The 230,686-nt window shown below is 37.8% G+C and carries 176 protein-coding genes and 2 tRNA genes (2 of these 178 only partly in view); 101 read left to right on the top strand and 77 right to left on the bottom strand.

Annotation, left to right across the window (positions count from 1 at the left end; genetic code table 11):
* The 4 genes from DHW03_RS14605 to DHW03_RS14590 form a co-directional block, all read left to right on the top strand.
* Nucleotides 1–1,037: the 3' portion of an amidohydrolase family protein gene (locus DHW03_RS14605; RefSeq protein ID WP_109926651.1), read on the top strand. 274 nt of this gene lie to the left of the window's left edge; the window shows 1,037 of its 1,311 coding nt (coding positions 275–1,311); its start codon lies off the left edge, out of view; the stop codon is at nt 1,035–1,037.
* A 170-nt stretch (nt 1,038–1,207) separates the two neighbouring features.
* A complete protein-coding gene (locus DHW03_RS14600; protein ID WP_109926554.1) occupies nt 1,208–4,363 on the top strand; it encodes a TonB-dependent receptor in 3,156 nt (1,051 codons plus the stop codon).
* 98 nt (nt 4,364–4,461) lie between these two features.
* Nucleotides 4,462–6,216 carry an ABC transporter ATP-binding protein gene (locus tag DHW03_RS14595; protein WP_109926553.1) on the top strand — a complete coding sequence of 585 codons (1,755 nt, stop codon included), beginning with the start codon at nt 4,462–4,464 and terminating at the stop codon, nt 6,214–6,216.
* A gap of 14 nt (nt 6,217–6,230) precedes the next feature.
* Nucleotides 6,231–6,446: a PLDc N-terminal domain-containing protein gene (locus tag DHW03_RS14590; RefSeq protein WP_109926552.1), complete on the top strand. Its 216-nt coding sequence runs from the start codon at nt 6,231–6,233 to the stop codon at nt 6,444–6,446.
* Between the two features lie 242 nt (nt 6,447–6,688).
* Here the strand turns inward: DHW03_RS14590 and DHW03_RS14585 are convergent, their stop codons facing one another.
* A complete protein-coding gene (locus DHW03_RS14585; RefSeq protein ID WP_109926551.1) occupies nt 6,689–7,888 on the bottom strand; it encodes a DUF1501 domain-containing protein in 1,200 nt (399 codons plus the stop codon).
* Between the two features lie 24 nt (nt 7,889–7,912).
* Entirely contained in the window at nt 7,913–9,355 is a 1,443-nt protein-coding gene (locus DHW03_RS14580; protein WP_109926550.1) for a DUF1800 domain-containing protein, read from the bottom strand.
* Between the two features lie 74 nt (nt 9,356–9,429).
* Here DHW03_RS14580 and aat point away from each other — a divergent pair, with 74 nt between their 5' ends.
* Nucleotides 9,430–10,065, top strand: a complete 636-nt coding sequence (gene aat, locus DHW03_RS14575; protein ID WP_109926549.1) for a leucyl/phenylalanyl-tRNA--protein transferase — start codon at nt 9,430–9,432, stop codon at nt 10,063–10,065.
* 2 nt (nt 10,066–10,067) lie between these two features.
* Here aat and DHW03_RS14570 read toward each other — a convergent pair whose 3' ends face one another.
* From DHW03_RS14570 to DHW03_RS14535, 8 genes are all read right to left on the bottom strand, one after another.
* Nucleotides 10,068–10,664 carry a TMEM175 family protein gene (locus DHW03_RS14570; protein WP_109926548.1) on the bottom strand — a complete coding sequence of 199 codons (597 nt, stop codon included), beginning with the start codon at nt 10,662–10,664 and terminating at the stop codon, nt 10,068–10,070.
* 198 nt (nt 10,665–10,862) lie between these two features.
* Nucleotides 10,863–12,311, bottom strand: a complete 1,449-nt coding sequence (locus tag DHW03_RS14565; RefSeq protein WP_109926547.1) for an ATP-binding protein — start codon at nt 12,309–12,311, stop codon at nt 10,863–10,865.
* Nucleotides 12,312–12,566: 255 nt separating this feature from the next.
* Entirely contained in the window at nt 12,567–13,349 is a 783-nt protein-coding gene (locus DHW03_RS14560) for a 3-keto-disaccharide hydrolase (RefSeq protein WP_109926546.1), read from the bottom strand.
* Nucleotides 13,350–13,414: 65 nt separating this feature from the next.
* Nucleotides 13,415–13,732, bottom strand: a complete 318-nt coding sequence (locus DHW03_RS14555) for a YgaP family membrane protein (RefSeq protein WP_109926545.1) — start codon at nt 13,730–13,732, stop codon at nt 13,415–13,417.
* Between the two features lie 741 nt (nt 13,733–14,473).
* The gene (locus tag DHW03_RS14550) at nt 14,474–17,365 is read right to left on the bottom strand and encodes a DEAD/DEAH box helicase (protein WP_109926544.1); all 2,892 of its coding nucleotides are present in this window, start codon (nt 17,363–17,365) and stop codon (nt 14,474–14,476) included.
* 245 nt (nt 17,366–17,610) lie between these two features.
* Nucleotides 17,611–19,011, bottom strand: coding sequence for an efflux transporter outer membrane subunit (locus DHW03_RS14545; RefSeq protein ID WP_109926543.1), 1,401 nt, complete (start codon nt 19,009–19,011; stop codon nt 17,611–17,613).
* A 13-nt stretch (nt 19,012–19,024) separates the two neighbouring features.
* On the bottom strand, nt 19,025–22,204 hold the full coding sequence (locus DHW03_RS14540; protein ID WP_109926542.1) for an efflux RND transporter permease subunit: 3,180 nt from the start codon (nt 22,202–22,204) through the stop codon (nt 19,025–19,027).
* Between the two features lie 48 nt (nt 22,205–22,252).
* Nucleotides 22,253–23,422 (bottom strand): efflux RND transporter periplasmic adaptor subunit, encoded by a 1,170-nt coding sequence (locus DHW03_RS14535; protein ID WP_109926541.1) that lies wholly within the window; start codon nt 23,420–23,422, stop codon nt 22,253–22,255.
* A gap of 446 nt (nt 23,423–23,868) precedes the next feature.
* Here DHW03_RS14535 and DHW03_RS14530 point away from each other — a divergent pair, with 446 nt between their 5' ends.
* The gene (locus DHW03_RS14530) at nt 23,869–24,483 is read left to right on the top strand and encodes a thioredoxin family protein (RefSeq protein ID WP_109926540.1); all 615 of its coding nucleotides are present in this window, start codon (nt 23,869–23,871) and stop codon (nt 24,481–24,483) included.
* A gap of 2 nt (nt 24,484–24,485) precedes the next feature.
* On the opposite strand, the gene DHW03_RS14525 is transcribed toward DHW03_RS14530, so the two are convergent.
* Nucleotides 24,486–24,767, bottom strand: a complete 282-nt coding sequence (locus tag DHW03_RS14525) for an ATP-dependent Clp protease adaptor ClpS (protein ID WP_109926539.1) — start codon at nt 24,765–24,767, stop codon at nt 24,486–24,488.
* A 124-nt stretch (nt 24,768–24,891) separates the two neighbouring features.
* Here DHW03_RS14525 and DHW03_RS14520 point away from each other — a divergent pair, with 124 nt between their 5' ends.
* The 3 genes from DHW03_RS14520 (at nt 24,892) to DHW03_RS14510 (ending at nt 29,173) form a co-directional block, all read left to right on the top strand.
* The gene (locus DHW03_RS14520; RefSeq protein ID WP_109926538.1) at nt 24,892–25,938 is read left to right on the top strand and encodes a 3-oxoacyl-ACP synthase III family protein; all 1,047 of its coding nucleotides are present in this window, start codon (nt 24,892–24,894) and stop codon (nt 25,936–25,938) included.
* 83 nt (nt 25,939–26,021) lie between these two features.
* Nucleotides 26,022–27,590: a DUF1800 domain-containing protein gene (locus tag DHW03_RS14515; protein ID WP_109926537.1), complete on the top strand. Its 1,569-nt coding sequence runs from the start codon at nt 26,022–26,024 to the stop codon at nt 27,588–27,590.
* Nucleotides 27,587–29,173 carry a DUF1501 domain-containing protein gene (locus DHW03_RS14510; protein WP_109926536.1) on the top strand — a complete coding sequence of 529 codons (1,587 nt, stop codon included), beginning with the start codon at nt 27,587–27,589 and terminating at the stop codon, nt 29,171–29,173. The genes DHW03_RS14515 and DHW03_RS14510 overlap by 4 nt, the downstream gene beginning before the upstream one ends.
* A 2-nt stretch (nt 29,174–29,175) precedes the next feature.
* Here the strand turns inward: DHW03_RS14510 and DHW03_RS14505 are convergent, their stop codons facing one another.
* Nucleotides 29,176–31,608, bottom strand: coding sequence for a hypothetical protein (locus DHW03_RS14505; protein WP_109926535.1), 2,433 nt, complete (start codon nt 31,606–31,608; stop codon nt 29,176–29,178).
* Nucleotides 31,574–32,599 (bottom strand): hypothetical protein, encoded by a 1,026-nt coding sequence (locus DHW03_RS14500; protein ID WP_133248529.1) that lies wholly within the window; start codon nt 32,597–32,599, stop codon nt 31,574–31,576. The genes DHW03_RS14505 and DHW03_RS14500 overlap by 35 nt, the downstream gene beginning before the upstream one ends.
* A 30-nt stretch (nt 32,600–32,629) precedes the next feature.
* On the opposite strand from DHW03_RS14500, the gene dtd reads away from it, so the two are divergent.
* Together dtd and DHW03_RS14490 are read left to right on the top strand one after the other, a co-directional pair.
* Nucleotides 32,630–33,082 carry a D-aminoacyl-tRNA deacylase gene (gene dtd / locus DHW03_RS14495; RefSeq protein ID WP_109926533.1) on the top strand — a complete coding sequence of 151 codons (453 nt, stop codon included), beginning with the start codon at nt 32,630–32,632 and terminating at the stop codon, nt 33,080–33,082.
* A 5-nt stretch (nt 33,083–33,087) separates the two neighbouring features.
* Nucleotides 33,088–33,414, top strand: coding sequence for a nucleotide pyrophosphohydrolase (locus DHW03_RS14490; protein ID WP_109926532.1), 327 nt, complete (start codon nt 33,088–33,090; stop codon nt 33,412–33,414).
* A gap of 7 nt (nt 33,415–33,421) precedes the next feature.
* Here DHW03_RS14490 and DHW03_RS14485 read toward each other — a convergent pair whose 3' ends face one another.
* Nucleotides 33,422–33,724 (bottom strand): DUF4286 family protein, encoded by a 303-nt coding sequence (locus DHW03_RS14485; RefSeq protein WP_109926531.1) that lies wholly within the window; start codon nt 33,722–33,724, stop codon nt 33,422–33,424.
* Between the two features lie 93 nt (nt 33,725–33,817).
* The gene (locus DHW03_RS14480; RefSeq protein WP_109926530.1) at nt 33,818–35,641 is read right to left on the bottom strand and encodes a tetratricopeptide repeat protein; all 1,824 of its coding nucleotides are present in this window, start codon (nt 35,639–35,641) and stop codon (nt 33,818–33,820) included.
* Between the two features lie 223 nt (nt 35,642–35,864).
* Between DHW03_RS14480 and DHW03_RS14475 the strand changes: the two genes are divergently transcribed.
* The 3 genes from DHW03_RS14475 to DHW03_RS14465 all read left to right on the top strand — a co-directional run bounded on the left by DHW03_RS14475 (nt 35,865) and on the right by DHW03_RS14465 (nt 40,193).
* Nucleotides 35,865–37,751 carry a S9 family peptidase gene (locus tag DHW03_RS14475; RefSeq protein ID WP_109926529.1) on the top strand — a complete coding sequence of 629 codons (1,887 nt, stop codon included), beginning with the start codon at nt 35,865–35,867 and terminating at the stop codon, nt 37,749–37,751.
* Nucleotides 37,752–37,754: 3 nt separating this feature from the next.
* Nucleotides 37,755–39,428 (top strand): sensor histidine kinase, encoded by a 1,674-nt coding sequence (locus tag DHW03_RS14470; RefSeq protein WP_109926528.1) that lies wholly within the window; start codon nt 37,755–37,757, stop codon nt 39,426–39,428.
* Nucleotides 39,429–39,503: 75 nt separating this feature from the next.
* Nucleotides 39,504–40,193 carry a response regulator transcription factor gene (locus DHW03_RS14465; RefSeq protein WP_109926527.1) on the top strand — a complete coding sequence of 230 codons (690 nt, stop codon included), beginning with the start codon at nt 39,504–39,506 and terminating at the stop codon, nt 40,191–40,193.
* A 137-nt stretch (nt 40,194–40,330) separates the two neighbouring features.
* On the opposite strand, the gene DHW03_RS14460 is transcribed toward DHW03_RS14465, so the two are convergent.
* From DHW03_RS14460 to DHW03_RS14445, 4 genes are all read right to left on the bottom strand, one after another.
* Nucleotides 40,331–41,575, bottom strand: coding sequence for a metallophosphoesterase (locus tag DHW03_RS14460; RefSeq protein WP_109926526.1), 1,245 nt, complete (start codon nt 41,573–41,575; stop codon nt 40,331–40,333).
* A gap of 1,672 nt (nt 41,576–43,247) precedes the next feature.
* A complete protein-coding gene (locus tag DHW03_RS14455) occupies nt 43,248–44,735 on the bottom strand; it encodes a sigma 54-interacting transcriptional regulator (RefSeq protein WP_109926525.1) in 1,488 nt (495 codons plus the stop codon).
* 127 nt (nt 44,736–44,862) lie between these two features.
* Nucleotides 44,863–45,960 (bottom strand): vWA domain-containing protein, encoded by a 1,098-nt coding sequence (locus tag DHW03_RS14450; RefSeq protein ID WP_109926524.1) that lies wholly within the window; start codon nt 45,958–45,960, stop codon nt 44,863–44,865.
* Between the two features lie 302 nt (nt 45,961–46,262).
* Nucleotides 46,263–47,144, bottom strand: coding sequence for a carbohydrate kinase family protein (locus tag DHW03_RS14445; RefSeq protein WP_109926523.1), 882 nt, complete (start codon nt 47,142–47,144; stop codon nt 46,263–46,265).
* Between the two features lie 85 nt (nt 47,145–47,229).
* On the opposite strand from DHW03_RS14445, the gene DHW03_RS14440 reads away from it, so the two are divergent.
* Nucleotides 47,230–47,658 (top strand): YybH family protein, encoded by a 429-nt coding sequence (locus DHW03_RS14440; protein WP_240618547.1) that lies wholly within the window; start codon nt 47,230–47,232, stop codon nt 47,656–47,658.
* A 38-nt stretch (nt 47,659–47,696) separates the two neighbouring features.
* Here the strand turns inward: DHW03_RS14440 and DHW03_RS14435 are convergent, their stop codons facing one another.
* The 6 genes from DHW03_RS14435 to hemW form a co-directional block, all read right to left on the bottom strand.
* Nucleotides 47,697–48,311, bottom strand: coding sequence for a sugar O-acetyltransferase (locus DHW03_RS14435; protein ID WP_240618546.1), 615 nt, complete (start codon nt 48,309–48,311; stop codon nt 47,697–47,699).
* Nucleotides 48,312–48,544: 233 nt separating this feature from the next.
* Entirely contained in the window at nt 48,545–49,423 is an 879-nt protein-coding gene (locus DHW03_RS14430; protein ID WP_109926521.1) for a cupin-like domain-containing protein, read from the bottom strand.
* Between the two features lie 111 nt (nt 49,424–49,534).
* Entirely contained in the window at nt 49,535–50,320 is a 786-nt protein-coding gene (locus DHW03_RS14425) for a DUF3050 domain-containing protein (protein WP_109926520.1), read from the bottom strand.
* A gap of 187 nt (nt 50,321–50,507) precedes the next feature.
* Nucleotides 50,508–51,059, bottom strand: coding sequence for a fasciclin domain-containing protein (locus DHW03_RS14420; protein ID WP_109926519.1), 552 nt, complete (start codon nt 51,057–51,059; stop codon nt 50,508–50,510).
* A 1,212-nt stretch (nt 51,060–52,271) separates the two neighbouring features.
* The gene (locus DHW03_RS14415; protein WP_109926518.1) at nt 52,272–53,054 is read right to left on the bottom strand and encodes an SDR family oxidoreductase; all 783 of its coding nucleotides are present in this window, start codon (nt 53,052–53,054) and stop codon (nt 52,272–52,274) included.
* 42 nt (nt 53,055–53,096) lie between these two features.
* Complete coding sequence (gene hemW / locus DHW03_RS14410; RefSeq protein ID WP_109926517.1) at nt 53,097–54,227, bottom strand: radical SAM family heme chaperone HemW; 1,131 nt, start codon at nt 54,225–54,227, stop codon at nt 53,097–53,099.
* Nucleotides 54,228–54,322: 95 nt separating this feature from the next.
* Here hemW and DHW03_RS14405 point away from each other — a divergent pair, with 95 nt between their 5' ends.
* The 6 genes from DHW03_RS14405 to porN all read left to right on the top strand — a co-directional run bounded on the left by DHW03_RS14405 (nt 54,323) and on the right by porN (nt 60,984).
* Complete coding sequence (locus tag DHW03_RS14405; RefSeq protein ID WP_109926649.1) at nt 54,323–55,300, top strand: DUF4271 domain-containing protein; 978 nt, start codon at nt 54,323–54,325, stop codon at nt 55,298–55,300.
* 13 nt (nt 55,301–55,313) lie between these two features.
* Nucleotides 55,314–56,084, top strand: a complete 771-nt coding sequence (locus DHW03_RS14400; RefSeq protein WP_109926516.1) for a uroporphyrinogen-III synthase — start codon at nt 55,314–55,316, stop codon at nt 56,082–56,084.
* A 221-nt stretch (nt 56,085–56,305) separates the two neighbouring features.
* Complete coding sequence (gene porK, locus DHW03_RS14395; RefSeq protein WP_109926515.1) at nt 56,306–57,634, top strand: T9SS ring complex lipoprotein PorK/GldK; 1,329 nt, start codon at nt 56,306–56,308, stop codon at nt 57,632–57,634.
* 45 nt (nt 57,635–57,679) lie between these two features.
* Nucleotides 57,680–58,489 carry a type IX secretion system motor protein PorL/GldL gene (porL, locus tag DHW03_RS14390; protein ID WP_109926514.1) on the top strand — a complete coding sequence of 270 codons (810 nt, stop codon included), beginning with the start codon at nt 57,680–57,682 and terminating at the stop codon, nt 58,487–58,489.
* A 43-nt stretch (nt 58,490–58,532) separates the two neighbouring features.
* Nucleotides 58,533–60,065: a type IX secretion system motor protein PorM/GldM gene (gene porM, locus DHW03_RS14385; protein ID WP_109926513.1), complete on the top strand. Its 1,533-nt coding sequence runs from the start codon at nt 58,533–58,535 to the stop codon at nt 60,063–60,065.
* 7 nt (nt 60,066–60,072) lie between these two features.
* Nucleotides 60,073–60,984: a type IX secretion system ring subunit PorN/GldN gene (porN, locus tag DHW03_RS14380; protein WP_109926512.1), complete on the top strand. Its 912-nt coding sequence runs from the start codon at nt 60,073–60,075 to the stop codon at nt 60,982–60,984.
* A 106-nt stretch (nt 60,985–61,090) separates the two neighbouring features.
* Here porN and uvrC read toward each other — a convergent pair whose 3' ends face one another.
* From uvrC to porW, 3 genes are all read right to left on the bottom strand, one after another.
* Nucleotides 61,091–62,917, bottom strand: coding sequence for an excinuclease ABC subunit UvrC (gene uvrC, locus DHW03_RS14375; protein WP_109926511.1), 1,827 nt, complete (start codon nt 62,915–62,917; stop codon nt 61,091–61,093).
* A 175-nt stretch (nt 62,918–63,092) separates the two neighbouring features.
* A complete protein-coding gene (locus tag DHW03_RS14370) occupies nt 63,093–65,312 on the bottom strand; it encodes a transglycosylase domain-containing protein (protein ID WP_109926510.1) in 2,220 nt (739 codons plus the stop codon).
* A gap of 108 nt (nt 65,313–65,420) precedes the next feature.
* Nucleotides 65,421–68,213, bottom strand: coding sequence for a type IX secretion system periplasmic lipoprotein PorW/SprE (gene porW, locus DHW03_RS14365; protein WP_109926509.1), 2,793 nt, complete (start codon nt 68,211–68,213; stop codon nt 65,421–65,423).
* 111 nt (nt 68,214–68,324) lie between these two features.
* Here porW and DHW03_RS14360 point away from each other — a divergent pair, with 111 nt between their 5' ends.
* From DHW03_RS14360 to DHW03_RS14305, 11 genes are all read left to right on the top strand, one after another.
* Nucleotides 68,325–68,546: an AtpZ/AtpI family protein gene (locus DHW03_RS14360; RefSeq protein WP_109926508.1), complete on the top strand. Its 222-nt coding sequence runs from the start codon at nt 68,325–68,327 to the stop codon at nt 68,544–68,546.
* A 541-nt stretch (nt 68,547–69,087) separates the two neighbouring features.
* Nucleotides 69,088–70,218, top strand: a complete 1,131-nt coding sequence (gene atpB / locus DHW03_RS14350) for a F0F1 ATP synthase subunit A (RefSeq protein ID WP_109926507.1) — start codon at nt 69,088–69,090, stop codon at nt 70,216–70,218.
* A 41-nt stretch (nt 70,219–70,259) separates the two neighbouring features.
* Complete coding sequence (atpE, locus tag DHW03_RS14345) at nt 70,260–70,475, top strand: ATP synthase F0 subunit C (RefSeq protein WP_056087863.1); 216 nt, start codon at nt 70,260–70,262, stop codon at nt 70,473–70,475.
* Between the two features lie 87 nt (nt 70,476–70,562).
* Nucleotides 70,563–71,057 (top strand): F0F1 ATP synthase subunit B, encoded by a 495-nt coding sequence (locus DHW03_RS14340; protein WP_109926506.1) that lies wholly within the window; start codon nt 70,563–70,565, stop codon nt 71,055–71,057.
* A 79-nt stretch (nt 71,058–71,136) separates the two neighbouring features.
* Nucleotides 71,137–71,676, top strand: a complete 540-nt coding sequence (gene atpH / locus DHW03_RS14335; protein WP_109926505.1) for an ATP synthase F1 subunit delta — start codon at nt 71,137–71,139, stop codon at nt 71,674–71,676.
* Nucleotides 71,677–71,885: 209 nt separating this feature from the next.
* On the top strand, nt 71,886–73,460 hold the full coding sequence (atpA, locus tag DHW03_RS14330) for a F0F1 ATP synthase subunit alpha (protein ID WP_109926504.1): 1,575 nt from the start codon (nt 71,886–71,888) through the stop codon (nt 73,458–73,460).
* A gap of 170 nt (nt 73,461–73,630) precedes the next feature.
* Entirely contained in the window at nt 73,631–74,515 is an 885-nt protein-coding gene (gene atpG / locus DHW03_RS14325) for an ATP synthase F1 subunit gamma (RefSeq protein ID WP_109926503.1), read from the top strand.
* Nucleotides 74,516–74,702: 187 nt separating this feature from the next.
* The gene (locus DHW03_RS14320; protein ID WP_109926502.1) at nt 74,703–75,830 is read left to right on the top strand and encodes an ATP-binding protein; all 1,128 of its coding nucleotides are present in this window, start codon (nt 74,703–74,705) and stop codon (nt 75,828–75,830) included.
* Nucleotides 75,831–75,872: 42 nt separating this feature from the next.
* Complete coding sequence (locus DHW03_RS14315) at nt 75,873–76,637, top strand: 5'-nucleotidase, lipoprotein e(P4) family (RefSeq protein ID WP_109926501.1); 765 nt, start codon at nt 75,873–75,875, stop codon at nt 76,635–76,637.
* Nucleotides 76,638–76,697: 60 nt separating this feature from the next.
* Entirely contained in the window at nt 76,698–76,913 is a 216-nt protein-coding gene (locus DHW03_RS14310; protein WP_109926500.1) for a hypothetical protein, read from the top strand.
* Between the two features lie 254 nt (nt 76,914–77,167).
* Nucleotides 77,168–78,013 carry a DUF4349 domain-containing protein gene (locus DHW03_RS14305; protein WP_109926499.1) on the top strand — a complete coding sequence of 282 codons (846 nt, stop codon included), beginning with the start codon at nt 77,168–77,170 and terminating at the stop codon, nt 78,011–78,013.
* A gap of 356 nt (nt 78,014–78,369) precedes the next feature.
* On the opposite strand, the gene ruvC is transcribed toward DHW03_RS14305, so the two are convergent.
* Nucleotides 78,370–78,957, bottom strand: a complete 588-nt coding sequence (gene ruvC / locus DHW03_RS14300) for a crossover junction endodeoxyribonuclease RuvC (protein WP_109926648.1) — start codon at nt 78,955–78,957, stop codon at nt 78,370–78,372.
* Between the two features lie 41 nt (nt 78,958–78,998).
* Here ruvC and DHW03_RS14295 point away from each other — a divergent pair, with 41 nt between their 5' ends.
* From DHW03_RS14295 to DHW03_RS14265, 7 genes are all read left to right on the top strand, one after another.
* The gene (locus DHW03_RS14295; protein ID WP_109926498.1) at nt 78,999–79,976 is read left to right on the top strand and encodes a lysylphosphatidylglycerol synthase transmembrane domain-containing protein; all 978 of its coding nucleotides are present in this window, start codon (nt 78,999–79,001) and stop codon (nt 79,974–79,976) included.
* Complete coding sequence (locus DHW03_RS14290; RefSeq protein WP_109926497.1) at nt 79,954–81,090, top strand: glycosyltransferase family 2 protein; 1,137 nt, start codon at nt 79,954–79,956, stop codon at nt 81,088–81,090. Before DHW03_RS14295 ends, DHW03_RS14290 begins: the two co-directional genes overlap by 23 nt.
* The gene (locus DHW03_RS14285) at nt 81,090–82,232 is read left to right on the top strand and encodes an ABC transporter permease (RefSeq protein ID WP_109926496.1); all 1,143 of its coding nucleotides are present in this window, start codon (nt 81,090–81,092) and stop codon (nt 82,230–82,232) included. The genes DHW03_RS14290 and DHW03_RS14285 overlap by 1 nt, the downstream gene beginning before the upstream one ends.
* A gap of 82 nt (nt 82,233–82,314) precedes the next feature.
* Nucleotides 82,315–82,911, top strand: a complete 597-nt coding sequence (locus DHW03_RS14280) for a ribonuclease HII (protein ID WP_109926495.1) — start codon at nt 82,315–82,317, stop codon at nt 82,909–82,911.
* A 34-nt stretch (nt 82,912–82,945) separates the two neighbouring features.
* Nucleotides 82,946–84,148 carry a glycosyltransferase family 4 protein gene (locus tag DHW03_RS14275; protein WP_109926647.1) on the top strand — a complete coding sequence of 401 codons (1,203 nt, stop codon included), beginning with the start codon at nt 82,946–82,948 and terminating at the stop codon, nt 84,146–84,148.
* A 277-nt stretch (nt 84,149–84,425) separates the two neighbouring features.
* A complete protein-coding gene (gene gcvT, locus DHW03_RS14270; RefSeq protein ID WP_109926494.1) occupies nt 84,426–85,505 on the top strand; it encodes a glycine cleavage system aminomethyltransferase GcvT in 1,080 nt (359 codons plus the stop codon).
* Between the two features lie 275 nt (nt 85,506–85,780).
* On the top strand, nt 85,781–86,497 hold the full coding sequence (locus DHW03_RS14265) for a 2-phosphosulfolactate phosphatase (RefSeq protein ID WP_109926493.1): 717 nt from the start codon (nt 85,781–85,783) through the stop codon (nt 86,495–86,497).
* Nucleotides 86,498–86,526: 29 nt separating this feature from the next.
* Here DHW03_RS14265 and DHW03_RS14260 read toward each other — a convergent pair whose 3' ends face one another.
* Nucleotides 86,527–87,297: a patatin-like phospholipase family protein gene (locus DHW03_RS14260; protein WP_109926492.1), complete on the bottom strand. Its 771-nt coding sequence runs from the start codon at nt 87,295–87,297 to the stop codon at nt 86,527–86,529.
* Nucleotides 87,298–87,394: 97 nt separating this feature from the next.
* Nucleotides 87,395–88,429, bottom strand: a complete 1,035-nt coding sequence (gldB, locus tag DHW03_RS14255) for a gliding motility lipoprotein GldB (RefSeq protein ID WP_109926491.1) — start codon at nt 88,427–88,429, stop codon at nt 87,395–87,397.
* 26 nt (nt 88,430–88,455) lie between these two features.
* Here gldB and DHW03_RS14250 point away from each other — a divergent pair, with 26 nt between their 5' ends.
* From DHW03_RS14250 to DHW03_RS14240, 3 genes are all read left to right on the top strand, one after another.
* Nucleotides 88,456–89,136, top strand: a complete 681-nt coding sequence (locus DHW03_RS14250; RefSeq protein WP_109926490.1) for a porin family protein — start codon at nt 88,456–88,458, stop codon at nt 89,134–89,136.
* Between the two features lie 36 nt (nt 89,137–89,172).
* Nucleotides 89,173–90,813 carry an NAD+ synthase gene (locus DHW03_RS14245; protein WP_109926489.1) on the top strand — a complete coding sequence of 547 codons (1,641 nt, stop codon included), beginning with the start codon at nt 89,173–89,175 and terminating at the stop codon, nt 90,811–90,813.
* A gap of 134 nt (nt 90,814–90,947) precedes the next feature.
* On the top strand, nt 90,948–91,583 hold the full coding sequence (locus tag DHW03_RS14240) for a response regulator transcription factor (RefSeq protein ID WP_165825425.1): 636 nt from the start codon (nt 90,948–90,950) through the stop codon (nt 91,581–91,583).
* A gap of 48 nt (nt 91,584–91,631) precedes the next feature.
* On the opposite strand, the gene DHW03_RS14235 is transcribed toward DHW03_RS14240, so the two are convergent.
* The 7 genes from DHW03_RS14235 to rsmI all read right to left on the bottom strand — a co-directional run bounded on the left by DHW03_RS14235 (nt 91,632) and on the right by rsmI (nt 96,506).
* Nucleotides 91,632–92,048 carry an OsmC family protein gene (locus DHW03_RS14235; protein ID WP_109926487.1) on the bottom strand — a complete coding sequence of 139 codons (417 nt, stop codon included), beginning with the start codon at nt 92,046–92,048 and terminating at the stop codon, nt 91,632–91,634.
* Between the two features lie 99 nt (nt 92,049–92,147).
* The gene (gene lspA, locus DHW03_RS14230; protein WP_109926486.1) at nt 92,148–92,678 is read right to left on the bottom strand and encodes a signal peptidase II; all 531 of its coding nucleotides are present in this window, start codon (nt 92,676–92,678) and stop codon (nt 92,148–92,150) included.
* 10 nt (nt 92,679–92,688) lie between these two features.
* Nucleotides 92,689–94,320, bottom strand: coding sequence for an apolipoprotein N-acyltransferase (lnt, locus tag DHW03_RS14225; RefSeq protein ID WP_109926485.1), 1,632 nt, complete (start codon nt 94,318–94,320; stop codon nt 92,689–92,691).
* A gap of 152 nt (nt 94,321–94,472) precedes the next feature.
* Entirely contained in the window at nt 94,473–95,123 is a 651-nt protein-coding gene (locus DHW03_RS14220; RefSeq protein ID WP_109926484.1) for a PH domain-containing protein, read from the bottom strand.
* A 14-nt stretch (nt 95,124–95,137) separates the two neighbouring features.
* Entirely contained in the window at nt 95,138–95,473 is a 336-nt protein-coding gene (locus DHW03_RS14215) for a HepT-like ribonuclease domain-containing protein (protein ID WP_109926483.1), read from the bottom strand.
* The gene (locus DHW03_RS14210; protein WP_165825424.1) at nt 95,470–95,772 is read right to left on the bottom strand and encodes a nucleotidyltransferase family protein; all 303 of its coding nucleotides are present in this window, start codon (nt 95,770–95,772) and stop codon (nt 95,470–95,472) included. Before DHW03_RS14210 ends, DHW03_RS14215 begins: the two co-directional genes overlap by 4 nt.
* A 23-nt stretch (nt 95,773–95,795) precedes the next feature.
* Nucleotides 95,796–96,506 (bottom strand): 16S rRNA (cytidine(1402)-2'-O)-methyltransferase, encoded by a 711-nt coding sequence (rsmI, locus tag DHW03_RS14205; protein WP_109926646.1) that lies wholly within the window; start codon nt 96,504–96,506, stop codon nt 95,796–95,798.
* Between the two features lie 114 nt (nt 96,507–96,620).
* On the opposite strand from rsmI, the gene serS reads away from it, so the two are divergent.
* Nucleotides 96,621–97,892 carry a serine--tRNA ligase gene (serS, locus tag DHW03_RS14200; RefSeq protein WP_109926481.1) on the top strand — a complete coding sequence of 424 codons (1,272 nt, stop codon included), beginning with the start codon at nt 96,621–96,623 and terminating at the stop codon, nt 97,890–97,892.
* 102 nt (nt 97,893–97,994) lie between these two features.
* On the opposite strand, the gene DHW03_RS14195 is transcribed toward serS, so the two are convergent.
* The 5 genes from DHW03_RS14195 to fabV form a co-directional block, all read right to left on the bottom strand.
* Nucleotides 97,995–98,306, bottom strand: coding sequence for a hypothetical protein (locus DHW03_RS14195; protein ID WP_109926480.1), 312 nt, complete (start codon nt 98,304–98,306; stop codon nt 97,995–97,997).
* 97 nt (nt 98,307–98,403) lie between these two features.
* Nucleotides 98,404–99,090 carry an SIMPL domain-containing protein gene (locus DHW03_RS14190; RefSeq protein WP_109926479.1) on the bottom strand — a complete coding sequence of 229 codons (687 nt, stop codon included), beginning with the start codon at nt 99,088–99,090 and terminating at the stop codon, nt 98,404–98,406.
* A gap of 1,079 nt (nt 99,091–100,169) precedes the next feature.
* Nucleotides 100,170–100,622 carry a cold-shock protein gene (locus DHW03_RS14175; protein WP_109926476.1) on the bottom strand — a complete coding sequence of 151 codons (453 nt, stop codon included), beginning with the start codon at nt 100,620–100,622 and terminating at the stop codon, nt 100,170–100,172.
* A 139-nt stretch (nt 100,623–100,761) separates the two neighbouring features.
* A complete protein-coding gene (locus DHW03_RS14170; protein ID WP_109926475.1) occupies nt 100,762–101,328 on the bottom strand; it encodes a GNAT family N-acetyltransferase in 567 nt (188 codons plus the stop codon).
* Between the two features lie 108 nt (nt 101,329–101,436).
* The gene (gene fabV / locus DHW03_RS14165; RefSeq protein ID WP_109926474.1) at nt 101,437–102,630 is read right to left on the bottom strand and encodes an enoyl-ACP reductase FabV; all 1,194 of its coding nucleotides are present in this window, start codon (nt 102,628–102,630) and stop codon (nt 101,437–101,439) included.
* A 223-nt stretch (nt 102,631–102,853) separates the two neighbouring features.
* Here fabV and DHW03_RS14160 point away from each other — a divergent pair, with 223 nt between their 5' ends.
* Both DHW03_RS14160 and DHW03_RS14155 read left to right on the top strand, forming a co-directional pair.
* Nucleotides 102,854–103,600 (top strand): DUF2490 domain-containing protein, encoded by a 747-nt coding sequence (locus tag DHW03_RS14160; protein WP_109926473.1) that lies wholly within the window; start codon nt 102,854–102,856, stop codon nt 103,598–103,600.
* Nucleotides 103,601–103,685: 85 nt separating this feature from the next.
* Entirely contained in the window at nt 103,686–104,576 is an 891-nt protein-coding gene (locus tag DHW03_RS14155) for a hypothetical protein (RefSeq protein ID WP_240618545.1), read from the top strand.
* 534 nt (nt 104,577–105,110) lie between these two features.
* Here the strand turns inward: DHW03_RS14155 and DHW03_RS14150 are convergent.
* The 3 genes from DHW03_RS14150 to DHW03_RS14140 all read right to left on the bottom strand — a co-directional run bounded on the left by DHW03_RS14150 (nt 105,111) and on the right by DHW03_RS14140 (nt 108,085).
* Nucleotides 105,111–106,280: a sensor histidine kinase gene (locus tag DHW03_RS14150; protein ID WP_109926472.1), complete on the bottom strand. Its 1,170-nt coding sequence runs from the start codon at nt 106,278–106,280 to the stop codon at nt 105,111–105,113.
* Nucleotides 106,281–106,283: 3 nt separating this feature from the next.
* Complete coding sequence (locus tag DHW03_RS14145; RefSeq protein ID WP_109926471.1) at nt 106,284–107,027, bottom strand: LytR/AlgR family response regulator transcription factor; 744 nt, start codon at nt 107,025–107,027, stop codon at nt 106,284–106,286.
* Nucleotides 107,028–107,209: 182 nt separating this feature from the next.
* Nucleotides 107,210–108,085 carry an alpha/beta fold hydrolase gene (locus DHW03_RS14140; protein ID WP_240618544.1) on the bottom strand — a complete coding sequence of 292 codons (876 nt, stop codon included), beginning with the start codon at nt 108,083–108,085 and terminating at the stop codon, nt 107,210–107,212.
* A 308-nt stretch (nt 108,086–108,393) separates the two neighbouring features.
* On the opposite strand from DHW03_RS14140, the gene DHW03_RS14135 reads away from it, so the two are divergent.
* Nucleotides 108,394–108,696, top strand: a complete 303-nt coding sequence (locus DHW03_RS14135; RefSeq protein WP_109926470.1) for a hypothetical protein — start codon at nt 108,394–108,396, stop codon at nt 108,694–108,696.
* Between the two features lie 82 nt (nt 108,697–108,778).
* Here DHW03_RS14135 and DHW03_RS14130 read toward each other — a convergent pair whose 3' ends face one another.
* Entirely contained in the window at nt 108,779–108,994 is a 216-nt protein-coding gene (locus DHW03_RS14130; protein ID WP_109926469.1) for a hypothetical protein, read from the bottom strand.
* A gap of 249 nt (nt 108,995–109,243) precedes the next feature.
* Here DHW03_RS14130 and DHW03_RS14125 point away from each other — a divergent pair, with 249 nt between their 5' ends.
* Complete coding sequence (locus DHW03_RS14125; protein ID WP_109926468.1) at nt 109,244–109,564, top strand: hypothetical protein; 321 nt, start codon at nt 109,244–109,246, stop codon at nt 109,562–109,564.
* A 64-nt stretch (nt 109,565–109,628) separates the two neighbouring features.
* Here the strand turns inward: DHW03_RS14125 and DHW03_RS14120 are convergent, their stop codons facing one another.
* From DHW03_RS14120 to DHW03_RS14110, 3 genes are all read right to left on the bottom strand, one after another.
* Entirely contained in the window at nt 109,629–110,360 is a 732-nt protein-coding gene (locus tag DHW03_RS14120; protein WP_109926467.1) for a head GIN domain-containing protein, read from the bottom strand.
* Between the two features lie 129 nt (nt 110,361–110,489).
* On the bottom strand, nt 110,490–112,145 hold the full coding sequence (locus DHW03_RS14115; RefSeq protein ID WP_109926466.1) for a M1 family metallopeptidase: 1,656 nt from the start codon (nt 112,143–112,145) through the stop codon (nt 110,490–110,492).
* Between the two features lie 258 nt (nt 112,146–112,403).
* Entirely contained in the window at nt 112,404–114,275 is a 1,872-nt protein-coding gene (locus DHW03_RS14110; protein WP_109926643.1) for a CocE/NonD family hydrolase, read from the bottom strand.
* Between the two features lie 195 nt (nt 114,276–114,470).
* On the opposite strand from DHW03_RS14110, the gene DHW03_RS14105 reads away from it, so the two are divergent.
* The 5 genes from DHW03_RS14105 to DHW03_RS14085 all read left to right on the top strand — a co-directional run bounded on the left by DHW03_RS14105 (nt 114,471) and on the right by DHW03_RS14085 (nt 121,838).
* Nucleotides 114,471–115,349: a DUF6515 family protein gene (locus tag DHW03_RS14105; protein ID WP_109926465.1), complete on the top strand. Its 879-nt coding sequence runs from the start codon at nt 114,471–114,473 to the stop codon at nt 115,347–115,349.
* A 99-nt stretch (nt 115,350–115,448) separates the two neighbouring features.
* The gene (locus tag DHW03_RS14100; RefSeq protein WP_133248528.1) at nt 115,449–116,609 is read left to right on the top strand and encodes an esterase-like activity of phytase family protein; all 1,161 of its coding nucleotides are present in this window, start codon (nt 115,449–115,451) and stop codon (nt 116,607–116,609) included.
* Nucleotides 116,610–116,732: 123 nt separating this feature from the next.
* Nucleotides 116,733–118,139, top strand: coding sequence for a dihydrolipoyl dehydrogenase (lpdA, locus tag DHW03_RS14095; protein ID WP_109926463.1), 1,407 nt, complete (start codon nt 116,733–116,735; stop codon nt 118,137–118,139).
* Between the two features lie 822 nt (nt 118,140–118,961).
* Nucleotides 118,962–120,482 (top strand): choice-of-anchor I family protein, encoded by a 1,521-nt coding sequence (locus DHW03_RS14090; RefSeq protein ID WP_109926462.1) that lies wholly within the window; start codon nt 118,962–118,964, stop codon nt 120,480–120,482.
* 156 nt (nt 120,483–120,638) lie between these two features.
* The gene (locus DHW03_RS14085; RefSeq protein WP_109926461.1) at nt 120,639–121,838 is read left to right on the top strand and encodes an MFS transporter; all 1,200 of its coding nucleotides are present in this window, start codon (nt 120,639–120,641) and stop codon (nt 121,836–121,838) included.
* A gap of 12 nt (nt 121,839–121,850) precedes the next feature.
* Here the strand turns inward: DHW03_RS14085 and DHW03_RS14080 are convergent, their stop codons facing one another.
* The 5 genes from DHW03_RS14080 to DHW03_RS14060 all read right to left on the bottom strand — a co-directional run bounded on the left by DHW03_RS14080 (nt 121,851) and on the right by DHW03_RS14060 (nt 129,254).
* Nucleotides 121,851–122,654 (bottom strand): hypothetical protein, encoded by an 804-nt coding sequence (locus DHW03_RS14080; protein ID WP_109926460.1) that lies wholly within the window; start codon nt 122,652–122,654, stop codon nt 121,851–121,853.
* Between the two features lie 145 nt (nt 122,655–122,799).
* Complete coding sequence (locus DHW03_RS14075) at nt 122,800–125,994, bottom strand: efflux RND transporter permease subunit (protein WP_109926459.1); 3,195 nt, start codon at nt 125,992–125,994, stop codon at nt 122,800–122,802.
* Between the two features lie 66 nt (nt 125,995–126,060).
* Nucleotides 126,061–127,128 carry an efflux RND transporter periplasmic adaptor subunit gene (locus tag DHW03_RS14070; RefSeq protein WP_109926458.1) on the bottom strand — a complete coding sequence of 356 codons (1,068 nt, stop codon included), beginning with the start codon at nt 127,126–127,128 and terminating at the stop codon, nt 126,061–126,063.
* A 2-nt stretch (nt 127,129–127,130) separates the two neighbouring features.
* Complete coding sequence (locus tag DHW03_RS14065) at nt 127,131–128,471, bottom strand: TolC family protein (RefSeq protein ID WP_109926457.1); 1,341 nt, start codon at nt 128,469–128,471, stop codon at nt 127,131–127,133.
* Between the two features lie 177 nt (nt 128,472–128,648).
* Nucleotides 128,649–129,254, bottom strand: coding sequence for a TetR/AcrR family transcriptional regulator (locus tag DHW03_RS14060; protein WP_109926456.1), 606 nt, complete (start codon nt 129,252–129,254; stop codon nt 128,649–128,651).
* Nucleotides 129,255–129,420: 166 nt separating this feature from the next.
* Here DHW03_RS14060 and DHW03_RS14055 point away from each other — a divergent pair, with 166 nt between their 5' ends.
* The 4 genes from DHW03_RS14055 to DHW03_RS14040 all read left to right on the top strand — a co-directional run bounded on the left by DHW03_RS14055 (nt 129,421) and on the right by DHW03_RS14040 (nt 132,341).
* Nucleotides 129,421–129,858: a sterol desaturase family protein gene (locus tag DHW03_RS14055; RefSeq protein WP_262503182.1), complete on the top strand. Its 438-nt coding sequence runs from the start codon at nt 129,421–129,423 to the stop codon at nt 129,856–129,858.
* 92 nt (nt 129,859–129,950) lie between these two features.
* Nucleotides 129,951–130,403 (top strand): hypothetical protein, encoded by a 453-nt coding sequence (locus DHW03_RS14050; RefSeq protein ID WP_133248527.1) that lies wholly within the window; start codon nt 129,951–129,953, stop codon nt 130,401–130,403.
* A gap of 261 nt (nt 130,404–130,664) precedes the next feature.
* Entirely contained in the window at nt 130,665–131,681 is a 1,017-nt protein-coding gene (murB, locus tag DHW03_RS14045; protein ID WP_109926453.1) for a UDP-N-acetylmuramate dehydrogenase, read from the top strand.
* Between the two features lie 129 nt (nt 131,682–131,810).
* The gene (locus DHW03_RS14040) at nt 131,811–132,341 is read left to right on the top strand and encodes an RNA polymerase sigma factor (protein ID WP_109926452.1); all 531 of its coding nucleotides are present in this window, start codon (nt 131,811–131,813) and stop codon (nt 132,339–132,341) included.
* Nucleotides 132,342–132,646: 305 nt separating this feature from the next.
* On the opposite strand, the gene DHW03_RS14035 is transcribed toward DHW03_RS14040, so the two are convergent.
* The gene (locus tag DHW03_RS14035) at nt 132,647–134,128 is read right to left on the bottom strand and encodes a phytoene desaturase family protein (protein WP_109926451.1); all 1,482 of its coding nucleotides are present in this window, start codon (nt 134,126–134,128) and stop codon (nt 132,647–132,649) included.
* A 562-nt stretch (nt 134,129–134,690) separates the two neighbouring features.
* On the opposite strand from DHW03_RS14035, the gene DHW03_RS14030 reads away from it, so the two are divergent.
* The 3 genes from DHW03_RS14030 (at nt 134,691) to DHW03_RS14010 (ending at nt 137,305) form a co-directional block, all read left to right on the top strand.
* Nucleotides 134,691–135,224, top strand: a complete 534-nt coding sequence (locus tag DHW03_RS14030; protein WP_109926450.1) for a hypothetical protein — start codon at nt 134,691–134,693, stop codon at nt 135,222–135,224.
* Nucleotides 135,225–135,917 (top strand): lycopene cyclase domain-containing protein, encoded by a 693-nt coding sequence (locus tag DHW03_RS14025; RefSeq protein ID WP_109926449.1) that lies wholly within the window; start codon nt 135,225–135,227, stop codon nt 135,915–135,917. It abuts the gene before it with no gap.
* A gap of 1,154 nt (nt 135,918–137,071) precedes the next feature.
* Nucleotides 137,072–137,305 carry a cytochrome b5 domain-containing protein gene (locus DHW03_RS14010; protein ID WP_109926446.1) on the top strand — a complete coding sequence of 78 codons (234 nt, stop codon included), beginning with the start codon at nt 137,072–137,074 and terminating at the stop codon, nt 137,303–137,305.
* 89 nt (nt 137,306–137,394) lie between these two features.
* Here DHW03_RS14010 and DHW03_RS14005 read toward each other — a convergent pair whose 3' ends face one another.
* Nucleotides 137,395–138,315 carry a PfkB family carbohydrate kinase gene (locus DHW03_RS14005; RefSeq protein ID WP_109926445.1) on the bottom strand — a complete coding sequence of 307 codons (921 nt, stop codon included), beginning with the start codon at nt 138,313–138,315 and terminating at the stop codon, nt 137,395–137,397.
* A 145-nt stretch (nt 138,316–138,460) separates the two neighbouring features.
* Between DHW03_RS14005 and DHW03_RS14000 the strand changes: the two genes are divergently transcribed.
* A tRNA-Asn gene (locus tag DHW03_RS14000) sits at nt 138,461–138,534 on the top strand.
* Between the two features lie 80 nt (nt 138,535–138,614).
* A tRNA-Asn gene (locus DHW03_RS13995) sits at nt 138,615–138,691 on the top strand.
* A 235-nt stretch (nt 138,692–138,926) separates the two neighbouring features.
* On the opposite strand, the gene DHW03_RS13990 is transcribed toward DHW03_RS13995, so the two are convergent.
* The 8 genes from DHW03_RS13990 to DHW03_RS13955 all read right to left on the bottom strand — a co-directional run bounded on the left by DHW03_RS13990 (nt 138,927) and on the right by DHW03_RS13955 (nt 150,118).
* Nucleotides 138,927–139,730: a hypothetical protein gene (locus tag DHW03_RS13990; protein ID WP_109926444.1), complete on the bottom strand. Its 804-nt coding sequence runs from the start codon at nt 139,728–139,730 to the stop codon at nt 138,927–138,929.
* A complete protein-coding gene (locus DHW03_RS13985) occupies nt 139,730–140,884 on the bottom strand; it encodes a DUF3696 domain-containing protein (RefSeq protein ID WP_109926443.1) in 1,155 nt (384 codons plus the stop codon). Before DHW03_RS13985 ends, DHW03_RS13990 begins: the two co-directional genes overlap by 1 nt.
* Nucleotides 140,868–142,970 carry a GmrSD restriction endonuclease domain-containing protein gene (locus tag DHW03_RS13980; RefSeq protein WP_109926442.1) on the bottom strand — a complete coding sequence of 701 codons (2,103 nt, stop codon included), beginning with the start codon at nt 142,968–142,970 and terminating at the stop codon, nt 140,868–140,870. Before DHW03_RS13980 ends, DHW03_RS13985 begins: the two co-directional genes overlap by 17 nt.
* Nucleotides 142,963–144,039, bottom strand: a complete 1,077-nt coding sequence (locus DHW03_RS13975) for a DNA cytosine methyltransferase (protein ID WP_109926441.1) — start codon at nt 144,037–144,039, stop codon at nt 142,963–142,965. Before DHW03_RS13975 ends, DHW03_RS13980 begins: the two co-directional genes overlap by 8 nt.
* Nucleotides 144,036–145,142: a DNA cytosine methyltransferase gene (locus tag DHW03_RS13970; RefSeq protein ID WP_109926440.1), complete on the bottom strand. Its 1,107-nt coding sequence runs from the start codon at nt 145,140–145,142 to the stop codon at nt 144,036–144,038. The genes DHW03_RS13975 and DHW03_RS13970 overlap by 4 nt, the downstream gene beginning before the upstream one ends.
* 211 nt (nt 145,143–145,353) lie before the next feature.
* Nucleotides 145,354–146,343 carry a PD-(D/E)XK motif protein gene (locus tag DHW03_RS13965; RefSeq protein WP_109926439.1) on the bottom strand — a complete coding sequence of 330 codons (990 nt, stop codon included), beginning with the start codon at nt 146,341–146,343 and terminating at the stop codon, nt 145,354–145,356.
* Nucleotides 146,340–148,595 carry a Z1 domain-containing protein gene (locus tag DHW03_RS13960; protein ID WP_109926438.1) on the bottom strand — a complete coding sequence of 752 codons (2,256 nt, stop codon included), beginning with the start codon at nt 148,593–148,595 and terminating at the stop codon, nt 146,340–146,342. The genes DHW03_RS13965 and DHW03_RS13960 overlap by 4 nt, the downstream gene beginning before the upstream one ends.
* Before the next feature lie 5 nt (nt 148,596–148,600).
* Nucleotides 148,601–150,118: an ATP-binding protein gene (locus DHW03_RS13955; protein WP_109926437.1), complete on the bottom strand. Its 1,518-nt coding sequence runs from the start codon at nt 150,116–150,118 to the stop codon at nt 148,601–148,603.
* A 290-nt stretch (nt 150,119–150,408) separates the two neighbouring features.
* Here DHW03_RS13955 and DHW03_RS13950 point away from each other — a divergent pair, with 290 nt between their 5' ends.
* From DHW03_RS13950 to DHW03_RS13940, 3 genes are all read left to right on the top strand, one after another.
* Nucleotides 150,409–152,265: a hypothetical protein gene (locus tag DHW03_RS13950; RefSeq protein ID WP_109926436.1), complete on the top strand. Its 1,857-nt coding sequence runs from the start codon at nt 150,409–150,411 to the stop codon at nt 152,263–152,265.
* 78 nt (nt 152,266–152,343) lie between these two features.
* Complete coding sequence (locus DHW03_RS13945) at nt 152,344–154,368, top strand: AAA family ATPase (RefSeq protein WP_109926435.1); 2,025 nt, start codon at nt 152,344–152,346, stop codon at nt 154,366–154,368.
* Between the two features lies 1 nt (nt 154,369).
* Complete coding sequence (locus tag DHW03_RS13940; RefSeq protein ID WP_109926434.1) at nt 154,370–155,359, top strand: hypothetical protein; 990 nt, start codon at nt 154,370–154,372, stop codon at nt 155,357–155,359.
* A 480-nt stretch (nt 155,360–155,839) separates the two neighbouring features.
* On the opposite strand, the gene DHW03_RS13935 is transcribed toward DHW03_RS13940, so the two are convergent.
* Complete coding sequence (locus DHW03_RS13935; RefSeq protein WP_109926433.1) at nt 155,840–156,340, bottom strand: GNAT family N-acetyltransferase; 501 nt, start codon at nt 156,338–156,340, stop codon at nt 155,840–155,842.
* Nucleotides 156,341–156,478: 138 nt separating this feature from the next.
* Here DHW03_RS13935 and DHW03_RS13930 point away from each other — a divergent pair, with 138 nt between their 5' ends.
* Genes DHW03_RS13930 through DHW03_RS13920 form a run of 3 tightly spaced genes read left to right on the top strand, consistent with a single transcriptional unit; the run spans nt 156,479 to nt 157,909 of the window.
* Nucleotides 156,479–156,952 carry a VOC family protein gene (locus DHW03_RS13930; protein WP_205941011.1) on the top strand — a complete coding sequence of 158 codons (474 nt, stop codon included), beginning with the start codon at nt 156,479–156,481 and terminating at the stop codon, nt 156,950–156,952.
* A 28-nt stretch (nt 156,953–156,980) separates the two neighbouring features.
* Nucleotides 156,981–157,457, top strand: coding sequence for a GNAT family N-acetyltransferase (locus tag DHW03_RS13925; RefSeq protein ID WP_109926432.1), 477 nt, complete (start codon nt 156,981–156,983; stop codon nt 157,455–157,457).
* 5 nt (nt 157,458–157,462) lie between these two features.
* Complete coding sequence (locus tag DHW03_RS13920; RefSeq protein ID WP_109926431.1) at nt 157,463–157,909, top strand: DUF1572 family protein; 447 nt, start codon at nt 157,463–157,465, stop codon at nt 157,907–157,909.
* A gap of 23 nt (nt 157,910–157,932) precedes the next feature.
* Here DHW03_RS13920 and DHW03_RS13915 read toward each other — a convergent pair whose 3' ends face one another.
* The 4 genes from DHW03_RS13915 to DHW03_RS13900 form a co-directional block, all read right to left on the bottom strand.
* Nucleotides 157,933–160,206: a GH92 family glycosyl hydrolase gene (locus DHW03_RS13915; protein WP_109926430.1), complete on the bottom strand. Its 2,274-nt coding sequence runs from the start codon at nt 160,204–160,206 to the stop codon at nt 157,933–157,935.
* Nucleotides 160,207–160,881: 675 nt separating this feature from the next.
* Entirely contained in the window at nt 160,882–161,463 is a 582-nt protein-coding gene (locus DHW03_RS13910; protein ID WP_109926429.1) for a DUF1543 domain-containing protein, read from the bottom strand.
* Between the two features lie 53 nt (nt 161,464–161,516).
* Nucleotides 161,517–163,271 carry an FAD/NAD(P)-binding protein gene (locus tag DHW03_RS13905; RefSeq protein WP_109926428.1) on the bottom strand — a complete coding sequence of 585 codons (1,755 nt, stop codon included), beginning with the start codon at nt 163,269–163,271 and terminating at the stop codon, nt 161,517–161,519.
* A gap of 18 nt (nt 163,272–163,289) precedes the next feature.
* On the bottom strand, nt 163,290–163,523 hold the full coding sequence (locus DHW03_RS13900; RefSeq protein ID WP_109926427.1) for a hypothetical protein: 234 nt from the start codon (nt 163,521–163,523) through the stop codon (nt 163,290–163,292).
* Between the two features lie 143 nt (nt 163,524–163,666).
* Here DHW03_RS13900 and DHW03_RS13895 point away from each other — a divergent pair, with 143 nt between their 5' ends.
* The gene (locus tag DHW03_RS13895; RefSeq protein WP_205941010.1) at nt 163,667–164,443 is read left to right on the top strand and encodes a DUF72 domain-containing protein; all 777 of its coding nucleotides are present in this window, start codon (nt 163,667–163,669) and stop codon (nt 164,441–164,443) included.
* An 8-nt stretch (nt 164,444–164,451) separates the two neighbouring features.
* Here the strand turns inward: DHW03_RS13895 and DHW03_RS13890 are convergent, their stop codons facing one another.
* Together DHW03_RS13890 and DHW03_RS13885 are read right to left on the bottom strand one after the other, a co-directional pair.
* Nucleotides 164,452–164,736, bottom strand: coding sequence for a hypothetical protein (locus DHW03_RS13890; RefSeq protein WP_133248526.1), 285 nt, complete (start codon nt 164,734–164,736; stop codon nt 164,452–164,454).
* Between the two features lie 67 nt (nt 164,737–164,803).
* Nucleotides 164,804–165,502, bottom strand: a complete 699-nt coding sequence (locus tag DHW03_RS13885) for an NUDIX hydrolase (RefSeq protein ID WP_109926425.1) — start codon at nt 165,500–165,502, stop codon at nt 164,804–164,806.
* Between the two features lie 297 nt (nt 165,503–165,799).
* On the opposite strand from DHW03_RS13885, the gene DHW03_RS13880 reads away from it, so the two are divergent.
* Both DHW03_RS13880 and DHW03_RS13870 read left to right on the top strand, forming a co-directional pair.
* Nucleotides 165,800–166,951, top strand: a complete 1,152-nt coding sequence (locus tag DHW03_RS13880) for a galactokinase (RefSeq protein WP_109926424.1) — start codon at nt 165,800–165,802, stop codon at nt 166,949–166,951.
* Between the two features lie 898 nt (nt 166,952–167,849).
* Nucleotides 167,850–169,385 carry a SulP family inorganic anion transporter gene (locus DHW03_RS13870; RefSeq protein ID WP_109926422.1) on the top strand — a complete coding sequence of 512 codons (1,536 nt, stop codon included), beginning with the start codon at nt 167,850–167,852 and terminating at the stop codon, nt 169,383–169,385.
* Here DHW03_RS13870 and DHW03_RS13865 read toward each other — a convergent pair whose 3' ends face one another.
* Nucleotides 169,386–170,300, bottom strand: a complete 915-nt coding sequence (locus tag DHW03_RS13865) for a bifunctional metallophosphatase/5'-nucleotidase (protein WP_109926421.1) — start codon at nt 170,298–170,300, stop codon at nt 169,386–169,388.
* The gene (locus tag DHW03_RS13860) at nt 170,293–171,054 is read right to left on the bottom strand and encodes a 5'-nucleotidase C-terminal domain-containing protein (protein ID WP_109926420.1); all 762 of its coding nucleotides are present in this window, start codon (nt 171,052–171,054) and stop codon (nt 170,293–170,295) included. The genes DHW03_RS13865 and DHW03_RS13860 overlap by 8 nt, the downstream gene beginning before the upstream one ends.
* Nucleotides 171,055–171,634: 580 nt before the next feature.
* On the opposite strand from DHW03_RS13860, the gene DHW03_RS13855 reads away from it, so the two are divergent.
* From DHW03_RS13855 to DHW03_RS13800, 12 genes are all read left to right on the top strand, one after another.
* Nucleotides 171,635–174,631 (top strand): SusC/RagA family TonB-linked outer membrane protein, encoded by a 2,997-nt coding sequence (locus DHW03_RS13855; protein ID WP_109926419.1) that lies wholly within the window; start codon nt 171,635–171,637, stop codon nt 174,629–174,631.
* Between the two features lie 34 nt (nt 174,632–174,665).
* Entirely contained in the window at nt 174,666–176,183 is a 1,518-nt protein-coding gene (locus tag DHW03_RS13850; protein ID WP_240618542.1) for a RagB/SusD family nutrient uptake outer membrane protein, read from the top strand.
* Nucleotides 176,184–176,195: 12 nt separating this feature from the next.
* Nucleotides 176,196–177,302: a discoidin domain-containing protein gene (locus tag DHW03_RS13845; protein ID WP_240618541.1), complete on the top strand. Its 1,107-nt coding sequence runs from the start codon at nt 176,196–176,198 to the stop codon at nt 177,300–177,302.
* Nucleotides 177,303–177,339: 37 nt separating this feature from the next.
* Complete coding sequence (locus tag DHW03_RS13840; protein ID WP_109926639.1) at nt 177,340–178,431, top strand: DUF5007 domain-containing protein; 1,092 nt, start codon at nt 177,340–177,342, stop codon at nt 178,429–178,431.
* Nucleotides 178,432–178,452: 21 nt separating this feature from the next.
* Entirely contained in the window at nt 178,453–181,599 is a 3,147-nt protein-coding gene (locus DHW03_RS13835; RefSeq protein ID WP_109926417.1) for a SusC/RagA family TonB-linked outer membrane protein, read from the top strand.
* 11 nt (nt 181,600–181,610) lie between these two features.
* Nucleotides 181,611–183,134 (top strand): RagB/SusD family nutrient uptake outer membrane protein, encoded by a 1,524-nt coding sequence (locus DHW03_RS13830; protein WP_109926416.1) that lies wholly within the window; start codon nt 181,611–181,613, stop codon nt 183,132–183,134.
* 19 nt (nt 183,135–183,153) lie between these two features.
* Nucleotides 183,154–183,882: a hypothetical protein gene (locus DHW03_RS13825; RefSeq protein ID WP_109926415.1), complete on the top strand. Its 729-nt coding sequence runs from the start codon at nt 183,154–183,156 to the stop codon at nt 183,880–183,882.
* A 33-nt stretch (nt 183,883–183,915) separates the two neighbouring features.
* Nucleotides 183,916–185,535, top strand: a complete 1,620-nt coding sequence (locus DHW03_RS13820; RefSeq protein WP_109926414.1) for a DUF5008 domain-containing protein — start codon at nt 183,916–183,918, stop codon at nt 185,533–185,535.
* Between the two features lie 36 nt (nt 185,536–185,571).
* Nucleotides 185,572–187,269, top strand: a complete 1,698-nt coding sequence (locus tag DHW03_RS13815; protein WP_165825423.1) for a DUF4983 domain-containing protein — start codon at nt 185,572–185,574, stop codon at nt 187,267–187,269.
* Nucleotides 187,270–187,300: 31 nt separating this feature from the next.
* On the top strand, nt 187,301–188,737 hold the full coding sequence (locus DHW03_RS13810; RefSeq protein WP_109926412.1) for a PA14 domain-containing protein: 1,437 nt from the start codon (nt 187,301–187,303) through the stop codon (nt 188,735–188,737).
* A 13-nt stretch (nt 188,738–188,750) separates the two neighbouring features.
* The gene (locus tag DHW03_RS13805) at nt 188,751–189,587 is read left to right on the top strand and encodes a PKD domain-containing protein (RefSeq protein WP_109926411.1); all 837 of its coding nucleotides are present in this window, start codon (nt 188,751–188,753) and stop codon (nt 189,585–189,587) included.
* A gap of 434 nt (nt 189,588–190,021) precedes the next feature.
* Nucleotides 190,022–192,493 carry a glutaminase family protein gene (locus tag DHW03_RS13800; RefSeq protein WP_109926410.1) on the top strand — a complete coding sequence of 824 codons (2,472 nt, stop codon included), beginning with the start codon at nt 190,022–190,024 and terminating at the stop codon, nt 192,491–192,493.
* A 514-nt stretch (nt 192,494–193,007) separates the two neighbouring features.
* On the opposite strand, the gene dinB is transcribed toward DHW03_RS13800, so the two are convergent.
* Both dinB and DHW03_RS13790 read right to left on the bottom strand, forming a co-directional pair.
* A complete protein-coding gene (gene dinB, locus DHW03_RS13795; RefSeq protein WP_109926409.1) occupies nt 193,008–194,108 on the bottom strand; it encodes a DNA polymerase IV in 1,101 nt (366 codons plus the stop codon).
* A gap of 427 nt (nt 194,109–194,535) precedes the next feature.
* Nucleotides 194,536–194,895, bottom strand: coding sequence for a response regulator (locus tag DHW03_RS13790; RefSeq protein ID WP_109926638.1), 360 nt, complete (start codon nt 194,893–194,895; stop codon nt 194,536–194,538).
* A 390-nt stretch (nt 194,896–195,285) separates the two neighbouring features.
* Between DHW03_RS13790 and DHW03_RS13785 the strand changes: the two genes are divergently transcribed.
* From DHW03_RS13785 to DHW03_RS13705, 16 genes are all read left to right on the top strand, one after another.
* On the top strand, nt 195,286–196,311 hold the full coding sequence (locus DHW03_RS13785) for a LacI family DNA-binding transcriptional regulator (protein WP_109926408.1): 1,026 nt from the start codon (nt 195,286–195,288) through the stop codon (nt 196,309–196,311).
* 422 nt (nt 196,312–196,733) lie between these two features.
* Nucleotides 196,734–199,700, top strand: a complete 2,967-nt coding sequence (locus tag DHW03_RS13780; protein ID WP_109926407.1) for a SusC/RagA family TonB-linked outer membrane protein — start codon at nt 196,734–196,736, stop codon at nt 199,698–199,700.
* Between the two features lie 12 nt (nt 199,701–199,712).
* The gene (locus DHW03_RS13775) at nt 199,713–201,383 is read left to right on the top strand and encodes a RagB/SusD family nutrient uptake outer membrane protein (RefSeq protein ID WP_240618540.1); all 1,671 of its coding nucleotides are present in this window, start codon (nt 199,713–199,715) and stop codon (nt 201,381–201,383) included.
* A 19-nt stretch (nt 201,384–201,402) separates the two neighbouring features.
* Nucleotides 201,403–202,437, top strand: a complete 1,035-nt coding sequence (locus DHW03_RS13770; RefSeq protein WP_109926406.1) for a SusE domain-containing protein — start codon at nt 201,403–201,405, stop codon at nt 202,435–202,437.
* Between the two features lie 63 nt (nt 202,438–202,500).
* On the top strand, nt 202,501–204,417 hold the full coding sequence (locus DHW03_RS13765) for a glycoside hydrolase family 13 protein (RefSeq protein WP_109926405.1): 1,917 nt from the start codon (nt 202,501–202,503) through the stop codon (nt 204,415–204,417).
* A gap of 48 nt (nt 204,418–204,465) precedes the next feature.
* The gene (gene pgmB / locus DHW03_RS13760) at nt 204,466–205,149 is read left to right on the top strand and encodes a beta-phosphoglucomutase (RefSeq protein ID WP_109926404.1); all 684 of its coding nucleotides are present in this window, start codon (nt 204,466–204,468) and stop codon (nt 205,147–205,149) included.
* A gap of 75 nt (nt 205,150–205,224) precedes the next feature.
* Nucleotides 205,225–207,543 (top strand): glycoside hydrolase family 65 protein, encoded by a 2,319-nt coding sequence (locus DHW03_RS13755; RefSeq protein WP_109926403.1) that lies wholly within the window; start codon nt 205,225–205,227, stop codon nt 207,541–207,543.
* Entirely contained in the window at nt 207,540–209,408 is a 1,869-nt protein-coding gene (locus DHW03_RS13750) for an alpha-amylase family protein (RefSeq protein ID WP_240618539.1), read from the top strand. The genes DHW03_RS13755 and DHW03_RS13750 overlap by 4 nt, the downstream gene beginning before the upstream one ends.
* A 104-nt stretch (nt 209,409–209,512) precedes the next feature.
* Nucleotides 209,513–210,889, top strand: a complete 1,377-nt coding sequence (locus tag DHW03_RS13745; RefSeq protein WP_109926402.1) for an MFS transporter — start codon at nt 209,513–209,515, stop codon at nt 210,887–210,889.
* A gap of 209 nt (nt 210,890–211,098) precedes the next feature.
* A complete protein-coding gene (locus DHW03_RS13740) occupies nt 211,099–212,985 on the top strand; it encodes an alpha-amylase family glycosyl hydrolase (protein WP_109926401.1) in 1,887 nt (628 codons plus the stop codon).
* Between the two features lie 304 nt (nt 212,986–213,289).
* A complete protein-coding gene (locus tag DHW03_RS13735) occupies nt 213,290–213,844 on the top strand; it encodes an RNA polymerase sigma factor (RefSeq protein WP_109926400.1) in 555 nt (184 codons plus the stop codon).
* Between the two features lie 393 nt (nt 213,845–214,237).
* On the top strand, nt 214,238–215,299 hold the full coding sequence (locus tag DHW03_RS13730) for a FecR family protein (RefSeq protein ID WP_109926399.1): 1,062 nt from the start codon (nt 214,238–214,240) through the stop codon (nt 215,297–215,299).
* A gap of 184 nt (nt 215,300–215,483) precedes the next feature.
* Entirely contained in the window at nt 215,484–218,762 is a 3,279-nt protein-coding gene (locus tag DHW03_RS13725; RefSeq protein WP_240618538.1) for a SusC/RagA family TonB-linked outer membrane protein, read from the top strand.
* 19 nt (nt 218,763–218,781) lie between these two features.
* Nucleotides 218,782–220,377, top strand: a complete 1,596-nt coding sequence (locus DHW03_RS13720; RefSeq protein ID WP_109926398.1) for a SusD/RagB family nutrient-binding outer membrane lipoprotein — start codon at nt 218,782–218,784, stop codon at nt 220,375–220,377.
* Nucleotides 220,378–220,594: 217 nt separating this feature from the next.
* Nucleotides 220,595–222,154, top strand: a complete 1,560-nt coding sequence (locus tag DHW03_RS13710) for a S10 family peptidase (protein ID WP_109926396.1) — start codon at nt 220,595–220,597, stop codon at nt 222,152–222,154.
* 127 nt (nt 222,155–222,281) lie between these two features.
* On the top strand, nt 222,282–223,244 hold the full coding sequence (locus tag DHW03_RS13705; RefSeq protein ID WP_109926395.1) for an acetyl-CoA carboxylase carboxyltransferase subunit alpha: 963 nt from the start codon (nt 222,282–222,284) through the stop codon (nt 223,242–223,244).
* Between the two features lie 736 nt (nt 223,245–223,980).
* On the opposite strand, the gene DHW03_RS13695 is transcribed toward DHW03_RS13705, so the two are convergent.
* Complete coding sequence (locus tag DHW03_RS13695; RefSeq protein WP_109926393.1) at nt 223,981–227,022, bottom strand: glycosyltransferase family 117 protein; 3,042 nt, start codon at nt 227,020–227,022, stop codon at nt 223,981–223,983.
* A 1,437-nt stretch (nt 227,023–228,459) separates the two neighbouring features.
* Between DHW03_RS13695 and DHW03_RS13685 the strand changes: the two genes are divergently transcribed.
* The 3 genes from DHW03_RS13685 to pth all read left to right on the top strand — a co-directional run.
* Nucleotides 228,460–229,401: a ribose-phosphate pyrophosphokinase gene (locus tag DHW03_RS13685; RefSeq protein ID WP_109926634.1), complete on the top strand. Its 942-nt coding sequence runs from the start codon at nt 228,460–228,462 to the stop codon at nt 229,399–229,401.
* An 89-nt stretch (nt 229,402–229,490) separates the two neighbouring features.
* Nucleotides 229,491–230,075, top strand: coding sequence for a 50S ribosomal protein L25/general stress protein Ctc (locus DHW03_RS13680; protein WP_109926392.1), 585 nt, complete (start codon nt 229,491–229,493; stop codon nt 230,073–230,075).
* Between the two features lie 350 nt (nt 230,076–230,425).
* Nucleotides 230,426–230,686, top strand: partial view of an aminoacyl-tRNA hydrolase gene (gene pth, locus DHW03_RS13675; protein ID WP_109926391.1) — the start only. Its footprint extends 300 nt past the window's final position; the window shows 261 of its 561 coding nt (coding positions 1–261); the start codon lies at nt 230,426–230,428; the stop codon falls past the right edge of the window.

Raw genomic sequence — 230,686 nt, 5'->3', positions numbered from 1 at the left:
CAACCAATTTGGGTTTAGTAGAGATTGATGCGGTGAAAGCGACGTTGGATTTTCAAGAAATTGGAGATTTTAATTCGCACATCCGTTCTATTGTGGCTTATAACACCGATTCGAAAGTTCCCGCAACGTTAAGAAGCAATGGCGTTTTGATGGCGCAGCCTACCCCACAAGGTGGAACGGTTTCTGGAAGCTCATCTGTGGTGCAGTTAGATGCATGGAACTGGGAGGATGCTGCTTTAAGAAAAGATGATGCCATGCACATGACTTGGCCGGTTACACCACGTTTTAGAGGTGGCTTCGGGGGTTTCGGAAGAGCCCAAACTTCGCCGGAAGCATTGGCAGAGCGTACTCAGGCGGCGATTGCCCAACTCACGACTTTTTTTGCTGAGGCAAAGGCCTACTCGGAAATGGGAAAACCTGAAGTGATTAATACTCGCTTTGAAGCTATGAAAAGAGTTTTCTCTGGTGATGAAAAGTTGTTTATCGCAGCAGAAAGTCAGAAGGATATTGTTGCTGCGGTAAATTTTGGTAAGAAATTCGGCATCAGTCCTGTAATTACGGGCGCTGATGAGGCTTATCTAATTGTTGATTTCTTGAAAGAAAACAACATCACTTTAGTGGTGAAACAACCTCATGCACTGCCAAATAACATTGATGATGATGTAAACATGCCTTATAAAAATGCCGCAGTTTTAGCGAATGCTGGCCTAAATGTTGTTTTAAGTATAGATGGCTATTGGCAACAACGCAACCTTCCGTTTATGGCGGGTACGGTTACCGCTTGGGGCTTAGATAAGGAGAAAGCCCTATCTACCATTACCTTAAATGCTGCAAAAGCAATGGGCATTGATAAAACTACTGGTAGTATCGAAACGGGAAAAGATGCAACCTTCTTTATTTCTGCTGGTGATGCTTTAGATATGAGAACAAATAAGGTTGAGCAGGCTTTCATTCAAGGTAGAGATATTAACTTGGATAATTTACACAAGCAACTCGACAAGAAATTCAGCGATAAATACTCCGCCGAAAAAAAATAGCTTAACAAAGGCTTAATATCAAACGGTCAATATTAATTTATTGGCCGTTTTTTATTTTAACATGGGTTCAAAAACGACGTATTTTACACCTTTTTCATAATATAAAAGCAAATTTCAGTTAATACTATAGCAACATCTTTGCGGTCAGAAATCAAAACAAATAACTGATCATGATGAAAAATTTACTTACAGCATTATTGCTCATGTTGTGTTTTACCAGTAACTCGGTACTTGCACAAACCACTCAGGCATCCATATCTGGAACAATTACAGATGAAGGTAAGAAAGCCGTACCGGGGGTGTCGGTTCAAATTCGAAACGAATCAACTGGTTTTACAACAAAAACATCAACCAATTCTAACGGAGAATACATCTTTAAAGAGCTTCCATTAGGCGGGCCTTACACCGTAAAAGCAGCCTACATCGGCTTCGGAGAACAAAACCGAACAGGCTTTATGCTGAACCAAGGTGATGTTGTAAAAGTAAACATCAAAATGCAAGAAGCTGCCCAGAGCCTAGATGCCGTTGAGGTAACAAGCTCTTCTTTAAAAAATAAAGTCCAAAACTTTGGCGCCTCTACAGAAATATCAGCCAAAACCATGAACCAACTGCCGGTAAATGGCCGTAACTTTTCCAACTTGATGGATTTATCCCCGCTGAGTAGAGGTGGAGGGATTTCGGGTCAGCTTGGTTCATCAACAAACTACACCATTGATGGGATGAACGCTAAAAACCCAACTTCTGCGGGTTCTACAACCAGCAGAAGCGGTGCACCCTATTCAATTTCTATTGAGGCCGTTCGCGAATTTAAAGTGGTAACCAACCAATACGATGTTACTTACGGAAGAGCAGGCGGTGGTACCGTAAGTGCAGTTACAAAATCGGGAACAAACACCTTGAGCGGGAGCGCCTTCGGTTATGGTCGTGCAGATTGGTTGGCCAGTAGATATGATATTAGAGGGGTTAAACGAGATAATGATTTCTCTACCTATCAATACGGATTTACTTTGGGCGGACCAATCATTAAAGATAAATTACACTATTTTGTTGGTTGGGATCATCAAAAAGATTCTCGCCCGCTAATCATAGCCGATATCAATGGTCCTGCAGATGAAGCTAGATTCAGAATTACAAACACAACACTGGCCAACTTTCTATCCATTGCGCAAACCAAATACGGAGTGGCAAATTCACCTCAGTATGGATCTTTTCAAAAGAAGCGAGGATCGGATGCTGCCTTTGCCCGTTTAGATTGGCAAATCAACAATAGCAATTTATTAACCATTCGCGATAATTATACCAATGATAGAAATCCGTTGGGCTTAACCGACAACACTGCCATAAACTTTTATGAAAGCTATGGCAATGACAAAAACGTTGATAACAGTTTACTGGCAACCTTACGTTCGACCATAAACAGCAAAGTAACTAACGAGTTAAAGTTTCAACATCTATATACCTTTCAGGCCAGTACACAGAACGACCAGTTAACAGGTGCAATTCCGAGAGCAATTGTTGGCAATATTCCTTCAACTCTATCTGATGGAACAACTGCTGCAACTGCCATCCAAATTGGAGGACACCGCTTTGGGCAAGAAGGGTTTACCAACAATGTTTTTCAGTTGGTAGATAACTTTTACTACAATACAGATAAGGTGAAATATACCTTCGGACTTGATGTAATGTACACCAATGCCAAATCGCTTTACGGTAGTGAAGTAAACGGTAGATTTGAGTACACCAATACGGGAACAGCCATTTCATCCGTGCAAAATTTTAACAACCTAATTGCCAATAGATTCTACCGTGAAGTACCTTTGGTTGCAGATCCAACCGTTAAAGCGGGCATTTGGAACACAGCCATTTACGGACAAATGCAAACCAAATTGGCAAAGGGTTTAGAAATTATTGCCGGCTTACGTTTAGATTATAGTTCTTATCCAAAATCGCCTTTAAATCAAACCTTATTTGATGAGCTAGGTGTGAGAACCGATAATGAATTAAAGCAATTTTTGGTTCAACCAAGAGTTCAATTAAACTGGGATATTAATGAAAATCGCACCGATTTTGTGCGCTTTGGTGCCGGTATTTTTGGCTCGGACGTGAACAATTATGTAACCATAAATAACTTAACTTTTGATGGTAAGCACCTAGCAACAGTCGATGTTTTCGGTGCAGATGTACCCACCCCAAATTTTATTGGATATAGAAATGGTACAGTTGCAACTCCAAGTTTAACCGAATTGCAATTGCCAACTATAAACACTTATGCGGCAGATGCTAAAATACCAGTGGTTTATAAAGCCAACCTATCTTACAGTAAGTTAATTACAGATAAATTAAAAGTAGGTATTACGGGCTATGCAACATTGGGCCGACACAACTATATGTACGTAGATCGAAATATGGTTGCCAATCCTTTTTTCACGCTTCCAAATGAAGACAATAGGGGTGTTTTTGTGCCAACGGTTAATGCGGCTAACGGTGTAGCCGATTGGAAAACAGGTAGAATAAGCAACAAATTCGGGCGTGTACTGGAGTTGAACAGTCAAGGTAAGGTAAATCAGTTTGCTGTGGTTTTAGATGCAACCTGGAACTATTTTAGAGATGGAGAAATTTCTGCCAGCTACACCTGGAACGATACAAAAGATAACACCTCATACAATGGTAACGTAGCCAACTCGGCAACCCTATCTCTTCCTGTTAAAGATGACCCTAGAAATTTAAGCAACATCACCTATTCTGATAATCATTTCAGAACCAAAGTGGTTATTTACGGAACATTACCAACCTTTTATGGCGTAACTGTGGGGGTTAGATATTCTGGAATTGGTGGTACCCGATACAGCTTATTAGCCGGTGGTAATATCAATGGCGATTTCGTTACCACAAACGATTTGGCTTTCATTTTCGACCGATACAACACCAGCATTCCAGCAAATATCCGTACAGGTTTACAAACTTTGTTAGATAATCCTGATGCCAGCCAGAGCTTAAAAGATTACATCACAAAATATTCTGGACAAATTGCACAACGTAATGGTGGGATCAACGATTTCTTCGGAATAGTAGATTTAAGAGTGAGCAAAAAATTTAAGTTCGCCAAAAAACATAGCATTGAACTTTCTGGAGATATTTTCAATCTAGGTAACCTATTAAATAAAAAGTGGGGCGTAAATGAAACGCTAGGTAACCAAGCGCTATATGCCGTTTCTGGTTTTGATAATACCGCAAAAGCCTTTACCTATCGCGTAAATAACTCAGGGGTTGTAACCCCATCGGGTAATCCGTGGCAAATGCAAATTGGCTTACGTTACGGCTTTTAGAATTCAGCTAAGTATCTTAGCTTAAAGTCATAAAAAAAGGGAATGGAATTTTATCCGTTCCCTTTTTTTATGTTTGTAAATCAAACAACAAAACTTTAATGAACGTATTACTCAATTACCTGAAGGGGCACAAGTGGATTGTGGCTTTAGCGCTACTTCTTGCAGGCATAAACATCGGTTTTTCTTTAATGGATCCTTATTTTACAGGACGCATCTTAGATTTATACATCAATAAGCGCAGTGCCTTTACCAGCAAAAGTGCCTACATTTGGGGCGCTTTGGGCTTTATAGGCTTGGCCATCGGTGCAGCCATGGTTTCTAGAATTGCAAAAAACTTTCAAGATTATTTTACCAGTGTTATTGTACAAAAGGTTGGCGCAAAAATGTATGCCGATGGCTTACAGCACTCCCTAAAACTCCCATATCAAGTATTTGAGGATCAGAGAAGTGGCGAAACTCTAGGTATTTTGCAGAAAGTTCGTACCGATTCTGAAAAATTCATAACCTCCTTCATCAGCGTACTATTTGTGAGTCTTATTGGGATGGTTTTTGTAATTGTTTATTCGGTTTCCATTAGCTATAAAGTAACCCTAGTGTATTTTGCAGCCATTCCAATTATTAGTTTTGTCAGTTGGTTTTTAAGTCGGAAAATTAAAACCATTCAACGTTCTATTGTTGGCGAAACAACTGCTTTAGCAGGTTCTACAACCGAATCTTTACGCAACATAGAATTGGTAAAAAGCTTGGGCTTGGCTGATCAGGAAATAGAAAGACTAAATAAAACCACATACAAAATTTTAGGCCTAGAACTTAAAAAAGTAAAATATGTTCGCAGCATGAGTTTCGTTCAGGGTACAACCGTAAACTTAGTGAGAAGCTCGATGATTGTGGTGCTGTTGCTGCTTATTTTCGATAACACAATTTCCCCAGGACAATACTTCTCGTTTCTGTTTTACTCCTTCTTCCTTTTTGGTCCGCTTCAAGAATTGGGTAATGTAATTTTGGTTTGGAGAGAGGCAGAAGTTTCTTTAGGCAATTTTAAAAAGATTTTAAGCACACCTATTGATAAAAAGCCTGCAAATCCAATCTCGATAGCGAAAATTAAAGAACTGACTTTTAAATCGGTAAGCTTTAAACACCTTACGGCGAATAGAAATGCGTTAGAAAATATCTCGTTTGAAACCCGCAACGGACAAACCATTGCTTTTGTAGGCCCATCAGGATCTGGAAAATCTACACTGGTTAAACTTTTGGTTGGCCTTTACCCTGCTAAAGATGGTGAGATTTTATATAATGGAAATCCCAGTAACGACATTGACTTAGATGCCCTACGAGAAAGGATTGGTTTTGTAACTCAAGATACTCAGCTCTTTTCTGGAACAATAAGAGAAAACTTGCTGTTTGTGAACCCAAATGCAACCGATGAAGAATGCTATAAAGTTTTAAACCAAGCTGCTTGCCAAACCTTATTGGCGCGGGCCGATAAAGGTTTAGACTCTTTAATAGGAGAAGGTGGCGTAAAAGTTTCCGGTGGTGAGAAACAACGTTTATCGATAGCTAGAGCCCTTTTACGTCAACCCGATATTTTGGTTTTTGATGAAGCAACCTCTTCATTAGATTCTATTACAGAAGAAGAAATTACCAAAACCATTCGTTCAGTATCTGATTTGACTGACCACATCACCATTTTAATAGCGCACCGGTTATCTACCATCAAGCATGCCGATACCATTTACGTTTTAGAAAAAGGTCACATCATCGAAAATGGTAGTCACGAAGAACTTATAGCACAAAATGGTTTGTATCAAGCCATGTGGCGCCAACAAATCGGCGAAAGAATTGTTGAAGCTTAAAAAAAGCTTTTAATATGTTAGTAGCACAAGTAGAAAGTAGTCAAATAGCCATTGTTATCATCATTGCGGCTGTCCTTTGGTTGGCCTTAATTTTGGCCGCATTATTTCATATTTCCAGAAACACAACAATGGGTTTCACGGTAAAAGTTCTTTGGTTTATTATTATTCTTTTTGCCCCATTTTTGGGATCGATTATTTATTTAGTTTGGGGAAAAAACAAGAGATTCTAACCTGTAAAATCCTTGTTGATACACCAACCAATTAATGCTCTTCAGAATAAAAATTTGGAAAGCAATTGCAGCAATGCTTTGGTGCGGTTCATTAATGCGTTGGGTGGTCAGAAACCCTTCACTATTCTTTGGTTTCTAACCAACCCGTTAATGCATTATTTTAGATATCAGTCAGTGCCTCACCAACCGACAGATTCACACAACCTTGTATGCTTGGCGAGCCAGCCAACAAGGGGTAAAAATTAAATAAAATCCAGTGTATTAAATTTCTTATTTAAAATATCAGCATTGTTTACATCCAGCCATTTATCCAAAATAGTTCCGTAAACCTGCCTAAAATCTAGTTGATATTTTAAATCTCCCGTATCCAAATCGCTTAGGTTCGGAGCAGCATTGAAAATTCCTTTTTTCTTGAGTCTGCCCCCAAACACAAACATATTATTTGCAGTACCATGGTCGGTGCCGTTGCTTGCATTTTGCTCTACTCTACGGCCAAATTCAGAAAAGGTAATTACCAATGTATCTTCCAGTTTATTGTTAGATTTTAAATCTTTCAAGAAAGCAGCCATCCCTTCGCTGTACTGTTTCAGCAAATTACCTTGCTGGTTGGTTTGGTTAACATGTGTATCAAAACCACTAAGCGAAACATAATACACTCTGGTTTTAAGTCCAGAAGAAATGAACTTAGAAACTGTTTTAAGCTGATTTGAAAAACCTGTTGCTGGATATGTGGCTTTTGATTGATAAATTTTTGAGGTGTTTTGGATGTATTGTGCCGACGATGAAGTTTCGATCATCGTTTTATACAAGTAACCTAAATTATCCTCGTCTAAATGATCTTTATCATTCTGAATCATCGATTTGAAAAATGGATCGTTCGTGTTGCGGAACAGTGCATTTGGGTCTTTCAAGGCAATCCCTTTTTTGCTTTGTCCTTTCAGCGCAAGCGACAAAGAATCATCAACCTCAATGGCCGTGTATGGAAATTTGCAGGTTTGGCAATTGCTATCTAAGTATCTGCCAATCCATCCAGTTGATAGAAACTGATTACTGTCGCTTCCAGTTTGCCAAATATCCATCGATCGGAAATGCGAACGATCTGGATTTGGGTAGCCCACATCATTAATAATGGTCATCCAACCTTGGTCATAAATTTCTTGCAAGGCAGCCATATTTGGGTTTAAGCCCTGCATATCATTTAGTTTAATTACTTGGTTTGGCTGTATGGCAATGCTTTTTCGCTTTTGATAATAAATATCATTACCGAATGGAACTACGGTGTTTAGGCCATCATTACCACCAGAAAGTTGTACCACAACCAAATTTTTATATAGGCTTAACTCGTCTAAAGCCATCGCTTCTAGCGGTTTCATAAATGCAGGCACAAATAAAGAACCCGCCGCAACAAAACCTGTATTTCTTAAAAAATTTCTTCTGTTCATTTTGTGATGTTTTATTGAATAGCACTAACAAAGTTGATATTCTGGCATGCTGGTAATTTCTACCGAGGTGCTTCTTAATCCTTTATTATCGCTCACCATTTTAATAATCTTATCGTTTAACTTAGGCTGTAGTAAAAATTCCGTCAATTCTAAAGGGGTTAAACCTTTAGGTAATGTATCTAAAAATTTAGGCCAATTTGCATTGGCATTTACGTAAGATTTTGGTTTATTGCTGGCATTAGCATTGTTGGTGCCAGCTCGGCTTAAGGCAATTACAGCTTCATCTTCAGGATCGGCTTTGCCACTAAAATCAATTTCGCCATCGTTTAAAACTAAAGATGGAATACGCATGCGCAGCATTAAAGAGGAGCTATCAATCCAACTTTGTCCACCTGGCCAGCCCGCAACGTTTGGCGGATTAAATAAATACTGACCTAAGCTACTCTGTAATTGAATTAAAACTTGTGGTTTATTATAGGTAACATAAAACTCGCGACTTAAACCCACCAAAAATTCGGCAGGCGATTTAATTTTAGTGCCCACATTTTCTGGAGCGTAAAACCAATCGGATGTAAACATCTTCTGCATCAAAGCAGAAATATCGTATTTTGAGTTATAAAAATGTGTTGCCAGTTCTTTTACGTGGGTTTCGTTTGGGTTATCGTTTACAAAAAACTTATAAACTTTACGGGCAATAAATTGTGCGGTTTCTGATTTTTCTAAAATGATATCGATGATATTTTCACCTTGAAAATTTCCAATTTTTCCGAAGAAGGTTTTTGTACCATCGTCGTGCAAATTGGGGCGAAATATAAATGATCCATCTCTATCATATTGCCAGCCCGTAAAAGAGCGGGCCGATTCTTTAATGTCTTGTTCGCTGTAGTTGCCTCTACCCAAAGTAAACAGTTCCATCAGCTCACGGGCAAAATTTTCGTTCGGCTTACCTTTTCTATTTTGTTGATTGTTCAGGTATTGTAGCATGGCTGGAGATTTGGAAACCTCAACCAATAAGGTTTTAAAGCTGCCTAATCCATGTGCTCTTTGGATGTTATTTAACTGTTGCGCAAAGTATGGGTTGTTGCTTCTACAAGCGAAATGACCATGCCAAAAAAGGGTCATTTTCTCTCTTAATGGCGCATCGGTGTTAATCATTTTGCTCACCCAACCAATGTTCAAATCTCTACTCACTTCATTCTGCATACGGACAATTTCCTGGCGCATTTTCTTTTCCTCGTCAGTTAAATCTTTTTTTGAATAAAGGCCAGCTTGCGCTAATAACTGACGTTTAGATTCTACACCATTAACTAGCGTGATGTCGTCGTCGTTTTTAGAAGATTTTAATAATCCATCTACAACTTTATTGATGTTTTTTTTGCTGAGTTTTTGTAAATCGGGATAGGAGATGCCGAAGCCTGCACGGTTATAAAGATGCTTTACTTTTAAGAAGTTATCTTTTGCGCTCATAATGGACAATTTTAACAGTATGACTTAATTAAAACGAAAGGGTTTAATGTTTGTTTTCTTTCTTATTTTCGCCTATGTTTTTCCAATTGGCTGATGATGATGTAAGTTTTCCAAATCCGGCACTTGCCGATGAAGATGGCTTACTTGCCATTGGTGGCGATTTAAGCTTAGAAAGATTGCTTCTTGCCTATTCAAACGGAATTTTTCCTTGGTTCAGCGCGGATGATCCCATTTTGTGGTATTCGCCACATCAGCGTTGCGTTATTTATCCCGATAGGATTAAGATTAGCAAAAGCATGAAAAAGCTCATTAAAGAAAATCTTTTTCGGGTGACCATTAACACCGCTTTTGAAGCCGTAATTAAGCACTGCGCAGATACACCCAGAATAGGGCAGGATGGAACGTGGATTACTGATGAAATGCAAGATGCCTATATCAACCTGCACCAAAAAGGTGTTGCCCACAGTGTGGAAGTTTGGTTAGATCAAATACTTGTCGGCGGTTTATATGGCGTAAAAGTTAATCGTGTTTTCTGTGGCGAAAGTATGTTTAGCCATGCCAGTAATGCTTCGAAAATTGCCCTAATTTATTTAAGTAAATTGGATATAGATTTAATAGATTGCCAATTGCCTAACGACCATTTGATGAGTATGGGCGCCGAAATGATTGATCGGGAAACATACATTGAGATACTCCAAAAGCAATTTTAATTTTATTTGGCATCAAGCAATTCCTGCTGACGCATGGCATGTTCTATTCTTTTATCTGGAATAAACCAAATGCAAGCCACTAGTGTGTACATTAAAACCCCAAACCAAGGGTTTATAAAGCTTAAACCAACCCCAGTAAGGTAAAACAATAACGAAATTTTGCCTTTAGCATCATTACCAATGGCATGTACAATTAAGGAATCCTTTCCTTCTGTTCTTTTAATTACGATTACCAGCAAGGTATAAGAAACTGCAGCCAGAAAAAGTACAATGCCATACATAATTACAGGGTATAGCGCAAAGTGGTTTTCGCCCATCCATCCAGCGGCCACCGGAAATAGAGAAAGCCAGAAAAGAAAATTAAGATTTGCCCAAAGCATGCCGCCGCTTACCTTTTTTACCGCATGCATTAAATGGTGGTGGTTGTTCCAGTAAATGCCAACGTAGGTAAAGCTCAATACATAACTTATAAACTTAGGAATTAAAGGCTTCAATGTAGTTAAGCTTTCCCCCTCTGGCACTTTAATTTCAAGCACCATAATGGTAATGATAATGGCAATCACACCATCGCTAAATGCCTCTAATCTACCCTTGTTCATAATTTCTTTGCGTTTAGTTTGATCGTTATTTTAATGAAATTACTCTAAAAACTTCAATTCTTTACTTTGTTTTTGGTAAAGTCTATATAAAGTTACTGAAAACGATTTATAGACTGAAGATCTGAGCGTTTACGAGGAGAGTTCGATTCTTAGCTTCGTAAACCACCATTACTTCAAACGGCTGTTTTATTTCTCATTCTAATTTTGATTCTTCATTTTCAAGGTTATGTCACCAATATTGTAACTATATATCGAAGCTGGTAAAAATGAAAATAATAAACCATCTATCTGCTTTATTCCGAGCTGGTCTATTGATGTTACTAAAGCCTTCTGAAAATTGTTACTCTTGCAAAAATGTATTAAACTTTTCAACTCTTTTGGTTTTTCAAAATATCTATTACTCCATTTGATCTCAACACCCCATTGCGGTTTATATTTTTTATCATCAACCAATACTAGATCTACTTCACCCTCATTTCTTCCTTCTTTCCATCGTGCGTAGGTTAGGTCTAGTTTTTCTCTGTGCATCCATTGTGATAGTACCGCTGTTTCCACCATATTGCCCATTTCATTATCCATTTCACTAATAGGTGAAAATAATGCCGTACGCAACGATGGATTAGTTAAATATACTTTGAAGCTAGTTATTCGTTTTAATCTTTTTGCTGTTATATCAACTTTGTTTAATACTTTTATTAGGAAGGCAGCTTCTAAATATTCCAGGTACTTTTTTAAAGTGTCTTTTTGTATACCACTTTCTTTACTCATTGTTTCATAAGAAAATTCATTACCCGTGTTGTAGGCTATATAAGTAAAAAATCGGTTCAACTCTTGTACATCTCTTATGCCATATAAACTTGGTAAATCTCTTAATAATACTTTATCTACGATATCGTTTTTAACATACCGTCCCATATCACTTTGTATCGTTTCACTTAAAACAACTTCAGGGTAACCACCAAAGTTTAAGTAATGTATAAACTCTTTATTTAAAGCCTTTATGTCGTGGGTGAGACAATATGGTAATTCATTTTCGCCGTAAGTTATTTTCCCATCGTACATTAAATGGTTTATCCCTTTTAAATGAATGTACTCTTGAAATGTAAGCGGAGGCAACATGAAATCTGTAAATCTACCTGCGCCACTTTCCGTACTGTGCCATTTTAATGCTGCTGCTGCCGAACCAGATACAATAAATTTCGTTTCAGGAAAGGAATCAACCAATACTTTTAGGTGGCGTTCCCAATCTTTCAGGTATTGTATTTCATCAAAAAATACATAACAATCTTTTAGATTGTCTTGATTGAGCGATTGTTTACAAAGGTTTAAGAGGTCTTCTAAACTTAAATGCACATAAATAGGGTTATCTATGCCTATAAAAAATATCTTTTGTGGATTTACTTTATCAGTCAGTAATTGTTGTATGCTATGAAATAGCATTACGGTTTTCCCAACACGTCTTGGCCCCATAAGAACTACAGCCCTTTTTACGTTTTTTTCAATTACAAAAGGATAAAATAAGCTAAAATATAATCGCTTAGCCATAGTCTCATATACTTCCGGTATTTCTTTTTTAACCCACCAAGGATTTTCATAGCGTAGGCGTTCTAGTATTTTTTCTGTTGGAATAAGACTATAATTAAGCATAAAATCTTTTATTTATACAAATATAGCAATAATAAGAAGATTTAAATCTATCTATTTATACTTTATTGTGCTTTTAAGCTTGATTTGATTTTTTGATCTGTTTATTTAGTAAAGCATATTTCTGGTAAATATGTTTACGTTAAAAGAGGGATGTAGTAATAAATTAAACACACAATTATCAACCAAATTATTTTAAAAAACAAAAACCTGCAAGGTTTAATTCTCGCAGGTTTATATTCTTGAGTTTTTATGGTTTTACAACTCTCTAACCCAAATGTTTCTAAAGCTAATCGCCGGACTTGGATCTCCATGATCTTGAAGCTTAATTGAAGCGGGACCGTGTTTTTTATAAACCGGAGCACCAATATATCTGGTTTCTCCTTTAAGTACAAAGTTGTTTTGTAAAAGTACCCCATTTAAAAATAGCGTAACGCTGGCTGGTTTACTTAACGTTCCGTCTTCATTAAAGCGAGGCGCATTCCAAATGATGTCGTAATACTGCCATTCGCCCGGCTGCTTATTTGCATTAGCCAATGGAATTGCTTGCTTATAAACACTACCTGTTTGGCCATTTACGTAAGTTTTGTTTTTATAGGCGTCCATAATCTGGATTTCATAACCATCATCACCACCACCCGTTGAAGCTAAAAACACACCACTATTTCCCCTTGCCTGTCCTTCGCCAGAAATATTGGTTGGAATTTTCCATTCCATGTGCAGTTGGTAATCCGTAAACTTTTTATTCGTTTCAATATTTCCAGTACCTTTTTTTACGGTAAAAAAGCCGTCGTCAATTGTCCATGCAGCAGGTTTCGTTGGATCTTTAACCGAGTGCCAAGCATCTAAATTTCTACCATCAAACAATATAATGGCGTCAGATGGAGCTTCTTGTGGCAACTTCCCAGGTGAAACAGTTTTCGGAACCGGTTCCCAAACTTCTGTAGTTTTAGGGTCGTTGGCAGGATCTACTTTTTTATCTTGCGCCATTGCATCAATTGCGAAAAATGCTGGAATAAATAATAATGCGTATTTGTTCATATTAAAGGATTAACTTTCTAAAGTTAACCAGTTTATTCAGAAAAGGAAATTTCGTATTTAAATTTTTACCCCAACTCGTCAACAATATAAGTTTCGCTAACCAAAACCTCATCAGGTGCAAGATCAAGCTTTTGCTGTTCGGCCAAATCTCGCATAGGACAATAACCCGTAATGCCTCTATACAATAACCCAGCACCAATTGTAGCACCAGTTAAAGCAATTACTGGATGAGAAAATATACTTGTTAAACCCTTATAAAGCAAATAAGTGCCGGCAGCGCCAGATAACCAACGCTCTGAGCGAGAAACATTTTGAAAAAGCTCAGGATACTTCCATGCTTCCTTTACATTATTAATTGTGGTATTTAAATCTTCATTTGTCATGATCGTAGAATTTATGTTCTCTTTTATAACAAGCGAATCGGGATTGGGTTTTAAAATAATATTTCAGCGAAGTATAGGGAGCCAACAGGCAATTTATAATCATTTTTTTTTTGTGGCAAGAACGTGTTCATACACAATAAAATAAACATTTGAAAAGCAATAGCAGCAACTCTTCTACTTGGTTCTGTCCCGCTCCCAAGCGCTATGAAAAGTAGCGGCTTTCCGTCCCATCTCTTAGGATTAAGATTGACGGTTTTTGCGTACCAGCTACCGAATCATTAAGCAAGCACCCATGGATGGCCCGTTTGAAACAGGACCCTTGTGCCTAAACACGACAGCAGCGGCAGCCCCGAATTTTTTCAATGAGGGCTACAGCGAATGGCGGGACTACCGAAATGGAAGTATTACTGAACGTTGTTTTCCAAAAAAAAATAGTGGAGCTTAAAATTAAGATATACAGTTAATAATATAAAAAAAGGATTGGAAATGAACGTTCGAAATACAACTTTAAAAAACACACAGGGAGACGAAGCCTTCTAACAATCGCTTTTCATTTGAAGAACCTGCCCACTGTAGCTCCAAGCGCTATGAAAGATAGCGGCTTTCGGGGCCATCTGTTTTGGATTGCAATTGTAGTGAATCAATTAAAATGTTCGATAGTTGAAAACCTTGGTAGATGCATCACCAAACAAATGATTAATTCGTTTGCCTATTGATAAGTTCATTCAGGAACAGAACGTCTTATCTCAATATGTCTCTTATATCCTCTTTACTTAAAGATTTAAAGAAACTCTCTTCCGTAGTGATTAAAGAGTTGGCTAAAGATTTCTTGCGGTTTTGTAGTGCTAGAATTTTTTCTTCAACAGTATCTTTCGAAATAAATTTGTAGATGAATACTTTTTTGTCCTGTCCAATTCTATGCGTACGATCAATAGCCTGTTGTTCTACCGCAGGGTTCCACCACGGATCGAGGATAAAAACGTAATCTGCCTGGGTAAGGTTTAATCCAACGCCACCCGCTTTTATAGAAATTAAAAAGACTTTCAACGCTGTGTTTTGTTGAAATTCGGCAACAATTTCACCGCGATTTTTTGTGGCTCCATCTAAATAAGCAAAAGGAATTTGCTCCTTTTCGAAATGCTTTTTAAAAATATCCAGATGCTTTACAAACTGAGAGAAAACCAAAACCTTATGTCCACCTTTAAGAACGTTGTCTAATGTATGAATTACGTTCTCGAACTTGCCCGAATCAGAATGATAATCGCCGTCAATCATTACAGGGTGATTGGCCAATTGCCTTAAGGCAGTTAAGCCTTGCAGAAGCTGTACTTGTTTTTGAGCAAAAGTTCCATCGTCCATGCTCTGCAATAAATCGTTGCGGTAAGCAGATTTTGTTTTTTCATAATACTGTGCTTGATCTTCACTCATATCACAATAAATAATCTGCTCGGTTTTTGGAGGAAGTTCTGCAGCTACCTGCTCTTTTGTTCTGCGTAAAACAAAAGGTTTTATAATAGATTGTAGTTTTCGTGCCTTTTCTTCATCCTTCTTTTTCTCAATGGCTTGCACGTATTCCTCATTGAAGAAAGCCTGAGTGCCTAATAATCCAGGGTTCAGAAAGGTCAATTGCGACCATAAATCGCCCACGGAATTTTCTACCGGAGTTCCGCTTAAAATCAGCTTATGTTTAGATTTTAAGCTTCTAACGGCCCTAAAAGATTTTGATGAAGCGTTTTTAATGTTCTGACTTTCGTCCAAAATGATGTAATTGAAATAGAAGTTTTTAAGCTCATCTGCATCAACTCTGGTTACGCCATAGGTAGTAATGATGATATCATAATTGGCAAAATTTGCCACATCCTTATTCCGGTTTGTGCCCGTGTGGGCCAGTATTTTAAGTTTTGGTGTAAATTTCTTCGCCTCGGTTAACCAGTTATAAATAAGCGAGGTTGGCATAATAATGAGCGATGTGGTTTGCGTACCCAAAAGCTGATGATCTTCTTTAACCTTCTGCAACATGGCTAGCGTTTGAATGGTTTTACCCAAACCCATATCATCGGCTAAGCAGCCTCCAAAATTATATTCGCGGAGAAAGCTGAACCAGTTATAACCTGCTTTTTGATAATCGCGTAGGCTGCCTTTAAAATGAACGGGCATTTGGGTATCAGCTATATTCTCAAAGTCGTTCAGCCGTTGTAGCTTCCGTTCGAGAGTGACATTTGCCAAGCTATCCTCAGCCAAATCGTTAATTAAACCGATGTGGTGTTTCTTTAACTTTAAGGTTTTGCCCGCTTCGGCCAAACTAAATAAACTGCCATATTGCGTAAACCATTTATCAGGGATAATAGCCACTTCGCCATCTGGCAATAAGAATTCTCTTTTCTTGTGTAAAATGTGTTGCTTCAGGGCAAGAAATGGAATTTGATATTTTCCAAACCAAACCACAGCATTGATATCAAACCAATCGTTCCCTTCCTTTACTTCCAGATCAATCTTATTTGCTCCAAAAACAAATTTTTTCTGTCCGGTGGCTTGCTCTATTTCAAAGCCACAGCTTTCTAAAATCTCGATATGTTCGTTAACCCAGTTTATGGCGGCATAACTCGGATTTTCATCTGCGACAATAACTTCCAAATTGCTAAATAAGGCGCTGGTTCTTTTGAGTCCAAGCGATAACAGCAGATTGAATTGTTTTTTCTCCCAATCAGCAGAACGTTTAATTCTATGGAAAATATAATTATCAGCCGTTTTTTCTAAACGTACGGTAACCTTATGTGCATTTTCTATAGGGAAGGTGTATTCACCATATCTAAAATAGAGCTGTATTTGAGATACGCCACCCTCTACAAATAAAACCTTGATAATGGGTGTGGCCTCAAATTGCTCGGTTCTAATTTCGAAACCTTCGGCATAAACGTGATGCTTTTCTATTAAAGGGGCTACAAATTTCTCGAAATAAGTGGCCTCAGTAGCTTTTGGTATTGCAATATAACGTTTGTTTAAAAAGGGCTGTAGTTTTTTGCCTTCAATATCCTGATCGAAAAAATATAAAACATCGTTTAGCAGTAACCAAGCGGGTTTATTGCTTACAATTTGCGCATCTTTAAACATAAATTCGATGCGCAGATTTTGGTACTTTATCGTTGGAAAATAGCGGGTTTCAGTATCGTTTCTACGGAAGTGAAATAAGATTGAGGCCGGTTCTGTAGCCAGTTCAATTTTACGCTCCACGGGCCAGCCGTCTTTATCCATAACGTAAAGCTCATTCTTAACTTTTAAAAGCTCCAGGGCTTCTGCCAGTTTCTTCTCGATTTTTGGCCTAACGGTTTCATAAAATTTATCGTCGAAAATTTTTGCGAAAAATTCGGTTGGGCGAATTAATTTTTTGTGATATTTTTTGATGATTGAATCTTGTTCAATATCATCTAGAATTTTAATGAGTTTAAAATCAATTTCAGATAAGCAGGCATTAAACTCTTCAGCCGTGTGGGTGAAAATTCGTTGGTAGGTAAAAGAAAAATCGCCCTGCGGATTTAACTGAACAATGTGTGGCTCAATAATATAGCCCAAGTACTCATGCTTGCACAAAGAGTACACAACTTTACAGGCTTTAGAGCTATCTACGCGTAACATTGAATGGTTTAAAATTTTTTAGAAGCTAGACGCTTAAAAAACTTTAAACTTACAATAATTTAAGTTCACATCAAAAATTCTAGTCGAAATGGGAATAAAATTTTGACAACCGTAGTTTATCAAATGAAGAACTTGAACGATGAAAAACCCCATCTTTTACGCATACTTAAAACAAGAGATAAAAATTCATCCTCCAAAAAAAAGCATTCTGAAAACCAGAATGCCTTTATGTGTTTAATTAAATTTTATTTCCAACCACCACCTAGGGCACGGTATAAATTCACTACAGATTGTAACTTCTGTAATCTGTCATTGATTCCATTTAACTGTGCAGTTAGTAAGCTCTGTTCTGAGGTTAAAACATCCGTGTAGTTTGTTGCCGAACTGTATCTTAATAATTCTTTTGTAAAATCAACCGCTTTCGTTAGGGAGGCAATCTGTTTGGCCCTGGTTTCTTCCTTTTCTGCCGCGGTTTGGTATGCGTATAAAGCATTCGATACTTCTTGTCCGCCAGTAAGCAATGCCTGCTGAAAGTTGTAAAATGCAATTTGCTGATTGGCTTGAGCTGTTGTTAAACGGGCCTTATTTGCACCTCTTGCAAAAATGGGTTGTGTTAAACCACCAACTAAATTGTAAAAAATAGAATTATCGAAAAAATTATTGAGTTGTAAACTGGTTAATCCACCAGAAGCCGTTAGGGTTAGCGCAGGGTAGAAGTATGTTTTGGCTACGTTGGTGTTTTCAAAGGCCGATCTAAATCCAAACTCAGCTGCAATAACATCAGGTCGATTTTGTAGAAGTTGTGCAGAAATACCGGTTTGCAAATTGGTATAGGGGCTCTGCTGATCTAGAGTTGTACGACTGATACTTCCTGGTGCTCTGGCTAAAACCACACTCAAAGCGTTTTCAGCTTCTTTTATGCTCCTTCTTAAATCGGGTAAGGTTACTTGTGCGGCGTATAGATTTGCCTCACTTTGCACCACTGCTGCCCCATTAACCACCGCACCTTCTTTTAAGGCTTTCATGGTTTCTACATCTTGCATTCTAATTTTAACGGTCTGCTCAGTTATGGCCAATTGTTTATCTAAAGCCAGTAATGTGTAATAACTATTAGCAATAGTGGCAATTAGCTGTGTTTGTACGGCACGTTTTGCAGCATCACTTTGTAGTAAAGTAGCGTAAGCTGCACGTTTGGCGCTGCTAAGTTTACCCCAAATGTCTGCTTCCCAAGCGGTGCTTAATTGTGCTCGGTAGGTTTGGGTTTCTAAATTGATGTTTATTCCAGCTGGAAAATTCTGGGCTGCAGCAGAAGCCTTATTGTCGGTAACCGATAAATCGCCCTGCAAGCTTGGCAGAAATGCCAGCCTACTTTGCTGTAAGGTTGCTTCAGAAATTTTGATGCGCTCAATGGCTTGTTTTAAATCTAGATTTTCATTGATGCCCTGCTGAATTAAAGATTGCAAAGTGGTATCAGAAAATAGGTTTTTCCAAGGCAAATCGGCCATGGTAACGGTATCAGTCGTATTTTGATCTCGGTACAAACCATCTTGCTTAGTTTGCGGGCGCTCGTATTTTTTGGTTACACAGGCGCTTAAAGTAAGTATGCTAAGTGCGATAAAAATGGAATGCTTAAAGCTAAATTTCATGTTTTGTGTTTAATTAATGTTTACTATTAGCTGTGGACAATTCATATTCTTCAGGGGTTTGTTCGTGGTCTATGCCATCGTTAAAAGGCGATTTATTACTCACCCTTTCTTGTAAACTTTGGAAGATGATAAACAAGGCCGGTATTACAAATACACCAAACAAAGTACCGATTAACATACCGCCTACAGCACCTGTACCAATTGATTTATTTCCAGATGCACCAACACCCGATGAAAGCATAAGTGGCAATAGCCCTAAAATAAAGGCAAATGAAGTCATCAGAATTGGGCGTAAACGTGCAGTTGCGCCATCAATTGCGGCATTAACAATGCTCATGCCTTTTTTTCTTCTATCCACCGCATATTCTACAATCAGAATGGCATTTTTGGCGAGTAAGCCCACAAGCATAATCAGGGTAATTTGAGTGTAAATGTTGTTGTCCACACCGAAGATTTTATCAAACACAAATACCCCAGCTAAACCTATTGGCAAAGAAATTAGAACGGCCAATGGTAGAATATAACTTTCGTATTGTGCGGCCAATAGGAAGTAAACGAAGATAATACACAGCAAGAAGATGAATACGGTTTGGCTACCGCCGCTAATTTCCTCTCTAGATAAACCTGAGAATTCATAACCGTAACCTGCGGGTAAACTTTGTGCTGCAACCTCCTGCACAGCTTTCAAGGCATCGCCAGAACTGTAACCTGCATTCGGATTACCTGTTATCGAAATCGAAGTAAATAAATTAAATCTTGATATGGCTTGCGGACCATAAACCTTGGTTAGCGTAATAAACTCAGAAACGGGCGCCATTTGGCCTGAACTGTTTCTAACAAAGATGCGGGTAAGCGTTTGCTCATTAGCACGATACTGTGCATCAGCTTGATACATTACCCTAAATTGCTTACCAAATTTATTAAAGTTTGATGCATAAACTCCACCATAGTAGCCTTGCATTACACTCAAAACATCAGCAACATTTAACCCTGCTTGTTTTACTTTAGCAACATTAACGTCGATTTGATATTGAGGGAAGTTAGGATTGAATGAGGTAGAAGCATATTGAATTTCAGGGCGTTTACTTAATGCCGCTAAAAATCCATTGCCAACCTCATTAAATTTCTTGATGTCGCCCCCAGTTTTGTCCTGTAATTGAAATTCGAAACCACCACTCGTACCAAAACCTTGAATGGTTGGTGGTGCAAAGAAAATAATTTTAGCGCCTTTAATGTTGGCCGTTTTAGCAAAAAGTTCGCCAATAATGGCTTTAACATCGCGTTTACGTTCATCCCATGGCGACAAACGAGAAATTACCATACCATAAGAACTGCCTGAACCACTAATCATACTTCGGCCAACAACTCTTAACGTGTTCTTAATCTCTGGTATTCCATGTGCAATACTGTCGATTTTTGCGATGATAATATTGGTTTCTTCTTGCGATGTACCGGCTGGTAATGAAATATCAGACATGATTGTACCCAAATCCTCATTCGGAACAAATCCTTTTGGTGTGGTATTCATCGTCCAAACTAGGAGCAGGGTAAAGAATGCAATGCCCAAGCCAACAATCCATTTTTTTCTGGATAGAAAGCCAACTGATTTTTTATATTTTCCAGTTACTGCATCGAAAGAGGTATTGAATGCTGCGTAGAAACGCTCCAAGAAATTTTTCTTTTTCTCGTGATCTTCCGTATGTGGCTTTAAAAATAAAGCACACAATGCCGGACTCAATGTTAATGCATTAATTGCCGATAAGATGATTGAGATTGCAAGTGTTAAACCGAATTGCTTATAAAAAACTCCAGATGATCCTTGTATGAAACTTACGGGAATAAACACCGCCGCCATAACTAATGTAATGGAAATAATGGCTCCACTGATGTCGTCCATCGCATCAACTGTCGCTTTCTTAGCATCGGTGTAGCCCTCGTCTAATTTTGCGTGTACAGCCTCTACCACCACAATCGCATCATCTACCACAATACCAATGGCCAGCACCAGTGCAAACAGGGTAAGTAAGTTGATGGTGAAGCCAAAAAGACTCAGAAAGAAAAATGTACCTATAATGGCAACCGGAACACTTATCGCTGGAATTAATGTAGAGCGGAAATCTTGTAAAAAGATAAACACCACCAAGAACACTAAAATAAATGCCTCAATCAAAGTATGAATTACTTTTTCAATAGAGGCATCAAGGAAATCGTTAACGTTTACCAAAGTAGAGTAATGCACCCCTTTTGGAAAAGATTTCTGCGCCTCATCTAAAGTTTTAATAGAGTTTTCAATTACTTCTTTTGCGTTTGAACCAGCCGTTTGGTTAATCGCGATACCCAAAGCTTGCTTGCCATTAAATTTAACGGAACTGGCATAACTTTGTGCTCCTAATTCTATACGGGCAATGTCTTTTAAACGGAGAATCTGTCCGTTGGAAGCCGTTTTGATGATGATATTACCAAATTGAGTTTCATCCTTTAGCCTACCTGTATATTTTAAGGTGTATTGAAAAGCTTGATTGCCCTGCTCTCCAAATTGACCGGGTGCTGCTTCAACGTTTTGATCGGCCAAAGCGGTGTTAACATCACTTGGAATGAGGCCATAAGTTGCCATCACATCGGGTTTTAACCAAATTCGCATGGTATAATCCAATGTTCCAAAGGCACTTGCATCACCCACACCGCTAATACGCTTAATTTGTGGAATGATGTTGATGTTTGCATAATTCTGTAAAAACTTCTGGTCGTAAGATGGATCATCGCTATACAAACCAAATATTAAAACGTTACTCGCTTGTCTTTTTGCGGTAATTACACCCGATTTTGTAACCTCAGCAGGCAATAAGCTCGTAGCCCTTGCAACCCTGTTCTGAACGTTTACCGCGGCTAAATCGGCATTTGTGCCCAATTTAAAGTTAACGGTAATGGTTGCTGTACCATCGTTACTTGCACTAGAAGTCATGTAAGTCATGTCTTCCACACCGTTTATTTGCTCCTCTAGCGGAACAACAACGCTGTTCATAACCACATCGGCATTGGCACCTTGGTAAGAAGTAGAAACCTGTACCGTTGGCGGCGCAATTTCTGGATATTGTGAAACCGGCAAGGTAGCCAAGCCTAAAATACCGAGAATTACGATAATGATGGATATAACCGTAGATAAAACCGGCCTTTCTATAAATTTCTTAAACATAATTAAATCTTGATTACACGAATTTGTGTGTTTGCTTTGATGAAATTCTTATTTCTTAATATCAGCATACACTGAATCGGCACTTTTTTCTTCCGGTTTAATTTTAACACCATCTTTTAGCGATTGGAAACCTTCCAACACAATCTTATCACCGGCTTTTAAACCTTTGGTTACTACATAAAATTTATCCTTTGCCAAATCCATAATCTGAATTTCGGTACTGATGATTTTAGCGGAATCGCCTAAAACGTAAACGAATTTCTTACCCTGTAAATCGATGGTTGATTTTTGAGGAACAAGGATTGCGTTTTCGATGTGTTGAGGAATTCTTACCGAAGCGCTAGCCCCCGATTTTAATAAAGAATTTGGGTTTGGAAAGGTCGCTCTCAAACTCGCCGAACCCGTTGCGGTATTAATTTGGCCATTTATAGATTCTATTTTTCCATCTTGTGCATATACAGTTCCATCTGCCAATACCAAACTAACAGGGGGAATGTTTTTCATCTGCTGAGCCAAGGTGTTTCCTTTATAAGTTTTAGAGAAATCCAGAAGTTGCTTTTCGTTGAGTGAAAAATACGCGTAAACCTTCGATGTATTTGAAACCGTTGTAAGCGGTTCTGTACTGGAACTGCTTACCAAACTACCATTTCTAAAAGGGATGCTTCCAACTACGCCATCAACAGGACTGGTTATTGAAGTATAACTCAAATTAACCTGAGCATTCGCCAAAGAAGCTCTTGCTTGCGCCAAGGCTGCTTTTCTACTTTGTAAGGTTAGTTGAGCGGCATCCAAATCGTACTTGCTGATGATGTCTTTTTCAACTAGGGGACGTGTTTTGTTTACTTGTAGCTGAGCCGCATTTACATCTGCCTCAGCACTGCTGATTGCCGCCCTTGCAGTTCTAACTTCTTGCTCATATTGTGGAGCCATGATGGTAAATAATAATTGCCCTTTTTTAACCACAGCACCTTCATCAACCAATATTTTTTGAATAAAGCCATCCACTTTTGGACGGATGTCGATGTTTTGTATGCCTTCTATCGTTGCAGGATAATCTGAATTTAATTCAGTTGATTGTGCATTAACAGTGAAAACCGGATAGGCTTGTGGACCAGCGGCGGCTGCAGCTGCTGCTTTTTTTGCATCGTCATTGCCTCCGCAAGAGGCTAAAAGCATACCGATGCTGATACTAAAAAAGAGAGTTGTTACTTTTCTCATGGACTAATTCTGTGTGTTTAAATTTAATTATGGGTAAAAAGCGTAATCATTTCTGATTTTTGATTTTCGCTTCAACTGTCCAAAAATAGAGCCTAAAAAAAAATAAGAGTGTCCAATTTCTGTCATTTAATCAATCGATTGATTTATTTTTGGGTTAAATACTGTCAAACATGCTGTGTAATAAGCTTTTAACAGTGTTTTTGTTAGAAAAAATACTATGTAAATTAATTGAGACAGTTGTTAAATGATGTTAAGAAGGCACAATTGGCTTGTTCCAATTTAGATAAATGTTGCAAAAAGCTTCAATTTAGTGTGGTGCTTAGTGTTCAAAATACACAATTAAATTGCGTATTAATACGCTTATACTTCAACGTTTTTTCTTGCATAAAAATGATTGATTTGAGCGATTTTCTACTTTTCTTTGCGCTGTAAATATTCCTATTACTATGATTAATTATCTCGCAATATTCGAACAAGAAGGAATGGACTATTCTACCTATCGCCAGTTGGTTGATAAGCTTTTGGCAGAAGGGCAAACCACGGGGCCAGACCATTCTGAAGCTATGCTGCATTATAGTAAAATGAATGTTAAACGCATGAGTCGGGTAGATAAAACAGCACGTTTAAACGCCGACTTCTCCGCAACATTAGCTGGTTTGAAAGGTAGATATAAGTTACTCGTAATAACGGAAGGGTGGTGTGGAGATGCTGCACAAATTATTCCCATTTTTAATAAAATTGCGGTGTCAGAACCCAAAAAGTTTGAGTTAAAGTTTGTACTTCGCGATCAGAATATTCCGTTAATTGATGCCCATTTAACCAATGGGGGTAGAGCAATTCCTGTATTGATTGTGCTTGATGTGAAGGGCGAAAAGGTATTGGCCAGTTGGGCGCCCCGACCTCAAATTTTACAAGCTTTGTTGCAAGAATGGAAAAAAGAAACTACCGATATGTTTGCGGTTGCAGAAAAACTACATGGCTGGTATGCCAAAGATAAAACGCAAGCTACACAAGCCGAATTAAATGTGCTGTTTAGTGGATTAGAAGGAAACGAAGATTAACGTTAATCAACCGTAACGGTTAATCCTTCTTGCTGCAATATTTTACGGTAAACCTCCATTTCGGTAAAAGATCCTTCAAGTACAGGACATTTCCCGTCATTATGCACTTTCCAGGCAATTTTTTCTGCTTGAGATTCGTTATAATCTAAATACTTCATCATGCAGTAAATTACATGATCGAAAGTATTGATATCATCATTCCACAAAATAAGGCGATGTACGGTTTTTAGGGAAGTTAAAATTTCTTCGAGCGTAAAGGTCTCTTCTTTGGTTTCTGTTGACATGCCGCAAAAATAAACATTAGTATCAAGTATTTTGTATTGCCCCTCAAGATTTTGTTTGTAAGGGAATAATAATAGCTTAGCCAATAAATGATTAACTTCGTGTAACCAATTATAAATCGTAAGAATGCATCAATCTAAAATTGCCGGAATTGGATATTACGTTCCGAAAAATGTATATACTAACCAAGATTTAAGTCGTTTTATGGAAACCAGCGATGAGTGGATCCAAGAACGCACTGGAATTCAAGAACGTCGGTTTGCCGATCGTTATGAAGAAACCACAACTACTATGGGCATCGAGGCCGCAAAAATTGCCATAGAAAGAGCTGGAATTACGGTAAAAGATGTGGATTTTATTGTTTTTGCCACTTTAAGTCCAGATTATTACTTTCCAGGATGTGGGGTGTTATTGCAACGCGAAATGGGCATGGGCGAGATTGGCGCCCTGGATATTCGTAACCAATGCTCTGGTTTTGTATATGCACTTTCGGTTGCCGATCAATTTGTAAAAACAGGGATGTACAAAAATGTTTTGGTAGTGGGTAGCGAAAAACATTCTTTCGCAATGGATTTTGCAACCCGAAGCAGAAACGTATCGGTAATTTTTGGCGATGGCGCAGGTGCAGTAGTCCTTCAACCAACCAACGAGCCTGGAAAGGGAATTTTAAGTACCCACCTACACAGTGATGGTGCAGATGCAGAAATTTTGGCCATGTATTACCCGGGTTCTCATGCCAATAAATGGATGAAAGATAAACCCGCTTTTCCCGACCAAGAATTGGGTGGATTATTTATGTCCAAAGAAATTGCAGAAAGTACCGCCATTTTACCCTACATGGATGGGCCCTCTGTTTTTAAGAAGGCAGTGGTTAAGTTCCCCGAAGTAATTAAGGAAGCGCTTGCCGCCAATCATTTAACAGAAAAGGATATTGATTTGCTCGTGCCCCACCAAGCCAATTTGCGCATAAGCCAATACGTACAGCAGCTTTTGGGCTTAAATGACGATCAGGTTTTCAATAATATTCAAAAGTATGGCAACACTACGGCTGCATCAGTGCCTATCGCACTTTGCGAAGCATGGGAAGCCGGAAAGATTAAAGATGGCGATTTAGTGTGTTTAGCCGCATTTGGATCTGGATTTACGTGGGGAAGCGCGCTAATTAGATGGTAAATAAAATTTATTAAAAATATATTGCAACATAACTGAAAATCAGTAATTTAATCCTTAGTTTTATTTCTGTTACAAAGGATTATATGGCAATAGAGATTTACTCAGGCAATTTTGGAACAAAAGAAATAAATCACCTCCTTAAACGTACTCTATTTGGCGCAAAAAGAAGTGATATCAGTAGTCTTATCGGGCAGTCTGTAACTCAGGCTGTCGATTTACTGCTTAAAGATCTTCCGCTCCCAAACCCACCAATTAATAACTACAACGATACTGGCTATACCGATGCGAATGTGCCTGCGGGCCAAACTTGGGTGAATGCGGTTTATACAGATGGCACAGCAAACAGTCGTCGGGTAACTTCGTTTAAAGCTTGGTGGGTGGGGCAAATGTTGGCTCAACCCATTTCCATTACCGAGAAAATGACGCTTTTTTGGCACAATCATTTTTCTATTGAAGCTGATACGGTTGATGATGCCCGATACATTTATAAGCACAATAATTTACTCAGGAGTTTCGCCTTAGGCAACTTTAAAACATTAGTTAAGCAGGTAACGATAGATCCTGCTATGCTAAAATATCTAAATGGATATGCAAGTACCAAATCTGCCCCCGACGAAAATTATGGGAGAGAGTTGCAAGAACTTTTTACTATGGGCAAGGGCTCCGATTCTAAATATACAGAAGCTGATGTAAAAGCTGCGGCAAGATTGTTGACCGGGTATAAAATTGATTCTATTGCAATTACGTCGGTGTTCGATCCCACGAGACATGATGTTGCCGATAAACAATTTTCAGCTTTCTACAGCAATAAATTAATTAAAGGCAGAACAGGCGTAGATGGAGCTAAAGAGCTTGATGATTTGCTGGATATGCTCTTTGCACAAGCAGAGTTGAGTAAATACATCTGTAGAAGACTTTACCGATTTTTTGTTTATTATGATATTACAGCCGATATTGAAGCAAACATCATCAGTCCATTAGCCGATATTTTTAGAAGCAATAACTATGAAATAAAGCCTGTACTTAAAGCTTTACTCACCAGCAGTCATTTCTTTTTAGCACAGAATAGGTCGTGTAACATTAAAGCCCCAATAGATTTTGTAGTGGGCTTGGCGAAAGAGTTTGAGATTGTTTTCCCCGATGCTGCGGATTATGTAAATGCCTATTACATGTGGGATTATTTGCGAAGCACCGCTTCCAATCTGCAACAAAACCTAGCCGATCCGCCAAATGTTTCCGGTTGGCCAGCCTATTATCAAATCCCTCAATTTTACGAACTCTGGATCAACTCAGATACTTTACCTAAAAGAAACATTTTTACCGATCGATTTATCAGCACAGGTTATACGCGTAATGGTAAAAAGATTGTGATTGATGCCATTGCATACACATCTAAATTTAGTAAACCCGAAGATCCAAATATTTTGGTGGATGAAGCATTAACCCATTTATATACGATAGACGTAAGTCCAGAGGTAAGAGCCTTTTTAAAAAGCATTCTTTTGAGTAACCAAGTAACGGATAGTTATTGGACTACCGCTTGGCTCGATTACAAAGCCGCACCAACGACGATGAAAACAACAATTGTTTTAACGCGTTTACAGGAATTTTATAAGTACATCATGAACCTTGAAGAATATCAACTCTCATGAAAAGAAGGGATTTTATCACGAAAGCGATGCCGGCAGGCGTTTTAATTCCATCTTTGATAGGTGGCTTTTCGCTTAAAGCATTTGGGGCTTCAAGTTTACTTTCTGCCATTACCGCAGCCAACCAAGAAACCGACCATGTTTTGGTTATCATCCAATTAAATGGCGGCAATGATGGATTAAACATGATTCTGCCTTTAGATCAATACGATAATTTAACCATTGCTCGGCCAAATATCATCCTTCCGAAAAATAAAATCATAAAACTTACCGGTTTCAACACCGGGATTCACCCCGCCATGTCTGGCTTAGCGGGCTTGTATGATGATGGAAAGGTTCAAGTTATTCAATCCGTGGGCTATCCTCAACCAAATTTCAGCCATTTCAGGGCGACAGACATTTGGCTTTCGGCATCAGAATCAGATCAAGTGGTTAATAGTGGTTGGGCAGGTAGGTACTTAGCACAAGAATATACAAACTTTCCAATCGGGTATCCAAATGCGGTAATGCCCGATCCATTGGCCATTCAAATCGGTTCTTTTATTTCGCCAGCCTTTCAAGGCCCATCGGTAAATATGGGTATGGCCATATCCGATCCTGTTAATTTTTATAATCTAATCAACGGAATTCAATCTCCGGCACCCAATACGAACGCGGGGAAAGAATTAACCTACGTAAGGCAGGTAGCACAACAAACGCAACAATATTCTTCGGTAATTAAAACAGCTGCTGGAAAAATAACCAAACAGGGCACCTATCCCAGCAACAACTCCTTAGCAGATCAGCTAAAGGTTGTCGCTAGATTGGTTGCAGGTGGCTTAAAAACCAGATTGTATATGGTTAATATTGGTTCTTTTGATACCCATGCTTCGCAAGTGAATACTGGGTCGACAGAAACAGGAACACATGCCGTATTATTGCAAAAGGTAAGCGATGCAATTAAAGCCTTTATGGATGATTTAAAAACTTTGGGCGCTTCAAAACGGGTGGCCGGAATGACCTTCTCAGAATTTGGGAGAAGAATAAAATCCAATGCCAGCAACGGAACCGATCATGGCGCTGCTGCCCCACTTATTGTTTTTGGTGATGCCATTCAAGGAGGGGTATTAGGGAAAAACCCCACCATTAGCGCAACAACTTCGGTTAACGATAACATCCCAATGCAGTACGATTTTAGATCGGTGTATGCTACGCTACTTGAAAAATGGTTCTGTGTAGATAAGGCAACCCTATCGAGTGTGATGCTTAAAGATTTTCAATCTTTACCCATTATTCAAGCAAGCACAAACTGCATGTCAACAAGTTTGGCCCAAGCCAACCATTTAAGCGGCGAATCTTTAATTACGAATTATCCAAATCCTTTTACAACCACCACCACAATTAAATATGCATCAAAAGGTGGTCATGTTTTAATTCAGGTTTTTAACACCATGGGCAGATTAATGGCAACCGTTGTTGATGCCGTAAAAGCCGAAGGAAATTACAGCATCAATTTCGAAAACCAAAATTATGGGCCTGGGGTATATTATGCCCGCCTTCAAAATGAAGAACTACAGCAAGTTAGAAACATGCTTATTGTATCTTAACTTTATTTACCTGCTATAAAATCTCCCAAATAACTGCAAGCGCTTGATGCAGTTTGATAGAAAGGCGTTTTACTATATTTCAATTTCAGTTCTATAAAATAAGGGTTGTTGTAATTGGCGCGAATAAAATTTTTATACTTCACATCATCCCGATCATAATATCCAAAGGATACAAATCTAGTGTTCATAATGATTTGCTTTTGCAAACATTTTGCAAGCATGAAGGTGCATTTTGCTTTAAAATCTGCATTGGTGCTTAATGCTCTCGCCTTTAAATACCAAGCTTTTGCAGTTTCCGCTTTTTTATAATCAACATCGTAGCCGTATTTTGGCGGATTGCTATTATCATATGAAGACCAATCGTAACTAATTAAAAACCAGCTGCTACCAAAATAGCCTGTTTGATAAACCGCATTTGCCATCTGGTAATAATATAACGCAGCATTCTTGCCATCGCTCGTAATTAAGCGCTGCAACCGAAGCATTTCAATAGCAAAAGATTTTTTCGTGATCGCTGCTTTTGCGCTAACATATTGCTTAGGGTAATCATTTATGGTTTGCAGAAATGGATTGGCATAAATTTTAGAATTGCCTTCTGAAGCATACCAATTTTCTGGGTTGAAAAATTGATACTGGGCAGATACTTTAGCAAACATTTGAACGGCTTTATCGTATTGATGCGTTCGTAAATAAGTGGTGCCGTAAAGCTCGTAAAAATCATCATTTTTAAGCTGGTTTAAGGCTTTTGCCAATAAACTTGTAACATCATCTCCCGCGGTTTTGGTTTTATATACCGCTAAGCCTTGCATGCTTTTAGGTGTTAAATATTTTTGCCAAAATGCGCTGGTTTGGTAGCTCATATTCTGAAATAAAGAATTTTCTTTTAGCGTTTTGGATTTTAGATCGCCTTTAACCATCGCAAGGGCTGCTTTAGCCGTATCTCCAAGTTTGAGGTAAGCAGGCGCAAGTATTTGTTGATAGAAATTTCTGGTTGTCCGGCTAAATCTGTTGTCTGCGCTTGCCCATCCGTATGACGGATTGTTGTTTTCTGCAAATCGTTTTTCATCGAGCCATTTTAGCGTGGCTAACAAATCATTTTCGTTAAAAGGGTTTCCTTTTTTGATGTTCTTGGCTTTGATTAAAAGATCGGTTATTCGGTATTGATCGCGAAGTCTTTCAGGCAGTTTATCTGGATTTAAGCTTCCTAGATAATTTGAGGCTTGTAAGTCGTTATTCTCCAACCATGATAAATAAGCCGCTGTAAGAATGCCAAGTTCTGGCTGTGGGTATTTTTTTTCTGCGGCAAGTTTCAAGGCAAAATTTTTGATACCATTCAAATACAGCTGGTTTACATTTTTAACGCTATCTTGATATTTTGGGTTTTCGCGATCGGTAGGATAGTAGCTATAGGTAATTCGCGCTATATCCTGGTCCTTGATAAAAGCCTGTTCCAGTTTGTTAATTTCCCTAACCAATAGGGCGCCATTTAGTAAACTTTTGGGCTCATATTGATAAACTTTATTCAAACTTTCTATATTCGGTTCTGGATTTCCGAAACCACCTATGGCCCAGATGTTTGCTCTTTCCTCATTCGATTTAGCATATTTCAATATTTCAACAACGGATGCACTGTTGTAATTAAAATTCTTATAAGCTTGGATTCTCCTTTCTGGGCTTTGTGCAAAAACTTTAGAAAAAAGAAAGGCAGATTGTTTTGGGTTGCCTAACCTGCGTATTGACCCTGCATATAAGGCCAATGCCCACCCTTTAACGGCACTTTTTTCTTTGCTTTTATCTATAAATTGTTCGTAGGTGGTTTTGCTTTCGCTGTGCAAACCTGCGTAATGAAACATGCGCTGAGCCTGATAGCCATAACGGAGTTTAAGGAAAGTATCTTCTTCTGATTCTGCCAAAGCCACAGCCTCTTTTGCTTTAAGCGCCATGGCGGCCGTATCACGAGGTTTAGGATCCCAAAAGTCGAAATTTACATTTGCATAAGGTTCGCAGCTTTTTGCAAAAAGATAATACTTTAAGGCATTTTTTTGTTTACTCAAACGTTCAACAAATGTGTTTTTTTGCAAACTATCAGGCAGTTCAGCCATTTTACCTGTATAATTGGCCAACCTAGCGCCGGTTGCGCTATCGGTTTCATACATTACTTTATGAACGTCTTCTGCTTTAACGTCTAAATATTTTGCCCATTCTTTACTGTTGATCTGTGTTTCGTCTGCTATCTCTTCCTCGCTGTTCAAATATTGCATTTGATTATAAGCAAAAGATAGATATTCATCACCTTGAACGTTATTATGAAAATAAGAAATGTAGTAATCATAAGGATCTACCTCTCCACCACAGGCTAAATTAACGGCGATTTCGCCAAAAAATGTAAGTAAAAAAACGCTAAAAATTAGCGATAATTTTTTCAAAGTCTTCATTGGTAAAATGTTTTAAAAGGTCGGTGTCGAGATGATAGAATACGAGATTTCGTTCTTCTGGCTTTAAATATCGGGATAAAAAATTGGATGTTGCAAGTAAACTTTCTGATGAAATTTCTTCCCATCGAACAACATCGCCTTTCCTCAATCCAGCTTCAGGATAATCCATTAGCAAATCATATAAAATGGAATTTCCTTTTTGTCTGAAAAGTTTTTTGTCCAGTAAAATTTTCTTACTCAAACGCTTAGAAATCCCTACGTACTGTTGATTTCTAAAAACTACTGCCCACTCAAAAATGGGCAAGGCAACATCTAATTTCAGCGGGTACTGCGCCAAATAATCTTTCAAGTAAATTTCCATTTCATGTTGATCTAAAATAGAATTTTGTTGTCCGTATTTTCTTAAATTACCCATGTTGTAACACATGAGCAGGGCTTTTTTAACTGGAGGAATTCCGCTTGAGATGATGTTTTTTACCTGATGTAATCGTAAAGTAACCGAAATGGTTTTGTTTGTTAACACCGGATTGGCTTGTAATAATTTTAAGAAATTGAAATATTGATTTTTAGTTGATTTCGTCCAATCGCAATCTATCTGTAGTTCGGTAAAGTTTTGCTTTCCAGCTTGTTTAACCTTTGCATCAACAAAATTTGCAACCCGTTTTGCCAGCAAATCAACTTGTTGGGAATCGAGCTGATTGAATACGCTGTTTACCAAAAACACAACGGGAACTAGGTTAATGTTTTCAGGTAGGGGATCAGAAAACTTAATGGGCGAAACCGGAACAGCCTGTTGTACATCGGGGTTAAAATCTACATCCATAATGCGTACATATAAAGATTTCGATTTGAACTGAGTAAGATATTTCGTTTCTTCTTTTTTATTTTGATAATCGGTTCTCCAAAAATAGAAAGTTGGGTTAACGGGCATTTTCTGCCTACAGGAGAGAAAGAAAAATGCAGAAATTATTAAAATACCTATCTTGTGCATACCAATTTAATTCATCAAAAGTAGCATAAAATGCGAGCAGTTTTACAAAGAGTTACACAAGCAAGTTGCGTGGTAGATGGTACAGCAACAGGCGCAATAAACACGGGATTTTTAGTGCTTTTAGGTATAGAAGATGCTGATACACAAGAAGATTTAGATTGGCTTGCGCAGAAAATTGTTGGGATGCGCATATTTAACGACGATAACGGCATGATGAACAAAGCCCTAGCCGACGTAAACGGCGACATTCTTTTAATTAGTCAGTTTACTTTATTTGCAGCCACTAAAAAAGGAAATAGACCTAGTTTTACCAAAGCTGCCAAACCTAATGTGGCCATCCCACTTTATGAAAAAATGATTGAAAAACTATCTGCATTGCTTGGGAAAAACATTTCAACAGGCATTTTCGGGGCAGATATGAAAATTAGTTTGTTAAACGATGGGCCAGTTACCATTGTAATCGATACCAAGAATAAAGAATAGATATAATGACGATAAACGAAGCTCAAGAAACGGTAGATCGATGGATAAAAACCACCGGAATACGTTATTTTAACGAATTGACCAATACTGCCATTTTAATGGAAGAAGTTGGCGAAGTAGCCCGCATTATGGCTAGGAAGTATGGCGAGCAATCTTTCAAAAAAAGCGATGAAGATGTGAACTTAGCCGATGAAATGGCTGATGTAATGTTTGTACTCATTTGCCTTGCCAACCAAACGGGCATTAATTTAACAGATGCTTTAGAAAAGAATCTGATTAAGAAAAGCATCCGCGATGCGGATAGGCATAAGAACAATGAAAAATTAAAATAATTTGATTTTAACCCACAAATTCCATTAAAGTACGGTAGGCTACAAAGCGGTTTTTAAATCTGGCGTTTAAATCTTCTTGTAAGGCTGGTGCGTAAGTGGTTTGATAATGATTATAATTTTCTAGGCTTTCAGCTACATATTGTGCACAATACGTAACCCCTTCATTTGGCGAATCTATAACTTTTAATAATCGGTTAGATACGAACATGCCTGTTGCCATCACTTCAGGGATGTGAACTTCTTGCATCCATTGCAACCACTCTTCAGCTGCGGAATCTTCTAATATTAAGGTTACGTTGTATAAAAGCATGAGGCAAAGATAAGGAAAAAGGATAAACTTGGTTGGCTGATTAACCTGCTTATCCCTTTTAAAAAAGCGATTAGTGTTAGCTTTTACAATCCTTTAAACCCCATCGCCTCTCAAATTTCTAAATCTTTTCCTTGCTTCGGCAGTAAACATACTTCCCGGATAATCTGTAATAAGCTTTTGGAAATAGATTTTCGCTTGGGCAACATCGTTTAGTTTTTTCTCGTATAAATCTGCCAAGGTAAAAAGTGCATCATCGGTAAAAATACCATCTTTAAAATCTTCAGCTATTTTTTTTAACATTTCTGAAGCCTTTTGATAATCGCCCGAATTGATGAAAATTTTTGCCTTGCTCATCATAATCGCATCGCTAAGGCTATTTTGAGGATAGGCAATTGCAATGCTATCCATTTTTTTTACGGCCTGTAAAGGAAGATTTCTAAACAAGAGCATCTCTGCATCTGCATACATTTTTAGGGCATTGCTATCGGCTGGCGTTTGGATATTATCCGTAATTAATAAGCTTAAATTTAGTGCATCGTTGGCAATGAGCTGAGAAGTAGCCGCTTTCAAAACCAAACATTGCCCGTTGCTATATTCAAAATTACCTTGATAGAAAGAAAGTTTTGCGCTTCTAAATTGGGCTTCGTGTCCAATTGGCTGGCCCTCAAACTGCTTGCTCACTTGCTCATAAAGTAAAAATGCCTCCCAAGGTTGGTTGGTCAAAATATAAATGTCGCCCAAATCCAACTTGAGCTGACCAATATCTTGCGCGTTTACACCAGGAATTTGCAAGCCTTCTTCTAGTCCCTTTTCTGCTTTAGCGGGTTGATTTAAATAGTATGCATGTAAATTTGCTAGTTTTTTAATGGCAAATAAGGTATTCTTATTTTTACCATTTTCATCAATCAACAACTGATAATCTTTAGCCAGCAAATCCAGATCAGCAAGGTTGTATTTGCCTTTGGTTTGTATGGCGTATTTGGTATTAAGCGACTCAATCTTGGAAGGTAAATAATATGGATTATCCTTGCCCTTGGTTTGAAGGTAATCGTAAGCTTTAATTGCTGTTTCGTAAGCGCCATTGTCCACAAAAATATAAATGGCATTAAAAAGGGTAGATCCATCGGCTTTTGTACGTTTATCAAAAGCAATTAACTGGCGCAAAGCCATATCATATTCTTGTTGTTGAATGTAGTTCCAAGTTAAAAGCTGAACGTAAATTTCTGCATCAGGCTGTTTTTGCATCTTCTTTAAAATGCCGGCTTGAAAGGTTTGGTAATCCGTTTTATCTTCGAAAATATTGGAAAGTACCGCCTCTGCTTGTGGCAACATTTGCGGCATAGAATCGAGCACATCCAAGTACTCTTGCATAAGCATGGGTTTATCCTTTTTAAAGCGATAGATGTTCAACAGTTCGAAAGCAAAAAGCTGTTCGTTATTTAATAATTTTCTGCCCTGCTTGAAGGTTTGTACAGCTAAATCGTAATTTTCAAAACGGTAAAAACCATTCGCCAACATTCTGATTTTAAATTCATCTTTTGGGAGCTTGGCAATTACCTCATTAAAAATTTTGTTTGCATTTTGAATATCGCCTTTTTCTTGATAGAGTTTGCCTAAGGCAATTGGATAAACCTCACTTTGTGGCGCTTGCCTCATTTGCTTTTTAACCATCTTTTCGGCAACATCGTATTTTTTTAATTTCAGCAAAGTGTTGAAATATAAATCAAAATAACCCTCATTTGCAGGGTTCGACAACAGCTTTTCTAAAAGAATCGAAGCTTTCTCAAAATCGCCGTCTTGATAGTACTGAACAGCAAGAGCGCCTTCATCATTTCCTATTTGCTGGTTGGGGCGAAAAACTTGGCCTTTCGCACCTAGGCAAACAAATAACAACACGAAAATAAACACACGCTTCATAACCCTAAATTAAGAGATTTTAATGTAAAATTTTAATAACGTTTATCCTAAGCAGCAAAGAGTAAACAAAAAGTATTTTAAATGTTACCTGTATTTTATTTTGTGTGTATGTTTTAAATACTAAATTGAACCACAACTTGTATGAATAAGTAACATTGTTGGTGTATATCGTTGTAAAAGTAATTGGGATACTTATTTTTGTTTTCCCGTGAGGAAACTGTTTATGTTGAGAAGAATTATCGTATTGTTTTTAATTGCCTTAATTGTTGCTTGTAAAGGTAATAATGATGGAAAAACTATACCTGTTGATGATTTTTTCAAGATACAGGACAAGGCATACTATCGCATTTCTCCTGACGGAAAAAGTTTGTCGTACCTTAAACTTCAAGATAAAAAACTCGATTTATTTGTCGAAGATTTGGCTTCTGGACAGATTGTTCAGCTTACCCATTTGAGTGAAAAAAGCATTAGTTTTTACTTTTGGACAAGCAATAACGAACTTGTTTATTATACCGAAGATGAATCAAAAGAGCGAAAATCAGATTTGTTCGTGATCAATAAAGATGGCTCAAAACAAATTCAATTAAGTTCGAATGAAAAAACCAGAGTTCGCGTTATTGAAGATCAATTAATTGACGATCAGTATATTATTGTTGCATCTAATAAGCGAGATTCTACCGTATTTGATGTTTATAGATTAAACGTGCGAAACGGCAAGATGGATATTGCGGCCAAAAACCCGGGTAATGTTACTGAATGGATGACCGACAATAAGGGCGTGTTAAAAATCGCGGTTAGCAGTGATGGCGTAAACGAAACGCTGATGTATCGCGAAAATGAAAGTCAGCCGTTTAAGCCCGTAATCACCAATAATTTTGAAACCACGCTGCAGCCCATTGCCTTTTCAGAAGGGGAGGAAAATGTGCTTTATGCAATTTCCAATGTTAATCGAGATAAAAATGCTTTAGTGGCACTCGATTTAAAAACCGGAAAAGAAAAGCAGGTTTTATTTGGCAATGATACTTTAAACGTGGTTGATGCTAAGTATTCTCGCACGAAAAAGAAAATGATTTTTGTAACCTGCGAAACTTGGAAGAAAGAAAAATTCTATCTTGATGATAGCACACGGGTGGCTTATTCCAAAATTGACCAACTTCTGCCACGCACCGAGTGGCGCATAATGGATAAGGATAAAGATGATAATGTGTTCATTGTTAGAACCTTTACGGATAAAAATCCGGGTTCTTATTATTTATATACCGCTAAAGAAAATAAGCTAAAAAAACTCATAGATATTAACTCTTCTATCAAAGAAGAAGACATGAGCGAAATGAAACCCATTAGTTATAAAACTGCTGATGGGATAACCATTAATGGCTATTTAACATTGCCTAAAAGCAAGAAGGCCACCAACTTACCAGTAGTGGTTATGCCACACAATGGGCCGGGTTTGAGAAACACTTGGGGCTATAATGCCGAGGTACAATTTTTGGCGAATAGGGGATATGCTGTGCTTCAAGTAAACTACAGAGGATCTACAGGTTATGGAAAAACCTTTTATGCTGCGGGTTTTAAACAATGGAGTGATAAAATTCAAGAAGATGTAAATGATGGTGTTAAATGGTTAATCGCCAAAAAAATTGCCAATCCGAAAAAAGTTGCCATTTATGGTACAGGCTTTGGCGGTTATATTGCCTTAAATTGTTTGTATAAAAATCCCGATATTTATAGTTGTGGAGGATCAAATTCAGGAGTAATTAATTTATTTAGTTACTTAAAAACCATTCCTCCTTTCCTTAAGTCGAATTTGCAGATGTATTATGAAATTGTAGGCAATCCCATTACCGATACGGATTACATGCGTTTTGCCTCTCCTGTTTTTCATGCCGATCGATTTAAAACACCTCTTTTTATTGCTCAAAACCCGAAAGATCCACGTGTAAACGTTGCCGAAGGGGTTCAATTTATAAAAGAGTTAAAGAAACGCAATGTGCCTGTAACGTATATCGAAAAAGAAGAAGGCCCGAATCCTGTAATGCGCCAACAAGGCAGAACGGCACTCTACAAAGCTCTTGAAGAATTTTTGCAACAAAACCTAAGCAAGAAATAGGTTATGGCCTTAGATAAAAAAAGTGGTTATCGTAAAAATTTCTCGCTCGGCGTAATTTTCATCTCTTTAATATCAATTCTGTTTATCCTTTCTTTATTCCTCGCTTTCAACTTCAGCAAGAAATCTATCGAAAATGAATTTGTATCAGAGAAGGTGAATGTTTTGGAAGAAAGCATTAAGCCCTACAATGATTTTTTTCAAAATAAAATGCCCGAAATATCGTACTATAACGGCTTTCTTGATTCTGCTACAGCTTCCAAGTTTGTAGATACCATTACCTTAAAATATCCCTTCGTTTCTAGGGTGAAATTTTACGATACGGAGGTTAAAAATAAACCTGTTAGAGACGGTATCAATGTTGGGCACTTATCTATTGGACCAAAATCAATCTTCCAATTTGGTAGATTAGTGAAACCTGATTCTGTAAAACTCTTTTCTGAATTGGGCCCGAGTTCTTTTAGGGTTGATGATGACTTTAATAGTATGGCGCTTAAGTTGGTTCGCTTTCTCGATCAGCTCGACACCACTACGGTACCCACTCAAGAAGAGTTATTTACCAATTTTTCGGTGGTACTGTCCAACAAGATCACTTATTTGAATATTCCTCGCCGCGAAGATTTAAAGGTGTATAAAGAAATGTTGCAGCGGAATCTGGAACCGGGTTTGATTTATCAACAAGATATGCTTGTTTTTCAGCTCGATCCAAACAAGATCAAAATCATCAACACAAGACCTTTGTTGTATCAAAATATTAGAGTAGAGCCATTAACCTACGATCCGATTGATACATCAGATGAAAATATAGTCACTGAAATTGCCCTCCCAGGTGCTTTTTCTGATTTTAAACTGTATTTCATCTCCTCCAAGTCTTACATCAAAAAAGAAATTTTTATATACTTTATGCCCATTGCCTTATTGTTATTATTAGTGTATGGTGTGCTGCTGCTGGTTGCTTTCTTAATTTACCGTAATTTAAATATCAATAGTAAAATGTTTAAGCTCCAATACGATTTCGTAAATAATTTAACACATGAGTTTAAAACACCTGTTAGCGTAATAAAAATTGCAGGAAATAATATCAAAAGTGCCACATCCCTAAGCCAAAAAGAGCAGCAGCTTTACGGAAAGATTTTAGACGAAGAGGCCGATAAACTAAATGGCCTAATGAACAAGTTGCTTGCCTTTACCCAAATCGAAAATAAGGCCATTAAGCTTAATCAAGAAGAGGTAAATATTGTTGATTTTATTGAAAGCACGGTAGAATCTCATACGTTAAAGCATCCAGATTTTAACATGACTTATGAAGTTGTGGGTTTTAAAACCTTTATCACCGATCCTGTGTTATTGGGAAGCTTGTTTGATAACCTAGCCGAAAATGCCTATAAGTATTCGAAGCCAGCCAATAAGAAGCTCCACATTAGCGCAAAGCTTATTAAGGGTGTACTTGTATTCCGTTTTACCGATAAGGGAATTGGCATCGCAAGTAGCGAATTAAATAATATATTTAAAAAGTTTTTCAGAATCCAGAACGAATACAACCAAATGGGAAGCGTAGGCTTAGGTTTGGCATTCTGCAAAGAACTGGTTAACTTTATGGATGGCGAAATCACAGTAAAAAGCAAAGTTGGTACGGGTACAGAATTTAAAATTGTACTACCTCTTATTAATAATAATTAAAAATTTAGACTATCGAAATGATGAGCCGTTAAGCCTAAACATTATGATAGCGTTACAACCCTAATAACACACAAAATGTCTAAAGAAGTAAAAATATTAATTGTAGAAGATGATGAGAACCTACGTTTTTTAGTGGCACACCGCCTCAAAACGGAAGGTTATAACGTACTTGAGGCAAATGATGGAGACGCGGGTGAGAGAATGATTATCGCCGATCAGCCAGATATTGTGCTCTTAGATTGGATGTTACCGGGTAAGCAAGGTTCTGATGTTTGTGAAAGTGTTCGCAAACAAGGATTCGAAAACTTGGTGATTATGATGACTGCAAAAGCTCAGGATGTAGATAAAATTGATGCGTATAACTTTGGTGCTTCTGATTACATTACCAAGCCATTTAATATGGATGTTTTGGTAGCGATGCTGGAGAGCAAGGTTAAATTTATTGTAAATAAAGATACCGCTGAAATACATCGTTTTGGAAATATGGAGCATCATCCAAACATACATACCCTATTTAGAGAAGGCAAAAAGATTGAGTTAACCATATTGGAAAACCGAATTTTACTTTACTTCTTGCGCAATCCGGGTAAGGTGATTAACCGTGATGAACTGATGTTGGTGGTTTGGGGCTATAATTCAGATGTGAACACCCGCACACTTGATATGCACATTGTTCGCTTAAGAAAGAAAATTGAATTAAATCCAGATAATCCACAACTTTTGCAAACCGTTCGTGGTGTAGGCTATCGCTTTAATGCTGGCTAGTGTAGGCTAGTTCAATACTGAATGATTGGATCAGAAAGTTTGGGGCGAAATTCTTAACCATTCAAAATCCAGTCATTCAATCATTCGGTCATTCAATCATTCAAAATTCAATCATTCGGTCATTCAATCACTCAATTTTAAGCGCGTTTAAGAGTGAAGATCGTAATTTCGGGCAATACGCCAACCCTTCCTGGATAACCTAAGAACCCGTATCCTACGTTAACATAAAGTTGTTGTTTTTGCTCTTGATATAAGCCGGCCCATTCTTTATAGATGTATTGAACTGGGCTCCATTGATATTCTTTTAATCGAACACCAAACTGCATGCCGTGGGTGTGGCCGCTAAACATCGCATCAATTTGAGGATATTTTTCCAACACCTCGCCACGCCAATGCGAAGGGTCGTGACTGAGCAATAACTTTACAGGCAAATCATCCGTATTTTCAACTGCCAATTCCATTTTTCCATATTTCGGAAAGCGACCCATTCCCCAGTTTTCGATACCTAGAATACCAATTTCCTCACCATCAACTTTAAGTCTTCGGTTTTGATTCATCAATAAATCGTAACCCATCACCTTGTGTACATCGATAATATCTTGTAGGTTTTTAACCTTCGCTGGCGACGATTCTTTGCCATAATAATAATCTCCATAATCGTGATTACCGAGCGTAGAATATACCCCAAGCGGTGCTTTAACTTTCGCAAAAATATCTTGATAATCCCTCACCTCATTGGTTAGGTTATTCACCAAATCGCCCGTAAAAAATATAAAATCGGGTTTTTCAGCCAGAAGCATATCCACACCACCCTTCACAGCTGTTTTGTTATAGAAACTTCCAGAGTGAATATCAGAAATCTGACCTAGTGTAATTCCATCAAAGGCTTTTGGCAAATTGGGAAGTATAAGGTTTACTCTCCTAACTTGATAATCATAGGCGCCGGAAACAATTCCCCAACTTAACGATGTAAGTGGGACGGCCGCTGCAACCAAACCCGCTTTAACCAAAAATTCTGAACGCGAAATCGATTCAGATTCACCAACTGGTTGATCTTTAATAACTTCTTTTTTTCTAAAAAGCTTAATGAATAATCGCCTTAAATCATCCAACACTAAAAATGGTAACATAGCCATTTTGCACGCAACCGTTAAAAAGAATGCTACCAAAATGATTGCTCTTAAGGTAAGAAAAAGGTTTAGGTAAATGCCCGCAAATACACCAACGATAAGTAAAAAGCTAAAGGTCCAATAAACAATTCCGAAGATTTTTTTTGTTTTAGGCTTCCATTTATTGAACACCGAAACAATTGCTTTAAAGCAGTAGATATCAAAAGCAATAATAAATAGACAAGCAACAATTATGAAGGGTAATCTTCCCATATGATCGGGTTATTCTTAATTTACAAATAGGACATGTTTATCGAACCAAAATTAGGTATTTGAGGTCGATAAATAGTATGTGAGAGCATTTTTAATTTGAGGAGCATGGATTGACAGTTCGGAGTATTAGGGCTTCCCTGATGGTTAATAGGGTAGATGTTGTGCATAACAATTTTGCGCTTTCTGTGTTTCCATGGCAAGTCACTAATTATCGCTTAAATTTCCCGCAGACTCAAAGGATTGAACGCAGATTTTAAACAGATTTGTATAGTGCAGACAAAAATTCCGTGCTTTCTGTGTTTCCGTGGCAAGTCACTATTTATCGCAAATTTTCCCGCAGATTCAAGGGATTGAACGCAGATTTAAACAGATTTGTATAGTGCAAATCAAAATGCCGTGCTTTCTGTGTTTCCGTGGCAATTCACTATTTATAGCTTAATTTTCCCGCAGATTCAGGGGATTGTGCGCAGATTTTAAACAGATTTGTATAGTGCAGAGAAAAATTCCGTGCTTTCTGTGTTTTCGTGGAAAGTGACTATTCATTGCTTAATTTTCCCGCAGATTCAAGGGATTGAACGCAGATTTTAAACAGATTTGTATAGTGCAGACAAAAATTTCGTGCTTTCTGTGTTTCCATGGCAAGTCACTATTTATCGCTTAATTTTCCCGCAAATTCAAAGGATTGAACGCAGATTTTAAACAGATTTGTATAGTGCAGACAAAAATTCCGTGCTTTCTGTGTTTTCGTGGAAAGTGACTATTTATAACTTAATTTTCCAGCAGATTCAAGGGATTGAACGCAGATTTTAAACAGATTTGTATAGTGCAGACAAAAATTCCGTGCTTTCTGTGTTTCCGTGGCAAGTCACCATTTATCGCAAATTTTTCCGCAGATTCAAAGGATTGAAGGCAGATTTTAAACAAATTTGTATAGTGCAGAAAAAAATTCTGTGGCTTATATTTTGCCATCGCAAGTCTCTATTTATCGCAAATTTTCCCGCAGATTCAAAGGATTGAACGCAGATTTTGAACAGATTCGTATTGCGCATATCAAAGTTCCGTGCTTTCTGTGTTTCCGTGGCGAATGACTATTTATCGCTTAATTTTCCCGCAGATTCAAGGGATTATACGCAGATTTTAAACAGATTTGTATAGTGCAGACAAAAATTCAGTGCTTTCTGTATTTTCGTGGAAAGTGACTATTTATCGCTTAATTTTCCCGCAGATTCAAAGGATTGAACGCAGATTTTAAGCAGATTTGTATAGTGCAGAGAAAAATTCAGTGCTTTCTGTGTTTCCGTGGCGAATGACTATTTATCGCTTAATTTTCCCGCAGATTCAAGGGATTATACGCAGATTTTAAACAGATTTGTATAGTGCAGACAAAAATTCAGTGCTTTCTGTGTTTTCGTGGAAAGTGACTATTTATCGCTTAATTTTCCCGCAGATTCAAGATTATACGCAGATTTTAAACAGATTAGTGCAGACAAAAATTCAGTGCTTTCTGTGTTTCCGTGGCAAGTGACTATTTATCGCTTAGTTTTCCCGCAGATTCAAAGGATTGAACGCAGATTTTAAACAGATTTGTATAGTGCAGACAAAAATTTCGTGCTTTCTGTGTTTCTGCGGGAAACTTTAAATCGCCTCCTAATGAAAGAATTTTTAGATATTTCTACCTAAAATCATCCTCATCCTCTTCCTCATCAAATTCAGCATTAAATAAACTGCCAAACATGTCGCTGAAACCGAAACCGCCATTCAAGAAATTTTTACTCAATTGAGAATATTCAGCCAATCCATGGAGCACAAATTCCATCAACAGTAAAGTTTGGTTCTCGCTTAATTTTGGATGAAACTTTTTAACTAAATCGTAAAGGCTTGGAACCAACATTAGGGCCTTTTTGTATTGTGCGTTGGTTAAGGTATCCGTTACATCTAAATTATTTCCTTCTGTAAACCACTCTGTAATTTCAGTATATGGATTCGCTGTTTTGCTTTTCTTTGCCTTTTCAGGGTCAGGGAAATAACGACCGAATAACGTTTTAACCGCTTTGCCAATTAAGGTTGTTGCAACGTGAGCCGGCCCCTCCAATTCACCTTCGTAAACCAATTCTATTTTTCCAGTAATGGCCGGGATAATTCCTGCCAAATCGGCTAAACGAACAGCTGTATTTTTTTCGCCAGAAATTAACATTCTCCGTTCAGCTGTGCTGATTAAATTTTCAAATGCTGAAATTGTTAATCTGGCAGAAACCCCTGATTTTTGATCTATGTATTCACTTTTCCGCGCTTCAAAAGCAATTTGTTCAATCAAATCCTTTACCAATCCATCCGCTTCGATATTTGCTTTTTGCTCTTCGGTTAACTTTGCCTCTTGGAAAGTAATTTTTCTCGAAATTTCGATACTCTTAGGGTAGTGGGTTAAAATCTGACTTTCAATACGGTCCTTCAGTGGCGTAACAATACTACCACGATTAGTATAATCTTCAGGGTTAGCCGTAAATACAAATTGAATATCTAAAGGTAACCGCAATTTGAAACCACGAATCTGAATATCCTTTTCCTGTAGCATGTTAAACAAAGCAACTTGGATTCTAGCCTGTAAGTCGGGCAATTCATTAATCACAAAAATGCTTCTATGTGCCCTGGGGATTAAGCCAAAATGAATCACACGCTCATCGTTGTATGTCAACTTTAATGTAGCCGCTTTAATTGGGTCAACATCACCAATCAAATCTGCTACAGTAACATCCGGTGTCGCTAATTTTTCAGTATAACGCTCGCTGCGGTGTAGCCATGCAATTTCAGTAGCATCACCTTTGGTTGCAATTTCATTTCTGGCGAACCAAGAAATTGGGTTTAGTGGGTCGTCGAAAATTTCACTTCCTGCAACATAAGGTACGTATTCATCCAATAGGTTTACCATCAGGCGGGCAATTCTAGTTTTTGCCTGTCCGCGTAAACCCAATAATAAAATATTGTGTCTCGATAAAATCGCAGTCTGTAGTTCAGGTATAACGGTTTCATCGTAACCAATAATCCCTTCAAATTCAGATTTATTACCTTTTAGCTGCTTAATCAGGTTTTCTCTAAGTTCTTCTTTAACCGATCTCGATTTATATCCTGTTGTTTTTAATTCACCTAATGTTTTTGCTTGCATCTTTTCTAAAATGGGTTTAAGGCTTAAGCTTTGAAGTTTAAGATTGAGCACATGGCCAATACCTTAATACCTAAATCTCACCTTGTTAGTGTTTTTATGTAAAGTAGGTTAGTCGTTTTGGCTAGCCTTATTTAACTGTTTTTCTTCTGTTTTTAATGTAATCCTCAAAAATGTATTCACCCAATCCATTTAACGAACTGTAAAAAGCCCTTCCACCATTAATCTCCGTAAACTGCCTAACAAATTGTTGTAGGTAAGGATCTTTCGCAATCATGAATGTAGTAATCGGTATTTTTAAGCGCTTGCATTGAGCCGCCATATTTAAGGTTTTGTTAATTACCTTCCTATCCAAGCCCATACTATTTTTATAATACTTACCATTTTCTTTCAAACAAGTTGGTTTCCCATCAGTAATCATAAAAATTTGTTTGTTATGCGTTTTGCGTCGTCGAAGTAAATCGGCCGCCAACTCTAATCCCGCGTAAGTATTGGTATGGTACGGACCTACTTGCAGGTAAGGCAAATCTTTAACTGTAATTGGCCAAGCATCGTTCCCAAAGACAACAATATCCAAAGTATCTTTAGGGTATTTCGTTTTAATGAGTTCGGCTAGGGCCATGGCTACCTTTTTTGCCGGTGTAATTCTATCCTCGCCATACAAAATCATGGAGTGCGAAATGTCAATCATCAACACGGTAGAAGTTAAGGTCTTAAAATCTTTCTCTTCAACCTCCAAATCTCTATCTGTTAAAGTGAAATCGCCAATGCCATGATTAATTTGCGCATTTTGGATAGAGGCAGTCATATCAATTTGATCTAAACTATCCCCAAAACTATATTCTCGCCTGTCTGCATTTTTTTCCTCACCAATGCCAGATTGGTTGCTGTTATGATTTCCTCGACCAGACTTCTTAAGTTTTCCAAAAATTTCATCCAGTGCCGATTTACGGATGGTCTGTTCAGTTTTTGCAGTAATCTTAAACTCGCCAGATTGGTTGTCCTCGGTCAGGTAGCCCTTATCTTTCAGGTCATCAATAAAATTGCCGATGCCATAATCATTATTTGTAAGCTTGTATTGCTTGTCGAGTTCGTTCAGCCAACTTAGCGCTTCGGCCGCATCTCCAGCCGTATAATTCAGCAGTTCGCTAAACAATTTAAGCAACTCATCGAACCCACCCTTTGGCGAATCGCCAGGTTTATAATCAGAAAAACGAAAACCTCTCATGTGCTTATATTAACCAATTATCGAAGATAAAAGTTTCGATTTGGATTAATTTAAGCGGGGTGTCATATTTGGCTGCACAATTCGGATATTTAAAATTTGGAGCCATTTTGCTTGAATAACAAAAACTAATTTGGGCGTTCCCCAAGCTGCGCAAGGGTCGGGCTTTTCAGGGCTTCGCTTCGCTGCGGTACCGATGAAGAATCGGTACTAAACCCTTACAATCCCTAACGCAAAACCCACCGAAATAAATTAGGGTGCTTAATAAAAGCGCTTATAGTGCCCTCTGGGGCAAAACGAGTTAACTAGGCCAACGCCATATGATAAATCTTTTTGTTATAATCTGGATTAGCGCCCGATTGAGAAGCCACAAAAGCACCAACCTTACAGGCATTATCTAAAGTAGTTTCCATTGGGTAGCCCTGCAAATAACAAGCAATAAAGGTTGCAAGAAAAGCATCTCCCGATCCAACCGTATCGGCAACCTGTACCTTATAGCCTGGGTGCTTAAACAACTTCCCATCTTGTAAAATGCAAGCGCCTTTATCACCAAGGGTTAAACAAATAATTTCAATATTAAACTCAGCAGCAAGCTGTTTCAAAATTTGTTCGTCGTTGTTACCAGTTAAACCAAAAGTATCTTTAACCCAAATAATTTCATCCTCATTAATTTTTAAAACATCAGCCTCATTTAACAGTTCTTCAATTAAACCCTTTTCAAAAAACGGGGCTCGTAAATTAATGTCGAATATTTTCCTTTTAGCGTGTTTTAAGAGATCCAATATAGTTTTTTTAGATCTATTGTCTCTACAAGTCAAGCTGCAATACACCAAAGCGTCAGCGTTTTGTACGGCCGCAATATTTTCATTTGTAATTTTAATATCGTCCCACGCAACAGGTTGCTTTATGGTATAAGTAGCCTGGTGGTTTTCATCAAGCTGAACAACAACCGTGCTGGTAGGTAGTTCTTGATGCACTTCAATTAAATCTCTCGTAAAATGTGCAAAATCAAGGAAGTTCAGCAATTCCTTTCCATTTTCATCATCACCAACAGCGCTAATAAAGCCGCTGTTTATACTTTGCTTGTGTAAATTGAGCGCAACGTTCATACTCGAACCGCCCGCCTTTTTGCCTTCAGGGAAAACATCCCAAAGTATTTCGCCTATGGTGATCACTCTATTTTGCATCGATTAATTTTTGGAAATGTAAAGAAACAATTTTTACCGATGTAAAGAAATAAATGTTTTAATATCTTTAATCTTCTATAAGCTGATGATGAAAAAAATCTTAATTACCCTATTGTGTTTAGTGGCCCTTAATACCTATGCTCAAACACCAAAAGATAAACAAGCCATACTTGATGTACTCGAAAGCCAAAGGCAAGAATGGAATAAGGGAAATGTTGAAGCCTACATGCAGGGATACGCAAAAAGCGACAGTCTGCTTTTTGTAGGTAAAAATGGCCCTACATATGGATGGCAAAAAACTTTAGACAATTACAAAAAAGGTTATCCAGATAAAGCAGCAATGGGTCTTCTAACCTTCGGTATTAAAAAAATAGATTTCTTAAATCAAGATGTAGCCTTCGTTTTGGGTAGCTGGAATGTTAAGCGCGCCCAAGACGAGCTTAAAGGATATTTTACCTTGCTGCTTAAAAAAATTAACGGTCAATGGAAAATCATTGTCGACCATTCAAGCTAGTCGCAAAGTTGATGCAATCCATGCCTAAAACCGCAAAGTTACTGCTCTAATTTAAAGTTTTTGTAATAATAATCTTTATCCTCATCTGTTATTTTGCGGATAACCCTGCAAGGGTTGCCAGCGGCGAAAACATCATCGGGAATATCTCTGGTTACTATACTCCCTGATCCAATAACTACGTTCGATCCGATTTTTACGCCCGGATTTATAACCACATTCCCACCAATCCAAACACTGTTTCCGATGGTAATTTCTTGTGCCCATTCAAATTCCTGATCGCGTAGGTGCGCATGTATCGGGTGTCCTGCAGTGTATATGGCCACATTTGGTGCAATGAAGACATTATTGCCAATACTTACTTTAGCACAATCTAAAATCACTAAATTAAAATTCGCATAGAAATTATTACCAATTTCGATGTTGTAACCATAATCACAACGAAATGGCGGTTCTACATAAAACATTTTTTCTGTTTTGCCGAACAACTTCTTTAACAACTCTTTTCGCTGTTTGATAAACTTTGGAGCCAAGTTGTTAAACTCAAAAACAATTTCCCTTGCCTTTAGTCTTTCTTTCGATAGCTCGGCATCGCCAGCCTGATAGGCTTTACCAGCAAGCATTTTTTGTTTTTCGGTGGGCATATTGTTTTCCATGGCTATTCAATTTATCTGCTAATTTAGTTAACATTACTCATTTAAGCCATTTGTTTTAAAGTAGAAAAAACATCACGCTTATGGGTTGCGCATAAACTTTCTTTAGTAACACAACCCCTTATGGTTTGCAACAATGCAAAGCTTTTCAATAAAAAACGGGGCTATCAATAATTGATAGTCCCGTTGAAATTGCTTTCCCCAAACGCTTTAAACGAATTTGGAAGTTAAATATTTTAAGGTCTGCCGTTTGCTAATGCTTTCTCAGCAATCTTCACTGCTTTTTTCTCTCTCCAGTGTGCATACTTTTCTTTAAAAGTCATTTTAATTAAGCTATCCACAGCACCATGCGTAAATAAACTCCAAACACTTGCAACTTTACGTGTAATTGATTGATCCCAAGCGCGCAAACTTAAGGAGAACGAACCATCAAGGTATTTCATCCAATGCCACATCCCTGTAGGCATAAACAAAGTATCACCATGTTCTAAGAAAACTTCATAGCCTTCAACACCTTTCAGTGCAGGGAATTTTTCAAAATCAGGGTTGGCAACATCGTAATCTTCAAGGGCATAAGTGGCATTTGGTAAGCAATACAACCTATCTTTCCATTTATTATCAAAAAGAATAATGTGCTTTCTACCACCAAAATGAGTGTGGAAAATATGAGGCAAATCGATATCGTAGTGCAAAAAAGTTACGGAGTTGGAACCTCCAAAAAACATGGCTGGCATACTTTCAATAAAGCCTCCCATTAAATCTTTTGGAATTTTTACATCGTTAATTAAACTTGGTACTTTCTTAAATAAATTGAAAAAGAAAATTCTCAATTCCGTTGGTTCCCGTTTAATTAAGTCAAGGTAATCGCCAAATTTCATATGTGCCGTAGCGGCATTAATTGGTTTCGAAGGGTCTGCTTTAGAATTATCGTAAAGAGGAACCTCTAAATTGCCGCCAATTTCTTTTAAATATTCTGTTGTCCACTTCTCCCTGGCCGGCCAATCTTTGGTTAAGCCTTTGATTACTAATGGACGTTTTGTTTTAAGATATTTTTTTTTAAAATCTTCTGGAGTAATACTCTCAACGATATCTACTGGTTTTAAAATGAAACTCATGCTCTGAAAATCGATTTTTTTTGGACGAATAGCAAATGTGTAAATTTTATTTTACAAATTGAATATTCGTGAATAAATGTGACGAAAATTACTTAATTCAAAACTGATTTTTTAAACCAAAACCTTTCGGCTCTCAATCGCTTTGTAAGCTGCATCCCATAAATCGATCCTTTTTTGTAAGGCAATTTTGGTAGTTTCTTCCGCTTCCATCCAATAATCTTCGTTTTCTGAGCAAAGTTTTTCTGTCATCGCCAATGCCAAATGACTGTGATGATCTCCATCAACTTCTATGTGGCGTTCTAAATAGTATTTAAAAATAGATACTTTCTCTGGCTGTGTGCTATTTAAGTCGTTAACCATACTAAAAAACATATTCGGAATTAAATCCTCTCTGCCAAATGTAAAACTTGCAGCCTGTAGGTGGGTTTTGCCACTGTTAATGGTTTCGAAAGTAGCGTTTACAAAAGCCTTTGCCTCGTCAGGAACTTGAGCAAGCTCGAAAGCCATTTCAAAATCGCGCCCTTTTTGTAAAGAAAGTAAAAAGTTGCTTATCGGTTCTACATTTGCACCGCACTGTCTCATGGCATCAATATAAAGTTCAAAATGGCTCTTTATATTTCCATCTGCATCAACATCACTTTCTTCACCCGCTACAATTTCATTTATCAATTGTCTGGTAACTGCATCGCCAACCGGAAACCAAGGTAAAGTAGTGCAAGTTAAATTTATCTGCAAGGCTTTTAAAAGCGACATAAAATCCCAAACGGCAAAAATATGGTGCTCCATAAAAATCTGAAGATCCTCCAGATCACTTATCGCCGAGTAAACTTTATGGTTGATAATCTGTTGCCTCAACGGCGCTATATTCTGTTGAATTTTACTAATGTTGGGATGCATCTTATACGAATTGTTTTGTGTTAAACTTTGAAAGAGAGGGCAATTCAAATATTTATTTCCATGCAAATCTAACTACTCCATTACATGTATTAACACTTTAATAAAATCTTGAATAAAAACTGACAAATAAAAAAAACGCTTCTGCTGGGCAGAAACGCTTTCATTATAATTATAGGGATGTTAAAAATTAGTTTGGCATTAAAACCGTGTCAACCACATGGATTACACCATTTTTTTGATTAACATCAGCAATTGTTACTGTGCTCACGCCACCTTTTTCATCTTTAAGTTTTAATTTTTTACCTTCCATGTAAGCCCAAAGTTTTCCACCTTGTACAGTTGTTAATTCAACTTTACCATTTCCTTTTTTAATGGCAGCAGCAATTGCTTTGCTATCCATTTTACCAGCAACAACATGGTAAGTTAAAATTTTTGTAAGGGTAGCTTTGTTTTCTGGTTTAACTAAAGTTTCAACAGTACCTTTTGGTAATTTATCGAAAGCTTCATTTGTCGGAGCAAAAACCGTAAATGGTCCAGCACTTTTCAAAGTTTCTACCAAGCCAGCAGCTTTAACAGCAGCAACAAGAGTTGTATGGTCTTTAGAGTTTACCGCGTTATCAACGATATCTTTTGTTGCATACATTGCAGCGCCACCAACCATTGGGTTTTTTTGAGCGTAAGCTTGAGTTGTAAAAGCCATTGTAACAACGGCAATTGCAGATAGGATTAAATTTTTCATTATTTTTTGATTTTAAGTTTTGTTATTTGATTCCATTTACGAGACCTTACAGATGCTTGGATTTTTATAAATTCAAAAAATATTTAAATCATTGAAAATGAGGGTATTAAAATTTTAAATCCATTATTGGAAAACTATTGGGAATATCTTTTCTTTTGGCTTATGCATCCAAATGAGACTGTTGAAACCTGTATTTGGTGGAGATACTCCAGTGTTGGTTCATTGACTATAACCCATTTCTTGTTAAGTTTCGTTAGCAAAGTCACCCATTAACAGTATAGGGCACCCATCTGGAAAATTATGTTTTGATATTTGGAAAGGTACGGTAGTAGTTCTTGGCGGCCGGTTGCCCGTCTTTCCGCTAAATCCCCGATAGAAAAAATCGGGGGATACCGCTTCAATACGGTTTATTTAACAAGGGTTGGTGCAGATAACTATTCATGACTGCCATAATTGTTTTACTCACCAACCTTCGCTAATTCCTATTTGAGCGATAGCATTACCTAAGCCCCACCGACCTCAGTTAAATAGACCCGATAGCACGGAAAGCCACAATTTTTCATTGTGCTTGGAGTAATAGGGACTGCAGTAACCGACAGGCAATGCACTTGCTCTCTAAACATTTTAAACCGATTCCATTTTTAGTAACTCGGCAATTAAAACCAATCTTCGCATTAACATTTGATGGCTACGCTAAAAAGTGGATAGGTTTAGGTAACCTTAGCTAGTTCCTATTTGTGCGATAGAATTACCTAAGCACCAGCGACCTCAGTTAAATAGACCCGATAGCACGGAAAGCCACAATTTTTCATTGTGCTTGGAGTAATAGCGGGACAGCAGTAGCCGACAGGCAATGCACTTGCTCTCCAAACATTTTAAACCGATTCCATTTTTAGTAATTCGGCAATTAAAACCAATCTCCGCGTTAACATCTGACGGCTACGCTAAAAAGTGGATAAGTTTAGGTAGCCTTGGCTAACTCCTATTTGTGCGATAGAATTACCTAAGCACCAGCGACCTCAGTTAAATAGACCCGATAGCACGGAAAGCCACAATTTTTCATTGTGCTTGGAGTAATAGCGGGACAGCAGTAAACGACAGGCAATGCACTTGCTCTCCAAACATTTTAAACCGATTCCATTTTTAGTAACTCGGCAATTAAGCCCAATCTCCGCGTTAACATTTGATGGCTACGCTAAAAAGTGGATAGGTTTAGGTAACCTTCGCTGTTCTAAGCTTTTTAGAAAGAAAGCTTGGGAAAAAACGTTTCAATAAAACTGCCTTTGTTTCTTTGCCGCCAATATAAACTTCTTCTTTCTTTGCAGTTACAGCTTTTACAATTTCTTTGGCGCAGGCCTCGGCCGTCATGCCCTTCGCTTGCGCATCATCCATACTGCCTTGGTTATTTCCTGTTGAAGTTAGCGCATTAATGGAAACGTTTGTTTTTATAAACCCCGGACAAATAATCGTAATATCGATGTTTTTATCATAAACTTCTGATCTTAAAGAATCAAAGTAGCCATGCAGAGCATGTTTCGATGCCGAATAAGCCGACCTTAATTTCGTTCCGAATTTACCTACTAAACTACTGATTACAACAATTTGCCCACCATTATTGGCGATCATATTGGGCAATATGGCCTTGCTTAGGTTTACCGTACCCCAAAAATTGGTGTTCATAATCTGCTGCTCGGTTGCCAAACCGGTTTCAAGTGCCAACCCTCGCTGACTTACCCCTCCGCAATTTATAAGCAAATCAATCTTTCCGAAAATCCGCATGGCCTCTTCGGCTTTAGTTTTTAAACCTTCGGTCTGGCTTAAATCAAAAGCTAAAACATGAACATGGAAAGAATTCTGACAGTTGCTTTTTACCCTGAACAATTCATCACGGTTTCGGCCTGAAATAATTAATTTATGGCCAGCCTTGAAATATTGATAAACAAGTGCTTCTCCAATTCCAGATGATGCGCCAGTAATCCAAACAATTTTAGACATAATTTCTAGTTGTTATTTTGATAATCGTAGGTGTGTGCTCTTTTATTCGTTAATGATAAAAAGCTCAGAGGCAATATGATCTGCAAAAAGTTTTCCATTCTGATTGAGCGTTACTTTTTCATTTGAAATGCACAACCAATCTTTTTCTTCAAAGTTTTTAAGGTTTTGAAGGGTTTGTTCTAAGAAATCTTTACCAAAATCATTTTCTATTTTACTCAGGTCGATACCCCACATGGTTCTTAACGCTGTCATAACATATTCGTTAAAGCGATCGTTTAGGCTTAACGCTTCTACAATCTCTGGAAGCTTGTTTGACTGTAATTTTTCCATATACAAGGCATTGTTTGCGGGATTATGGAGTCTGTTCTGACCATCAAACCCATGTGCCGATGGGCCAATCCCAATATAAGTAACACCTTTCCAATAATTGGTATTGTGCATGGCATAACACCCAGGTTTTGCAAAATTCGAGATCTCGTAATGCTCAAAACCAGCGCCTTGTAGCTTTTCCATTAAGATTACAAATTGGGCTGCACTCTGATGGTCGTTTATTGGACTTTGTTTCTTTTCTCGAATGGCATGGGCCAATGCAGTTTTTGGCTCAACCGTTAAGGCATAAGCAGAGATGTGTGGTACTTGTAAATCAATGGCTTTATCAATGTTCGCAATCCATTTAGCATCTGTAAGTAAAGGGTAACCATAAATCAAATCGAGCGTTAAATTTTCAAAACCAGCATCTTGACTTCTTTTAATACAGTTCTCGGCTTCATCGGCATGGTGAGCGCGATTCATCCAAACTAAATCTTCCTCGTAAAAAGACTGAACACCAATACTGAAGCGATTAACTGGCAGCTGCTTTAACTCCTTTAATTTTTGAGGCGTTAAATCATCAGGATTGGCTTCCAGGGTGATTTCCGCATTTGAATCGACAGAAAAAGTATGGTTTATGGTGTCGAAAATCTTTTGTAGCGCCGCTTGGGGTAATATGGATGGTGTGCCACCACCAAAATAAATGCTTCTAACTTGGCCGCCTATCCGATCTTTCTTAAGTTTAATTTCTCTGCAAATGCTATCAACCATTTCATCAGCATATTTTAAAGAAGTGCTAAAGTGGAAATCGCAGTAGTGGCAAGCCTTTTTACAAAAAGGAATATGGATATATATACCAGACATTGTTGCAAAGATAGGCGATTAAACCAATTCGATTTATTTTCTTTAGGTAAACAATGATTATTGAGTACTTTTGTGCCGTTAAATTTTTGATCGGAATGCCCAAGTTTATCTTCATCGTATTTGCTTTTTTGTGCTTTGCAAATTTTGCTGATGGGCAAGAAGTTCCTTTGCAAACCGATAGTGCCATTGTTAACCCATATAAATATCGAAGGTTGAGGGTCGATTCTGCAACGTTGGCTAGGCAAAAGCAAGTTACAGATTCCATCCTTACACATACATGGGTTTTGCCAGACAGTGCCTTGAATAAACATGCTTTACTAGATAGTGTGCAAAAGGAATACTTATTTCCGAGCCTCAATTTATGGGCTTGGCAGAAGAAATATCAATATTTAAAAAAGAAAGAAAACCCCTATCAGCTTGGAAAACCGATTAGGAAGGGTAACGTGGGACTGCTCGGTTTTATATTTGTGATGTTGGTGATTTTCGCCATTTTAAAAAATGCATTTTCGAAACAGCTCTCTGCCATCGTTCAATCTTTTTTCAGCAATCGAATTTTAAACAACATTAATAAGGAAGACAATCTTTTTAGTTCCTGGCCTTTTCTTTTATTGTTCATTCAGTTTGGCTTTATTCTGGGCATGTTCTTCTTCCTCGTGGCTCAGTATTACGATATGTATCAAGCCTTACATGGCTTTAGGTTTTTCTTTACCATATCCATTATAATAATTGTGTTTTATGCACTTAAATTAATCATTTTAAGATTTTTGGGGCATCTGTTTAATGTGCAGAAAGCAGTAGGGGAGTATATCTCCATATTGTATTTAAGTTACTTTAATGCATCCTTACTATTTATACCCTTGGTGGTTGCATTTGCTTTGTCTCCGTTAAAGTACGGCGGAATTTATATCGTGCTGGCATACTTGTTATTAGGTGTTATTTTCACCTTTCAGTTGCTTAGAGCTGGCATTACTATTCTTTCTAACAATAAGTTTTCTAGAATGCATTTAATTTTGTACTTTTGCGCCCTCGAAATATGTCCTATCTTAATACTAATTAAAACGATAGGATTGTAGCAGGAAAACAAAAATGCAAGAAAAAAATGACGCTAAACTTCGCAAAGTAAAAAGTATCTTGGTTACTTTACCGAAGCCTGAAACAGAAAAATCTCCCTATTACGATTTGGCTAAAAAGCATAATTTAAAAGTTGATTTTAGGTCTTTCATTCACGTAGAAGGAGTCCCTGCAAGGGATTTCAGGAAGGATAAAATTAATCTTGCCGATTTTACGGCGGTAATTTTTACCAGTCGTAATGCTGCGGATCATTTCTTTAGAATTTGTGAAGAAATGAGATATGATGTGCCGGCTGAGCTGAAATATTTCTGTCTATCTGAAACGATAGCCTTATACCTACAGAAATACATTCAGTATCGTAAGCGGAAAATCTTCTTTGGTAAACAGACTGCTGCCGACTTGGCTGAAGTATTGAAAAAGCATGCAAATGAAAAGTTTTTGTATCCATGTTCTGATGTGGCTACAGAAGATACCATGAAGTTTTTAGAAAAAAGCGGCTACGATTTCACACCTGCGGTACTTTTTAGAACTGTAGTAAGTGATTTATCAGATCTTGCGGAAGTGTTTTATGATGTGATTGCCTTTTTTAGTCCATCCAGTATTCAATCACTATTCAAAAACTTCCCCAATTTTAAACAAAACAATACCCGTATCGCTGCATTTGGTACAAATACAAGTAAAGCAGCTACAGATATGGATTTAATAGTAGATATTGCAGCTCCCACTCCCGGAGTTCCTTCGATGACAATGGCTATAGAGAACTACATCAAAGTATCTAATAAATAAGCCTTTGCGCAAAAATTTGAAAGTCTCACAATAAAAGCGTAACTTTTCAGTTATAGGTGAGTTATGCTTAATTTTGTAACAAAAAAATTAGATGAAAATAGCCTAGCTGCTGTTTAAAGGCAATTTAACAATCATTTCGTGTAAAATATTTTTAATTGTTGATTATATCAATGATTTTTGATAAAATTGCTCCTAACAGTGCTTAGCACAACATAATTAATATGAAGAAAATTTACCTTCTAGCTCTAATGGGTGTAACCGTATTGCTGGCAAGTTGTGGCCATGGAGGTCAAGGCGAACTAGTAGGTGCTTATAACCGCAAATTTAAAAACAACCGTATTCCTTTGGGGATGGTGTATATTCCACCAGGGCATACGCCACTAGGTGGTTCTGATGAGGATATTACCTTTTCTCAGAGTGCACCCAGCAGAATGACAACCATCAGTGCATTCTTTATGGATCAAACTGAAATTTCCAATGCTGAATACCGTCAGTTTACCAATTGGGTGCGCGATTCTATCGCCATTGCCATGATGGGAAACCCACAACAATTTATGATTACGCCTAAAGGTGCGGCAGCAAATGCTTTAGGGGGTCAGAAATATATCGATTGGAAAAAGGTTGGTACTAATGGTGCAAACCTTTGGCGCAATAAAGGCAAAGGTGCTGCTACTGGAGCTCAAGCTAGCCAATTGGATGGCATGTATTATTCTGGTTTAGATGCGCTTCCTGGAAGAAAGGAAATTGATGTCCGTAAACTTGAATATTCTTACGGCATTTTAAATTTAGATAAAGCAGCCTTAGGCCACAAAAATCCAAACAGTAAACGTCAAGATTATATCGATCGTTATGAAATTGCAGTTTATCCGGATACAATGGTTTGGAAAACAGATTATTCTTATTCACAAAATGATCCAATGGTGCGTGGTTACTACAATCACCCATCTTATGATGATTATCCTGTAGTGGGTGTAAGTTGGGAACAAGCCAAAGCTTTTTCTCATTGGAGAACGCAGTTATATCAAGGTGTTGCATCGGCTAGAAAAATGCCGATGAATGCGCGAATGGATTACGATTTGCCTGCTGAAACTGAATTTGAATACGCTGCCCGAGGCGGAAATACAAAAACAAAATATCCTTGGGGAGGCCCGTACATTAGAAATACTAAAGGTTGTTTACAAGCAAACTTTAAACCAGGTCGTGGAGATTATTCAAGCGATGGTGGTATCTATACCGTTGGCGTAAGATCTTATTTTCCTAACGATTATGGATTGTATAATATGTCTGGTAACGTTGCCGAATGGACAAAAACAGCTTATAATAAATCATCAGCACCATTATTGCACGATTTGAACCCTAACTTTACGTATGTTGCTGGCAAAAACGACAGTAAATATCTAAAACGCAAAGTGGTAAAAGGTGGTTCTTGGAAAGATACTGGCTACTTCTTGCAAAACGCTGTTGCTACTTACGAATATCAAGACCAACAAAGATCATACATCGGTTTCAGGTGCGTATCTGCCTACCCTGGAACAGACCTAAGAAATTAAAAAACCAAACAAACACTAAAACTAAAAGAAAAACATCAAAATTTTATGGCATCAAAAAAACAACCAGGTTGGTTACACGTAGCGATTTCATGGGGAGCAAGTATTGTAATTATCGGAGCACTATTTAAAATTTTGCACATAGGAGGCATTTTTGGAAATATTGCAATTGGTGTTGGACTTGGAGTGGAAGCATTTTTATTCTTCCTAACAGGATTTTTCCCACCAGAACCAGAACCAGCGTGGGATAAAGTTTATCCAGAATTAAGAGAGGACTTTAAAGGTGATTTACCAACAGCAACCATCAGACCTGCTGCAGCACCAGTTTCAACTGGCAACACCGCTGCTTTAGATAAAATGTTATCTGATGCTAAAATCGGACCAGATTTAATCGAAAGCTTAGGCACTGGCTTGCGTACATTTGGCGATAAAGTAGCTGCAATTTCTAACGTAGCAGATGCTTCAACAGCAACAAACGAATTTACTGGAAAAGTAAAAACGGCTTCTGCTGGTTTTGATAACCTAAGTGTAGCTTTTGATAACGCAACCAAAAACTTGAAAGCTATGGGCGAAAGCAACGTAGAATCTAAAGCTTATCACGAGCAAGTAAACAACTTGGCTAAAAACTTATCTGCATTAAACGCAGTGTACGAATTGGAATTACAAGATTCTAGCGCACACTTGAAATCGATGAATAAATTCTATTCTAACTTGTCACTTACCATGCAAAACTTTAACGAATCGATGGAAGATTCTAAGCAGTTTAAAGAAGAGGTGAACAAGTTGGCTAAAAACCTTTCATCACTAAATGCAATTTACGGTAACATGCTATCGGCTATGAATAGCCCACGTGTATAATTTATCTAGTTTTTAATTTATATAAAAGAAAGCTACATAAAACATGGCAGGCGGAAAAGAAACAACAAGGCAGCGAATGATCAATATCATGTATTTGGTATTGTTGGCTATGCTTGCCTTAAACGTATCAGATACAGTATTAAATGCTTTTAAAAATATTAACGACAGTTTAGCTACCTCAAGAGATAACGTTAATGTAAGTATTGAGCAGCTTTTCTCTTCGTTTGAAAACTCGAAATTAAAAGAAGAACCGGCTCGTGCACAACCTATTTATGATAGAGCAAAACAAGCAAAAGCAGCAGCTGATGATTTAAATAACTTTATAGAAGGGATTAAAAAGAAGTTTACAGAAGCAGGTGATGGCGTTGACACGTTAACAGGAGATTTAAAGCGTAGAGAAAACATGGATATCGCTCAAGGTATCATGATTAATCAAGGCGAAGGTGAAAAATTAAAGGCCAAAATCAATGCAACTAGAGAAAAACTAATTTCCCTACTTGCTCCCGAAGACCGCGCAAACGTTTCATTTTCTTTGGAAGCTAAAGATCCAAAAAAAGGAAGAGGCGATTGGAAAGAAGTTAATTTTGGTGAAGGAACGCCTTTAACAGCGGCAATGACCAACCTAACAAAAATCCAAGCCGATACAAAAAATGCAGAAGCGGAAGTGGTTAAAAAATTATTTGGTAACATGGATAAGGCGGTTGTCAACATTGATAAATTTGCCGCAGTTGCTGTGGCACCAACTTCTTATGTTATTCAAGGTCAGCCTTATACCGCTGAAGTATTTTTAACAGCGAGTGATTCTAGATCGAATCCAGATATTACTGTGGGTGGAGGAAAATTAGCAGTTAAAGATGGTAAAGGTACTTATACAGGAAGCACGGGTAGTGTAGGCGTTTTTAAATGGGTAGGTACAGTACGCGTTCGTCAAACTGATGGACAAATTAAAGAATATAGAACACCAGAACAAAGCTATCAGGTAGCAAAACCGTCTGCTAGCGTTTCATCAGATAAGATGAATGTAATTTATGCAGGTATTCCAAACCCATTCTCGGTATCTGCTGCGGGTTTCCCTTTAGAAACTGTAAATGCCAGCGCTTCAGGTGCATCAATGAGTAAAATTGGTGCTGGAAAATACAACGTTATAGCAAGTGGTGGCCAAGTTGGACAGGAAGTTACAATTAATGTAACGGCTAGCAACGCTGGTAAAAATGTAAGTTTAGGTGCTCAAAAGTTTAGAGTGAAAGCCATTCCTGCTCCAGTTGCCAAAGTTGGTGGCCGTGCGGGGGGTGATATTGCCTCTGTGCAGTTGAAAAGTGAAACGGAAATTGAAGCGGATTTAGATGATTTTCCATTTGATGTGAAGTTCCGAATCCAACGCTTTAAATTAACAATTATAAAACCGCGTTCAGATGCGGTAACCATATCTGGAAGCGGAGGTAGTTTTGCAGGTGCTGTTAAAGCTGCGCTTAACTCAATTACTCCAAATACAAGAGTGTTTTTTGAAGATATTGTTTCTGTTGGTCCTGATGGGCGCCAGAGAATTTTACCTTCATTAGCATTTAGTGTAAAATAAAAAGATTATGAAAAGGATTTTAAGTATAGCTGTTTTAGTCTTAATCACAACGTTTGCTTTTGCTCAAAAAAAGCCAACTAAATTAGTACCTAAAAAACCAGATGCTGTTGCTGCTACACCAGTTGTAGACACTGTAAAAGCTCCGGTAAAAACGGCTAAAAAGAAGCTAAAGGTACCACCTAAAGATGGTTTCTATGCGCGTAAAGACATAGATAGTACAGAAATGGTGCCATTGGCAGATGTGCGTGAAGAAGATGTGTTTTATGCAAAAAGAATTTGGAGAGAAATAGATTTACGTGATACGGTAAATTCAGCATTAAAGTCGCCAAAATCAAGATTGATCGATGTGTTAATTTCTGCCATTAAATCTGAAGAATTAACAGCATATGCACCAATTGATAGCGCTCTAAACGAAGATGATTCTTTCCTAAACCCATTGACGGCAGATTCTGCAGCTAAATCTGCATTAGGAACCGCTGAAGTTTCGAACAACAAGACGGGAACTGTAACAACGGTTGTTAATGACTTTAATCCAGATTTATTTTTAAAATTCAGAATTAAAGAAGATTGGATTTTCGATGTTAAACGTTCTATTTTCGAGCCACGTATTGTGGGTATTGCGCCTTTGAAGCTAAATGATGTTTCGAAACAATGGCAGCCTGTTTTTTGGGTTTACTATCCAGAAGCCAGAGAAATTTTAACTAAGAAACGTTTGATTAACACCAACAACGATGCATCTACATTAAGCTTCGATGATTTCTTCATTCGTCGTTTATTTAGCAGCTACATCGTTAAAGAATCGAACCCAGGCGATAACAAGCTTAGAGATATTATTACGGATCCAAGAGAAAGACTTATGGAGTCAGAAAGAATCAAGAAATCTGTTCTTGATTACGAACAAGGTCTTTGGGAATATTAAATCATAATCCATCAACCGGATCAAATGAAAAAGGGAATCAACGTATGTTGGTTCCCTTTTTTTATGTGCGCTATTGTTTTTGGCTGATGCCTTAGGTTTTTTTTTCTTAGCTTTCGGGTTCAGCTGCCGTTTCTTGTGGACTAAAATACTGCTGAAGCGTAATCATCTGTTTTTTATTTAACACCGCTGCCAATTCTTTTTCAGTGGCTTCCCGTATTTTTTTAACTGATTTAAAATGAGTTAACAGCTTATCTGCGGTGGTTTTACCAATCCCTTCAATTTGCTCCAGTTCTGTTTTAAGGGTTCCCTGATCGCGTTTTTTGCGGTGAAAGGTAATTCCAAACCGGTGGGCTTCATCCCTCAACTGCTGAATTACTTTTAAGGTTTCTGATTTTTTATCAAGATACAAGGGGAAAGAGTCTCCTGGGTAGAACAGCTCCTCCAATCGCTTTGCAATTCCGATAACGGTAACCTTGTGTTCAATCCCGAGTAACTTCAAGCTTTTCATGGCAGATGATAACTGCCCTTTACCACCATCAATAATAATAAGTTGAGGCAAAGGTTGTTCTTCATCCAACATGCGCTTATACCTACGGAAAACGGCTTCCTCCATCGTCGCAAAATCATTAGGTCCTTCTACCGTTTTAACATTAAAATGCCGGTAGTCTTTTTTTGATGGTTTAGCATCTTTAAAAACTACGATGGCAGAAACTGGGTATTTACCCTGAAAGTTCGAGTTATCAAAACATTCGATGTGCTTGGGCAGTTGCGTTAACCTTAAATCCTTTTGCATGGTGGTTAAAATGCGATCGGTACGCAAGTCTGGATTCAGCTTTTCGTATTGATTTAGTTTCTCCTTTTTAAAGAAGAGCACATTTTTTTGCGAAAGTTCCAAAAGTTTCTTTTTCTCACCAAGTTTTGGAACCGTGAATCGTAAACTTTCATCCTCTAAAGAAAGATCAAAAGGAACGATAATTTCTCTTGATGTGCTGTTAAACTTAGTGCGGAATTCCAACATGGCAGTAGTTAAAAGCTCATCATCACTTTCGTCCAACTGCTTTTTAATTTCGATGGTTTGTGTTTGGATAATTGTTCCGTTCATCACCTTTAGGTAATTTACAAAAGCATAACGCTCATCCGATGCAATGCTTACCACATCCACGTTAGTTATGGCACTATTAACTACGGTAGATTTACTTTGATATTTCTCTAAAACCTGTAATTTTCTAGAATATTGGTGCGCCAATTCAAAGTTTAATTCCTCTGAAGCACTTTTAATGATACCCTTAACATCTCGGATTACATTGCCAATCTTCCCGTTCAAAATTTCCTTAATCTCAGCAATGTTTTTATCGTAATCGCTTTCCGATTGATAATTTTGGCAAGGGCCTTTACAGTTGCCAATCTGATATTCTAAACAAACTTTAAATTTCCCTTCCTCAATGTTTTTTTCATTTAAAGGCAAGTTGCAAGTGCGTAGAGTATAGGTTTCCTTAATCAAATCCAGAATGGTATGCATCATGCCAATTGAGCCATAGGGGCCAAAATAGGTCGATCCATCTTTAATTACTTTCCTAGTCCAGTAAATACGTGGATAATTTTCGTTCTTTACAATAATCCAAGGGTAAGTTTTATCGTCTTTTAGGTTAATGTTAAACTTCGGTTGATGCTTTTTTATTAAACTATTTTCCAATAGCCAGGCGTCAATTTCGGTATCAACAATCGTGAAGGTAATCTTCCTGATTCGAGAAACTAAAACCCTCGTTTTGCCGTTAAATTGATTTTTATCGCTATTGAAGTAAGAGCCAACCCGATTTCTGAGATCCTTGGCTTTTCCGATATACATAAGCTTGCCGTCCGCATCCCAATATTGGTAAACGCCTGGTTTGTGCGGAATAGCCGTTAATGCTGCTTTATGGTCGAAACTGCTCATTTGAGTACAAAAATAGGGTTAGGAAGTGAATATTCCGAATTGAAAGCGCTTTATTCTTTGCTTTGGCGTGCCCCAAGCTGCGCAAGGGTCAGGCTATCCGTTACAAGTCCTCATGCCGATGAAAAATCGGCATTCCGGGCTTTTCACTACTATCCTTCACGCGAAAGCTAACAGCTTAAAAGCCCAGTTTTTCATCAAGTTCGGTGGTTCCCTCTTCTTGTTTTTGATATTGATTGCAATCAAATACAATAGAAACACCGGATTTGGGCGCTTCGAAATCTGCGTGACTGATTTTAAGTGCGGGATTACCATATACACGCTTAATAAACCCTGCAAAAATCGGGAGCGCAGTATTCGCACCTTCACCTTGCCCTGTGCTTATGAAGTGAAAGGCCCTATCCTCGCAACCTGTCCAGACGCCAGTAACCAGCTGAGGGGTTATGGCCATAAACCATCCATCAGAATTGTTTTGGGTAGTTCCGGTTTTGCCGCCAATGGGCGCATTCACTTTATATTTATAATTTAGTCTTGATCCTGTTCCATTGGTAATTACACCTTTCAGCATCCTCGTCATTACGTAAGCCACTTCCTCACTCATCACGGGTTTCGGTATTGCTTTTTGTGAATAGAGTACGACACCATTCTTGTCTTCAACTCTTAACAAATAGATAGGCTGGGTATAAAAGCCCTTATTTGCAAAAGCGCCATAAGCACCCACCATATTATAAATCGATGAATCAAAAGTTCCTAATGCAATGGATGGATAGGCTGGAACGTTCGGGATTCCCATTTTGGTGGCTAAATTTGCTACCGCCACTGGGCCAACCTGTTTCATTAAATATGCTGTGATGTAGTTTTGAGAATAAGCCAGGGCTTTCTGCAACGTTAAAATTCCAGGTAGTGTTCCGGTAGATTTTGGTGTCCATGGTTCCCCATAGCCATCAATCGTAACAGGAACATTCGGAACGGTATAACAAGGCGAATATCCATTCTCGATGGCAACCGCATAGGTAAAGGGCTTAGCTGTAGAACCCACTTGTCTGGTTCCCATTTTTACTTGGTCGTATTTAAAATGTTCGAAATTAATTCCGCCAACCCATGCCTTTACATGACCGTTTGTAGGGTCCATAGTCATCATGGCATTACGCAAAAGCATTTTATAATAACGCACGGAATCAATGGGTTTCATGGTTGTATCCACATTTCCTTTCCAAGTAAAAATGGTCAGTTCAGTAGGGGTATTAAAATCCTGTTTAATTTCTTCGTCCGATTTTCCTTCTAACTTTAAAGATTTATATCGGTCTGATCGTTTTACGCCCTGCTCAATTTGCAAAGCCTTATCTCTAAATGGGTTTCTGCCTTTCCAACTGTTTATAAATTGTTGTTGCAAAATCTTCATGTATTCTTTTTGAGCTTCTTCTGCATACACTTGCATATCATAATTTAGTGTGGTGTATATTTTCAACCCGTCACGATCTAAATCATATGGTGTGCCATCAGATTTTGTAATGCCCTGCTCTTGAAAGATTGTTTTGATATCGCTTTTTAAAACCGAACGGAAATATGGTGCAATACCATCGTTAACCGTTGCCGCATTAAAATGCAAGCCCAAAGGTTTTTCTTTTTGCTCATCAAATTCTTGTTGGGTTAGGTATTCAGATTTTACCATCATGGCCATTACGGTGTTTCTTCGAGCTTTTGAGCGCTCTGGGTTTCGCGTAGGCGAGTACATGGTTATTCCTTTCTGCATACCCACCAAAGTGGCCGCTTCTGTAACAGATAGCTTATCTGGTGTGGTATTGAAATATACTCTAGCGGCAGATTTAATACCATAGGCTTGGTTACCAAAATCTACCGTATTCAGGTACATCGTAATAATCTCTTCTTTTGTATAGTTCCGCTCTAATTTAACAGCAACAATCCACTCTTTAAATTTTTGCATTACTCGTTTAAAGAAATTTCTTTGTCTTCCTTCTTCCGAAAAAAGGTTTAACGCCAGCTGTTGGGTAATGGTACTTCCACCTTGCTTTTTTCCAATCAGGTTATAAAATATGATGGTGAAGGTACGTTGAAAATCTATTCCTGAGTGTTCTTTAAAACGGATGTCTTCGGTAGCAATTAATCCGTTAATTACGTTGGGCGAAATTTCTTTATAGGTAACATTCGAACGGTTTTGAACAAAATATGTTCCGAGCGTTCGTCCATTTTCTGCAATAATTTCAGATGCCTGATTGCTTTTTGGGTGTTCAATATCCCGAAATGAGGGAAGCGCACCGAAAAGGCCAAATCCAATCATAGAAATGAATATTGCAAAAATTGCGATTCCACCAATTAATACTTTCCAAATGCGCAGACTGTATCTTTTTGTTTCTTCTTTTGAAAGGTCTTTGTTCATTGTATGTTATTTTTTACTAGGGATGATACAATTAATACACATTTTTAAATTTTGGGATGTGTAAATGCTAGCATCCTTAGTTTATTTGTGTTGCAAATATCGGCAACCTTATTGATAATTATTTTTGTAAAACTCCAGATATTCGTTAATTCGTTGTCTATCTTTCAATTTATCAAAATTTTCCTTGCTGATAATGAATCCTTTATATAGGTTTTCTGGAACTTTCATGATATTTTTCAATTGCCCTTTAATACTCTCTTGGTAAATTTTGGCATCTTCCAAATCAATAAAACTGGTTACATAAATCAACTGATCGTTATCCAGCTCTATCAATTTATGAACCAAATCATTATCGGGGTAATTTCCACGGTTAAATTGTCCAAGCCCGAAGCGCGATGAGCTTAAAGTAATTGTTGCATCTGCCACATCGATCACGTAATAGTAAGTATCTGATGTTGCTGTACTAAAGATGCTCGCAGGTTTAGTTGGATTAACAACAGGTTTTTCTGTTGGTTGCTCCACAGGTTTTTCAACGGCATTTTCAACAGGTTTTGTTACTGCAATTTTGGGTTCATCGGCAGCATTTACACTTTTTTCGATGGGTTTAGGTGCAGCTATTTCCGTTTTCACCTGATTTACAAAGCGAGGTTCATTTGCATCAAAGTCAATTAAAGCCACAGGGCGTTGTTTAAACTCTGCCAAATTTGCATCAATATATTTTAAGTGATCTTTAACTAAAGGCGTAATAATTTTATCGTCAGGGTAAAGCGAAGTAATGGCGTTAAATTCAGCTAATAAGGCATCTAACTTGGAAGTTCTACCCACAGCAATCGCTTTTAAATAAGCATATTGTGGTGCCAATTCATTATTTGGAAAAGCTTTAATGTTTTCATTTGCCTGATTCACTAAATCCCTATAATCTTTCTTTAAATAAGTATTAAAGGCCATGTTGTAGTTGTTGATTGCTACATTTTCCAATTGTTTCTGCTTCTCAGAAAAAGAAGGATCTAAAATGGTTTTGGCGAAGTTCGAATTTGGAAATTTGGTTAAAACCAGCTGTCTGTATTCGTTAGATTTTCCTTCATCAATACCTTTATAATTTAAGTGCAAACTATAATAAACCGCAACCAAATGATTGTTGTCTGGAAAGCGTTTGAGCAATTCTAGATAAACCTTTGTCGCTTCGCTTTTGTCGTTTAACTCCTGCTGGTAGAAGCTCGCAATGTCGAAATAAGCATCAATAATTTTTTGGTTCGATTTTGAAATCAAATCAGCAGTAGTTGGCAAACTGGTTAAATATTGTTTTTCTAAAGCGGTTTGAATGTTTGACAATGGCCCATTTGGATCATTTGCAGGGCTAATTCCATTGGCAACATTTCCGCCAGCCAAAATTTGATTGTTCTCTTGAGCAGAAGAGCGTACACTTAAACGCCAGTTATCCTCCAATTGCCTGTTTCCCCAACGTTTTTTAAAATCGGCAAAACCGTTACTGATTGCTGCATTGTTGTTGAAATAAAAAGTGTTGCCCGAGCCCGCCGCCGAATTTAACGATTGGTTTGGTGCATTAGGGTCGTTCAGGAACTGATTAGTAGTGGCTGTTGTGCTTAATGGGCTTACTTTTGGTGTTAAGAAGGCCCTAACCCTGTTTTCACGTTGGCTTTCTGGTAACCTAGCGATAGCCTGAAGCGTATCTTCTTTTGAAATGATGGTATAGCGATCGGTTAGGAACTGAAGATTATTCGCCTTTTTAACAATGTTATCATAGTCTGGAAAATTCTTAGGCAAACTCAGCACCGTGCTATCATAATACAGCTTGGCCTTGATGTAATTTTTAAAAGATTTGAAATTCAAATCCGCAATTTTTAAATAGGCTAATGCCTTTTGATTTTGGTTTTTGGTGCTTTTTCGAACTGATTTAAGGTAATTTTCTTCAGCTTTGATTAAGTTACCTTCCTTTGAAAACAGTTCGCCCACTTGGTAGTAAATTTGATCGGTGTAATCAAAATTTTTATCATCTTTTAATAGGGAGAGCAGAGCTTTCTCTTCATCTACCTTATAACCACTAATTAGCGCCTTCAACTTAATTCGTTGCAAATTTGCATGAAAGTACATTTCGAAGGATGCATTACTGTTTTCTACTTTATTATAATTAATAAATGCATTTTGAAAATCGTTTTCCTTTTCTTGCAATTGAGCAAGAATGTACTGCCAACGAATTCTAAGCTGCTTTTCATCGGCAATTCGTATTGCAGTTTCTAAGAGTAAAATAGCTTCTTTATAGCGCTTCTGGTAAATCCGCATTTGGGCGGTTGTGGCTAAGGGTTCTGCCAAATCTTTCTTTAGTTCATCTTCAGCACGTAGCATGGTATCTAAAATCTTATTGGCATAGTCCATGTTGTTCAGCTCCATTTGGCTTCTCGCTTTCCAATTAAGCGCCATTATGAAGGTTTTTAAATCCTTGCCATAAGTTTTCGCGGTATAATCAAAGTATTCTGAAGCAATAAAATAATTGCCTTTTAAATAATTGGCCTTTCCCAAAAGCATATAGGCATCATCAATATAATTGCTAAAACTTTTATCGTTAATGATGGTTTGACCTTTAAAAATTACCTCGTCCAATTGTTTATTGGCTACATCTGGCTTTAAAACCAAATTAACCTCAGGTTCAGGATCGAAATAAACGGGTAATATTTTTTCGTAGTTATCAGAATAACTTTGAATTAAACTTTCATTGTATTCGGTGAGTAAAACGTTTGAGTTGTAGATATAGTTATATCTTGCCGTCAGGTTTTGCATCCTGCGACTCACTGCTGTATCTTTAGGTGTTATACACCCGAAGGCGAAGAGCAGGCATAGGAAAAAGAGGAAGGGATTTAAGGGTTTGTTGGTGCGTTTTTTCAAGTATAATAAATCTCTTTAAGTGGATACACATTAAACAAAAATTAGGCAAAATTATTTTATTGAGCAACAAATTTTAATTATCCAAAGTTAATTTAATTATTGCATTAAAAAATGGAAAATAAGAAAGAAGAAAATTCCGGAAGAAAGATAAATGCAGCGGCTAAATATTCGGCTATTGGCTTTCAAATGATTGCCACTATTGGATTGTTAACCTTGATAGGCTATAAAATAGATCAGCATAGAAATAGTAAAACTAATTTAATTACAGCACTTTTTGCATTGGTTGGTGTTGGGATTGCTCTGTACCAAGCCATTCGCCAGGCGACAAGGTAATTTTTACTTTTTCAGTTACGAACTGTAATCGTTAATTGCCAACAATCTATCAATCAAACAATTTCAGATTAGCACGGGGCTTATCGCCCTAAAATCCTATCTTTGCAGAAGTTTTTATTTGCAAAGAAATTATTCCATTGAATCTGGCCAAATTTACGAGTCTATACCTCATTTTTATTGGTGCCCTAGTTGGCATTGTTGCTGTTTTACCCCTGATATTTTCTGGTTCGCAATTGTTTGTGCCTAATTTTTGGCTGATGTTTGGCTTCTTGGCTGGCATCACTTACATTGCTTATTTACTTGTTGATATTGGTATAAAACGGAACCCAGAAGCAGGTATTATGGCCATTATGGGATCTATTGCGGTGAAGATGTTATTTTGTATGGCTTTTGTGCTGATTTACAGTATTAAAGTGAAGGGAATTGGGCTAATATTTCTGCTAAATTTTTTTTCTTTATATTTATTGTTTTCAGTCTTTGAAGTTTACTGTTTGTTACGTAACTTGCGCCACCAAAATTTAAAGTAAAAATCTGCCAATAAATGGATTGTAACCAAGTTTTTGTGTCGAAAGTTAAAAGGCTAATTGTTGTTTTTACGCTTTTAATAGCGTTTTTATCTGTTAAAATTGATGCTTTCGCTCAAGTTGATAGTGCTGTAGTTCCTGTTGATAGTGCCGTAGCTAAAACTGCTGAAGCAGTTTCTGGCGAACATGGTACTGAAGAGCATGGTAAAGAAAAATTCGAGCCAACTAAGGTAATTATGGAGCACATTGCGGATTCGCACATGTGGCATTTCTGGGGACATGTTTCCATGCCGCTTCCAGTAATTCTTTATACCTCAAATGGATTGGAGTTTTTCTCATCTGGTCACTTCCATCATGGAGAAGAAGATTATAAGGGCACATATAACACTTACCGTTTGGTTGAAGATCACATCAAAGTAGTTGGTGCTGATGGGCAAGTAGATGAAGCCGCTAGTAAAGCCGTGTTGGATTTTTCAATCACAAAAAACGTTGCTGCAATGTTTGTAGCAATTTTCTTAATCGTTGTTGTGTTTACTTCTGTTGCAGCATCATACAGAAAGCGTGTTGGAAGAGCTCCTAAAGGGTTACAGTCTTTCTTAGAGCCAATTATCGTTTTCGTTAGAGACGATATTGCAAAGCCTAACATCGGTCATAAATACGCGAAGTTTATGCCGTATTTGTTAACGGTGTTTTTCTTTATATGGTTTAATAACTTATTGGGTCTTTTCCCAATTTTCCCAGGTGGGGCAAATGTTACGGGTAATATTGCTTTAACATTTGTGATGGCTTTGGGCACGATGATTATCGTTAATATCAATGGAAACAAATATTATTGGAAACACATTTTTAGACCAGATGTTCCTTGGTGGTTGTATCCGATTATGATTCCTGTTGAGTTAATCGGTATCATTTCTAAACCATTTGCCTTAATGATTCGTTTGTTTGCGAACATTACTGCTGGTCACATTATCGTATTAAGTTTAATATCCTTAATATTTATTTTCGAAACGCTAGCTATTGCTCCAGTTTCAGTAGCATTCGTATTGTTTATGGATGTGTTGGAGTTGTTGGTGGCATTTTTACAAGCCTTTATTTTTACATTACTTACTGCGCTTTTTATAGGTATGGCAGTAGAAGAACATCATTAATAGAAAACTATTTTTTACAATTAATATAAATTAAATTAGTTATGGTAGGTTCAATCGCGGCAATTGGTGCCGGTTTAGCAGTAATCGGTGCAGGTATCGGTATCGGTCAAGTAGGTGGTAAAGCAATGGAAGGTATTGCTCGTCAACCAGAAGCTGCATCAAAAATTCAGACTGCAATGATTATTGCTGCTGCCCTTATTGAGGGTGCTGCTTTATTCGGTGTAGTAGTTGCATTATTAGGAAACAATCCTCAGTAATTCAAACTGAAAAATTTAGGCAGGGTATTTAACGATTGGTTATTTACCCAGCCTTAATAACAAAGATTATTTTAAAAATTAGATAAAATGGAATTAGTAACCCCAAGCATAGGATTAGTTTTTTGGACCGGAATATCGTTCATCTGCTTATTAATATTACTTAGGAAATTTGCGTGGAAGCCTATTTTAGGTGCTATACATGAGCGTGAGCAGAGTATTGATGAGGCTTTAAACAAAGCTGAATTGGCAAAACAAGAAATGGCTCGTTTAACTGCTCAAAATCAAGACTTAATGCAACAGGCACGTGCCGAACGCGATGAGATTTTGAAAGAAGCTAAAACCCTTAAAGACGGAATCTTAAACGAAGCAAAAAAACAAGCTCAGGTAGAGGGTTCTAAATTAATCGAAAAAGCTAAGATTGAAATTGAAAACCAGAAGAAAGCAGCTTTAGCTGAAGTTAAAGATCAGGTTTCTACGCTATCATTAGAGATTGCTGAACGTGTGTTACGTACCCAATTGGATGATAAAACAAAACAAGAGGCTTTGGTAGCTAATTTGTTAAAAGACGTTGAATTAAACTAAGACATTAGATTTGAGATGATAGACTTGAGCACAGTATGGTGTTTCATATCTCAAATCTCACATCGCATAACTAAAATTTATGTCAGAAATTAAAGTTGCAAGCAGATATGCCAAATCGTTAATAGATTTATCCGTTGAAAACAACGCTTTAGAATCTTCTTATAATGATATGGTTTTGTTTGAAAAAGTGGTTGACGAAACCCCTGAGCTAGAAGCGATATTGAAAAACCCAATTGTACCTTTAGATAAAAAGACGGGTATTTTGAATGGTATTTTTGCTGATAAGGTAAGTAAGTTAACCATCACCTTTTTCAAAATCGTAATTAGCAAAGGTCGTTCTGCAATTCTATTTGCTACTGCTAAACAATTTGTACAACAATATAATCTAATTAAAGGGATTGTTACTGCTGATGTAACTACTGCAACCGCTTTAGGGGCAACAGCTAAAGATCAAATTGTTGATATTGTAAAAAGAGAATTAGGTGCCAATCAGGTTATTGTTAATGAGAAAATTGATGATAAACTAATTGGTGGTTTTATACTTAAAGTTGGTGATAAGCAATTTGATGCTAGTATTGCGAGCGGTTTGAGTAAACTTAAAAAGGAATTTGCGGCTTAATTAAAGGACTGGATGATCAATACATCCTCATTTTGTTTTAAAACTATGAGGGGTACTGAAATAACCCAAGAACTACAGCCCCAAAATATATAAACCCGATTGGCAGCAATAGCCTTTGAAGCTGAAAGCGAAAAGCTTAAGCAGAAAGCGGGACGACAAAAATAAAAGAACTACAAGATTTACATTTACAAAAAGATATAATTAAAATTATGGTAGAGGTAAGACCAGACGAAGTATCGGCAATTATCAGACAGCAATTGGCGGGCTTTAAATCAGAAACCGAACTGGAAGAAGTTGGTACCGTGTTGCAAGTGGGCGACGGTATTGCCCGCGTTTACGGTTTAACTAAAGTTCAATCGGGAGAGCTGGTTGAATTTGCAAATGGATTACAAGGGATTGTATTAAACCTTGAAGAAGATAACGTTGGTGTGGTACTTTTAGGTGCTTCTGACGAGATTAAAGAAGGTGATACCATTAAACGTACCAAAAAAATTGCCTCTATTAAAGTTGGTGAAGGTATGCTTGGCCGCGTAGTGAACACTTTGGGTTTACCTTTAGATGGTAAAGGCCCAATTTTAGGTGAAACTTACGAAATGCCTTTAGAGCGTAAAGCGCCAGGTGTAATTTATCGCCAGCCAGTAAACGAGCCTTTACAAACAGGTATTAAAGCAATTGATGCAATGATTCCAATTGGTCGTGGTCAACGTGAGTTGGTTATCGGTGACCGTCAAATTGGTAAAACTGCTGTTTGTATTGATACTATTATTAATCAAAAAGAATTTTATGAAGCAGGCCAACCTGTGTTCTGTATTTATGTAGCCATCGGTCAGAAAAACTCTACCGTTGCAAACATTGTACGTACACTAGAAGAAAATGGCGCTTTACCATATACTGTTGTTGTTGCTGCTTCTGCTGCTGACCCTGCTCCAATGCAGTTTTACGCTCCATTTGCAGGTGCTGCAATTGGTGAGTTTTTCCGCGATACGGGTAAACCAGCTTTAATTGTTTATGATGATTTATCTAAACAAGCAGTTGCTTACCGTGAGGTATCGTTGTTGCTTCGCCGTCCACCAGGTCGTGAGGCTTATCCAGGAGACGTTTTCTACTTACACAGTCGTTTGTTAGAAAGGGCTGCTAAGATTAATGCAAATGATGATATTGCTAAAGCAATGAACGATTTGCCAGAATCTATCCGTCATATTGTTAAAGGTGGTGGTTCGTTAACTGCACTTCCTATTATCGAAACCCAAGCGGGAGACGTTTCAGCATATATTCCAACCAACGTAATTTCGATTACTGATGGTCAGATTTTCTTAGAGTCGAACTTGTTCAACTCAGGTATTCGTCCGGCAATTAACGTAGGTATCTCGGTATCACGTGTGGGTGGTAATGCTCAAATTAAATCGATGAAGAAAGTAGCAGGTACGTTAAAGTTAGATCAAGCGCAGTACCGTGAGCTAGAGGCTTTCTCTAAATTCGGTTCTGACTTAGATGCAGCAACTAAATCTGTTTTAGATAAAGGTGCACGTAACGTACAAATGTTAAAACAAGCACAGTTTACACCGTTTACGGTAGAAAAACAAGTTGCTATTGTTTATGCAGGTACTAAAAACTTAATGCGTAGCGTTCCGGTTGATAAGGTAAAAGAATTCGAAACTGAATATTTAACTCAATTGGAAATGCGTCATCCGGAAACTTTAGCGGCATTAAAAGCTGGTAAGTTTGACGATACCATTACTGGAGTTTTAGATACAGTAGCGAAAGAGATTTCAAGTAAATATTAATAAGGATAGAGTTTTTAGTATCAAGTATCAAGACGAATTTTTTTAAAACAATCTTGTTACTTGATACTGCTAAAATAAACTAATTAGATACAGGTTACTGAGTTTCGAATAGCAGTCTGGACCCAAATCCAAATCTATGCTCGATACTTAATACTCGATACTAAAAAAGAATGGCTAATTTAAAAGAAGTAAGAAACCGAATCGCATCGGTACAATCAACCCAGCAGATTACCAAGGCTATGAAAATGGTTTCGGCAGCGAAGTTGAAGCGTGCAACCAATGCAATTATCGCTTTACGTCCTTATGCAACTAAACTGAAAGAGATTTTAGGTAATCTATCTGCTAGTTTAGAGGGTTCTTCGTCGCCTTTTATTCAAGAGCGTGAACCGAATAAGGTTTTGATTGTTACCGTATCATCAAACCGTGGTTTGGCTGGTGCTTTTAACATGAACGTAATTAAAGCGGCCAATAATTTAATTGCTGAAAAATATAGCGAACAGTTGAAAAACGGTAATGTGAGCATTATTTCTATCGGTAAGAAAACACAAGATTTTTACGAAAAACGTAATTATAAAGTTATTGGTAATAACAACGAGCTTTATTCGGCTTTAACTTTCGAAAATGTAACCAAAATTACAGATGCCATCATGGCTGGGTTTATTAAAGGTGATTTTGATAAAGTTGAAGTAGTTTACAATCGTTTTAAAAATGCAGCTGTTCAAATTATTACTTCTGAGCAATTGTTGCCATTGCCAAAAGCCGAAGAAACAAAGGTTGAAACAAAATCAACCAATGTAGATTACATTTTGGAACCATCACAAGAAGAAATTGTTGAACAGTTAATTCCTAAATCGGTTAAAATTCAATTGTATAAAGCTGTGTTAGATTCTCATGCATCTGAACATGGTGCACGTATGACATCAATGGATAAAGCAACTGAAAATGCTGGTGAATTATTGAAAGCATTAAAGCTTTCTTATAACCAAGCCCGCCAGGCCGCGATTACGACAGAATTAACGGAGATTGTAAGTGGTGCAGCCGCATTGAATGGATAATAACAAAATCCTTTAAAAAGATTTAAAAATATCAAGGCCCATTTCTGCAAAGAATGGGCTTTTTTATTTTTCACTAATTCTCAAATCCAAAATTATTATGATTATTTTGGATTTTAATCCAAAATTATTATGTTTTTATTGGATTGTAATCCAGAATTATTATACTTTTGTATGTTGATTAAAAGGTATGATTGTTAGAAAACAAATTGACTATGCTTTGGCACGGCTTTTTAGAGGGAAGGCTTTCATCGTTTTTGGCCCTCGACAAACGGGTAAGACAACCTTTGTAGAGCAATTATTGGCGGAAGTTAATAAAAAGACTTTGTACCTTAACGGTGATGATGCTGATGTAAGGGAGCGTTTAGCTAAACCAAATGCTACGCAGATTGCACAATTGCTTGGCGATTATGAAATACTTTTTATAGATGAGGCACAGCGGATTTCTGAAGTTGGTTTATTAATCAAGATTATCGTTGATCGATTTAAAAGTGTTCAGGTCATCGCAACAGGATCTTCGGCTTTTGAGTTGTCTGATAAAATTAACGAACCCTTAACGGGAAGAAAGTATGAAATGATGCTTTTACCATTTTCGTATGCGGAACTGGTTAATCATACCGATTTTATTACTGAAGAAAGGTTTATAGAACAGCGTTTAATTTACGGCTCTTATCCCGAAGTGATTAATGACCCTCAACACGCAGAAGAGCACTTAAAATTATTGGCTGATAGTTATCTATATAAAGATTTATTTGCTTTGGAAGAGGTAAAGAAACCTTTACTGTTTGAGAAAATTGTGAAAGCTTTAGCCTTGCAGATTGGAAGCGAAGTTAACTTTTCTGAACTGGCTCAGTTGGTAAAGGCTGATCAAAAAACAGTAGAAAAGTATATCAGTTTATTGGAAAAATCGTTTGTTATTTTTACACTACATGCTTTTTCTGGTAATGTCAGGAATGAAATTAAAAAGAATAAGAAAATCTATTTCTACGATACCGGGATAGTAAATGCCGTTACCCGAAACTTTAGTTCTTTATCAAATAGGAATGATGTTGGTGCTTTATTTGAAAATTATATGATTGCAGAGCGGATTAAATATTTGCAACAAAATCAACTCGAAGCCCAAACTTTTTTTTGGCGTACCACCCAGCAGCAGGAAATAGATTATATCGAACAAACCGATCAACGACTTTTGGCTGTAGAATTTAAATGGAATGAAAAAGGTAAAAATAAAATACCGGTTACCTTTACACAGGCTTACCCAAAAGCAGAAGTATTAATTTTATCAAAAGCAGAAAGAGGTATTTTTTTAAAAACTTAGTTTAAAGTAGGCTTGTTGTCTTTGTCTGTTATTTCTCCAATCATGAAAAAATATATTTTTATCGTTTTAGTGCTGCTCTCAACTGGTGCTCAGGCTCAATCTCCAGCCAGAGACTACACAAATGCTGTGCTATGGCAACAAACATCTGGTGAGTACAGGGCCTTGTGTTTCCAAGCCTATAATTTCGCTCGCTTTTCCCTTAAGGAAGCGCTATGGGCAAATACCAGCAAGAAACCAAATTGCATCATTGTTGATATTGATGAAACCGTTTTAGACAACTCTCCATTTCAAGGCCATGAAATTAAAAAAGATTTAAGTTATAGCCCTACCGATTGGACGCAGTGGACCAATCTATCTCAAGCCGATACGGTACCGGGTGCTTTGGCTTTTTTAAAATTTGCAGCAACCAAACAAATTGAAACCTTTTATGTGAGCAATCGTGATGAAAAGGATTATCCAGCAACGCTAAAAAATCTTCAAAATTATGGGTTCCCGTATGCGGATGATGCTCATTTGTTAGTTGCTAAGGGTACATCTAATAAAGAGCCCCGCCGGCAGAAGATTGCTGAAACGCACAACATCTTATTGCTTTGCGGAGATAACTTAAGCGATTTTAGCAACGTTTTCTATCGCGATGGTAAGAATACATTTGAACAAGTTGGTAGCAACCAAGCACTGTTTGGAACTAAATTTATTGTTTTGCCCAACCCAATGTATGGCGATTGGGAAAAACCTTTGTATCAAGGCGAAAAGCTAAGTGAAAAAGATAAAGCACAACAACGTTTAGAACGGTTAAAAAGTTACTAAGTATTTATAAATATTCAGCAATAAGTATTACTTTTGCAACATCATAAAATAAAATTCATTATGGAAAACGAATTAAAACACAATACAGAAAGCATGAAAACGGCTAACCAGCCAGGTATTTATAAAATGATGATTTTTGGCGTACTGGTTTGCATGGTTGGTACTTATGCACGTTTTGCATTTGATTCTTGGGTTTTATCTTTAGTTTCTTGGATTATCTTATTTATCGGTGCGGTTATTTGCATCAAAGGTGTTTTCAAAATTTTAGACGCATAAGAAAAACTTCATATAAAAAATATCGAAAGCCGATTGTGAATTTTCATAATCGGCTTTTTTTTGCCCCTTGCTTTTTGTTGAAAAACAAGGTTTACAAGGGCTATTGACATGTGCTTTCAGCTAACGGGTTACCTAAATCAAATTTCTGTATAAAGGGGAAATAAGACGTTGAAAAACTAACCATAAGCGTCTAACTTCTAATGGCCATTTGAAGCAATATTTTAAAATGATAACATTTTTAGAACCACGAAATCATGAAAAGGAATATTATTGCTTTGGCCTTATGTGCCATATTATTTGGCTGCAATAGCGAAAAAAAATCAGAATCAGCAGACATCGTTTCAGCGAATGATGAGCAGGAAACTGCTCAAAATGAATTGGCCAGAAAGGTAATAAAAACGGCAGATATGCGGTTTAAAGTTAAAGATGCTGTTAAAACCAAACTCGAAATTAGTAAAATTGTAGCCGATCTTGATGGCTCAATCGTAGAATCTACCATCCAAAGTACAATCTTAAACCGAGAACGCGTTGCTTACACAACCGACTCTTTGCAAGAAACCACAGTATTCAAATCAGAAGGCGTAATCATTGCCAAAATACCACCAACTTACCTTAATATTTTTAGCGATTTATTAGCAAAATCTGCTGAGCAAGTAGATAGTGCGAAAATGCAGGCTGATGACCAGAGCATAGAATATTTGCGCAATCGCTTAAAAACAAAAAATAGAGAAGAAGGATTAAATGTTGAAAAGCAGATTGCAGCTAAAAATGCAAAATCAGCCAATGAAGTGATCCAAATGAAAGATGAAATTGTAGATCGGAAAATGGACAATCTAAACATCAATGATAAGAGTAAGTTAAGTACGGTAACGCTTAGTTTTTATCAAGATAAAGGGGTTAGAAAAGTTATCGTAGCGAATGATAATTTGAGCGCCAACCGACCAGCTTTTTTCAATCGCTTGGGAATGGGTCTCAACTCTGGCTGGCAAATGTTTCAAGAAGTTGTATTGTTTTTAGCAAGTTCTTGGGTGCTCATTTTATTGGGGCTTATGGCTTTTATAGGTTTTAAGGTTTACAAACGGAAACATAGCCAAGCTTAAATGGCCAAATAGGCAAGCACAAATGGTACGACTCTATGTTTCGTATTTTCTTCGAAACATAGAGTTTCTTATAAAATGCCAATAGTTTTATTTGTTATGCGCGCACACTTCTTGGTTTTAACTCCTAATGTTTTGGCAATTACATTAACTGTATATGTAAAGTTCTGGCTTTGAGCCTTGCTTTAGTAAACCTGCGTGCTTAAACCCGACAGAAGCGGCAGCCCCGAAATGCAATGAAGGGCTATAGCGAATGGCGGGACTGCTTTTGCCCAAATGCATCTGTATTTGCTTTCCAATAAATGGTATCCTTATTTGATTGATTTTAAGCAGCAATATTTAAATTACGGGTTAAGTTGCTATTTCTTCGCTTTTACAGTTAAGCCCTTAACTTTGGTCTTATTATCGCTTACGAAAGATTCCCAACCGGAGTAGGTTTTTGATTTCCCACCACTGGTAATTTTCTGGAAGGAATGGCACATGGCAACAGCCAAGCCATCGGTAGCATCTAAAAATTCGGGGGTTTCTTTAAAGTTTAGCAATCTTTGCAACATCGATGCAACTTGTTCTTTAGTGGCGTTGCCATTGCCTGTAATGGATTGTTTAATTTTTCTTGGAGAATATTCGGTTACCGAAATATTGCGAGATAGGGCGGCTGCGATTGCAATGCCTTGTGCTCGGCCCAATTTTAAAAGTACCTGTATGTTTTTTCCATAAAATGGGGCTTCAATAGCCAAAACATCGGGCTTATATTGATCAATTAGAACGACTGTCTTTTCGAAAATTCTTTGAAGTTTTAAAAATGGATCATCTAGATGAGTCATTTTTACAACGCCCAAACTAATTAACTCTGTTTTATTTCCCTTCTCCAAGATTACGCCATAGCCCATCACCGCAGTGCCTGGATCTATGCCCATAATGACGCGTTCCTTTTTTTCGTTCAACATTACAGCAATATTAAGCATATTTGCAAACTAAAAGGAAAATCTTGACAGGTAAGCACAAAAAAATATTATCCATTCTAATAAAGGCCGCAATTGTATTATTTGCTTTTTGGTTTATCTATCATAAAATTGTAGCAAACAAAAATCTACAAAATTTTGAAGGGCTTTTAAAGGATATTGGCGGTGCAGAGATTTTTTTTGTAATTGGTTTGGTTTTCTCCTTAATGCTGGTGAACTGGATTTTAGAAGCGGCCAAGTGGAAAAGGTTGATGAGTCATATAGAGCGCATTAGCTTTTGGCGGGCAATTGAATCGGTTTTTTGTGGCCTAACCTTGGCCATTTTTACTCCAAACCGTTTGGGCGAATACGGTGGACGAGTTTTCTTCTTATCACCCAAGAGGCGCATTGTAGGCATTGTGGCCATGACAGTTGGCAATATTGGTCAACTCGTTCTTACGAACGTTTTCGGGGCAATTGCAGCCTGTTTTTTCATTTACAGATTTATTCCAATAGATCATTTGATGTTTATGGCTGTAGTTGTGTTGGCTTCTGCTTTTTGTTTGTTTTTTATTGTCTTCTACTTCAACATACAATGGCTCAACGGAATTTTATTATCCTTCAAACTAACCAGAAAGTATAAGAAATTTTATAGCATTTTAGGTCGATATAGAAAAGGCGAGCTATTTAAAATCATCCTTTTTTGCTTGGCTAGGTACATGGTTTTTAGTTCACAATATTTTATCTTATTTGTTTGGCTCGTACCAGGTTTGCAGTACGCAGATATTGTAATGATGACCTGTTTATTGTTTCTAATTCAATCGGCTTTGCCCTCTTTAGATCTTTTTGACGTTGGGGTTAGGAGTGTAACCGCTGTGGAATTGTTTAAGCATGTAACCAATCAGCATGTGGCGGTTATTGCATGTACGGCAAGTATTTGGCTGATAAATATTATTATTCCTGCTATATTAGGCACTTATTTCGTTTTTAAACTTAATTTTTTTGGAAATCCTAAAACTCATTAGTCTTTTATCGGCTGCATTAACCTTAATTTATGGCATTCTGGTCTTAAGTTTTATTAGAGGCTGGCATAAATTAATTTATTTCACACCGATAAATTCTGAGGCAAAAACCAAAGTTTCGATTATTGTTGCTGCCCGAAATGAGGAGAATAACATTACCAAAACCATCGAAGATTTAATCGCTCAACAATATCCTAAGCGCTTAACAGAAATTATCATTATCGATGATCATTCTACAGATTGTACAGCAGAAATTGTACTGAGCTATTCAGATAGAGGGGTTAAGTTAATCAAGCTAAATGAAGATCGGGCACTTAACTCATATAAGAAAAAAGCAATTCAAACCGCTATCGGAACTTGTATTGGCGACTTAATTATTACAACTGACGCTGATTGCAGAATGGGTGTAAATTGGCTTTCCACAATTGTTAGCTTATATGAGGAAAAGGATTTCAAGATGATTTCTTCGCCTGTTGCTTACTTTCAAGAGAAAAGCTTTTTCGAAAGACTACAATCGTTGGAGTTTTTATACTTAATTGGTTTGGGCGCATCTACCATCGGGAACAAGCAACCTTCTACCTGTAATGGTGCAAATTTAGCCTATGAGAAAGCGACCTTTTATGAAGTGGGTGGCTTTCAGGGGATAGATGATTTAGCTTCTGGTGATGATGAATTGCTATTGCACAAAATCGCAGCAAAATATCCAGATCAAATTGGTTTCCTTAAAAATAGAGAAGCAATTGTATATACCCATGCAAAAGAAAATCTAAGTGCATTTATTGAGCAGCGGAAAAGGTGGGCATCAAAAAGTACTCGGTATAAAAACAAGGCCATAATTGTTTTAGGGGTTTTAATTTGGATTTTTAATTTGAGTATTCTGGGTAATTTTATAGCTGGGCTGTTTTTTAGTGGGTTTTTAACTGTCACATTTTATCAGTTATTGGTTAAAATGATTTTAGAAACCTTATTTTTATACGATGTAACTGGCTTTGCAAAGCGTAGAAGTTTACTCATCTTAATCCCTATTTTAAATGTGTTGCACATACTTTATATGGTCTATATCGGCATTGCCGGAAACAGTGGGAAATACAATTGGAAAGGCAGAATGGTTAGATAATGGATAATAGCCCATCTAAAAAGGTTTGGTTAAAGTTTAAGCGCAATAAATTTGCTTTTGGTGGCCTCATATTTATTTTGCTATTGATGCTAATGGGGGTTTTGGGCTATTTAATTATGCCTGATGATTCTCCAAATGCAAACGTTCAACGCGTTCAAATTGCGAAGTTGAAACCAGGTGCAAAGTTTAAGTTTCTGATTATTGAACGCTACGATCATATCAAAAAGGTAGGTTTCTTTGAGCGGATGCTCAACGGGCAGAAACCCAACTTTAAAAGTGTTCCAATTACTTCATACAAACTTGAAAACAATCGTGTTCTGGTTACGGAATATATTGGTGAAGACGAGAAGGCCGAAGAAAGTAAGTACGAACTTAAAGAACTTTGTCCGAGTTGCGTATTGCCATCGAAATCTGAAACACAAAAAGACATTTTTGAAAAGAACAATATTTATTCGCAAACCTTTCTGTTAGGAACTGATATATACGGCAGAGATTTGTTGAGCCGTTTGATTTTAGGTATCAGAGTTTCTCTATCCGTTGGTTTAATGGCGGTGCTCATTTCATTATTCATTGGGGTAAGCTTGGGCGCAATTGCGGGTTACTTTGGCGGACGGGTAGATGCCGCAATCAGTTGGTTTATGAACGTAGTGTGGTCCTTACCTTCGTTGCTTTTGGTTATCGCCATCTCTTTCGCGCTTGGAAAGGGCTTTTGGCAAATCTTTATTGCTGTCGGTTTATCTACATGGGTTGATGTAGCCAGATTGGTAAGGGGGCAGGTAATGGCCTTAAAAGAAGTAGAATTTGTAGAAGCCGCAAGAGCTTTGGGTTTCAGTACAAGCAGAACCATCATTAAACACATATTGCCAAATATAGCAGGGCCAATATTGGTGGTGGCCTCTTCAAATTTTGCGTCGGCAATTTTGCTTGAAACGGGCTTGAGTTTTCTTGGCTTTGGGGCCCAACCGCCTATGCCAAGTTGGGGCAGTATGATTAAGGAGCACTATGGTTACATTATTATGGATGCGGCCTACCTTGCCGTTTTACCTGGCTTAGCCATTATGCTTACGGTTTATGCATTTAATGTTTTGGCCATCGGTTTACGAGATGCCTTTGATGTTAAAGGACAGAATGTTACGGTTTAATAGCCTTCTTAACAATTAACTAATCCACCAATTTGCCGATTTACTATTCAACTAAGTCAAATATATATTTAAATTTGTGCTGATGTTATTAAACTGTTATCAACAAGAATTTTTAGAAGCTGGCTGTGATGAAGCGGGAAGAGGTTGCCTTGCTGGGCCTGTTTTTGCGGCTGCTGTAATTTTGCCTAAAGATTTTAATTTTGAAGGTTTAAACGATTCAAAACAACTGAGCCACCAGCAGCGAGAAGAGTTACGGCCAATTATAGAAACACAAGCCCTGGCTTGGGCAGTTGCTTCTTGCGATCATGAAGAAATCGATCAAATTAACATTCTGAATGCCTCTTTTTTGGCTATGCACCGAGCCATTGAAAAATTGCATACCCAACCTCAATACTTAGTTATTGACGGCAACCGATTTAAAGCATTCCCGGCAATTCCGCATAGTTGCATTATAAAAGGGGATGGAAAATACCTGAATATTGCCGCAGCATCTATTTTGGCCAAAACACACCGTGATGAATACATGACGAATCTCCATGTAGAATTTCCGCAGTATAATTGGCAACAAAATAAAGGCTATCCAACAATTGCGCATCGTAAGGCCGTAATGGAAATTGGATTATCGCCTTTTCATCGCAAAACTTTCAACGTACGCGATCCTCAACTCGAATTGTTTTAAATAAAAGCCTAAATTTTTGTATTTTCACAACATTGTGAAAATACTATTCATTACTAAGCGGGTTCCCTTTCCGCCAAATAGTGGTTATCCAATTGTGGTTTACAATACCATGAAAGGCTTGCTTCAGCTTGGTGCAGACATTACTTTGTTCAGCTTGAACCCGATAAAAGGCAGGATAGATAGAGAAGACATTTACGATCCAGTATTCGAAAAAATCAATTTTCACAGTTATGAACTCGATACCAGTGTAAATGTTTGGTCGGCGTTTTTTAATATTTTCACCAACCAATCTTACAACGTTTCAAGGTATTACAGCGAAGAAGCGGCCCGCCAATTGGAAAATATATTACGTGAAAATGTTTTCGATGTTATTCAATTTGAGGGTTTATTTGTGGTTCCTTATCTGGACGTGGTTAAAGAAAATAGTAATGCAAAGCTCATTTACCGAGCGCATAATATCGAATTTACCCTATGGGAGCGACTTTCTCACTCGGAGAGTTTCCTCATCCGAAGAAAGTATTTGGCTTTTCTAGCGCAGCGATTGAAGGCTTATGAAACCGATCAGATTAATCGATTCCACCAAATTTTTGCCATAAGCGAACCCGATCGGCAAAGCATTTTAAGGTTCGGTTGCGAAATACCGATGTCTGTTTTTCCCGTGGCGATCGATTTGGATAGGTATAAAGTGGATAAGAGTAAAACCAGTTTTCCAACGCTTTTCCATTTGGGTGCAATGGATTGGCGACCAAACCAAGAAGGTTTGGAGTGGTTTCTAGATGATATTTGGCCAGATATTGAAAAATTAAATAAGGATTTAAGATTTTACATTGCTGGCAAGCACATGCAACGGCATTTCTTCGATTATGATTCTGATAACTTAATTGTAGAGGGCGAGGTTTTTGATGCGATTGAATTTATGAATTCTAAGGCCATCATGATTGTTCCTTTAATTTCGGGAACGGGAATGAGGGTAAAAATAATTGAGGGCATGGCGATGAAAAAATGCATTATTGCCACAACAACCGCCGCAGAGGGAATTAATTGTAAGCATGGCCACGATATCTTAATCGCAAATTCTGCAGATGAGTTTTACCGATCAATTTTACAATGTATCATCAACCCTAAAAAATGGATGGAAATTGGCGATAACGCCAGAGTAACGGTGGAAAAAGATCACGGTATTCAGTTAATTACAGCTAAAATGCTGGAAATTTACGAGGGCTTGGTGAGCGCTTAATCGCGGTTTATAATCTAAACAGGTTAAATTTCCCTTCCAATGGCCAGTTAAGAATTGCAAATCTTTAGCAGAAATTCTAGATTGGGCTAATGTTGCCTTTGCCCTCAAAAACAAAAGCTATTAAAAGGAGGAATGCACTGTTTTTCATTTAGATTTTATCTTAATAAAAATATAATCGAATATTTCTCAACTTTTCGCCTTTAAGAGTTCTCTCGCTGATAAATTTAGACCGAAAATTACCTTTTTCTTAGTACTTTTGCCCGCAAGAAAAACAAGGATGAAAAACACAGCATTAACGAATAAACACATCGCTTTAGGCGCTAAAATGGTTCCATTTGCAGGCTATAATATGCCTGTAACTTACGAAGGTATAAACGCAGAACATGCAACAGTTCGTAATGGTGTTGGTGTTTTTGATGTGAGCCACATGGGCGAATTTATTTTGAAGGGCGAAAATGCTTTAGATCTAATTCAGCGTGTAACCAGTAACGATGCTTCAAAGCTGTATGATGGAAAAGTGCAATACTCTTGCTTGCCAAATCAAGACGGTGGCATTGTTGATGACCTTTTGGTATATCGGATTAATGAAAAAGCCTATATGTTGGTTGTAAATGCATCAAACATAGAAAAAGATTGGAATTGGATTAGTCAGTTTAATGATAAGGGTGTAGAGATGCACAATATTTCTGATAAAACATCCCTTTTAGCCATTCAAGGCCCTAAAGCAGCAGATGCCTTGCAAACCTTAACAGATGTTGATTTGGCATCGATGGAATATTACACTTTCGTTAAAGGTACCTTTGCGGGTGTTGATAATGTGATCATTTCAGCAACAGGTTACACGGGTGCTGGTGGTTTTGAGATTTATTTTGATAATGAACATGCAGGTCAAATTTGGGCTGCCATTTTTGAAGCTGGTAAAGCTTATAATATTAAGCCAATTGGCTTAGGGGCGAGAGATACGTTACGTTTAGAAATGGGTTTCTGTTTGTATGGAAATGATATTGATGATACTACCTCTCCGATAGAAGCAGGCTTGGGCTGGATTACAAAGTTTACCAAGCCTTTTACAAACTCCTCGGCATTGCAAGCTCAAAAAGAAGCTGGAATCCAGAAAAAATTGGTTGGCTTTGAAATGATTGATAGAGGCATTCCTCGCCATGATTATGAAATTGCCGATGCAGAAGGAAACATCATCGGAAAGGTAACTTCTGGTACCCAAGCTCCTTCCCTACAGAAAGCTATTGGGATGGGCTACGTGGCCAAAGATTTTTCTAAAGAAGGAACTGAAATTTTTATCTTAATCCGTAACACCCCAATTAAGGCAAAGATTGTTAAGTTTCCATTTTATAAGTAGAATTTGAGATGTGAGCGGATAGACAGGGGATATGAGAGGATAGACAGGAGATATGGGACGATAGACATGAGATGTGAGAGGATAGATTTGAGAAGATAGACGTGAGACGAAGTTAAGCGGTTGAGCCAATCGCTTTTTTATGCTAATCTTTTGCACTTGCAAGTCTCAAGTCGCCCATCTCAATTCTCACATCTCCAATCTCAAGTCTCCGATCTCAAGTCTCACATCTCAGAACTCCAATCTCATTTCACAGGTTCCGAAAAAAAACTAAATAAATGTCCAAAAGAATAGAAGTTTGTTTAACGCCGGCATTAATTCATTTATACGATATTACAGAGAGTATTGTCGTGGTTATCGATGTGTTGAGGGCCACATCATCCATAACTTACGGTATAGATAATGGGGCAGAGGCCATCATCCCGGTTGCTCAAGTTGAAGATTGTTTGAGTTATGCCAATCAGGGCTTCCTATTGGCAGCAGAACGGAATGGAGAAGTTGTTTCGGGTTATGATTTCGGTAATTCGCCTTTTTCTTACACCAAAGAAAAAGTAGGTGGTAAAACCATTGTGCTCACCACAACAAATGGAACAAAGGCGCTTCATTTGGCCCGTAAGCATGCTTATCAAGTTGTAATTGGTTCATTCCTAAATCTGGATTCGCTGTGCGAATATTTAAAAGCACAAAATAAAAATGTATTGCTTTTATGCGCAGGTTGGAAAGATCAGTTTAATTTAGAAGATACCTTATTTGCAGGGGCAGTTGTAGAAAACTTGCGTACGAGCTTTGCGCATTTTGACGATTCTAGCGTTGCTGCACAAGATTTATATGCGTTGGCTAAAAACGATTTACGAAAATACCTTCATAAATCATCGCACAGCCACCGCCTCGCCGAACTGAATATAGAAGAAGATGTTCAGTTTTGCTTACAGCTAAACATCTGTAAATCAATTCCTGTGTTAGAAGGAGAGAAATTAGTGAGATTAACCACCTAGAGCAGTTTTTTATAATTCTAATCCAAAACTCACTTCGTTATCAGCGTTCTTATGGTTGGACTATTCTTGATTACATTCAGTGCCTCTTCGTGTGCGAGCCAATAAATATCTTCGGCACGTTTCATATCAAAAGTACTTATCGCACCTAGTCCTTTTGGCTCAATCATAACATTACAGAATTTGGCTTTGCGCTCCATATCGTGGTTGATAGACATAATACCTGCTCTGCCCATCAAATTGGTGATGCCCGTAATTTTATCAACAGGCTTTAAATGATTACAGGATGAGCCAATAATAAAGTCGCATTCATTCATTAATGGTTCAACAGGGAAATTGTTCAAGATTCCACCATCTACGTACATTTGCCCATCAATCATAATGGGCTTAAAGATGCCTGGTATGCAGCTAGAGGCATGTATGGCTCTAATTAAAGGCCCTCTAGTAAAATAGACTAATCGGCCTTCGCTAAAATTAACGGCTGCAATTGTAAGGGGGATTTTTAGTTTTTCAATAGTATCTTCTGGGAAATATTCCTTTAGTATCAGTGCGGTATTTTCAATGTTAATGAGTCCGAGTGAGCCAACTGCCGGTCGAACAAATCGCCAAAGTTTAGTTTTTAAGAAAATATTCAAGCCTTCTTCCGGATCGATGCCAGCAGCAAAAAATGCACCCGCAATTGCGCCAGCGCTTGTGCCGCTGATGTGGCTAAAAGTGATGCCCAAATTGCTAAACGCTTTAAGAACGCCTAAGTGCGCTATTCCCCTAATTCCTCCGCCTGATAATACGATGCCAACTTTCATTTATATAAATCTGAGATTTAGCTGTTAGTTTTTAGCGCTGTTAGGCGCTAATTTTGTTTTGTCTCCAAGATAGAAACAAGTCACAATTAATGCCAAACTATTTTTGTTTGGGTTTATATTTCGATTGATTTAAAATCTTTTGGGCGTCATTCTCCGTCATTAATTGCTGTAATGTAACTTCTGGATGGCTTTCCATATATTTCTTTACAATTTTCCAACCCATGTAAACGCCCAACTTTGGTGCAGAATTTCGATCTTCACCTAAGCCAGGTGTAAAAGGCCCTTCTGCCAAATACACTTGAATTTTTTGATAATCGGTTTCATATAAAGCATTATTTTCCAAGAAATAAGCCCAAATATCGCCTTCATAAGTTTGAGCCCAATCCAGTTGTTTTGTGGTGTAACCTATTTTGATCGAATCTGCAGTGCTTTCCGGCAAAACCTGATCTAAAAAGTATAAAATTTTGCCTTGAAAAACCATTTTTGATAACAAGGTTCGGTTTTCATCTGGTTCTGGAAAAAGTTCTTCATGGGCGTAGGTTTCTGCAACTCTGGGTACAATGTAATCAGGTGTAAAACGTCGGGATAGGTAGAGGGGTACGCTCTGAACAATGGCGCGGTAAAACTTGCTATCCTTGCCTAAAAACATATCTAGGCCTATGCCTAAATACTCATCGCCAACCGGCATTTGATAAGAAAAGCCTGAAACAAAAGATATAAATTTTGGAATCTGCGCTTTGGGATAATAGTATTTGATGTATTTGAAGGTTTCTGTTAAGTCCTGTTCTTGTTTTTTTAAATCTGGATAGACCGCGTTAACCTCTTTCATTAAATCTGTATAAGGTTGATCCCGGTACAGAATTCCTATTATTTCTTCATTACTATATTCTGGAGAACCCACCATTTTATGAATGTAGTCATCATAAAACAAGCCGTAGTTTTTACTGAGAAAATTATTGATTTGTGAAATGTCCTTACCTTTTCCTTTATAAAGCTGTTGATCAAACCTTTCGATCTTAATGTTTAGCTTGATATTGCTCACATCGGGCCTATTGCTTTGCTTACACGAAATAAATACGATGGCAAAAAGAAAAAATAGATAAATTTGGCTGTGTTTAACGTTATACATCATGTACAACAAATATAATCACATAAAGCATGAAAAAAATATCGACCATTTTAATTTTAACTTTTTTAAGTTCTGGCGCTTGGGCACAAAACACACCCTTAACCAACTACGGCTTCCGATTGGGTTTAACCGCAACCCCAACTATTGGCTGGATTAAACCAGAGCAAGGAAAAACCAATGGGGTATCATTAGGCTTTTCTTATGGCCTAATTGGCGATTTTAATTTCGCGCCAAATTATAGCTTTTCTACCGCATTAACCGTAACCACTATAAATGGCAAAAGCACCGAAGCAGACCCAGTTTACATCAAAAGTTTAGACAATGCAGCCAACCCGAACATCCCGGTGGCTTATGATTTAAAATATAAAATTCAGTATTTGGAGCTGCCCTTAACCATTAAGTTAAAAACAATCAAGGCTGATGGTAAACGGTATTATGGCCAATTCGGCTTATCAAATTCTTTTATGCTTAGCGCCAAACAAGATGCGGTGAGCGGTTCTACTAAACTAGATGGTGTGAATATCTCAGATTATACAAAATTCTATCGTGCAGGGTTGGTGATTGGCGGAGGTGGTGAATTTGATGTTTCAGGGAACACCAGTATTGTTGCAGGCTTAACTTTCAACAACGGTTTTACCAATATTACAACCGATAAAAATAGAAATGTAAAAAATCATTATCTAGCCCTTAACTTTGGGGTATTCTTTTAATCTTATCCGAACAATCATCATAACACAAAAATAAACATGAAGATAGCGCTTGCACAACTCAATTATCACATCGGAAACTTTGAGGCCAATACAAAAAAAATAATCGAGCATATTGCACTGGCCAAAACCAAAGGCGCTGATTTGGTTGTTTTTGCAGAACTGGCCATTTGTGGTTATCCACCGAGAGATTTTTTGGAGTTTGATGAATTTATCTCCTTATGTAATGAGGCCGCGCAAGAGGTTGCAAAGCATTGTAAAGATATTGCCTGTATTGTAGGTTTGCCAGTTAAAAATGATGTTTTACAGGGGAAGGACTTATTTAATGCCGCTTATTTTCTAGCCGATGGAAAAGTAAAGGCCATTACAAAAAAGGCCTTATTGCCAACTTATGATGTTTTCGATGAATATAGGTATTTCGAACCTGCTACCAACTTTCAATGTATTGATTTTAAGGGGAAAAGAATTGCTTTAACCATCTGCGAGGATTTGTGGAACATTAATGATAATCCATTATATGTGTCTAGTCCGATGGATGAATTGATTAAGGAGCAACCTGATTTAATGATTAATATTGCCGCATCGCCTTTCTCCTACACGCATGATGATGAGCGAATAAAGGTGCTGTCTGCTAATGCGAAAAAATATCACTTGCCGCTATTTTATGTGAACCAGATCGGCGCACAAACCGAGATTATTTTTGATGGTGGTTCTTTAGTTTTTGATGCAGAAGGCGCTTTGAAAGCCGAGCTCAAGTATTTTGCAGAAGATCTTCAGGTTTTCGATTTAGATGAGATAGAAAACGTTAGAAATAAATATCCTCATCCAGAAAGGTTAACGGATATCGAGCAAATACATGATGCCTTAATTTTAGGCATTCAAGATTATTTCCGGAAATCTGGATTTAGTAAAGCGGTTTTAGGCTTATCTGGTGGGATAGATTCTGCCGTGGTGTGTGCTTTAGCTTGTAAGGCCTTAGGTGCAGATAATGTAATGGCGGTGTTAATGCCCTCTAAATTCTCATCCGGTCACTCGGTACAGGATGCCTTGGATTTAGCCAATAACATTGGCTGTATGCATGAAATTATTCCCATAAAGGAAGGTGCAGATGCTTTTGACCATATGTTGGCTAACGCTTTTAAAGGTTTGCCATTTAATTTGGCCGAAGAAAATATCCAAGCACGCATCCGCGGAACGATAGTAATGGCCATGAGCAATAAATTTGGCTATATCTTGCTTAATACATCAAATAAAAGCGAATGTGCGGTAGGTTATGGTACGCTGTATGGAGATATGTGCGGAGCAATTGGAGTAATTGGCGATGTGTATAAAACACAGGTTTTTGAACTTGCAAAATACATCAATAAGGAAAGAGAAATTATTCCAATCAACACCATCGTTAAACCACCGTCGGCGGAGTTAAGGCCAGATCAAAAAGATTCAGATTCGCTTCCTGAGTATGATGTTTTGGATAAAATTCTGTATCAGCATATCGAACTCAAACAGGGCACTGCTGCGATTATTGCACAAGGTTACGAGGAGACATTGGTTAAAAGGATTTTGCGCATGGTTAACATTGCCGAATTTAAACGCTACCAAACCCCACCAATATTGCGTGTATCTCCAAAAGCGTTCGGAATGGGAAGAAGGATGCCAATTGTAGGGAAATATATGATATAAGTCAAAAGAAATGATGATGCGTTAATTTTATAGATACTTAGTTTTGAGTAACTTAGGCGTAAATTAAAGGTCATTTATTCATGCTCTCAAGCTGTACAAACCATCTCAATGAAAAAGTGCGCCAAATGCTTTTTATGCATCAGGCCTCGTTTAATCTAGTTTCCGGAGTGGTAATCCTTCACGATATTCGAGATTGGTCGATTGTGTTTATGAGTGAGCGTGGCTTAAACGAGTTGAAGATAACAGCGGAGGAGCTTTATTTGATGACGAATGAAGAATACCATGCTCGATTTTTTAATGCCGATGACGCTGCTGATTATGTGCCGAAAATTGCTGCGCTGATGCAAAACAATAATGATCAGGCTTCGGTAAGTTTTTATCAGCAACTTAAGTTTCCAGATTCACCACACTGGCGCTGGCATTTATCCAGTATTCGGATTTTTATGCGAGATGATGATGGCAATCCTTTATTAACGGTAACCACATCCATACCTGTTGATGCCATGCACCACATGGCTGCCAAGGCAGATCGACTATTGGAAGAGAATAACTTCCTTAGAAATAACTATGCAAATTTTTCGAAGCTGAGTAAGCGAGAACAAACCATTTTACGCGAAATCGCGTTGGGTAAAAGTTCAATCGAAATTGCAGATAAACTTTTTATTTCTCCAACAACGGTTGATACCCACAGAAGAAATATTAGAGAGAAATTAAATACCAAATCGTCCTTCGAGATTTCAAAATACGCTAGGGCTTTCGATTTGATATAAGAGCTTGACAACTCCGTTAAAGTAGAGCTGTCAAGTGATAATGTATAACTATACTAAAGTTGCATCAACAGAAATCGTTGTGTCGAACAATTTTGAGATTGGGCAATTTTTTTCAGCATCAGCAACCAATTCATCAAATTTTTCTTTTGATAGTCCTGGAACTGTAGCCGTTAATGTTAAGTGAGATTCTGTAATTTTACCTTGAGCTGGATCTAAGTTGATTACACATTTGGTTTCTAAGTTCTCAGCAGTAAAACCAGCCTCGTCGATTTTGAAAGATAAAGCCATCGTAAAACAACCTGCATGGGCTGCAGCAACTAATTCTTCAGGGTTTGTACCTACGCCTTCCGCAAAGCGAGAACCGAAAGAATACTGAGTATTGCTTAATGTTGTGCTTTGGGTGGTTAAATTACCTTTACCTTCTTTACCAGATCCTTGCCATACGGCTGTTGCATTTCTTTTCATTAGATTTTATTTTTGGTGAATATTTTGTTTCTAAACACCTAAAGATAAATATATGTTTGTTTATAAAATGCAATTATTAGGTTAAGAATTTGTTCGAATTTAGGCCTCTGTTGATTCGGTTTCTTCATGTGAAGATTTTTTAACCATTTGTGCTTGCAAAGATTGGATGAGCAAAATGCCCACACCAATCATAATGGAAATATCTGCAAAATTGAATACGCCTGTTTGAAAGATAACAAAATCAATGTGCATAAAATCTGTAACCGAACCATGTACAATACGATCGTACAAATTTCCAATACCACCACCTATTAAAAAGCAAAGTGCAATTTGCATGGTTCTAGGTATATTGGGCTTTGCATAAAGATAATATAAGCCAAAACCCAAAACAAGTAGGGGTAATCCAGATAATAAGATAAGTCTAAACACGTAGGGCATGTTATCGCCTAAGCTTAAAAATGCACCACTATTTTCTACTTTGGTTAGCGTAAAGCGATCTTTAATAACACTGATGTGTTCGTACTCACTTATTCGGTTCCGAACAATGTTTTTAGACACCTGATCGCAACCGATATTTAATAATAAAAGTATGGTGAGGATAAATAACCTGATCGTGTTTTTCTTTGCCATTTTATAATTTTTATCCTTTGGGTGTAGCTTTGCTCATCCATTTTTTGTAAGGAATAATTAGAGCGATTAATATAGCTAAAGCACTTAATAATTTCGCAATTACGTCACCACTTTTAACATAAAACGTAATTTCATCATTTAGATTGATGTCGGCTTTTAAAGCGGTTCTGGTCCACCACTTGGAACTTTTAAGTACGTCACCACGCTGATTAATGAAACATGAAATTCCTGTGTTTGCAGATCTTGCTACATCCCGTCGCGTTTCTATAGCACGTAATTTAGCATACATTTCATGCTGATCTTTGCCCGAAGTGTTGCCCCACCAACCATCATTGGTGATAATGGCAATAAACTGGGCACCATTTTTTACCGACTTGCCGATCCAATCGCCCCATAAACTTTCGTAGCAAATAACAGGCGCTACGCCAATGCCACTTTGCGCATAAAGCACGCCAGGCTCTTCTTGCCAGCCCCAACCACTTACGCTTCCACCAAGTTGCGAAAACACACCATCCATAAAAGAAAAAACCTTCGGAAAGGGCATTTTCTCTGCTCCGGGTACCAATTTTGATTTGTGGTAAAACTGCACATTAGCAGAGTTTTCTACCTGCATGGCCGTATTAAAATTATCAAGATAAAAGCCTTGTTCTGGATAATATTTTGCTGATACTGTTTTCTTGTCGGGATAGATTTTAATGCTTTCAATTCCGGTAATTAATGTACCGTTTTTGTATTTGCTTATAAAATTTTGTAGTGCAATGAAATCGGGATTGCTTCGAATTCTGTCTTCATCCGCATAATTTGGAACGGCAGTTTCTGGCCAGATAAAATATTCGGTATTGGCTTGCCCAACTGAATCGGAGAGGCGTGCTAAAATTTGAATTTGTTCGGCAGTGGGTATGTTTTCCAATTTCTGGTAGGGATCGATATTTGGTTGAACAACTACTACATTGCTTGGTGTGCCCTTTTGCTCAGCATTATAATATTTCGTTAATGATATGCCGATTGGAATGATGATTACTAACGCCCATATTCCTGCAGCCCTGAATTTCAAATAACCTGATTGTGATTTGAATTTCTTATAAGCTTCAAAAGCTAAAATGTTGCTGAGTAAAATCCATAGCGAACCGCCATAAACTCCTGTAAAGTCATACCATTGAGCCAGCTGATGCATTCCAGCCAAACCATTCCCCAAAGTCATCCATGGGAAAGCTAAATCCCAAGTTTGCTGTAAGTACTCTAAAGCAATGTAAAAGGAAATTAATCCAGCATAAGCTAAGGTTTTGCCTACGTATTTGCCCAAACGATAATAGAGCCAAAAGGCAAAAGTCATTAATAGTGCGCCAAGGCCATAAGGAATTAGCGAAACAGGAATGGCAGTTTCCCATCCATTGTAGGCACTTATAGCATTAAAAACCCAGTATGTTGAAGCGGTGTTCCAAATTAAGAAAGTTAGCCCTGCGGTTAAGAATATTCTTCTTCCAGCTTTCTTAACCTCGCTGTGGGCGATATGATCCAGCGCAATAAACAGTGGCACCAAACCAATTAGTAATAAAGGCGTTGTAAACGGCATTGGTGGCCAAGCCAGCCAAAGTAAAAATGCGCTTAATAAAGCGAGTAGGTAGGTTTGTTTTTGGTTCATTAAAAAATCATCTTATAAAATTTAGCCTTCATGCTAAAATCGTTTCAGCATCTTAATGGGTTTTTAACTTTTGACGATCACCATAAGTTGGTCGAGAAATGTTTTCTCGACCGTAGAACTGTGGATTTTTAATCCACCTAAAACTACATTCACTACAAACTATCCAAAATATTTGCTTTTTTTGCCTCGTATTCTTCTTGGGTAATCAAGTGTTTATCGTAAAGCGTTTTTAGTTTACGCAATTTCAAAGTGGCTTCATCTTCTGGTTCTTCCACAACCTCTGCAATTTGGATTATCGGTTGTTCTGGCTCTTGGATTAGATTCGGAATCTCGACTGTGGGCTGTGAGGGAGAGTAATTAACGGCGCTTGCCGAAGCGCGGTTTTCTTCAAGTAATTGCTGTCTAAGCAGTTCTTTATAAGCTTCCAATTGCTCGTTAGCAGCTTGATGAAGTTTTCTTGCCTGCACTTTTGGAATGAATTCGGTTACAATATTCTCTCCATGTTGGGGGACACAGATAAACTTAGAGCCAAAAAATTCTTCTTTAAACGAAACCTCTTTAATGCTTTTCCAAGAAATGTCCTTAAAGTTCATGGTTAAACCTAAGTTACCTGGCTCGCAGTAAAAAATTCTCTTGTTCGAAATCGCAATGCTATCTGGCAACAAGTTTACCGCAGGCTTTTTCTGAACGGCTAAGTATAAAAGCTCCTCACCCGTGGTTAAAAGATCATTTAATTTTCCGATAACTTTTTCAACCGCCTTTGGGTCTTGCTCGTCACTTAGAAATCTATCTATGCTAATCATATATTATTAAAATTTTATTCAAGGTAAAGATTTACCTCCATTTGTAAAATCGGTATATCTTTAATTATAATTTTCCATATAACGATGTTGTTTACATTATCATACGAGTGGATGATTTTATTTCTTAAATCAACAATTTGGCGTGAATAGGAAATTTTTATTTCAGGATTAATTCTAAGCAAATGATTGATGGCTTCGCCTATGATTTCTAGTTCTCTCTCGACCGCTCTTCGCTTAGTTTTATTAGTTTTATAAACTTCAAAATCAAGGTTGTTTTCTAGGTGTTCGTAGATCGATAATATCGATATTTTTATATCTGTGAGTAGTTTCTTCTCTTCTAGAACACTCATATCAGCTGTATCTTGGTTTGATTAATACTCTCAATAAGGTAAGGGTTGCTTAACGTTTCTTCTGCAACTAAATCGACATTTCTTTTTAAAAGGTCTTGCAGGGCATAAAGCAAACCGAAGTAATTATTACCATAACTTTCGAAGTCTGTTTTATTTGAAAAATTGATCAAAAAATCAATATCGCTATCATCCTTTAACGTATTTTTCGCTGCACTGCCAAACAAATAAGCCTCTTTAACATCATATTGTTTAAAAAGATTCCTTATTTCTGGCAAGTGGTTAGAAATTAAATTTTCCATCATAATTGTTTAATATTAAGCCACTAATCAGCCACCTCATACTTATTTTTGCTTTTACTTGTCGTTTTACCAGCAATGCAAATTACAAATTCTCCTTTTAAAGTATTGTTTTCGAAATGTGTTTTTATCTCCGTTAAGGTACCGCGAACGGTTTCTTCAAACATCTTGGTTAATTCTCTACTTACTGATGCCTGCCGATCGGCGCCTAGATATTGAGCAAACTCCTCCAATGTTTTTAACAACCGGTGTGGGCTTTCATAAAGAATTATAGTTCGATCTTCTTCCGTCAGTTTTTTAAATTTCGTTTGCCTGCCTTTTTTAACAGGGAGAAAGCCTTCAAAACAAAACGCATCAGCAGGTAGGCCAGAATTTACCAATGCAGGGACAAAAGCCGTAGCCCCGGGTAAGCATTCTACAGCAATTTCATTTTTAATGGCCTCGCGAACGAGAAAAAAACCAGGATCAGAAATTGCAGGCGTACCAGCATCAGAGATTAAGGCAATTTTTTGTCCCTCGTTCAAAAACTTTATAATCTCTGAAGTTGCTTTGTGCTCATTATGCTGATGATGGGAAAAAACCTTTTTATCGATACCAAAATGTTTCAGCATTGGTGCGCTTGTTCGGGTATCTTCAGCTAAGATTAAATCGCATTCTTTTAAAATCCGGATTGCCCTAAAGGTCATATCCTCCAGGTTGCCTATTGGTGTAGGTACTAGATATAGTTTGCCATCCATATTTTCTATATTCATTATTGCTTGCGGCAGGTTTCGAAGCAATCTTTCTGGATAGATTGCCACACCGCACTCGCAATGACGACTTAATTATTATCTTTGTGAAAAAATTAAATAATGTTGCAAGTTAACTATATCCGCGAAAATAGAGAGAAAGTTTTAGAACGTTTAAGTGTACGTAATTTTAAACAGCCAGAATTGGTAGATGAGATTATTAAAATTGATGAAGATCGTCGCCAAACTCAAACTTCTTTGGATAGTCTTTCTGCAGAAGCCAACGTTGCAGCAAAGCAAGTAGGCGAATTGATGCGTGCTGGTAAAAAGGACGAAGCAGAAATTATAAAAGCTCAAACTACCAGTTACAAAGAAAATATAAAGCATTTAACAGAAAAGTTGGCTGAATTGGAAACAGCGCAGTTCAATTTAGTTGTGCAGCTGCCAAACTTACCTTATCATTTGGTAAAACAAGGTTCTACCGCCGAAGAAAACGAAGTGGTTTATCTTCATGGTGCACCAGCAGAATTGCCTGTAAAAGCCTTACCACATTGGGAATTGGCTGCTAAATACGATATTATCGATTTTGAGTTGGGCGTTAAAATTACTGGAGCAGGTTTTCCTGTTTACAAGGGAAAGGGTGCGAAATTGCAACGGGCATTAATGAACTTCTTTTTAGATCATGCTACCGCTGCGGGATATAGAGAAATGCAAGTACCTCATTTGGTGAATGCCGCCTCGGGCTTTGGAACTGGTCAGTTGCCAGATAAAGAAGGCCAAATGTACCACGCTACGGTTGATGATTTATACCTGATTCCAACGGCAGAAGTACCTGTTACCAATTTATACCGCGATGTAATTGTTAAAGAAGAAGACTTACCAATTAAAAATACCGCTTATACACCTTGTTTCCGCAGAGAGGCAGGCTCTTACGGCGCTCATGTTCGGGGATTAAATCGCTTGCATCAGTTTGATAAAGTAGAAGTGGTGCAAATTACCCACCCAGACCAATCTTACCAAACTTTAGAGGATATGAGTCAATATGTTCAGTCCTTATTGCAAGAATTGGGTTTGCACTACCGTGTTTTGCGTTTATGCGGAGGTGATATGGGCTTTACTTCGGCAATGACTTACGATATGGAGGTTTGGAGCGCAGCGCAGCAGCGCTGGTTAGAAGTTTCATCGGTATCAAACTTCGAAACCTATCAAGCCAATCGATTAAAACTGCGTTTTAAAGGTAAAGAAGGTAAAGCACAATTGGCACACACCTTAAATGGAAGTGCGCTGGCCTTACCTCGAATTGTGGCTTCGATTTTAGAAAATTATCAAACCGAAAATGGAATTAAAATTCCAGAAGCTTTGGTAAAATATACAGGTTTTGATATCATTGATTAAACATCAATCAACGCTCAAAACCAAGTAAAAGCAAAAAGCTTTGCAGTGTAGTTCTGCAAAGCTTTTATTTTTTATAGGTAGATGTGTTTTGTTCTTTTGTGATTATAAAATCAAAATCAACAATAAAATGATGATGATAATTGCACCAACTGAAAGGTAAACACCTCCAGAAACTGCACGAGCTTGATTTTTCATCTCTCTTAACTCTTTACGTAAAGCTTTACGTTCTGTTTGTGTTAAGTTAGATTTGTCCATGTCTCTAATTTCTTCAACACGGGTTTTAATTCTTTCCAATTGCGCCGATTGTTCAGCAGTTAATTCAGTTGGATTTTTTGCAGGCTTAGCAGCCTGAGCCGAATTAAAACTAATGCCTAGTGTGAAAATTAGGGCTAGAGTGTAAATAAATTTTTTCATAATGTTAATTTTTTTAGTATTCTTTCACTACATAACAAAAAACCTACCAAAATGTGTTGGTAGGTTTTAAAAAGACTGTGTTTAAATGTTAAATCGGCTATTTGATTTCGAAAACGGCATTTACAGTGAAATTCAGTTTAATTTTCTTGAAATCTATTTCTGGTGCAGCTTGCGCATCTGCAGATTCGGCCTTCATCATGTAGTTTCTATAAACAGGTTGTATCACATTGTCGCCACCATCTTGTATTTCTATTACGCCGCCTAATTTATCGCCAAGTGCTTCAACCATATAGGCTGCTTTTTCCTTTGCGGCCAATAAAGCCTTTATTTTTAGTTCTTTTTTCAAAGTTTCGATTTTAGAATAATCGTAACTTTCAATGTTTGTACTCGCAACACCTTTCGCATCAATAGCTTCTAAAATTCCATTAAATTTATTTAAGTCGCTTACTTTTAATCGATATTGTTTGCTGGCTAAAAAATCAGGATTTTTCTTTTTCTCTGTTGCGTAATTCCAGCTGTTTAAATTGCTTATGGTTAAATTTTCTTTTGCAATGCCCGCTTTTTGAACGGCCGCATACAGTTGTTTTTCTAACTCGGTAATTTCTACTTTTTTCTTTCCGTTTAAATACTCTTTAAGCGAAATGCTGATGTAAATAATATCAGGTGTAACTTCAGTTTCTGCTGATCCACTTACGCTAATTTTTCTGCGTAAATCTACTTGTTGGGCCATCACTGTTGATAAGCCTAAAAATGCAACAATTGCAATTGCGATTAATTTTTTCATAATGTATTTCTTTGTGTGTACTGTAATGATGAAGTTAGTACACAAATTCCACACCGAGATTAACATATTTTTATTTTTTATCGTAACTCATTCAATAGTAGGGAGATCAGGAATTCTACCAATAATATGAGATTTGAGACTTGGCAATTAATTTTTTGGAAACGAGCGTTCATTAATTCTTCGGGGCAGGTGTTTCAATTGGAATGCTGAGCGTTCATTTCCAAATACATCTGCTTACCTCAAATTTGCAGGTGCTGTAGCACACTTTGTATTTTTTTGGAAACGAGCGTTCAGTAATTCTTCGGGATGTGCAGTCCCGCTTTTCGTTATATCCCTGATGAAAAATCAGGGGATGCCACTACAATCGGGTTTGAGAAGGAGGGTTCAGTATGGCATCAGCCTAAAATTATAAATCCGATTGCACAAATGCCAATTTTTTTCAAATTGGCAGCAGTAAAAGCGGGGCAGGTGTTTCAATTGGAATGCTGAGCGTTCATTTCCAAATATATCTGCTTAATTCAAATTTGCAGGTGCTGTAGCACACTCTGTATTTTTTTGGAAACGAGCGTTCAGTTATATTTCGGGATATGCAGTCCCGCTTTTCGTTATATCTCTGATTGAAAAATCAGGGTATGCCACTACAATGGGGTTTGAGGATGAGGCTTCTGCATGGCACCAGCCTTAAATTATAAACCCGATTGCACGAATGCCAATTTTTTTCAAATTTGCAGCAGTAAAAGCGGGGCAGGTGTTTCAATTGGAATGCTGAGCGTTCATTTCCAAGTACATCTGTTTACCTCAAAATTTGCAGGTGCTGTAGCACATTGTATGATTGGGCGACTTAAGTCAAAACACAGCCCAGCCTATGTTTATGGCTCACCAAACATAACAACAGTAAATCTTCCTAAATTGGAATCTGTTTTTTTTATAGACAGGAAATTGTAAAAGGAAAAAATTATGCGCAAGGTTTTATTCTTAAATAGACGGAATTATAAATGGTTATAAAACCTAGCGCAGCAGAACTGGGTCTGCAAAATTTTAACGGGTTGCAAATGATTGCAAAGAGAATTAATGGTTTGTTAAACCTTTGATACTTTAACAGCAGTAGGGCCTTTTTGTCCCATCTCTACTTCGAAAGTTACTTTATCGCCTTCTTTAATTTGTGTTACTAAACCGTTGGCGTGAACAAAAATACTGTCTTGAGTTTCTGTATTTTTAATAAAACCATAACCCTTGCTATCGTTAAAGAAAGTTACTGTTCCTTTTTTAACTGGGTTTTCGTCTATGATGTCTTCTTGTCTTGTTATACCAATTTGAACATCCTCAATGTTGAATACTTTCTTCTTTTTGGGATCTGGTGGAGTAGATGAAATGTTACCATTTTCATCAACGTATGCAAACATTTCTTCAAGGGCTAGGCCTTTTTTTGCATTAGATTGACGCTCTTCTTTTTTCTCTTGTTTGTCTTTTTGTTTTTTTAATCGTTTTTTTTCGTTCTCTTTTTTACTGTACGTTGCTTGAGATTTAGCCATATTTTATTAATTGTTTTTGTTTTATGTGTGATGAGTGCGGGGGAATTATACAAATATAACAATCCTAAAGCAGAAACACGATTTTATTCCAAAAGATGATGCTTTTGAATACGTCAGCTTAATGCCATAACTTTTATATTTACAGCGAGTTAGGTTTTTGTAAATGGTTGTTTTTAATCGTTTGCCACTTTGATTTATCCACTTGATAAATAAAGTTTAATTTTATGGCTTCACCATAATAGGCAACTTCGAGCTCACCTACTTTTAAGGCTCCTAATTTTTCGCTAGCCTTTTGCGAACGGAAATTTGTAGCACCAATGTGCAAAATAATATGATCTACAAACTGAAAGGCATAATCGAACATCAACTGCTTTAAAGCGGCATTATGTCCCTTACCCCAAAAATCTCTGCCAATAAAAGTGTATCCAACGGCAATAGAATTGCTTAGTTCTTCGGACTCGTAATACCTAGAACTTCCAACAAGCCTTCCGCTGGGTTTATCGTAAACAATAAAGGCACCTTTCGATTCCATTGCACCTTTAAAAAAGGTTTGGAATACCGCCCGTTGATACCGATTTTTATTAGGATGTTGTTCCCAAATCAACGGATCGGAAGCCACTGCGTATAAGGCCTCAAAATTTTCCTCTTCAAGAGGTACAACTTTAATCAAATCATTTTCTAATGTAGGTTGTAAATCGAAATTCATATCATTTTACATTAAAAACGGCTGACGAAATCGCCAACCGTTATATTAATCGTATTTGTAATTGCTATCGGTAATAGCGTTTTGTTTGGTTTTAACCCACAGGATTTGTTAATCTACCAAACCTTCAATCGCTACCAGCTCATTTGCATCTTTTTTATAGTCAACATGATCAATTTCGAAACCAAATAAGCTTAAGAAATCAGATCTGTAACCTGGCAAATCACCTATTGCAGGTAATGTTTCTGTGGTGGCGGCGTCCCAAAGTTCGGCTACTTTAGCTTGAACATCTTCGCGCATTTCCCAATCATCTATTCTAATTCTTCCTTGTTCATCAACAGGAATTGGGCTGCCTGTATATAATCTTTCGGCATATAAGCGTTGTATTTGCTCAATGGTTCCTTCATGTATTCCTTCTGCTTTCATCACTTTGTATAACAGAGAAATGTATAGCGGTATTACCGGAATAGCTGAGCTAGCCTGCGTTACCAATGCCTTGTTTACGGATACATAAGCTTTACCATCAATATCTTCAAGCTTATCGCTGATTTTAAAAGCAGTTGCCTCTAAATCATCTTTAGCTCTGCCGATGGTTCCTTTACGGTAAACTGGTTCGGTTAAGGCTGGACCGATGTAAGAATAGGCAACAGTGGTAGCGCCCTCAGCCAAAAGGTTCTCGGCTTTTAAGGCATCAATCCACATGGCCCAATCTTCGCCACCCATCACAGCAACTGTGTTCGCAATATCCTCTTCGTTAGCGGGTTCGATAGAGATTTCGGTAACATTGCCTGTGTGAAAATCTACTGTTTTGTTGGTGTATGTGTTACCGATTGGTTTTAGGGTAGAACGGTGTAAAACTTCAGTATCAGGATGTTTTCTTACTGGAGATGCCAAACTGTAAATCACCAAATCCACCTGACCCAAATCTGCCTTAATTGTGGCTAAAGTTTTTTCCTTAATTTCTTTCGAAAATGCATCACCATTTATGCTCTTTGCGTATAGGCCAGCGGCATGTGCTTCTTTTTCAAAAGCGGCACTATTGTACCAGCCTGGCGAAGCTGTTTTGCCTTCTGAAGGTGCTTTTTCGAAAAACACGCCAATGGTTGCTGCACCAGAGCCATAAGCAGCCGTAATTCTTGAAGCTAAGCCAAAGCCTGTAGAGGCGCCAATTACCAAAACTTTTTTAGGGCCGTTAATGGCACCTTTTGATTTTACATATTCAATTTGATTCTTTACGTTTTGAGCGCAACCATCGGGATGTGCGGTTAAACAGATAAAGCCCCTCATTCTCGGTTCAATAATCATTTTGTTGTGATTTTTTATGTTTTGTAATTTTAAATCTGCTTAAATGTTAAGGATTCATTTGTAATCCATTAACCAAATCTTTAACGAAGATAAATTTTTAATCGTTTACACTTCAATGAAATTTAAATAAACCGCTTTAAATGTAACAGTGTAGATTATAAATTTCGCCTTTGTTATTTTTCTCTTATTTTAGCCAATCAGATAAGAACGTCCAGATTAAACTATGAAAAGAATATCTATACTCTTTGCAATACTTCTATTTTCTTTTGCCAAGGTGAATGCACAAACTCAACATCAAAATTCTGGTTGGTTATTTTTTTTAAATAGCACAAAGTTTAACGAAAAATGGGGTTTGCATTTAGATGTTCAATTGCGCTCTGCCGATGATTGGGATCATTTGAGAAATACATTAATACGGCCAGGTTTAACCTATTATATCAATAAAAATCAAAACGTTACACTGGGTTATGCCCTCGTACAAACCTATTTTAAAGATTTGAGTTTGTTTGATGCCACATCGGGCATTGTGGCTAAATCTACCATTAACGAACAGCGCATTTGGGAACAGTATATCTTAACACATAAAATAAAATCGGTATTTGCCTCGCATAGGTTTAGGCTAGAGCAACGATTTGTAGAGCGTAATTTTGTGGCAACCAATACCGATCCTGATTACTTTTCTCAGCGACTGCGCTATTTCTTTAGATTGATTAAACCCTTACAAAAAGCAACCCCAACTTTTACAAAGGGTGCTTTCGTTGCCCTGCAAAATGAAGTTTTTCTAAATATTCAAAATAAGGAAAAGGTAAATAATAGTTTGTTTGATCAAAACAGGCTGTATCTTGCTGGTGGCTATAGATTTTCTAAATCTTTTGATTTGGAACTTGGTTATCTAAATCAGGCTCAGCACGGTGCGCAAAACAATACCATAAACAATGTAGTACAGTTTGCTATTTATACACGCTTTTAATTAACGTAAAGTCATATTGATTGGCATTAACTGCTCAGGTTGTTAAAAATTTGTAAATAACGAAGCTTTTCGTTCAATTTGCGTCGTGAAGAAAATTACCATTTTATGCTTAGCGCTTTTATTTGGGAAGCGGATGCAAGCCCAAGAAACTCAAACCTCATCAGTAAACAAAAACCGACCATCAAGAAGTTTATTTAATCCGGAACATAAAAGAAATTTCTCTCGTAAGGGCGATTTTTTCTTCCATTGGGGATACAACCATTCGTGGTTTGATAAAAGCGATATTCGCTTTCAGGGTCCAAACTATGATTTTACCTTACATGATGTTGTTGCGCATGATAGACAATCAAAATTGAGCTGGGCATATTTAAATCCGGGTTTGGTTACCGTGCCACAGTATAACATTCGTGTTGGTTACTTTATTAAAGATAATTATAGCATTTCGATTGGTTGGGATCACATGAAATATGTGATGGATATTCCTCAACGCGTTTCCATTAGCGGACATATTGGTGCGAACATCACTCCAGAAAATGTTTCTACGGGCGCATTAGCCGGCGATTATAATGGACAAACTATTGATGTTAAAGACAATATTTTAACCTTTGAACATACCGATGGATTTAACTATGCAAATATAGAGGTAGAGCGTTATGATGATATTTGGGTTGCTCCCGGTGGAAATACTTCGTTAACTTTAGAAACCGGTTTAGGCGGCGGATTGATGGTGCCACGATCTGATGTGCGCTTATTTGGTTTGGGTAGAAACAACCATTGGAATATTTCTGGCTATGGCATTTCGGCGAAAATTGGTTTAAAGTTTTACATCTGGAAACACGTTTACCTCCAAAACACAACGAAGTTAGGCGCAACCAATCTAACTCAAATTCATACCACCGGTTGGGATGAGTATGATAAGGCCAGTCAGAAAATTAACTACGTAGAGAACATGTGGTTATTGGGCGTCCAGTTTTAATGTCGTTGAGATAAAGGGTAAATCTCTAGCGAGTGCATTTCATAATCACTTTTAGGTAAAACAAATATTTAATGGTTTCAAACGGCGACGTGCGCCGATTGAGGCCATTTTTTATACCATTTGTTTGTCTAATCAACGTGAGTTCGGTTTAATCTCTAAGGGCGAAAGAACAAAGCAAATCAATATCCATTAAGATGCTGAAGTAAATTTAGCATGATGGATAAATTTAACAGATGGTTGTTGGAAGTTGTCTCTCTGAATTTGATTGACGCTCTTATACAGTTTTAAAAGAAAATTTTGCTATCCCGAACTTAGGTTGATACAGCGTAGGAGGTCAATTACTTTCTAACCAATCAGGTTTTAAGAATTGTTACGGTTGGCTTCAAATAAAAAAGGGCACATGAAATGAAATCTCATGCGCCCAAATCTAAATTAACGCTCTCGAGGTACAAGGTAATAGCTTATATTCGAACTACCAAATTTTTTTGAAGATTTTATCCGCTGTTGAGTGGTGACGGCCTAATGTGTAATGGCTTATTTTTTTGCGGCTGTTAACATTGGTTGTGCTGACTGCTGCACCATTTCAAATAAACTATTGCTATGCAGTTTTATAGCATGTTTTTCCACCCTAATAGTTAATTTAAAGGCGTGTTCGGTTTGCTCAGTTCTTAAGCTTGCCTGTGTTCCGTAGGCATGTAGAAGCCTGTTTTTAATGTTTTTTAAGCCAGATGAGAGGCCTTCTCTGTGAGGGAAGGCTCTTGTCGCATTTATGCTTTCTATTATAAGCGATTCGTCGTTTTGATAAACACTCAATTCAGCCCTAACAGACTCGCTTTGTAAATCTCCGTGTTTAAACATGTTTTCTAAAACGGTTACTAATACCAAAGGAATGAATGATAAATCTTCTACATCAGGGGCATAAGCAAATCCGTTGAAAAGCTGGCCATCTGTAATTCCATGTAATAAGATAAGGTTCTCGCATTGAGCAATTTCATGGCCCAAAGCCAGAAAACTTTTTGTACCATCGGCAGATGCTGCATAACGCATGAGCTCGGAAAGGTAAAGCATTGCCTGTGCATCATTTGGGGCGTTATTTTTCAACCTTTGATACAGAAATTCTAAAGTATTGAATAATAAATGGGGGTTAATTTGAGCTTGTAGAAGTGCATTTTGGGCCAAAGCCAATTGTTTTTCTGTTTTTTCTTTTTCTAAAAGCACTAAAAACCTTTGCTTATCAATACGTTCTTTTTCTTTTTTTTCGGATAAATACGTAATTAAAAAATAGTAGCCGGTTCCAAAAAACATAAAAAATAAGCACCTCCACAAAAGTGTTAAAATGCGTACTTTATCTGATGCATTGGGCTTACCGTCTAGTACGTTGGTGTAAAGGTACAAGAAGGTATCTAGGTAATACACAAACACAATGTAGGCTGTAATTTCAAGCGCAATAAAAAGAGGCAATTTCCAAACGGTGCTTTTAGGAAATTGCAGGGCCTTGCCCAGAAGATAGGCTTGGGCATAAAAAATAAAGATGTTTATGGCGTAGTGGATGGTGTAGTTCGCAATGGTGCCGTATTTGCCAAAAATTAGCCCGACAATGACGGCCTCCCAAGTAATAAAAATTGCCCATGATATAAAATGGACCTTTCGGGTAGAAAGCCAGTTTATAATCGATCCATGCCAACTTAAACGATGTGCAGCCATTAACTATTTTTTTCGATTACTGGTGATGATTTTATTGGTTAAGAATTCCCTAAACTCTGGCTGATAAATATCGCCCACGTTGAAATTAATTTTGTTGCTCAATGTGATTTTATTGCTTTCTATATGCTGAATTTGGCCTACTGCAATGATGTAACCTCGGTGCAATTGGATAAATCTACCATCTAAATCGAGCTGTTCTCTAACATCTTTTAGGCTTAGGTATGCAATAATTGTTTTTTTTGTGGTGTGTATTTTTACGTAGTTGTGAAAACTTTCGAAAGCTACAATTTCATCATACCTTACCAATACGGTTTTATGTTCTTCTTCTTTGTTTTTGACAAGGAAATACTCGTCTTTTTTGCCATTTTCTTTGAAAGCAGGCGTTTCGGTAACATCATTGAAGAGGCGATTAGTGGTGAGCAAAAATTTGGCATAGCTATATGGTTTTAATAAATAGGCATCCGCTTCTGCTTCAAATGCTTCAAATGCATACTCTTGATGTGATGTTGTAAAAATAAGTTTCTTAGTTTTTGCCCTAATTGCCTTTGCCAGCTCTAAGCCCGAAATGTGAGGCATGTTAATGTCAACAAAGATGAGTTCTACATTGGGATTTTTTGGAATCTCATTCAAAGCGATTAGCGGGTTGGTGTAGCTCGCAATTAAGTTGAGATGAGGTGTATCTGAAATGTACTGCTCTAATCCACTTAGTGAATCCTGTTGGTCATCTATTGCAATACACTTGATCATCCTTGTTAAATTTGGTTTTCCGCAAATTCAAAACTACATTTTTCAACTTAAAAAGTAGTTATTAGAACGGAAATCTTACAAAGTTGATATAATTTTTAGTGTATTTATTTTGCGTGATAATATAGATTTTTCAAGTTAAAGTTTAACTACCGCGAATTTATAGTTCGGCTATTGGCATTTGATCAATCTTTTAAAAATTCATCAATTAAACTCGCTGTTATTGCGGTTGCTTTATCACCCTCCTTTGCGCTACATACTTCTCCAATGAATGAGCCATGCGTGCCTGGTAGTATGGCCAGCTGTGCATTTTGAATGAATTTGGAAATTTTGATGGTATGCTCAGGGGTAACTACATCATGATCTGCAACCATAATTAATGCGGGGGCTTTTATGTTTTTAAGATCATCATCCTGATAATCTTTAAAGTTGATCATTCTGCTTTTGTCTTTATTAAACATATTTATTAAGCCATCTTGGCTTGGATTTACTTTTAAATATGCCGTTTTCAAAGCTTCTGGCATATTATCTATAGTTGCCTGTTCCATGCCATCAAAAAAGCCTGTAATCATGCCCTCTCTTTTGTATGTGCCAGAAATTACGACAATTTTATTTAACAGCTTGGGATACTTAATGGCAAGTTGCAATGTTGTTGTGCCACCATTACTAAATCCCAACACGTTTGCTTTTTCTATATTTAGATGTTTGAGTAAACCAGCAACATCCATTGCGTCTTGCTCAAAGGTTTCTGGAGCATTACGATCGTTGGTGCGGCCATGTGCCTGCAGTTCGACAGCGATAATTTTGCCTGACAACAGCGGTATTAGGTTAGAAAAAGATGATTCTATTGTAGAGCCACCCCCATGAATGAGAACCAAAGGAATATCGCCTTTACCATAAATTTCATAATACATTTTTATGCCATTCACTGGAGCATAGCCTGAAGTTTTATGTGATTCAGTTATTTTATTCTGTTGCGCATTTGCCGATACGGACCATGCAATAAGAAGTGAGTCTATTAACATAAAAATAATCAAGTTATGGATAAATTTCTTCATCATATGTTTTCACTATAGAATTATACGTAAATATACATTCAATATTTGTAAACGACTACGGCGTAAAAAGGACAATTAAAGGGGGCTTTTAGGTATATCTGCTTAAATATGAATCGACGAAATGCGCGTTTCCTTTGTGTTTTGTGAATCGATACTTCGTATAGGCTTTACAAATTAATTGATAGAAATTGCCTAGGTGAGTGAAAATTCTGTTATAAAAATCAAGCAAAGCTTTTTTGTATAGTATCCGTTACAATTTCTATTTTTTTAGATTATTTGGTTAAATTAGGGTATCCAAAACCTAAAAGCTTATGGAAAACCTAAAAGAATCTCCTAAAATTTACGCATTTCTTAATCGAGTTCGTTCGGAATGGCCTGGCGTTGTTGAACGCTTCGAGTTTAAAACGGGCAGTGTAATTTACATCCACTTAAAGGAAGGCATTTCCAGTATGGATTTTCTGGGCAAGCTTTCTCGAAAAATAGAAACACTTGTTGATTTTAAGGCTCCGATTATTCTATACCATATCGAAAGTGATGGAATGAATTTAAGATCGCATCCGATTAACTGGTATTCTGAGATTAATCAGAATGTTGCTGAGCCTGTAAATTCTTAGGGGATTAAGATGTTTTGTCGCTTTAGCGCATTTTATGCTGTCATTAGCCGTTGAGGAAAGGCGCTAAACTTCTTTTGATAAATTATTTTGAATTTACGGCTGGGCGTTCTAAAGAAAAGGTGAGAAAGAAAATTTTGCCTGAATCTATTGAGATTTTGAACAGCTTGCCCGATGTGGCATTTAAAATTTCAATACCAATAATATGTCCATCTATGGCTTTTCCATCTGTAATCTGATATCCGATTTGTAAATTTTCTAAGATTTCAAGGCTAGTTTCTTCATTTAAAACAATTGGCATTCCCTTATTTTTGATTATTTAAAATTAACAAAGCATGTGGTAACTTTGTTTTAACCAGCACTTCACTTTAAAGTGTCATGTTTTGGCTTTAGTGGATCGAACCCGTAATTAAATCGTATCTTTAGCGAAAACGGTACAACTTTCATTTAACTTTTCTCGCCAAATTTCTTTGTTGGCCTTTCACTGTTGTTTATTGTTGGTTAATATTATTTCAAATGGCAGCTAATAGGAGTTGCTTAATTAATTTAGATGAAAAAAGAAGATGTGGCCCTACAGGCTAAAGTGTATTTGTATCACTTAAACAATGCAAATAAGGAAAACGGTATCAAAAAAGGGGAAGGCTGGAAATTTAGTCAGGTAACGGATGCTGGAAGATTGGCTATTGAGCACGATTATTATCCAACGGTATCTCACCAGATTGAACATAAAGAATTGCAAGATTTTGCTGATAACGTGATGTTGTATTTGAAAACCAACCATCCAGATATTCAAGTTCCAGATCCATCTATTCCCATAGAAAAAGACTCTGAATTTTTAATTGCCTACAGTCCATCCCGGATTCGTAGATAATGTTCAAATTAAAAGGGCATCAAATGTAATTCATTTTGATGCCCTTTTTTGTAGGTTATATTGATTAGATTTTCCTCACATTTCCAGATCCAATCACCGTTTTTTCTACTGTGGCGTTACCTGAGTAATTTACGTTGCCGGAGCCACTAATTACAGCTTTAATTTTTGAATCGGCTTTAATGTTTACGGTTCCTGAACCACTTACGGTTGTTGATAAATCATTTACAGTTAAACCTTTGCCAGAAAAGTTACCAGATCCACTAATCACCACTTTGGCATCATCTGCACTGCCATTAACCATTAAATTACCCGAACCACTAATTACACCGCTGAAATCATCAACATTTGCCGTGGCCTTTATATTTCCTGAGCCACTTAAGGTTGCTGCTAAACTTTTGGTGTTGATGTTTCCAATTACCGACATGCTGCCAGAACCACTCATGGTTAAGCTGCTAATGCTTTTTGCGGTAACGTATGCCGTAATTTTTTTGTTTTCATATTTTTTTTCCCAGCTCGTCCAACTATTTTGAGGACGGATAATCAACACGTTTCCCTTAACTTCAGTAATCAGCGTAGCAATTGCATCTGCATCGCCTTCAAAACGGCAGCTTTCTTTGCTTCCTATTGTAATCACTACGTTAAGGGGGCCGCCTGCAGCCACGCCGTTAAAGTTTTTTACATCCCGCTCCGTATCCGATTTTGAGGATGAGTTGATGTGGATTTGATCTTTTGCAATAACATTAATGGTTGCAGTTAAGGTTATTGCTGCAATTAAAATTGGAAATATTTTTTTCATCGTTAGGAATTTTAAAGCCTTCTAGTTTAATTTCTAAAAGGCGGATGACTATTTTTTACCAATAAGACGATGGTTTTATAAAAAAGTTGCATCGGCAAGTCAATCTTCCGAAAATAATTTTTACCTCCGTTATTCTGCTGGTTTTGCATCAACATAAAAAAGCGGGTTCACTTTAAAACGCTCCATGGTAACATCCGAACTCAGTTTGGTCGATTTCCATTGGTTTGTTGGATTGAGTAATGAGTAGGTGCCATTTTTTAGGGTTACTTGTATAGGCATATCAAAACCTTTAACATCTGTAACCCAGCGATAGGAAAGTGTACCATTTTTAATTTTATATTCAAACAATGGAATTTTGCTATGGCGCAAATACTGATCAAATACCTTATCCAACTTTAAGCCACTTTGCTTAGCGATGTAATTTTCTATTTCGGCCGTAGTTACGGTTTTATGGTAGAAGGTTTTGTTTAAACCGCGAAGAATTTGTCTGAATTTTTCGTCGTTATTAACTAACTGGCGGATGGTATGAATCAGGTTGGCACCCTTATAATACATATCTCCTGAGCCTTCCTTATTCACCCCATACGGACCAATAACCGGAACATCATTGGCGATATTTTTACGAATGCCGATAACGTATTCATTGCCTGCATCTTTACTTTCTGTACATTCAGTAAACAAGGTTTCCGAATAATCTGTAAAGCCCTCGTGTACCCACATATCGGCAATATCTTTTGAGGTGATGTTGTTGCCGAACCATTCGTGGCCACTCTCGTGAATGGTTATGAAATCCCATTTTAAGCCATGTCCTGTCCCACTTAAATCTCTACCCAAGTAGCCTTTTTTAAAACCATTGCCGTAAGCAACCGCACTTTGATGCTCCATGCCTAAATGCGGTGCTTGTACCAATTTATAACCATCTTTATAAAAGGGATAAGGGCCAAACCAATATTCGAAACATTTTAACATGGGTTTTACATCAGCATCCCAATGCGGACGAGCCTTGGCACTGTCTGTTTGTAAAGCCCAATAATCAATGCTCAGTTTCCCATTTTCTCCGGCGTAACTGTCTTCCCAATGTGAGTATTTGCCAATGTAAAAAGCAATATCATAGTTGTTAATTGGGTTGCTTACAAACCAATTGTATTTATTTGATCCATCTGGCTGCGGTTCAATACTTTTAAGCTTTCCGTTCGAAACATCTTGCAAGCCTTTTGGTGCCGTAATGCTAATCATCATGCTGTCCACCTCATCGCTTTGATGATCTTTATTTGGCCACCAAACACTGGCGCCAAGCCCTTGGCAGGCCACAGATGCCCAAGGGTTTCCAGCAGAATCCTTTCTAAAAATAAATCCGCCATCCCAAGGTGGGTTACGAGCTACATTGGGCTTTCCGGAATAGAAAACGGTGAATTTATCTTTAGTCCCTTTTTTTATTGCTTTTTGGAAGGTTACGAAAACCGCGTTATATTCTCTTGTGAAAGCTAGCTCAGCGCCTTTATACATCACTTTTTCAACTTTCAGATTTGAAAATAAATCGAATTGAAGTTTGGTGAAATCTTGAGTGGCGGTAAACACAAATTCATTACTTCCACTTACCGATTTTTCATCAATATCGATTTTCACATCCAAGTGATAATAATTAATATTGTAACAGGTTCTTAATGGCGTTAGGCTTCCACGTAAGCTATCGGCTTTTGAATTGATCTGATCTTTACCGAGCATTTGCGCATTTGATGTTGAAACACCGAGTGCAACTGCTAAAATTAAAATGAGTTTTTTCATTTGATTTTATTTTGCCACCTTATTATTTAAAATGAGGAGGAGGAATACGTGTATTTGTTGAAGAAAGTAAAGCCTCTTTGGTCTATGCCTTGTTTCGTGGCGATACCAAACAATAACAATATTTTTAGCGATGGTACGTGTTGACACGTACCATACTGATTGAAGTTAAAGGGTCAATTTCTGTACTGCAATTTTGTATTGCTGCTTTTGTTAGGGTGCAGAAACGCAGAATACATACAACAGGTCAGCCACCATCTGTTACTTTAAAACTGAAAGTGTAATGAATGAGCTATTGTTCACATCGTGATAAATTCTTTGCGTTGCTTTCTGGAAATCAGATTTTTCAGCTTGATAAATATCCATAAACTTTTGAGGGTTTCTATCCGCTAAAGGGAACCAAGAGTTTTGAATCTGAATCATGATTTTATGTCCTTTTTTAAAGGTATGTGCAACATCAGGCAGTGGATAATTCACTTTCGTTACCACGCCCGGAACAAATGGTTCAGGTTTTTCGAAGCTGTTGCGATACTTACCTCGCATGATTTCGCCACGCACCAACATTTCGTAGCCACCCATAAGCAAGTTTTTAGGGTTAGGCGATGGGTTAGGCGCATCTTCTGGATAAACATCAATCAATTTTACCACATAATCTGCATCCGTACCGCTAGTAGATACCACTAGGTTGGCTAAAACTGGGCCGGTGATGGTAATGTCTTCCGTTAAAACGTCAGTTTGAAAAGTTTTTACATCTGGACGGCGGGCAGCAAAACGCTGGTCATCAACCATATATTCGCGTGTGCGTTTTGCTTGGATTCCATCTTGGTAAGGTACAGGGTTATTCGGATCGCTCACATATTCATCCCAGCTGTCTGTTCTGCCAACTTTTTCAAAACTCAATTTTCCGTTGGGTTGCAGATATAGGTTTTTAGTTTCTGTATCTTTTGGTGGCCAGGTATCAAATTTTTTCCATTGGTTGCTACCCGTAACAAAGATGTTTGCTTCTGCAGCATCAAAATCTCCTTCACCTTTTAGGTAATGTTTAAAAAAAGGCAGTTCAAAGTGTTCTTGATAATAGGTGCTGGTTGGTTGGCCAAACTCTATATCTCCAAAGTTGCTGCCCGTACTTCTTACCCAACCACCATGATACCAAGGGCCTGCAACCAAAATGTTGTTTGCCGAAGGGTTTTGTTTCTCTATCGCTTTATAAGTGGCAAATGTTCCATAAGCATCTTCCGCATCAAAGAAGCCGCCAACAACCATAACGGCAGGTTTTACATTGGTTAAATGCGGTAAAATTAGGCGTGCTTTCCAAAAGGTATCCAAGTTTGGATGTGCAACTAAATCGTTCCAAAATTTAATGCTATCGCCTAAATATTTTTCTTTTAAATTTTTTAAGGAGCCTGCTTCTAAATAGAAACGGTAATTATCCTGGATGGGAAACTTGAAGCCTTTTGGCCCCTTATCTGGCGTAATCGGTTTTGGTCGAGGTACGCCGAAGCTGGTCATAAAACTAAATGCATCCATCACAAATAAAGTGCCTCGGTGATGAAAGTCATCGCCCAAATACCAATCGGTAACGGGTGCTTGTGGCGAAACAGCTTTAAGTGCAGGGTGGGCGTTAGGTAAAGAGGTTGTTGAATAAAAACCTGGATAAGAAATACCATAAATACCGGCGTTGCCATTGTTGTTTTTTATATTTTTTATCAACCAATCAATCGTATCGTAAGTATCGGTACTCTCATCAATGGATGTTTTAGTTTTTTTACCCACAAATTGCGGACGAACGTCATCAAAATTTCCTTCACTCATCCATTTTCCACGCACATCCTGATATACAAAAATATAGCCTTCGCGCATCATGGCTGGGAAATTTCCCAAACTGGTTTTATACTTATCCTCTCCGTAAGGCTGTACTGTGTATGGTGTGCGGTTAATTAAAAAAGGATATTTCTTGCTTTGGTTTTTTGGTATGTAAATAGATGTAAAGAGCTTAATGCCATCTCTCATAGGTATTTGGCGCTCAATTTTAGTATAGTTTTCCCTAACATAAGCAGAATCGGTTTGCTGAGCCAGTAATTCATTAGAAATGAATAGAGAAATTAAAAGGCATAAAAGTTTGTTGAGGTTCATTGGTTGTATTGATTTGAGAATAAAATTTAAATATAGAGATAAGGAAGTGATAACTGAAAAAACATCGGTAAAAGGTTTGTTAAGGATACGCTTCATCATCGTCATGCCTTTATCAAAATTTAGTTAAATAATGTTAAGCGATAATCTTTTGCAAGTTTTTGTCGTCATATACATAATCGATTTAAACACACGTAAATGAACAGGTTATTTAATAGAAGTTTGGTTGTTTTTGCTGTAGCAGCATTAGTGGCAACCCTAAATGTAGATAATGCCTTTGCACAAAGACCAAGCAGGGGCGGTGGTTCGGTAGGCGGCAGGTCTGGCGGAAATATCGGAGGTGGAAGACCAAGTGCAGTTTCACCCTCACGCGGTGGAGGTTCAATTTCAAGACAACCATCTATGCAAGCACCATCAAGAGGCGGAATACAAGGACCAAGTAGTGGAAGTTACAGACCGGGTCCTGGCATCAGTCGCCCAGGTGGCAGGCCCATTCGACCAAATTACGGATATAACAGATCAGGTTATCGCCCAGGTGGTTATTACAGACCAGGCTTTGGTTATCGTCCACGCTACGGTTATTACGGTTACCACAATTATTACAGACCATTTATCGGTTTCCGTTTAAATGTTTTGCCATATGGCTATTATCCATTTTATTTTGGTCCCACTCAATATTATTACTCTGGCGGTTTATTTTATCGTCAGTACGAAAATAATTATCAGGTTGTGGTTCCACCGGTTGGTGCAGAGGTGCCGAATTTACCATCTGATGCGAGTTTAGTAACCATAGATGGGGTAGATTATTATGAATACAAAGGTGTTTACTATACGCAAAGTACCAATGCCGATGGCAAAACAATTTATGTAGTTGCGGGGAAAGATGGGGTGTTAAACACGACAGATGGTCCGGTAGATACGCATCAAATTGGTGATGTTATCCCGCAATTGCCAGAAGGTTGCAGAGAAGTAACCATTAAAAACGATAAATACTTTGTTTCGCCTGATGATGTTTACTACGAAGAAGTAATCGAGGGAAACACAATCAGTTATAGAGTTATCGGAAAGCTTTTTTAATTTAGATGGTAATTATAATTTCAAACCGCTTCGATTTAATATTGAAGCAGTTTTTTATTTCACCGAATTGTATATTTTTACAAAAAAAACCAACATAATTTGAAAAAAGCACTAGCCAAAATCTCCCTGCTATACTTTCCCATAATTATTTTTCTTGCCTCCTGTTCTACCAACAAAGTCGCTATAAAAACACCAGAAACCACCGTTTCTTCCATCAAGTTTTTAAGCGCCTATGTGATGCCCCAAAGCATGAGTTATCGAAATACATTAGTCGGGGGTTTATCCGGAATTGATTATGATGCAAAAAGCAAACAGTACTACCTCATTAGCGATGACCCTTCGCAATATAGTCCAGCCCGGGTTTATACTGCAAAAATCAATATAATAGAAAATAAAATAGATACCATCGAATTCACGGGCGTTAAATTTATTTTGCAGCAAAATGGATCACAATATCCGAAATATGAGTATGGCAAAAACTCAAAAGCCGATGGAGAATCGGTAAGATTTGATCCTCTACGCAACAGATTGGTTTGGAGCAATGAAGGAGAGCGATTGTTCCGCCCAACTGATACCACCATGGTTCAACCCGCATTAACTTTTATCAGTAACGAAGGCAAATTTTTAGATACCGTTGCACTGCCGAAAGGTTTTGAAATTACCAAACAAGCATTTGGCGTGCGCAAAAACGCTTTTTTTGAAGGGGTAAGCTATGCCGATAATTATAAAACACTTTACGCAAGTTTAGAAGAACCGCTTTATCAAGATGGCAGGCAGGCCGCTTTCGGATACGATAAAGCACTAACCCGCATTTTAAAATTCGACGTAGCCAGTAAAAGAAACACCGCACAATATGCCTATAATTTGGGTGAATTGCCTGTGCTGCCTACGGTAGAAAGCGATTGGAACCTCAATGGAATTTCCGAGATTTTGGCTGTCAACAGCCACACTCTATTGGTAATGGAGCGCGCTTGGGCAAAAGGACGTGATGACCATACTTTTATAAAGTTGTATTTGGTCGATTTATATGGCGCAGAAAACGAGCTCAATAATCAATCCTTTGTTAAAAATCCTCCTAAGCCATTAATGAAAAAGTTGCTTTTCGATTTCGATCAGCTAAACATGCACATCGATAATTTTGAAGGCATAACCTTCGGACCCAAAATGCCAAACGGACACGATACCTTGATTTTTTGCGTAGATAACAACTTTGCCAAAAATCAAACACAGCAATTCTTTCTGTTTGAAGTAGAGCCCTAATTAAATTGGTCAATAATTTTTATTATTTGGGAATTTTACGGCCTCGTGTCATATCGCAAGGTGCATCTGCCTTTTACCTTCAACCTTTTTTAGCTACCTTTGAATTATAAAAAATTGAAAAATATGCAATACGATGTCGTTGTTATCGGTTCAGGGCCGGGCGGTTATGTAGGCGCAATCCGTTGTGCTCAGTTAGGCTTGAAAACAGCTGTTATAGAAAAATATAAAACCTTTGGAGGTACTTGCTTAAATGTGGGTTGTATTCCATCAAAAGCATTGTTAGATTCATCAGAACACTATCACAATGCAGCCCATACTTTTACAACACACGGTATTGATTTAAAAGATCTTAAAGTTAATATGCCCCAAATGATCGCCCGTAAAGACGATGTTGTGGCACAAAATACGGCCGGCATTACCTATCTATTTAAGAAAAATAAAATCGATTCTTATGAAGGGCTTGGCTCATTCGTTGATAAAAATACCATTTTGGTTACCAAAACAGATGGTTCTACCGAAACCTTAACCGCAAAAAATGTAATCATTGCAACAGGTTCTAAACCAACTGCATTGCCATTTTTGCCAATAGATAAAAAAAGAATCATCACTTCAACTGAAGCTTTAAACATTAAAGAAGTTCCAAAATCGATGGTGGTAATCGGTGGTGGTGTAATTGGCTTGGAGTTGGGTTCTGTGTATGCCCGCTTAGGCACAAAAGTATCGGTGGTTGAGTTTTTGCCATCCATCATCAGCACCATGGATGCCAGTTTAGGTAAAGAGCTTCAACGCGTTTTGAAGAAAAACTTGGGTATGGAGTTTTACATGAACCATAAAGTTACAGGCGCTACCGTAAAAGGTAAAACCGTAACCGTAAAAGCAGATAACGCAAAAGGCGAATCCATTTCTTTAGATGCCGATTTTTGTATTGTTGCCGTAGGTAGAACAGCATACACCGAAGGTTTAGGCCTAGATAAAATCGGCATTACCGTTGAAGAAAGAGGTAAAAAGGTTCCAGTTAACGCACATTTAGAAACCGCAGTGCCAGGCGTTTACGCTATTGGCGATGTAGTTACAGGTGCAATGTTGGCTCACAAGGCAGAGGATGAAGGCACTTATGTAGCCGAAACCATTGCCGGACAAAAACCACACATCAATTATAACCTCATTCCAGGCGTGGTTTATACTTGGCCAGAAGTGGCATCAGTTGGTTTAACCGAAGAGCAGCTGAAAGAACAGGGAACAAAATATAAAGCAGGTTCATTCCCTTTCAAAGCCAGCGGACGTGCAAAAGCAAGCATGGATACCGATGGTTTCATCAAAGTTTTAGCCGATGCCACAACAGATGAAGTTTTAGGTGTACATATGATTGGCCCACGTGCCGCAGATATGATTGCCGAAGCCGTTATTGCTATGGAATTCAGAGCCTCGGCAGAAGACATTGCCCGTACTTGTCATGCCCACCCAACTTATACAGAGGCGTTTAAAGAAGCAGCATTAGCCGCGACAGACAATAGGGCTATCCATATTTAGGAAATAGTATCTTAATGTGTGCGTGTCAACCACAGATTAAAAATACCGAAAGCCGATAAGCAATTATCGGTTTTTTTTTGTCTAAAATTTGGGCATGCCCCAAGCTGCGCAAGGGTCGGGCTATGCGTTACAATCTTTTTTGAAGAAAAATCAAAAAAGGATTTCCACTGCTATCCCTCATGCAAAACCCAAAGCCTCAATCTTTAAGTCCAATACATTCCCCTTTCATCATCAATCTTTCAACTTTAGTCTTTGGTCTTTCAGCTTTAGTCTTTGGTCTTTCAACTTTAGTCTTTGGTCTTTCAACTTTAGTCTTTTTGGTCTTTCAACTTTAGTCTTTTTGGTCTTTCAGCTTCAGTCTTTCAGCTTTAGTCTTTGGTCTTTCAGCTTTTGTCAGGTTTAAAGAAATTTGGGCATGCCCCAAGCTGCGCAAGGGTCGGGCTATGCGTTACAATCTTTTTTGAAGAACAATCAAAAAAGGATTTCCACTGCTATCCCTCATGCAAAACCTAAAGCCTCAATCTTTAAGTCCAATACATTCCCCTTTCATCATCAATCTTTCAACTTTAGTCTTTGGTCTTTCAGCTTTTGTCTTTGGTCTTTCAACTTTAGTCTTTCACCTCTTCACCTTTCGTCATTGGTCTTTCAGCTTTAGCCTTTCTTTCGTCTTTCAGCTTTTGTCTTTGGTCATCGGTCTTTCAGCTTTAGTCTTTCACCTTTAGTCTTTATTCTTTCACCTTTCCTTAACAAAATGATAACAAACCAAGACTAAAAAACAGCGTTAGTCAAAATTATTTTTGCAATTCAGATAATAAATAAACCATGAACTGTAAAAAACTTTTCGTAGCCTTATTAGTGGCAACGATGGCTATAACTGCCTGTAAAAAAAATTTAGAACCAATTGAAGAAACAGAAACAATCGTTCCTGAAGATATCGCAAGTTTTAAAGAAACTGCAACAATTGATTTAGGAGGAGAAACATCAGCAGAGATTTCTGCTTATGATCCATCTACCAAAAAACTTTTTGTGGTAAGCAATGAAGGTGGTGCAAAAGTAGAGGTAGTAGATTTAACCCTTTATCCAATAGTTTCTAAGGTAAGAACATTAACCTATCCAAGTAATGCTGGCATTAACAGTGTTGCCGTAAGCAATGGTTTGTTGGCAATTGCATTGGATGGCGCAGATAAACAAGGAAATGGTGATGTGGTGGTTTTAAAGACATCAGATTTATCAGAAGTTAAAAAGATAACTGTAGGCGCAATGCCCGATATGGTTACGTTCAGTCCGGATGGAAATTACATCTTATCAGCAAACGAAGGCGAACCAAGCGATGATTATACGGTAGATCCAATTGGAACCGTTTCCATCATTAATGTAAAGAATAACTATACTGTCAAGACCTTAGATTTCGCTTCGTTTGAAACACAAAAATCAACCTTGTTGGCGGGAGGTTTCCGAATTTATGGTCCTAAAGCAAGTTTTGCGCAAGACATTGAGCCTGAATATATTGCGGTGAGTTCTGATTCTAAAAAAGCATACGTAACCTTGCAAGAGAACAATGGGGTTGCAGAGGTAGATATCGTATCAGGGAGCATAACTAAAATTACTCCTTTAGGCACTAGAGATATTAGTTTGGCAGAAAATCCTTTCGATGTAAGCGATAAGGATAGCAAAATTGCTTTAGCTAATTGGCCAATAAAAGCTTACTACCTTCCAGATGCCATCTCATATTTCAGCACGGGTGGCTCATCTTACCTAGCGCTTGCGAATGAGGGCGATACCAGGGCATGGAAAGGCTATGATGAAGAGGCAAGAGTTAAAAGTTTGAAGTTAGATCCAACCAAATTTCCAACTGCAGCAACCTTACAACTTGATGCGAATCTTGGTAGATTAACGGTAACAAAAGCTTTTGGCGATACCGACGGAGATGGCGACTACGATGAGCTTTATGCAACAGGTGGTAGAAGTTTAAGTATTTTGAACGCTAGCACAGGTGCATTGGTTGCCAACATTGGTAAAGATTTAGAGCAACATGTGATTGATGCTGTTAAATATGATGATGAACGTTCTGATAACAAAGGGGTGGAAGTTGAAGGTGTAACGGTTGCACAGGTGAATGGTAAAACATTGGCATTTATTGGTATGGAACGTGTAGATATGATTGCTGTATATGATGTAACGACGCCAGCAAGTCCAAAGTTTGTTCAATTATTCTCAACTGGCGATGCACCTGAGGGGGTGTTATTTGTAAAACCAAAAGACAGTCCGAATGGTAGAAGCCTTGTAATCGTATCTAGCGAAGGCGATGGTACCGTAAAATTCTTTCAGCCCAATAAGCTATAAACCTAAAGCTTCTCTTTATAATTTATTACCCCCAAAAAGTTACACTTATTGGGGGTATTTTTATTCTATCTAAATGCTTAAACTTGTTTCCGTTTTTCAAATGATTTGAAGACCTTTGCCCAACCTATAAAAACGCTCATCATTTAATATTGCATTTTGGAAGAATTAGTAACAAACCAGGAAAAATCCAGTCAAGCAGAAATTAAGCCTGTTGTACCCAGTTCTCCAAACCGCATCCGCCTTGCAGTTTCTTTATTTTATTTTGGTCAAGGCATTGCTTTTGCCTCGTGGGCGAGCCGCATTCCAGATTTAAAGCACGCTTTAAATCTTTCGGATGGTGCTTTAGGCAGTATTTTGCTGGCCTTGCCACTCGGACAATTGGTTACGATGCCAATTTCAGGTCAGTTGGTAACCAAATACGGAAGTAAAAGAATTCTTACCATTACTGCACCTTTGTATGTTATTGCCTTAAGTAATTTGGGTTTGGCAAGCGCGCCTTGGCATTTGGCTGTATTCTTATTTCTTTTTGGCGTAATTGGCAACATGTGTAATATCGCCGTTAATACGCAAGGATCGGAAGCAGAAAAGTTGTTTGGCAGACCAATTATGACTTCTTTCCACGGTGCTTGGAGTATTGCAGGATTTACAGGAGCGTTGGTTGGCTTACTAATGGTAAATTTGCACGTCCTTCCGTATCATCACTTTTGGATTATTGTGGTGCTCATTTGGATAAATGTGCTCTTAAATCACAAACATCTCGTTCCAGGCAAAGGTGCTCCGAACCAACGTAAAACTAAGCTATTTACCATGCCAGAAGGCATATTGCTCCAACTCGGTATTATTGGTTTTTGCAGTATGGCAACGGAAGGAGCCATGTTCGATTGGAGTGGAGTTTACTTCAAGGATATTGTAAAGGCACCATCATCCTTAGTTATTCTGGGCTATGCATCCTTTATGGTGATGATGGCTACAGGCCGATTTGTTGGTGATAAAATTATTGCCAAAATGGGTAGGAAAAGAACCATTCAAATTAGTGGATTAATAATTTCAACCGGTATGTTTCTGTCGGTTTTCTTTCCTTTTCTTGTCACGGCAACAATTGGTTTTATGTTGGTTGGTATTGGCGTTTCTAGTATCGTTCCAACGGTTTATAGCGTTGCAGGTAAAAACGGAAAGGTGGCACCCGGCATTGCCATTGCCATTGTATCAAGCGTAAGTTATTTCGGTTTTTTAATGGGGCCACCATTAATTGGCTATATTTCTCAACTGTCAAGCTTACGGTATTCTTACGCCGTTATTGGTTGCTTTGGTTTGCTAGTCAGCTTTCTTGTCACTAAAATTAGTGCTGTAGATTGAGATTGTATAAAGCTAAGGCTTCTTAATCAGTCCAAATTCCTTTAATGCGGCAACGGCGAGTTCTATTAAACGCAAATGTTCTTCTATGTGCCCATGCTGAACTTCAACGTTAATGTATGGGATATTGTTCTGCATGGCATAAACAGATAAAGATCCATCATTATCGGCGAATTTAGATTGAAGGATTACGTTTACATTGGCTTTTTTCAAACTGGAAAACAGCTTAGGCTCGGTTACATACAATAAATCATCACCATCCATTTCGAAATTAATATATACGGAATCGGCAGTGCTGGCTAAATCATAGCCCGGCAGATAAGAGGAGATTCCGAAGCCACCATCGGCATTGTTGTGTAAGGTTAAAATGTAGCCCGTAGCTTTCGGATCGTAAAAATCAACAATTTGCTTACCCGCTTTTAAAATGGACTGCTCCACTTCGCTCGAACTGTAAGCATCTTTTTTCAAGCGGGTGTTTACGCCCACGCTCGTGTAAATGGCATTAGGATCAATTCTATAGGTATCATCCATGTAGCTGAAGTTGTAATCTCTCACACTTCCATACTGACTGTCAATAAGTTCTCCGCCACTCCATCGGATGTAATCGAAGCCTGCTTTTACGCCTGTATCCTCATTATCGTGTACAACCAGAAATTTTATCCCATTTGGTTTATAACTGTATTTAACCAGCGTAACATCTAAGTCGTAAATTTTGATGAAAGAAGAATCAGAAGTCATTGCATCAAAAACTGGAGGGTGTTGAGCAAATGTATTGAAGGCGAAAAGCGCGAGTATAACTTGAAAGACAACTTTAAACATATCAGATTATATACAATTATCAGAAAAATTTGTTTTCAAGCCCTCTATGGTTTTGAACATCAGCGGTTTCCAAAAAGCCAATTACAAAAAAAAGCTGCCCTTGGGTAAAGGCAGCTTGGTGTTGATTGTTAATCTGGATGTTATGTTAATGCTTTACGTCTACATCATATTCGAGAACATCCTTATGGTCGTATGGTTCTTCCATCAACTCATCAATGGTTTTGCCTTTTTTGTTTAAGCCTAAACGTTCTAACATTCTATCGAACATTAAATACACCACAGGCACCACAATCAAGGTTAAGAATAATGAGCTGGTTAAACCACCCACAATTACCCATGCCAGTCCATTTTTCCACTCTGCACCTGCACCACTTGCGAGTGCGATAGGAAGCATACCGAATACCATGGCAATGGTGGTCATCAAAATTGGTCGTAAACGAGCATGGTTAGCCAACACAAGTGCTTCTTTGGTTTCTTTACCCTCTGCTTTTAAGTGGTTGGTAAAATCGACCAATATAATGGCGTTTTTGGCAACCAAACCCATAAGCATGATCAAACCTAAAATGGTAAAAATACCGATGGAGTTGTTGGTTAATGCCAATGCGAGTAAGGCACCAATTACAGCCAATGGTAGGGAGAACATCACCACCAGTGGATAGATGAAACTGTCATAAAGGGCAACCATAATTAGGTAAACTAAAATAATTGAAGCCAATAGCGCAATCCCTAAAGTACCGAAACCTTCAGATTGATTTTCTTGATCTCCAGCCCACGAGTAGCTTACGCCAACAGGCGCTTTTAACTTACCATCTTTCTGCATATCTTCCAGTTTCTGTTGGAATTCTGCCACAACAGTACCCGTAGGCCTACCGATTGATTGTGCCTTAACTGAAACTGAAGTAGATTTATTTAAACGTTCTAACTGACTTGGCCCAGAACCTTCAGTGATGGTTGCAAACTGAGATAACTTAATTTGTGCGCCAGAATTATTTACAAATACAAGGTTCCGAACATCATCAATATTTTGTCTGTTAAAGTTTTGATATTGAATGTTGATATCGTATTCATATTCGCCTTTTCTATATTTACCATCGGTGTTACCAGCAAATGCGGTTTGCATGGTAGAACCAACAGTTTGTAGCGTTAAACCAACTGCCGACATTTTATCGCGATCTACCTGAACATTAATTTCTGGCGTTCCTTTTTCAACTGATAACTTTATTTCCGTTGCACCAGGAATAGAGGCGAGCACTTTTTGAGCACCCTCTGCATATTTCAAGGCACTATCTAAATCAGAACCCATTACAACCAATTGGATAGGTGCATTTTCTGCAATACCCAAAATACTAATTGGAACCGTTTTTACTTTCGCTCCAACCAATTCTTTGGCCAATGCCCTACTCATTTTTGTTGCGAATACATCAGATGACATGCCTTCGCGTTGATCGCGTTCAACTAACTTTACGTTAATCTCTGATTTGTAAGCCGTTGCTTGTGTACCACCAAAATCACCAGTAGATTGTCCTACCGTAGTAATGAGCTGAGTTATTTCTGGTTGTTTATCTAAATAAGCTTCTGCTTTTTGAGTTAAGAAGTTGGTTTGTTCTAATGAAGCATCTTTTGGTAACTCTAACTGAACCAAGAATTCTCCTTTATCTGATTTAGGGAAAAACTCTGAACCGATGAAGCCTGCGCCCAATAATCCGCATGAACCCAAGAACATTACAAAAACGATAATCAATGTAAGTGCTTTATGGTTAAGAGACCAAGTTAAGATGCTGGTAATCCAAAGGGTAAATTTCTTTAACTGTTTTTCGAACCAAAGGATAAATCGCCCAAACATATTCTTTCCTTCAATATGTTCTAATTTACCGAAACGAGAGAAAATAAGTGGTACAATGGTGAATGAAGCCAACAATGAAAGTAAGGTTGCAATAATAACCACAATACAGAACTGACGTAGGATGTTGGATACCAAGCCTGTACTTACGGCAATTGGGAAGAACACCACCACGATAACGAAGGTGATGGATACTACCGTAAAACCAATTTCTCTTGTCGCATCGGATGCTGCTCTAACTTTGTTTTTACCCATCTCCATGTGTCGCTGGATATTTTCCAATACCACAATTGCATCATCCACAAGAATACCCACAACAAGCGATAATCCTAGCAAAGACATCAAGTTTAATGTAAAGCCGAATAAGCTAATGCCGATAAATGTAGCAATTAATGAAACCGGAATAGATACCATTACAATTAACGCATTACGCAAACTGTGCAAGAAGAAAAGCATTACAAATGCCACCAAAATAACCGCTAAAATTAAATCGTGTATTACGGCATCGGCAGATTCTAAGGTAAAAATTGAACTATCGTTAACGATTCTAATATCCAATTTGTTGGATGCATATTCCAGCTTAAGCTTATCGATAATGGCATGTACACCTTTACTTACTTCTACGGCGTTGGCATCACTTTGTTTGATAATTTGAATGGCGATGGAAGCTTTACGATCGATACGGGCCAATTTTTCCGTTTCTTTTTGCGAATCTTGAACATCGGCTACATCACCCAAACGAATTTGAGCACCATCTTTTGAAGTGGTTAAAACTAAGTTTCTTAACTCTTCCATACTTCTGTACTTACCCGATAAACGAATCAGTACATCTTGGTTTTGTGTTTTAACGCTACCCGTAGGGAAATCCAAATTGGAGCTCAAAATTAATTGCTGAACCTGGGGAACAGAAAGATTGTAGCCTTGTAATTTATTGGCATCTAACGAAACTTGAATTTCACGTTCAGAACCACCTACTAAATTTACTTGAGCAATACCACTTACCCTTGAAATTACGGGTGCAATACGTTTATCAATTAAATCATAAAATGTAATATCATCCATGTTTGCTGATGCAGACATCGTGATTACCGGTAAATCATCCAAAGAGAATTTACTTAATGATGGTGTTTTTACATCTTCTGGTAACTCAGAAAGAATGGCGTTAACCTTACGTTGCGCATCGTTTAATGAAATGTCGATGTTGGCCTTATCGGTTAAGGTGATGGTAACGGTAGATAAACTCTCAAAAGAAACAGAGTTTATTTTCTTGATGTTTTCCATCGATGATACCGCATCTTCAATTTTCTTAGTTACGGTGTTTTCAACCTCATTTGGTGATGCACCAGGATAGATGGTTGAAATAGATACTACGTTGTTCGAGAATTTTGGAAGTAATTCATAGCCCAACGAAAAGTAACTTAATAGCCCAAGTAGGGTAAGTGCGGTGAAAACCACAATTACCAGCGAGGGCCTTTTTATAGATATGTCTGTTATCTTCATTTTCTTTTTTTATTGCGAATAGCGATTCGGCTATTGCGTTTTTGACTCACGACTATAAACTCCGAATTACTTAACTATGCTAACGGCAGTACCGTCAGTTAAGTTAATTTGTCCGCTTGTAATTACCGTTTCACCTTCTTTCAAACCATCCAAAATCTCCACATTATCACCCAAAATACGGCCAGTAACTACCGAGCGAATTTTTGAGGTGTTGTTTGATTGATCTAAAACGAACACTTGATTGCTGCTTACACTACCCACAAAAGATGTACGTGGAATAAGAATACTTGGCGCCTGCTTAGGGAAGTTGAACACCGCTGTGCCATACATCCCTGCTCTTAAACTATTTTTGGCATTGTTCGAAACCTCAATCTCTACCGGGAAGTTTAAAGTAGCATCAGCTTTAGCCGCAATAAATGTTACTTTACCCGAGAATTTCTCGTTAGGGAAAACGGTAGATTTAATGTTGATTTGATCGCCTACTTTAAGGCTTGCAACCTGCGATTCATTTACGTTTACCTTAAGTTTTAATTTCGAAACATCAACCAATTCAAATAATTGAGTACCCTGCGTATTCACAAAAGCCCCAACTTCAATGTATCTTTTGTTTACGATTCCATTAATTGGCGATTTGATATTTGCATCACTCACTCTTCTTTGCGAAGCCTGTAAGCGCAACTTTGCATTTCTGGTAGCCAATTTAGCTTGATCTAATTGTTGTTGAGTTACACCACCTGTTTCGTAAGAGCTTTGGTATCTAGCCTCATCTCTTTGTGCATTTTGATAGGCTGCTTGAGCAGTTTCTTTGTCTGTATTAATGATTTCTGCATCAACACGAGCTAAAACCTGACCTTTAGTTACGCGATCGCCTTCATCAACAAAGATGGCTTTAACCCGACCAGCGTTTTCTGAAAGGAAGTTAAGCTCTTTGTTGGGAATGAAGTTTCCATTTGCGCTAAAATCCAAATCCACCACTTTTTTCTCTACAGAAGCAACACGAACTGCAACTGCACCGCCACCTTTAGCAATGAAAGCAGTTTTCTCTTCGTTCTTCTTTTTATTGTTGCTTAAAACGTATGCAATTGCACCAAGTGCAACAACAACTACCACGATTATAATTATTACTCTTTTCATTTCTATTGTACTAGCGATTTAATATTTCCGTTTGATTTTATCAGTTGTATTTCGGCTATTTTGTAGTTTAATAAAGCCTGTGTATAGCTATTTTGTGCTTGCGTTAACGAATTTTCGGTATCTAACAAATCTGTTAAAGAAGCTAAGCCGTTGTTGTAATTGTTTTGTGTGCTCTTATAAATTTCTTGTGCCAACTCTGCATTTTTCTTTTGAGAATTGATGGTGTTTAAGTTATTCCTCAATTGAATTTTAGCATTCTCGTAGGCCAAGTTTAGTGAGTTTGTAGATTGTTTTCGATCTTCTTGAGCTTTTTTAATCTCAACCTCTGCCTGACGCACTTTTGAGCGGGTTAAGAACCCATTAAAGATAGGCACTCTTAAAGTTAATCCTATCGCTGATGCGCCATAACCAATTGCAGCTGCATTTGAGTTTAAGAAATCGAAGCCATCACTTTGGCTGGAGTAGGTATAATTTCCAGTTAATGCCAAACTTGGGTAGTACTCTGCAACATAAGCCTTTCGTTGTAGCGACAGGAGTTTATCTTGAGTATCCAATAATTTAACTTCAGTTCTGTTTGAAAAGTTAATGGATTCTGCAAACTCTGGAAGCTGAGTTACTTCAGTTAATTCTGTTTTTGGCAAAGAAATAGGCGTAGTAACGGGCATACCCATCGAAAACTTTAATTGATTTTCTAATTGCGTAATGGCATTTACTATTTGCTCTCGTTGTGTAGTCAAATTGGTAATGTTTACGTTAATCCGATCTACATCAATTTTCCTAGCCAAACCATTTTTGTATTGGTTAGAAACAATTTTCTCTACCACCTTTACATTTTTGATGTTGGTATCAATTACGTTTAATTGTTGTCTGTTAACCAAAACTTGGTAATAGTTATTTGCAACCAATTCAATAATCTGCTCCTCTGTAAGTTGAGAAGTAAGGTTGTAATACTCTTCACTAGATCTTGCAGCTTGCAAGCCTGTAAATACCTGTTGATTAAATAATTGCTGCGAAAGCTGAACACCTGCCGATGAATTCCAGTTTTGCCCCAACTTAATGGCCTGTGTTTGTCCGCCAAAGTTAGCCACCAACTGACCAATAATTGGATTGTAGGTTAATCCTGCTGTACCTGTAAGTTGTGGCAAAGCTTGTGCCCTAACTTCCTGAACCTTGTATCTTCCGCCTTCAATATCTAATTTCGATTTACGAACATTAGCATTGTTTTGGAGCGCATAGGTTAGCGCATCTTTTAAGGTAACCTGCTGCTGAGCAGATACCAGTTGTGGTAAAGCCATGCCGGTGATCAGGATAAGCATTAATTTTACCATTTTTACTCTAAGCATAATCTATTGTTTTTTTGTTTTTGGGTTTTTGTTTGTGTTGAGTAGCGAGTATTAAGTATCGAGTAGCAAGTATTAAGTATCAAGTATCGGGTGTCAAGTAGCAAGTATTGGGTATCAAGTAGCAAGTAATTAGTATTGGGTTATTGCTTTTTACTTTGGCCTTCACGTTTTAAGTTTTTAGCATTTTAATCCTTTAGCAAAAATTGTTGAAAGATCTTTTTGTTTTAAAGTCATTTTGTTTACGGTTTTTTTATCAGGCAATAAATCTTTTCCGAGCTCCATAATGCACATATTGGTTAATCCTAATAAGCTTTCTAAATATAGTTCGGCTACGTGTTGCATGTTTTCATGTTTGATTTCGCCCTTTTCTTGTGCTCTTGCAAATATTTGAGCATAGAATGTTTTTTCTGAATGTTTAAGCGAGGTAAGCTTTTTCTTCATGGCTCCATCACTAAAAATATCTGGTATCCCCTCCGAAATTCTTAGCATAAAATACTTCATAAAAAAAGTATTTCGAATGTCAATCGTTTGAAAAAGCACCGCTTCCAAAGGGGCGTCAGGATTGTATTTCTTTTTAAGCAAGTCGAAATATTCTGTAAATACCCTTTCTATAACCCCAACAATTAAACTTTTCTTGTCCGGAAAATAATAATAAAGAGAGGGTTTAGAAACCGAAAGGTCTTCGGCAATGTCGTTCATGGTAGTTTTACCAATCCCAAAGTGGCTAAAGCGTTTTATAGCACCATCAATAATCTGTTCTCTCTTTTTATCCGCTACAATCATTTTACTTTTCTACTTTCTGACTTTTTTAATATTTTAGTCAAAAATAGCGCTAAATATTTATTTTATTAATCAATCGATTGAAAATTGAAATAATCGTTACAATTTTATGACACTTTGACGGTTTCGCTTTGGTTTATATATCTTTATACCATTAATCATCTGCAAAGTGACTCTATTCATCAACCTTATAATTGTGCTGTTAACCATTGTATTAATGGAGTGTGTATCTTGGTTAATTCACAAGTATTTGTTTCACGGACCATTGTGGTTTTTACACAAAACCCACCATCAAAAGTCTGATTCGTTTTTTGAATGGAATGATGTATTTGCCTTCTTGTTCGCTGGGATTTCGGTGTATTTGATGTTTATTGATCGAGCAAACTTTGGGTATAAGTTTTTCATTGGCCTGGGCATTACCGTTTACGGAATGATTTATTTTATTGTTCACGATTGGTTTGTGCACCGCCGACTTAAAACTTTTAAAAGCAACAACACCTATTTGCAAGCTGTGCGCAAAGCGCACAAAATTCATCACAAAAATAGGGGCAAGGATAATGGGAGAGCTTTTGGGCTGCTATTTGTAAAGAAAAAGATTTTGAATTGACGTTGAGCGCAGGTAATTTATTTATCTGATTATGGATTGAGTTGTATTGTGAAAGGCTGGCCTGAACTTTCTGCGCATTTATATGTTAAATTATGATGAAGCAAATAATCCATTCAATCTTTTTGTGTTATTTAATTTTAATGTTTACCGCTTGCGGGAAGAAGACAGATCAAGACAGGGCTGAAGCACTTGTTGAATCCAAGTATGAAACTTCCAATCAGAAGATTGATTTTGAACAAGCACATTTGGATAGTCTATTTAGCATTACACCCAAAGCATACGCTGATAGTTTAAAAAAAGGTGAGGCGTTAGATTCGGTCTTGGCTCTCCTCGAAAGCCAAATTGAGCAGTTTACTCAAAAAGAATCGGATAGTGTTGGTGAAATTAGTGCCAAATTAACTCAAGATCGGTATCGTTTATTGGATTTCGCTAAACAAAAGCCACGATTTATAGGTTGGAAGCTTTCGGGAGTTCGGATAGTGGGTGTAAAATCAGAAATTTTGTCTTTTGATTTTGATGAAGCTATCACTCGAATTGTAGAATAATGAAAAGGTTTTGCATGGTGTCTGAAAACCCAACCCATAGGCTTTTTTGTTGGTTCATAGCCCTGAGCGTAGCGGCATCCCTGTAGCAAAGCGAAAGGATACAGCGAAGCGCAGGAACCGATTTTGATACTTGTACAGGCTTTGCGCTACCAAAATTTTTTAATGGAATGCAACCATTAGTACTCCACTTTTACCTTTTTAAACTCAAATTTCATTGCTCGGGCGAATTAGTTACTTTTGTGCCCACAATACAACATCAACATGCTTCAAATTCAAGAAAATATTTCGCTTAAACCTTATAACTCTTTCGGTATTGACGTTAATGCAAAGTTTTTTGTCGAGATTTTTAATGAAGTTGACTTAAAATCTTTGTTCGATACCGACGTGGTTGAGCACCAAAAGCTATTAATTGTAGGTGGCGGGAGCAATATTTTGTTTACCGAAGATTATGATGGCTTGGTGATTAAAATGAGCATTAAAGGTCTTGAATCGCAAATTGATGGGAATAAGGTGCTGGTAAAAGCTGGCGCAGGAGAGGTTTGGAACGATTTTGTTAATTATTGTGTGGTAAATGGTTTTGCGGGGGTAGAAAACCTGAGCCTGATACCCGGAACGGTGGGTGCATCGCCTATTCAAAACATAGGTGCTTACGGTGTTGAGCTCAAAGATGTGTTTGAAAGTTGTACGGCTTTCGAAATTAAAACGGGGAATATCAGGAACTTCACTTTTGTAGATTGCCATTTTGGTTACCGGGAAAGTATTTTTAAGGGCGCATTTAAAGGCCAATACATTATTACCTCGGTTACGTTTAAGTTAACCACTGAAGCCAATATCAATACATCATACGGCGCCATAGAGGCCGAACTGGAGAAAAGGGGAATAGCGAAGCCCAATATTGGTGATGTGTCTGCTGCGGTATCGCACATTCGGGTGAGTAAGTTGCCCGATCCATCAACAATTGGTAATGCGGGCAGCTTCTTTAAAAACCCAGTGATTGAAAAGCACGAGTTTGCCGATGTTGTTGCTAAACACCCCGATGTGGTACATTACCCAACAGCTGATGGTAAAATTAAACTTGCTGCGGGTTGGTTGATTGAGCAATGCGGCTGGAAGGGCAAAGTTGTTGGCGAAACCGGTACGTGGAAAAACCAAGCTTTGGTTTTAGTTAACCATGGCAAGGCAACTGGCACGGAGGTTTTTAAATTTTCTGCACAAATTATAGACAGTGTAAAGTCCACTTTTGGAGTCACATTGGAGCGAGAAGTAAATATTCTGTGACGTAAATACGCTCCTGCTTACTTCTACGCATTTGGCACGGTACGATTTTTTTTTGGTACTAAGTTTGTTTAAGTTTTGGCGTAAAAGAAAACAAATCATTTGTTTTTAATCACCCTAAAGCTAAACATCATGACAAAATTTGAATTCAACCATCTTGTTAACCATCACTCGGTATCACTTAGATCTTACGCGTTAAACTTTACAAAAGATGCAGAAGATGCAAATGACCTTGTTCAAGATACGATGCTTAAAGCCATTACGTATTACAACAAATTTAAAGAGGGTACTAATTTAAAAGGCTGGTTGTTTACCATCATGAAAAATACTTTCATTAACAACTATCGTCGTTTAGTTAAAACCAATACATTAATTACCCAAAGTGAAGATATTTCTTCGGCAAATCTTTCTTACAGCGCAACCAAAAACCAAGCGGAAAGTAAATTTGTTATGGGCGATATTGATAAAGCATTAGCACAATTGCCTCAAGAATATTATGTTCCTTTTATCCGTTATTTTGAAGGTTATAAATATCACGAAATTGCAGATATGTTACAAATTCCAATTGGTACGGTTAAAACACGTATCCACGTAGCAAGGGGGATTCTTAAAAAATACCTTAAAACGTATTCGAAAGATCTTAGCATTGCAGAGATGGTATAAACCTCATAGCATAAAAAATTTAGAAGCTCAGATTGATCTGGGCTTTTTTTATGGCCCGAAGTTTTTTTAGGATAATGAGGGGAAGATTATCAAAAACGGAAATGTGTTAAAAGCAAAAGGCCTGGGAAAACCCAAGCCTTTTTGCTTATCATATATTTGGTTAGTTGATTCTTATTTTTTATTTCAACAATTTGCCTTCTCTCTAATTCCGAAACAAAAGCAAACCTTAACTTATAATGTGTTTTAAGTAAAATTTGCAGTGTTTTTGTTTTGTGGTTATAAAGATAAGCGAAATTTTAATTTTGTCAAGCTTTTTTCAACTTTTTTTTTATTTCTTTTACTACCACCTGCCCAGATATGATCGCAGGAGGTACACCAGGGCCAGGAACGGTTAATTGTCCTGTAAAAAATAAATTGGACACCTTGCTTTTCATTCGTGGTTTAAGGAAGGCTGTCTGTTTCAAAGTGTTAGCTAAACCGTAAGCGTTTCCTTTAAATGCATGGTAGTCTTCAACAAAATCGTTCATAGCATAGCTTCTTTTAAATAAGATGTGCTCATTGATGTTGTTGCCGGTTAAATCTTTAAAGCGCTTAACCAATAAATTGAAATATTTTTCGCGTTCGCTTTCGTTATCTTTCAGTCCGGGTGCAATTGGGATTAAAAAAAACAAATTTTCACATCCTTCGGGCGCTACACTTGGATCCGTTACGGATGGGCAACAGGCATAAAATAGTGGTTTCGATGGCCATTTGGGGTCGGTATAGATTTCCTCTGCATGTTCATCAAAGTTTTCATCGAAAAATAAATTATGATGGAGGATGTTTTCTAATTTTTTGTTTAATCCGATATAGAATAATAAACAAGATGGTGCCATTGTTCTGCTGTCCCAGTATTCGGCAGAGTAGTTTCGGTAAGGTTTATCGAGGAGATGTTGATCGATGTGGTGATAATCTGCATTGCCCACAATATAATCTGTTTCAAAAGTGCCATTATTGGTTAAAACAGCTTCGGCAAGATTATCATTCACGGTAATTTTATTTACTTCGGTGTTGAAAATAAATTTTACACCCTGCTCTTCTGCAATGCTTTGCATGGCCGAAACAATTTTGTGCATGCCGCCCATTGGGTACCAAGTGCCCAAAACCAAATCTGCATAATTCATTAAGCTGTATAATGCGGGGGTATTCTGTGGGGTCGCACCTAAAAACAGCACCGGAAATTCTAAAAGTTTTCTGAGTTTTTCATTTTTAAAGAGCTTATGCACATGCTTACGCATGTTGCCTAAAAGCTGCAGCTTTATTCCACTCACGGCTAAACGTGGATCAAAATATTCCATTACACTATGAGAAGGCTTAAACACGTATTCGTTCATGCCTACCTCATACTTATATTGGGCTTGTGCTAAAAAAGACTTTAAATTTTCAGTGCTACCAGGTTCGAGGGTTTCGAAAAGCGTGTATAATTCGTCTAGCGTTGCAGGAACGTCAATAACATCATCTTTACCGAAATAAATGCGGTAGGATGGTTCTAGCCTTTTTAACGCGTAAAAATCGGCTGTTTTTTTGTTAAATAGATTGAAATAGTTTTCAAAAACATCTGGCATCCAATACCAGCTCGGTCCTAAATCGAATAAAAAACCGTCTTTTTCCCAAGTTCTGGCGCGTCCGCCGGCCATTTCATTTTTCTCTAAAACGGTAACATCGCAACCATCTTTAGCCAATAATGCGGCTGCAGCTAGTCCTGCGAAACCTGCTCCAATAACAGTAATTTTAGGTTTTTCATCCATTGTGTAAATTAAGCGATTTTTTAGGATTTTTCTTTGCCTTTTGTTACTGCTTAGGTTAAATTTACAATTGATGTGGATTTCAAATCAACAGTTCATTGAGACGAGTTTACAAGTCCCTAAGGCCTTGGTTCGTGTCTTCACGAATCAATAAAATAGTTCAAATAAGGGTACTTGCAGAGACGTACCCTGGCGGTGATAATCCAGCTAGGTTCAAGATTTCTTCGCTATGATTGAAAGGACGAAAATTGAATCTGTCATTTCCTTTGCCTTGGTTCGTGTCTTCACGAATCAATAAAATAGTTCAAATAAGGGTACGTGCGGACACATAACCTGGCGGTGGGACAAAATTGAATCTGTCCTCTCCTTTGCCTTGGTTCGTATCTTCACGAATCAATAAAATAGTTCAAATAAGGGTACGTGCGGACACGTACCTTGGCGGTGATAATCCAGCTAAGTTTAAGATTTCTCTGCTATGATTCGGATTTGATTTACACCTCTAAACCTAGCTGTATTTAAAACCTTAAAAGAAAAGCAATTCCCTTTTATTACCTTTGCTTAACACATGATTAAATTAAAATTCATCTTTCTTTTTATTTGCGGTATGGGGCTTCATTTGGCTCAAGCTCAATTATCACCAAAAGAAATTGCCACACTTAAATTAGATTTGGTTAAAGCAGTTGAGGATTCGAGGCTTACAGATTCTTTATCTGATAAATTGAACAAGCTTCCGAATAAATCAGCTTTGGTTACCGCCTACGCTGGCACGCTCGAAGCCTTAAAAGCCAAACACGCTTGGAACCCTTACAATAAAATTAAGTATGTGAAACTTTCTATTAAAACGATGGAAAGGGCCGTTAATCTGGATAAAGAAAATATGGAAATCCGTTTTATGCGTTTTTCTATTCAGCACTTTACCCCGGCTTTTTTAGGCTTTAGCAAAGAATTAACGATAGATCGCAAAGAAATTGTTAAACATTACCAAAACAATAACTTCGGCCTTGCCGATGCAGAATTGATTAAAAATGTTGCCAATTTTATGATTCAGAGTAACCGCTGTACCCCCGCAGAAATTAAAATTTTTAAGAAATATATCTAAATGAAATATATCTACTTGCTCATTAACATCGGCGTTATTTTGTTCCCATTCGCGCTCTCTTTCGATAAAAAAGTTCATTTTTATAGCAAATGGAAATTTGTTTTGCCCGCAATTCTGATAACAGGTGTTGTGTTCTTAATCTGGGATTTACTATTCGTAAAACTCCATGTGTGGTCGTTTAACCCAAAATATATTATAGGAATTGGACTATACGGCCTGCCGTTAGAAGAAATGCTTTTCTTTCTAACTGTGCCTTACGCTTGCATTTTTATTTATGAGTGCTTAAACGCTTATTTTCCAGCAAATACCTTACAGAAATACAGCCTAGCGGTTAGTAATTTATTTTTGGGTTTGTGCTTAGCCATTTTGTTTTTCGGCTATAACAGGTGGTACACACTGATTAATTTTGGCTTTCTGTTTTTTGTTTTGGCCTATGTAGAGTACGTAAATTTAGAGTTTAGGTTTATGTACAAATTTTTTAGGGCATACTTAGTATCTTTAATTCCATTTTACATTGTAAATGGATATCTAACATCCATTCCGGTAGTTATTTACAACAATCAAGAAAATTTGGGCTTTCGGGTGGGCACCATTCCTTTAGAAGATCATTTTTATTTAATGGGATTGCTCTTGCTTAATATTTACTTGTATGAGTATTTTAAAAGCAAATCATCAAAAACGTTTGCTGCTTAATTTTTTTAGAAAACTAAAGTTGAGTCGTTTTTAACGGCAATTGTTTCTGCGCCTTGCAAGCCGTTGAAATGAAATGCAGGTTTTGCAAATTAGCCCCGATTGGAGCATTGCACAACATTTGCGCTTCAAAAAAATATTTGACTGATTTATTTGGTAAATGAACGGTTGGCGTTCTTGGCGGAGGGTTGGCCCTGCTTTTCATTACAAGTCCGCGCTCGTGCCTCGCTTGCGGGCTTTTCATTGCAATCAGGTTTGGGTACATTGTTTCTGCGCCTTGCAAGCCGTTGAAATGAAATGCAGGTTTTGCAAATTAGCCCCGATTGGAGCGGGCACGAATCTCGATTTTTCATCGAGAGCGTAAAGCGAAAAGCGGGAGGGAAGGTATTGCATTGCACAACATTTGCGCTTCAAAAAAATATTTAATTGGTTTTTTTTGTAAATGAACGGTTGGCGTTCTTGGCAGAGGGTTGGCCCTGCTTTTCATTACAAGTCCGCACTCGTGCCTCGCTTGCGGGCTTTTCATTGCAATCAGGTTTGGGTACATTGTTTCTGCGCCTTGCAAGCCGTTGAAATGAAATGCAGGTTTTGCAAATTAGCGCCGATTGGAGCGGGCACGAATCTCGATTTTTCATCGGGAGCGTAAAGCGAAAAGCGGGAGGGAAAGGTATTGCATAGCACAACATTTGCGCTTCAAAAAAATATTTAATTGATTTATTGGTAAATGAACGGTTGGCGTTCTTGGCGGAGGTTCGGCCTTGCTTTTCATTACAAGTCCGCGCTCGTGCCTGGCTTGCGGGCTTTTCATTGCAATCAGGTTTGGGTACATTGTTTCTGCGCCTAGCAAGCCGTTGAAATGAAATGCAGGTTTTGCAAATTAGCCCCGATTGGAGCGGGCACGAATCTCGATTTTTCATCGAGAGCGTAAAGCGAAAAGCGGGAGGAAAGTTATTGCATAGCACAACATTTGCGCTTCAAAAAAATATTTGATTGATTTATTTGGTAAATGAACTGTTGGCTTTCTTGGCAGAGGGTTGGCCTGCTCTTCATCAAAATAAGCTTTGTTTCCATTTTTTCCGCGCCTTGCAAACCGTTAAAGTGGAAAGAAATGTATTATTTTGCACAACATTTGCGCTTCGCGATATAAAACAGATAAAATGAACTTACCGCTTTACTCCAAACAACAACTGGCTTTAAGAAACGGACAAGATAAACCACAAATTTGGGTAGCTTATAAGGGCTTAATTTACGACATGACCGATAGTCGATTGTGGCGAAATGGTAAGCATTACGAGCATTGGGCGGGACAAGATTTAACAGACGAATTGCCCGATGCACCACATACTGATGCTGTTTTTGAAAAATTCACAGCAATTGCTAAGTTGGGTTAGAGCTGAAAAAGAGAATCCCCAGATTAAGATGTTTATTTCTACAACCTGGGGATTGCTTTAAGCGTTAAGATGTACCTGATTGGCCTATGCTAAAGCTCTATAGTAAAGGCACTTAAGTTTACAAATTCTTGAATTCTTGCGGCAACTTCTTCGTCAGTTAGGTTTAATAACTTTTCTGTTCCGAACTTTTCTACGCAGAATGAAGCTAAGGCAGAACCATAAATGATTGCATTTTTCATATTATTGAAGTTAATGGTGCCAACTTTAGCCAAGTAACCGATAAAACCACCTGCAAAAGTATCGCCAGCGCCAGTGGGATCGAAAACTTCTGCTAAAGGCAATGCTGGGGCAGAGAAAATTTTATCTTCGTGGAACAATAAAGCACCATGCTCACCTTTTTTAATGATGAGGTATTTTGGTCCCATGGTTAAGATTTTTTTAGCGGCTTTAACCAAGGAGTATTCTCCTGATAACTGACGAGCTTCGGCATCATTGATGGTTAAAACATCTACCATTTTAATGGTTTCCAGCAAATCATCCATCATAATGTCCATCCAGAAGTTCATGGTATCCATAACGATTAGTTTAGGACGATTTTTAAGTCGTTTAATAACCGTTTGTTGCACTTGTGGCGTTAAATTGCCGAGCATTAAATATTCGCAATCCTGATAGCTTTCTGGGATAATTGGGTCGAAATTTTCCAATACATTTAATTCTGTAATTAAAGTATCGCGACTATTCATATCGTTGTGGTATTTTCCTGACCAGAAAAAAGATTTTTCGCCGGCTTTAATTTGTAAACCTTCGGTATCAATTCCATGCTCGGTAAAAATATCAATATCCGATTTATGAAAGTCATCACCTACTACTGCAACAATTTTCGCTTTATTGTAGAAGTAAGAAGCAGCCAAACTGGCGTAAGTTGCGGCTCCACCAACAATTTTATCTGTTTTTCCGAATGGAGTTTCAATAGCATCAAAAGCTACAGTACCTATGATTATCAGGCTCATATATGTTTATTTAATTTTTTTTTAAAATTTTTCTCTGCAAATATTGCATAAATAATTTAAAAGCCCTAATATTGCATTCCCAAAACGAACAAGGGCATATGTACTGCAAAGCACAAATAACCTCGTTTTAGGAAACAACCGGCACTCCTTCTTAGCTCAGCTGGTTAGAGCATCTGACTGTTAATCAGAGGGTCGCTGGTTCGAGCCCAGCAGAGGGAGCAAAATCCCCACAGCAATGTGGGGATTTTTTTATGATACAATGACCAATTCATTTTTGGTTAATTAACCAGGACAAACATTCCTTCTTAGCTCAGCTGGTTAGAGCATCTGACTGTTAATCAGAGGGTCGCTGGTTCGAGCCCAGCAGAGGGAGCCATAATGGGCAAGCACGGTAAAACGGTCGCTTGCCCTCTTTTTTTAGCCCATAATTTGCTGTTAATCTGATAGATAAGGGCAAACAAAAAACTCACCTTAGCGGTTCGATGTTTCAAGTTTTCAAAAGTGAATTTTTCGGGGCCCTTGCGGGCAATAAGTATGCTATTATTTTAAAAATACAGCCAATGAAATCCTTAAGGCCTGGAAAATATTGGTTATTGAGCCACTTAACTTATTCAGAGTTTTCTATTTGGAACTTTGAAATTCTTATCCAGTTCATCTTTGTTATATAATGAAGTACCCAAGTGTTCTTTCGTATTTTCGTCGAAAACTTCAATATGTGCCTTAGTTCCCGCGTGCTTTCTAGAATTGTCTACCACCCAAAGTTCGCCACTTCCAACTTTATTATACACTTTTCTTCCTTGGTTTCGTAATTTAGTAAGAGTAAATTTTGTTGTGTCATTTAACACGGTCTGTTGATCTAAGGGACTAAGCTTGGATGTTTCGTCATAAGTTAGACTAGGGGTTATTAGACCATTTTCAACTAACCAATTATAAATAGTGTCAATATCAAAATTACAATCCACTTCGACATTAATGGTCGAATTTTTTGAGATACTCAATTCTACAGATTCGGAAAAAGCATTCGACTTAAAAAAGTTGAATAAAAAGCCTGGTTTTTCTGCATTTACTATACGACGCTCTGTCAATTCAGCAGGAGAGGTTTCAACGTAATCAACAGTATTATAATGATAGGTAGAATTAGAATCATGTGTTTTATCCCATATTGTTGGGCCAAGACGCTGTAAATTACCTACAAACAATTGATTAAGGTCGTGATTGTTTTTTAAAAAAGTATTTAAGTGAAGGCCTGTAACACCAGTATGATTAAAAAGGGTATTGCTTTTATAAACCTCTTTTGGGAAATCTAGTTTTGCGATAAAATCTAATGCAGATATAAATATTTGCATCGCTTCTCTAAATTCATGCTCATTTTGATATTGCTCATCTAAAGAGCATTCATTAATTAACAAGAACATTATATCCCAAATAAATAGTTAAGATCTTTGATTGATTGGTCAAAAAAATCTTTTGGCCAATTTTTAATACCGCCCTCATTATCAATCTCAGGGAGTATCGCTTGAGAGTACAATTCTGTGTTAAATTCGCCACGCTCTATAAAAAATATTTTTACAAGTTCGCTGGAGATTCCATCTTTTATTCCAACCCTAGTTCCATTTAAAATATGATCACTATGCGTTTCAATGAATAGTTGAACACCTAAATTTGCAACTTTAGTTAATAGTCTCCCTATCGATGATTGTCCTTTGGGGTGGATATGTGATTCGGGATTTTCAATTAAAATTATATCGCCTGGTCTCGCGCTTAGTAGCAATACAATTACTGGTAAAACATAAGTCATTCCAAAACCAACATTAAGTGGCGAAACTTCATTTGTCCGACCTGTTGTAGTTTCAAATTCATAGCTTAACTTAACTGAATTTACACCCTGTATTTTTTCTGCTTTAACAATCGTGCCGGGACTTATGTCACCCATCCAAGCTGAAACTTGGGCGAGAAGATTTTTATTTTCAGTCCCAGGGTACATAAGACTCTCCTCTATATTTTCTTCTCCAAAACTTGCTAAATAATGCGCTGTATATTCACCGTTTCTTCCAACACCTCTATTTTGAACAACATGAAAATCAGATCGTTCATATTGATTTTTTACCCATCTGTCTGCATCAAGATATTTGAAGTGGGCGTTGAAAAGCGAAAGAGAGGCTAAGTCAACATCGTTAGAGTCGTAGGCATTTCTAGAATCCTCAGCAAATGGAATGAAGTCCGATTCATTATAATTATATTGTTTTCCTTCTTCATTTAATTGATATCCAAAGATCCAGCTATGTGCATCTGCATGACCTTCAAAGTTTAAATCAAACTGGATTTCTTCTTTTGCTGCATATTGGTATAATGCTTCTCTCGCAACACCGATATCAACTAGATCTCCCCGCAAACTTAACCCTTCTTTTTTCAAAAAACCTCTATCAAAAGACTGGCGCAAAAGCAGGAAAGCTTGAATGATAGAGGATTTGCCCATACTATTCAAGCCTGTTATAATATTCAATTTACCACAATCTAAGGTTAAATCCTTGAGTGACTTAAAATTACCTATCTTAATTTTTGATATCATGGCTTTCTAAATTGGATTTGATTATATTATCGATGACCTCAAAACGCTTCTTTACCCTTGATCTATCATTTGTGCTTGCACTTACGGATTGATTAAACTCTTCATCGTTATTGAGTGAAGAGATGAATTCTTTTATAACTGCGTTTTTATTAGCTATCAGATAATTTCTTTGGGTATCACTCAGCTTACTAAGGCATACTGCCCAAACTTCAAATAATGCTTTGTTGATTGGCTTTTTCGTGTCATCAATCGAATAACGTTTTCTGAAAGCATCAGTCTCGAAAATTGCATATGAAGCATCCATTGCTTTGACAAAATCAGATGCAATTTTTTCTAGTTCATCCCCATTATTGCTTAATTCTAAAATTTTTTCCATAGCACTATTTAAAAAAGTGTCCATGTCCGATTTATAATCTGATAAAGGGAATAAGTAAAATGCTAAAAACCGAGTTACAAACTCTTTATCCATCATTCTATCTTCTGAAATTGAGAAGTTAGTCGCAATTTTAAATGCACGCATGTCAGCTAACCTTTTGACGAAATCTGCTGGAGCGCCTTGATTCAACGCATTTCGGATTTCCTGAGCCGTTAAGGTTAGACCTCCAGTATTTATACGTTTAAATACATTAAATTTAAGGGCTTTAGGAGTTCCAGGGGCTATAATATATGCAGTAATTTCAAACTCTTCAATTCGTCGCTGTAAATGGGGTGGAAGTTGGGAAAAATTTTTGTCGTTAAATTGACTTAAAAATTCTAAGTTTTTAAGCGCAAACGATTTTTTGTTGACAAAGTTATCCAACGAGGTCAGGCGTTGAAGACCATCAACTACAAGCCAATTATCATCACTCGATCCATCGAAGTAAAATACTGGTAAAGGTATCTTAACTAAGATAGATTCAATTAGACGACTTTGTTTTGTTATAGTCCAAAGCCCCGCTTTACGCTGAAAACTAGTTTCCATGTTAATTGCCATGCTACTCAATCTTTTAAGTATTAGATCAAGTGACATACTTTTAGTTCTGATATCTACAAGACTAGGGTCAAAAGGATGTTCAATAAACTGTGTTTCCGATTCGACCTCTAATTCTATACCATCTTCTTCTTCGTAATCAAGAAGAGAGTCTTTAATAACTCCGCTACGTGCTTCTTCAAGATTTTTTAAAGCTCTAACTTCTGATTTAATCACTATTTTCGTTGATTCCCCGGTAGCAGTTAGTTGCCAAAAAGTCCTTTTTGGGCTTGAAATTAACCCAGCTTGTTTCAGATAATATCTCGCCCAGGCAAGACGATAGCCCAATTCCGTCCTAGGCCCGTCCTTATGAAGTTTTTGTCTAGTTTCATATGTTAAACCAAGGTTTTCCGCAATGCTTTCCTCCATTGAGGTAACATTCCCTATTCCTTGATGATTATGTAAAAAATCCATAACTTCTTGGAATAAATCATCAAATTTAGGTATTGGGTCAAATTCCTCTAAGCGATCGGTGTAAGTTGGTTTATTATTAAGTTCAACCAATTCATTTGCTTCGATTATTCTTGTATGCAGAATACCTCTGTGATTTATATATTCTAAAAATCGATTTTGTTTAAAAGCACAGCTAATTTGGCCTATAGAAGTTTTGTGTTGAGCAAAGCCAGATTTATAACTTTCTGCAATGCTCCTTATGTCAGTAAAGCAATTAAACGCCCGACCAATATTATTTCCCCAATCTTCGATTTTCCAAGCGCAGATAATCGGCTCACTAAGCTCATATTGCTTATATAAGCCTAAAATTAAACTAATGCTTCCTGGGTCGTCCTTGGCATCATAGCCAGCTCTGTCAAGTGCTGCCGAAAATTGAGTTCGTTTTTCATAAGGGCGATTTTCTCTGCCACCAAAACTCACTTTCTTTAGGTATATATGTAGCTTGATTGAAGAATTGTTGAGAGAAATCTCAAAAAGATAGTAACCACCTCGACCTCTGAAAATTAAATTGGGACTCCATTTAAGATTATCAAAGATTCCCTTTAATTCCTCTACCTCGTCATATGCTGTGAAAGGTTCTCCAACAACAACGTCTCCATTTTCGTTAGCTTCAAATTTAATCATGTAAAAGTTCCATTTTTTTACTATACCTTTCAGTTGTTGTGTAGTAAATTTTCTTTATTTGGATTGCTAATACTTCAGCAAGTTTTGGGGGAACAGCATTCCCCACTTGTCTCCATTGATCTTTAAAATTACCCTCCATTATGTAGTTGTCATCAAATGATTGTATTCGTTTGATTTCCTGTATTCTTAAAAATCGATTTTTCCAATGAAAAGGCCCCATATTATTGGAATGACTCGCTTGGATTGTCCAAGAAGGGCGATCCGGCGAAAGCTTAAGCAAGAATGACCAATATCTTGAGCGCCATTTAAAAATGGGCTTAGCGTAACCCCTTTCCGCAGTGAAAAAAAGATAATTTTCACCAGGAGGGACTTCTTTGAGATATTCTTTGTGCTTCGAACCCGCTTGCATGTTTACATCTTCATCAAGATCGAAATCGATGTCATTTAGTATATCACCACAGGTAACCCATCGTTTTTTCTTCAATTCTAATTCTAACGGGTTAGAATGAGTCGGATCTGGAAAAATATAATCTTCAAGGGCTTTTTTTACACCAATGCAGATGAACCTCTGTCGGGTTTGGGCCACACCATAATCAGCTGCGTTCAGCACTTTATGGAAAATTTTGTATCCGAGTTTCTCGCTTTCCAATTCAAGCATGTCCATTGCGGTTTTATGGGGTGCAAAAACAAAACCATGAACGTTTTCAAAAAGAAAGAAGTTAGGATTCAATTCTTTGACCGCTCGAAAATAATTACTAATAGTTATAAACCCATCTTCATCATCAATTCCACGACTTTTTTCTTTACGATAAAATCTTGATTTCGAAAAGGGTGGACATGGAGGCCCTCCAACTAAACCGTCGATATTTCCATGCTTTAACCTTATAGCATCAAAATCTATATTTTGAATGTCGTCACAAACGACTTCAGTTTCAGGAAAATTTTTTTTTAACGAAATACAACTTACGTCCCAGATATCTGTAGCAAAAACAGTTTGGAAACCTGCTTTCTCAAATCCTGCGTCAATTCCACCAACACCAGAAAATATGCTTACAATTTTTGGCTTCATGATATATTAGAAATTAAATGTTCAACCATTGACTTTCCTAATAGCGAAGGCACCGCATTTCCGATTTGTTTTTGAATTGATCTTCTATTTCCTACGAATATGTAATCTTCTGGAAAAGTTTGTAATGCCGCAATTTCTGGCACCCTTAACCTTCTACCAGACCAATGAAATGGCCCTACCCAAGGACCAGGTTGAGCTGATATTGTCCAAGATGGTAGTTTTGGGTCCAGTTTTAAAAGAAAATTCCAAAACCTTGTTCCAGCAGTAAACTTCGGGTCAGGATAGTTATGACGTGACGTTAATGCGATATAATTTTTTCCTGGAGGAACAGCCATCAATTCCTGAGAGTAAGTCTTCCCAGTAGTTAATTCTTCATTTTCAAAAAATTTTTCAATATTGTATTTTTCAATCCAATTCCCTACATTTTCATATGGGAGTAGTGATGGATTTAACTTAATTTCATCTGAACTTCCGTGTGTTTTAATAGGTTCTCCTATGAATTTTTTTCTACTAGCTAGAAAAAACACTCTTTTCCTTTTTTGAGGTACTCCGTAATCTAACGCGTTTGATTTGACTATTTGAAAATCATAGCCCAATTGATCAATCGAATTCTTAAGGTTTTCTACGGCAATTTTATTGGTAGGATGCAAGATACTTTCAACGTTTTCAAGTAAAAATCCATCAGGCCTTAGGTCAGATATCACTCTTAAGTAATTTCCAATCATGTTGCGTGGGTCATCATTTGCCTTTCTCCTATCATGAGTTACCCAGTATCCACCTTTAGAAAAAGGTTGGCAAGGTGGCCCACCTATAAGAATCAGTTTTTCTGGATTGTTAGCCTTAAGTAATTCTTTATAATCTTCTGCTGTAACGGCTTGAATATCTTTGTGGTAGTGAACTGCATGATTAAAGTATTTATTTGCGTTCATTGTTTTGACACTATCTACATCAAAATCAAGACTTGAGATAACTTTCGCCCCTGCAAGTTGAGACCCTATATCTAAACCCCCAGCTCCAGAAAAAAACCCTATTGCATTTACCTTGCTATCTATGATTTTTTCAATTTGATCATTAACTGTAAATCCCCTTTGCTCTAAAATCATTTATTTAATAGTTGTCAACAAGAAATCTTCATAAAATCTCCATAAAAATACAGACTTTTAAAAAATTTCCCATTATTTAGGTAATAAGAAATTTGTCTTTAACAAATATGTGTAATATAATATAAATAAAAATGTAAAAATATCAAAGCGACTGCTACATAGTGAAATATTCTTTCCACATTTTCAGAGAAAATTCCACGTCTCTCCAATATTAATTTGTCAGACAATTCATCAGAATTTTTCCTTTAATGAAATCTTCATTTTTCATTTCCCTGATGGAAGAAAGATCACTCTTATATTTTACCTCTGAAACTTCCTGTGGAATGCTAGTAGCAGATATTTTTTTAATTTGAGAATGATGATAAAATTTAATGGAGTTAACTGCAAGTTCATAATCAAACTTAAGTGTGAATGCTTGTTCAATTGAATTTCCCAAAGTATGGAATACTATAGAATTAAGCTTATCAGAATATCTAGCACCATTATTGAGTTTCATTATAATTTTTTCCAGTAACTGCAAAATATTCAATCCATTACTACTTTGTCTAACAAAAATTGATGCAACGATAACTTGTTCATTTTCGTCAGGTGTAAGTTGTTCTGCAGAGAAAAAATGTATTCTTTCAAAATTAGATGAACTTTTCACTTCAATTTTTTCATCACCTGAATTAAAATCGAATTTTTCAAGAGGATTATTGTGCCAATAATCAATTAACACATCCGATTTTTCACATTTTGATATCAATAACAATTCTGCCCACAATCCTTGTATACTTTTTGTTGGAGCATCGGACATTGCTCTAAATAATTCCGCAAATTTATCTAATTGGTTAATTAGTTCTGATGCATTAGATGATTCACTTAAAGATAGAATTAGGCGTTCCGACATTTTTAGAAAAAACTCCTGTAAAACTAGATCAGATGATAAAAATTTAATCGCAGAAAAATAATCGAATTTTTCTTTTTTCCCTTTTAGAACGCGACACTTCAGGTCATGCAAAATAATTAGGTTTTTTAATTTCAAATTTTTCTTAATTGATTTACTTGCTTCACCTTCGATTTTTAAAAGCAAAATTGGTAAACCTAATTCGTTTTTACCTATACGGAAATCAGGAGAATCTGGAATGATCTCAGATTCAATCAACTCGAGGTCACTACATTTGGGAATAGCTAATGTGTTAAATAATGCAAGTAAACTCATATTTGTCTGATGATAGGTTTACCAATATGCTCTGGTATCCATATTGCAAGAGTGGGAACGTCATCGAATAAAGTATCTCTTATGTTTAACATATGTATTTGTATAGTCAACATTTTGCTATCTTTAATTTCTGAGTCCCCAGGATATATCGCAGGGCCAGTTTTTGGATTTCGTCCCTGAAAAAGTTTCTTCACCTCGTCATTTGCATTAAGCGCACGGGTTCGGCTAGGCCATTCCGCGAGTGTTAAAGCTGACATTAAGTAAACGATGCATTGTTCATCTGGATGTTGTTGGACATACTCTTTTAAAATACCTCTAAGACTTGAATAAGAAGCGGAATCAGTTGACCTAGTATATTTTATTTTATTTAACAATAATTCCAAGCATTCTTTTAATGACAGTTTTGCACATAGATGCTTCTGTTCGTTTGTTCTCTCCGGATGACCGGAACTTTCAATAAAGTGAGTTTTCATTACTCCAAGAAATTCGGATACAGATATGCGATTAGTCTCAATTAATGATTCTGTGTCATGTGGTGCAGAAATTCTTATCCATTGGTTGCTGAAATTATCTCGGTCTAAAAAGTCAAATAAGATATTATTTCTTGTCAAATTCAACATAGAATCCAGCACAGTTTCTCTATTCCACCGATTTAAATCTAGATTATTGATATCAAAATTGGCAAGTCTATTTCTAATATCCTCTTCATGTTCGACAATATGGGAATAAGAATCTATTGTCACTTGGTCAAGAAATACTCGGCAATAACCGAGATATTTCCTTTTATATCCGTAAAACCTAGCTCTTTGTAAAATTGTATCTACGCTTCCCACCCCGATATTCCTTGGCATATATGTTACTGTGAGTCCCTCAACCGTAAAACCCCTATCCATAGACTGACCACCCACTAAGATCCAAGCATAGCTGTCCTGCCATTTAATTTGCGGTGTCATACCTTGTCTGGAATTTACTTCTATAATTGGGGTGTACTGTATTGTATGTACCAGATGAACGTCAGTTAAGTCTTCAAAAGACGGAAGATTATTAACTGTTAATTTTAATTCCTCATAAGTGCCTCGAAATTCATTTAACAGTTCCGCTTTCTCTTCGATGTAGTCGCCAGATAACAATCTTTTCCAGCTATTCCGAATTGACGTTAACCAGGATAAATAGGTGGCATGATCTCCTTGCAGTCGAGATGGATGCACTAGCATTGACCTATTTTTTTGCCCCGGTGCTTTATAACTGTTAAGAACAGTACCAGCCACCACGCCCAAATAAAAAAATCTAAGTGCAGATAATAAACTTTCTGGAGGAGAAAATAGTGGATGGGTCACAGAGCCTATCTCAGTTGGCGGAATTTCTCGAATTAATTGTTGTGGATTTTTAAAAAACTCCTTTCCACCAGTGTATTCTTCCCCAGGAGTAAGTAATTTGATAAAATTTGGTGATAATCTATCTAGAATATTAATAAATAGATTAGCTTGAGGCGTTGCTGTATACTGAAGAAACGTATGATGAGGAAGGATATTTCTTAGTTCATAAATCCTACGGTAAATTGTAGATACTTCTGTTTCGCTCAACTGTTCTATATCAAAACCATTTCTTGCTGCCCATCTAGCTCTTGTATTCAAGCTGGCCTGATCTCCTTCGTCATCTATTATAAGAGTGGGCGTGCTCTTAAGATTTAACCTCTCCAATAATAACTTTAAATTGTTGAGATGTGACCCGTGTTTCATGACTGTGATAAGTATCGTTTTACAACGGTCATTGGGAAAAGTAGGGTCTGCCCATTGATCTAATATATTAGAGATGGTCGAAAAGTCTTCTGTGGTTGAGGGGTTCGTGACTTGTGACCAAACTTGTTCAAAGCCATAACGTGCATCAATTCTTAAATCCTCCCTTACTCTGTCTGTAGATTGAGTTAATAAATTAATGGAGATCCCACCTAGAATAATGATAATTCTGTACTCATTATCTCTTGCCATAGCAGTTAGAGTGGTAAAAGACAACGTTTTTCCACTCTGTACATATCCTATTACTATTCCTGTATCCTGGTTCTGACTCTTACTAGGATCACCGCATCTACCCATTATTTGAAGCGTTTCATCTCTTACTTGTTTCCCTGAGTCACTTAAGGAGCCGTCATTATTTGTGAATTTTTTAGCGCGAAGAAGATTAAGCGTTTCATCTCCAACAAAAGGAATCCATCCGTTAACTTGAGAACTATTTATTTCAATTGTTTCTGACATCGAATTTATTTCGCTATATTATAAATTAACTCATTAAAATTTCTCCTTACTTCTCCCTGAGTCTTGATTCCACTTTCTTTAGCTAAAATTTCAGATATGCCGAGAATCGCTGCCATTCTCAAGACTGGTTCAAGTTTTCCGGTGTCCACTCCAACATATTCTATCATAAAAGGATGTGCTAAGGATACTCTAATATTGATATTTCTAGCAAGGATTCCCTGCGTTTGACTTGCAATTTCAATTAACTCCTTTGCAGATTCATCGTATGATAATTCTATTTCAACATTCCAAGTCGTGCGATTGAAATTTAAATTAAACGTCTTATTAATGGACTTACTAATGACCTCTAGAACAATTTTTTCTTCGTGGGCTTCTTGGTGATTGACTATTGTTGTAATGACATCAGGAACTTTCTCTTGAAATTCCTTCACCATTTTATCTAGTGTTTTTTTTGTAGTTTGATATTCTTTCTCAGTTGCTCGAACCCTAAATTGCTCTGCTTGCTGAAAAAGGGGGAAATTTGCATGACTAATATCGTCTTTAAGGATTTTCAAGAATATATCAAGCTTTTCATCCCATTGTATTCCTTTCTTTGTAAAATTAACATTAAATCCTTCTAAATGTAATTCGCCAAAAATTCTTTGATACCGGTAGCTATTTGAATGACCAAAGATAAAGTCCGGTCTAAATCCAGAATCATAACTTCCTTGGATAACTCTACCTCTTCGAAAAAGCGCAAAGCCAGCATGAGTTGTCGATGCTTTTTCTCTAATGGCTACAAAACCTTTCACACTTAAACCTTCTTCAATTTCAAAATCAATGTTTTTTTTCCATTCTATTGCTCCTTCGTCATTTTTATTATATTGTGGCGCTAGAAGAACTTTAGTTTCTGTGTACTGGAGATATTCGGTGTCGAGTTTAAGAGTTAAAATACCCTTTCTCAGAAAATCCCGATAAATACTGCTGAGATGATTTTTAAGAATCCCTACAGCTTTCTTTTTCGGTATTTTCGATACATTGAAAAGTTCTATTTTGGTATAATGGGATGACTTTGGGGTTGGTACAGAATTAACATCAAGTTCTTCAATCTTATCGAAGTAGATTTGTTGCATGTCAAACGTGACTTTTTTTTCTAATTCTTCGTCCAATGGGGATGTAGTTACTGACCATTTATCTGAAAACCAACAGGCAGCAGATTTCATTCCCATTCCAAACTCTGAAAGACCAGAATTATCAGGAGGAATTTCAGCAGCTCTAAAAGCTCTAGCATAATCTTTGTCTGAAATTCCAGCAGCATTATCTTTAATTGTAATCTTCTCTTCTATCTCATTAAGTTCAATTTTTACAGATAATTGAAAATTTGGACCTTCAATTTGCTCAAGACGTTCCTTATTATTTAAATAGCTGGAAATTGCATTGTCAATAAATTCAGCTAGCGCAAACCATGTTTCGTATTCTATGTATTTTAATACGGAAAGCATTGTCACTTGAGGACGAATACTAACTTTACTGTTGTTTTCCATGTGTTGAAATCATTAATCCATTCTGAAGAAATGGTACAAACTGCAAATTAGTAAATATTGAATCAAATTCATCAACGTAATATAATTACATAAAATCCCAACATTATCTCTAAGTTTATTTTTTAACCTCCCAAGCTATTATATAAGTTTTAAATCAACCTAATTCTATGACGTATATACATATTATGCGCATAATTTCTTTAGTTGAATATTGATAAATTCTTCTTAAAACACTTTGCCAAATATTGATGATCTTAATATTGTAACTTGTGGTTCATAATTTTAAATATATGGAGGGGAAGCACGAAGTAAGAAATTATTGTGATGAGTTATTAGGAATTGCAAATGCTTCCATTTCAGATGTAGAAGAAATAGTTTCTACTGAGCCATTAACTAATTTTATTCTATTCATGGAAATCGTGCGCGTTTATGACTCTTGGACGTGCAGTTCTGAAAAACTTCAATGGGACGGTGAATGCTCGAAACAGGAATATGATGTATTAGGACTAGGCTTTAATCTTGCAATTTATTATTTCCTTAAACCTATCGAAAGATCAGGCTTTCCGCTGAATGAAAGCACCGAAATAACTAGAAAGTTTGCTACATCAATTTTGTATAAGCTTGGATGTGCTGTGATGATAAAGAGGTCAGTAGCAATGGTAGAAGCTGGACTTTTAATCTTAGAAAAAAAGGACAATTGTTTTGTCTTCAAAAACACCAAAGAAATGGAATATCAGTTTCTTGATCAAATGGAGTTTTCGCAATCAAATGATCTCAATACGAAAATCAATGAAAATTCTGAGAATCAACTAAATGGCTGGGATTTTTTTGAACTAGAAGATATTTCAAAAACTTTTTTCCAAGAGGGAAACTTTTATTCGAAAAATAGCAAAAACAATTTTTCTTCATTTTTACTTAACGATATTACGACCATAATGAGACCCTTAATTAATCCATGGGGCACAGGAAAGGGGGTGTTTATGGGCTATGGAAGCTCAATTGACATTGAGATGCATTTTTTGGCTGTAGCAACTGAATTAGTAGGGCATTGGAGAGTTGAAGCTGGATTTCATTTAGATGCACAAATAGAGGGTCTTTCAGGGGCTGATCTTTGCTTTATAATCTCCCTGCTGGTGAGCTTCTATTTGAAACACGGCCATTTTGCTTATATAGCATCGAAGGAACTTCCTGAAATAAATCTTCCAATGAGCCTACCTATTTGGACTCCAGTTGAAAAGATGATTGAAGATACTTCGGCACTGCCATCCGTTGATGAACAATTAGTTAGGAAAGCCTTTTCCATCTTGATATTTAAACCTTCAGAAGCTATTTTTTTAAATGCGCATACAACTAAGTTCGTGCCATTACTTATCGACATTGGAAATGGTTTTGTCCTTCGCCCTTACAGTGCCATAGCATATAATCCTTTTTTTTCGCTGATTAGTTTATTGGAATTTCGAAATCCAAATACTAGACATAAACTTTCGCTTCCTAGGGAAAATTGGATGCGCGAAGAACTCTATGCTTCCTTTGCTGGTGTTAGATATCAAACTATCAAAGGTAATATTAAATTGAGAGTAGGTAAAAAAATCATAACAGATATTGATGCAGTAGTCTTCGATAATTTAACCGGAGAGCTTGCAATATTTCAACTTAAGTGGCAAGACTTTTATTTTAATGACGTTAAGAAGTTGCGTAGTAGAGCTAGTAATTTGATACATGAACTAGAAGGATGGGCAATTAAAACGACGGCTTGGATTAGTGCCAATGGAAATTCTGAGCTAGCAAGAAATCTGAGACTTAAGATCGAAAAGTCAAGGCCAATGAGTTCAATATTTTTATTTGCTATTTCACGAACCAAGGCTCGAATGAAAGGTTATGGTTTTTCAATAAAGGCGGACAATTTGGCTGTTTGTAATTGGCCACAGTTTTCAAGAAATAGATTTGAGGTTGGACCCGCAGAAAAGGTAATTAGTACACTTTTTAATAATATTAAATGCCAAGAAAACGAAGCTCTTAAAATCAAACCGTTTCCAGTAACATTTCAGTTTGGTGAATCTAATTTAGAATACCTAGACTTATACAGCCATGTCGAAAATGTTAAAGATAGCGATAGGCACTTAGAAGATAGTAAAGACAAAATTTGATCGGTTTATTATTGGCAGTTCCTTACGTAAAAAAAAAACATTATTTTCATCGAAAACTATCTAATTAAAGTTCTCAAAATGAAGAAAAAAGATTTGGAGCCAGCCAACGGATTTAAACTAATTGCCGTTAAAACGCTCCCAGAATGCGATGAAAGATACCTTAAAGTATTGACTGGTGAGAAAATATATTACTTTTATAACAACTACCATATTGATGAGGTCACTGAACACATAAGCTCTATAGACAGCCTTTGTAACGACCTGTTTAACGTCAATGGAACCAATGTCAATATTTCTGCCATAGTTGGTAAAAATGGATGTGGGAAAAGTGCGTTGGTAGAAATCCTTTTAAGGATTATTCATAACCTCTGTGCAAATCAGCAGTTGCCGAGAAAATATATTCCACTTACTGATTTTCATGCTGCACTTTATTATTACCAAGATGGCTATAAAAAGCTTGAAATTAAGGGCAATGATTCATACTTATATCAATATAAAGCTGACCGAACATTGCCAAAGAAGGCAATCCGAAATGAAAAAATTAGCCCTTTTTTCTACACAATGGCGGTTAACTATTCACACTATGCCTATAATGTTAATGACTATCCTGAAGGGAACTGGCTTGATCCACTTTTTTACAAGAATGACGGCTACCAAGCACCAATAGTTCTTACCCCTATGCGAAACAAGGGTAACATTGAAATCAACAATGAAAAAACATTGTTGCGGTCGAGACTTCTTGCAAACTTAGTGCTTCCCGTAAGAAACAATTTTAGTTTTAGAAACATTACCGGAAACTTAGAAGCGTACAAAATCAATCTTAAGCTGAAATCTTCTAAACGTATGAGAGAGCTATGGATGATTGACGCAGACAAAAAGAAGGACCGCGAGATGTATACATTACAAAACATTGTTAATCAGCGAGAAGTGCTTATGAGCAAATTGAACGTACTATATCCTTTTAAATACGAGCATCTTGGAGAGGAATACAATATCGCAATTGATTACATTGTTTACAAACTGGTTAGGATAAGCCTCCAGTATCCTGAATACAGAGACTTTTTTAGTAAGAAAACGAAAAAGTTTGATGAAGATAAAATCGATGCTTTCCTTGAAAAGATAGTAGATGATCATAGCCATATCACGTTCAAACTCAGGCAAACCTTAAACTTTCTGTTATTTCAAAATATTGAACTAAAAGATCAAAGTATCCTAATTTCTGAACTTGAAAAAATGCTATCGGATATGCGCCAAAAGTATGGTAGAAAAATTGCCGATACTATTGAAATGATTCCTCCGCCTTTATTTGAAATAGAGGTTATTATGCGTTCTACTACTAACCCGAATATAGATATCAAGCTCGATAGCCTAAGTTCTGGGGAAAAGCAAATGATTTATTCAGTTAATTCTATGCTTTACCACCTAATTAACCTAAACTCAGTTGAAGAGAAAGACGATAAGGTAAAATATAAGGATGTATGCATAATTCTGGAGGAGATTGAAATGTATTTCCATCCTGAAATGCAGAGAACATATATAAAGTATATTCTAGATTGCCTAAGCCGTATCGATCTTGAAGAAATTAAAAGTATAAATATTTGCTTTGTGACACATTCACCATTTATATTATCAGACCTTCCCAATACTAATATCCTGTTCCTGGCAGAGAACGGACTTCCTGTTGAAAGGGAACAGAGTTTTAATACTTTCGCCGCCAACATTCACGATCTTCTGAGGCAGAGCTTTTTTCTGGCACAGGGATCAATGGGAGAATTCGCAAAATCAAAAATCAACGACACCATTGCTTACCTTAACTATTGTCGGACAGAAAAAGAACTGGAGGAATTAAAAAAAGACGAAAATATTAAAGATGAAGTTATTGGGGCAAAGATTGAAGAGGTAGCTAAGGCAAAAAACAATGTCATTGAACTTGACTCTCAAAAACACAAAAACCTCATTACAATCATTGATGAGCCAATTTTAAAACAAAAGTTGACTCAATTGTATGATGAATATCATCCTACGGACCTCGAACTCGAATTGATCCGAGAGAAAATCGCTAAACTTCGACTGAGAGCTGAAAAAATTCAAAAGAAATCCTAATATGCTTTATTTACCACACCCAAGCAAACAGGTTCTTGATGACTACCACAAGAAGTTGGCACCAAAAATATTTGGAAAGGTCAATGCTGCAGATTCTAAATTAAATGCCGGAACAAAAAGACATTTAACTCTTGAGAAAATAATCGAAATTTTGGTTGCAAAACCTAACGATCTAATGCAACTCCACTTAGAGATTATGCCGAAGGTAATTCAAGGGTTTACTGAAGTGGACTATTTGAGTTATATCGAGGGTAAGAGAGCGAAAAATATTCCAAATCACCTTAAACGCTATAAAAACGTAAATAAGCTACTCGATATTTTCGATTATGAACAGTTCATTAGTAAATCGAAAACTAGGTCTTACACTTTAGCCAAATCACTAAACAGAAATACCTGTACCTACTGCAACAGATTGTATACTAGCACTATTCAATACAAAGATGCAGTAACTGGCAAGATTAATTCCGGTACACGAATCACCAGACCTCAATTTGACCACTGGTACGCGCATTCAATTTTTCCAGTATTTGGTCTTTCGTTTTATAACCTAATACCAAGTTGTTCAGTATGCAACAGTTCGGTTAAAGGCGACGATATGTATCATCTATCTACACACATTCATCCTTATATCTTGGAGAAAGATCAACACTTTAAGTTCAGTTACAGTCAGCGAGGAGAAGCAAGTTATGCTGTAGAAATTCTCGTTGATCCAAATACAAAAATGAGCAGATTTCTAAGTGAAATGAAAATGAAAGAGATATATGATGCCCATGCCGATCTAGAACTAAAAGACCTGATTGACTTGAAGAAGAAGTATTCCGAAAATTATCTTGATGTCCTATTTAATGAAACTCTGAACCACTTTCAGATCAGCAAAACAGAAATTTATAGAATGATCTTTGGAGTAGAGTACAGTGTAAATGACTTTCACAAAAGAACATTTAGTAAATTTAAAACTGATATTTTGCACGAGTTGATGAGTATTGATTAATGCCTTGATAAACATTTAAATTAAACAGCAGTTTAAAAGTGCTAGTAACAAGTACCGTAGAAATCATGTATTACTTGACTATTTCCAAGCAATTTTTTGAGTTTTTTGCCATAGTGTAAATATCATTATGTTATTCCAAATTATTTTCATCAATCTTTGCGATTCTCGTAAGGTCGTCGAGTAAGTTTCTAGAAAAGTAAATAGCTTCGGGAGCCAATCCCCACAGCAATGTGGGGATTTTTTTTTGGTAGGATAACTGATGCATTTTAGTGGATCTTCAATCAACCTTAATTTGGAATCACAAAAAAATCATTTAAAATGAACCAATACGGTAAAATATACTTGGGTGACGATGCCTTGGGCTATCTTTCAAAACAAACAGACAAAATTGAAGCTTTGAAAGCACAATAATCGTTTTGCAAGTTATTTGGAGACCAAAAGCACAAATGATAATGGTGCAGCCTTTTCTAAGAGATTTTTTTACAACAACTTTTGGTAGCAGAAAAAACGAAGTCCTGGGCGTTTAGCCAAACCAATTTCACCGCTAAAGTTGTAACCCAATTTTGGGAAAAGCGCATTTGTGGCTAAGTTTTCGCTATTAGTATCTACCCGTAAAATTTTTATGTTGCGATGCAATGCAACAGCCTCAGCCTGTGTCATAAGTGCTCTTGCAATCCCTTTGCCTTGGTAGTCGGGATCTACAGCCAAGCGATGGGTTACAATAGCCTCTTCGGTGATGTCCCAACCAGCATCGGTATATTCTGGATCTTGATCTGTTGTAATGGCTGAAACGCCCACAACCTGACCATTAATTTCTGCCACCCAAAGTTGACCAATTTTAATGTCGGCCTCAAATACTGCTGGATTTGGATAATCATCTCCCCATTGGAAATTCCCGATAGCATGCATTAATGGGATTGCTTTTTTTACCAGAAGCATTATTTTTGGTACATCAACTAATTGGGCAATTCTTATTGTCATGGTGCAAATATAATCGCAAGAAGATGAAGCCAAAATAAATTCACTATCTAAAACCGAAGAATCTTCATTTGAGAATATGGCGATTCCTTTATATATTAGTTAGCGATAAGCTTTGTAAATACCTTATTTTCAGATAAAATGAAAAAAATTTTATTCGTTGTTTTAATGATTACTGCCTCTTTTGCATCGGGTTTCGCATTCAAGTCAATCCTAATCAATCAAAATAAAAAGAAGATGAAAAAAGTAACTGGCATTGGTGGTGTCTTTTTTAAGTGCAAAGACCCAAAAAAGGTAACCGAATGGTACCAAAAGCACTTGGGTTTAAATACTAATCCCTATGGGGCAACTTTTGATTGGTACGAAGGTGCCGACAGTACAAAAAAAGCGCAAACGCAATGGACACCCTTTGCTGAAACGACAAAATACTTCGAGCCTTCTACAAAAGATTTCATGATCAACTATCGGGTCGAAAATTTAGAAGCCCTTGTTGCCGATTTAAAAAGAGAAGGCGTTACCATTGTTGATGAAATTCAGACTTACGATTATGGGAAATTTGTTCATATTTTAGACGCTGAAGAAAATAAAATTGAGCTTTGGGAGCCAAAGGATTAAAGTTGGTTTAGATCATCCGAACGTTTCCATGAAAAATATTAAAATCAAATTAACCTCAACAAAGATAAGCGAATTGGGCACATTTTTCGAGTTTCAATTGGATGAGGAGGCACGTTATTTAGCGGCTTTTACACCAAAGAAACCATTGTGTAGGGATGCCTATATCGAAAAGTACACCAAGCATTTAGCGGATCCAAATATCAACATGAAAACCATTTGGTTAAATGATGTGATTGTAGGGAGCCTTGCCAAATTTGTTTTAGGAGATGAGGCTGAACTTACCTATTGGATTGAAAAAAAATTTTGGGGCATGGGCGTTGCTTCAAGTGCGCTGAAAGCGTTCTTGGAAGAGGAAAAATCCAGACCGATTTTTGGTCGTGTTGCTTTTGATAATTATGGCTCTCAAAAAGTTTTAGAACATTGTGGCTTCAGAAAAGTGGGGCAGGATAAAGGATTTGCTAATGCACGGCAGGCAGAAATAGATGAACTTATTTATAAACTCTGAATAGTATGATTATACAAGCTTTAACAGACTTATTTACAAGGGATTTAGGGCGTTTGCGTACAGAAATAGAATTGTATAATCACGAAGAAAATCTTTGGAAAGTGGAGGCTACGATCGCCAATTCGGCAGGAAATCTTTGTCTTCACATCATTGGTAACCTGAATACGTATATCGGCAATGAAATTGGCAATACCGGGTATGTTAGAGACCGGCCTCTTGAGTTTTCGTTGAAAGGCATTCCAAGAGTAGAATTGCTCCAAAAAATTGATGAAACCGTTGTGGTTGTTAGTCAATGTTTAGGGCAGCTGAGTGAAGCTGATTTGGAGCGTGAATATCCAATAGTTGTGCTCAATGAGGCAACTTCATACTTATACTTTTTAATTCATCTAACTACCCATTTAGCCTATCATTTGGGTCAAATTAATTACCATAGGCGATTGTTGGATAGTTAGATTTCTAAAAATTCAACGGATCATTATTTTGTCGGCATTTTAAAAGATGGTGGGATAGCGCCATCTTCTGAAGCCCAAAGTTTATTAGGACGTTTGCCCATTACCAATTCTAATTTGCCGCCTTTCATCAAATCCTCATGTGAAAACCACGATTTGTTCCATACCTGTCCGTTTAGTTTTGCCGATTGTATGTATTTATTCTCTGGTGCATAATTTAGGCAAGAGAGTTCGAATTTTTTTCCGTTTCCAAGATCGAGTTTAACGTTGGCAAATGTTGGACTACCAATAACATACATGGGTAAACCAGGGGTCATGGGGTAAAAACCCATTTCAGAAAACACCACGAATGAGGTCAGTCCGCCACCGTCTTCATCGCCAGGAATTCCCATTAAGTCGTTGCGAAACCATTGCGCCAACAAACTGCGAACCCGTTTTTGCGTACGCCAGGGTTGTCCGGCATAATTGTATAAATAAGGGATGTGCATGGCCGGTTCGTTTCCCATTGAAAACTGCCCGACATTGCCGGTATGATCAGGCAATTGGGCATAAAAATCGTATCTACTTTTTCCCAACGAGGTATTGTACATTTTTTCTAATTCATCCACAAAAGCTTGTTTGCCACCAATCATGTTCACCAAATCGCCTACATTATGCAAAACATCCCATCTGTAGAGCCAACCATTGTTTTCATCATAAGTTTCTCTAGCCCCTAAGCCACCAGAAAAGCGATAATCAAGCGGTTGGATAAATTTGCCATCCGCATCTTTGGGGTGAAAAAATTTCGTTTCTGGATTAAATACGGTGTGGTAACTTAAGCTTTTATCTAGAAAGTATTTTGCATCGGCTGTTTTGCCTAATTGCTGTGCTATGTTGCCTAAGCACCATTCATCATAAACTGTACCCAAGGTTACTGCAATTGGCTGGCGTTTTTCGAAGCCGTGAACTTCTGGTGCCGTTTCTTTTTCGCCTGAAGGTAAAGCTGGGAAATAACCTTTATCTTTAAAAAACTGATCTAAAACACCAGCTTTTTTTGACGACCAAGGGGAAAGCGTTTTTTCGGTGATGCCTGCCTTGCAATACTGGTAGGCTTCTTCCAAATTGAAGCTCCTTAGGCCTTTGTTGTAAGCATCAATAATGGTTGCTACGCCATGGTTACTGTTCATGCGTCTGCTGTCGCCCGTAACTTCTGGGAAGGTTGGCATCCAATGGTCGTCCATTTGTTGCGCCATTCGAAGATATGAATTGATCATGTTCCCTTCCATTTTGGGCTCGATAATTACTCTAAGTGGGTGGGTTGCCCGATAGGTATCCCAAATCCAATCGTCTGTAAAAAAAGGAACGCCATTATCATTATGAACTTTACCATCAAATGCGCTAAAATATTTTCCATCTTCAGATAATGAAATCATACGCTCGTAAGTGCGATATAGCGAGGTATAAAAAATGGTTTTCGCCGTTTCATCCGAGCCTTCCACCATAATTTTTCCGAGTGTTGCATTCCAAATATTTTTTCCGTTTTGAGCAACTTGATTTAGATTATAATCTTTAATTTCTCGGCGCAGATTGTTCTTGGCCTGCTCTACATTGATAAATGATATGCCATAATGGGCTTTAATCTGCTTCGTTTTTGCGGGGTATTTCAAAAGGAGATAAGCGTTTCTACCAGAGGTAGATTGATTTTTGGTATCAATCTGGTCGTTTTTGTGCGTCCCTGCTTCTGTTGGGGATAAATCTGTTTCCAGATAGAGGTAAACTTTTGTGTTGTTATCCAATTTCTGGAAACCACTAACCGTGTTTTGGTTTACTTTTAGTTCGCCATCTCTGGTATTTAATATCAAATAAGGATTTTGATTGACGTTTGAAAAATTGATGGCATAAATCCCCGATTGGTGTGAAGGTGCAAATTGTACATTTATACCATAATCATCTAAATCTACCTCGTAATAATAGGGTTTAATAACTTCGTTATCGTAACCGTAGTTGAGTGTGCTTTTGATGCTGTTGATATTGCCCTGGAAGGGACTTAAATTAAAGGCTGAACTCCCTCGGTGACTGGTAATCACGATTGGCAAACCGTTAATGGTGTTACTGGTAAAATTATCCCGTTCAGGATAAACACGCAACAAACTGTTGGGTAAATGAACAGTAGGATAGGTTGGCACAAGTAAATGGCTGATGTTGCCGATGTATGGATTTACGTAATCTACAGGCTGTTTTTTTAGTTGTGCATTTGCAAAATTTATGCAGATATTGAAGAAAAAAATCAGGATGCTTGTCTTGTAAATGGATTTTTTCATGTTTATTTTTTGGCTAGGGATGGGCAAACATAGCATTTTTTGGAAAATATTTTTTATACGTGGTTAGACTGTAAATGTATCATTCGTGTTGAAGATTTTGAATGAAGAGCTAAGTTAGTAAAACGTTTTATTAAATCATGATCAAATGCGGTGTTTGACTTGATTTTTCGGGATGGGCGGGGGGATATTATTGAAGACTATTTGTTTGTTTCTTACTATTTTTTTTTCGCAAATCAAGTTCATGCCTGTGATTGGATTCCAGTTTTGCATCAATCTACGGGCAGTTTTTTCAATTATGCTGATTGGATTATGGTTCTGCGTGAATCTGCGGGTTAGGCATTTTGCAATTGTTAGTGCTGGTGGTTAGTTTCTGCGTGAATCTGCGGGGAGTTTTTTCAATCATTTGATACTGATTGGACTATGGTTCTGCGCCAATCTGCGAGTAGTTTTTTTAATTATTTGGTGTTCATTGGATTTGGGTTCTGCGTGAATCTGCGGGTTAGGTATTTTGCAAGTATTAGTGCTGGTGGTTAGTTTCTGCGTGAATCTGCGGGGGAGTTTTTTTTAATCACTTGGTGTTGATGGATTTCGGTTCTGCGCCAATCTGTGGGCAGTTTTTTCCAATTATTTGATGCCGTTGGATTCAGTTTCCGCGTAATCCCCAGCTAAAACGAACTAAATCTTATCTAACTTAAAATACCCCAAATGAATTTCATCTTCTGGCAAGTTCGCCGACGGATAAATCTCGATGTGGTATTTTTCTTTACTCGCATTGTTCAAGATATCTTCTATTTTATAAATGTCATCCACATCAATTCCATATTTTTCATCGATGTGCGAGTTTGCACCTTTTATGCTATTGGTTTTAAAAAATACCGTCTTTTTAGCGTTTTGAATGGCCGTTGCGCGATCGTCTTGTACGGATAGAATGGTGTAATGCTGCTCTTCTAATTTATTGCTTTGATAACCGCCTAAGTTAATGAAATATAGCTTCTTCGTTGAATGCGATAAGTGCTCACCTTTAGCCACTACGCTAATTTTGAATCCATCAACTGCGGTAACTTCCCGCCAGCCATCTATGTGAATGCTTGATCCAGCTTCTGGCCAAAAGGCTTTAATTTGTGGAACCAGCTCTTTTAAGGTGTGTGCAATTCCGAAAAAGTAATCGTGTTGTTCTACATTTCTCTTGGGCGCTTTCGATCCCAATAGCAACATAAAAAGTTTTGGTTTTAGGGATGTTTGCTGGTCATCACTCATGTTTAATGTTTTTGTTTGAAGATATACTTTTCTTAGTAAACGGCTATAGCCACCTATTGTTTAAGAAAATCATATTGGGGTTTAGAATCGACCAGGCTTTTAATCACGTTTTCTGATGCGGCCTCGCAAAAATCTAAGCCAGAATAATCAGGGTTAAAGCCACCGATATAGGGTACTGCCATAATGTAAATGCGGTTATTGATGGCGCCATAATCATCTAAAATTTGAAAATTATCGTTGATGGTAATACCTGGAACATTTAAATAATAATTGCCGTTACCATCGGTTTCAACTTTGTCATTCCCGTTTTCCATGGCTTGTTTGCCAATGGTTTCATCTTTAAATTTAATGCGAGCTCGGCTAACGGTTCTCTTGCTTAACAAGCTTTTGTATGGCAAATCTTGATAGTTTAAATGGGGTTGACCAACACAATCAACAAAGGTTTTAAAATATGGGTTGTGTTGTTGATTCATTTCGTCTGTATAAAAATATACCGCTCCACCTTCCTCGCGAGGTTCGGTGTAACTGTCATCTCCTACAGGAATAATTTCCAATATCCCAGCATCATATAAGGCTAGCATTTCTTCTACAGATCCTTGCGGAACGAAAGCAATTACAATTGAAATTAGAGGCATTAAAACTTTTTGAAGTCTTTGCATGTCCTCTGCGGAGAAATGTTTGGCTGGATAGTTCATGGCGAAGCTGAGTACCGCTAGCATTTCCTTCCAATAAACCGATTCTTTGCGTTTTATTGATTTTTCTGCTTCGGTATATTCTGCTTTAAACAACAAAAAAGGATCAATGCGCTCTCTTAAATCCATCATCGAATCGACAAAGGTTTCGATGCTCATGTCTCTAATTTGATCATAAAAGCCAGGTTCTTTATCCCGAATCATCTCCTTAAAATTTTGCTCAAAAACAAAATCTAGAGATAGGAAGCCACCATTTTCTGCCTTATTTTTTTCGACAACTTCATGGCTCAAAACTGAATCTTTCAATAAATGAGAATCGGCAAGATGAAAACGAATGGCAGGTAAAAGTCCACTTCTGGAGTGCATCACCATTTTAAATTCGGGACTATCCTCATTCAGTTTGTAAACCAATTTATCTTCATTTTTCCATTGGAAAGTTCCGTTTTGCCTGGCCATGGTACGAATTGCATCAATAGCCGTTAGCGATGAGCCTTTTATGGCAACCGGATGATTTATTTTAAAGGCAAGTTTAGCTGGTGGATAGGGTGAATCGAAATAGCCTTGAAAAACTTTCTCGTTTTTAGAAGGCCATCGGTGCCCCGTGCAAATGATGATGTTGTCGTATTCTAGAAGTGTTTCACCAGAGATTTCTACCTCCACTTTATCCCTTTCCGGATGGTCGATGATATCGGTTACGGGACTATTCAAGTGTACGTTGGTTTCAATTCCATTTTCCTTTGCTTTTGCCAATAACAAATCAAACTGGGCAGAAAGATATTGACCAAATAAGAGCCTAGGCAACACTTTAAAATCGTTAAATTTTTCGGCATCGATGTGAAAACGATCTAAGGTTTCTTGCGGAACGGTTTTAATCCAGTCGGCAATAGAGGTAACCAGATCGGGTATTTCATTTCCAGATACATTGGTAATGTGCTCATCGTTAGCGCCTTTTGTACTGTAAGGCATGCCCGCCCCAAGCTGCGTATTTTTTTCAATAATGTCTATCGAAAAGTCGGTTCTACGCGAATCTAACAGCCTTTTGAACATAAAAAGTCCGCTTGGGCCACCGCCTAAAATTGCAATCTGTATTTTATTTTCTGAATGTTGGCTTTGCATGGTGCAATATCGTTGGTATTAATCTGCGTTATTAACTTCAAAACCACCATAGCCCACCATTTCGGCGGTATGGTTAACAGTTAGGTTTAGCTTAAATTTTTCAATCAAAGCCTTAGCCATCGTAATGCTTCTGTGAATATCGTTTATCCCCCTAATCTCAATTCCCTTAACTAAAGTTTTGTATTTGTTGGGTTCAAATTTTTCGATGAATTTTTGCAAATCGGCGCTTATTGTTTTCTCTGTTAATTTCATACTCGGCTATTGTTCTTCATACAATCTAAAAAAAGGGAAATTGTTTTAAACATTTGTTTTTTGCGGAGATTTTAAAAGTTGTAGCCTTTGGCAAAAGAAAACAATTCCGCTGTTTTTGGGGTTCTGCGATGACAAGCCACCTTATGAAAAGTTCAAAAATTTCAGCTTCAAAAATTTACATGGGAACGAGCGGACTAACTCTGCCAGTACCTAACAAAGCGTTTTACCCCGATGAGTTTAAGGAAAAAAGCAGGCTATGTTTTTACAGTTCTTTAATGAATTCGATAGAAATTAACAGTTCATTTTACAAAACCCCCATGGGGAGCACTGTTGCGAAATGGGTTAACGAGGTGGGTGATGATTTTAAATTTACTTTTAAACTCCTTAGAGACATTACACACAGTAAGGGTTTGGTTTTCGATCCATTGCTTTTACAAAAGTTTATGGATAGCATTTCTTTCGCACATGCTAAACAGGGTGTTTTGCTTGTTCAATTTCCGCCAAGCCTAAAGGCCGATTTGTTTTTGAAAGTGGAGAGATTACTGTCTTTAATCCGAGAATATGTTCCCATTGGGTGGAAGATTGCACTTGAATTTAGGCACCCATCGTGGTATAAAATGGAAACTTATGATTTATTAAACGAGCAACAAGTAGCATTGGTTATCCACGATAAATCGCCGGCCAACACGCCCATGATTGAGCTCAGCACAAACTTTGTTTATTTGAGGTTTCATGGTCCGGGTGGAAATTATCGGGGGAGTTACGATGAAAGTTTTCTTTCTGAATACGCCAATTATATTAGCGATTGGCTTCGGGAGGGCAAGGAAGTGTACGTTTATTTTAACAACACGATGGGCGAGGCCTACCAAAATCTGCGCACATTACACGATTTTGTTAAAGAATTGCGTTTTGAAGGCTAGATTAACGTTTAATACAAGTGATTTAAATGATTCTCGATTTCTGCAGTAATTAAATTAATGGTTGGGGTATCTAAATTTATTTGCGGAGCATGCTCATCATCTAAATCCCGCTCAAATATTGGCAGTTCATCCAAAATATCTTCAAGGGGTAAGAGTTCCCAATCCGAATCTAAATTTCGAAGTGCACCAATCATTTTACCCTTATTGATGATTTGGTAAACATCTTCATTTGGAAGTATGGTTAGTTCCAAGTTTAAATTATGGTGATGAATAAATATTTTAAAAGCGTCCATACAGGATGAACCCTTTTACACCGAGGATTGTTTTAGTTTAGTGCGCTAAACCCTAAGCTTTCTACAATCAGTTTTTAAGGTTAGGAATCAAATTTAAAAACGCCTGGAATTTGGCTTTATATTTTTTCTTGTCGAGTTTGAAATAATAGGCGCCCTTTTTTGAGCTCGATCTATCTTTTTCTTCTAGTTTAATTAACAAGCCTGTCGAGGTTATTTTTCTGCTGAAGTTTCTCGTATCCATTTTTGTATCGTTCACTTCCTCAAAAAGATTTTGCAATTGAGGCAAAGTAAACTGTTTGGGCAACATTTCGAACAAGATGGGGTGTAGAGATGCCTTATACCTCAATTTTTTTCTGGCATCAGCAACCATTTGGTCGTGATCAAAAATTAATTTGGGCCGCTCGCCAATCAAAAACCATTCGGCTTCGTAATCGGTGTTAAGTTGAGCTTCATATTTATGAATATCAATTAAAGCAAAGTACCCAACAGATAGAGTCCGCTCAATGGGATCGCGTTTAGGTTCGCCATAAATTTGCATTTGCTCTAAATACACGCCTTCTAATCCGGTCATTTTTTTCAGCACACGGTTGGCGGCATCATCCGGACTCTCATTGGCACCTACAAAACCGCCCATTAAACTCCATTTATTTATTTCGGGTTCTATGCCACGCTTAACCAGTAGAATTTTTAAATGTGCCCCATCAAAGCCAAAAACAATGCAATCTACCGCAACTAAGTAGTGTGGCTGACTAGAATATTCAATCATAATTAGAGTTTATTGAGCGTAAGATGTTCAAATTTACATAAAAATAAAAAATATAATTAAATGTCATTTTGACAATTAATTTAAATTTTATAATTTGGTCGCACGATAAAATTTGCCAACGCTCTTGTGGTAGCAAGTCTAACCAAAATAGAAAACAAAGATGCAAGAAACTTTCCATTTAGAAACCTCAATGTCCGACAATGGCGGTAGCCATATTTTGCATGAGCTGGCTACGGATTTTTCTAACTGGGAATTGCATTCATAATATATCAATATAAAAAGCCAAATCCTTTCCAAATGGATATTGAACGTTTAAAAGTAGTATTTAAAAGCATTTATTATAATGATCCATTGGTGGTTAGGTCGCCTGGAAGGATTAATATCATTGGTGAGCATACCGATTATAACGGAGGTTTTGTAATGCCTGCCGCTATCAACAAAGCAATTTATTTGGGCGTATCTAAGCGTGAGGATGATGAAATTCACCTCTATGCAGAAGATTTTAAGCAAACCCATACCTCAAACATTTCATCGCTAGAGTCATCAAAAAAAGGCTGGCCCAATTATATTTTAGGCGTTGCAGATCAACTCCAAAAAAGGGGCTATAAAATTGGCGGTTTCAATTTATACATTGATGGCGATGTGCCACCGGGAGCTGGTTTATCCTCGTCGGCAGCGGTAGAATGTGCAACTGCTTTTGCACTCGATCAACTTTTTTCATTGTCTATCTCCAAGCTCGATATGGCCTTAATTGCCCAAAAGGCAGAGCATACTTTTGCAGGCGTAAATTGTGGCATTATGGATCAATTTGCATCGGTGTTCGGCAAAAAGGATCAAGCCATTGTGTTGGATTGCCGATCGATGGATTATCGTTACGTACCCCTTCAATTAGATGGACACAAATTGGTTCTGCTCAATACCAATGTAAAGCACTCGCTTTCAGAAAGTGCTTACAACAAGCGTCGCGAATCTTGCGAACAAGGGGTAGCTTGGATTAAAGAAGCCCACCCATCTGTAGAAACGCTACGAGATGTGGATTTGGCTATGCTCGATGAATATGTTAAGCCAAAAGATACAGATGTTTATACCAAATGTAAGTTTATTGTGGGTGAAATTGCTCGCCTAATTGAAGCTGCAACTGATCTGGAACATGGGAAGTTAAAGGAGCTCGGCGCCTTGATGTTCGAAACTCATCAGGGTTTGAGAAATGAATATGAAGTGAGTTGTAAAGAACTCGATTTCTTGGTAGATTCGGTAAAAGGACTAGATTATGTGCTGGGCGCAAGGATGATGGGGGGCGGATTTGGTGGTTGTACATTAAACATCGTTGCTACTGAATATATTGACGAATTGATCGAAAACATCAGTGAGACATACTTTAAAGAATTTTCCGTTAAATTAGATGCTTACATCGTAGAAACTGCCGATGGAACGAGCGAGATTGTTTAAAAAATTCATTTGCAGGTGCCAAACTAACTCGTTGATTAACAACTTATAAAATTTGTAAAGCAAGGGCAGTGCATGTATTAACGTTCGTCCAGCTTTTCACTATAGCCCCGATAGAAAAAATCGGGGGCTGCCGTTTCAATCTGGTTTATTTTACTCGGGCTGGTGCACCATAAACTGCGAACCGCAATGGTACCTATCCTCACGTACCATTTGGAAATGTTTTTATTGTTTCGTGAAGACACGAACCAAGGCACAGGAGAAACGTAACTGCTTAAAAAAATCATTCGCAGCCGCCAAACAAACTTGTTGATTAGCAACTTATAAAATTTGTAAAGCAAGGGCAGTGCATGTATTAATGTTCGTCCAGCTTTTCACTATAGCCCCGATAGAAAAAATCGGGGGCTGCCGTTTCAATCTGGTTTATTTTACTCGGGCTGGTGCACGATAAACTGCGAACCGCAAGGGTACCTATCCTCACGTACCATTATGGAAATGTTTTTATTGTTTCGTGAAGACTTGAACCAAGGCACAGGAGGAAAAGACTTGGCTGTTCAGCCCCAGAAAAAACGCTTTCCACCCAACACCTTGATTGATTTACTGCAATTGCAATCCAAACCCGATAGGACGGAAAGCCGCTATTTTTCATAGCGCTTGGAGGTAGAGCGGGACAGAACCAGACCCAAGAACCACTATAACTGCTTTCGAAACTTTTATCTTATCTGGTAGGTATGAGTAGGGTTTTGGCCAATAATTAAGGATTTTGATGCACAGAACGATCGCTCGGCGCAAAAATATTTGATTCTTTTAATCCGCTTTAAAACTAACGAAGCTGCTATTGTGTTGCTATATTCTGGTGCGAATGTTTGATATTTGCACGTTTAAATCCCCTCAATTTTTAATGAAGCCTTATCTTCAACTTTTCGATTTCTCACAAAAAATAAATTACAGGATTGAAATCCTTGCCGGCCTCACCGTGGCCATGACGATGATTCCTGAATCTTTGTCTTTTGCTATTCTGGGTGGTTTTCCCCCATTGGTAGGCTTGTACGCTGCTTTTATTATGGGATTGGTAACCGCAATTTTAGGCGGGAGGCCGGGTTTGGTATCGGGTGGGGCAGGTGCTACCGTAATTGTAATTATTGCTTTAATGAAATCGCATGGCATTGAATATGTATTTGCTGCGGTTGCCCTTGCAGGTTTGATTCAAATTGTGGTTGGCTTATTTAAACTGGGTAAGTTTATTAGGCTAGTGCCACAACCCGTTATGTTTGGTTTTGTAAATGGTTTGGCGGTGATTATTTTCATGTCGCAATTGGAACAGTTTAAAACTGTTGTTAATGGCAAAACGGAATGGATTACGGGCGCTCCACTATGGATTATGCTGGGCCTTGTGGCGCTAACCATTGCCATCGTAATTGTATTGCCGAAAATTACAAAGGCAGTTCCGGCATCGCTTGTGGCCATTATGGTTGTTTTTGGTTTGGTTTTTGGTTTTGGCATTCACACTAAACTGGTTAAAGATATTGCATCGGTTAGCGGGGGTTTTCCGCCTTTCCATATTCCGAACATTCCGCTAAACTTAGAAATGCTTAAAATTATTTTCCCTTATGGATTAATTATGGCAGGAGTTGGGCTAACAGAAGGCTTGCTTACCCTAAACTTGGTGGATGAAATTACAGAAACCAAAGGCAATGCCGATAGAGAAAGTATAGCGCAAGGCATTGCAAATATGTTAAATGGTTTCTTTTACGGAATGGGCGGCTGCCCAATGATTGCACAAACATTGGTTAATCTTTCGGCAGGAGCAAGAGCAAGATTATCAGGGATTATTGCCGCATTAACCATACTGCTCATCATTTTAATTGGCGCACCTGTAATTGAAAGAGTGCCAATGGCAGCTTTGGTTGGCGTAATGATGATGGTGGCCATTGGCACCTTTGAATGGATGAGCTTTAAAGTGATTAACAAAATGCCCCGACAAGATATATTTGTGGGTATTTTAGTGGCCGTGATTACGGTTTGGCTCCATAATTTGGCTTTGGCCGTTTTGGTTGGGGTAATTATTTCTGCACTGGTTTTTGCGTGGGAGAGCGCCAAAAGGATTAGGGCAGAACATTATATAGATGTTAACGGCGCAAAGCATTATAACATTTTCGGACCATTATTTTTTGGTTCGGTAACCGCTTTTAATGAGCAATTTGATATTGCTAAAGATCCTGAAAACGTAATTGTGGATTTTAAAGAAAGCCGAGTTTACGATATGTCTGCAATTGATGCATTGAACAAACTTACAGAACGCTATAAAGCCCTAAACAAGAAACTGCATCTCCAGCATTTAAGTCCAGATTGTAGGAGGCTGCTCGAAAATGCAGATGACGTAATCGAAGTTAATATTATCAACGATCCATCTTATCGCGTGGCGGTAGAGAAATAGTTAGATGGTGTTATCAATCTCGTACTTTCCCGATGTTTTGGCTAGGTTCTTTTTCTCGAAATAATAATCAATTCTGCCCAAATTAATTCCGGCCCAACCCACTTGATTGATGGTGGTAATTTTTCCGTCTAGATTTGAAACATCTTCTGGTGTTGCCATAGCGGTATGGGTATGGCCACCAATAATTAAATCGATATTTCTTGTTTGCTTGGCAAGCACCTTATCCGATACTTTATTGTCGCGATAGCTGTAACCCAAATGAGAGAGGCAAATGACTAGATCGCAGTTCAAATCATTTTTTAAGCGTGATGCCATTTCATTTGCCCTTTGAATTGGATCTTGATAGACCGTTTCGCGATAATTCTTTTTTTCTACCAATCCGGCTAAATCTATGCCTATTCCAAAAACACCAATTTTTAAACCGCCTTTTTTAAAAATTTTATATGGAAGCGTTGATTTATGCATGATGGTATTTGATAAATCGTAGTTGCTGATTAAAATCGGAAAGTTTGCGTTTGGCAATTGCTTATAAAATCCTTCAATTCCATTATCAAAATCGTGGTTGCCAAGCGTAGCCGCATCGTATCCCATTTGGCTCATCAATTTGATTTCGAGTGCTCCGCCGTACAAATTAAAATAGGGTGTACCCTGAAATATGTCGCCAGCATCCAGCAACAACACCTGTTCTTCTTCTGATCTAATTTTTTGGATGAGTGTAGATCTCCGGGCAACTCCACCCAGGCCCTGCAATTTGCCGCCATCCATTGGGAAGGGTTCTATCCTGCTGTGTACATCATTGGTATGGAGAATGGTGAGTTTTTTTACTTCGCCCATCGCAAAAACATTAAATGGGTTTCCAACCATAAGTGTAGCACTTGCCAGGCCACCAACTGTTAAAAATTTCCGTCTATTCATTTTTAGTAATCCTTCCGTCCAAAGTTGTCGTTATGCTTTTCCCTTCAGCTGTTTGTGTTTTGATGTAATTAATGAGGGCATCTCTCACCTTTAAACCTAATGTCTTTTTTTCTATTGGATGCTGCAGGCCAAAAGTATCGTCTCCTCCGCCCGCAATGTAATCTGAAGTTAAAACAGAATAGGTTTTGCTCGCATCAAATGCCTGACCGTTAATTTTTACGTCTGTTGCTGTTTTATTGTTGATTTTTAATGTGATGCCCGCCACTGGCTGACCGCCGCTTTGCGCAATAAATTGTAATAAGTCTTGAACATCAGTTCCCTTAAGTTTTAAAACTAAAAGTTCGTTTTCAAAAGGCATTAACTCAAAAACATTGGCCAATGTGATGTTTCCTTTCGGCAGGCTATTTCTTAAACCACCTGTAGTGCTTGGCATGGTGAAATCAATGTTAGCATCTATCTTTTTAGCTTCGATTAAACAAGCATCAGCAAAGAAATTGCTTAAAAGGGATTCGGGTCCTTTTCCTTTCGATAGCATACTATCGGCTTTGCCAATAACCGCATTCATTTCTGCTTCCATTTTTTGCTTGTAGGGCAGATAGGTTTTTATAATGGCCGAATCGGCTTGAACCTGATCGCTTACATTGTATTGTTTTCGCTTTGCTTTTACCAACTCGAAATGAGGTTTGCAGGAAATTAATAATGCAAGGGGGAGGAGCCATATCGCCTGCCAGCGAATTAAGAATTTTTTAGTCATTATGTAATAATCTGCCGTAAAGATATGGGATTAGCGCTAGGCAAGAATGACTGTATCTAAATTATTATAGTTAAGGAGGCTTAAAACCGATTGCAGAAAATCCATTTTTTGCAGACGATTTGTTGTTTCACCAAATACGTTTCCTTAAGTTCTGAATAACAGGGAGAAACAGATCTGCATTCCCATTTTGGTTAAACGTTTTACTAAGTGATGCTTTGTGCAACAACAAAGTGTTCGTTTTATTATCTACAAGCAGAAAAAATACATAAATATGAGCGCTTTAATGCTCAGGTGGTTTTATTAAAATGGATTGTTTTATACCATATTGATAATGATAACTTATTTTGGTTAATTAATTAACAACAAATTGGGTTATTAAATATTTTTTTCATAAAAGTAACATTTTATTGTTAAAACGATTTAGTATATATATATTTGAATTAACCAAATATAACTGTATGAGAATCTATAACTACTATTGCCGAAGTACCATTCTTTTTAATCTGCCAGATACCTAGCTGTTTCCAAAAAAATAATTTTTTCTTAAATCATTCTTTTACCATTTAAAGATCCATTAACTATGCGATACTTAGGGGTGTGCCTTGTACTTTTTGCTGCATTAACGTTAAACGTTTTATCAAGCTATGCAACTGGTAATAAGCCTAACACAGGCCGAACATTTAATTACTCTCTTTTTCAAGACACGACAAAAAATAAAAATTTGCCGGAGAAAGATTCATTGAGGATAGATAGTTTAGCCCAAATCAAATCTAAAACACTTTACAACAAACTTGCTGGGGGTGTTAAAAAGGAAACGAAAGACTTATCTCTTTTTCCTGCAATTTCATTACAACAAAATTTAAAAGGAAATTACGCTGGCTTATATGTTCAAGAGCCTTCAGGCGAGCCTGGATCTATTCAGAACATGTTTATCCGCGGTGTTCCGATGCCGTTATTATCGAAAAAAGACCTGTACGATGCACAGCCTTTGGTTGTATTGGATGGGATCCCTTTAGTACGTGAGCATCCTTTTGCTTTCGATACGCAACAGTTCGATTTTAATAGAATCGGTCCGGCAACCAATTTATTGGCTGGGATTGATTTGAATAACATTGCATCTATAGAGGTGCTTAAAGATTTAGCAACTACATCTATTTATGGCCCTAGAGGGGTTAATGGTGTAATTGTGTTAACTTCTAAATCGGCTGGCGGAAAATACCGTGCAATCTCATTCAACTCATACATTGGGATGGTGCAAAAGCCTTATGTAAATACCATTAACGGTAAGTACGAAAATGAGTTTAGACAGCGCTTTTACGACCTTTATACCACAAACGGTAGATATTCTGATGATGAAGAGTACCCTGTTTATTTAAGTGACTCGTTAAACAATGTATATAGTGGAAAATCAGACTGGACAGATTTATACTATAAAAACGCCTTAATATATGGTGTTAACTTTTCGCTGGCTGGTGGTACCGATCGAGCTAATTTCAGATTTGCTTTGGGTAACACAAAAAGCGAGGGTGTTGCCGATGAAACGGGGATTGATCGTTACAGTGCAACGTTTAACATCAACATGAGACCAACCAAATGGTTGTTGTTTTCTACCATGATTAATGCAAACAGATTAAATCGCGATCGAAATAGAACGCTTCGCGATCGTTTTGCACAGGTTAATTATTTTCCTGATTTGAGTGCGCCACTTCCTCCAAATAAGGATTTCTATGCCTCTTATCTTCAAGAATACCGAAAAGGTTTTGATGATAATAAAACCAACACCATTCAAGGCTATGCAAAATTGGAAGGTACTTTTGGAAAATTCAAGGTAATTTCTTCCTTCAATGCAGATTATAGCGAGGGGTATAGAGATGTTTTTTACGCCAGAACGCTTTTGCAAGGCAACAGCTATGCATCTAACTACTATGGTTTTAGCCAAAGGTTAATGATGGATAACAAAGCCACTTACGATTTAAACCTGAATAAGATTCATGATTTTCATTTTGAAGTAGGCCAATCCATGCAGTGGGACATTTATAAGTATAACAATGCTTATGCTTATAAAGGTGTAAACGATTACATTAAAATTAACTTACTTCAATCAGATCCTAATCTACCAAACTACTTAACGCCCTTGGCTTTCCCAAGAGAGTTGAGTTACCGTTTTGTGGATAAAACAGAAGATAATTTATTGTCATTCTATGGTAAGGCAGATTATTCATTCAGCGATAAATATTTTGTTTCTGCTATACTACGCTTAGATGGGTCTTCGAACGCACAGCCCACCAGTCGTTGGTTTTATTCGCCAACCCTTTCTGCGGCATGGAATGTGAAAAACGAATTCTTAAAAGATAGCAGATGGATTGATGATTTGGTTTTACGCGCAAGTGTAGGAAGAATGGGTCGTCCGTTTAGTTACGATAATTATGCACAAGGCCCACAATACACCGCTTCAGTTGGATACACGGGCAACTTAACCGTTCCGGGCTACAATGCATTTGGTGTGTTAACCCGCACATATCAATTCGGGTGGGTAGGTTACGGTGTGCCTTGGTCTTATTCTGATCAAGTTAACATCGGTGCTGATGCCTCTTTGTTGAAAAATCGACTACATGTTTCTGTTGATTTATACAGTAAAACTGAAAAAAATCAGTTGATCGGAATTCCAGCTTTTGCAGAATATGGTTACAAGCAATCGATAGAGAGCGGTATGTCGGTTAACAATATGGGTGTAGATTTAACCATTAGCGGTCTTGTAATTTCGAAAAGTAAATTCTCTTGGAACTCTTCTTTAAACCTTAACCACAATGCAAACGAGTTGAAAGCCTTGCCAAGAGGTTTAGATCAACTTGTTGTGGGCAACAGATTTTTGAAAGTGGGCCAACCGGTAGATCAGTATTGGTTATTGGTTAACAATGGCATTTACACTTCAGATGCAGATGTGCCTGTAGTTAATGGTCAAAAATTAAAGTATAAAGGTATTCCATTAAAAGCGGGCGATCCACGCTGGCAAGATCAAAATGGCGACAATACTATTGATGATAATGATAAAGTGTTAAAAGGGCACTCGTTACCAACGGTTGCGGGCGGTTTTGATAACAACTTCAAATATGGCAACTGGAGCCTGGCTACTAGCCTGTACTTTAATTTGGGCAGAAAGTTAATCAACCAGGAAATGGCTAACCGTTTTGATTTTGTTAACCGCGAAGGCAACACAGACATTACTTCGGTAAAAGAAATTACATTCTGGGAAAAACGTGGCGACTATTCTAAATATCCATTGTACAACCCATGGAGTACAGTTATTCCATATCGTGCAGATCAAGATCTTTTCTTAGAAAACGCTTCTTTCTTAAAATTAAGACAAGTGTCTTTAGGATACGAATTGGGCAACTTGCTTAAAAAGAAAAACATCAAAATCAACAAATTCTTAGTGTACGGAGCGGTAAGTAATATTTTCACCATCACACCTTACACCGGTCAAGATCCAGAATTGGTGAATTACGATGGAATTGATACAGGATATGGTCAGCCAATCCCAAGAACATATACAGTAGGTGTTAAAATGGAGCTATAAGATGGAAACAAGAAATAAAAATACATCAAGCAAGATGAAAAATATATTATACATACTTCTGATTTCTTTAGTTGCTTTTTCTAGCTGTAATAAAGCTTTAGAAACAGACTCAACCAGAGTAGTTGGCGAAAAAAATGCTTGGAATACGGTAGAGGATGCTCGATCTGGAATATTGGGTGTTTATGCCTTAACCCGTGCAGCTTTATCAGATAACAATGGTCACTGGATTTATGGCGATGTGAGAACAGGCGAATTTTTGAGTCCGAAACGTCAGGATTTAAAAGCGGTAATTGGCAACAATTTAAATGCCTCTTATCCAGTGTTAGAATCTTTATCCGATTGGACAAGGTTTTACGCCATCGTTAACGGAGCAAATGTGTTTTTAGAAAACGTTGCACATGTAAAAGATACCGATAAGCGCTACACCACCAATAACATGACGGTTGATATTGCACAGGCCAGATTTTTAAGAGCCTTTGCTTATTTCTACATGGTTAGAATTTGGGGCGATGTGCCATTTATCACTTCATCTGATGAGGGGAACTTTGCCAACAAACCACGCGAAAGTCAGGCTAGAATTTTAGCTTGGGCCGAGCAAGAAATTTTAAAAGCAGCAAATGATCTTCCATTTATCTACAGTGCAGGTGATGTGCAGCAGCCAAGTGATTATTACAATGAAAACTCGACGAGATGGGGTGGTGCTTTGGCTACGAAAAATACGGCTTATGCAATTTTAGCACACCTAGCGGCTTGGAATGGCGATTATACCAACGTTTCTAAATACGCCAAATTTGTAGAAGATAACTACAGCAAAAGCGGTGGAGGCTTTACTTCAAGCACAGATTTGTCAAACTCAAACGGCTTTTTCTATAATAAAAACACCAGACAAATGTTTGGTTTCAACTCAGATTATGGTCACGTAGATGGATCATCAACCGGACACATTGAAGAATTGACTTTAGCCGAGCCAGTTACAACCAAATCGGTGCCAGATATTTACTTGCCTAAAGATTCCATCTTAAAGTATTTCAATATTGCAAAAGATCAAAGGTTTGGTGTAGATACGCTAGGGCAAGCCCGATTTGATGGAAGATACTTTACCAACTTAAACGGCAAGTACCCAATCTTCAGTAAAATCAAAGTAATTCAAGGCGGTGGTACCGATCCAAACTTCAGATACTTTACCAGTGCATTAATTTTTACGCGTTTGGAAGATATTGTATTGCTACGCGCAGAAGCGTTGTCGGTTTTAGGCGATCAAAATGGTGCATTAAATGAGCTATTAGTTGTTCAGGGCAGAAGATACGACGACATTAACGCGCTGGCCCTTTCGTTAAATACCAGCGATGTAATCAAATTAATTTTTGAAGAACGCCACCGCGAATTGATGGGTGAAGGCTCAAGATGGTATGATCTAATTCGCTACAATAAAATTAAGCAGAACGACGCTAAGTTTATGAACTTAATTAATTCTGGTGGTATTTATTGGCCGGTATCTAGAAAACTGATCTCTCAGAATAGTTTATTAACTCAAAATGCTTACTGGCGCTAACGATTAAAGGATATGAAAAATTCAATAAAATACATAAGCACAATGGCATTTCTATTGGTGCTTACCATGCTCTCGGCTTGTAAAAAAAATGGAGGCTTTTACGAAGCACCAACAGAAAATGTAGCCTTTTCGGGCAATACATACGAGTATTTGAAAAGCAAGCCAGGTGTTTTCGATTCGCTAATTGTAGCCATTGATAGAATGGGTTTGAAAAAAACATTAACCGATAGCAATGTTACTTTATTTGCGGTAACCAACCCAAGCTTTCAGTTGGCTTTAAAAAACTTAAACACGTTAAGAAAGCAATCCGATAAAGACCCGCTTTTTTTAGCCAATATTGATGCTGTACAGCTGGATACCATGACTTCTTACTACATTATTAGAGGGAAGAAAACAACGGATTCTTTGAAACTTCAAGATGGTTTAAACTTAACCAGTGCACGTATTGGCTACCCAATGCATGCCAGCATAACTAAAAGTTCTGCATCGGGCCAAGTAGCCGCCGGACCAGAAATTATCAATTTTGATAATACGAAGAAAAGCAAGTTTGTTCGTAATTGGGCAACCAGTACAACCTCATCAAACAACATTAAAACTAAAAATGGTGTAGTGCATGTAATCAGCGCCGATCATGTTTTTGGCTTTAATGAATTTGTAACCCGATTAACGTTTGTGCCACCACCACCAAACTTATACCTAGAAATTGGTGGTATCTTCTCTTCAAACCGCGAAAACGGCGGAGGGCTATCAAGTGGAGAAAACTCAAGAAAAGTAATTGATGGTGATGACCATACCAAATTCCTAGCTGATTTACAGGGCGAATTATGGATGAGATTCGAACTTAAAACACCTGCTGTTTCGTCGGTTTATACGCTGATATCAGCAAATGATGCCAACGAAAGAGATCCAAAAGCTTGGACTTACGAAGGATCAATGGATGGCACAACGTGGGTAGAACTGGATAGAAGATCTAACTTCTTCTTTGAGGAGCGGTACCAACAAAAGGTGTTTAGATGCAACAACACAGTTGCCTACAAATTTTATCGCATTGTAATAACAGAGTTGAGAAGCGGTGGTCTTTTCCAATTGGCAGAGTTTACCATAAATAAAGCGAAATAAAATGATGCGATTTAGAAACATTAAAACAAATACTCGAATGAAACCTATCATAAATAAATATTTCGTTGTTGTTTTACTTGCTGCGGTAGTTTTAAGTGGTTGCAAAAAGATTTTCGACTTACCACAAGAGAAAGATTATTTAAGCAACAATGTAAACTTTAGCAATAAAATACTGGAGCCGATTATCGGTAGAACCAACCTAATTGGCGGTTTTAATAGCGACAACTCTACCAATCCAATTACCTTCGAAATTGTAAATGCAAGGTTTGGAGATGGTAAGCCTGTAACCGATCTATTTACTTCGGTACCAACTTACGTATGGACTGCTCCTTACACGGGTTTGGAAAAAAGTTTGGCAGAAATTGAAGCAAAAAGAAAACTAGAAAATCACCCGATTTTTGAAATGCGTTCTTCTGGAGAATTCATTTTATGGCCATCGGCAACCAATCAAATCTTAAAACCACGTCCAACAGATAGTACAAACTTTTCTCAGGATACGCGCTTTTTTGATGTGAAGGTTAAAAACACTGGTGGCGAAAGATTGGTGAGAGATTTTCAGATCAGACCATACAGAGAGCGCCCTTACGAGCCTTCAAATGATTTTAACGCATTTACTGGCTTGCCTGCTCCTGATCCGAAATTTCCTTTCGACAAGAAACTTAGAGATTATATCCGTCCGTACTTAAACAACGTAATCGGTGCAACCTCTAATTTAAACTTAGTTAGCAACAACGACAAAAAGGATGCGATTGTTTACATCCGCCCATTGGCATCGGGTGGTAACGGCCATAGTTTACGCATTGTGGTATTGGGTAAAGATTCGTTACCCATTGATCCTAAGAAGTTTAACGAAACCGTTTGGGATAAAATGATCCATGGTTTCAATATGCAAATGACAGATAAGTATGTTCAATATGATGTGGCTTATCCGATTCCATTGGTCGAAATTCCAACATCATATGCAACTGGAGGTTCGAGAGCAAAGGTTCAGCTAAGTTACTCTCGATTGGGTTTTGGTGGTGGCCGTACGGTAGCCAATTTCGGGATCGACTTTGCCATTTACAAAGCTGGAGACTGGGAAATTGTATTTTATTTCAAAACAGAGAACCCAAAATTTGCTAACGAATAGTTGATCAATAAAGCTAATATTATGAAAAGAAATATACTTTTATATACATTACTTATTGTATGTATAATATGTGGTACCAATGCCTATTCGCAAGAAAAAAATATTATTGTGAATGGTAGGGTTATCGATAAAGACACCAAGCAGGGCGTTCCAGGCGTATCTGTTGTGTTGCAAGCCACCAATAAAGGCTTAACGCAAACCAATGGCGATGGAAAATTTTCGGCTAGCGTACCCGTAGGCGGAACGTTATTATTCAAATTTTTAGGTTACAATACGGCATCTGCAAAAATTACAAATCAAACCAATATCACCATTACCATTAGCGAAGATCGTAAAGATTTGAGCGAGGTAATCATCGTAGCTTACCAGAACAGACCCAAAGAAACTTCTGCAGGTTCTGTAACTGTGCTTAGCGGTAAGGATGTAGCTGATGTTCCTGTATCCAATATCGAAACCCTTTTGCAAGGTAAAGTACCAGGATTAAATATCCAGAACAACACTGGTGCACCAGGTTTTAGGGGTTCGGTACAAGTTCGTGGTCTATCCAGCTTAAGCATTTCTGGTAGCGGTAACGATTCGTTTTTACAACCTACTTCGCCTTTGTACATTATTGATGGTGTGCCATTAGATGCAGATAAAGCTGCCGAATTTGGTTTCCAAACACAGGGCCCAGGGGTAAGTCCGCTGTCGTTAATCCCACAAGAAGACATTGAGAACATTCAGATTTTAAAAGATGCACAGGCTACATCCATGTATGGTTCTAGAGGTGCTTATGGGGTAATCATCATTACAACCAAAAGAGGTAACTCTAAAATTCCACGTATTAAGTATGTATCTAACTTCTTCGTTAATGCACCACCAAAACTACGCGAAACCTTGGGGGGTAATTCTGAAAGAAACTTAAAGATTCAACAAATCATTTTAAATGCACAAAATATCGAACAAATCAGAAGGATTAGTAACACACCTTTCTTGGCCGATAGTTTAAATGCCTATTGGAACAATTCTACCGATTGGCAGGATGTATTTTATCAAACCACTTTCAATCAGAGTCATAACTTGGCCTTAGACGGTGGCGATCAAAAATTCAACTACAAAGCCAATATGGGTTATTATGCCGAAAAAGGTGTAATCAAAAACACAGGTTACGATCGTTACAACCTAAACATGAATATGGAGTTTAAACCGAATGATAAATTCAGATTTTTCGGTTTCGTAAATGGTTCGGTAGGTAAGCAAAATAAAGGTAACGGTGCAGGTTTACTTCAATCGGGTGTGGCCACCAACGGGCAGGCCTCTACGCTATTGCCTCCTCCATCTTTTTATCAAGCATCTGGAGGTGTTTTATCTGCATTGCAAACCTTAAACGATAACAATTCAAGAAACTTACGTACCAATATTGATGCCCGCTATGAGTTTATCCCGGGCTTAGCGGCTTCATCTACTTTGAGTTACGATTATACATCAGATACAGAAACTACTTTTACCCCAGCTGTTGCAAATGGGCAGTTTGCCAAGTTGTACGATTATGCAGGTAGAAACTTCCAATTGTATAATAGAAATGCCATTACCTATGCTAAAACGCTAGGCGAAAAACACAACTTTTTTGTAAACACCTTTAACGAGATTTACAAACAGGGCGCTCAAGCCACCATCACCCAACAAGAAAGAATCCCTAACGATCAACTGCAAGGACCAGTTGGTTATGATGGTTTCTATTCGAGGGGTGGTGGTGTTCTAAGTAATTATAGAAATGCTACAATTGCATCATTTGCAGGGTCTTTATCGTATGATTATGATAAAAAATATGTTGCTGAATTCTCTTACCGTTTGGATGGTACCTCATCAAGTGGTTTAGAAAATCCATATTCTAAAAACTCATCAATTGGTTTAAGATGGAACTTTAACAAAGAAAACTGGTTGGTAGATAAAAAATGGTTAGACTATGGTAGTTTGAGGTTAACATGGGGACAAAACATTGCTCCAACCGGAAACCTACAAAGCATTTATGGTATTTATAACCTAAATGGAAACTTTAACAATACACAAACCATTGGTATTAATTACGATTTAATTCCAAATCCGGCCTTAAAACCAACAACAACCAGTCAGTACAACTTAGGTTTCGATTTGGGCTTCCTGAACAGATTCTCAATCGTTTTTGATACCTACTTTAAAAAGGTTGATAACTTATTGTTCGATCGTTTCTTATCAAACACCACAGGTTTCTCTCGTTTAGCCAGTAACGATTTGGGTATTGCGAATTACGGTTCGGAGATTAGCTTAAACATTAAAGCAGTTACAAGTAAAGATTTTGATCTATCCTTCTCTATAAACGGAGCATACAACCGAGATGTTTTATTAAAACTTCCAGAAGAATACAATGGACAATACATCCGTTTTGATGGCTCCTCTTATTTACAGCACATTGTTTATCGTGTAGGTAGAAATACGCTTTCAAATTATTTGCGCATCAATCAAGGTGTGTACGCTACTGACGGTGATGTGCCTACCGACCCTGTTACAGGTAAAAGATATCAAACCAACGGTACTTTCTTTAATGCCGGCGACCCTAGGTTAAAAGATGTAAACGGCGATTATATTTTAGATGGTAGAGATTACGAAGTAACTGGAAACTCTCAGCCATTATTTACAGGCGGTTTATCCTTCACCATGAGGTATAAAAACTGGGGCTTAAACGTTTTTGCCAGCTACACAGCCGATAGAACCATCTTAAACAATGCATTGGCAGATCGTATCGCGATTATGAGAGATCCTTATGCATTAAACGCGGTAGTACCATTAAACGATTTAAACATTTGGATGCAACCAGGCGATAACGCTAAATATCCTTATCCTTATGATTATAGTCGTTACGGAGCTGTACAGCCATTAAGAGCCGATCAAACCCTATGGCAAGAAAGCGGTTCTTATCTGAAAATTAACAACTTAACGCTTTCATACATGTTTGATAAAAAGCTAATCCGCCGTTTTGGACTAGCCAATTTGAGGGTATTTGGTTCAACCAATAACTTAATTACTTTCTCAAAATACAGTGGGCCAAATCCAGAAAATGTAACCACACTGGGTCGCGATATTTCTAATGGATACCCTGTACCACGTACTTATAACATTGGTTTAAACTTAGAACTTAATACGGGCAACTAAAAAATACCATTATGAAAAAAGTTATCATTTACACTTTAGTTATTGCAGCATCATTCTGCTTGCCTGCATGTAAAAAGTTTTTAAACGTACAGCCCTTAGATAAATTAACGGGAAACAACTTCTTCCAATCGAAAGAGGATGTGATTGCCAATATTTACGATTTATCGCGAATTGCCTTCGGTAAGATGAATGAAACCCACTATGTAGGCGCAGTTGGCGAATACAGATCGGGTGAAGTTTTGCACGAAAGCCAATCCGATTTAGCTCCAGCAAGAGAGTTTGTAGAATATTTGGGCAGAAACGATATTTTAGGGTTAATTAGAGGTGGCCAGCCTTGGGATTTTTACAATTTTGGTAGAATTACCGATTGGAATGGTTATTACCAAGTAATTCAAGGCGCTAATATCCTAATCGCGAAGCTAGATGAAGGAATCCCAGGGGTATCAGATGCAGAAAAGGGTCAGTTTAAAGCAGAAGCCGCATTCTTACGCTCGCTTTGCTATTTCACCATGGTAAGATTATATGGCGATGTAGTGTATTATACAGATGCATTCCACTCAACAGCACTTCCACGAGAAAATTTTGTATCCGTATTAAACAAATGTATTGCCGATTTAAGCACCTACAAAGGTCAAATTCCATTTACCTATGCAGATCCAGCACTAAAAGGCGTGCGTGCCAATAGAGGTAGCATCATTGCTTTGATGATGGAAATGAATATGTGGAATGCAGGATTTGATGGTGCCAATGCAAACAAGTACTATCAGGCCACTGCCGATTTAGGAAAAGAATTGGTGGGCAGTAATGCCTATAGATTGTTGCCACTTACAGAGTGGGCAACGGTAATTAAAGGACGTTCGGATGAAAGCTTATTCGAATTTTACCAAAGTATTAACTACGGTGATGCTGTGCTAAACGTTGCACCAATTGCCGATATGTTTTTGCATTACCCATATAAAAGACCAGAATACACCCACCGTGTAAGTTTTGCTTACTACAGAGGCGAGTACATGCAGAAAATATTTCAAGATGGAAGTGATAAAAGAATAAGCACTTGGTTTAACGAAGATATTTTCACAGATAATGGAAAGTTTATGATGTTGAAATTTGCTAAAAACTCTTTCATCACGGGTGAGGAAGATGCAAATCCAGACAACACCTTTATGATTTTTAGATACGGTGGCGAGCTTTTATTGTATGCAGAAGCATTGGCGAATTTAGGTCAAGATGCAGAAGCCATTACCATGGTTAACAAAGTGAGAGATCGTGCACAAGCCTCAAAATATAGCGGTGGCGGGGGTAACGAACTGAAAGATTTTATCTTCTTCGAAAGATCAAGAGAGTTAATCGGCGAGGGTCATCACTATTTCGATTTGGTTAGAACCAAACGCATTTTAAGTAGCCAATGGACTTACAACGTACTTACCTCAGATAAATTTAGTCGTGGTGCGTGGACATGGCCAATTAGCTCAAACGCATTAAATAATAACCCGTTTATGAAATTGAACGAGTATTGGGTTAACGGTGGTAATTAATTATAATAATAAAAGATATATGAAAAAGCTAATTTTTGCTTGTGCTGCTTTACTACTAATATTAAGTGCTTGTAAACGAGATGAGTATTATGATGATGGCGGCTTGGCAAATCCCAATTATCAAGGTAATATGCTTCAGTACTTGCAGGCCAAAAAAGTTCCTTTTGATACCGTAGCTAGGATTGTAAAACTTGCTGGCATGGAAAAGGAGTTTTCAAATGATGATTTTACCTTCTTTGCCTTCGATGATGATGTGATTAAAAGGACAATAGGTACCATTAGAACAGATGGTTTAAACAATTTCTTGTTTTACTCTGGAAAAGATACCGTTAAAACCCTAGATCAGATTAGTCCGCTAATTTGGAAAAGGTTTTTGCAACGCTATATGTTTAAAGGTGTTAATCGACTTAAAGATTATCAACAGATAGATTTTGATGTAAAAACGGTTTATCCAGGTGGCTTATATTATTCATTGGGTGGCAACATTTCAAACATTGGCGTAACCTATGCAACTGCCAACAACATCAAGTATATCGGTTATCGTCAGTTGGTTTTAACTTATATTCCTGATGCATCCAAACCGAACGACAATTGGTATAGTAATGCGGTATCATCGTCTGATATAAAACCAACTAACGGTGTTGTGCATGCATTAGCCTATAACGGCGCCTACTTTGGCTTTAACAGAAGCGATTTTTATAGTGATGTGTATTATTCAGGTTTAACACCTTCTAATCCATCAAATTAAGCCCATTTCAGGTTTACCTCAAGAAATTAAACGATGAAAAAAATTAAGTTAATATTCGCAATAATTGCCTTGCTAGCTTTCAGCTTTCAGGGTTGTAAAAAGGCAGAAGAAGTTATTCCCGATCCTTATGCTGATGCAAAATCGCCACTCGGTGTAGCCATTTCGCAAACCGATGTGCCTGTACCAGCAGTAGGCATAGTGGGTACGTCTGTAACCATAAAAGCTACGGGTTTCGATAAATTTAAAGATCAACTAACCTTTATGTTTAATGGCGAAAAGGCAGAGGTGGTAAGTGTAACGGCAACATCCATTACGGTGAAAGTACCCGCATCTGGTAGTACAGGTGTTACATCCATTGCCATAGGCGATCAGTTATTTGTTGGTCCGCTATTTACCGTAAGCGGTCTTATTCAAGTCGATCCCACCTTTAAAGCAACGGCAGGAACCAATGGTTTTGTAAGTCAGGTTTATGAAATGCCTGATGGAAGAAACATTGTTTTGGGTAACTTCACCAACTATGACAACAAAGGGGGAGTGGTTCCAATCAATAGGATTGCCAGAACATCAGCTGATGGCGAGTACGATCGTACTTTCCGTACCGGCAAGGGCTCAAACGGAAGCTTAGCGAGAGTAATAGAAATTGGCGGTCGTTTTATTATTGCCGGCGGTTTTAGTGGCTTTAATCAACGTACTGAAAACATCAGCAACATTACCAGTTTGTTTACCAGTGGCGCTATCGATACCGTAAAAATTCAAACTAAAAGAAAACCAACTTTAACAGATACAGTTACCCAAAAATGGTTTCCGAAATTTAATGGTGGTACCAATGGTTACATCAATCGCGTATATGCACATCAGGGAAAAATTTTGGCAACAGGTAATTTCAGGTACTACGTAAAAAGAACTTACGATAAGTTCAACTACGATTTTACAAGAGATACAGTGATACTAGACAGTACTGAGATTAGACAAGTATTGCGCTTTAATTTAGATGGTAGCTTAGATAAAACCTTCCGTTTTAATACTGCAACCAACAAAGGAAAAGAAAGTGGCAACGGCCCGATTGATAGCTACATGCACACAGATGCAGAAAAGCTGGAGAAATTAGTGGTTTTTGGTAGTTTCAATACTTTTGATGGACAGCCAGCCAACCGAATTGTGAGGTTGAATGCAGATGGAAACATCGATCCAACCTTTACGCCAGGTAGCGGAGCCGATAACGCAATCGCCTCATGTACCTACAACAGCACCACCAAGAAATATGTAATTACCGGAAGTTTTACCACCTATAACGGCAAATTGGCCATTGGTGTTGCCGTTTTAAACGACAATGGAACGTTAGATGAGTCATTCTCTTCTAAATCTTTCGAGGGAGGGCAGGCCAATTATGCAAAACAACTTAATAATGGATTAATTGTAGTGAGTGGTTATTTCGTAAAATACAATAATGTAACGCGTAACGGTTTTATGGTTTTAACACCTACAGGAACTTTGGCTGCTGGTTACAACTCAACAGGTCCATTTAACGGAAGCCTATCTGATGTGGTTGAAACCAAATCGGCTGATGGTAAAAAAGCATTGTTATTAATTGGTGGCTTTAATCGCTTCGATAACCAGCTGTTAAACAACATTATTAGAGTAACCATCGAATAATAGATTAAGCTAACCAAAACATAAATAAAGATGAGCATGATGAAAAAGTATAAATTATTGATTGGCTTAATCGCAACAATAATTACCACGGCTATATTTTCTTGTAATAAAGATTTCGACAGAACAATTGGCGAAAAAAATGCAACTGATACAACAACCGTAAAATTTGGAAACCGAAAGGTTTTATACCTAATTGTTGATGGAGCAAGAGGACAATCGGTATTGGATGCCAACACACCAAATATTGATGCGATTTTACCCAACTCTATTTACAGCTGGGTGGGTTTAAGCGATCCTGCATCAACTGCAAATGCAACCAATTGGGCAAATATGCTAACTGGTGTTAAAAAAGAAAAACATAAAGTTACAAGCGATGCCTTAACCAATAACGATTTGCAGAATTATCCAATTATTTTCAAAAGGATTAAAGAAACAAGTGCAAAATCGAAAATTGTTACCTACACCTCTTCAGCTGTATTTAAATCGCTAACCACTGGCGCAGATGTAAGCAATTTGCTTGCTGCAGATGACGATGTAAAAGCAGCCGTAATAAACAATGTAACAAGCGATACGGCATCGGTAGTAGTGGGTCACTTTACAGGCGTTAATGTGGCAGGGGCAGCATCTGGCTACGATGTTTCATTCCCAGCTTATAAAACCGCAATCGAAAAATTCGATACAACAGTAGGTGAAATTTTAACAGCGTTAAAAAAGCGCCCAAATTATAACAATGAGCAGTGGCTGGTTGTGATTGCCTCAAGCGCAGGTGGGCAGTTTACCTTACCTGCAAATGCAGACGATCAAACGATTTTTAGCCAACCAAAAGCCAATTCATTTATCATATACTACTCGCCAACGTACAAGAAAAGGATTATAACAAAACCATTTACAGGTAACAGATATTTAGGCAAAACCATCCGTTTCAAAGGTCAAAACGTAAGAGCACAAGTTGATGCTGTTGATGCAAGTGTGTATAACATCGACGATACCACAAAAATGACCATCGAACTTAAAGTTAAAAAGAACGAAGACAAGTTTTTCTGGCCAAGCGTATTGGGTAAGAGAAACGAGTGGTCTAGTGGTCACCCGAGCGTTGGATGGGTTATTTATTTAGAAGATGCCTATTGGTACTTTGAATGGAGAGGGACCAAAGATGGAGACTACAGGCAATGTAGAGGTGCTAACATCGACAAAGGAAAATGGGCAAACTTAACTGTTAAGATTGAAGTTAGAAACGGACAAAGATTTGTGCGTACCTACACCAATGGTGTATTTAATAATGAGTTAGAAATTACAGGCTCAGGTTCTTTAGCCAACTCTAACCCGTTAAAATTAGGCTATCTAAACGGAAACGGACATGGCGAGCCAGATGTGTATGTGAGTGATATTCGCTATTTCAAATTTTCCGTTCCAGATGGAACAATTGCGAACTATGCTTGCCAAACCTCAATTGATCAAAGTCACCCGTACTTTAATTTCTTGGTGGGATACTGGCCAGCAACCGATGGAAATGGCAACATTATGGCCGATTTGAGCTCGCAGGCACACGATTTTAAATTTCAAGGTACTTATACCTGGGAGAATTTTAACGACTTGATTTGCCCACCAGCACCAGAAACGTTAGCCGTATTTGTACCACAAACAAGTGATATACCGGCGCAAATTATAAACTGGTTAAAAATTCCGAACAAACAAACTTGGGCGCTTGATGGTCGGGTTTGGTTAGATCAATAGTAGAATTACTGATAATTTAAAATATCATAAAATGAAAAAGATTATTTATATCGCATTACTAAGTATAATCATCCTAGGTGTTTATTCTTGTCAAAAATCCAAGATTGAAGACTTAACCTTACCAGATGCGGCTACCAGAAGTATTGCTGGAGAAGGGATTGCAATTGGCAATGTTACCGTTGATAACGAGTACGTTAAAGTTCCGTTTAAAATTTCACTAACGGGAGTTGCCGAAGAGGCTTTCCAAGTAGGTTTAACCCTAAATAACGATACGGTAACGCAACTCATCAACAATGGCAGCTTAACAAATGCGGTTTTAATGCCTTCGGCAGCAGTAGAATATCCGAATGTGATTAATGTTGCCTTCGGAACAAGCAGTGGCGAAGGAATTGCAAATGTTCGTAGATCGGTATTGGAGCGCAACTACGGTAAAAAAGTTGTTTTTGCCTTAAAGCTTTCTGCCCCAGGTAAAGGGAACAAAATCGCAGCAGGTAAATCAACCATTTTAGTGGTTATCAATACAGCCGATTTATTAAAAACAACCGATTTGCATTACATAAGCCTAAATGGTGGCGGTACCTATAATGTAGTTTTTCAAGGCAATTATATTATCGGTCCAGCGGGGGTAACCATTCCATTGGTGGTGACTTTAGATAATCAACCATCATCTGCTTTCAATGTGAAAATTAGAGATAATGTTGATACCATCGCCACCTTAGTGAGTAGAGGAACTTTACCTGCTGATGCAATCCATTTGGCGGCCAAAGATTTTACACTTGACACTTTAGTTCGCTTTGCTACAGGGGCATCGAGCACCATTGTACGGTTACAAATTCCGTGGCCTGTTTTCGATGCAAACATCGCTGCAAATAAGAAATTCGCTTTTGCATTAAACATCAGCGATGCAACAAACCACGTAATTCACCCAACAAAAAGCAAATTAATTGTGGTGGTGGATCCGAATGTAAACTTAGATAACAACTCCTACATTACCGGAAACGGTACAGGCTTAAGGGCAAAATATTATACCAATACGCAATTAGATCCAGATGATGGCCGTGCCCCATTTGCAACCAGAATCGATGAGCAAATTAACTTCAGCGGAGATGGCTGGCCAGATAATGTTAAAAGTACATCAAACGCCCAATTGAGCAGAGATAATTACGCTTCTAGATGGACGGGAGAGTTTTTAGCACCCGTACGCGGAACTTATACTTTTTACCAAACCCGTTGGGATGATGGCGCCAGGTTATTTGTAAACGGTGTGGCCTTAGTTGATGATTATAACACCACTTGGGATAAAGATTACAGAAAGGGAACGATATTTTTAGAGCGTGGTAAACGCTACAAAATAGAAGCACATCACCGCGAAAACGTAGGTGGGCAACAAGCTTACTTAGAAATTGAAGTACCAAATATTTTAAGTAAACGGGTAATCCCAAAATCTCAACTATTCCCAGCACCTTAAATATTAATTAGATATGAAAAATAACGTAAAAAGATGGTTTGGTATCCTATCGCTATTAATACTTATTGTAATTACAACAGTAAAGTGTAAAAAGGATACAGCAGAAGAAGTGGTTCCAGTTGTTGATGAACCTAAACCAACCGCAGGGTTTGATTACACCGTAGCCAGCCCTACAAAGTTTTTAGAATACCAATTTACAGGAACATCAACCAACTATAAAACTTTATTGTGGCAGTTTGGAGACGACAGCACATCTGTATTGGTGAGCCCGAAACACGTGTATCGTTTTCCGGGTAAATACAAGGTTACCCTAACCACGAGAAATGGGCAAGGCTATTCAGCATCGAAAGAAATTCTGTTAAACATTGTCGATCCAAATTTCGATCCTACTAAAATTGGAGAGAATTACATTCGTACAATAGGCGGTAAATACTCTGTTAATTTAGAAGCAGGAGCGGGTCCAGATTCTAATGAAGGATCCAAAAAGATGGTTGATGGAGACATTACCACTAAATTTTTGCAGGCGGGTTTTGATGGTACTCAAAAATGTACGTTTGAATTGACCACGCCACAAGTAGTTGGTGCTTATACCCTAACATCAGGTAATGATGGCGAAGATAGAGATCCAAGATTTTGGATTTTGCAAGGCTCTTTAGATGGAATTCAATACGTAGATTTACATACGGTAACAACATGCCCATGGGCCAGTCAAGGCGATAGAAGAGTAACCAAGAGGTTTTATTTCGACAACTTTGTTGCTTATAAGTTCTATCGTATTTATTTTAAAGCCAACCGAGGCAGTAGGTTGTTCCAACTGTCTGAATGGACCATCAATAAAAAACAACCATAAATTAACGTTTTGCTTTACACACAAATCGAAATACATGGGGCTATTAAAGCCTCATGTATTTTTTTGTGAATGAATGGCTTACGTCCTTTCAAAAGAATACCCAACATCCAAATCCCTTGTCATTAATTTTTTAACGTGAGTTCGGGATAGCAAATACACTTATCAAAACGAGCGAATACCCTGAAATAAATTCAAGAAGAGGAACGATAGCCACATTTATAATTTGCACACCATGCTGAAATGATTTCGGCATGTTAATGTTATCAATTTGCTTTGTTCTTTATCGTTTAGGGCTTAAACCGAGTTTAGGTTAATTCTAGAAAAAAGGAGAAGCATTAAACGCCATTAATAAATAAAAAATTTATACTTTAGTAAAACGTTTAACTAGCTCAGCTGGTGTATCAACCAAATATCAATATTCACAAACACACACAATGAACAAAACCAAAACCATTAAACTTTTAAGCATGTTAGGGTGCTTATTATTAGGGACTATGGTGCATGCGCAGGATAGAAAAGCTCCTGCTTATCCACTAATTACCCATAATCCAAACTTCAGTATTTGGTCAACTACCGATAATTTAACCGAGAGCGCTACCCAACATTGGACAGGCGCAGACCATTCTCTTTTAGGTATGGTTAATGTTGATGGCAATACCTACCGTTTTTTAGGTAAAGAAACGGTAAGCTATAAAACCGTTTTGGGTACTTCTGACGAAAAAGAATATCAGGTTAAATATTCAATGACAGAACCTCAGGGCGATTGGAAAGCCTTAAACTACAATGCTGATGGCTGGAAAACAGGATCTGCTCCAATTGGCGATGATGCCAAAAACGTAAAAACTTTATGGAAATCGCATGATATTTGGGTGAGAAGATCGTTCAACATCACAAACCCAGCTTCGATTAATGATTTGTTTTTAAAAATCAATCACGATGATAACATAGAAGTATTCTTAAATGGTAAGAAAATTTACACAAAAGAGGGCTGGACAAGCAATTTCCAATACATTGCCTTAAGCAACAGCGATAAAAATGCTTTAAAATCTGGAAATAATGTAATTGCAATTCATTTAATCAATACAGCAGGCGGTCGTTATCTTGATTTTGGACTAGCCAACAAAGAAAAGGACAATGCCCAAAAGGTTCAATTGGCAAAACAGAAAAGCGTAGATATTAATGCCACCCAAACCATTTATAATTTTACATGTGGTAAGGTAGATTTAAAATTAACTTTCACCTCTCCTTTATTGCTTAAAGACTTGGGGATTTTGGCTAGACCCGTTTCTTATGTTACCTACCAAGTTAACGCGAATGATGGAAAAACACATCAGGTCAAAGTTTTTTTAAGTGCTTCATCAAATATCGCTGTGTATAGGCCATCGCAAGCGGTAACGGCAACCAAATTGAGTACAGCTCAATTATCTATCTTAAAAACAGGTACAGTAGAACAACCATTGTTACAAAAGGCAAGCGATGACATGCGTATCGATTGGGGCTATTTTTATGTTGCCGCACCAAAATCTGCTAATAGCATTCAATTTGTAACCACCGAAAAAGAGGCTGCAAATGCTTTCAGAGCTGGAAATTCAGCTTCAACAGTTAAGGAAGGTAAAATGCTCGCCTTAAATACCATTATCCCTTTTGGTACAGTAGGCAAAGCACCTGTAGAGAAATTTGTAGAGTTGGGTTACGATGAAATTTATTCAATTCAATACTTCAAACAAAATTTAAGGCCATGGTGGAACACTTCGGGCAAGGAAACCATGGAAGGACAATTAACCGATGCGGCAAGCGATTACAAATCTGTAATGGCCAAATGCGACGAGTTAAACAGATCGCTTTATGCTGATGCACTAAAATCAGGCGGTAAAGAATATGCAGATCTTTGCGTGTTGGCTTATCGTCAAAGCATAGCAGCCCACACACTTGTTAAAAGTCCACAAGGTGAAATACTATGGTTATCAAAAGAAAACAATAGCGGTGGTTTTATCAACACAGTTGATGTAACTTACCCATCGGCACCATTGTACTTAATTTACAATCCACAATTGCTTCAGGGCATGCTAAACGGGATTTTTTATTTTAGTGAAAGTGGAAAATATCCTCATCCATGGGCAGCACACGATTTAGGAACTTATCCTTTAGCAAACGGACAAACGTATGGTGAGCCAATGCCTGTAGAAGAATCTGGAAATATGATTATTTTGACAGCTGCAATTGTAAAGGCGCAAGGTAATGGAGCCTATGCAAAAGCACACTGGAAAACCTTAACTACCTGGGTAGATTATTTGACCAAAGAAGGCTTAGATCCCAAAACCCAGTTGTGTACAGATGATTTTGCCGGACACCTGGCTCGTAATGCAAACTTATCTGTTAAAGCCATTGTTGGCATTGCCTGCTATGCACAAATGGCCGAAACTTTAGGTTATACAGATGTTGCCAAACAATACAGAGCCATTGCAGAAAGTATGGTTCCGAAATGGATTGATATGGCAGAAGCTGGCGACCATTATGCTTTAACATTCGACGATAAAAATACTTGGAGCCAAAAATATAACTTAGTATGGGATAAGGTTTTGAACCTGAATCTATTCCCTCAAAAAATCTATGATACAGAAACTAAGTTTTATTTAACCAAACAAAATAAATTTGGGTTACCCTTAGACAGTAGAAAAGCATATACTAAGAACGACTGGATTGTGTGGACGGCTACTTTTGCCCCAACACAAAAGGATTTTGAAGCCATCATCCAGCCTGTTTATAGGCACGCAATTGAAACGGAATCTAGAGTGCCTTTAAATGATTTTTATGATTCGAACACCGGTATCCGCGATAACTTCAAAGCGAGAAGTGTGGTGGGCGGCTTTTACATGAAAATGTTGAGAGACAAACTTTCAAAATAATTATTTACCCCAATAAATAGCAATTGGCTCTACAAATTTGTGGAGCCTTTGTTGTTTATAGGCTTTTAGGTCAAAATTACTTGGCTTTGCTTTTGCGATCACCCGCCTTGGTTCGTGTCTTCACGAAACAATTAAGATACTTTCAATGGATGGTACGTGGGGACACGTACCATGGCGGTTGAGGGGTAAGTCAAAATTACTTGGCCTTGGCTCGTGTTTTCACCTGCCTTGGTTCGTGTCTTCACGAAACAATAAAGATACTTTCAATGCACGGTAGGTGGGGACACGTACCATGGCGGTGGGGGTAATTCAAAATACTTGCCTTGGTTCGTGTCTTCACGAAACAATAGAGATATTTTTTTCAATGAATTGTTCGCGGGGCCACTTACCAAGGAGGTTAGATAGTTGGCTTTAAAAGTCAACTTGTAGGCCTAAATTGTGTTTCGCTGCTTTTGTACCTTTTGTTTCTTTTGTGGTGTAAAAATAAAATTTTGCAACAGCCGCTAATTCTGACCTAAAACTCAAATTCGAGTTGATTGCTCTCAGGTTTCTCCCTAGCAACATCATCGTAAAAGCGAGAAAGGGTTATTCCCAATAAACGCACTTTTTTAAATCCAATATCAGCTTCTTTTAAGAGTTGGATAGCCTCCAAATAAATCTGTGCTGCTTTGTTAATCGGGAAGGCAAACGACCTGCTGCGGGTAATTTGTTTAAAATCTTCGAACTTGATTTTAAGCGTTACGGTTTTTCCGCTAAGCTTGTGTTTTTCAAGTCGATTTGCAACCGTTTCACTAATTTGATGAAGTAAACTGTGCATCACCGATTCATCATTGGTATCTTCAGAAAGCGTATCTTCTGCACCAACCGATTTGGTTTCTCGATTAGATTGAACGGGTCTTTCATCTATACCCCGAACCACTTTGTAATAGAACTTACCAGATTTCCCGAATTGAGCAATCAATTGCGCTTCGCTCAATTTTTTTAAATCTGCGCCAGTAATAATCTGCATTGATTTCATTCTGGCCGCCGTAACCTTCCCAATTCCGAAAAATTTTTCTACAGGAAGCTTCTCCATAAATGCTTTAATTTTAGAGGGACCAATGAAGGTTAGTCCATCCGGTTTATTCATGTCTGATGCGATTTTTGCGACAAATTTATTGATGGAAACTCCCGCAGATGCGGTTAAATTCAGCTCGTTTTTTATGTCATCTTTGATGGATTTCGCAATGTCAATCGCCGATCCAATTCCCAGCTTATCCTCGGTAACATCTAAATAAGCTTCATCTAAAGAAAGCGGTTCAATAATATCAGTATAGCGATGGAAAATCTCCCTAATTGATCTAGAAACTGATGTGTATGCATCGAAACGAGGATAAACGAAGATTGCTGTTGGGCAAAGTTGGTAGGCTTTACTGCATGACATGGCGGATTTTATTCCGTATTGTCTGGCTTCATAACTGGCGGTAGCCACCACACCTCTACTATCGGGCTTGCCACCAACAACTAAGGGCTTGCCCCGATATTCGGGAAAATCACGTTGCTCTACCGATGCGTAAAATGCATCCATATCAATGTGAATAATTTTTCTTAATACCCTTGTGTTATCTTCAGACATTTAACTTAGACACGTATTAAAACGTTTAAAGATTTAGCTGCATCAATTTCAAACGAAGTCCTATCTGCAATCAATTGGATTTTAAATTTCGGTATTTTTATCTTGATTATTGAGTTTGATTCATTTCTTTACAAAATAAGGAATTTCAATTAGGGTTAGAGGTAGCAAACCTTGATAAAGCTAAATCACATTGCTAAAATTATTTGATGGAGGATAGCCAATAAATTGGGCAATTTTTGAACGCTTAACCGTTGTTTTTTCCAGAGAAATTGCAAATTAAACCCGATGGGACGGAAAGCCGCTATTTTTTATAGCGCTTGGAGGTACAGCGGGGCAGAACCCAAGCGAAGGGGTACTGCCATTGCTTTTCAAATGTTTGGGGTATTATTTATATTAGGCGGCGATTAAACTAATTATTTATAAGTGCCTAATTCAACAGAAAGTCAACCTTACTCAGCAAGGAATCCATTTCAAAAGGCTTTTCCATGAAATCGTTTGCACCGGCATCTAAAGCCGATTGTTTGATATCTCTACTTGCAGAAATCATTAAGACAGGAATTCCCATATATTTAGGGTCACTTTTAAGCTGACGGCAAATATCTCGACCGTCGTATCCGCTCATCCATATATCTAGAAGGATGAGGTCTGGTTGATTTTTAACCGCATCTATAACAGTACCGCCATCGTAAGTGTATTCCACCTCATAACCCATAACTTCTAATATCATAGTAACCGCATCTACAATACCTTCATCATCATCGGCGATGAGTATTTTCTTATTTTTCATTAGTAGTAGTCCTAGAAGTTTACCATATCGGGAACAAATATGATTAAAGTATATTATAATAACATGAGCTCGGGCCAACCAAAACATCTTTTAGACAAGGCCTTCCAACAATTTTTATAATCCGTGCGTCGTGCTGAATTCACTTCTGCATCTTAATGGATGTTTAATGGCTGTGTTCTTTCTCCTTTAAGACTTAAACCGAACTCAGGTTACAATAAGTATTTAATACAGTTTTAGCCCTTTTTGTTTTAAAAAAAAAATATTTTGCAATGTTGTAATAACCAGAGGGATTGCCAGTCATAATGCGAATAAGCAAATAGAAACTTTTATTAGAAATTTTATAGTTTATATTTACGGCGTAATTTCAAACAAAAAGGTTGAGTATCCAAAATGGACAGTATTAATATTAAGAAATTAGCAGAAGCGTTAAATTTATCTACATCTACTATTTCTAGAGCCTTTAGAGATAATAGCGACATTAGTGTTGCTACTAAAGAACGCATATTAGCCAAAGCAAAGGAACTTAACTACCAACCAAACCATTACGCCAGCAATTTAAGAGAACAAAAAAGCAAAACAATTGCCGTTATCGTGCCGGAGTTGGCTAACAATTATTTCTCGCAAGCCATTCACGGTATAGAGCGGGTGGCCAGAGAAAATGGCTATCACATCTTAATTTACGTTACGGATGATGACTACACCAAAGAAGTCACGTTTATTCGCCATTTGCACAATGGTAGGGCAGATGGAATCATCATGTCCGTTTCTGGAGAAGCTAACGACCACAACTACCTAAATAAATTTGGCGCTAAGCGCTTACCATTGGTTTTCTTTGATAGGATTTATGAAGATATAGAAACACCAAGGGTAATCACCAACGATTATAACAGTAGTTTTTTAGCAACCGAGCATTTAATTGAACAAGGATGCAAGCGAATAGCGTATTTGGTGGTAAACAAAAGTCTATCTATTGGTAAAACGAGGATGCAAGGTTATATCGATGCATTGGCCAAGCACAAAATCCCTTTCGAAGAGAGTCTTATTGTTGATTGTAGCAACAGTTATGAAGAAAACAGCGTAATTATCAAAAATGCACTTATCGATTTAAAGCCCGATGGCGTTTTTACATCTGTAGAGCGTTTGGCCTTTGCCACTTATTATGCTAGTTACGATTTGAATATCAGCATCCCGAATGACTTGAAAGTAATCAGTTTTTCGAGTTTGGAAATTGCTCCATTACTAAACCCATCTTTAACAACCATAACCCAGCCAGCAATTGAGATTGGGGAGGAAGCAGCCAAATTATTGTTTACAATTTTAGACGACCATGCGGATAAAAATCTACCTCGAGAAATCGTTTTGGAGTCGAAAATTATCATGAGAAATTCCACCTCAAAACACCCCAAAAAGCCTTAAAAATTTCACAGGTTTTTTGCCCAAAAAAATTCAAAAAAAATCTTCACTTAGTGTAAAATACGCAGAATTTCGTTCGATTTTCGGGAACGTTCCCGAAAAGAGGTTCAATTTTGGTTCGTTTTTTTCGGGAACGTTCCCGAAAAAACGGTTAAAAATGACTTAGTGTAAAAATTACACTCTAAATAAAATTTTTATATTTTTAATTAATTGATTATCAGTAAATTAAATTTTAAAATTCTTTATTATGAGATTTTGATGATACAATAAACGGCGTAAAACTTAGATAAAATATAGCCACAAGTTTTGCCCAAAAATATATTTTTTAAAAATATTTTGAAATCTCATTAAGTGCTGTAAATTAGGCCTATGTGTAAATCACTATAATATTTAACCAAATTTTTATCCCTAAAAGAGTCTCTAATATGAAAGTATTTTACCTGTTAAAACAGGGGCTTCTAGTGCTGTTAGTTTTTGCAGCATTAATCGTAAAAGCACAAACCGGATCAGTATCTGGTAAAGTGCTTGATGAAACTGGCCAACCTTTACCTGGTGCTTCCGTTGTTGTACAAGGAACAACCAGAAGTACATCAACTGATGTAAATGGTAACTTTAAAATTGCAGGTTTAGCTGATGGTTCAGTTACTTTAGCTGCAAGCTTTATCGGTTATCAAACTTTAAGCAAGCCCGTTAGCGTAACGGCAAACGCAACCGTTAATTTCCAATTGGTGCCCGATGCACAAAAACTTAACGAAGTTGTTGTAATTGGTTACGGTACGGCAGAAAAGAAAAACCTAACTGGTTCCATCACAACAGTAAATTCAAAAGATTTCCAAAAAGGTACCATTACAACACCTGAACAATTAATTCAAGGTAAAGTTGCTGGGGTTAACATCATTACAGGTGGTGGAGCACCTGGAGGTGGTAGCACAATTCGAATTCGTGGTGGTGCATCATTAAACGCAAGTAACGATCCGCTAATCGTAGTGGATGGAGTGCCTTTCAGTGGCAACAGCATTGGTAATGCACCAAGTCCACTTTCATTAATTAACCCTAATGATATTGAAACGTTTACGGTATTGAAAGATGCAAACGCAACAGCCATTTACGGTTCAAGAGCTTCAAATGGTGTAATTTTGATTACCACTAAAAAGGGAAGTTCTGGCGCGCCAGTAATCAACTTCAGTACAAACAACTCTATCGCAACGGTTGCTAAAAAAGTTGATGTGCTTTCGGCAGATCAAGTTCGTGCTTTTGTGAACGCAAATGGTAATGCCGCTCAAAAAGCTTTACTAGGTACAGCAAACACCGATTGGCAAGATGAAATTTATCAAAATGCATTCTCTACTGATAATAACTTAAGCATCTCTGGTTCGTTCAAGGGCGTTCCTTATCGTGTTTCTGGAGGTTATTTAGATCAAGACGGTGTTGTGATTAGCAGTAAATTAAAAAGAGCTACTGGTTCATTCTCCATTTCTCCTAAATTATTCCAAGATCACTTAAAAATTGAGTTAAATTTAAAAGGATCTTTAACCGATTCTCAATATCCAAATGATGGCGCAATTGGTTCGGCCATTCAGTTCGATCCAACTCAACCTGTATATGCAACCAATAAATTCGGAAATTATTTCGAATGGATTACATCTGCAGGTGTACCAAATCCAAATGCACCACGTAACCCGGTTGCGTTAATCAGACAGCAAGATAACCATGGTAATGCTGCAAGAAGTTTTGGTAATGCTAAATTAGATTACTCTTTCCACTTCTTGCCAGAGTTACATGCGGTGGTTAATGTGGGTTACGATTATTCTAAAGGTTACGGGCGTACAATTGTTCCAACTTTCGCAGCACAAAGCTTTTCAACAGAAGGTTCTTTCTCTAGAAGATTAAACACCGAAATGGATAAGTTTTCTGAGGCGTATTTATCTTATGCAAAAACAATTGGCAAAAGTAGGTTCGATGTAACAGGTGGTTATGGTTATTATGATGTTTCACAAACAAACTATAACTTTGCAACCTACAGAGGAACAGGCGTTTTACAAACGACTCCTGTTTTCCCACTATCTGTTGAGCGAAATAAATTGCTTTCTTACTATGGTCGTTTAAATTACACCTTAGCTGACAAATATATCCTTTCGGGAACAATGAGGGCAGATGCTTCTTCAAAGTTTGCTGAAGGTAATCGTTGGGGTTATTTCCCATCAGTTGGTTTAACTTGGAGAGTAATTGGCGAAGATTTCCTAAAGGATAGTAAAGTGCTTTCTGATTTGAAATTGAGATTAACTTACGGTGAAACGGGTAATAAAGATGGGGCTGATATCGGTAACTACAATTACTTAGCTAAATACTACGCAAATACCAACAACGGCCAGTATCAGGTAGGCAATACCTTTTATAATTATTACAGTCCTGCGGGTTACGACCCAGATTTGAAATGGGAAACAACCACAACCTATAATGCTGGTTTAGATTACGGATTTTTAAAAGGCAGATTATACGGTAGTATTGATGTGTATTACAAAAAAACCAAAGATTTATTAAGCAAAGTTACCATTCCAGTAGGAACGAACTTTAGTAACGAGTTGGTAACCAACGTGGGTAACATGGAAGTTAGAGGTGCAGAGGTAAGTTTAAATTATGTTGCCATCCAAACCGAAAATACAACTTGGGAAATTGGCGTAAACGGTGCTTACAACAAAAGAAAAGTAACCAATTTAACTTTAAATCCTAATTCGGATTTCAAAATTGATGCAGGTGACATTACAGGTGGTACAGGAATTCACTTAAAATACAATGCAGTAAATCAGTTACCAGGTTCTTTCTTTGTGTATAAACAAGTTTACAACGCTGATGGTAAACCATTAGAAGGTGTTTATCAAGATTTGAATGGAGATGGTTCAGTTTCAGCGGCGGATCAATATTTCTATAAATCACCAGATCCTGTAGTAACCTTAGGCTTTAACACCTCTTTCACCTATAAAAGATGGACTGCAAGCACTGTATTAAGAGCAAACATTGGAAACTATATTTACGATAACATTTCATCAAACTTCGGTGTAAGAAATAACGTATTAAGTACACAAGGTATTTTAAATAACTCTACATCAGATTTATACAATACCAATTTCTCTGGTTCATCAGGTGTGCAGTATTTGAGTGATTACTACATCAGAAATGCATCGTTCTTGAAAATGGATAATGCAGGTTTATCTTATAACGTAGGTAAACTATCTAAAAACGGTAACATGTCAATGCGCATTTCTGCAAACTGTCAAAACGTATTTGTCGTATCTAAGTACAAAGGAATTGATCCTGAATCTGTTTCAGGTATCGACTACAATTTGTACCCTCGTCCGAGAACATATACTTTGGGTTTAAATGTTGGTTTTTAATAATTAATATCGATGAAAACAATCAACTCACAGCCTTCAAAGGCCGTTACGAATGGGATAGTAATCGAAAACGATCAAAGAAAAAATATCAAAATGAAAAATTCATTTAAAATAATGTTGGCATCAGGCATGGTCCTGCTGTCGCTAAATTCATGCAAAAAAGAATCATTTAACTTAACACCAACAAATGATGTAACCTCGGCTACAGTTTATGCAACGCCAGTGGGTTACAAAAACAGCTTGGTAAAGTTATATGCCACTTATGCGCTTACCAGTCCTTCTGGATCAGACGTGAGTGATGTTGGTGGGTTAAACTCAGGTTTTGCCGATTTCTTCAGATTGTTCTGGACATCTCAAGAATTGGTAACTGATGAAGCCATTTGTGCTTGGGGAGACGTAGGTATTCCAGAATTGGATTACGGAACGCCAACGCCAGACAATCAATTTCTACGTGGATTATACTCAAGAAGTATTCTTCAAATTACCTTTGCTAACGAATTTTTACGCGAAAGCACGCCAGAGAAGTTAGCGAGCAGAAACATTACAGGCGCAGATGCAACAGCCATAACCCGTTACCGTGCAGAAGCTCGTTTTTTACGCGCTTTTCAATATTGGGTATTGTTAGATGCTTTCGGTAATCCACCATTTGTTACTGAAGATGATGCAATTGGTAAAGTAAACCCAAAACAAATTCAAAGAGCAGCACTTTTTACTTATATCGAATCTGAATTGAAAGCCATTGAAGGTGATTTAGCAGAGCCTCGTACAAATGAGTATGGCCGTGCCGATAAAGGTGCAGATTGGGCATTGTTAGCCAGATTGTATTTGAACGCACAAGTTTATACAGGTACTGCAAAATATACTGAAGCCATTACCTATTCGAGTAAAGTTATTGCTTCTAGTTATGCTCTAAAAGCAAACTATATGGATCTTTTTAAAGCAGATAACGAAGTAAACAATACCGAAAACATTTTAACCATCAACTACGATGGTATCAATGGAACCAATTATGGTGGTACAACTTTCTTAATTAATGCAGGTATCAATGCAGATATGAACCCAACAACCTATGGTGTTCCATCTGGTGGATGGGGTGGTAACAGAACCCGTCAAAACCTTCCAAATTTATTCCCAGATCCAAATGGAACTTTAGATAAACGTGGTGTATTTTTCGGAACAAAAAGAGGTGTTGATGCCGTGGGAGAATTTACAGACGGTTTACGTGTAACTAAATTCAAAAATGTTACTTCAACCGGTGCATTGGGCAGATCTTTAAATGGAACGTTCAGTTCATTAGATTTTGCGTTATTCCGTTTGGCAGAACAGTATTTAATTTATGGAGAAGCGGTTGCTCGTGGTGGTTCAGGTGGTAGTGCTGCATTGGCTTTAACGTATGTGAATGCATTACGTCAGAGGGCTTATGGCAACACATCAGGAAATGTAAGTTCAGCAGCGCTAACAACTGATTTTTATTTAGATGAGCGTGGACGTGAATTGTATTGGGAAGGTCATCGCCGTACAGATTTAATTCGTTTCGGCAAATTTACAGGATCAACTTATTTATGGCCTTACAAAGGTGGTTCACAAGCTGGTGCTGCCTTACCTGCTTACCGTAATCTTTACCCTTTACCATTGGCAGATTTAATTGCCAATCCAAATTTGGTTCAAAATACAGGTTATTAATCTTTATAATTCATAAGATATGAAATCAATATTTATTAAATCCTTAGCACTATGCTTCATTGCATTGTCACTTTGGTCATGTAAAAAAGATGAAACCAGAACGGTTTCTAGCGTTGCAGCAGCAGGTACACTTACTGCATCAACCACAACATTAACTTTGGCGCAAGCTAACGGAGCATCGCCAGCCTTAACTTTAAGTTATCCTTTGGCAAGCTCATCAGGTTATGTTATTCCAGTAAATACAACCCTACAGTTTGCATTAAAAGGAACCAACTTCGCAACACCTAGAGAGATCGTGGTTACAAGCAAAAGTTACGTGCCAACCGTTACCGAAGTAAACAACATGATTTTGGCTTTGGGCGGTGTGGTTAATCAACCTGCACAAATAGAAGTTAGATTGAAATCGGGCGCAGCGGCAAATGATGTAACCTATTCAAACGTAGTAACATTAACGGCTACACCATTTTTAGCTTCGGCATGGATTTATGCTCCAGGTGCATATCAAGGATGGAATCCATCTACAGCAGATAGTTTAATTTCACTATCGAGTAATGGAATTTACACGGGTATGATTGCATTTACACCAGGAAATTTAGAATTTAAAATTACCCCTGCTAAAAAATGGGATATTGCTTTTGGCGATGCAGGTGCAGGAAAAATCAGCTCATCTGCTGGCGATAACTTAAAATCTCCAGATGCAATTATTAAACAAGTTACCGTTGATTTGAAACTAAACACCATTACCTTTGGTACGCCAAAAGAGTGGTCAATCATTGGAGATGCTACGCTAGGTGGCTGGAATAACGACACCGATATGAAAGGTGTAAACGATGGAAAATTCACTGTTTATAGCATTAAAACAACATTAGGCGTTGGTGAGTTTAAATTCCGTTTCAATCATGCTTGGGATGTTAACTTAGGTGGTGCAGCAACCCTTACTTTAGGTGGCGATAACATTAAAGTAACAAGTGCAGGAACCTATACCATTACCCTAACCGTTGCAAAAACAGCAGATAAAGTAACCGGTGGTACTTACACTATAGTTAAAAACTAATCCTTATTATTTGCCCCGTGGTATCCTTTACCACGGGGCTTTTTAATCTTAAAAAGTTTCAGCATGATCTTATCCGCAACACCATCACTTTGCTCGCTCATCCCTAATGCTCAAACTGCAGCTTTGCGCCAGGCAAAGAAAATCCTTTTAATTTCCTTATTCATATTAGCAGCCAACGCCGATGCATTTGCTCAAAAATTCGAGCGTATCGAACCCATGTTTTGGTTCACAGGCATGCACAATCCAAAATTGCAATTGCTTGTACATGGCGATAACATTGCAATCAGTACAGTTACCTTATCTTACCCAGGTGTAAAGCTGGTTAAGGTGAACAAAGTCGAAAATCCGAATTATCTATTTTTAGATTTAGAACTTTCAACAGCAGTAAAAGCGGGAACGTTCCCAATCAATTTTACAGCTAAAGGAAAAAAGATATTCAGCTACAACTACGAATTAAAGAACCGCGATAAAAGCGCAGGCAGAATTCAAGGCGTAACTCAAAAAGATTTCATTTACTTATTAATGCCCGATCGCTTTTCAAATGGCGACAAGAGTAACGATGTGGTACAAGGTTTAACCGAAACCGCCTTAAACCGAGATAGTATGTACTATCGTCACGGTGGCGATATTCAAGGCGTAGTTAATCATTTAGACTACCTTAAAGATTTGGGGATTACCACCGTATGGATGACGCCTGAGGTGGAGAACGACATGCCTCGTGCATCTTACCATGGTTATGCTGTAACCGATCATTATAAAATTGATCCACGCTACGGAACCAACGAATCCTATAAAAAATATGTAGAAACCGTACATGCAAAAGGCATGAAGGTAATTAAAGATATTGTACACAACCATATTGGTACCGGACATTGGTTCTATAAAGATTTGCCAATGAAAAACTGGTTAAATCAATGGCCAACATATACACAAACCAGCTACCGCGATCAAACTGTTATGGATCCACACGCATCCGCCGCAGATCGTAAACAAATGTTAGATGGTTGGTTTGTACCCTCAATGCCCGATTTAAATCAAACAAACCCTTACGTTCAAAACTATTTAACTCAAAACCACATCTGGTGGATTGAATATGCAGGCATAGATGGTTTACGCTTAGATACTTATCCATACAACGACCCCATTTACATGTCGGATTGGGCATTGAAACTTCAAGCAGAATTTCCACATTTATCGGTTTTTGGCGAAACTTTAGTTAATGCAGTAGCCAATCAAGCCTTCTTTACAGGCGGAAATACCGTAAACCGTGGTTTTGATACGCACCTTCAAGGCATTACTGATGCTACATTGAAAGATGCAATGTACGAGGCCATTAATGGTAAAAACGGTTGGACAGATGGCGTAAACAGAATGTACGCCACATTGGCACACGATTTTCTTTATAAAAACCCAAATACAAACTGCATCTTTTTAGATAACCATGATATGAGTCGTTTTTATTCGATGGTTGGAGAAGATTTCGATAAATACAAAGAGGGAATGGCTCTTTTATTAACCATGCGTGGTATTCCACAAATGTATTATGGAACAGAAATTTTGATGAAAAACTTTTCAAACCCTGATGGTTTAATTCGCTCTGATTTTCCTGGAGGATGGGATGGCGATAAAAAAGACAAGTTCACAGCAGATGGAAGAACCAACAAAGAAAATGAAGCCTTCAATTTCGTAAAAACCTTGGCAAATTTTCGCAAAAATAGCCCGGCCTTGCAAACCGGAAAGTTAATGCAGTATGTTCCGCAAGATGATATTTATGTTTATTTTCGTTACAACGCAGATGCAAAAGGCACTGTAATGGTTGTGGTAAACAACACAGAGAAAGACAAAAATTTAAATACAAATCGTTTTGCTGAACAAATTAAAAATAGCACCTCAGCCAGAAATGTTATTTCTAACGAGCGTATGGATGTTAAGGCGTTTAAAGTTCCAGCAAAAACAACTTTAGTACTCGAATTAAATTAAAATTACCGATTGCCGCTTAAGCTTACTTAGCGGATTGATAAAAATGCAATGCAACAAAATACATCCAACATATTAAACAACACATCAACCATTAAGGCATGCTTATTTGATCTTGATGGGGTTTTGGTAGATACCGCAGTTTACCACTATCAAGCTTGGAAACGTTTGGCAAATACCATGGGCTTCGATTTTACAGAAGAACAGAACGAACAGCTTAAAGGCGTAAGCCGGGTAGAAAGCTTAAATAAAATTTTGGCTTGGGGTAATGTAGAAAAAACAGAAGCCGAAAAAGAAACACTCGCCACCTTAAAAAATAGCTGGTATGTGGATATGATTACCAAAATGACACCTGCCGAGGTTTTACCAGGAACGGTCGATTTCTTAACCGAAATTCATCAAGCTGGGTATAAACTGGCTTTAGGTTCAGCCAGTAAAAATTCAGGAATTATTTTGGAAAGAACAAACCTGGCGCATTTCTTTGATGAAATTGTAGATGGAAATAGGGTTACAAAATCCAAACCAGATCCAGAGGTATTTTTAAAAGGAGCCGAACTTTTAGGTTTCCAACCAGAACAATGCGTCGTTTTTGAAGATGCAGTTGCAGGCGTGGAAGCAGCAAAACGCGGTGGCATGAAAGCCATCGGGATCGGCGAAAAAAGTGTGCTTACCGAAGCTGATGTGGTAGTAAGTGGATTAGATAAATTAACAGTAAAAGATTTAGAAGAGTTATAAAAAAGTTTAAGGTGTAGGTTTAAGTTTTTAAACTTCTGGTTTTGAAACTTACTACTAATTACTTGATACTAAATTATGAAGAATTACATTAAGGCAGATGAGTGGAATATTATCGAAGAAGGCTTTGATCCACATCTAAATAAAATTTCAGAAAGTATATTCAGCTTGGGTAACGGCCGTATGGGACAGCGTGCCAATTTTGAAGAAACTTATACCGGCGAAACCCTGCTCGGTAACTACGTTGCAGGTGTATATTACCCAGATAAAACCAGAGTGGGCTGGTGGAAAAATGGCTATCCAGAATATTTTGCAAAGGTGTTAAATGCCGCAAATTGGGTGGGTATAGAAGTAAAATTAGATAACGAAGTTTTAGATTTAGCAACTGCAGAAGTAAGCGATTTTAAACGCGTACTGAATATGCACGCCGGAATTTTAGAACGTACCTTCACCGCTACGTTAAAAAGTGGCAAAACCGTAAAAGTAAAATCTACACGCTTTTGCAGCATAGCTGATGATGAAGTTGGCGCCATACAATACAGCATTACACCTTTAAATTTTGATGGAAAGTTAACATTGATGCCATTTATTGATGGTGATGTTAAAAATCAAGACAGTAACTACGATGAAAAATTTTGGGATCATGTAACTGATGAAATAACAGGAAATGAAGCTTACCTTGAACTCAGAACAAAGAAAACCGAGTTTGAAGTTTGCACTGGTAGCCACATCGAAATTTACAAAAACGATGAAAAACTCAACATCAATGCGGAAGCCACTCGTAAAGATAAATTCGTAGGTCAAATTTTTTCTGTAGAGGTTAAAGCAAATGAAGAAATCACTTTGGTGAAAATCGCAGCCAATCTATCTTCAGAAAATTATAAAAAGGAAAATCTTTTAAAAGAAACCAAGTCTGTAATTGCTAAAGCATCAGCTAAAGGTTTTGATACCTTATTAACCGAACAAACCGAAGCTTGGGCAACAAAATGGGAAGAAAGCGACATCATTATTGAAGGCGATGTGTCGGCTCAGCAAGCCATCCGATTCAATATCTTTCAGCTTTTTCAAACCTATACCGGTAAAGATGATCGCTTAAATATTGGTCCGAAAGGATTTACAGGCGAAAAATACGGAGGCTCAACCTATTGGGATACAGAAGCCTATTGCGTACCGTTTTATTTGGCAACCGCTCCACAAGAAGTAAGCAAGAATTTATTGGTTTACCGCCACAAGCAGTTGGGAAAAGCCATAGAAAATGCAGAGAAGTTAGGTTTTAAAAATGGAGCCGCTTTGTATCCAATGGTAACCATGAACGGCGAAGAATGCCATAACGAGTGGGAAATTACCTTCGAAGAAATTCATCGTAACGGAGCCATTGCCTTTGCAATTTTCAATTATATCCGTTACACTGGCGATGAAGCTTATTTATCTGATTTCGGATTGGAAGTATTAATCGGCATTGCCCGTTTTTGGAAACAACGCGTAAACTGGAGCGACGATAAGCAGAAATACGTAATGCTTGGCGTAACCGGACCAAACGAATACGAAAACAACGTAAATAATAACTGGTACACCAATATTTTGGCCATCTGGTGCATGAAATATGCAACAGAAGCCTCAGAAATTGTCAAGAGTCAACAGCCAGAAAAATATAAAAGCCTGTTAGCAAGCGTCAACTTCGATCAGCAAGAATTTGCAGATTGGGCACACATCATCGAAAACATGTATTACCCTGAAGATGCAGAAAAAGGTATTTTCTTACAACAAGATGGGTATTTGGATAAAGAGCAAACTTTGGTAAAAGATTTGCCAGCCAGCGAAAGACCAATCAATCAAAAATGGAGTTGGGATAGAATTTTGCGTTCATGCTTTATAAAACAGGCCGATGTTTTGCAAGGCTTGTATTTCTTTGAAGAAGATTACGATTTAGACACATTAAGACGCAACTTCGATTTCTATGAACCCCGCACTGTTCACGAAAGTTCTTTATCGCCATGTGTGCACAGTATTTTAGCCGCCAAATTGAATGATGAAGCACGTGCATACGAGTTTTACCTCCGCACCGCCCGCTTAGATTTAGACGATTACAACAATGATACTGAAGACGGTCTACACATCACGTCTATGGCAGGTACTTGGATGAGCGTTGTAGAAGGCTTTGCTGGAATGCGAGTTCGCGATGGTAAATTACAATTTAACCCATTCCTGCCAGAAAAATGGAAATCATTTTCGTTCACAATCGGATTTAGAGGTGCAACCTTAAAAATCAGGATAACAGAAAACGGCATCAGCATTCAAAATCGTGCAGATTTAGATCTAGAAATTGGCATCAGAAATCAACAATACAAATTGGCTGGAAACGCTGAAATTGAAGTAGATAACGCAGCCTTAGTATGAGAAAAGTAAAAGGTGTAAAGGCTAAAGTAATGGGCTTCGAACTAAAATCTTTAATTGGCAAAAAAGTTGGTCAAGCATCAAACTTGTTCCCAAATATAGGGTTTAACAATAGGGCACTATCGCTTTTACTTACCTTTACGATGCTTTCACTACCATCTTTCGCACAAAAAAACAGTACAAAAATGAACGATAAAAAAATCGTTATTTACCAATTATTACCCCGTTTATTCGGCAATAAAAATAACACCAACATCCCTTACGGAACCATCGAACAAAATGGTTCAGGTAAGTTTAACGATATAACGGACAAAGCACTTGATGGTTTAAAAGAACTCCATGTAAATTATGTTTGGTACACAGGCGCTTTGGCCCATGCAAGCTTAACCGATTATTCTAAGTACGGAATTAAGGTTGATGATGCCGATGTGGTAAAAGGTAGAGCAGGGTCGCCCTATGCCGTTCGCGATTATTATGATGTTGATCCAGATTTAGCGGTGGACGTAAAAAACCGGATGAAAGAGTTCGAAGCACTGGTTAAGAGAACGCATAAAAAAGATCTTAAAGTGATTATCGATTTCATCCCAAACCACGTAGCCAGAAGTTATCATTCTTATGCAAAACCTAAAAATGTAATCGATTTTGGAGAAAAAGACGATGTAACGAAAACTTTCAGTGTGCAAAATGATTTTTATTACATCCCAGGACAGAAATTTTTAGTCCCACAGCATGAGCCGAAAAAAACACCAATATCTGCTTTGCAGGATGGTTTATTTGATGAAAATCCAGCTAAGGCAACCGGAAACAATGTTTTTGCGGCACAACCAAAATATGAAGATTGGTACGAAACCATCAAGTTAAATTATGGTGTAGATTACCAAAATGGAGAAAAGCAATACTTTGATCCAATCCCACCAGTTTGGACAAAAATGCGGGATATTTTGATATTTTGGGCAAAAAAGGATGTAGATGGTTTTAGGTGTGATATGGCAGAAATGGTGCCCATTGCCTTTTGGAATTGGGTAATTCCGCAAGTAAAAGCGGTAAATGCCGATATTATCTTCATTGGAGAAGCCTATAATCCTGAAGTTTACCGTCAATATTTAACTGAAGGGAAATTCGATTATTTGTATGACAAAGTGGGTTTATACGATGGGCTTAAAAAACTAATTAGAAATGAACCAACTGCAGATGTAGCCTCAATTAAATACGTTTGGCAAAAGGAAAGTGCGGGTTTTGGCGATCACATGTTACGCTTTCTGGAAAACCACGATGAGGAGCGCATTGCTTCAGCAGGATTTGCAGGAAAACCAGAATTGGCTTTACCTGCAATGGTTGTTTCTGCAACGTTAGGAGCAGGCCCGGTGATGATCTACTTCGGACAAGAAGTTGGCGAGCAGGGCAGAGGTGCCGAAGGCTATGGAGGAGATGACAACCGAACCACTATTTTCGATTATTGGGGCATTCCGTCGCATCAAAAGTGGATGAATAATGGCTTGTTTGATGGTCAGAAATTAAATGACGCACAGCAAAATTTAAGGGCCTATTATCAACAATTGCTAAAAGTAACCACGCAAAGCGATGCCGTATTGCATGGTGAAATTTACGAAGTTCCGCACACCGGAAACATGAATAACCGAATGTATGCCTTTATTCGTTACACAGGCAAGCAACGATTGCTTATTGTGGTAAATTTCGATCGAGCGCAAACGCTCGAAGCCAACATCGAAATACCAGATGAAATTTTAAAGGTAAAATCATCATCGCCTGTTACCGATTTACTAACCGATATAAAATTAAATATTCCAGCAGGAATGAGCATTCCGGTAAAACTAAGCCCTGTTTCTGCCCAAGTGATAGAATTTTAACAAGCCTAAAACTGGGCGCTAGATGTACTAACCAACCAAACAAGATTTTACAAGGCTTGTATGGCATAAAATTCAGCGTTCATCATCCTAAATAACCATAAATAATGACTTTAAAAACAATATTCGAAAATCCAAAATTAACCCTAACACAAATTATTAATATGAGTGTGGGTTTTTTCGGGATCCAGTTTGGGTGGGATTTGCAGCGTGCCAACATGGGCCGGATTTACGAAAATTTAGGTGCAAATCCAGATCAAGTGCCATTATTGTTTTTAGCAGCCCCCCTAACCGGATTGTTGGTTCAGCCCATTATCGGTTATTTGAGCGATCGTACCTGGCACCCAAAATGGGGGAGAAGAAGACCCTATTTTATGGTAGGTGCCGTGGTAAGCAGTATTGCCCTAATTTTTATGCCGCATAGCAGTGTACTGTGGATGGCCGCAGGACTACTTTGGATTTTGGATGTTTTTGGAAACATTGCCATGGAACCCTTCCGTGCTTTTGTTACCGATAAATTACCAGATAGTCAGGTTAATCGCGGTTTTATTATGCAAAGCATGATGATAGGTTTGGGCGGCAGCGTGGCATCGGCCTTACCCTGGTTAATGAAAAACGTTTTTGATTTAAATAATACCGCAGAACAGGGAAGCATACCAGAAAACGTAAAGTTCTCTTTTTACATTGGGGCATTTTTCTTTTTCGCAGCTGTATTGTGGACGGTTTTAACCACCAAAGAATATCCTCCACAAGATGTAGATTTCAAAGAAAAAGTTCTAGAAAGCAATAAAGGATTTGGCGGAGGAGTGAGAGAGATTTTCAGTGCTTTAAGAAATATGCCTAAGCGCATGCAAATTGTTTCTTTAGTGCAGTTTTTTACCTGGCCAGGTTTATTTTTAATGTGGTTTTATTATACCACTGCGGTTGCCGTAAACGTTTTCGGTGGTAAAGATGCAGCCGACCCTGTTTATGCACAAGGGGCCGATTTCGGAAGCTTAACTTTAGCCTACTACAGTGTAATCACCTTTCTTTTTGCCTTAGTATTGCCAAAAATTGCCGATGCACTTGGTCGTAAAACTACCCATGCGCTATGTTTAATTTGTGGTGCAATTGGTTTAATCAGTGTGGCTTGGGTACACGATAAAAACATGCTGTATTTGTGTATGACGGGTGTGGGTATTGCTTGGGCAAGTATTCTATCAATGCCCTATGCCATGTTAAGCGGCTCATTACCCAAAGGAAAAATCGGTATTTACATGGGTATCTTCAATTTCTTTATTGTACTGCCAGAAATTATTGCCTCGCTAGGTTTTGGTTGGTTAATGAAAAACGTTTTAAACAATGATAGGCTATTGGCCGTACAGCTTGGTGGTGGCTTAATGATTATAGCGGCCATAATTTGCTACGTTTTTATTAAAGAAAGCAAAAAAGATGATGCCGTTTTAACCGCAAAGTTAGAAGTAGAAGAAGGCCGTTCCGTATAACATTTAACACAAGAAAAAATTATAAATAGAGCTGTAATACACCTCTAAATGCTCAACTCTTGTCCAATATTTTCATCCCCCATTCACTAAATCCTTCACTCAATAATTCACTAAATCCTTCATTCAATAATTCATTAATTCCTTCATTCAATAATTCACTAAATCCCTCATTCATTAATTCAATAATTCACTCACTCCCTAATTCCCTCATGAAAAAAATTATTTATTTAATCGCATTATTAATCACCTTCAACCTGGCTTGTAAAAAGGCTGGTTCAGGTGATGTAATTGTAGATCCGGTAACGCCCGTTAATACCGATTTACCAGCTGGTGCTAAAGATGGCGTAGCTTTTATCAATAACGGAACATCTGCAATCGTAACCCTGTATGCACCGGGCAAAACATCGGTTTCCCTAATCGGCGAGTTTAATGATTGGTCAGCTTCAGCTTCTGTAATGAAGAAAACTTCCGATGGAAACACTTGGTGGGTTCAAATTGATAATTTAAATCCCAATACCGAGTATGCTTATCAGTTTCTGGTTGATGGCAGCTTGAAAGTAGCCGATCCTTATAGCGAAAAAGTTCTCGATCCCGCAAACGATCAGTACATCACTACCGCAACCTATCCAAACTTAAAAGCATATCCGGCAGGTAAAACAACAGGTATTGTAAGTGTAATGCAAGCCAACCAGCCGGTATATTCTTGGAAAAACTCAGGATTTGTACGACCAGAAAAAAATAATCTGGTAATTTATGAGCTCTTGATTCGCGATTTTACCACGGAGCACAGTTATGCATCAACCTTAACCAAACTAGATTATTTGGTGAGTTTAGGTATCAATGCCATCGAGTTAATGCCGGTTAACGAATTTGAAGGAAATTTAAGCTGGGGCTATAATCCATCGTTTTATTTCGCACCGGATAAATATTACGGAACCAAAACAGCCTTACAAAACTTTATAGATGAGTGCCATGGTAGAGGTATTGCGGTAATCATGGATATGGTATTAAACCATTCTTTCGGTCAATCGCCAATGGTACAACTTTATTTTGATGGTGCTAAACCAACTGGTTCAAGTCCTTGGTTTAACATAGATCCAAAGCACCCATTCAATGTAGGTTACGATTTTAACCATGAAAGTGCAGCAACAAAATATTTCGCTAAAAATGTGATGAAATTTTGGATGCAACAATATAAAATTGATGGTTTCAGATTTGATTTATCAAAAGGTTTTACGCAAAAATCATCAACAGCCGATGCACAGTTCAGACTTTACGATGCCGGTAGGGTAGCCATTTGGAAAGAGTACAATAGTTTCATCAAAAGTATCGATCCAAACAACTTTTATGTGATTTTAGAGCACTTCGCAGAAGAAACCGAAGAGAAGGCCTTAGCCGATGAAGGCATGATGATGTGGAACAATTTGAATTACAACATGAACGAGGCCACCATGGGTTGGTTAGGCAATTCAGATTTTTCTTGGGGTTTTTACGCAAAACATGGCTTTACAAAATCAGAAAACTTGGTTACTTATGGCGAAAGTCATGATGAAGAGCGCTTGAATTACAAGAACATCACTTTTGGAAACATTTCGGGAACCTATGCCGTTAAAGGCAATTTGCCAACATCTTTAAAAAGAGAAGAGCTTGCAGCAGCTTTTTTATTCAGCATACCAGGCCCTAAAATGGTATGGCAATTTGGAGAAGTTGGTTACGATATATCAATAGATTTTAACGATAGAACGGGTGTAAAGCCGATTAAATGGGATTATTATACCGATCCAAATCGCAAAGCATTGTATGATGCTTACGCCAAATTTATTAAGCTTAAAAAGAACAATAGCATTTTCAATTCTACCAATTCCACTTATAATTTAACAGGTGGCGTTAAATATATCAAACTGGTAGAAGGCACAAATACGGTAGTGGTTGTAGGCAATTTCGATGTAGTAAGTCAAACGGCAAATGTCGATTTTGGAACATCAGGAGCTTGGCTTGATGCCGTTGGAAGTTCCATTAATTTATCTGGTACAACCTACACCGGAGTTTTAGCACCAGGCGAATACCATATTTTTAGTAAAACAGCATTGAAATAAATTCAAGGTGCATCAAAAGAAGGCAATTTCCGTTCATGGAAATTGCCTTTTTGTTTTTATATTCCTTAGCAATTTTAGCATTATTTCGGTTTGCATAGATAAAATCACTTTGGCCTATCTTGGAGGCCTTAGATGGTTCAAAATAATGGTTGTTCGCAACGATGAAATCTCTTTTCCTTATGTTAGGTACCTACGGGGGTTAAAAATATCAACACAGCCCCATCCCAAAAAGAAATCACTCAATCTAAAATAGATCTTGTAAATTCTTGATGTTTTTAGTTAATATTGTTTCAACTATCAACCTATGGATAACAAACTGGTGCATCACTTATTATGGGAACGATTACGCGTTGGCGATAGAGATGCCTTTTTTGATTTATACAAAGCACTTTACTATCCACTGGTAAACTTCGGGATTCGGGTTTGTGCCGATGCTGATATCGCAAGCGAAGCAACCGATCTGGTGTTCACCACCATTTGGGAAAAGCACGAAAGCTTAAGTCGGGTAGATCATGTTGAAGCCTATCTGCGCACATTTCTAAAACGAAAACTACTTCGAATTTTAGAGCGTAAACGCAAAATAAACGATGCACTATGCAATGCCGGTTCGGAAGGCGATTGGATGGAAATGAGTTACGAAGAATTTATCGTAAAAGTGCAAAGCGACGAACTCGTTCGTTATCAATTAAAAAATGCGCTAGAAAAATTAACTTTCCGACAAAAGCAGCTCATTCATCTAAAATTCTTTGATGGATTAAGTTACGAGCAAATTGCAGAGCAAACCAGTCAAACCATCAAAACGGCATACAATACCATTTACGATGCACTCAAGATTTTGAGAAAAGAGCTTAAAGCATAAATTTAATGATCATGCAGGCGAAAATTCGTCGAAACGACAGGGCTTTTAAAACCTGAATAGAGTTCAAAATTGATTTTTTGGAAATGTACGTTCAGTAATACTTGGCAATTGAAGCCCTGCTTTTCCTCCAAGCCCAATGAAATATTGGGGCTTTCCGTTCAATCCGGTTTAAGAACAGGGGTGGGTTGCGTTAACGATGGAAGCGGCATCCTTTTTGGCTTTTTCTGCCAAAAAGATATAGCGTACAGCGTGTTAAAACGCCCTAATCAATGCTCAAAATTCATCCTATAAACCAACATGAGCTCATCATATTTATCTGTATTAAAAAAAAGTTAAGTTTTCCTTAGGAAAAAGTAAAGTTTTTGGGCACTGTTATATAAAAGACAAGTAATAATGATTGATAGAAGTCGGTTTGATGCAGAAGATTTTCTTGTAGATAACACTTTCCAGCTCTATTGTGCTGGAACCGATAGGCTGTGCTCAGAGTATTGGGAAAAATACATTAAGGCTCATCCAGAGCAAACAACAGTTATCGCTGAAGCCAAAAGGCTCTACGTTATTTTAAGCGGGAATAAACGACCATTAAACAATCAATTAGAAACATTTAAAGAAAGTTTCGATTTGCCAACAAAAACCATCAAGCTGCAACGAAATTTTACATGGCTAAAAATAGCCGGCGTACTATTGCTTATGGCCTGTGCAGGTTTGGTTTACCGCAATTACAGCCTCCAAAAAGCAAGAGAAAATGTTCAGGCAAAGGTATTTACAACAAAAAGCGGCGAACGGAAAAAAATTATGCTTCCTGATGGCACAACCGTTTTGTTAAATGCAAAGAGTTCATTAGCTATAGGCAAAGAATTTAACGATAAGCTTCGCGAAGTAACCTTAAAAGGAGAAGCTTATTTTGATGTCGTTCACAATAAAAACAAGCCATTTAAAGTACATACGCACGATTTTAACATCAATGTTTTAGGCACCGCCTTCAATGTTAAAGCATACCCTGACGAAATTACTTCAGAAGCCACCTTAATTAGAGGTTTAATTACAATGGAGGCCATAAACGGCAACGGCGGAACGATCACTTTAAAGCCAAGTCAGAAAGTTACCTTCTATAAAGAGCTTGCCCCTGAAGCCAAGGAAAAGATTTTAAAGCCCGTGCCGGCGCATCCAGAAATTACTATAAACCATTATACCTTAATTAAAGACAGTACCATTGTAGAAACCGCATGGACACAAAACCGCATCGAAATTTACGATCAGGATTTTGATGAGATTAAAGGGATTTTAGAAAAATGGTACAATGTTGAAATCACATTTACGAACCCAGATATAGAGAAATACCGCTTTACCGCCACATTTAGCCGAGAAACGATAGATCAAGCCCTAAAAGCTTTACAAGATGTAGAATATTTTAAATATGAGATAAAAGGAAACCAAGTAATCATCTCAAAGTAAGCATAAAAAAGGGTGGTGTTGGAGCACCACCCTAATGATTTCTTCTTTGATTTATTAATGGCAGTTTATGCGCAAACAGATTGCTGCCAAGAACTTATGCAACCAAAAAAACAAAAATATGATTTATTATTACTTACTGCAAGGGCGCTTTAAATATAGGGCGTTTTTAAAATTCATTATGCTAATGAAACTAACCTGTATTATGGTTTTCATTACCTGCCTGAATGTTTCTGCATCGGTTTTTTCTCAGGAAAAAATTTCTATCGATGTAAAGAAAACCAAGTTAGCCAGGGTTTTACAGATTATAGAGCAGCAAAGCAGTTATCATTTTGTGTATAGCTCTTCTTATGTACCAGTAAACAAGGATGTAAGCATCACCGTAACCAACACCTTGGTAACAGATGTTTTGGCCACCATCCTAAACAAAACAAACTTAAAGTATTCCGTTTCTGATGGAGGCTTAATTGTAATTAGCAGAAGTAAAGAAGTTCCCATAAGTGGAATTGTAAAAGATGGGCTTGGCGGCGTATTGCCGGGTGCGAGTGTTCGTGTTAAAGGAACAGGTACCGGCACATCAACAGATATTAATGGAAAATTCGCCTTAAACGCACCAGAAAATGCAATATTGGTGGTTTCTTATGCAGGTTTTCAAACCAGAGAAATTCCAATCGGTACCCAAACTAACCTAACCATCGTTTTAACCGAAGACACCAAACAATTAACCGATGTAGTGGTAACTGCCTTGGGCATTAAGAAAGAGCGTAGGGCATTGGGTTACTCGGTAACACAGGTGAGCGGCGAATCATTAACCCAGGCAAGAGAAAATAACGTTGTAAACTCTTTAGTTGGCAAGGTTGCCGGCTTAGACATCAGTTCTACCGCTGGCGGGGCAGGTGCAGCATCAAGCGTTACCATTCGTGGTGTTTCCAGTTTGAGTCAAACCAACCAACCGCTGTATGTAATTAATGGCGTACCAATGGAAAATAAGCCAGTGGGATTGAACAACTTAAATCCAAATGGCAACACGGGAAGTCAATATGATAATGCTCCAGATTTGGGCGATGCCATTGGAAATCTAAATCCAGATGATATCGAAAGCATTTCCGTTTTAAAAGGTGCAGCCGCTTCTGCGTTATACGGTTACCGTGCAAAGGCCGGGGTAATTTTAATCACTACCAAAAGTGGAAAGGGAAATAGTGTTGAGTTTAACACCAATTACGTTGCCGAACAAGTAATGGATAGAACCAATTGGCAATATGTGTACGGACAAGGTGCAAACGGAACAAAACCCACTGATGCTGCCGCTGCCGCTCAAGTTGGTGGATCGAGCTGGGGCGCTAAATTAGACGGATCGAATGTGGTTCAGTTTGATGGTGTAGCCCGACCTTACACCGCACAAAAAAACAATATCGAAGATTTTTATAAAACCGGTGGAACATGGTCTAACACCCTTGCCTTAAATAAAACATTTGATGGCGGAACCATTCGTTTATCAGCCAACGATGTACACAATAATTCAGTTGTGCCCAACTCTGGCTTAAACAGGCAATCGTTTAACCTAACAGGAACCTTCAACCCAATTAAAAGACTAACCATCGATGCTCGAATGAATTACATTTTGGAGCAGGCCAAAAACAGACCAATGTTATCAGATGGGGCGGGTAACGCCAATTACAACGTGGCTTTCTTACCCACCAGCGTAAGTGTAAACGATCTTATTCCTTATAAAAATGCTGCGGGCAACGAAATCTTGTACAACACAGGTAATGTTTATGCAACCAATCCTTGGTTTGCAGCAAACGAGTTTATAAACGATACGAAACGCGATCGCCTAATTAGCTCATTTAACGCAAAATATACCTTCGATAATGGTCTATTTTTACAAGGCAGGGCCGGTCGAGATGCCTATACCGATGCCTATAAAAATGTTGTTCCATCAGGTACCGCCTATTTCCCCGCCGGTAAAATAGCAGAACAGGCTACTAAGTTTTCTGATATTAACGTAGATGGATTGGTGGGCAAATCATTCAAAGTAGATGAAGATTTTACCATAACCCCAAATATAGGAGCAAGTTATCGAAGAACACACATCAATCAAACCACCAATAACGGATCAGACTTTGCCGTATTCGGCGTTTACAACATTCTAAATGCAAAAAATAAATCAGTAGGAAATGTAGAAACCGCATCTGAAACACAATCTGTTTACGGAACGCTAGAACTCACCTACAAAGATATTTTCTATTTAACAGGTAGCGGCAGAAGCGATTGGTTCTCTACTTTGGCAACACCAGGCAAAGACAATAAATTAAGTGTATTCTACCCATCAATTAGTGGCTCATTTGTATTCACCGAACTTTGGAAACCAAGTTTTTTAAGCTTTGGTAAAATACGCGCAGGCTATGCAGTTGTAGGTCAGGCAACCGATCCTTATCAAACACAATTAACGTATAATTTTAGAAGCGAAAGTTTAAATGGTGCACCACTAGGTACCATTACCAACGTAAATATTCCTAACTCTGCTTTAAAAGCTTCGAAAGCAAGCGAATTTGAGATAGGAACCGAAATGCGCTTCTTTGGCGATCGATTGAATCTCGATTTTACCTACTACAAAAAACTGTCTAAAGATGAAATCTCTTTTGTAACTACATCAAGTACAACGGGCTATGCCGGTGCAGTGTTAAACTCAGGAGAAATCGAAAACAAAGGATACGAGCTGTTATTATCAGGGCAGGTTTTAAAAAACAAAGATTTCGTTTGGACATCTTCGCTCAACGCTTCTTACAATAAAAACACCGTTATTTCATTAGCAGATGGCGTAACTTCTCAACTTTTAGCCACTTCAAGATCTGGCGTTGGCTTTTTACAGAACATCCCTGGCAAAGCCGCATCCCAAGTTTCAGCTTATGATTATGCCTATGATGCAGCAGGAAAAATCAGACTAGATGCCGCTGGAATTCCTGTAAGAGGTGAGTTGGTAGACTACGGATCTGCCTATAACAAATGGTTTGCAGGTTGGAATAACGAGTTTAATTATAAAGGCTTAACCTTATCTGTATTGCTAGATGGTAAATGGGGCGGAAAGGTTTTCTCTGCAACCGATTATTATGGATACGTATTTGGCTTGCACCAAGCAACCTTAGAAAACCGGGATGCCTTAGGCGTGAATGCAGCAACCTATTACAGCACTTTTGCAAACAATGTTTCTAAGCAGTTCGTACAGGATGCGAGTTTCATCAAGTTCAGACAGATGACTTTGGGCTATAACTTCCCAGCAAAATTGTTCAACAACAAAATTCAAGGACTTAACGTAAGCCTCGTTGGTCGGAATTTATTTATCCTGATGAAGAAAACGGATAACATCGATCCTGAATCTAGCTATAACGCTACATTCCCAGGATTGGAATTAGGTGGCGTACCACCCGTTAGAACCTTTGGTATAAATCTTAGTGTTAAGCTTTAATTTTTAAACAGACAGAACAATGAAAACGAACATATTAAAAAAATATAGCCTTCTATTGTGTGTTGGCATTTTATTAGGCACGGGTTGTACCAAAGATTTCGAAGAAATTAATACCAATCCATCAGCTTACGGGGCAGCGAGCTTCGACCCAAATTATACTTTAACAACCGCTCAATTAACCTACACAGGAAGTACCGATTTTGCCTATGATACGTGGAGGGGAAACTTAATTTATGCTTCCACCATGATGCAGGGGCTTTCTACAGTAATTAGCTATTGGGCAGGCGATAAATATTTGTTAAACGAAGGCTACACGGCCGCCTATTGGGGAAATGCAGGCGTTGGCGCATACACAGAGCAGGTTAAGCCCATTGTGGATGTAGTAGAATTTACCAAAGGACAGCAAAAATACAATAATGTACAGCAAGTGGCCCGAATTTGGAAAGCCTTAATTTTTGAACGCCTTACCGATTTATATGGTGATGTACCCTATTCACAAGCCGGCCAAGGATATTACACCAGCAACTTTGCACCCAAATACGATTCGCAACAATCCATTTATACCGATCTCTTAAAAGAGGTAGAAGAAGCTACGAATGCCCTAAATGTTAATGGCGATAAAGTAACAGGCGATGTAATTTATAAAGGCGACATTAACAAATGGAAGCGTTTTGGCAATACACTCTTGTTAAGAATTGCAATGCGCCTAACCAAAGCCGATGAAAATACAGCAAAAGCCTATGCCACGAAGGTGATTGGAAAAACCATGCTTAATAACGATGATAACGCCTTCCTTTTGCATGATGTTTCAGGAGCCAGAGTAACTCAAAACAGAAACAGTCAGGTACTATCTGGTGATGGTGGACAAGAAAATTATTACGTGAAGTGGTCAAAAACGTTTATCGATGCACTAAAAGCAACCAACGATCCACGTTTAGGAAAAGTAGCGGTAACCAAATTATTTATTGACGAAAATTCAAAAAGCCAAAATGCCGCCTTTGATGCCAATCCTCTGGTACAAAAAGGTATGCCTAACGGAAAAGATTTAAGCGGTTTAGCCGGACGTGATGTTAGACAAGACGCCACCTTCACCACTTTTCCAGATTACTCGTCTCCAAACCCCGGAATGTTAAAGAAAAATGGAGCAACCTTTATACTCACCTATGCGGAAAGCGAATTGTTACTAGCAGAAGCCGCACAACGGTGGAATATTGGTGGTACTGCCTCATCCCATTACGCAAGTGGTGTATCAGCCGCGATAACTTATTTAAGCCAATACGACGCATCGATGGCAATTGCCAGCACCGTAGCAGATGCTTATGTAGCAGCAAACCCCTATGTTGCTGCGAATGGTTTACAAATGATTAATACCCAATATTGGTTACACACCAATACCATGCTCGATTTTTATGAAACGTGGTCTAACTGGCGCAGATCTGGTTTTCCAGTGCTAACACCAGTAGTTTATCCTGGTAATGCAACGGTTGGTACCATTCCACGTCGTTTCCCATACCCCGTAGAAGAAGCCGCGAAAAATGGAACAAATTATAAAGCAGCCTCATCGGCAGTAACCGGTGGCGATACCCTTGCAGGTAGAGTCTGGTGGGATAAATAACCAACATTAAAACATTAGGTAAGGCCGGCATTGCGAAAGCATTGTCGGCTTTTTGATTTACAGGTCCATCCAAAATGGGCAACATTCCCAAGCTTAGTGGCTGATAAACTTTTATCTAAAAGCGTCCACAAATTTCCAGCCCTTATAGTAACAATTTTAATTGGTTTTTTGAATAGCCAGGCATTAGTTTGATATTTAGAAACCAAACTAACATTCCATGAAACTTAAACTCATACTCACTACATTATGTTGCGCCAGCCTACTTGCAAATGCACAGCAACGACCGGCAAGAAATCCAGCTAAAGAAACCGTAACCAAAACAGAGGTAACCGTTAAAGAAGAATCAAAACCTGCGGTTAATGAAAGAACCATCAAAGTAGAAAGCACGGTAATCACCAATCATACCGTTACTGTTAATGGAAAAAGCATTCCTTACAAAGCAACAACCGGAACTTTACCCGTTTGGGATGAAGATGGTAAAGCTATAGCAGGCTTATTTTATACCTATTACGAACGAAGCGATGTTCAAAACCGAGCAAAACGACCATTAGTAATATCCTTTAATGGCGGTCCCGGTTCAGCTTCCGTTTGGATGCACATTGCCTATACTGGCCCAGTAGTTTTAAATATTGATGATGAAGGCTATCCCGTTCAGCCCTATGGATATAAAGAAAACCCATATTCAATTTTAGATGTAGCCGACATCGTATATGTAGATCCAGTAAACACAGGCTATTCAAGAGCAGTAAATAAGGATATTCCAACAAATAAATTTTTTGGAGTGCGAGCGGATATCAAATACCTGGCAGAATGGATCAATACCTTCGTAACCAGAAACAATCGTTGGGCATCTCCAAAATTCCTAATTGGCGAAAGCTACGGCACAACCCGGGTTTCAGGTTTGGCATTAGAATTACAAAATAATCAATGGATGTACCTAAATGGAGTAGTATTGGTATCTCCAACCGAATTGGGCATAGAAAGAGGGGGGCCTGTTGATGCCGCCTTACGCCTACCATATTTCGCAGCAACCGCTTGGTATCAAAAAGTATTGCCAGCCGATTTGCAGAACAAAGATTTAACCGCCATGTTGCCAGAAGTAGAAAACTTCACCATAAACGAAGTCATTCCAGCCATCGCACAGGGTGGCATGCTCAATCCCGATAAAAAGAAAGCAATCGCCGCGAAAATGGCGCACTACTCTGGTTTATCCGAAAAGGTGATATTAGATTATAACCTAAACGTACCAACCGATTTCTTCTGGAAAGAATTGCTTAGAGATAAAGGCTTCACGGTAGGACGCTTAGATTCTCGCTACAGAGGCATTGATAAAATGAGCGCCGGAGAAGGGCCAGACTACAATGCAGAGCTAACTTCATGGTTGCATTCCTTTACCCCAGCCATAAACATGTACATTAGAAACGAGCTTAATTATAAAACCGACCTCAAGTACAACATGTTCGGCTCCGTTTACCCATGGGATAATACAGGAGACAAAACAGGCGACAACCTACGTCAGGCCATGGCGCAAAACCCATATTTGCATCTTCTCGTTCAATCAGGCTATTATGATGGAGCATGTGATTATTTTAACGCAAAATACAGCATGTGGCAATTAGATGCTGCGGGCAAACTCTCAGATAGAATGACTTGGGAAGGCTACCGCAGTGGACACATGATGTATCTACGCAAAGATGATCTTAAAACAGCCAACAACCACATCCGCGAATTTATCATGAAGGCATTACCAAAAGAAGGTCAGGCAGCCAAATTTTAACGAATATTTAAGCCATTAACCATTTAATTAATGGCTTCTACCATTTAATGGAATTGTTTTTTGCCAAGCTGAAACAAAAAACCGTAACAGCAAACTAAAAATATTTACTTATTTTTGTGGTTCAATTATGCAACAAATAAAAACATCATTCGATTTTGAAAAGCCCATTGCAGATTTAGTTCAGCAAATGGAAAAGGTTAAACAAGTTGCCGAAAAAACTAAAGTAGATATGTCTGCTACCTTAGATGAACTAGATGGCAAGCTAGAAGAAACCACTCAAAACTTATATAACAACCTTAACGGCTGGCAGAGGGTTCAAATGAGCCGCCACCCCGACAGACCTCAAACACTCGATTACATCAGCATGATTTGCGATGACTTTATCGAGCTACATGGCGATAGAACCGTGAAGGATGATAAAGCGATTATTGGAGGTTTTGCAACCATTAATGGACAAACCGTTATGGTAATTGGTCATCAAAAAGGTAAAAACACTAAAGAACGTCAATTCCGTAATTTCGGGATGGCAAATCCAGAAGGCTATCGTAAAGCCCTCCGTTTAATGCGCCTGGCAGAGAAATTTAATAAGCCAGTAATCTCATTTATCGATACAATGGGCGCTTATCCAGGCTTAGAAGCAGAAGAACGCGGTCAGGGAGAAGCCATTGCCAGAAACCTTTTGGAAATGTCTATTCTTAGAGTTCCAATTATTTGTGTTGTTGTTGGCGAAGGCGCGTCTGGAGGAGCTTTGGGTATTGGTATTGGCGATAAAGTTTACATGTTGGAGCATACTTGGTACTCCGTAATTTCACCAGAATCATGCTCATCCATTCTGTGGAGAAGCTGGGATTTTAAAGAAAAAGCAGCAGCCTGTTTAAAACTTACGTCAGATGACATGTTTGGAAACAAGCTAATCGATGGAATCATCCCTGAGCCGCTAGGTGGAGCGCACCAAAACCCAGAGTTGATGGGACAAACCCTAAAAGACTATATCGTTAAAGATTTAACGGCCTTAGGTAAAATTAAAACAGATAAATTAATTGAACAGAGAATTGATAAATTCTGTGCAATGGGTGTGGTAAACGAATAATTTATCAATAACATAAACTTAAAATCCTGTTTTGCTTTTGCAAAACAGGATTTTTTTTGCCCTTAATAATGTGTGAGATAGGGGCAAAGAAAATATCCTGCAGAAACCAGCTAAAACCCTGAAATAAATTCAGACCGATACCTTTTGATTTGGTCGTACTTAAACAATAGGTTATTCTGAACAAGCTAACCGACATTCACAATAGGCTAACCGTTCATACTGAATTTATTTCAGCATCTTAATAGTAATTCATCATTATGCGTATCAAAAAAACTAAAATCCTCAAATAAATTAAGGGACGACATCTTATAGTTATCTATTACAGCCCTTCCTTTCATGCTGAGTTTATTTCAGCATCCTGATGAATGTTAGTTGTCTTTAGTCTTTCTCCCTTAATGCGAACCGAACCCCCCACTAATCACAATTAAGAAAGAGCAATTTGCGCGCATCAATTTGCCACATTGCTTTTGTATCCTGATTTGTCTTAGGTCGTTTAAAATTAAACTGTTGTGTTCTAGAAGGCCTCAAACGTTTATGAGCTAAACTTTTTTCACTTTTATAAAACCATTTTAAGCTTTGCCTGTTCTTTTATCGAGAGCGTTAATTTATTTGGCTGGAAACAGACAAATTTAGAGGGTAGTCATATTATGGCTGCCCTTTTTTATGCTCATAAAATTCCAAAAAAAAAGCTTCACAAATTAATGTGAAGCTTAATGCATTTTATTTCCTTAAACCACTATTGTTGTGGCCCTTGAGCGTAATACATTGAAAATCTACTTTCTAAACCAGCAAATATTTTCTCCAATTGGCTACTTACCTGAGCCTGTCCAGCAGCCTTACTCGTCTTAATCATTCTATCCAAATAATATAAACCAGTTTGAACATTCTGCGAACCCGTAATCGTTCCCTTCGATTGAGAAATATCAGCCAAATAGGTTAATTCCTTATTAATGTAATCGGCAGAAGTAGTTAAAATTTCATTCGCCCGAGCAGTTTCTCCTAATTTATATAGGTTTTCGGCGATGTAAAATTTAACCACAACTGTACGGATACCAAAGAATTTTTGAGGCATTACCGCAAAATATTTATCCAGCACTTTTTTAGCTTCAGTTGTTTTACCCTCTTTAATCAGGTTACTACTCAAATTACTGAAAATGTTGGTGAAGATGAACGTGTCGTCTGATGATTGCGGATCTAAATAGGTAGCTGTTTTCATGTTACCCCATTTAAATTTGTTCATCACATTGTTGTACAAAGCAGGCGTGTTTGTCAATTCCGACCTTTCCTCAGAAGACGTTGTATCTGCTTTTAAAGGCAATAGGCGTAGCGCCAATCCTTCATTGTACAAGTACTTATCTAAACCGTTATATTGTTCAGAAGGCACCGTAGAAGCAAAGTAAATCGGACGTTTCCAGTTGTTGTGAGCTAATATATCAAACATGGCCAACGTTCCTTTAGTTACATAGCCCTTATTAAATTTCCAATCCATTTTCGTAGTTATCTTCGAAGCATCAGCCGCCGGAACAGTTCCTGTGCTAATCACTTGCTGAGGATCAACCGTAATCATTAAGTTCTTTGTTGGCAAGAAGTTTGATTTCGTTCCATCTTGCATCGGTACTTTATCGCCATCATCGTTTGATAACAATAAATCGACAACTTTTTTAAGTTCAACATCGCCCTCAAGTTTGTAATCATCAAAAGGCAATACATCCCGCTCACCTTGCACGTATTGAGAAGGAACCATGCTAATCGGAAGCGGAGCAGATTCATTTTGCTTCTGTCTCATTCCGTTAATGTACCAATCCGTATCAAACAAGCTTAAGTTTACAATACGTACGTCTGGACGAACATTCTCCACCTCTTGAATGTACCAAAGTGGATAAGTATCATTATCGCCGTAGGTAAACAAAATGGCATTTGGTGCGCAAGATTGAAGGTAATCTAAAGCAATATCATGCGGAACCATTTTGGTAGAACGGTCGTGGTCATCCCATCCCTGCTCGGCCATAATGGTTGGAGCCGCAAGTAGGCCAATAACAGTGGCACCAATGGCTCCGGTTGTTGGTGTTAGCTTTTTAAACAACCATTCTTTAATTGCCAATACACCTAAGCCAATCCATATTGCAAAAGCATAAAACGAACCCGTGTAAGCATAATCTCTTTCTCTAGGCTCTAAAGGTTTCTGGTTTAAGTACAATACAATGGCGATACCCGTAAAGAAAAACAGTAGGGCAACAATTCCAGCATCTTTTTGATTGCGTTTGAAATGCCAAACTGCACCCATCAAACCTAAAATTAGCGGTAAGAAAAAGAAACGATTGTAAGCTTTATTATCAACCGTTGATGGTGGTAAATGACTTTGATCGCCCATGCGAATTTTATCTACACCCTTTATTCCACTAATCCATTCACCCTCAAATCCACTTCCCTGTCCTTGTTCATCGTTTTGGCGACCAACAAAATTCCACATAAAATAACGCATGTACATGTACCCAATTTGGTAGCTAAATAAGAAACCCACATTATCCACAACATTAGGTTTTTTACTATCGTCCATGTGCATCCATTCTTTATAAAAGGCAGCATGTTTTGGGTCATCGCTATACATACGCGGTAATAAGGTATTGTCGCTGTACTCATAGTCGCTTTTCTTCCCTGCCGATTCATATTTATTTTCGCCTTTTCTCCAAATGGTTTTTCCCTCTGTTACACCAGATCTCTCCGAATTGTAATTTGGCCCAAATAATAAAGGTCTGTCTCCGTATTGCTCTCTATTCAAATAACTTAAAAAAGAAAAAGCATCTTTCGGCGCACTGTTATTTAAGTTAGGATCAGCCTTCGCTCTGATCACAATCATTGAGAAAGAAGTATAACCAAAAATGATTAACACGGTTGAAATTAGCGCCAGATTTAGTAACTTTTTCTGATGCGCAATTGAATACCTAATGGCCCAAACAAAAGCACCAATTAATAAAACCGCAAAAAACAATACGCCCGTTCCAAAGCCTAAACCTAAGGTGTTAACAAAGAATAAATCAAAATAAGCTCCAAATGAAACCAAATACTGAATAATTCCATATTGTATGATCGCTAAAATTAAAACCCCAACCAATAAGGTTTTAAAAATTCCTGAGGTTGTAGGCTTATCGGTTTTTTTGAAATAATAAACAAAAGCCATCGCAGGTATGGTGAGTAAGTTCAAAAGGTGTATCCCGATGGATAAACCCATAATATATGCAATAAAGAGTAACCACCGGTCGCCTCTAGGCTCATCAGCATGAGCTTCCCATTTTAAAATGCCCCAAAAAACAATGGCCGTAAATAAAGAAGATTGAGCATACACCTCAGATTCTACCGCCGAAAACCAAAAACTATCAGAAAATGTATAAGCTAAAGCACCAACTGCACCAGCACCCATAATGCTAATTAATTTACCAGTAGTCAGTTCTTCACCAACCTTAATTAGGGTTTTCTTGGCTAGGGCAGTTATGGTCCAAAACAAAAATAGGATGGTTGCAGCACTCGAAATGGCCGAACCAATGTTCATCCAGTAAGCAATTTGCGTTTTATCTCCACCAGCAAAAATCGAGAAGAATCTTTGAATCATTAAAAACAAAGGTGCACCCGGTTGGTGAACAACCTGCATTTTAAAAGCAGAAGCGATAAACTCACCACAATCCCAAAAACTAGCAGAAGGTTCTAAGGTTAAAACGTAAGTTATTGTCGCAATTAAAAAGCAGAGCCAGCCTACTATATTATTAACTTTTGAATAATTCATTGGTTTATTATAATGATAATTAAATTTTGTTTTGACATAAAAATGCTGCCGAAATTAACTATTCTAGTCGATAAAAAGGTAAAATTTTAGATGGATTTTACATTTGCTAACCAAACAAGCTTAAAATGAATTTAAAGCAAAACATTATTGTTCATCTATAAAGTCGGTTACAAAAACAAAATGTTGCACCAGTAAGCAATTTTTTAATCCGTATTTAGTTAGAAGTGTTTAAAAAACCAGAAAAGCAAAGCCTGTAGTTCATATTAATGTTAGTCCTAATTCTGAGCTATACATTTCGCTAAGAATGGTTTAAAAAATTAGAAAAGCAAAACCTGTATTTCATATTAATGTTAGTCCTAATTCTGAGCTATACATTTCGCTAAGAATGGTTTGAAAAATTAGAAAAGCAAAACCTGTATTTCATGTTAATGTTAGTCCTACTTTCCGCTTTACTCACTCCGTTCGTGCCCGCTCCAATTAGGTTTATTTTACTCAAGGCACTGCAAAGAACTTAATTAGCACCCCTCAAAGCTCATAAGGCTTACACTTGGTATTTTGAGCGCAACTAACACAGCCGCCTTGGTACGTTTCCCCACGTACCAACACTAAAAATTTATTACTTGAGTTGGATAACAAAACTATCTTTTAACAACTCGGATTGTAGCCGACCGTACATTTTAAACCTGGGTGAAGCGGTATCCCCCGATTTTTCATCGGGGATTTAGCGCAACACAGGACTGAAATCGGCAAAGCATTACCGAACCATAAATTTCCAAAAAAAATACATCCATTTTCGTTGTTGCACTGAGTTAGTCTGGTTGATGTAAGATTTACATTTAGGATTGCAGCCGGCCGTACATTTTAAACCTGGGTGAAGCGGTATCCCCCGATTTTTCATCGAGGATTTAGCGCAACACAGGACTGAAATCGGCAAAGCATTACCGAACCGTAAATTTCCAAAAAAACACATCCAGCTTCGTTGTTGCACCGAGTTAGTCCGGTTGGTGTAAGGCTTACATTTCGGATTAGAGCCGACCGTAAATTTCAAAAAAAAATACCCCACATCTTTATATTTGTATATTTTTTTAGAAAGCTTCCCGATTTGGTATGAACTGATAGTAAAAGAGTTATCGTTTTCCAAGTCAAAAAAGGCTTTGAAAATAAGATGTTAACCCCAAAGCGTATTTATTTATAGCCCAAAATATTTTTCAATTTTTTTTAAAACACACTTGCATATTTAAAATAACCTGCCTACATTTGCATTCCCAATCGAGAGAGAGATCCTCGAATTGCTTTTGTCCGATAGTATAAGGGTAGTACGACAGTTTTTGGTACTGTTTGTCTTGGTTCGAATCCAGGTCGGACAACTTAAGTTTAACATCGGGTCGTGTAAAATACATGATCCGATTTTTTTTAACCCGTAAACTACACGGAATCATGCCATTGCAGTTTAACCAGGTAAAGCTTTTCTCTGGAACAGGTTCTAGAGAATTATCACTTAAGATAGCTGAAAGTTACGGCAAGCCATTGGGCGAAGTAACCATTCACAAATTCAGTGATGGCGAGTTTCAACCTTCTTTTGATGAATCAATCCGTGGTTGCGATGTTTTCTTAATCCAATCTACTTATCAGCCAAGCGATAACTTAATGGAACTTTTGCTAATGGTTGATGCCGCTAAAAGAGCTTCAGCACATTACATTACCGCAGTTGTTCCTTATTATGGTTTAGCCCGTCAAGATAGAAAAGACAAACCTCGTGTAGCAATCGGCGCTAAATTGGTAGCAAACTTATTAAAATCGGCAGGTATCCACCGCATCATGACGATGGATTTGCATGCCGCACAAATACAAGGTTTCTTTGATATTCCGGTAGATCACTTAGATGGATCGGTTATTTTTGTGCCCTATATAAAAAGTTTAGGTTTAAAAAACCTAACCATTGCATCACCAGATATGGGTGGCTCTTACAGGGCACGTACTTTTGCAAAGTTTTTTAATGCAGAAGTTATTATTTGTGATAAACGCCGTAAACGCGCCAATGAAATCGAATCGATGTCGATTATTGGAGATGTAACCGGGCAAGATGTAGTGTTGATAGATGATATTTGCGATACTGCCGGAACATTATCGAAAGCAGCAGCATTAATTATGGAAAACGGTGCAGCCAGCGTTAGAGCAGTATGTACTCACGCGGTGTTATCGGGTAAAGCTATTGAAACGGTAGAAAACTCGGTATTAACAGAACTGATTGTAACTGATACCATACCGTTGAAAATGCAAAGTTCAAAAATTAGGCAGCTCAGTACAGCCAGTTTATTTGCAAGAGCAATTGCAAATGTAAACGAGCACGGTTCAATAAGCGACCTATTTAAAGTGTAATAAAATAAGGTAGAAGGTTGAGGGAAGAAGGCTTAAGGTCTTCATGATCGATACCAAATACTGGATATTAATAATTAAATAAAAATAAAATGAAAACAATCGCAATTAGCGGTTCTCCAAGAGAGAACGTAGGGAAACGCGATGCCAAAGAGCTTCGTTACGAAGGTAAAGTTCCTGCGGTATTGTATGGTGGTACATCACAACAACATTTAGCTGTTGTTATTGCAGACTTAAGAGATGTAATTTACACTCCAGAAGCAAACTTTGTAGAAATTGAAGTAAACGGTGCAAAAACTAAAGCAATCGTTAAAGACACTCAGTTTCACCCATTAACTGATGTTTTAATGCACATCGATTTTCTTCAATTATTCGATGATAAAGAAATCGTTATGGAAATCCCTGTAAAATTAACAGGAACTTCTCCAGGTGTTAAAATGGGGGGTAAAATGGTTCAGAAATTACGCAAACTTCGTGTTAAAGCTTTACCAGCATCAATGCCTCAAACCGTAGAAGTAAGCATCAGCACATTAGAAGTTGGTGGTTTAGTTCGCGTTCGTGATATTAAAGGTGAAGGTTATGTTATTACCAATACTCCAGAAGATACTATCGTTTCTGTAGGTATGAGTAGAGCATTAAAACAAGCAGAAACTGAAGCTGCTAAAGGTAAAAAATAATTTAGAGGGACTTAAATCTCTTGATTACAGAATTAAGCGACACAAATTTGTGTCGCTTTTTTTGTGCTGGTTTTTCAAAATTCAAGTATGTCAAAATCATCGGATTGAGCAAAAATTTCGAGTGTTTAGCTTTATGGTACGTCCGTCATGCTGAATTTAATTCAGCATCTTAAATCCTAGGTAAATTTGTAACTCGTTATGCTTATGAATATCGTACTAATCACTACCGAGCGCTTGTGCTAGGCTTGTATCTAAGTGTATGCCCGTACATGCTTCCCAATTTTTTTGCTTCATCCAAATCATTCTGAATAATCTTTCTTCTTTCCAATTAAGCTTTTACCTTTGCAAACATGAAATATCTTATAGTTGGCTTAGGAAATATTGGACCCGATTACGCACACACCAGGCATAATATTGGATTTGATATTGCCGATGAACTGGTTAAAAATTTAGATGGAAGCTTTCAAAACCTGCGCTTGGCCTATTATGCTGAGGTGGGTTTCAAAGGCAAAAAACTCCACGTAATCAAACCAACCACTTTTATGAATTTGAGTGGTAAGGCCGTGAACTATTGGATGAAAGAACTCAAGATTGCCCCAGAAAATGTACTT

It is taken from the genome of Pedobacter yonginensis, from assembly GCF_003173595.1.
Taxonomy (GTDB): Bacteria; Bacteroidota; Bacteroidia; order Sphingobacteriales; family Sphingobacteriaceae; genus Pedobacter; species Pedobacter yonginense.
Note: the sequence above shows the minus strand (reverse complement) of the source record. Positions and strands in the feature narration are given on the sequence as shown.

What these genes read in the sequence shown, in the direction of transcription:
- DHW03_RS14600 (WP_109926554.1), top strand. Translation starts at nt 1,208, where the DNA reads ATGATGAAAAATTTACTTACAGCATTATTGCTCATGTTGTGTTTTACC.
- DHW03_RS14595 (WP_109926553.1), top strand. Translation starts at nt 4,462, where the DNA reads ATGAACGTATTACTCAATTACCTGAAGGGGCACAAGTGGATTGTGGCT.
- DHW03_RS14590 (WP_109926552.1), top strand. Translation starts at nt 6,231, where the DNA reads ATGTTAGTAGCACAAGTAGAAAGTAGTCAAATAGCCATTGTTATCATC.
- DHW03_RS14585 (WP_109926551.1), bottom strand. Translation starts at nt 7,888, where the DNA reads ATGAACAGAAGAAATTTTTTAAGAAATACAGGTTTTGTTGCGGCGGGT.
- DHW03_RS14580 (WP_109926550.1), bottom strand. Translation starts at nt 9,355, where the DNA reads ATGAGCGCAAAAGATAACTTCTTAAAAGTAAAGCATCTTTATAACCGT.
- aat (WP_109926549.1), top strand. Translation starts at nt 9,430, where the DNA reads ATGTTTTTCCAATTGGCTGATGATGATGTAAGTTTTCCAAATCCGGCA.
- DHW03_RS14570 (WP_109926548.1), bottom strand. Translation starts at nt 10,664, where the DNA reads ATGAACAAGGGTAGATTAGAGGCATTTAGCGATGGTGTGATTGCCATT.
- DHW03_RS14565 (WP_109926547.1), bottom strand. Translation starts at nt 12,311, where the DNA reads ATGCTTAATTATAGTCTTATTCCAACAGAAAAAATACTAGAACGCCTA.
- DHW03_RS14560 (WP_109926546.1), bottom strand. Translation starts at nt 13,349, where the DNA reads ATGAACAAATACGCATTATTATTTATTCCAGCATTTTTCGCAATTGAT.
- DHW03_RS14555 (WP_109926545.1), bottom strand. Translation starts at nt 13,732, where the DNA reads ATGACAAATGAAGATTTAAATACCACAATTAATAATGTAAAGGAAGCA.
- DHW03_RS14550 (WP_109926544.1), bottom strand. Translation starts at nt 17,365, where the DNA reads ATGTTACGCGTAGATAGCTCTAAAGCCTGTAAAGTTGTGTACTCTTTG.
- DHW03_RS14545 (WP_109926543.1), bottom strand. Translation starts at nt 19,011, where the DNA reads ATGAAATTTAGCTTTAAGCATTCCATTTTTATCGCACTTAGCATACTT.
- DHW03_RS14540 (WP_109926542.1), bottom strand. Translation starts at nt 22,204, where the DNA reads ATGTTTAAGAAATTTATAGAAAGGCCGGTTTTATCTACGGTTATATCC.
- DHW03_RS14535 (WP_109926541.1), bottom strand. Translation starts at nt 23,422, where the DNA reads ATGAGAAAAGTAACAACTCTCTTTTTTAGTATCAGCATCGGTATGCTT.
- DHW03_RS14530 (WP_109926540.1), top strand. Translation starts at nt 23,869, where the DNA reads ATGATTAATTATCTCGCAATATTCGAACAAGAAGGAATGGACTATTCT.
- DHW03_RS14525 (WP_109926539.1), bottom strand. Translation starts at nt 24,767, where the DNA reads ATGTCAACAGAAACCAAAGAAGAGACCTTTACGCTCGAAGAAATTTTA.
- DHW03_RS14520 (WP_109926538.1), top strand. Translation starts at nt 24,892, where the DNA reads ATGCATCAATCTAAAATTGCCGGAATTGGATATTACGTTCCGAAAAAT.
- DHW03_RS14515 (WP_109926537.1), top strand. Translation starts at nt 26,022, where the DNA reads ATGGCAATAGAGATTTACTCAGGCAATTTTGGAACAAAAGAAATAAAT.
- DHW03_RS14510 (WP_109926536.1), top strand. Translation starts at nt 27,587, where the DNA reads ATGAAAAGAAGGGATTTTATCACGAAAGCGATGCCGGCAGGCGTTTTA.
- DHW03_RS14505 (WP_109926535.1), bottom strand. Translation starts at nt 31,608, where the DNA reads ATGAAGACTTTGAAAAAATTATCGCTAATTTTTAGCGTTTTTTTACTT.
- DHW03_RS14500 (WP_133248529.1), bottom strand. Translation starts at nt 32,599, where the DNA reads ATGCACAAGATAGGTATTTTAATAATTTCTGCATTTTTCTTTCTCTCC.
- dtd (WP_109926533.1), top strand. Translation starts at nt 32,630, where the DNA reads ATGCGAGCAGTTTTACAAAGAGTTACACAAGCAAGTTGCGTGGTAGAT.
- DHW03_RS14490 (WP_109926532.1), top strand. Translation starts at nt 33,088, where the DNA reads ATGACGATAAACGAAGCTCAAGAAACGGTAGATCGATGGATAAAAACC.
- DHW03_RS14485 (WP_109926531.1), bottom strand. Translation starts at nt 33,724, where the DNA reads ATGCTTTTATACAACGTAACCTTAATATTAGAAGATTCCGCAGCTGAA.
- DHW03_RS14480 (WP_109926530.1), bottom strand. Translation starts at nt 35,641, where the DNA reads ATGAAGCGTGTGTTTATTTTCGTGTTGTTATTTGTTTGCCTAGGTGCG.
- DHW03_RS14475 (WP_109926529.1), top strand. Translation starts at nt 35,865, where the DNA reads ATGTTGAGAAGAATTATCGTATTGTTTTTAATTGCCTTAATTGTTGCT.
- DHW03_RS14470 (WP_109926528.1), top strand. Translation starts at nt 37,755, where the DNA reads ATGGCCTTAGATAAAAAAAGTGGTTATCGTAAAAATTTCTCGCTCGGC.
- DHW03_RS14465 (WP_109926527.1), top strand. Translation starts at nt 39,504, where the DNA reads ATGTCTAAAGAAGTAAAAATATTAATTGTAGAAGATGATGAGAACCTA.
- DHW03_RS14460 (WP_109926526.1), bottom strand. Translation starts at nt 41,575, where the DNA reads ATGGGAAGATTACCCTTCATAATTGTTGCTTGTCTATTTATTATTGCT.
- DHW03_RS14455 (WP_109926525.1), bottom strand. Translation starts at nt 44,735, where the DNA reads ATGCAAGCAAAAACATTAGGTGAATTAAAAACAACAGGATATAAATCG.
- DHW03_RS14450 (WP_109926524.1), bottom strand. Translation starts at nt 45,960, where the DNA reads ATGAGAGGTTTTCGTTTTTCTGATTATAAACCTGGCGATTCGCCAAAG.
- DHW03_RS14445 (WP_109926523.1), bottom strand. Translation starts at nt 47,144, where the DNA reads ATGCAAAATAGAGTGATCACCATAGGCGAAATACTTTGGGATGTTTTC.
- DHW03_RS14440 (WP_240618547.1), top strand. Translation starts at nt 47,230, where the DNA reads ATGATGAAAAAAATCTTAATTACCCTATTGTGTTTAGTGGCCCTTAAT.
- DHW03_RS14435 (WP_240618546.1), bottom strand. Translation starts at nt 48,311, where the DNA reads ATGGAAAACAATATGCCCACCGAAAAACAAAAAATGCTTGCTGGTAAA.
- DHW03_RS14430 (WP_109926521.1), bottom strand. Translation starts at nt 49,423, where the DNA reads ATGAGTTTCATTTTAAAACCAGTAGATATCGTTGAGAGTATTACTCCA.
- DHW03_RS14425 (WP_109926520.1), bottom strand. Translation starts at nt 50,320, where the DNA reads ATGCATCCCAACATTAGTAAAATTCAACAGAATATAGCGCCGTTGAGG.
- DHW03_RS14420 (WP_109926519.1), bottom strand. Translation starts at nt 51,059, where the DNA reads ATGAAAAATTTAATCCTATCTGCAATTGCCGTTGTTACAATGGCTTTT.
- DHW03_RS14415 (WP_109926518.1), bottom strand. Translation starts at nt 53,054, where the DNA reads ATGTCTAAAATTGTTTGGATTACTGGCGCATCATCTGGAATTGGAGAA.
- hemW (WP_109926517.1), bottom strand. Translation starts at nt 54,227, where the DNA reads ATGTCTGGTATATATATCCATATTCCTTTTTGTAAAAAGGCTTGCCAC.
- DHW03_RS14405 (WP_109926649.1), top strand. Translation starts at nt 54,323, where the DNA reads ATGCCCAAGTTTATCTTCATCGTATTTGCTTTTTTGTGCTTTGCAAAT.
- DHW03_RS14400 (WP_109926516.1), top strand. Translation starts at nt 55,314, where the DNA reads ATGCAAGAAAAAAATGACGCTAAACTTCGCAAAGTAAAAAGTATCTTG.
- porK (WP_109926515.1), top strand. Translation starts at nt 56,306, where the DNA reads ATGAAGAAAATTTACCTTCTAGCTCTAATGGGTGTAACCGTATTGCTG.
- porL (WP_109926514.1), top strand. Translation starts at nt 57,680, where the DNA reads ATGGCATCAAAAAAACAACCAGGTTGGTTACACGTAGCGATTTCATGG.
- porM (WP_109926513.1), top strand. Translation starts at nt 58,533, where the DNA reads ATGGCAGGCGGAAAAGAAACAACAAGGCAGCGAATGATCAATATCATG.
- porN (WP_109926512.1), top strand. Translation starts at nt 60,073, where the DNA reads ATGAAAAGGATTTTAAGTATAGCTGTTTTAGTCTTAATCACAACGTTT.
- uvrC (WP_109926511.1), bottom strand. Translation starts at nt 62,917, where the DNA reads ATGAGCAGTTTCGACCATAAAGCAGCATTAACGGCTATTCCGCACAAA.
- DHW03_RS14370 (WP_109926510.1), bottom strand. Translation starts at nt 65,312, where the DNA reads ATGAACAAAGACCTTTCAAAAGAAGAAACAAAAAGATACAGTCTGCGC.
- DHW03_RS14360 (WP_109926508.1), top strand. Translation starts at nt 68,325, where the DNA reads ATGGAAAATAAGAAAGAAGAAAATTCCGGAAGAAAGATAAATGCAGCG.
- atpB (WP_109926507.1), top strand. Translation starts at nt 69,088, where the DNA reads ATGGATTGTAACCAAGTTTTTGTGTCGAAAGTTAAAAGGCTAATTGTT.
- atpE (WP_056087863.1), top strand. Translation starts at nt 70,260, where the DNA reads ATGGTAGGTTCAATCGCGGCAATTGGTGCCGGTTTAGCAGTAATCGGT.
- DHW03_RS14340 (WP_109926506.1), top strand. Translation starts at nt 70,563, where the DNA reads ATGGAATTAGTAACCCCAAGCATAGGATTAGTTTTTTGGACCGGAATA.
- atpH (WP_109926505.1), top strand. Translation starts at nt 71,137, where the DNA reads ATGTCAGAAATTAAAGTTGCAAGCAGATATGCCAAATCGTTAATAGAT.
- atpA (WP_109926504.1), top strand. Translation starts at nt 71,886, where the DNA reads ATGGTAGAGGTAAGACCAGACGAAGTATCGGCAATTATCAGACAGCAA.
- atpG (WP_109926503.1), top strand. Translation starts at nt 73,631, where the DNA reads ATGGCTAATTTAAAAGAAGTAAGAAACCGAATCGCATCGGTACAATCA.
- DHW03_RS14320 (WP_109926502.1), top strand. Translation starts at nt 74,703, where the DNA reads ATGATTGTTAGAAAACAAATTGACTATGCTTTGGCACGGCTTTTTAGA.
- DHW03_RS14315 (WP_109926501.1), top strand. Translation starts at nt 75,873, where the DNA reads ATGAAAAAATATATTTTTATCGTTTTAGTGCTGCTCTCAACTGGTGCT.
- DHW03_RS14310 (WP_109926500.1), top strand. Translation starts at nt 76,698, where the DNA reads ATGGAAAACGAATTAAAACACAATACAGAAAGCATGAAAACGGCTAAC.
- DHW03_RS14305 (WP_109926499.1), top strand. Translation starts at nt 77,168, where the DNA reads ATGAAAAGGAATATTATTGCTTTGGCCTTATGTGCCATATTATTTGGC.
- ruvC (WP_109926648.1), bottom strand. Translation starts at nt 78,957, where the DNA reads ATGTTGAACGAAAAAAAGGAACGCGTCATTATGGGCATAGATCCAGGC.
- DHW03_RS14285 (WP_109926496.1), top strand. Translation starts at nt 81,090, where the DNA reads ATGGATAATAGCCCATCTAAAAAGGTTTGGTTAAAGTTTAAGCGCAAT.
- DHW03_RS14280 (WP_109926495.1), top strand. Translation starts at nt 82,315, where the DNA reads ATGTTATTAAACTGTTATCAACAAGAATTTTTAGAAGCTGGCTGTGAT.
- gcvT (WP_109926494.1), top strand. Translation starts at nt 84,426, where the DNA reads ATGAAAAACACAGCATTAACGAATAAACACATCGCTTTAGGCGCTAAA.
- DHW03_RS14265 (WP_109926493.1), top strand. Translation starts at nt 85,781, where the DNA reads ATGTCCAAAAGAATAGAAGTTTGTTTAACGCCGGCATTAATTCATTTA.
- DHW03_RS14260 (WP_109926492.1), bottom strand. Translation starts at nt 87,297, where the DNA reads ATGAAAGTTGGCATCGTATTATCAGGCGGAGGAATTAGGGGAATAGCG.
- gldB (WP_109926491.1), bottom strand. Translation starts at nt 88,429, where the DNA reads ATGATGTATAACGTTAAACACAGCCAAATTTATCTATTTTTTCTTTTT.
- DHW03_RS14250 (WP_109926490.1), top strand. Translation starts at nt 88,456, where the DNA reads ATGAAAAAAATATCGACCATTTTAATTTTAACTTTTTTAAGTTCTGGC.
- DHW03_RS14245 (WP_109926489.1), top strand. Translation starts at nt 89,173, where the DNA reads ATGAAGATAGCGCTTGCACAACTCAATTATCACATCGGAAACTTTGAG.
- DHW03_RS14240 (WP_165825425.1), top strand. Translation starts at nt 90,948, where the DNA reads ATGCATCAGGCCTCGTTTAATCTAGTTTCCGGAGTGGTAATCCTTCAC.
- DHW03_RS14235 (WP_109926487.1), bottom strand. Translation starts at nt 92,048, where the DNA reads ATGAAAAGAAATGCAACAGCCGTATGGCAAGGATCTGGTAAAGAAGGT.
- lspA (WP_109926486.1), bottom strand. Translation starts at nt 92,678, where the DNA reads ATGGCAAAGAAAAACACGATCAGGTTATTTATCCTCACCATACTTTTA.
- lnt (WP_109926485.1), bottom strand. Translation starts at nt 94,320, where the DNA reads ATGAACCAAAAACAAACCTACCTACTCGCTTTATTAAGCGCATTTTTA.
- DHW03_RS14220 (WP_109926484.1), bottom strand. Translation starts at nt 95,123, where the DNA reads ATGATTAGCATAGATAGATTTCTAAGTGACGAGCAAGACCCAAAGGCG.
- DHW03_RS14215 (WP_109926483.1), bottom strand. Translation starts at nt 95,473, where the DNA reads ATGAGTGTTCTAGAAGAGAAGAAACTACTCACAGATATAAAAATATCG.
- DHW03_RS14210 (WP_165825424.1), bottom strand. Translation starts at nt 95,772, where the DNA reads ATGGAAAATTTAATTTCTAACCACTTGCCAGAAATAAGGAATCTTTTT.
- rsmI (WP_109926646.1), bottom strand. Translation starts at nt 96,506, where the DNA reads ATGGATGGCAAACTATATCTAGTACCTACACCAATAGGCAACCTGGAG.
- serS (WP_109926481.1), top strand. Translation starts at nt 96,621, where the DNA reads ATGTTGCAAGTTAACTATATCCGCGAAAATAGAGAGAAAGTTTTAGAA.
- DHW03_RS14195 (WP_109926480.1), bottom strand. Translation starts at nt 98,306, where the DNA reads ATGAAAAAATTTATTTACACTCTAGCCCTAATTTTCACACTAGGCATT.
- DHW03_RS14190 (WP_109926479.1), bottom strand. Translation starts at nt 99,090, where the DNA reads ATGAAAAAATTAATCGCAATTGCAATTGTTGCATTTTTAGGCTTATCA.
- DHW03_RS14175 (WP_109926476.1), bottom strand. Translation starts at nt 100,622, where the DNA reads ATGGCTAAATCTCAAGCAACGTACAGTAAAAAAGAGAACGAAAAAAAA.
- DHW03_RS14170 (WP_109926475.1), bottom strand. Translation starts at nt 101,328, where the DNA reads ATGAATTTCGATTTACAACCTACATTAGAAAATGATTTGATTAAAGTT.
- fabV (WP_109926474.1), bottom strand. Translation starts at nt 102,630, where the DNA reads ATGATTATTGAACCGAGAATGAGGGGCTTTATCTGTTTAACCGCACAT.
- DHW03_RS14160 (WP_109926473.1), top strand. Translation starts at nt 102,854, where the DNA reads ATGAAAAGAATATCTATACTCTTTGCAATACTTCTATTTTCTTTTGCC.
- DHW03_RS14150 (WP_109926472.1), bottom strand. Translation starts at nt 106,280, where the DNA reads ATGGCTGCACATCGTTTAAGTTGGCATGGATCGATTATAAACTGGCTT.
- DHW03_RS14145 (WP_109926471.1), bottom strand. Translation starts at nt 107,027, where the DNA reads ATGATCAAGTGTATTGCAATAGATGACCAACAGGATTCACTAAGTGGA.
- DHW03_RS14140 (WP_240618544.1), bottom strand. Translation starts at nt 108,085, where the DNA reads ATGATGAAGAAATTTATCCATAACTTGATTATTTTTATGTTAATAGAC.
- DHW03_RS14135 (WP_109926470.1), top strand. Translation starts at nt 108,394, where the DNA reads ATGGAAAACCTAAAAGAATCTCCTAAAATTTACGCATTTCTTAATCGA.
- DHW03_RS14130 (WP_109926469.1), bottom strand. Translation starts at nt 108,994, where the DNA reads ATGCCAATTGTTTTAAATGAAGAAACTAGCCTTGAAATCTTAGAAAAT.
- DHW03_RS14125 (WP_109926468.1), top strand. Translation starts at nt 109,244, where the DNA reads ATGAAAAAAGAAGATGTGGCCCTACAGGCTAAAGTGTATTTGTATCAC.
- DHW03_RS14120 (WP_109926467.1), bottom strand. Translation starts at nt 110,360, where the DNA reads ATGAAAAAAATATTTCCAATTTTAATTGCAGCAATAACCTTAACTGCA.
- DHW03_RS14115 (WP_109926466.1), bottom strand. Translation starts at nt 112,145, where the DNA reads ATGAAAAAACTCATTTTAATTTTAGCAGTTGCACTCGGTGTTTCAACA.
- DHW03_RS14110 (WP_109926643.1), bottom strand. Translation starts at nt 114,275, where the DNA reads ATGAACCTCAACAAACTTTTATGCCTTTTAATTTCTCTATTCATTTCT.
- DHW03_RS14105 (WP_109926465.1), top strand. Translation starts at nt 114,471, where the DNA reads ATGAACAGGTTATTTAATAGAAGTTTGGTTGTTTTTGCTGTAGCAGCA.
- lpdA (WP_109926463.1), top strand. Translation starts at nt 116,733, where the DNA reads ATGCAATACGATGTCGTTGTTATCGGTTCAGGGCCGGGCGGTTATGTA.
- DHW03_RS14090 (WP_109926462.1), top strand. Translation starts at nt 118,962, where the DNA reads ATGAACTGTAAAAAACTTTTCGTAGCCTTATTAGTGGCAACGATGGCT.
- DHW03_RS14080 (WP_109926460.1), bottom strand. Translation starts at nt 122,654, where the DNA reads ATGTTTAAAGTTGTCTTTCAAGTTATACTCGCGCTTTTCGCCTTCAAT.
- DHW03_RS14075 (WP_109926459.1), bottom strand. Translation starts at nt 125,994, where the DNA reads ATGAAGATAACAGACATATCTATAAAAAGGCCCTCGCTGGTAATTGTG.
- DHW03_RS14070 (WP_109926458.1), bottom strand. Translation starts at nt 127,128, where the DNA reads ATGAAAAGAGTAATAATTATAATCGTGGTAGTTGTTGTTGCACTTGGT.
- DHW03_RS14065 (WP_109926457.1), bottom strand. Translation starts at nt 128,471, where the DNA reads ATGCTTAGAGTAAAAATGGTAAAATTAATGCTTATCCTGATCACCGGC.
- DHW03_RS14060 (WP_109926456.1), bottom strand. Translation starts at nt 129,254, where the DNA reads ATGATTGTAGCGGATAAAAAGAGAGAACAGATTATTGATGGTGCTATA.
- DHW03_RS14050 (WP_133248527.1), top strand. Translation starts at nt 129,951, where the DNA reads ATGATGAAGCAAATAATCCATTCAATCTTTTTGTGTTATTTAATTTTA.
- murB (WP_109926453.1), top strand. Translation starts at nt 130,665, where the DNA reads ATGCTTCAAATTCAAGAAAATATTTCGCTTAAACCTTATAACTCTTTC.
- DHW03_RS14040 (WP_109926452.1), top strand. Translation starts at nt 131,811, where the DNA reads ATGACAAAATTTGAATTCAACCATCTTGTTAACCATCACTCGGTATCA.
- DHW03_RS14035 (WP_109926451.1), bottom strand. Translation starts at nt 134,128, where the DNA reads ATGGATGAAAAACCTAAAATTACTGTTATTGGAGCAGGTTTCGCAGGA.
- DHW03_RS14030 (WP_109926450.1), top strand. Translation starts at nt 134,691, where the DNA reads ATGATTAAATTAAAATTCATCTTTCTTTTTATTTGCGGTATGGGGCTT.
- DHW03_RS14025 (WP_109926449.1), top strand. Translation starts at nt 135,225, where the DNA reads ATGAAATATATCTACTTGCTCATTAACATCGGCGTTATTTTGTTCCCA.
- DHW03_RS14010 (WP_109926446.1), top strand. Translation starts at nt 137,072, where the DNA reads ATGAACTTACCGCTTTACTCCAAACAACAACTGGCTTTAAGAAACGGA.
- DHW03_RS14005 (WP_109926445.1), bottom strand. Translation starts at nt 138,315, where the DNA reads ATGAGCCTGATAATCATAGGTACTGTAGCTTTTGATGCTATTGAAACT.
- DHW03_RS13990 (WP_109926444.1), bottom strand. Translation starts at nt 139,730, where the DNA reads ATGTTCTTGTTAATTAATGAATGCTCTTTAGATGAGCAATATCAAAAT.
- DHW03_RS13985 (WP_109926443.1), bottom strand. Translation starts at nt 140,884, where the DNA reads ATGATATCAAAAATTAAGATAGGTAATTTTAAGTCACTCAAGGATTTA.
- DHW03_RS13980 (WP_109926442.1), bottom strand. Translation starts at nt 142,970, where the DNA reads ATGATTAAATTTGAAGCTAACGAAAATGGAGACGTTGTTGTTGGAGAA.
- DHW03_RS13975 (WP_109926441.1), bottom strand. Translation starts at nt 144,039, where the DNA reads ATGAAGCCAAAAATTGTAAGCATATTTTCTGGTGTTGGTGGAATTGAC.
- DHW03_RS13970 (WP_109926440.1), bottom strand. Translation starts at nt 145,142, where the DNA reads ATGATTTTAGAGCAAAGGGGATTTACAGTTAATGATCAAATTGAAAAA.
- DHW03_RS13965 (WP_109926439.1), bottom strand. Translation starts at nt 146,343, where the DNA reads ATGAGTTTACTTGCATTATTTAACACATTAGCTATTCCCAAATGTAGT.
- DHW03_RS13960 (WP_109926438.1), bottom strand. Translation starts at nt 148,595, where the DNA reads ATGTCAGAAACAATTGAAATAAATAGTTCTCAAGTTAACGGATGGATT.
- DHW03_RS13955 (WP_109926437.1), bottom strand. Translation starts at nt 150,118, where the DNA reads ATGGAAAACAACAGTAAAGTTAGTATTCGTCCTCAAGTGACAATGCTT.
- DHW03_RS13950 (WP_109926436.1), top strand. Translation starts at nt 150,409, where the DNA reads ATGGAGGGGAAGCACGAAGTAAGAAATTATTGTGATGAGTTATTAGGA.
- DHW03_RS13945 (WP_109926435.1), top strand. Translation starts at nt 152,344, where the DNA reads ATGAAGAAAAAAGATTTGGAGCCAGCCAACGGATTTAAACTAATTGCC.
- DHW03_RS13940 (WP_109926434.1), top strand. Translation starts at nt 154,370, where the DNA reads ATGCTTTATTTACCACACCCAAGCAAACAGGTTCTTGATGACTACCAC.
- DHW03_RS13935 (WP_109926433.1), bottom strand. Translation starts at nt 156,340, where the DNA reads ATGACAATAAGAATTGCCCAATTAGTTGATGTACCAAAAATAATGCTT.
- DHW03_RS13930 (WP_205941011.1), top strand. Translation starts at nt 156,479, where the DNA reads ATGAAAAAAATTTTATTCGTTGTTTTAATGATTACTGCCTCTTTTGCA.
- DHW03_RS13925 (WP_109926432.1), top strand. Translation starts at nt 156,981, where the DNA reads ATGAAAAATATTAAAATCAAATTAACCTCAACAAAGATAAGCGAATTG.
- DHW03_RS13920 (WP_109926431.1), top strand. Translation starts at nt 157,463, where the DNA reads ATGATTATACAAGCTTTAACAGACTTATTTACAAGGGATTTAGGGCGT.
- DHW03_RS13915 (WP_109926430.1), bottom strand. Translation starts at nt 160,206, where the DNA reads ATGAAAAAATCCATTTACAAGACAAGCATCCTGATTTTTTTCTTCAAT.
- DHW03_RS13910 (WP_109926429.1), bottom strand. Translation starts at nt 161,463, where the DNA reads ATGAGTGATGACCAGCAAACATCCCTAAAACCAAAACTTTTTATGTTG.
- DHW03_RS13905 (WP_109926428.1), bottom strand. Translation starts at nt 163,271, where the DNA reads ATGCAAAGCCAACATTCAGAAAATAAAATACAGATTGCAATTTTAGGC.
- DHW03_RS13900 (WP_109926427.1), bottom strand. Translation starts at nt 163,523, where the DNA reads ATGAAATTAACAGAGAAAACAATAAGCGCCGATTTGCAAAAATTCATC.
- DHW03_RS13895 (WP_205941010.1), top strand. Translation starts at nt 163,667, where the DNA reads ATGAAAAGTTCAAAAATTTCAGCTTCAAAAATTTACATGGGAACGAGC.
- DHW03_RS13890 (WP_133248526.1), bottom strand. Translation starts at nt 164,736, where the DNA reads ATGGACGCTTTTAAAATATTTATTCATCACCATAATTTAAACTTGGAA.
- DHW03_RS13885 (WP_109926425.1), bottom strand. Translation starts at nt 165,502, where the DNA reads ATGATTGAATATTCTAGTCAGCCACACTACTTAGTTGCGGTAGATTGC.
- DHW03_RS13880 (WP_109926424.1), top strand. Translation starts at nt 165,800, where the DNA reads ATGGATATTGAACGTTTAAAAGTAGTATTTAAAAGCATTTATTATAAT.
- DHW03_RS13870 (WP_109926422.1), top strand. Translation starts at nt 167,850, where the DNA reads ATGAAGCCTTATCTTCAACTTTTCGATTTCTCACAAAAAATAAATTAC.
- DHW03_RS13865 (WP_109926421.1), bottom strand. Translation starts at nt 170,300, where the DNA reads ATGAATAGACGGAAATTTTTAACAGTTGGTGGCCTGGCAAGTGCTACA.
- DHW03_RS13860 (WP_109926420.1), bottom strand. Translation starts at nt 171,054, where the DNA reads ATGACTAAAAAATTCTTAATTCGCTGGCAGGCGATATGGCTCCTCCCC.
- DHW03_RS13855 (WP_109926419.1), top strand. Translation starts at nt 171,635, where the DNA reads ATGCGATACTTAGGGGTGTGCCTTGTACTTTTTGCTGCATTAACGTTA.
- DHW03_RS13850 (WP_240618542.1), top strand. Translation starts at nt 174,666, where the DNA reads ATGAAAAATATATTATACATACTTCTGATTTCTTTAGTTGCTTTTTCT.
- DHW03_RS13845 (WP_240618541.1), top strand. Translation starts at nt 176,196, where the DNA reads ATGAAAAATTCAATAAAATACATAAGCACAATGGCATTTCTATTGGTG.
- DHW03_RS13840 (WP_109926639.1), top strand. Translation starts at nt 177,340, where the DNA reads ATGAAACCTATCATAAATAAATATTTCGTTGTTGTTTTACTTGCTGCG.
- DHW03_RS13835 (WP_109926417.1), top strand. Translation starts at nt 178,453, where the DNA reads ATGAAAAGAAATATACTTTTATATACATTACTTATTGTATGTATAATA.
- DHW03_RS13830 (WP_109926416.1), top strand. Translation starts at nt 181,611, where the DNA reads ATGAAAAAAGTTATCATTTACACTTTAGTTATTGCAGCATCATTCTGC.
- DHW03_RS13825 (WP_109926415.1), top strand. Translation starts at nt 183,154, where the DNA reads ATGAAAAAGCTAATTTTTGCTTGTGCTGCTTTACTACTAATATTAAGT.
- DHW03_RS13820 (WP_109926414.1), top strand. Translation starts at nt 183,916, where the DNA reads ATGAAAAAAATTAAGTTAATATTCGCAATAATTGCCTTGCTAGCTTTC.
- DHW03_RS13815 (WP_165825423.1), top strand. Translation starts at nt 185,572, where the DNA reads ATGATGAAAAAGTATAAATTATTGATTGGCTTAATCGCAACAATAATT.
- DHW03_RS13810 (WP_109926412.1), top strand. Translation starts at nt 187,301, where the DNA reads ATGAAAAAGATTATTTATATCGCATTACTAAGTATAATCATCCTAGGT.
- DHW03_RS13805 (WP_109926411.1), top strand. Translation starts at nt 188,751, where the DNA reads ATGAAAAATAACGTAAAAAGATGGTTTGGTATCCTATCGCTATTAATA.
- DHW03_RS13800 (WP_109926410.1), top strand. Translation starts at nt 190,022, where the DNA reads ATGAACAAAACCAAAACCATTAAACTTTTAAGCATGTTAGGGTGCTTA.
- dinB (WP_109926409.1), bottom strand. Translation starts at nt 194,108, where the DNA reads ATGTCTGAAGATAACACAAGGGTATTAAGAAAAATTATTCACATTGAT.
- DHW03_RS13790 (WP_109926638.1), bottom strand. Translation starts at nt 194,895, where the DNA reads ATGAAAAATAAGAAAATACTCATCGCCGATGATGATGAAGGTATTGTA.
- DHW03_RS13785 (WP_109926408.1), top strand. Translation starts at nt 195,286, where the DNA reads ATGGACAGTATTAATATTAAGAAATTAGCAGAAGCGTTAAATTTATCT.
- DHW03_RS13780 (WP_109926407.1), top strand. Translation starts at nt 196,734, where the DNA reads ATGAAAGTATTTTACCTGTTAAAACAGGGGCTTCTAGTGCTGTTAGTT.
- DHW03_RS13775 (WP_240618540.1), top strand. Translation starts at nt 199,713, where the DNA reads ATGAAAACAATCAACTCACAGCCTTCAAAGGCCGTTACGAATGGGATA.
- DHW03_RS13770 (WP_109926406.1), top strand. Translation starts at nt 201,403, where the DNA reads ATGAAATCAATATTTATTAAATCCTTAGCACTATGCTTCATTGCATTG.
- DHW03_RS13765 (WP_109926405.1), top strand. Translation starts at nt 202,501, where the DNA reads ATGATCTTATCCGCAACACCATCACTTTGCTCGCTCATCCCTAATGCT.
- pgmB (WP_109926404.1), top strand. Translation starts at nt 204,466, where the DNA reads ATGCAACAAAATACATCCAACATATTAAACAACACATCAACCATTAAG.
- DHW03_RS13755 (WP_109926403.1), top strand. Translation starts at nt 205,225, where the DNA reads ATGAAGAATTACATTAAGGCAGATGAGTGGAATATTATCGAAGAAGGC.
- DHW03_RS13750 (WP_240618539.1), top strand. Translation starts at nt 207,540, where the DNA reads ATGAGAAAAGTAAAAGGTGTAAAGGCTAAAGTAATGGGCTTCGAACTA.
- DHW03_RS13745 (WP_109926402.1), top strand. Translation starts at nt 209,513, where the DNA reads ATGACTTTAAAAACAATATTCGAAAATCCAAAATTAACCCTAACACAA.
- DHW03_RS13740 (WP_109926401.1), top strand. Translation starts at nt 211,099, where the DNA reads ATGAAAAAAATTATTTATTTAATCGCATTATTAATCACCTTCAACCTG.
- DHW03_RS13735 (WP_109926400.1), top strand. Translation starts at nt 213,290, where the DNA reads ATGGATAACAAACTGGTGCATCACTTATTATGGGAACGATTACGCGTT.
- DHW03_RS13730 (WP_109926399.1), top strand. Translation starts at nt 214,238, where the DNA reads ATGATTGATAGAAGTCGGTTTGATGCAGAAGATTTTCTTGTAGATAAC.
- DHW03_RS13725 (WP_240618538.1), top strand. Translation starts at nt 215,484, where the DNA reads ATGAAACTAACCTGTATTATGGTTTTCATTACCTGCCTGAATGTTTCT.
- DHW03_RS13720 (WP_109926398.1), top strand. Translation starts at nt 218,782, where the DNA reads ATGAAAACGAACATATTAAAAAAATATAGCCTTCTATTGTGTGTTGGC.
- DHW03_RS13710 (WP_109926396.1), top strand. Translation starts at nt 220,595, where the DNA reads ATGAAACTTAAACTCATACTCACTACATTATGTTGCGCCAGCCTACTT.
- DHW03_RS13705 (WP_109926395.1), top strand. Translation starts at nt 222,282, where the DNA reads ATGCAACAAATAAAAACATCATTCGATTTTGAAAAGCCCATTGCAGAT.
- DHW03_RS13695 (WP_109926393.1), bottom strand. Translation starts at nt 227,022, where the DNA reads ATGAATTATTCAAAAGTTAATAATATAGTAGGCTGGCTCTGCTTTTTA.
- DHW03_RS13685 (WP_109926634.1), top strand. Translation starts at nt 228,460, where the DNA reads ATGCCATTGCAGTTTAACCAGGTAAAGCTTTTCTCTGGAACAGGTTCT.
- DHW03_RS13680 (WP_109926392.1), top strand. Translation starts at nt 229,491, where the DNA reads ATGAAAACAATCGCAATTAGCGGTTCTCCAAGAGAGAACGTAGGGAAA.